General features: G+C 37.2%; 155 protein-coding genes, 3 tRNA genes and 3 pseudogenes (1 of these 161 running past the window's edge). 69 read left to right on the plus strand and 92 right to left on the minus strand.

The features are described 5' to 3' along the window. From FFO06_RS00285 to FFO06_RS00295, 3 genes are all read left to right on the plus strand, one after another. Window positions 1–67, plus strand: the 3' portion of a protein-coding gene (locus FFO06_RS00285) for a hypothetical protein (RefSeq protein WP_137906246.1). The gene continues 1,703 nt to the left of window position 1, outside the view; only the last 67 of its 1,770 coding nucleotides appear in the window; the start codon falls outside the window, past its left edge; its stop codon occupies window positions 65–67. Window positions 68–240: 173 nt separating this feature from the next. After that, complete coding sequence (locus FFO06_RS00290) at window positions 241–1,011, plus strand: cysteine hydrolase family protein (RefSeq protein ID WP_137906247.1); 771 nt, start codon at window positions 241–243, stop codon at window positions 1,009–1,011. Window positions 1,012–1,015: 4 nt separating this feature from the next. Further along, window positions 1,016–1,471, plus strand: a complete 456-nt coding sequence (locus FFO06_RS00295; RefSeq protein WP_137906248.1) for a cupin domain-containing protein — start codon at window positions 1,016–1,018, stop codon at window positions 1,469–1,471. A gap of 300 nt (window positions 1,472–1,771) precedes the next feature. Here FFO06_RS00295 and FFO06_RS22395 read toward each other — a convergent pair whose 3' ends face one another. The 3 genes from FFO06_RS22395 to FFO06_RS00305 all read right to left on the minus strand — a co-directional run bounded on the left by FFO06_RS22395 (window position 1,772) and on the right by FFO06_RS00305 (window position 3,170). Then, entirely contained in the window at window positions 1,772–1,942 is a 171-nt protein-coding gene (locus FFO06_RS22395) for a helix-turn-helix domain-containing protein (protein WP_306420152.1), read from the minus strand. After that, the gene (locus tag FFO06_RS22400; protein ID WP_306420153.1) at window positions 1,936–2,169 is read right to left on the minus strand and encodes a hypothetical protein; all 234 of its coding nucleotides are present in this window, start codon (window positions 2,167–2,169) and stop codon (window positions 1,936–1,938) included. Before FFO06_RS22400 ends, FFO06_RS22395 begins: the two co-directional genes overlap by 7 nt. Before the next feature lie 194 nt (window positions 2,170–2,363). Beyond that, window positions 2,364–3,170: an SDR family oxidoreductase gene (locus FFO06_RS00305; RefSeq protein ID WP_137906249.1), complete on the minus strand. Its 807-nt coding sequence runs from the start codon at window positions 3,168–3,170 to the stop codon at window positions 2,364–2,366. A gap of 175 nt (window positions 3,171–3,345) precedes the next feature. Here FFO06_RS00305 and corA point away from each other — a divergent pair, with 175 nt between their 5' ends. After that, a complete protein-coding gene (gene corA / locus FFO06_RS00310) occupies window positions 3,346–4,497 on the plus strand; it encodes a magnesium/cobalt transporter CorA (protein ID WP_137906250.1) in 1,152 nt (383 codons plus the stop codon). Window positions 4,498–4,932: 435 nt separating this feature from the next. Here the strand turns inward: corA and FFO06_RS00315 are convergent, their stop codons facing one another. The 3 genes from FFO06_RS00315 to FFO06_RS00325 form a co-directional block, all read right to left on the minus strand. Then, a complete protein-coding gene (locus FFO06_RS00315; protein WP_137906251.1) occupies window positions 4,933–5,289 on the minus strand; it encodes a Rieske (2Fe-2S) protein in 357 nt (118 codons plus the stop codon). A gap of 83 nt (window positions 5,290–5,372) precedes the next feature. Then, window positions 5,373–6,428 carry a tellurite resistance TerB family protein gene (locus tag FFO06_RS00320; RefSeq protein ID WP_137906252.1) on the minus strand — a complete coding sequence of 352 codons (1,056 nt, stop codon included), beginning with the start codon at window positions 6,426–6,428 and terminating at the stop codon, window positions 5,373–5,375. 35 nt (window positions 6,429–6,463) lie between these two features. After that, entirely contained in the window at window positions 6,464–6,868 is a 405-nt protein-coding gene (locus FFO06_RS00325; protein ID WP_137906253.1) for a hypothetical protein, read from the minus strand. Between the two features lie 223 nt (window positions 6,869–7,091). Here FFO06_RS00325 and FFO06_RS00330 point away from each other — a divergent pair, with 223 nt between their 5' ends. From FFO06_RS00330 to FFO06_RS00345, 4 genes are all read left to right on the plus strand, one after another. Beyond that, window positions 7,092–8,588: a dolichyl-phosphate-mannose--protein mannosyltransferase gene (locus FFO06_RS00330; protein ID WP_137906254.1), complete on the plus strand. Its 1,497-nt coding sequence runs from the start codon at window positions 7,092–7,094 to the stop codon at window positions 8,586–8,588. A 304-nt stretch (window positions 8,589–8,892) separates the two neighbouring features. Further along, the gene (locus FFO06_RS00335) at window positions 8,893–11,157 is read left to right on the plus strand and encodes a sensor histidine kinase (RefSeq protein ID WP_137906255.1); all 2,265 of its coding nucleotides are present in this window, start codon (window positions 8,893–8,895) and stop codon (window positions 11,155–11,157) included. Then, window positions 11,147–11,593, plus strand: a complete 447-nt coding sequence (locus FFO06_RS00340; protein ID WP_137906256.1) for a response regulator — start codon at window positions 11,147–11,149, stop codon at window positions 11,591–11,593. The genes FFO06_RS00335 and FFO06_RS00340 overlap by 11 nt, the downstream gene beginning before the upstream one ends. A 163-nt stretch (window positions 11,594–11,756) precedes the next feature. Further along, the gene (locus FFO06_RS00345) at window positions 11,757–12,917 is read left to right on the plus strand and encodes a hybrid sensor histidine kinase/response regulator (protein ID WP_137906257.1); all 1,161 of its coding nucleotides are present in this window, start codon (window positions 11,757–11,759) and stop codon (window positions 12,915–12,917) included. A gap of 115 nt (window positions 12,918–13,032) precedes the next feature. On the opposite strand, the gene FFO06_RS00350 is transcribed toward FFO06_RS00345, so the two are convergent. After that, window positions 13,033–13,677 (minus strand): DUF3386 domain-containing protein, encoded by a 645-nt coding sequence (locus FFO06_RS00350; protein ID WP_137906258.1) that lies wholly within the window; start codon window positions 13,675–13,677, stop codon window positions 13,033–13,035. A gap of 103 nt (window positions 13,678–13,780) precedes the next feature. On the opposite strand from FFO06_RS00350, the gene FFO06_RS00355 reads away from it, so the two are divergent. The 3 genes from FFO06_RS00355 (at window position 13,781) to rlmN (ending at window position 16,549) form a co-directional block, all read left to right on the plus strand. Next, window positions 13,781–14,446, plus strand: coding sequence for a helix-turn-helix transcriptional regulator (locus FFO06_RS00355; protein WP_137906259.1), 666 nt, complete (start codon window positions 13,781–13,783; stop codon window positions 14,444–14,446). Between the two features lie 105 nt (window positions 14,447–14,551). After that, window positions 14,552–15,382 carry a metallophosphoesterase gene (locus FFO06_RS00360; protein WP_137906260.1) on the plus strand — a complete coding sequence of 277 codons (831 nt, stop codon included), beginning with the start codon at window positions 14,552–14,554 and terminating at the stop codon, window positions 15,380–15,382. A 96-nt stretch (window positions 15,383–15,478) separates the two neighbouring features. Continuing rightward, a complete protein-coding gene (rlmN, locus tag FFO06_RS00365; RefSeq protein ID WP_137906261.1) occupies window positions 15,479–16,549 on the plus strand; it encodes a dual-specificity RNA methyltransferase RlmN in 1,071 nt (356 codons plus the stop codon). Between the two features lie 40 nt (window positions 16,550–16,589). Here rlmN and FFO06_RS00370 read toward each other — a convergent pair whose 3' ends face one another. The 7 genes from FFO06_RS00370 to FFO06_RS00400 all read right to left on the minus strand — a co-directional run bounded on the left by FFO06_RS00370 (window position 16,590) and on the right by FFO06_RS00400 (window position 28,106). Further along, window positions 16,590–16,769 (minus strand): replication restart DNA helicase PriA, encoded by a 180-nt coding sequence (locus FFO06_RS00370; protein ID WP_137906262.1) that lies wholly within the window; start codon window positions 16,767–16,769, stop codon window positions 16,590–16,592. 406 nt (window positions 16,770–17,175) lie between these two features. Further along, a complete protein-coding gene (locus FFO06_RS00375) occupies window positions 17,176–17,952 on the minus strand; it encodes a sulfite exporter TauE/SafE family protein (protein ID WP_137906263.1) in 777 nt (258 codons plus the stop codon). Window positions 17,953–18,284: 332 nt separating this feature from the next. After that, window positions 18,285–19,550, minus strand: a complete 1,266-nt coding sequence (locus FFO06_RS00380; RefSeq protein ID WP_137906264.1) for an aspartate aminotransferase family protein — start codon at window positions 19,548–19,550, stop codon at window positions 18,285–18,287. A 788-nt stretch (window positions 19,551–20,338) separates the two neighbouring features. After that, entirely contained in the window at window positions 20,339–23,374 is a 3,036-nt protein-coding gene (locus tag FFO06_RS00385) for a tetratricopeptide repeat protein (RefSeq protein ID WP_137906265.1), read from the minus strand. A gap of 112 nt (window positions 23,375–23,486) precedes the next feature. Next, the gene (locus FFO06_RS00390; RefSeq protein ID WP_137906266.1) at window positions 23,487–24,056 is read right to left on the minus strand and encodes a COP23 domain-containing protein; all 570 of its coding nucleotides are present in this window, start codon (window positions 24,054–24,056) and stop codon (window positions 23,487–23,489) included. A 75-nt stretch (window positions 24,057–24,131) separates the two neighbouring features. Beyond that, window positions 24,132–25,214 carry a trypsin-like peptidase domain-containing protein gene (locus tag FFO06_RS00395; protein WP_137906267.1) on the minus strand — a complete coding sequence of 361 codons (1,083 nt, stop codon included), beginning with the start codon at window positions 25,212–25,214 and terminating at the stop codon, window positions 24,132–24,134. Window positions 25,215–25,577: 363 nt separating this feature from the next. After that, complete coding sequence (locus tag FFO06_RS00400; protein WP_137906268.1) at window positions 25,578–28,106, minus strand: mannose-1-phosphate guanyltransferase; 2,529 nt, start codon at window positions 28,104–28,106, stop codon at window positions 25,578–25,580. Window positions 28,107–28,295: 189 nt separating this feature from the next. Here FFO06_RS00400 and purB point away from each other — a divergent pair, with 189 nt between their 5' ends. Then, window positions 28,296–29,591, plus strand: coding sequence for an adenylosuccinate lyase (purB, locus tag FFO06_RS00405; protein WP_137906374.1), 1,296 nt, complete (start codon window positions 28,296–28,298; stop codon window positions 29,589–29,591). Window positions 29,592–29,690: 99 nt separating this feature from the next. Here purB and hemH read toward each other — a convergent pair whose 3' ends face one another. Beyond that, window positions 29,691–30,857, minus strand: a complete 1,167-nt coding sequence (gene hemH, locus FFO06_RS00410) for a ferrochelatase (protein ID WP_137906269.1) — start codon at window positions 30,855–30,857, stop codon at window positions 29,691–29,693. A 97-nt stretch (window positions 30,858–30,954) separates the two neighbouring features. Here hemH and FFO06_RS00415 point away from each other — a divergent pair, with 97 nt between their 5' ends. Further along, entirely contained in the window at window positions 30,955–31,611 is a 657-nt protein-coding gene (locus tag FFO06_RS00415) for a class I SAM-dependent methyltransferase (RefSeq protein WP_137906270.1), read from the plus strand. Window positions 31,612–32,054: 443 nt separating this feature from the next. Here the strand turns inward: FFO06_RS00415 and FFO06_RS00420 are convergent, their stop codons facing one another. From FFO06_RS00420 to FFO06_RS00435, 4 genes are read right to left on the minus strand one after another with little or no spacing between them, the layout of a single operon-like run. Next, window positions 32,055–33,278 carry a bifunctional sterol desaturase/short chain dehydrogenase gene (locus tag FFO06_RS00420; protein WP_137906375.1) on the minus strand — a complete coding sequence of 408 codons (1,224 nt, stop codon included), beginning with the start codon at window positions 33,276–33,278 and terminating at the stop codon, window positions 32,055–32,057. A gap of 30 nt (window positions 33,279–33,308) precedes the next feature. Next, window positions 33,309–33,752, minus strand: coding sequence for a hypothetical protein (locus FFO06_RS00425; protein ID WP_028091432.1), 444 nt, complete (start codon window positions 33,750–33,752; stop codon window positions 33,309–33,311). 56 nt (window positions 33,753–33,808) lie between these two features. Then, the gene (ccmS, locus tag FFO06_RS00430) at window positions 33,809–34,237 is read right to left on the minus strand and encodes a beta-carboxysome assembly chaperone CcmS (RefSeq protein ID WP_137906271.1); all 429 of its coding nucleotides are present in this window, start codon (window positions 34,235–34,237) and stop codon (window positions 33,809–33,811) included. A 38-nt stretch (window positions 34,238–34,275) separates the two neighbouring features. After that, entirely contained in the window at window positions 34,276–36,084 is a 1,809-nt protein-coding gene (locus tag FFO06_RS00435) for an ABC transporter ATP-binding protein (RefSeq protein WP_137906272.1), read from the minus strand. Window positions 36,085–36,500: 416 nt separating this feature from the next. Here FFO06_RS00435 and FFO06_RS00440 point away from each other — a divergent pair, with 416 nt between their 5' ends. The 4 genes from FFO06_RS00440 (at window position 36,501) to FFO06_RS00455 (ending at window position 40,047) form a co-directional block, all read left to right on the plus strand. After that, on the plus strand, window positions 36,501–36,917 hold the full coding sequence (locus FFO06_RS00440; RefSeq protein ID WP_028083460.1) for a DUF1824 family protein: 417 nt from the start codon (window positions 36,501–36,503) through the stop codon (window positions 36,915–36,917). A gap of 70 nt (window positions 36,918–36,987) precedes the next feature. Further along, on the plus strand, window positions 36,988–38,892 hold the full coding sequence (locus tag FFO06_RS00445; protein WP_137906273.1) for an ABC-F family ATP-binding cassette domain-containing protein: 1,905 nt from the start codon (window positions 36,988–36,990) through the stop codon (window positions 38,890–38,892). Window positions 38,893–39,013: 121 nt separating this feature from the next. Further along, window positions 39,014–39,892: an adenine-specific DNA-methyltransferase gene (gene yhdJ / locus FFO06_RS00450; protein WP_137906274.1), complete on the plus strand. Its 879-nt coding sequence runs from the start codon at window positions 39,014–39,016 to the stop codon at window positions 39,890–39,892. Then, a complete protein-coding gene (locus FFO06_RS00455) occupies window positions 39,889–40,047 on the plus strand; it encodes a hypothetical protein (RefSeq protein ID WP_190371497.1) in 159 nt (52 codons plus the stop codon). The genes yhdJ and FFO06_RS00455 overlap by 4 nt, the downstream gene beginning before the upstream one ends. A gap of 67 nt (window positions 40,048–40,114) precedes the next feature. Here the strand turns inward: FFO06_RS00455 and FFO06_RS00460 are convergent, their stop codons facing one another. Together FFO06_RS00460 and FFO06_RS00465 are read right to left on the minus strand one after the other, a co-directional pair. Continuing rightward, the gene (locus tag FFO06_RS00460) at window positions 40,115–41,761 is read right to left on the minus strand and encodes a lipoxygenase family protein (RefSeq protein ID WP_137906275.1); all 1,647 of its coding nucleotides are present in this window, start codon (window positions 41,759–41,761) and stop codon (window positions 40,115–40,117) included. A 21-nt stretch (window positions 41,762–41,782) separates the two neighbouring features. Further along, on the minus strand, window positions 41,783–43,147 hold the full coding sequence (locus FFO06_RS00465; protein WP_137906276.1) for a cytochrome P450 family protein: 1,365 nt from the start codon (window positions 43,145–43,147) through the stop codon (window positions 41,783–41,785). A gap of 450 nt (window positions 43,148–43,597) precedes the next feature. Between FFO06_RS00465 and FFO06_RS00470 the strand changes: the two genes are divergently transcribed. From FFO06_RS00470 to FFO06_RS00505, 7 genes are all read left to right on the plus strand, one after another. Next, on the plus strand, window positions 43,598–43,840 hold the full coding sequence (locus FFO06_RS00470; protein WP_137906277.1) for a hypothetical protein: 243 nt from the start codon (window positions 43,598–43,600) through the stop codon (window positions 43,838–43,840). Window positions 43,841–43,867: 27 nt separating this feature from the next. After that, a complete protein-coding gene (locus tag FFO06_RS00475; RefSeq protein ID WP_174782609.1) occupies window positions 43,868–44,302 on the plus strand; it encodes a nitrogen fixation protein in 435 nt (144 codons plus the stop codon). A gap of 161 nt (window positions 44,303–44,463) precedes the next feature. Continuing rightward, window positions 44,464–44,817 carry a Nif11-like leader peptide family natural product precursor gene (locus FFO06_RS00480; protein ID WP_137906278.1) on the plus strand — a complete coding sequence of 118 codons (354 nt, stop codon included), beginning with the start codon at window positions 44,464–44,466 and terminating at the stop codon, window positions 44,815–44,817. A 101-nt stretch (window positions 44,818–44,918) separates the two neighbouring features. Beyond that, window positions 44,919–46,178 (plus strand): nif11-class peptide radical SAM maturase 3, encoded by a 1,260-nt coding sequence (locus FFO06_RS00485; protein WP_137906279.1) that lies wholly within the window; start codon window positions 44,919–44,921, stop codon window positions 46,176–46,178. A 16-nt stretch (window positions 46,179–46,194) separates the two neighbouring features. Further along, window positions 46,195–46,398, plus strand: coding sequence for a hypothetical protein (locus tag FFO06_RS00490; RefSeq protein WP_137906280.1), 204 nt, complete (start codon window positions 46,195–46,197; stop codon window positions 46,396–46,398). A 285-nt stretch (window positions 46,399–46,683) separates the two neighbouring features. After that, window positions 46,684–47,703 (plus strand): DUF4351 domain-containing protein, encoded by a 1,020-nt coding sequence (locus FFO06_RS00495; RefSeq protein WP_137906281.1) that lies wholly within the window; start codon window positions 46,684–46,686, stop codon window positions 47,701–47,703. Between the two features lie 486 nt (window positions 47,704–48,189). Continuing rightward, window positions 48,190–48,369 (plus strand): hypothetical protein, encoded by a 180-nt coding sequence (locus FFO06_RS00505; protein ID WP_137906282.1) that lies wholly within the window; start codon window positions 48,190–48,192, stop codon window positions 48,367–48,369. A 282-nt stretch (window positions 48,370–48,651) separates the two neighbouring features. On the opposite strand, the gene FFO06_RS00510 is transcribed toward FFO06_RS00505, so the two are convergent. The 8 genes from FFO06_RS00510 to FFO06_RS00550 form a co-directional block, all read right to left on the minus strand. After that, window positions 48,652–49,389, minus strand: coding sequence for a peptidylprolyl isomerase (locus FFO06_RS00510; RefSeq protein WP_137906283.1), 738 nt, complete (start codon window positions 49,387–49,389; stop codon window positions 48,652–48,654). A 122-nt stretch (window positions 49,390–49,511) separates the two neighbouring features. Next, on the minus strand, window positions 49,512–49,754 hold the full coding sequence (locus FFO06_RS00515; RefSeq protein WP_137906284.1) for a hypothetical protein: 243 nt from the start codon (window positions 49,752–49,754) through the stop codon (window positions 49,512–49,514). A 242-nt stretch (window positions 49,755–49,996) separates the two neighbouring features. Further along, complete coding sequence (locus FFO06_RS00525; protein ID WP_137906285.1) at window positions 49,997–51,499, minus strand: beta-barrel domain-containing protein; 1,503 nt, start codon at window positions 51,497–51,499, stop codon at window positions 49,997–49,999. Window positions 51,500–51,603: 104 nt separating this feature from the next. Next, window positions 51,604–54,336 carry a peptidase domain-containing ABC transporter gene (locus FFO06_RS00530; protein ID WP_137906286.1) on the minus strand — a complete coding sequence of 911 codons (2,733 nt, stop codon included), beginning with the start codon at window positions 54,334–54,336 and terminating at the stop codon, window positions 51,604–51,606. Beyond that, window positions 54,236–55,000, minus strand: coding sequence for a helix-turn-helix domain-containing protein (locus FFO06_RS00535; RefSeq protein WP_236097039.1), 765 nt, complete (start codon window positions 54,998–55,000; stop codon window positions 54,236–54,238). Before FFO06_RS00535 ends, FFO06_RS00530 begins: the two co-directional genes overlap by 101 nt. A gap of 210 nt (window positions 55,001–55,210) precedes the next feature. Further along, window positions 55,211–56,428, minus strand: a complete 1,218-nt coding sequence (locus FFO06_RS00540) for a M20 family metallopeptidase (RefSeq protein ID WP_137906287.1) — start codon at window positions 56,426–56,428, stop codon at window positions 55,211–55,213. A gap of 79 nt (window positions 56,429–56,507) precedes the next feature. After that, the gene (bioD, locus tag FFO06_RS00545; RefSeq protein WP_236097040.1) at window positions 56,508–57,197 is read right to left on the minus strand and encodes a dethiobiotin synthase; all 690 of its coding nucleotides are present in this window, start codon (window positions 57,195–57,197) and stop codon (window positions 56,508–56,510) included. Window positions 57,198–57,331: 134 nt separating this feature from the next. Beyond that, window positions 57,332–59,026 (minus strand): serine/threonine-protein kinase, encoded by a 1,695-nt coding sequence (locus tag FFO06_RS00550; protein ID WP_137906288.1) that lies wholly within the window; start codon window positions 59,024–59,026, stop codon window positions 57,332–57,334. Between the two features lie 511 nt (window positions 59,027–59,537). On the opposite strand from FFO06_RS00550, the gene FFO06_RS00555 reads away from it, so the two are divergent. Together FFO06_RS00555 and typA are read left to right on the plus strand one after the other, a co-directional pair. Then, on the plus strand, window positions 59,538–60,554 hold the full coding sequence (locus FFO06_RS00555; RefSeq protein ID WP_137906289.1) for a ribose-phosphate pyrophosphokinase: 1,017 nt from the start codon (window positions 59,538–59,540) through the stop codon (window positions 60,552–60,554). 512 nt (window positions 60,555–61,066) lie between these two features. Beyond that, window positions 61,067–62,857, plus strand: coding sequence for a translational GTPase TypA (gene typA, locus FFO06_RS00560; protein ID WP_028084433.1), 1,791 nt, complete (start codon window positions 61,067–61,069; stop codon window positions 62,855–62,857). Between the two features lie 333 nt (window positions 62,858–63,190). Here typA and FFO06_RS00565 read toward each other — a convergent pair whose 3' ends face one another. The 3 genes from FFO06_RS00565 to FFO06_RS00575 all read right to left on the minus strand — a co-directional run bounded on the left by FFO06_RS00565 (window position 63,191) and on the right by FFO06_RS00575 (window position 66,327). Beyond that, window positions 63,191–63,667: a DUF1499 domain-containing protein gene (locus FFO06_RS00565; protein WP_137906380.1), complete on the minus strand. Its 477-nt coding sequence runs from the start codon at window positions 63,665–63,667 to the stop codon at window positions 63,191–63,193. Window positions 63,668–64,258: 591 nt separating this feature from the next. Further along, window positions 64,259–66,166, minus strand: a complete 1,908-nt coding sequence (gene dxs / locus FFO06_RS00570) for a 1-deoxy-D-xylulose-5-phosphate synthase (RefSeq protein ID WP_137906290.1) — start codon at window positions 66,164–66,166, stop codon at window positions 64,259–64,261. A gap of 87 nt (window positions 66,167–66,253) precedes the next feature. Next, window positions 66,254–66,327, minus strand: a tRNA-Arg gene (locus tag FFO06_RS00575). Window positions 66,328–66,771: 444 nt separating this feature from the next. On the opposite strand from FFO06_RS00575, the gene FFO06_RS21335 reads away from it, so the two are divergent. Continuing rightward, window positions 66,772–67,782 carry a helix-turn-helix domain-containing protein gene (locus tag FFO06_RS21335; RefSeq protein WP_190371512.1) on the plus strand — a complete coding sequence of 337 codons (1,011 nt, stop codon included), beginning with the start codon at window positions 66,772–66,774 and terminating at the stop codon, window positions 67,780–67,782. 52 nt (window positions 67,783–67,834) lie between these two features. On the opposite strand, the pseudogene FFO06_RS00585 reads toward FFO06_RS21335, so the two are convergent. Further along, a pseudogene (locus FFO06_RS00585) lies at window positions 67,835–68,116 on the minus strand (ADP-ribosylglycohydrolase family protein); the annotation flags it as partial. 177 nt (window positions 68,117–68,293) lie between these two features. On the opposite strand from FFO06_RS00585, the gene sir reads away from it, so the two are divergent. The 4 genes from sir to FFO06_RS00605 all read left to right on the plus strand — a co-directional run bounded on the left by sir (window position 68,294) and on the right by FFO06_RS00605 (window position 73,091). Then, window positions 68,294–70,207: a sulfite reductase, ferredoxin dependent gene (gene sir, locus FFO06_RS00590; protein WP_137906291.1), complete on the plus strand. Its 1,914-nt coding sequence runs from the start codon at window positions 68,294–68,296 to the stop codon at window positions 70,205–70,207. 113 nt (window positions 70,208–70,320) lie between these two features. Beyond that, complete coding sequence (locus FFO06_RS00595) at window positions 70,321–71,193, plus strand: SDR family oxidoreductase (protein WP_137906292.1); 873 nt, start codon at window positions 70,321–70,323, stop codon at window positions 71,191–71,193. Between the two features lie 167 nt (window positions 71,194–71,360). Next, a complete protein-coding gene (locus tag FFO06_RS00600) occupies window positions 71,361–72,329 on the plus strand; it encodes an SDR family NAD(P)-dependent oxidoreductase (protein WP_137906293.1) in 969 nt (322 codons plus the stop codon). Between the two features lie 93 nt (window positions 72,330–72,422). Further along, complete coding sequence (locus FFO06_RS00605; RefSeq protein ID WP_137906294.1) at window positions 72,423–73,091, plus strand: Uma2 family endonuclease; 669 nt, start codon at window positions 72,423–72,425, stop codon at window positions 73,089–73,091. A 570-nt stretch (window positions 73,092–73,661) separates the two neighbouring features. Here FFO06_RS00605 and FFO06_RS21755 read toward each other — a convergent pair. The 4 genes and pseudogenes from FFO06_RS21755 to FFO06_RS00625 form a co-directional block, all read right to left on the minus strand. Further along, window positions 73,662–73,805 (minus strand): PIN domain-containing protein, encoded by a 144-nt coding sequence (locus tag FFO06_RS21755; RefSeq protein ID WP_236097041.1) that lies wholly within the window; start codon window positions 73,803–73,805, stop codon window positions 73,662–73,664. Then, entirely contained in the window at window positions 73,786–74,031 is a 246-nt protein-coding gene (locus FFO06_RS00615; protein WP_137906295.1) for a type II toxin-antitoxin system VapB family antitoxin, read from the minus strand. Before FFO06_RS00615 ends, FFO06_RS21755 begins: the two co-directional genes overlap by 20 nt. 176 nt (window positions 74,032–74,207) lie before the next feature. Next, window positions 74,208–74,638: pseudogene (locus FFO06_RS00620) on the minus strand (type II toxin-antitoxin system VapC family toxin). Between the two features lie 3 nt (window positions 74,639–74,641). Next, window positions 74,642–74,890, minus strand: coding sequence for a FitA-like ribbon-helix-helix domain-containing protein (locus tag FFO06_RS00625; protein ID WP_137906296.1), 249 nt, complete (start codon window positions 74,888–74,890; stop codon window positions 74,642–74,644). A 552-nt stretch (window positions 74,891–75,442) separates the two neighbouring features. Between FFO06_RS00625 and FFO06_RS00630 the strand changes: the two genes are divergently transcribed. From FFO06_RS00630 to FFO06_RS00640, 3 genes are all read left to right on the plus strand, one after another. Further along, a complete protein-coding gene (locus FFO06_RS00630; RefSeq protein WP_137906297.1) occupies window positions 75,443–75,751 on the plus strand; it encodes a type II toxin-antitoxin system HigB family toxin in 309 nt (102 codons plus the stop codon). Between the two features lie 106 nt (window positions 75,752–75,857). Then, the gene (locus FFO06_RS00635) at window positions 75,858–76,289 is read left to right on the plus strand and encodes a helix-turn-helix domain-containing protein (RefSeq protein WP_137906298.1); all 432 of its coding nucleotides are present in this window, start codon (window positions 75,858–75,860) and stop codon (window positions 76,287–76,289) included. Between the two features lie 324 nt (window positions 76,290–76,613). After that, on the plus strand, window positions 76,614–77,015 hold the full coding sequence (locus tag FFO06_RS00640) for a GxxExxY protein (RefSeq protein ID WP_137906299.1): 402 nt from the start codon (window positions 76,614–76,616) through the stop codon (window positions 77,013–77,015). A gap of 1,646 nt (window positions 77,016–78,661) precedes the next feature. On the opposite strand, the gene gcvP is transcribed toward FFO06_RS00640, so the two are convergent. After that, complete coding sequence (gene gcvP, locus FFO06_RS00645) at window positions 78,662–81,589, minus strand: aminomethyl-transferring glycine dehydrogenase (protein WP_137906300.1); 2,928 nt, start codon at window positions 81,587–81,589, stop codon at window positions 78,662–78,664. A 116-nt stretch (window positions 81,590–81,705) separates the two neighbouring features. Further along, window positions 81,706–82,608 (minus strand): oxygen-dependent tRNA uridine(34) hydroxylase TrhO, encoded by a 903-nt coding sequence (trhO, locus tag FFO06_RS00650; protein WP_137906301.1) that lies wholly within the window; start codon window positions 82,606–82,608, stop codon window positions 81,706–81,708. Between the two features lie 77 nt (window positions 82,609–82,685). Between trhO and FFO06_RS00655 the strand changes: the two genes are divergently transcribed. Further along, window positions 82,686–82,758, plus strand: a tRNA-Ala gene (locus tag FFO06_RS00655). Between the two features lie 111 nt (window positions 82,759–82,869). On the opposite strand, the gene FFO06_RS00660 is transcribed toward FFO06_RS00655, so the two are convergent. Then, window positions 82,870–83,499, minus strand: coding sequence for a DUF938 domain-containing protein (locus FFO06_RS00660; protein ID WP_137906302.1), 630 nt, complete (start codon window positions 83,497–83,499; stop codon window positions 82,870–82,872). A gap of 40 nt (window positions 83,500–83,539) precedes the next feature. On the opposite strand from FFO06_RS00660, the gene FFO06_RS22230 reads away from it, so the two are divergent. Beyond that, window positions 83,540–83,671, plus strand: coding sequence for a hypothetical protein (locus FFO06_RS22230; protein ID WP_265584146.1), 132 nt, complete (start codon window positions 83,540–83,542; stop codon window positions 83,669–83,671). After that, a complete protein-coding gene (locus FFO06_RS00665) occupies window positions 83,664–85,073 on the plus strand; it encodes a lysophospholipid acyltransferase family protein (protein WP_190372588.1) in 1,410 nt (469 codons plus the stop codon). Before FFO06_RS22230 ends, FFO06_RS00665 begins: the two co-directional genes overlap by 8 nt. 119 nt (window positions 85,074–85,192) lie before the next feature. On the opposite strand, the gene FFO06_RS00670 is transcribed toward FFO06_RS00665, so the two are convergent. Then, on the minus strand, window positions 85,193–85,618 hold the full coding sequence (locus tag FFO06_RS00670) for a Fur family transcriptional regulator (RefSeq protein WP_137906304.1): 426 nt from the start codon (window positions 85,616–85,618) through the stop codon (window positions 85,193–85,195). 188 nt (window positions 85,619–85,806) lie between these two features. Between FFO06_RS00670 and FFO06_RS00675 the strand changes: the two genes are divergently transcribed. The 6 genes from FFO06_RS00675 to FFO06_RS00700 all read left to right on the plus strand — a co-directional run bounded on the left by FFO06_RS00675 (window position 85,807) and on the right by FFO06_RS00700 (window position 90,369). Then, window positions 85,807–86,379 carry a peroxiredoxin gene (locus FFO06_RS00675; RefSeq protein ID WP_137906305.1) on the plus strand — a complete coding sequence of 191 codons (573 nt, stop codon included), beginning with the start codon at window positions 85,807–85,809 and terminating at the stop codon, window positions 86,377–86,379. Window positions 86,380–86,620: 241 nt separating this feature from the next. Beyond that, window positions 86,621–86,881 carry a hypothetical protein gene (locus FFO06_RS00680; RefSeq protein ID WP_137906306.1) on the plus strand — a complete coding sequence of 87 codons (261 nt, stop codon included), beginning with the start codon at window positions 86,621–86,623 and terminating at the stop codon, window positions 86,879–86,881. Window positions 86,882–87,235: 354 nt separating this feature from the next. Next, window positions 87,236–87,502 (plus strand): hypothetical protein, encoded by a 267-nt coding sequence (locus FFO06_RS00685; protein ID WP_137906307.1) that lies wholly within the window; start codon window positions 87,236–87,238, stop codon window positions 87,500–87,502. 320 nt (window positions 87,503–87,822) lie between these two features. After that, complete coding sequence (locus tag FFO06_RS00690; protein WP_137906308.1) at window positions 87,823–88,038, plus strand: hypothetical protein; 216 nt, start codon at window positions 87,823–87,825, stop codon at window positions 88,036–88,038. A 69-nt stretch (window positions 88,039–88,107) separates the two neighbouring features. Continuing rightward, window positions 88,108–89,271 (plus strand): phosphotransferase family protein, encoded by a 1,164-nt coding sequence (locus tag FFO06_RS00695; RefSeq protein WP_201275400.1) that lies wholly within the window; start codon window positions 88,108–88,110, stop codon window positions 89,269–89,271. A 15-nt stretch (window positions 89,272–89,286) separates the two neighbouring features. Next, a complete protein-coding gene (locus tag FFO06_RS00700; RefSeq protein WP_137906310.1) occupies window positions 89,287–90,369 on the plus strand; it encodes a T3SS effector HopA1 family protein in 1,083 nt (360 codons plus the stop codon). Window positions 90,370–90,441: 72 nt separating this feature from the next. Here the strand turns inward: FFO06_RS00700 and FFO06_RS00705 are convergent, their stop codons facing one another. The 8 genes from FFO06_RS00705 to FFO06_RS00740 all read right to left on the minus strand — a co-directional run bounded on the left by FFO06_RS00705 (window position 90,442) and on the right by FFO06_RS00740 (window position 99,002). Continuing rightward, window positions 90,442–91,230 carry a peptidylprolyl isomerase gene (locus FFO06_RS00705; RefSeq protein WP_137906311.1) on the minus strand — a complete coding sequence of 263 codons (789 nt, stop codon included), beginning with the start codon at window positions 91,228–91,230 and terminating at the stop codon, window positions 90,442–90,444. A gap of 216 nt (window positions 91,231–91,446) precedes the next feature. Next, window positions 91,447–91,716 (minus strand): hypothetical protein, encoded by a 270-nt coding sequence (locus FFO06_RS00710; RefSeq protein ID WP_137906312.1) that lies wholly within the window; start codon window positions 91,714–91,716, stop codon window positions 91,447–91,449. A gap of 123 nt (window positions 91,717–91,839) precedes the next feature. Continuing rightward, a complete protein-coding gene (locus tag FFO06_RS00715; protein ID WP_137906313.1) occupies window positions 91,840–92,094 on the minus strand; it encodes a hypothetical protein in 255 nt (84 codons plus the stop codon). Window positions 92,095–92,158: 64 nt separating this feature from the next. Next, on the minus strand, window positions 92,159–92,428 hold the full coding sequence (locus FFO06_RS00720; protein WP_137906314.1) for a hypothetical protein: 270 nt from the start codon (window positions 92,426–92,428) through the stop codon (window positions 92,159–92,161). 135 nt (window positions 92,429–92,563) lie between these two features. Beyond that, window positions 92,564–94,102 carry a beta-barrel domain-containing protein gene (locus FFO06_RS00725; RefSeq protein ID WP_137906315.1) on the minus strand — a complete coding sequence of 513 codons (1,539 nt, stop codon included), beginning with the start codon at window positions 94,100–94,102 and terminating at the stop codon, window positions 92,564–92,566. A 92-nt stretch (window positions 94,103–94,194) separates the two neighbouring features. Beyond that, entirely contained in the window at window positions 94,195–96,915 is a 2,721-nt protein-coding gene (locus FFO06_RS00730; RefSeq protein ID WP_137906316.1) for a peptidase domain-containing ABC transporter, read from the minus strand. Window positions 96,916–96,936: 21 nt separating this feature from the next. Then, the gene (locus tag FFO06_RS00735) at window positions 96,937–97,533 is read right to left on the minus strand and encodes a helix-turn-helix domain-containing protein (protein ID WP_137906317.1); all 597 of its coding nucleotides are present in this window, start codon (window positions 97,531–97,533) and stop codon (window positions 96,937–96,939) included. A gap of 1,088 nt (window positions 97,534–98,621) precedes the next feature. After that, window positions 98,622–99,002, minus strand: a complete 381-nt coding sequence (locus tag FFO06_RS00740) for a HetP family heterocyst commitment protein (protein ID WP_137906318.1) — start codon at window positions 99,000–99,002, stop codon at window positions 98,622–98,624. Window positions 99,003–99,704: 702 nt separating this feature from the next. Between FFO06_RS00740 and FFO06_RS21025 the strand changes: the two genes are divergently transcribed. Continuing rightward, a complete protein-coding gene (locus FFO06_RS21025) occupies window positions 99,705–99,881 on the plus strand; it encodes a hypothetical protein (protein WP_162501155.1) in 177 nt (58 codons plus the stop codon). 1,514 nt (window positions 99,882–101,395) lie between these two features. Here FFO06_RS21025 and FFO06_RS00745 read toward each other — a convergent pair. The 7 genes from FFO06_RS00745 to FFO06_RS00775 form a co-directional block, all read right to left on the minus strand. Further along, window positions 101,396–103,804, minus strand: coding sequence for a GH116 family glycosyl hydrolase (locus FFO06_RS00745; protein WP_137906319.1), 2,409 nt, complete (start codon window positions 103,802–103,804; stop codon window positions 101,396–101,398). A gap of 240 nt (window positions 103,805–104,044) precedes the next feature. Next, the gene (locus tag FFO06_RS00750) at window positions 104,045–104,446 is read right to left on the minus strand and encodes a type II toxin-antitoxin system PemK/MazF family toxin (protein WP_137906320.1); all 402 of its coding nucleotides are present in this window, start codon (window positions 104,444–104,446) and stop codon (window positions 104,045–104,047) included. Beyond that, complete coding sequence (locus tag FFO06_RS00755) at window positions 104,431–104,712, minus strand: hypothetical protein (protein ID WP_137906381.1); 282 nt, start codon at window positions 104,710–104,712, stop codon at window positions 104,431–104,433. The genes FFO06_RS00750 and FFO06_RS00755 overlap by 16 nt, the downstream gene beginning before the upstream one ends. 89 nt (window positions 104,713–104,801) lie before the next feature. Next, window positions 104,802–106,193 carry a serine/threonine protein kinase gene (locus tag FFO06_RS00760; RefSeq protein ID WP_137906321.1) on the minus strand — a complete coding sequence of 464 codons (1,392 nt, stop codon included), beginning with the start codon at window positions 106,191–106,193 and terminating at the stop codon, window positions 104,802–104,804. Between the two features lie 160 nt (window positions 106,194–106,353). After that, window positions 106,354–107,286, minus strand: coding sequence for a hypothetical protein (locus tag FFO06_RS00765; protein ID WP_236097042.1), 933 nt, complete (start codon window positions 107,284–107,286; stop codon window positions 106,354–106,356). A gap of 4 nt (window positions 107,287–107,290) precedes the next feature. Further along, window positions 107,291–108,355 carry an AAA family ATPase gene (locus tag FFO06_RS00770; protein ID WP_137906322.1) on the minus strand — a complete coding sequence of 355 codons (1,065 nt, stop codon included), beginning with the start codon at window positions 108,353–108,355 and terminating at the stop codon, window positions 107,291–107,293. Window positions 108,356–108,515: 160 nt separating this feature from the next. After that, window positions 108,516–109,727, minus strand: a complete 1,212-nt coding sequence (locus tag FFO06_RS00775; protein ID WP_137906323.1) for an HhoA/HhoB/HtrA family serine endopeptidase — start codon at window positions 109,725–109,727, stop codon at window positions 108,516–108,518. A 202-nt stretch (window positions 109,728–109,929) separates the two neighbouring features. Here FFO06_RS00775 and FFO06_RS00780 point away from each other — a divergent pair, with 202 nt between their 5' ends. Beyond that, window positions 109,930–110,301 (plus strand): metal-sensing transcriptional repressor, encoded by a 372-nt coding sequence (locus FFO06_RS00780; RefSeq protein ID WP_028083824.1) that lies wholly within the window; start codon window positions 109,930–109,932, stop codon window positions 110,299–110,301. 25 nt (window positions 110,302–110,326) lie between these two features. Continuing rightward, window positions 110,327–111,151 (plus strand): 2-succinyl-6-hydroxy-2,4-cyclohexadiene-1-carboxylate synthase, encoded by an 825-nt coding sequence (menH, locus tag FFO06_RS00785; RefSeq protein WP_137906324.1) that lies wholly within the window; start codon window positions 110,327–110,329, stop codon window positions 111,149–111,151. On the opposite strand, the gene FFO06_RS00790 is transcribed toward menH, so the two are convergent. Next, window positions 111,138–112,184, minus strand: a complete 1,047-nt coding sequence (locus FFO06_RS00790; RefSeq protein ID WP_137906325.1) for an N-acetyltransferase DgcN family protein — start codon at window positions 112,182–112,184, stop codon at window positions 111,138–111,140. The genes menH and FFO06_RS00790 overlap by 14 nt on opposite strands. After that, entirely contained in the window at window positions 112,168–113,220 is a 1,053-nt protein-coding gene (locus FFO06_RS00795) for a dipeptide epimerase (RefSeq protein ID WP_137906326.1), read from the minus strand. The genes FFO06_RS00790 and FFO06_RS00795 overlap by 17 nt, the downstream gene beginning before the upstream one ends. A 95-nt stretch (window positions 113,221–113,315) precedes the next feature. Here FFO06_RS00795 and FFO06_RS00800 point away from each other — a divergent pair, with 95 nt between their 5' ends. From FFO06_RS00800 to FFO06_RS00810, 3 genes are all read left to right on the plus strand, one after another. Next, entirely contained in the window at window positions 113,316–113,888 is a 573-nt protein-coding gene (locus FFO06_RS00800; RefSeq protein WP_137906327.1) for an NUDIX hydrolase, read from the plus strand. A gap of 127 nt (window positions 113,889–114,015) precedes the next feature. Beyond that, the gene (gene ftsH, locus FFO06_RS00805; RefSeq protein WP_137906328.1) at window positions 114,016–115,929 is read left to right on the plus strand and encodes an ATP-dependent zinc metalloprotease FtsH; all 1,914 of its coding nucleotides are present in this window, start codon (window positions 114,016–114,018) and stop codon (window positions 115,927–115,929) included. A gap of 128 nt (window positions 115,930–116,057) precedes the next feature. Next, complete coding sequence (locus FFO06_RS00810; protein ID WP_137906329.1) at window positions 116,058–116,435, plus strand: hypothetical protein; 378 nt, start codon at window positions 116,058–116,060, stop codon at window positions 116,433–116,435. A gap of 8 nt (window positions 116,436–116,443) precedes the next feature. Here the strand turns inward: FFO06_RS00810 and FFO06_RS00815 are convergent, their stop codons facing one another. Next, window positions 116,444–119,512: an Eco57I restriction-modification methylase domain-containing protein gene (locus FFO06_RS00815; protein WP_137906330.1), complete on the minus strand. Its 3,069-nt coding sequence runs from the start codon at window positions 119,510–119,512 to the stop codon at window positions 116,444–116,446. A 55-nt stretch (window positions 119,513–119,567) separates the two neighbouring features. On the opposite strand from FFO06_RS00815, the gene FFO06_RS21030 reads away from it, so the two are divergent. After that, a complete protein-coding gene (locus tag FFO06_RS21030) occupies window positions 119,568–119,711 on the plus strand; it encodes a hypothetical protein (RefSeq protein ID WP_162501151.1) in 144 nt (47 codons plus the stop codon). An 8-nt stretch (window positions 119,712–119,719) separates the two neighbouring features. On the opposite strand, the gene FFO06_RS00820 is transcribed toward FFO06_RS21030, so the two are convergent. Together FFO06_RS00820 and FFO06_RS00825 are read right to left on the minus strand one after the other, a co-directional pair. After that, window positions 119,720–122,773 carry an Eco57I restriction-modification methylase domain-containing protein gene (locus tag FFO06_RS00820; protein WP_137906331.1) on the minus strand — a complete coding sequence of 1,018 codons (3,054 nt, stop codon included), beginning with the start codon at window positions 122,771–122,773 and terminating at the stop codon, window positions 119,720–119,722. A gap of 29 nt (window positions 122,774–122,802) precedes the next feature. Beyond that, window positions 122,803–124,041, minus strand: coding sequence for a glycosyltransferase family protein (locus FFO06_RS00825; protein WP_137906332.1), 1,239 nt, complete (start codon window positions 124,039–124,041; stop codon window positions 122,803–122,805). A gap of 258 nt (window positions 124,042–124,299) precedes the next feature. Between FFO06_RS00825 and FFO06_RS21035 the strand changes: the two genes are divergently transcribed. Further along, the gene (locus tag FFO06_RS21035; protein ID WP_162501152.1) at window positions 124,300–124,446 is read left to right on the plus strand and encodes a hypothetical protein; all 147 of its coding nucleotides are present in this window, start codon (window positions 124,300–124,302) and stop codon (window positions 124,444–124,446) included. Between the two features lie 528 nt (window positions 124,447–124,974). Here FFO06_RS21035 and FFO06_RS00835 read toward each other — a convergent pair. From FFO06_RS00835 to FFO06_RS21040, 9 genes and pseudogenes are all read right to left on the minus strand, one after another. Next, a complete protein-coding gene (locus tag FFO06_RS00835; RefSeq protein ID WP_137906333.1) occupies window positions 124,975–125,550 on the minus strand; it encodes a Uma2 family endonuclease in 576 nt (191 codons plus the stop codon). A 239-nt stretch (window positions 125,551–125,789) separates the two neighbouring features. Beyond that, window positions 125,790–125,870: pseudogene (locus FFO06_RS22405) on the minus strand (Uma2 family endonuclease); the annotation flags it as partial. Further along, window positions 125,869–126,306: a hypothetical protein gene (locus FFO06_RS00845; RefSeq protein ID WP_137906334.1), complete on the minus strand. Its 438-nt coding sequence runs from the start codon at window positions 126,304–126,306 to the stop codon at window positions 125,869–125,871. The gene FFO06_RS00845 and the pseudogene FFO06_RS22405, both read right to left, overlap by 2 nt. Before the next feature lie 203 nt (window positions 126,307–126,509). Then, window positions 126,510–127,445: a DNA cytosine methyltransferase gene (locus tag FFO06_RS00850; RefSeq protein ID WP_137906335.1), complete on the minus strand. Its 936-nt coding sequence runs from the start codon at window positions 127,443–127,445 to the stop codon at window positions 126,510–126,512. Between the two features lie 101 nt (window positions 127,446–127,546). Then, complete coding sequence (locus FFO06_RS00855) at window positions 127,547–128,122, minus strand: Uma2 family endonuclease (protein WP_137906336.1); 576 nt, start codon at window positions 128,120–128,122, stop codon at window positions 127,547–127,549. Window positions 128,123–128,303: 181 nt separating this feature from the next. After that, window positions 128,304–128,633: a PIN domain-containing protein gene (locus tag FFO06_RS00860; protein WP_199290978.1), complete on the minus strand. Its 330-nt coding sequence runs from the start codon at window positions 128,631–128,633 to the stop codon at window positions 128,304–128,306. A 14-nt stretch (window positions 128,634–128,647) separates the two neighbouring features. After that, entirely contained in the window at window positions 128,648–128,890 is a 243-nt protein-coding gene (locus tag FFO06_RS00865; protein WP_137906338.1) for a DUF5615 family PIN-like protein, read from the minus strand. Then, on the minus strand, window positions 128,887–129,132 hold the full coding sequence (locus FFO06_RS00870; RefSeq protein WP_137906339.1) for a DUF433 domain-containing protein: 246 nt from the start codon (window positions 129,130–129,132) through the stop codon (window positions 128,887–128,889). The genes FFO06_RS00865 and FFO06_RS00870 overlap by 4 nt, the downstream gene beginning before the upstream one ends. Beyond that, window positions 129,132–129,290, minus strand: coding sequence for a hypothetical protein (locus tag FFO06_RS21040; protein ID WP_162501156.1), 159 nt, complete (start codon window positions 129,288–129,290; stop codon window positions 129,132–129,134). Before FFO06_RS21040 ends, FFO06_RS00870 begins: the two co-directional genes overlap by 1 nt. 291 nt (window positions 129,291–129,581) lie before the next feature. On the opposite strand from FFO06_RS21040, the gene FFO06_RS00875 reads away from it, so the two are divergent. Further along, window positions 129,582–131,567 (plus strand): N-6 DNA methylase, encoded by a 1,986-nt coding sequence (locus FFO06_RS00875; RefSeq protein WP_137906340.1) that lies wholly within the window; start codon window positions 129,582–129,584, stop codon window positions 131,565–131,567. A 628-nt stretch (window positions 131,568–132,195) separates the two neighbouring features. Here FFO06_RS00875 and FFO06_RS00880 read toward each other — a convergent pair. The 4 genes from FFO06_RS00880 to FFO06_RS21045 form a co-directional block, all read right to left on the minus strand. Then, complete coding sequence (locus FFO06_RS00880; protein WP_028083800.1) at window positions 132,196–132,603, minus strand: type II toxin-antitoxin system VapC family toxin; 408 nt, start codon at window positions 132,601–132,603, stop codon at window positions 132,196–132,198. A gap of 9 nt (window positions 132,604–132,612) precedes the next feature. Beyond that, window positions 132,613–132,906, minus strand: a complete 294-nt coding sequence (locus FFO06_RS00885; RefSeq protein WP_137906341.1) for a hypothetical protein — start codon at window positions 132,904–132,906, stop codon at window positions 132,613–132,615. A gap of 395 nt (window positions 132,907–133,301) precedes the next feature. Continuing rightward, window positions 133,302–134,270, minus strand: a complete 969-nt coding sequence (locus FFO06_RS00890) for a hypothetical protein (RefSeq protein ID WP_137906342.1) — start codon at window positions 134,268–134,270, stop codon at window positions 133,302–133,304. 229 nt (window positions 134,271–134,499) lie between these two features. Then, window positions 134,500–134,763, minus strand: a complete 264-nt coding sequence (locus FFO06_RS21045) for a hypothetical protein (protein WP_162501158.1) — start codon at window positions 134,761–134,763, stop codon at window positions 134,500–134,502. 2 nt (window positions 134,764–134,765) lie between these two features. Here FFO06_RS21045 and FFO06_RS21050 point away from each other — a divergent pair, with 2 nt between their 5' ends. The 4 genes from FFO06_RS21050 to FFO06_RS00910 all read left to right on the plus strand — a co-directional run bounded on the left by FFO06_RS21050 (window position 134,766) and on the right by FFO06_RS00910 (window position 139,844). Continuing rightward, window positions 134,766–134,903: a hypothetical protein gene (locus tag FFO06_RS21050; protein WP_162501159.1), complete on the plus strand. Its 138-nt coding sequence runs from the start codon at window positions 134,766–134,768 to the stop codon at window positions 134,901–134,903. A gap of 221 nt (window positions 134,904–135,124) precedes the next feature. Then, complete coding sequence (locus FFO06_RS00900) at window positions 135,125–139,111, plus strand: magnesium chelatase subunit H (protein ID WP_137906343.1); 3,987 nt, start codon at window positions 135,125–135,127, stop codon at window positions 139,109–139,111. A 66-nt stretch (window positions 139,112–139,177) separates the two neighbouring features. After that, entirely contained in the window at window positions 139,178–139,456 is a 279-nt protein-coding gene (locus FFO06_RS00905; protein ID WP_137906344.1) for a type II toxin-antitoxin system RelE/ParE family toxin, read from the plus strand. A gap of 76 nt (window positions 139,457–139,532) precedes the next feature. Next, complete coding sequence (locus tag FFO06_RS00910; RefSeq protein WP_137906345.1) at window positions 139,533–139,844, plus strand: HigA family addiction module antitoxin; 312 nt, start codon at window positions 139,533–139,535, stop codon at window positions 139,842–139,844. Window positions 139,845–139,886: 42 nt separating this feature from the next. On the opposite strand, the gene FFO06_RS21760 is transcribed toward FFO06_RS00910, so the two are convergent. After that, window positions 139,887–140,033 (minus strand): hypothetical protein, encoded by a 147-nt coding sequence (locus FFO06_RS21760; RefSeq protein ID WP_236097043.1) that lies wholly within the window; start codon window positions 140,031–140,033, stop codon window positions 139,887–139,889. Between the two features lie 254 nt (window positions 140,034–140,287). Here FFO06_RS21760 and FFO06_RS00915 point away from each other — a divergent pair, with 254 nt between their 5' ends. From FFO06_RS00915 to FFO06_RS00945, 6 genes are all read left to right on the plus strand, one after another. Next, on the plus strand, window positions 140,288–141,667 hold the full coding sequence (locus tag FFO06_RS00915; protein WP_137906346.1) for a DNA cytosine methyltransferase: 1,380 nt from the start codon (window positions 140,288–140,290) through the stop codon (window positions 141,665–141,667). Window positions 141,668–141,883: 216 nt separating this feature from the next. Continuing rightward, window positions 141,884–142,219 carry a XisI protein gene (locus FFO06_RS00925; protein ID WP_137906347.1) on the plus strand — a complete coding sequence of 112 codons (336 nt, stop codon included), beginning with the start codon at window positions 141,884–141,886 and terminating at the stop codon, window positions 142,217–142,219. Between the two features lie 20 nt (window positions 142,220–142,239). Then, window positions 142,240–142,422: a helix-turn-helix transcriptional regulator gene (locus FFO06_RS00930; RefSeq protein WP_137906348.1), complete on the plus strand. Its 183-nt coding sequence runs from the start codon at window positions 142,240–142,242 to the stop codon at window positions 142,420–142,422. Next, window positions 142,394–142,621 carry a type II toxin-antitoxin system HicA family toxin gene (locus tag FFO06_RS00935; RefSeq protein ID WP_137906349.1) on the plus strand — a complete coding sequence of 76 codons (228 nt, stop codon included), beginning with the start codon at window positions 142,394–142,396 and terminating at the stop codon, window positions 142,619–142,621. The genes FFO06_RS00930 and FFO06_RS00935 overlap by 29 nt, the downstream gene beginning before the upstream one ends. A 1-nt stretch (window position 142,622) precedes the next feature. Beyond that, a complete protein-coding gene (locus tag FFO06_RS00940; protein ID WP_137906350.1) occupies window positions 142,623–142,835 on the plus strand; it encodes a type II toxin-antitoxin system HicB family antitoxin in 213 nt (70 codons plus the stop codon). 129 nt (window positions 142,836–142,964) lie between these two features. Continuing rightward, the gene (locus tag FFO06_RS00945; RefSeq protein WP_137906351.1) at window positions 142,965–144,140 is read left to right on the plus strand and encodes a DNA cytosine methyltransferase; all 1,176 of its coding nucleotides are present in this window, start codon (window positions 142,965–142,967) and stop codon (window positions 144,138–144,140) included. Between the two features lie 323 nt (window positions 144,141–144,463). Here the strand turns inward: FFO06_RS00945 and FFO06_RS00950 are convergent, their stop codons facing one another. The 8 genes from FFO06_RS00950 to FFO06_RS00985 form a co-directional block, all read right to left on the minus strand. Continuing rightward, window positions 144,464–145,411, minus strand: a complete 948-nt coding sequence (locus FFO06_RS00950; RefSeq protein WP_137906352.1) for a F0F1 ATP synthase subunit gamma — start codon at window positions 145,409–145,411, stop codon at window positions 144,464–144,466. Between the two features lie 163 nt (window positions 145,412–145,574). After that, window positions 145,575–147,095: a F0F1 ATP synthase subunit alpha gene (gene atpA, locus FFO06_RS00955; RefSeq protein ID WP_028084038.1), complete on the minus strand. Its 1,521-nt coding sequence runs from the start codon at window positions 147,093–147,095 to the stop codon at window positions 145,575–145,577. Between the two features lie 108 nt (window positions 147,096–147,203). Next, window positions 147,204–147,758, minus strand: coding sequence for an ATP synthase F1 subunit delta (gene atpH / locus FFO06_RS00960; RefSeq protein ID WP_137906353.1), 555 nt, complete (start codon window positions 147,756–147,758; stop codon window positions 147,204–147,206). Continuing rightward, window positions 147,755–148,318 carry a F0F1 ATP synthase subunit B gene (locus FFO06_RS00965; RefSeq protein ID WP_137906354.1) on the minus strand — a complete coding sequence of 188 codons (564 nt, stop codon included), beginning with the start codon at window positions 148,316–148,318 and terminating at the stop codon, window positions 147,755–147,757. The genes atpH and FFO06_RS00965 overlap by 4 nt, the downstream gene beginning before the upstream one ends. A gap of 140 nt (window positions 148,319–148,458) precedes the next feature. Then, the gene (locus FFO06_RS00970) at window positions 148,459–148,950 is read right to left on the minus strand and encodes a F0F1 ATP synthase subunit B' (RefSeq protein ID WP_137906355.1); all 492 of its coding nucleotides are present in this window, start codon (window positions 148,948–148,950) and stop codon (window positions 148,459–148,461) included. Window positions 148,951–149,094: 144 nt separating this feature from the next. Continuing rightward, on the minus strand, window positions 149,095–149,340 hold the full coding sequence (gene atpE, locus FFO06_RS00975) for an ATP synthase F0 subunit C (protein ID WP_137906356.1): 246 nt from the start codon (window positions 149,338–149,340) through the stop codon (window positions 149,095–149,097). 164 nt (window positions 149,341–149,504) lie between these two features. Continuing rightward, window positions 149,505–150,260, minus strand: coding sequence for a F0F1 ATP synthase subunit A (gene atpB, locus FFO06_RS00980; RefSeq protein WP_028091266.1), 756 nt, complete (start codon window positions 150,258–150,260; stop codon window positions 149,505–149,507). A gap of 52 nt (window positions 150,261–150,312) precedes the next feature. Further along, window positions 150,313–150,774 carry an ATP synthase subunit I gene (locus tag FFO06_RS00985; protein ID WP_137906357.1) on the minus strand — a complete coding sequence of 154 codons (462 nt, stop codon included), beginning with the start codon at window positions 150,772–150,774 and terminating at the stop codon, window positions 150,313–150,315. Window positions 150,775–151,283: 509 nt separating this feature from the next. Here FFO06_RS00985 and FFO06_RS00995 point away from each other — a divergent pair. Then, entirely contained in the window at window positions 151,284–151,757 is a 474-nt protein-coding gene (locus tag FFO06_RS00995) for a type I restriction enzyme HsdR N-terminal domain-containing protein (RefSeq protein WP_137906358.1), read from the plus strand. Continuing rightward, the gene (locus tag FFO06_RS01000; RefSeq protein ID WP_137906359.1) at window positions 151,754–152,422 is read left to right on the plus strand and encodes a hypothetical protein; all 669 of its coding nucleotides are present in this window, start codon (window positions 151,754–151,756) and stop codon (window positions 152,420–152,422) included. Before FFO06_RS00995 ends, FFO06_RS01000 begins: the two co-directional genes overlap by 4 nt. Here FFO06_RS01000 and FFO06_RS01005 read toward each other — a convergent pair. Continuing rightward, window positions 152,419–153,594 (minus strand): class I SAM-dependent methyltransferase, encoded by a 1,176-nt coding sequence (locus FFO06_RS01005; protein ID WP_137906360.1) that lies wholly within the window; start codon window positions 153,592–153,594, stop codon window positions 152,419–152,421. The two genes, FFO06_RS01000 and FFO06_RS01005, sit on opposite strands and share 4 nt — an antisense overlap. A gap of 283 nt (window positions 153,595–153,877) precedes the next feature. On the opposite strand from FFO06_RS01005, the gene msrA reads away from it, so the two are divergent. The 4 genes from msrA to FFO06_RS01025 all read left to right on the plus strand — a co-directional run bounded on the left by msrA (window position 153,878) and on the right by FFO06_RS01025 (window position 156,879). Then, complete coding sequence (msrA, locus tag FFO06_RS01010; RefSeq protein ID WP_137906361.1) at window positions 153,878–154,543, plus strand: peptide-methionine (S)-S-oxide reductase MsrA; 666 nt, start codon at window positions 153,878–153,880, stop codon at window positions 154,541–154,543. Window positions 154,544–154,713: 170 nt separating this feature from the next. After that, complete coding sequence (locus tag FFO06_RS01015; RefSeq protein ID WP_137906362.1) at window positions 154,714–155,589, plus strand: M48 family metallopeptidase; 876 nt, start codon at window positions 154,714–154,716, stop codon at window positions 155,587–155,589. Window positions 155,590–155,643: 54 nt separating this feature from the next. Then, window positions 155,644–156,720 (plus strand): glycolate oxidase, encoded by a 1,077-nt coding sequence (locus FFO06_RS01020; RefSeq protein ID WP_137906363.1) that lies wholly within the window; start codon window positions 155,644–155,646, stop codon window positions 156,718–156,720. Window positions 156,721–156,795: 75 nt separating this feature from the next. Continuing rightward, window positions 156,796–156,879: transfer RNA gene (locus FFO06_RS01025), tRNA-Leu, on the plus strand. A 229-nt stretch (window positions 156,880–157,108) separates the two neighbouring features. Here the strand turns inward: FFO06_RS01025 and FFO06_RS01030 are convergent. Both FFO06_RS01030 and FFO06_RS01035 read right to left on the minus strand, forming a co-directional pair. Further along, a complete protein-coding gene (locus tag FFO06_RS01030; RefSeq protein ID WP_137906364.1) occupies window positions 157,109–159,355 on the minus strand; it encodes a GumC family protein in 2,247 nt (748 codons plus the stop codon). 179 nt (window positions 159,356–159,534) lie between these two features. Next, window positions 159,535–160,107, minus strand: a complete 573-nt coding sequence (locus FFO06_RS01035; RefSeq protein WP_137906365.1) for a WcaF family extracellular polysaccharide biosynthesis acetyltransferase — start codon at window positions 160,105–160,107, stop codon at window positions 159,535–159,537. Window positions 160,108–160,412: 305 nt separating this feature from the next. Between FFO06_RS01035 and FFO06_RS01045 the strand changes: the two genes are divergently transcribed. After that, entirely contained in the window at window positions 160,413–160,982 is a 570-nt protein-coding gene (locus FFO06_RS01045; RefSeq protein WP_137906366.1) for a Uma2 family endonuclease, read from the plus strand. 64 nt (window positions 160,983–161,046) lie between these two features. Here FFO06_RS01045 and FFO06_RS01050 read toward each other — a convergent pair whose 3' ends face one another. From FFO06_RS01050 to FFO06_RS01075, 6 genes are all read right to left on the minus strand, one after another. Continuing rightward, the gene (locus FFO06_RS01050) at window positions 161,047–161,619 is read right to left on the minus strand and encodes an FkbM family methyltransferase (protein ID WP_162501160.1); all 573 of its coding nucleotides are present in this window, start codon (window positions 161,617–161,619) and stop codon (window positions 161,047–161,049) included. 14 nt (window positions 161,620–161,633) lie between these two features. Next, complete coding sequence (locus tag FFO06_RS01055; RefSeq protein ID WP_137906368.1) at window positions 161,634–161,843, minus strand: hypothetical protein; 210 nt, start codon at window positions 161,841–161,843, stop codon at window positions 161,634–161,636. 85 nt (window positions 161,844–161,928) lie between these two features. Continuing rightward, a complete protein-coding gene (locus FFO06_RS01060; protein WP_137906369.1) occupies window positions 161,929–162,132 on the minus strand; it encodes a type II toxin-antitoxin system HicB family antitoxin in 204 nt (67 codons plus the stop codon). Window positions 162,133–162,174: 42 nt separating this feature from the next. Beyond that, window positions 162,175–162,942 (minus strand): glycosyltransferase family 2 protein, encoded by a 768-nt coding sequence (locus FFO06_RS01065; RefSeq protein ID WP_137906370.1) that lies wholly within the window; start codon window positions 162,940–162,942, stop codon window positions 162,175–162,177. Window positions 162,943–162,965: 23 nt separating this feature from the next. Further along, window positions 162,966–163,616 carry a class I SAM-dependent methyltransferase gene (locus FFO06_RS01070; protein WP_137906371.1) on the minus strand — a complete coding sequence of 217 codons (651 nt, stop codon included), beginning with the start codon at window positions 163,614–163,616 and terminating at the stop codon, window positions 162,966–162,968. A gap of 227 nt (window positions 163,617–163,843) precedes the next feature. Beyond that, window positions 163,844–164,281: zinc ribbon domain-containing protein (locus tag FFO06_RS01075; RefSeq protein WP_236097044.1), on the minus strand; the 438-nt coding region annotated here is incomplete at its 5' end.

Consider the following 164,281-nt stretch of genomic DNA (forward strand, 5'->3'; position numbering starts at 1 on the left):
CTATACTAATAATGAGGGGCAAGCTCAAACGGGAACTCGTTCCTATTTACTGAAAGCGACTTGGTAAAGGATAGGTCATAATTGAATCAGTGAGGTATTTTATGACCTCACTGACCACTTCCTCAAACTTGTGATATTTTTATATTTATGATTTTTTTCTGTAGGGTTATTCGCTAGGTGCAAGATGCGAGTTAACCTAATTTCAAGCTATAAATTAAACAACGATAAGAACTGGCATTTATGAATCTACCCCTTCGGAAATTAGGAGTTCTACCAAATGCTTGGGAAGTAAATCAAACATTTGCGGATATTACCCGTCCCGAAAAGACCCCGCAACCAGTTGTTTTAGCAACAGAAACTAAAACTCTACGCTGCGATTTATCCAAAGCTGCTATCATTGTCATTGATATGCAGAACGATTTTTGTCATCCTGATGGTTGGTTAGCACACATTGGTGTAGATGTCACCCCTGCCCAGCAACCGATTGCACCCCTGCAACAATTATTACCACAAATTCGGGCTGCTGGTGTACCTGTAATTTGGTTAAATTGGGGAAATCGTCACGATTTATTGAATATCAGCGCCGGGTTACTGCACGTATACAACCCCACAGGGGACGGTGTAGGATTAGGTGATGCTTTGCCCAGCAATGGTGCTAAGGTACTAATGAAGGGAAGTTGGTCTGCTGCGGTAGTGGCCGAATTGGAACAACTACCAGAAGATATCCAGGTTGATAAATATCGCATGAGTGGATTTTGGGATACTCCTTTAGATAGTATTTTACGAAATTTGGGTATAACTACAATCTTCTTTGCTGGTGTAAATGCTGATCAGTGTGTTTTATCAACTTTGTCTGATGCCAATTTTTTAGGATATGATTGTATTTTAGTTAAAGATTGTACTGCAACAACTTCACCGGAATATTGTTGGTTAGCAACTTTATATAATGTTCAACAATGTTTCGGTTTTGTCACTGATTCTTCGGCAATTTTGACAGCAATTAATAATTAAGAATATGTACACTACTCGTTGTGTAATTCCAGTCATTAAATCTCCTCAAGATTATCAAGCATATCGTATTAGTCCCCATGACTCTAACCGATTAGCAATTATCTTTGATTCCACAAGCGCTAATACTTCTTTAACTTGTTGTGTGGAAATTTTTGACGTGGGTGGAAAAACACCACCAAACCGTCATGAATGGGCGGTAGAAATGTTTTTTATTCTCAAAGGAGAAGGAATTGTAATTTGTGATGGTAAAAAGGTAAATATCAAGGCTGGAGATAGTTTGTTAGTTCCACCTACAGGGACTCATTTGATTAGAAATACTGGTAAAAATCGTCTCTACGCATTGACAATTATGGTTCCTAATGAGAATTTTTCGGAACTAATTCGCAGTGGGATTCCTGTAGAATTAGATGCTGAAGATATGACTGTTTTAGGAAGATTGGATTCTTTAAAATTTTTCTAGTATTTTTATAGTTTTGGGCGATTTGAGGGTGTAACAACAAAGGTTTTTGCTGATGTTTTGTTACACTCTCAAGTTTAACTTTTTATCGGAAGACTAACCGAGAGAAATAAGACAGAGAAATCAAATGTCGTAGGCATATCCCCACTGAATTTTGCGGTGGTAAAGATAGTTTAGATAATTATCTATATAAACAAGCATCTCAGGATCTCAAAAAAAGAGTTGCAACTGTATTTGTTTTGATTGATGAGCCTGGTTCTCATGTTTTAGCTTACATAGAGAAGCTAATAGCAAGTTTTACTATTAAATAAACAATGCCGGAGAAACATTAAAAAATTCTCCTAAAGTTTTTGCTTGAGCTTTACTAATTGCTCTTTTCCTATTCACAACCTCAGAAACTACACCTTTAGAACCAATAACTCCTACTAAATCAGATTGTTTAATTCCCCTAGCATCCATTAAATGTTCTAACATTGCATGGGGAGATGATGTTTCAATAGGGTAGGTTTAGTTTCAAATTCTTCAATGAGAGTGACTAACAATTGTAGGATAGCAGTTTGTTCGGGTGTACGCTGTTGATCAGCCATTAATTTTTCCACAGTTTCTAATGCTTGATCATATTCTGCTTCGGTGGTGATAACTTTGGGTTGATATTCTACTAATAATTGACTGTAGGTGGTTTTATCTAAGGAAATAGTCATGGTTAACTCCTGTTAAAAGAAAGGATCATTTTTCCATATACCCGACTTCTGAGTATTAATTCATGGTTTGATGAACAAAGGACACAACGGTAATAGAGGTTAAGGGAAGATTGGCGATCGCCAATCTTGTAGATTGATAGGTTGCGCCTATTTTAAGGTCATTATCCTTACCTAATTATTGAAAATTTGCACACTTATAATTCTGAAAATAGTTTTTCCCAATCAACTGTATCCGGTCTATTTCCTTGATTTACTATTTCAAAAACTTTGTTAACAGCACTTTGATGAAATAAACTTTCTACACAAGCTGCGGCTACGTCAATACGACTAGAATCACCTGTAATTATATCCCCTGTTTTGAACACAACGTTTAATTTACCTGCGGTTGTAGCTTTGAGTAAAGTATTGAGATCATAGGATGTATAGGGTCCATCAATTAAACGTCCAGGACGAATGATAGTATAAGGTATTCCTGAATTAATAATTGCTTGTTCTCCTTTTTCTTTAGCATCAAGTACACCAAAAAGATTGAGAATATTAAAAGGAAATTGATGTTTGCGAAGAATACCACAGGAGGAAACAAAGACGAAGCGATTTAAGTTTTTTGGTGCGGATGATATCAGATTTGTTACACCTTGATTATCAACTTTAGTAGGGGTATTTTTAGCTTTATCTTCTAAAAATAGAGGATTGAATAGAGTAATTCCTAATTCAATAATGTTGGGATTTTGATTAAATTCCCATCTGGAAGAAGGAAAAGCGGTAGTTCCTGTACAACAAATAATAGAAGTAATATTTGTCATGGCTGCTGTTAAGCTGTCGGGTTCACGAATATCACCAATCGCAATTTCTACTTGATCATTAAACATTTTGTTGGCTTTTTCTGCATTCCTGGTGAGAATGCGAATGGGTAAGCCTTTTTCTAAAAGTTTACTAACTACGAGTTGTCCGACTCCACCGGTAGAACCGACAACTAAAATGAGATCTTTACTGCTGTTCATACTTTTATTAAGCAATGCTATTTAATCTACAATAATTTTGACTCTAATAGTTTACCATGACTGGAATCTTTTTTGAATAATTCGCCTCACGCCAAGACCCAAAGGTAAGGATTTTACTGTTGACTCCTGTTTTATGTTAAAATTACAATTATCAGTAGCTAGGGAATGAAGATTTATGGTTAACAAAATTCGCCGAGTTTCCAAGATGATCAATAAGTCACACGATAAGGAGTTTTTTCACCAAGCAGGAACTCCACCAGGAACAATCATTGTTGATGAAAATGCTGAACAACCCATTATTTTTTTAATTGACTATAACCAAACTGATCTGATTCGCAAACAAATAAGTTATCCAGAAGAGTGTCTTAACTATTTGGATACAGAATCCGTTTCTTGGGTGGATGTTCAAGGTTTAGGGAATAAAGATATTTTACACCGTTTAGGTCAATCTTTTGATTTACATCCTCTGGTTTTAGAAGATATTGTGAACATGATAGAACGTCCAAAAATTGAGGATTATGAAGATCAATTAGTGATTATTGCCCACATGGTTGTACCTAATAACAATAATGGCAGTTTTTATAGTGAACAAGTAAGTTTAGTTTTAGGGAAATATTATGTATTAACAGTGCAGGAAGAACCTGAACATGATTGTTTTGATGGAGTGAGGATGAGAATTGATAAAGGTAAAGGGATCATTCGTAGACAAGGTAGCGATTATTTAGCTTATTCTTTATTAGATGCCATTATTGATGGATTTTTCCCGGTTTTAGAACTTTATGGTGAACGCATTGATGAGTTAGAGGAAGAAGTAATAGTTAATCCTAATCAAAAAACATTGCAAAAAATATATCAAGTTAGGCGGGAATTATTACAGCTTCGCCGCGCAATTTGGCCTCAAAGAGACGCAATTAATTCTTTAATTAGAGACGGTAGTGAATTAATTAGTGATGATGTGAGAATTTATCTGCGAGACTGTTATGATCATGCAGTCCAAGTTATGGATATAGTGGAAACTTATCGGGAATTAGTAGCTGGATTAATGGATGTCTATTTATCAGCAATTAGTAATAAAATGAATGAAATTATGAAACTACTAACGGTGGTTTCTTCGATTTTTATTCCCTTGACTTTTATTGCAGGGGTATATGGGATGAATTTTAATACCGAAAAATCTCCCCACAATATGCCTGAATTAAATTGGTATTGGGGCTACCCCCTGTGTTTGGGAGCAATGGCGTTAGTTGCGATAAGTTTACTATACTTTTTTTGGCGCCGGGGTTGGTTGACTAATTCCGTTAATTTCCAAAAAGACTTTCACCGCTAGATTTGATAAAAATCCATAAAACTTAATAAAATAGAGACGTTTTAGGGAACATCTCTAAGTAGTGAATGGAATTAAATAACGGGTGCGGCTGTAAATATGAACCACAACAACAAAGCTAACATCAAGACACCGATTTTAACCAGCAGGTATGTATAAGCATGAGGGATAAGAAAATCTTGGGTCGTCATACTCCACCTCTACTTACTAGCGGTTAACTAGTTATTTATTAAATCTATTTTCTTACACTCCCATTATTGCCTAAAAATGGGTGAGAAACAGACTTGAGTTATGTTTCGTTAATATTTCTTAGCTTTATTTTTGATTGTCCTATGGCTTGATTAGCGGGATCTTGGGGTCATATTTTCTGATTCTAGGCTAGAGCGGGCTAGAAGCCCACCCATCTTCATATTTAATTATGCCTACCTATTTATCTATTTATGCGAATGGCACATCAATCAAAATGTTGCCCTCTTCGACGCGGAGGGGAAATACTGGCAGGGTTTTTTCTGGGGAAACCATTGAGAGTAATTTACCCACTACGGGTGGAAATGGACACCAGGTTTTGACTTCACCGTTACCCAAGTCAAAAGCACTACGATGAAAAGGGCAAACTATCGCCCCATTTTCGATTTTCCCGTTTTTTAAGGACATTTTTAAGTGCGGGCAGGTATTATCTACAGCATAAAACTGATTTTCGTGATTTAAAAGTAGGATTTGGCGATCGCCTACTTTTACTACTTCTCGCGCACCAGTAGCCAGTGCATTAGCAGCTAAAACTTGAGTCCAAGCCATGATCTTCTCCTGATTTTGTGATTTTATAAACCCCTTCTTAGTTTCTCGCAATTTTGCTCGGTGCGATCGCCAATCTTGATAATTTAGATTTCCACAAACTCGATAGTTTCTACAAAGTCCAAAATAGTTTTCTTAATTTTCTCAGCTTCTTCCTTCACCGAACCGAGCGTTTCACTATTTAAAAAGCTGCGTTGGCTACTAACTACATACAAACATTCACTATTGACAAAGGACAATAATCCTCTATAGGCATCTAATCTTATGCCATGACCGTTAGTTTCCTGTTGAGAAATAGTTGAACCTTTGGGGATATTTACTAATACATAGTAATATCTTTTTAAAGGATCTTGCCAATATTCTCTATGCTTAACTTCAGCATCTGGTACATTAGAAATAATCGTCTCGGGCAGATATTCATTAACAATAATTTCATGAAGATAGGTTTCATGTCCTTGAGTTCTGATCTCCTTAATCTGTTCTAGAGACAGAGGATAATAATCAATTCTCAATAAAGTTCCCATATCATCCGAAAAACTCACCATTCCTTCTTCTGTTTGAATTTTTCCTCCCTGTTCAAAATCCAGAGGAATAGGAACTGTAAAATTTCCCAAAGGTGACTGATAAAATTGTTCACCAGATTCATTGAATATTATTGATTCAAATTCTTCATCATATTCTTCCTCATCTCCTGTTTGAACTGCGGCAATTACCTCTTGAATAATTTCTTCTGCTTCTTCATCTTCCAATTCTAAAGCTATTTGTAGTTGTTTAAGATAAGTTTTTTTATCAGCAGGAATCATCAAATCTTCAGCATCTAAAAGCATAATCACCCCAGCCGCAAAACCATCTAATACTACCTCCTCAGAAATAGCAGCATTAGCAGCATTAAATAAAGATCCTAATCCAGCATCTTCGGCTAGTTCTATCAGTGTATCCACGGTTTCTAACATTTGTTCTTCTGAGTATTCATCAAAAATCTCAAATTCCCAGAGAATATCAGCTATAATTTCCCCATTTATATCTTCAATGCCTAAATCAACTGCTGTGGTAATTACAGCAATTGCTACTACCGCTTCTTCTGGATTCAATGATGCTGCTATTTTCTCTTTTGATTTGAAAATATAGTCATACTTTGTCATAATGTCTAGCTCCTCAATTAATCTGCTGTTTGTACTTAATTACCTGGTTGGGAAATCCGGGTTTCAATATCTTCTAATGTTCGTAATAATAGACTATTTGCCTGTAATTGCCAACCCCATTTTTGAATTTTAAAAGCTGCTACAGTTCCCCCTATAGCTGCTAGTAAGCCCATGGGTTGATTCAGAGAAATCCCCAACAGCAAACCCAAACCAGCAATTCCCCAAAATGGTAAGGCCACCACTTGTCTTTGCTCCTCTACAATTTCTGCAATTTTGCTAGATGGCATTGTACCTAATAACGCAGCTTTTAGTTGCCGTTGTTCTGCTAATGATAACGATAAACTAATCCGACGGCGGAGTTTTTCCATTTTACGGGCATCAGTGCTATACTCCGTTAGTTCATCTTCTGCCATTTTTAACCATCGTTCTAATTGTGACATAGTAGATTAAATTTTATTGCTGGGCTACAGCTATTATTCTACATTTGAACTCAAATACCAAGGGATGATAAGGAAAAACTTGTTTACTACAATAGCACTTTTTCTCCAGGAAAGAGATTTATCATAGCGGTTCTTCCGCAAACTTGACAAATTTAAAAACATCCTCTAAGTATAATGGTATTGAACTACTGCTATTTCAAAAACCGCCAAAATCACAAATAACATGAACAAAACTTGGTTTCGATTGGGAATTATCGGCATATTTATCTTTTCATTCAGCCTACGTTTTTGGGGATTAAGCCGATTTAATACTTTAGTATTTGATGAAGTGTACTTTGCCAAATTTGGTAATAACTATCTGACCCACACACCATTTTTTAATGCTCACCCTCCCCTCAGTCAATATTTGATTGGCTTGGGTATTTGGATTAGTAATCATATTCCCATAAGCCGAGAACCTGCTGTAAATAGTCTCACAGGTTCTTTATTATCCCCTGGGAGTTATCGCTGGCTAAATGCTCTGACAGGTTCATTTATTCCCGTAGTCGTGACTTTATTAACTTATCAAGTAAGTTATCGTTATCGTTTGGCCTTATTGGCAGGATTCTTTACAGCTTGTGACGGATTATTTTTAGTAGAATCTCGTTATGCTTTAAGTAATATATATATAGTTATTTTTGGTTTACTAGGACAATGGTTATTATTATTAGCATTGCAGAAGCAAAAACAAAAACGTTGGTTTTGGTTGCTGCTTTCGGGGATAAGTTTTGGTGCTTGCGTGGGAACTAAATGGAATGGTTTGTGGTTTCTTGGAGGTGCTTATAGTTTATGGATAGCAGTTTGGATAATTCACTACTTACAGTCTTTTGATTCTACATCTCGTACCCCCTTATTTCCTTATTTACACTTTTTTCGCACCTCCCATAATTCCCAGATTCTTACTAGAAAAACACCATTACAAAACCTGAAAGAAATAAATATTTGGCAGATGTTTTCCTATTTAGGAATTATTCCCGCAGTCGTTTATAGTTTGATTTGGATTCCTCATCTCCAACTTGATCAAAGATATGGATTTATTGAAGTCCATAAACAAATTTTACAATTTCATCTGCAATTAGGTGGTAATAGTCCTAGCGTTCATCCTTATTGTGCTGCATGGTATAAATGGCCATTATTAACCCGGCCAATGGCTTATTATTATCAAACTGCTCAAAGTATTCATGATCCCTTACCTGTATTTGGACCACCTTTACCTGATGGTACTGGTAAGATAATTTATGATGTTCATGCTATGGGTAATCCATTTTTATGGTGGTTTGGTTTAGCTGCTATGATATTTTTAATTGGTATGGTGATGATCAACATGACTATGCCAGGAATAGAAAAAAAGCTAGTATTTATCCCGAAAAATCTCAGCATTGATACTTGGATTGGTCTATTTCTAATTATAAATTATGGAGCTAATTTGCTCCCTTGGGTAAAGGTAACAAGATGTACTTTTATCTATCATTATATGTGTGCCGTAATCTTTACATTCATAGCCATTGCTTGGTTTGTAGATCAATGTTTACTGAGTTATTATCGCACATTGCGGTTTTTAGGTGTAACTATAACTTTTATAATTGTAGTTGCTTTCATTTTCTGGATACCTATTTATCTAGGTTTACCCCTCTCTCCTGATGATTATAGAATGCGGATGTGGTTTAATTCTTGGATTTGATAGAAATACCTAATATGAATTTGCGTGCGGTCTTGCGGTCAATTATTCTGGCAATATTATTCTATTTGGTATTGCTTAATATAACTATACAAATACTGTAGCTTTTATCAGATTAACTTTTACATTTCTTATCTATATATTAGGTTACAAACAGTTAAATTGTGTAAGAATAGAGGACAAGAGCGATTGTACCTATAGACTGTACCACTGTCAAAGGTACTAAATCAAAAAAATTTTTATAGGTGTGAGGAATTTAGATGCAATCTATATATTTTATGCTCCAAAATCATGGAAGGAAGGGTTTATGGATATCAATGTTAAGCAACAGCATATTAATATCACAGGCTCAAAAGAAGCGCAAATACATTTGATTAGTGAAATTCAGCCCCATGGGATTTTGTTAGTCTTACAAGAGCCAGATTTACAAATATTACAAATTAGTCAAAATACTTTTAATACTTTTGGCATATCTCCAGAAGATATGGTACAACAGGAATTAGAAGACTTACTAGATCCTTACCAAATACAGAAAATCAAATTTTGGTTATCAGAAGAAAATTTAGATTTTATTAACCCTACCAAAATTTGGATCAAGAAACAAGGAGATGAATATACAATATTTGATGCCACTTTTTATCGAAATTCTCAAGGATTTTTAATCTTAGAATTAGAACCGACAGCATCTCAAGAGAATATTCCTTTTTTAAGTTTTTATCATTTAACTCAAGCCTCAATTAATCGATTAAAAACAACTAAAAGCCTCCGTGATTTTAGTCAAATTATTGTCCAAGAAATCCGAAAAATAACCGGATTTGACAGAGTCATGTTATATAAATTCTGTGATGATGGACATGGTTCTGTAATTGCTGAAGAAAAAATAGATAGTTTAGAGTCTTATTTAGGATTACATTATCCAGAATCAGATATTCCTCAGCCAGCACGACAATTATTTCTAGAAAATTCCATTAGAGTTATTCCCGATACAAACGTTCAATCATCAGTAGAAATTTTCCCCAAGATTAACCCAGTTAGCGGAAAACCCATTGATTTAACTAATTCCACTCTCAGAAGTGCCGCACCATGTCATATAGAATATTTACATAATATGGGCGTAGGTGCATCTTTGACAATCTCCTTAATTAAGGATCACAAACTTTGGGGTTTAATTGCTTGTCATCATCAATCACCCAAATATATTTCCTACGAATTACGGAAAGCTTGTGAATTTTTAGGAAGAATTATATTTTCAGAAATTTCTGGCAAAGAAGAAACAGAAGATTACAAATATCAGATAAATTTGAAACAAGTTCAATCCCAATTGATTGAATATATGTCTCAAGAACAGAACTTTATTGATGGTTTAGTCAAAAATCAAATAAATCTGCTAGATTTAACTAATGCAGAGGGAGCAGCAGTTTATTTTGGCGGAAAATATACCCTAATTGGTAATACTCCTCCAGCAGAAGAACTGAATTTTTTAGTAGCATGGCTAAAAAATAATGTCAAAGATGAGGTATTTTCCACAAATTCCTTACCTCAGATTTATCCAGATGCGATTAGCTTGAAAAACGTTGCTAGTGGGTTATTAGCTATTCCCATTTCTCAGACAAATTATCTATTGTGGTTTCGACCAGAAATAATTCAAACTGTCAATTGGGGTGGGAATCCCCATCAAGCTTTTTCAGTTGATGAATCTGAGGGAAATGTCCGGTTGTGTCCGCGTAAATCATTTGATTTATGGAAAGAAATAGTTCAATTAACATCTTTACCCTGGCAAAATGTAGAAATTAAAGCTGCATTGGAATTACGAAAATCCATCATCAATATTGTCCTCCGTCAAGCTGATGAATTAGCCCAATTAGCTGAAAATTTACAACGTTCTAATGCAGAATTGAGAAAATTTGCCTATGTCGCTTCCCATGATTTGCAAGAACCATTAAATCAAGTAGCCAATTATGTGCAACTTTTGGAAATGCGCTATGCAGCAACAATAGACGCAGATGCAAAGGAGTTTATTAGTTATGTTGTCGAAGGAGTCAGTTTAATGCAGACCTTAATTGATGACGTACTCGCATACTCCCAGGTAGATACATTAGGAATTGTTTTTCAAGTCACGGAAGTAGAAACTGCTGTAAATCGGGCTTTGAAGAATTTACGTCAACGGATTACGGAAACTGGTGCAATCATTACCCATGATCCCTTACCCACGGTCATGGCCAATGAAACACAATTAATCCAGCTATTTTTGAACCTCATTGGTAACGCTATCAAATTCCACGGTAGTCAACCACCAAAAATTCATATTGGTGCGGAAAGATTAGAAGATGAATGGTTATTCTCAATTCAGGATAACGGCATTGGTCTAGATCCGCAATTTAGCGATCGCATTTTTATCATCTTTCAACGTTTACACACCAGAGATGAATATCCCGGTACAGGAATGGGTTTAGCTATTTGTAAAAAAATCATTGAATGTCATCGAGGACGAATCTGGGTAGAGTCACAACTCGGTCAAGGTGCGACTTTTTACTTTACAATTCCCGTCAGAGGTTGTAATCGTGAGCGTTAAAATAGCAGAAACACACAAAATAATCTTTTTAGTGGAGAACAATAAAGCTGATGTTCGTCTCATTCAAGAAGCATTAAAAACCAGTTCATTACCTCATGAAGTAGTTACAGTTAGGGATGGTGTAGAAGCTATAAATTACCTCCGTCAAGAAGGAGAATATGCTAACACACAACGACCTGATTTAATTTTATTAGATTTGAATTTACCCAGAAAAGATGGGAGAGAAGTATTAGCAGAAATTAAATCTGATCCTCGACTAAGACGCATTCCCGTCATAGTATTAACCACTTCAAAAAATGAAGATGACATTTTCGATAGTTACGACTTACACGCTAACTGCTATATTACCAAACCTCGTAATCTGAGTCAGCTATTCGAAATCATCCAGAGTATTGAGGGATTTTGGTTTTCTACCGTGACTTTACCATTAGAATAAAACTATAGCAAGAATGAGGAATAAAAGTCTTTTGCTATATGGCTTTTACCGGAAATTTTGTATATCCGTTGCATAAAGCTATATTTGATATATCTTTTAAAACTTGAAAACTCATCTAACAAAAGTTTATCTTACCCATAACTCATCAGAGTCAAACCAGAAAATGATTACTGCAACTTCCACACTAAAAATCCTATTAATTGAAGATAACTTAGCAGAAGCTAGGTTATTACAAGAGTTTATTAAACTGACAAAATCTCAAAATTTCAGTTTAGTTCATGTTCAAAAACTCCAAGAGGGAATCAACAAATTAAACAACGAAAAATACGACGTAATTTTGTTAGATTTAACTCTTCCCGATAGTCAAGGATTATCTTCCATACCCCAGTTACTCCAGCAAAATCCTAGTAATCCCATCATAGTTCTGACTAACACAAATGATGAAGAATTAGCCATTGAAGCAGTGAAACAGGGAGCGCAAGATTATCTAGTTAAAAGGCACGTAAATCCAGATATATTGGTGCGTTCCTGTAGATATGCTATAGAACGTAAAAAATTTTTAGAACAATTACATCAAGTTAATCAAACATTAGCAAATCAAGTCGAAGAAAGAACCACAGAACTTTTAAAATCCCAAGAAAGTAATCAGCTTAAATCTGAATTTGTTTCCATGCTTTCCCATGATATTCGTAATCCCTTGAATACCATTCTCTTAGCGGCTCGATTACTACAAAAGCGTGATCCAGAATTAACAAATGATGGCAAAATAAATCATTTACAACTTATTAGTTCTGCGATTAAAAATGTCTACAATTTATTAGATGAAGCTTCAATAATTGGTAAATCTCATGCAGGTAAATTATGCTATCAACCACAGATACTGGATTTAGAAAAATTATGCTATGAATTAGTAGAACAATCTCAATTATTTGCTCAAGAAAAACAGTTGAGTTTAATTTTTACCAGTTCTGAACACTGTTTTGAATTTTTGGGAGATGAAACATTATTAAAGCATATTGTCAGTAATTTACTCAATAATGCCATTAAATATTCAAGTATTGGCGGTAGGATTTTATTGGAAATAATTAAACAGGAAAAATCCGTAATTTTGAGATTTCAAGATCAGGGAATTGGGATTATAGAATCAGACCAAAAACAAGTATTTCAACCATTTTATCGAGGAGAAAATGTAGGAATAATTCCTGGTAGTGGTTTAGGATTAACAATTGTCAAACAGTGCGTTGAAGTACACGGAGGTGAGATTACAGTTAATAGTCAAGTGGGAGTTGGTTCAACTTTTACCGTGAGTTTGCCAATAAAATAAATAAAATAGCCAAAACTATGATTTCTTACCATAATTCGGGGATCTGAATAGCTGAATCATGAGATTTTAGGATAGGCAGAATGCCTATCTTAAAAACTTTTAACTATTCAAAAATCTAGCCTAACAACTCAATGTTAGAAAAGATAAAATCTTGAATAGAAAGACTGTTGGCTATTTCCGTGCGAATTTCCCGACGGTTGAGAATATAATAATTACCTACCTTTTCATATTCATCAGTAAAATCGCTTTTTCCACCCTTTTGTGCGCCGGTTTCTGGGTCATGGTACACAGAATTATAAGTATGAGAAAGATATCCTGCCCCTGTATCATGACTGGTAAAGGTGTCAATAGTTACAAAAGTACCGTGAATTAAACGGTGAACGTGGCAAACTTCATTGTTACGCACTTTGTATTTATCTCCTTCTGACTTACCACCAACAAAAATTTCTACTGCGCCAGTTGCGTCCGTGCTACCATATCTAAAAGTATTTGCGCCGTGAGTTTGTGCAAAGGGACGACGCACACGGTGAACAGCGATTTCCCAGGCTTGACCGTGAATGGCTTTTTTAGCCGCTTCGTCCTCGACATTGAGAACTTCAGCTTTGAGACTGGCATCAATTCGGACTTGACCTATGATCACTTGGCCATCATGCTTATAAGTAATATCTGCGGTATAACCAGGGAAATTTTCATCCCAAGTATAACGGTTTTCGTAAGCAGCCTGAAAAAGTTCTTGAGCAGAGATTTGAGTGACTGTCATGGGGAAAAATCCTCTATAGGAAGTGAAAATAGCATTTTATTCTTGCTGGTATTAGCATAGAAGTAATTATCAAGGTTCGCATAGTCCCCAAATGGGTACACTTATGGCTAAAACACTCCACGCCATTTTCCAGGCGATCGCTAATGTCCAAAATGAGCAAGAATTAAAACTAGCTTTAATGGATACCATTGGCGAACATTTTGCGGTTCAACATTGGGGTATTAATCTCCTAGATTACCAGTTAAATACTAAAATCAAGATTCCCGAAATTCCCGCTGTTTGCTTAGAAGCTAATCCCATTGGGCGTTATGTTATGGAACGTCACGCTCCCACCCATGAACAGTTAATTTTATCTCCCGAAGATTGGAAAAATTACTGTTCTCGTCACGAACACGTAATGACTGGCCCGATAGTTTGTGATGGTCAATTAGTGGGGACTTTAAATTTTGCCCGTGACCCCGGAAATCTGCCTTTTGATAGTAATGATTTAGCCGATTTAAGTGCAGTTTGTCTGCATTTGTCCGCTAAAATTGCCACATTACGGGTAAAATCAAAAACCTTTTTATCTGTGGATAATTGTCCCTTAACAGCGCGAGAATTGGAAATTGCCAAACTAGTAGCCCAAGGTTGTACTAATGGCGAAATTGCGGTTAAATTATGGATTACTCAAAATTCTGTTAAACAGGCTTTAAAAAGAATGTTTCGCAAATTAGAAGTTTCTACCCGTGCGGAAATGGTGGCCAAATTAGACCCCCAACTTCTTAAATAATTATTTAATAATTATTAAATAAATCGGGGATCTATAAGGATTGAGAATTGAGTGAATTGTATTTATATTAAGTGATAAACGAAATATAATAAATATTAGTTAGTTATGCACAAGTTATTATCTGGAGCTTTAAGCACAGAAAAATTAGTCGTAAAAATCAAAAATTTACATCCATCCTTAGTAGGATTAAAACTGGTACAGATGTCAGATTTTCATTATGCTGATGGTCTTTTATCAGAGAAAATGTTAACAGAAGCGATCGCAATTAGTAATGCAGCAAAACCAGACCTAGTAATTTTAACTGGTGACTATGTGAACGCAAAAGCAAAACCAATTCATCAATTAGCACCAAAACTGAAAAATCTCCAAAGTCGCCATGGTGTCTATGCTATTCTGGGAAATCATGATATAGCTTTCCCCAGTTCCAAACCAGAAATTACAGCTGCTTTAAACAACGTCGGGATTAAAGTGCTTTGGAATCAAATTGCTTACCCCTTGGGAAACAAATTACCCTTAGTAGGATTAGCAGATGTTTATTCACGAGAATTTAACCCAGAACCAATCATGAACCAACTCGATTCTACTACACCTTGTATTGTCTTATCCCATAACCCAGATACAGCAGAAATACTGCAAAAATGGCGAGTAGATTTACAATTATCTGGTCATACTCACGGGGGACAAATTGTAATTCCGGGTCTAGGACCAGCAATAATTTACTACACAAAAATATTGAAAAAAATCCCCAAGAAAATTAGGCGCAAACTACCATTTTTACGGAAAACCCATTCCATATTATACCATTGGCAATGGTCAGAAGGTTTACATCAAATAGGAAATAATCAATTATATGTAAATCGGGGTTTAGGAACTTATTTCCCAGGACGGTTATTTTGTCCGCCAGAAGTTACTATTATTACCTTAGATGTCCCTTAATCTATTTCTGGCTTTGGGTCTTTGCTCCTTTGCCCCTTAGCGCGAAACAAAAACAATATAGTACAATGGGGAATTAGCATCAATTTGTAATTTATTATGTCTGTTACGCCCCTTGTATCTCAGGTAGATTCACCTAACTCCGTAAAATCTGAACTTCTTCCTCCTCTCCTGGGCGCTTCGGTAACGGAGTTAACCGCTTGGGTACAGCAACAGGGACAGCCCAGTTATCGGGGTAAGCAATTACATGATTGGATATATCATAAGGGAGCGCGCTCCCTGGCTGATATTTCTGTATTTCCTAAAAATTGGCGTTCGCAAGTGGCAGATATTCCCATAGGCCGTTCTTCTCTACATTACCGCTCTGTTGCCCCTGATGATACGGTTAAATATCTGCTGAAATTGGCTGACGGGGAAATTGTGGAAACTGTGGGTATTCCCAGCGATAAACGCTTAACTGTCTGTGTTTCTACTCAAGTTGGTTGTCCCATGGGCTGCGATTTCTGCGCTACTGGTAAAGGTGGTTATAAGCGCAATCTCACCCGTGGGGAAATTGTTGATCAAGTCCTAACTGTTCAAGAAGATTTTCAAGAACGGGTTAGTAATGTGGTATTTATGGGCATGGGTGAACCGTTGTTAAATACGGAAAATGTGATTTTAGCAATTAAATCTATTAATCAAGATGTGGGCATTGGTGCGCGATCGCTTACACTATCTACTGTAGGCATTCCCTCACGTATTCGTCAAGTAGCCGCACACCAATTACAAATTACCCTCGCTGTCAGTCTCCACGCACCTAACCAAGCATTACGAGAGCAACTAATTCCCAGCGCCAAACCCTACCCCATAGAAGACTTACTCGCAGAATGTCGAGAATATGTAGAAATAACCGGACGTAGAGTAACTTTTGAATATATTCTTCTGGCTGGAGTCAATGATTTACCTGAACACGCTTTGGAATTATCAAAACGTTTACGAGGCTTTCAAAGTCATGTTAACTTGATTCCCTATAATCCCATTCAGGAAGTAGATTATCAAAGACCCAACCGCGATCGCATAGAAGCCTTTGTTAACGTTCTTCAACAACAGAATACTGCTGTTAGTGTCCGTTATTCTCGCGGTTTAGAAGCGAACGCTGCTTGTGGACAATTGAGAACAACTAAAAGGTAATTTGTCATTAAAATTGTCAATTATTGTCAAAAATTGTCAATTATTTCCTAGCATAAATACCTGGTGCATAAGCCTCAATGACTTTACCAGTGCGAGTGCAAGTTATCATCAGGTAGTCGCAACTAGGGCATTGTGTCCGCGTAATTTGACTATCAGCAATATAGTGACGTTCAGCCGCACTACCGCAATTTGGGCAATGAATCTTTTGTAATACTTGCATTTTAAAAACCCTAAAATTATAATTTTTGATTTGAGAAAAATTGACAAAAAATGTTTAATTGTCCTGAACTTGATATCTTTTATCATCTTAAACCTGATAATTCTTATCATCATGCCTCAGATATATAAATTTACTTTAGATGTAACTTTTTTAGATTAGCTTTAGATTAGCGGTGATCCCTATGGTGTAATCCTTGAGATAGTCTTGTTTATTATCTGGGAAAAATAGGTTATTTTTGTATTCAAGCGTTACCAGATGGAAAAAACTGTAATCAAAGCCACAAAATTAGTAGTTTTATATTTAATTAATATTTGCACAGGCAAGATGTCTATCCCACAAGTTATACAGTTATTGTGGGGTTACTCATCTTGTATTTAATGATTTGTATTTAATGATGCCTACCTACTTAACCATGAATAAAAAAGTAGGTAGTCATAGCAAAAGCTACCACTATGACAAATTTTCGTACTAAACCGGGTTCTAGTTTGCGAGCAAAATGAGCGCATAAATAACCACCTAAAGAACCTCCGACTGCCATGATAATAACTTGATGCCAAGCAATCAAATTAGCGAACATAAAGGGAATAATTGCCACACCATTAATACAACTTCCTAACCAGCTTTTAAAAGCATTAATAGCGTGAATATTTTTAATACCTAAAAAGGTTAAAGTTGCTAACATTAAAATGCCTATACCAGCACCAAAAAAACCACCATAAATAGAGATTAGCAATTGAGAAATTAGCAGAATAAACAAAGGTGGGGTTGCAGAAAAATCATTTCTAGTCCTAAGTTGCAGCCAGCTTTTCAAAGAATCACTAAATGTAAATATTAAGGTTGCTGATAGTAACAAATAGGGTAGCATCTTTTTAAATACATCCGGTGATGTATATAATAAAGCCACTGAACCAATAACACCACCAACTATACTTGTGCCAGTCAGTAGTAATAATTGTCGTTTTTCGATACTCAAATCTCGACGATAAGCCCCTGCACTGGCTATAGCTGCTATCCACAGAGCAGTATTATTAGTAGCATTAGCAGTAATTGGTGCGACACCTGTAAATATCAGAGTCGGAAATGTAATAAAACTACCACCACCCGCTACAGCATTTAGTCCACCAGCAATAAAGGACGTACTCAAGAGAAGTAAGCTATGAATCAAAGTTAGATCTTGCGGCATTTTTTGTAGTTAATAAACCTAGTTATACTGTTTTACAGTAAAATACCGCAAGTTTATGAGATCATATTATGTCCGGTTGAACACTTATCATATCTGTTGAGGCTGGTAATGGTTAAAATGATAAAACTCTTGTGGTGCGGGGATCTTGCCCGCATAAGGTGTACCTCACTCAAAGCTACTTGCTGTATATTGTTATATAACATATAATACTTTATTATATTGCCTATTACCTTTTTTGATTAATTTATTCCAAATTGATCTGTTGTAATTTACAAGATGAAAAATTCGTAATTGATAATTCTTAAAATTACAAATTACGAATTTTTAATTACCTATGCTGTTACTTTAGCTAATGCTTTTTCTACAGCTTTTAATGCTTGGTTGATTTCTGCTTCTGTGACAATTAGGGGAGGCACAAACCGCACAACCTTGGGACCTGCGGGAACAAGTAATAAACCTGCTTCCATAGCAGCTTTCACAACTTCAGCAGCAGTTAAGGGAATATCCGCTTTGATTTCCATGCCGTTGATTAAACCCCAACCGCGCACTTCTGTGATATACTGGGGATATTTAAGAGCGATCGCTTTTAATCCCTCTCGTAAATGCGCTCCCTGTTCTGTGACATTCTGTAAAATATTCTCTTTTGCCAAGGTCTCACAAACACTCAGTGCCACACCACAAGCAAAGGGATTACCACCAAAGGTACTTGCGTGTTCTCCCGGTTGGAAAATATCACAGAACTTCTTACTCATCATCGCACCGATGGGAATACCACCGCCCAAACCTTTGGCGCTGGTGAAAATATCTGGTTCTACTCCCAAATGTTCATAACCCCATAGTTTACCACTGCGTCCCATACCCACCTGCACTTCGTCGAAAATCAACAAAATACCGGTTTCATCACAAATCTCCCGCAATCGCTTAAAATAGGCAATATCTCCGGGACGAACTCCACCCTCACCTTGTAAAGGTTCAATTAAAATAGCTGCAACACGATAATTACCTTCATCTAACTCAGTCACAGCAGCCTCAACTGCTCTAATATCGTTATAATTGACATAGTGGAAACCAGGAACTAAAGGATCAAAGTGCTTTTGATACTTTGGTTGTCCGGTAGCGGTAACGGTTGCTAAAGTCCGCCCGTGAAAACTCGCATGGGCAGTTAAAATAATCGGGTTAGCAATCTCTAACACCGTATGTCCATATTTACGAGCTAGTTTAATGGCTGCTTCATTAGCTTCAGCACCAGAATTGCAGAAAAATACTCTATCTGCACAAGAATGATCAACAATCCATTGAGCTAATGCACCCTGTTCGGGAATATAGTACAAATTAGAGACATGATGCAGTTTTTGAATTTGTCTAGTTACAGCCTCTACCATTGCTGGATGGGCGTGTCCTAGAGTACAAGTGGCTATTCCCGCGACAAAATCCAGATACTCGTTACCCTGACTATCCCAAACACGACAACCCGCACCCCGTTCTAAAGCCAAGGGAAAGCGTCCATAAGTGGACATGACGACTTGATTGAAGTTATCTGCACTAAAGGGGATGTCTGAAGAGATTGTAGGCTGCTCTACTAGATTTTGGATACTCACTACCGCACCTCCTGAAAATTTTTATAAGAAAATCAAGAAAATAAGCCGAAAACCCCGGAATTGACACCTAAAAATCCTCAAAGTTTTCGAGGTGGTCTTTTAAGTCGGGGATGAAAGCTACAAGAGGGGATAAATCCCCTTTGGGACTTATGTTATACTATTTCAGGACTTACGCATAAATTACGGAAGAATGAACCACGAAGAACGCAAAGGACAGGAAGTTAAGAGGGTTTGAGAGATATTTTGCGTAAGTCCCGGACAATCAAAAAATCACATCCTGTTAATCCTCAAATCCTGGACATCCTGATTCTGACAAAATTCCGCAGGGGCAAACCCCCCGTAATTGCCCCAAAAACACCAGTAGGCACGGGGGCGCTACCCCTACATCAAATCCAAATCTTTTATACAATCAATTCTGCTGGCCTTTTTATCTCACCCAAAAACGCAAAGACAAACCAAAAATCTCACAATCACATCCTGTTAATCCTTAAATCCTGGACATCCTGATTCTGACAAAATATTATTGTTATCATCCAAAGCCTCCCGTGAACATTCCCCAGCAGAACCAGGGAACGAGGGAAAATCTCACAATCACATCCTGTTAATCCTTAAATCCTGGGTATCCTGATTCTGACAAAATATTATTGTTATCATCCAAAGCCTCCCGTGAACATTCCCCAGCAGAGCCAAAGAACGAGGGAAAATCTCACAATCACATCCTGTTAATCCTTAAATCCTGGACATCCTGATTCTGACAAAATCACAATTAACATCACCAAAGAAACTCCCTACAACTGTTTTAATAAAGCCATAGCTTTTTCATAAGCAGCAGTATTCCCTTGAGCCTTGAACAATTGCGCTGCTCGTTGCAGGTCTTCTCTGGCTTTTTGTTTGTCACCAAGTTGATAATAAACAAGTCCCCGGTTGCCGTAAGCTTGGGCTAAGTTAGGATTAATCTTGATAGCTTGGTTGTAATCATCTATTGCACCCTGCTTATCTCCTAATTCATTACGGACAAGTCCCCGGTTGTTGTAGGCTAGGGCATAGTTAGGATTAATCTTGATAGCTAGGGTGTAATCATCTATTGCTCCTTGCTTATCTCCTAATTCATTACGGACTTTTCCCCGGTTGTAGTAGGCTAGGGCATAGTTAGGATTAATCTTGATAGCTTGGTTGTAATCATCTATTGCTCCTGGCTTATCTCCTAATTCATCACGGACAAGTCCCCGGTTGTTGTAGGCTTGGGCAAGGTTAGGATTAAACTTGATAGCTTGGTTGTAATCATCTATTGCTCCTTGCTTATCTCCTAATTCATAACGGACACTCCCCCGGTTGTAGTAGGCATTGGCATAGTTAGGATTAATCTTGATAGCTTGGTTGTAATCATCTATTGCACCCTGCTTATCTCCTAATTGATAACGGACAATTCCCCGGTTGTAGTAGGCACCAGCATAGTTAGGATTAATCTTGATAGCTAGGGTGTAATCATCTATTGCTCCTTGCTTATCTCCTAATTCATAACGGACACTCCCCCGGTTGTAGTAGGCATTGGCATAGTTAGGATTAATCTTGATAGCTAGGTTGTAATCATCTATTGCTCCTTGCTTATCTCCTAATTGGGAACGGACAAGTCCCCGGTTGCTGTAGGCTAGGGCATAGTTAGGATTAATCTTGATAGCTTGGTTGAAATCTTCTATTGCTCCTGGCTTATCTCCTAAAGCAGAACGGACAACTCCCCGATTGTTGTAAAATACTGCACGGGGACTGAGTTCAATGGCTTTATTTATCGCTGCTGCTGCTTCTTTATATTTTTTTAAATCTCCTAAAACTAAATACTTCTGATTATACAAATTAGGATTATTGGGCTGGAGTTGAATGGCTTGATTTATGGCTGCTAAGGCTTTATCCAGTTGGTTTGATTCTCTATAAGCTACACTTAAAATATACCAAGCCGGCACAAAATCAGGTTGAGACTTCACCGCTTGCTCTAATGCAGTTATAGCCTCTGGATATTTTCTACTCCAATATAACGCCAAACCCTTACCAAAATAAGCCAGGTGAATAAACTTTGGTTTTTGGTTAATTGCTGCGTCAAAAGCCTGTATTGCTTCTGGATAACGACGTAACCGCCACAGTTGATTTCCTCTTTCTAACCATTGACTGGCGGTAGTATTGCCTTGGGAAACATCTACTGATAAAATCGCTGTTTGAATAGACTTAACTTTTTGTTGATTTAGTTCTGGTGGTGGGGTGGTTTCTATCTTTTGTGCTTGGGTATTCAGTCGGGTAGCTAATGCCAAAAATGTACTCACCGGAATACCCAAACTATTACCTAATTGGATAGTTTCTTTACTATTACTATTATTATCAATAGCAGCTTCTCCCTCAGTTCTGCCATGAATACCAATGACTCGCCCTTGGGAGTCTAAAACAGGTCCCCCACTCATGCCGCCAAAGGTGATACTACTATAAACTAATTCATATCCTCCTGTTAAAGAAACTGCACTTTGGGCTATACCCAAACTGTTACTGCTGAAATCTGATTGGGTAGTTCGTAATAATCCTGTTTCCTTACTATAAATCTGTCCCAATGTGAACCGCCAAGGTGATTTTTCTCCTAACCTGGGATAACCCGCAGTGAACATATATTCAAAATCTTTGGTGGGATAATTGGCTAAAGTCGCAACTTGATAATTTTCCCGACTGGTGAATTTAACTACTGCTAAATCTACCCCTGCTTCTAATTTAATGGTGCTGGGTTCTACGGGATATTGTTTACCATCTACTGTGAGGATTTTATAAGTATTTGGCTCACATTGTCCTACTTTATCTGGTGGTTTACAAACTACATGAGCAGCAGTTAAAACGGTGTAAATATCTCCTTGTTTAGCGATAATAACCCCTGAACCATTACTACCGCTACTGCTATCAATTCTGACGGTAATTTGTTTAGCTTTTGCTTCTAATTCTCCTAACCAACCTGTTAATGGTACTTCTGCTATTGTCTGTTTAATATCTGGTATAGGTAAATTATAAGCGGTGAGAACTTCTGGTTTTACTTGAGCTAAAACGGTTTTAATGGGTATTCCCCAACTGAGTTTTCTAAATTCTTGAATTTCTGTATTTGTGGGGCGTTTTCCGTTGGTATAAACATAACCAGAATTGACTAAAGGATAGGAACTAATGCCATTAATTCCCAGAAAATACCCTAGACTACTAATAATTGGACCGCCGCTCATTCCCTGTTCAATATCGCTGGTATAACCAATTTCATATCCAGCTTTTAAAGTAGGTTGAGAAATTATTTGTTTTACTGTTCCAGTTCTAAATAACATTTCTCCTTTGCTGCTAGAATAGCCGGCGGCTATAACTGGTGTATCTGTATTAATATCAAAACTAGCAATTTCTTTAGGTAGACAATAATTTTGATTAGATGTAAATTGCAAGACAGCTAAATCTAGTTTACCAAAATTAGTATTAGGCAAAATTTGGGCTGAATAGATTTGATTATCAGGTGTTTTAATTTGAACTTTATTAACTCCCAGTAAAACATGAGAGTTGGTAACAACTAAATAAGAATTGCCCTTTTTAGCAAATATTGTTCCTGAACCACTGTTATTATCACCCATGACTCTAACTGTAATTTGTTTAGCAAGGGTTTGGAGTTTTTGTCGTGAATATTCTCCACTTTCGGGGTTATCAGGTTCTAAATTACAGGTAGCCGGGGTAATTGTTTGAGCTAAGGAATGGGGAACATTTGCTAATGTCAAGGGAGGGAAAGATAGGAATAATAAAGAGGAAATAATGGCAAGATTGCGGTTCATGTTACTTATTGATTAGTAGATGGTTTGTAATTTGTAGGGTGCGTTAGCTTTATTCGTAACGCACCGTTGATATCGTTTTTATTTGTGTCAAGAATAGCTATTTTCTAAATGGCTATTTTTTAATATTCACAAGCGGGGCATTTTGCAAATAATTACGCACATTCAAATACTTACTATTTCCTGAACTTTGCCAAAGTGGTTCTGAACTTTTACCCTGGGATATATTCACAAGTTGCTCCAGAACTAATCCTGGGTCACTATTATTTTTTAGGGTAAATAATTGATTGTTACCATTACAAGTTTGTTCATCAATTGCCACAGCACAAACCACAGAATAACCATTGTTTTTACCCGTTGTCAAGCGGTTTAAACGACCTGCTTCATAAAAATTCTGGAATTTTTTAGATACTTCTTGGCAACGTTTTTGAGGAGCCCAGCCACCTTTGGCAAAATACTCGGATTTCCAACCAATAAACCGTACGTGACCTTGACGTTCAGGAACCCAAGCAATGGTAGCGGGAACTTTTTCACCACTGGCTGGATCAAATATTTCTTGACACAAAAATGTAACTTGATTGGGTTGATTTTCAGACGTATTATCTTGACTAAAACCAGGATTTATGCTCATGGTTAAGGTCAATGTTGTTAATCCTAAAAAGGTGGAAAGTGATTGTAATTTCATGATTTTTGATTCCCCTGAATAAAAAAATGATGTTGATTATTAAAATGGATGTTGGGTTTCCTTCGTCAACCCAACCTACTCATATTTGGAAATAGCCCGTAAACTATAATTACCAGTTTCCCCCTTTTCGGAAGAAGTGGCAGTTATTAAATAAGTCCCATCTGCTGGTAATGTGATCACAATTCTAGCATTAAAATTACCTGCTCCTTTGTCATCATTTTCAACAATTTTTTCAATCTTCTTCCCAGCATCAGATTCGATAACTTGAGATAAGGTTAAGAAAGGATTAATCTTTTGACTATCCATTTCAATCACAACTGTTTGACCTCCTCGACCTGAAAATATATAATAATCAGGACTGCTATTTAAACTACTATTAATTACTTGACCGTCAAGGGAAATAGTTGTTAAAGATGGTTCTTTTGTTGTAGGGAGGGTCGAGATAGGAGAAACTTTTTGTTGTTTGATATCTGCTAAAAAAGATTTGACTTTTTCTCCTGGTTGAGAAAAGTTAATACCAGTTCCAGCAGGTATACCACCCACTGGTATACCACCAACAATAACGGGAGCTAAAGCTACACTAGTATTGACACCAATCACTCCCCCTTGGCTGTTTAATAAGGGGCCACCAGAATTACCAGGATTTAAAGGTGCGGTATGTTGAATAGTTCCGTCGGGACGAATGCGGCTAATATTACCTTGGGTGCAGGTATCACGGTTATCAGCATCAAGAGGACTACCAATCGCAAATACTCGATAACCTACTTTAGCAGTCCCAGGACGAGCTAAACTTAGATATGGTAAATTTCTGCGGTTTTGGATTTTTAAGGCTGCTAAATCTACTCCACCCCTAGCAAAACCGATCACATCGGCGGGTACTTGTTTACCATCCTGAAATACCACAGTAACAACGCTAGGACTACCATCTACGACATGAGCGTTGGTAATAATTAAACCATCTTGACTGACTAAAAAACCGCTACCATGGGCGTTACCAATTTTAACTGTGACAACGGCGGCACTGCCTTGAGTACAAACGCGATTGGCTGCTTCTTCTGCTGATGATGCAAGTACAGTCTTAACGCCAATTGTCCCCATCAGGGTAAATATCGAAAAAAGCGTTAAGGTTCCATATCGGAACATTACATGATTGATCATAGGGGGAGATGTCCTGATAACTGTAGATAGATGCCAAAAAAAAACAACTATAGTTTTTCAGACAATAGTTGTGTAAAAGTAATTTTCAGATGAAACTCGTCTATTTTGACGTAACTAGTAAATATTCTGTTCCCGTCCATGTATTCCCAAGCCAAAATTATTCCAGGAAATAGGGAATAACCATGAGAAGATCTAAAATCTCAAACTTTGGGTTTTTGCTCCTTTGTGTCTGGACACGGAACATACAGCAGTTCCCGATATTATGAAGTACAGATATTAATAATAAAACTCTTGTGGTGCGGGCATCTTGCCCGCACAAGGTGTACTTCACTCAAAGCTACTTGCTGTAAATTATCCCACCGCTTACATATCCAATCTGTAATTCTCCTGTTCACGTTCGACAAAATATTGAATACGGGAACGGTAATCTCTGAGGGTTTCATCAACCCAATCCCGATCGCTGCTGTTAACATAGAGATGAACCAAAGGCTCACTGGCATCTGGTAAAATCAAAAGCCAATTGTCATCATAGGGTTGACGAATTTTCACACCGTCAATTAATTCCAAATTTTGAGCGGGGTGGGTTTCGACCAAATAACGCATTAACGCCCCTTTAGCAGTCCAGGGACAGCGAAGGGTGTAATTTCTATTAATCACACGGGGTAATTCAGAACGTACGGTTGCCAGCGATCGCTCTTGAATGGTTAACATTTCAATCAGCTTGGCTATACAGAACATGGAATCAAACCCTGGGTGTAATTGGGGGAAAATAAACCCAGTTTCCCCACTACCACCTAAAACCACGTGAGAATTTTTTTGACAAGCTTCCATTAAAGCCGTCGGATTCGCTTTAGTTCTAATTACATTACCATCATGACGATGGGCAACTAATTCCACCGCACTAGAAGCATGAACGGGAACAACGACGGAACTTCTAGGGTTAGCAGTTAACATCATATCAACCATCAAAGCGGTTAACATTTCACCGCGAATGGGAAAACCCGATTCATCAACTAAAATTAGTTGTTCCCCATTAGCTGATACTTGTACCCCAAAGTTAGCGTTTACGGCCTCGACAACGTGGCCTAATTGAGTTAATAGTAATTCTCGATCAGCGTTAGAAATGGCCGTTTTATTCAAACTAGCATTTAATACCACCGCATCAGCCCCAAATTTATCTAGCATTTGCGGTAAAATTGCCCCAGACACGGCGTAAACATAGTCAATGACCACCTTTGCCCGACTGTTACGCAGAGTGTCCACATTCAATAATTTCTCAAAGGCCTTGCAGTAGCGATCCATCAATTGGCTAGAATATATCACATCACCAATTTCATGACTTTGGGAACGACGCATATCTTCTTTAAAATAGGCCCCCTCAATTTTCTTTTCTTGGGCTTTAGAGATATTAATGCCCTTAAAATCCATAAATTCAATTAAGATATAATCACGGCGTTCTGGGTGTACTCGCACATGAATACCCCCCGCTACGGACATTGTGGGGATCACCGTCCGGGCGATGGGAATAGCTGTAGTATCGAGGTTTTGCACATCTACACCTACAGACATTAAACCAGCAATTAAAGAGCGTGTCACCATGCGGGAAACATTGCGTTGATCACGGGAAACGGTGACTATTGAACCCGGTTTTAAGGTTGAACCATAGGCAGCACCCAATTTGACCGCAAACTCTGGGGTAATATCAATATTGGCTAATCCCTGTACTCCCCGCTGTCCAAATAAGTTCCGTTGGGCGGTATTTCCCCAAATCAGATTAATATTGAGAATAGCGCCGGACTCAATTTTTTTACTCGGCCAAACTCGCACACCAGGACTAATTTGCGCTTCTTCTCCCACGGTGGATAATGAACCCACTACAGCCGCTTCTAAAACGTGGGCGCGTTTGTCTACACGAGTACCACGAGCGATTACACAAGCTGATAAATGGGCTTCATCACCAATGATTGCTCCATTCCAAATAATTGGTCTTTTTAGATGGGCATCAGCACCAATTGTCACATTATCACCAATCACTGTTCCATTTTCAATTTGTACTCTTGCACCAATTCGGCAATTATTACCAATTACCGCTGGAGTGTCAATTTTGGCTGTAGGATCAATATAAGTATTTTGTCCTACCCATAAACCAGGGGAAATTTCTGGATAACTTACTTTGAGCAAAACTTTCCTTTCTAGAGCATTATACTGGGCTTCACGGTAGGCATCTAAGTGACCTACATCACACCAATATCCCTCGGCAACATAACCGTAAATTGGCTCATTTTTAGCTAGTAGTAAGGGAAATAAATCTTTAGAAAAGTCGCATTCAGTGTGTTCTGGTAAATAATCTAAAACTTCTGGTTCTAAAATATAAGTTCCAGTATTGACGGTATCAGAAAAAATTTCACTGGTGGAAGGTTTTTCTAAAAATCGGTTAATGCGTCCTTCTGTATCTGTAATTACCACACCAAATTCGATGGGGTTAGGCACACGGGTTAATATTAAAGTCGCTTTTGATTGTTTTTGTTGATGAAATTCAATGGCCGCAGTCAAATCAAAATCTGTGATACTATCACCACTAATCACTAAAAAGGTTTCATCCAAAAGTTCAGCAATATTTTTTACACAACCTGCCGTTCCTAAAGGCTGGTCTTCTTCAATAGCATAGGTCATTTGTACACCAAAATCACTGCCATCTTGGAAGTAATCACGGAGAACATCTGGTAAATAATGTAATGTAGCAATTACTTCATAAATCCGGTGTCCTTTAAGAAGATTGATAATATGTTCAGCAATAGGACGATTTAAGATCGGAACCATGGGTTTGGGTAAATCACAAGTCAAAGGACGCAACCGCGTTCCCGACCCACCTGCCATTAACACTGCACGCATAAATCCTCCTAGACTTGAATAAAAATCAAGATGTTTTTCTTCCTTTAGTCTCATACAGATATTGGGATTTAAGGAACTTCCCCAAGAAACATCTGATCAAAATTCTTCTGTTGATTAACCCTCTTGTCTATTTTCCACAAGGGGTAATTTACAATGTAAAATATGACAGTTGTATTAGATCCTGTAAATGTGATTGAGCGTTATACTTTGCCGGAAATGGGCAATCTGTGGAGTGAAACCTATAAGCTGAAAACCTGGCTAGATGTAGAAATCGCGGTATGCGAAGCACAGGCAGAACTGGGTTATATTCCAGCAGCAGCAGTTGAGGAAATTAAGGCTAAGGCGAATTTTGACCCCAAACGGGTGCTAGAAATTGAAGCGGAAGTTCGTCATGATGTTATTGCCTTCTTGACAAATGTTAATGAATATGTAGGTGATGCTGGTCGCTATATTCATTTAGGTCTAACTAGTTCAGATGTATTAGATACTGCTTTAGCTTTACAATTAGTGGCTAGTCTGGACTTGTTGTTAAAACGCTTAGAAGATGTAATTGCAGCAATTCGCAAAAAAGCTACAACCCATCGGTATACGGTGATGATTGGGCGATCGCATGGTATCCACGCTGAACCAATTACCTTTGGTTTTAAGTTAGCTGGTTGGTTAGCGGAAGTATTACGACACCAGGAACGGCTGCAAATTCTCAAGAAAACCATCGCAGTCGGGAAAATATCTGGTGCAGTGGGAACTTATGCTAATATAGAACCGCGTGTGGAAGCGATCGCTTGTGAAAAACTCGGACTGAAACCAGATACTGCTTCTACACAAGTAATTTCCCGTGATCTTCATGCTGACTTTGTGCAACAATTAGCGCTACTCGCTGCCTCTATAGAACGGTTTGCTGTAGAAATTCGTAACCTGCAAAAAACAGACGTTTTAGAGGTTGAGGAATTTTTTGCCAAGGGACAAAAGGGTTCTAGTGCTATGCCTCACAAGCGTAATCCTATCCGTTCTGAACGGTTAACAGGAATGGCACGACTGGTCAGGAGTTATGCTGGTGCAGCTTTAGAAAACGTCGCTTTATGGCATGAACGGGATATTTCCCACAGTTCTGTAGAACGGGTAATTTTACCAGATGCTTGCATTTTAACCCATTTCATGCTACACGAAATCACTAACCTGGTGAATAACCTCCTGGTCTATCCTGAAAACATGACACGGAATCTCAACTGTTATGGTGGAGTAGTTTTTAGTCAAAGAGTATTATTGACTTTAATTGACAAAGGACTGAACCGCGAAGAAGCATACTCCATAGTTCAGGAAAGCGCCCACACCGCTTGGAACAAACCAGAAGGGAACTTCCGTGATTTAATTACCAAAGATCCGCGCGTCATTAAAAACTTGTCAACTGCTGAGATAGAAGCTTGTTTTGATCCGCAACATCATCTCCAGCATTTAGAACAAGTTTATCAACGACTGGGTATTTAGAATTGATTATAGATGGGGGTGAAAATTAAATGTGCGTTTCCTAAAACCCTGGTAGAGAAGTCCCATGGAACTTCTCTACAATCTTTTTTTTGAAGATGTTTAATGTAACAGTCCGATCACGTGCAGTAAGCCCTTACCTGTAACTAACTCGATCATCAACCCAATAAATCCTAACATGGCGATTCGACCATTCCAAACTTCGGCACTGGTGGTTATTCCCCATTCCCAACGTTCTTGAGGATACATTCTCACCCTTTTTTTCATTTGGGTAACTTGAGAGAGTTTCAAGTTGGGTTGTTTAAGGGCATCAATAATCAAGTCAGATAAAGCTTGAATAAACACCGGATTGGTATTGGGTGCTGGGACCCGTCCAAAGTTGTGTATTCCTGCTTCTTCAGCTATTTCTCGGTATTCAATGTCAATTTCTTGTAGTGTTTCAATATGTTCGGAAACAAAACTAATGGGAACAACTACGAGATTTTTCACCCCTTTTCCGCCTAGTTCCTTCAGTGCATCTTCTGTATAAGGTTGTAGCCATTCTACAGGACCAACACGACTTTGATAAGCCAGAGTGTGGGGATTAGGACGGTTGAGGGTTTGCATAATTAAGTAAGTGCATTCTTCAATCTCCTGCTGGTAGGGATCACCTGCTTCCTTGACGTAGCTTTTAGGGACACCGTGGGCGCTGAAGAATATATGCACATGATCAGGATCAGGAAACTTCTCCAGTTCCCCAATGATCAGTTCTGACATGGCTTGCAAATAACCTGATGCTTTGTACCAAGAAGGAATCACCGTATATTCAAGACCTTGGAGTTTGGGGTTTTCCTTCCATAATTGTTCTAATAACCGAAAACTAGAACCGCTAGTGCTGATGGAAAATTGCGGGTAAAGGGGGAGAATTACCAACTTATCAATGTTATCCTGGGTAAGTTGGGCAATAGCTTCTTCTGTGTAAGGATGCCAATAACGCATTCCTACATAGATATTAGCCTCCTGTCCTAATTTACCTAGCTGACATTTAATAGCTTCTCCCTGTTCTTCTGTAATCCGTCGCAATGGAGAACCGCCACCAATTTGCTTATAATTTTCTTGAGATGTTTCTTGTCTGCGGGTAGCAATAAACCAAGCTAGGGGTTTTTGCATCCAGCGAAACGGTAAACGGATAATTTCTGGATCTGAAAACAGGTTATACAAAAACGGTCCGACATCTTCGAGTTTATCTGGACCACCAAGATTAAGTAATAATACCCCTATACGACCCATAGCAATTACTTTCCCCCAATCTTTACAGATTTTTTACTAAAGTTGTTAACAATATATCTTTAATTAAATATAAAGCTTTATCGGCAGGAAAAATACAATGGCGACAATTTTTCGAGATTTGAGTTACAGATACCAATGGTTATATGATAGCATCTCCCGGTTAGCCGCTGTCACTGTGGGGGGTGAAGCCCGGTTTCGTCGTCTAGCTTTAGAAAATTTAGAACTAAAAGCAGATACCCAGATTTTAGACTTGTGTTGTGGTAGTGGTCATGTTACCAGATTTTTGGTGAATTTTTCCAATCATGTCACCGGTTTAGATGCTTCTCCATTATCTATACAGCGATCGCAGAAAAATGTACCAAAGGCTACATATATCCAAGCTTTTGCGGAAGATATGCCTTTTGCAGATAATTTATTTGATGTAGTACATACTAGCGCGGCTTTACACGAAATGCAGCCGGAACAACTGCGAAAAATCATTACGGAGGTTTATCGAGTGTTAAAACCGGGGGGAGTTTTTACTTTGATAGATTTTCACCCCCCAACAAATCCCCTATTTTGGCCGGGGTTAGCGGTATTTTTCTGGTTATTTGAAACTGAGACAGCTTGGGAATTGTTGAGAACAGATTTACCCGGTTTGTTAACAGATTATGGTTTTGATGTCGGTCAACCTAGTTTATATGCTGGTGGGAGTTTGCAGGTAATTCAGGGGAAGAAGATGGTTGAGAATGGTCAAGATTTTCAAGAGAAATAATGGTCAGAATCAGGATATCCAGAATTAGAGGATTAACAGGATGTTTTTTTATGAAATATAGGTTTTTGTGAATGATAGAAAATATATTTTTCTCTGAATCATAATTTATAATCATTAAATATTCACAGAAAATCTCCAAGGAAGCCAGGGAATTACAGCGTTTTCCGCTCTGATGAGGTACAAAGTTGAATCATGAAACTCTTGTGGTGCGGGCATCTTGCCCGCTAGATATGTACCTCATAACACCGGAAAGTGCAATTGTTTTCGCTCATCCAACTGGGGTTAAATACGACTAACCCCAGTATACTATGTTATTTTGAGATTAGATCATTTTCACAAATCATTAGTTATCTTATTTGATACGAACCACTCCAGGCACAGAGGACACAGAGGTGGAGAGAAAGGAGACTGTTAGATTTTATTTAGCAATGTTATTTTTATAATTATTCGCTTTTCATCCTTTTACTAAAAATCCGATAGTATAACCAGGTGCTAAATTCTTTGAGGGGAAATAGTATATAGGTCAAGGGGTTGACTGTGACGATAATATTTCTAAAATCTCGTTTGGCGAAAAATAAAATTCCCTTTGCTACTTGGGACGCTGACATGATACCATAGGGGTTTAATTGACTTTTGAATGGTCCGCAAATTAATTTGCGAATTACACAATTTTGTTCTAATCTTTTGAGGGTGACAATATCCCCTAATGCTCTTTTACTCAGTTCATACAAAGGGCTGAAGGCTGGGGAAACTTCTGCTTCTGATGTATTTACCCAAATTTCTTTGGTGGCTTTGTCTTGGGGTCCTCTGACGGTTGCAGAAAAAATATCTATCAATTCTAAGGCGGAAAATGTGTTAATTTGATAGGAGTTATAAATGGCAGTAGAATCTCTATTTCCATAGACATTTACCCCATGATTGATAATGAGAATATCAACTTTTTCTAAACTTTCCTGTAGTTGTGCTTCATTACCCAATTCCCATTTGATAACTTTAACCCGCGGTTGAATTGTAATTTTTTCCGGGTTGGTTGTTAATGCCACCACTTTGGCGTTATGCTTTAATAATTCGCCTACTAGTGCTTGTCCTAATGCACCAGAAGCACCTGTTAAAGCTACGGTTTTTCCTTTGAGAGAAAGCCCTGTTCCCAGAATTTTATCTACTAGGGGAAAAACACCACTATAGTAAGCATTAACATCATCAAAATGATGTCGCCAATGATAGCTTCTATTTACCCACCAAACGGAGGGAATTGCGTCTAATGGTCCGGGTAAATGATTGTAGTCTGTATCTATTGTTCCTTGGAAATATCGCAGGGATGCACCGTATAAAAAAGTAACAGCATAAGCAACTCCTAACCATAACCCCCATTGATGGGCTACTAAGGCAATTATTGTTAAGATGATTACTAGTATCACCGATTCGACGATATCGTGATACAATTGGGAGTCTACGTAGGCTTGTTGGGAAATTAAAGTTAAATCCCGTTTATATACAGCATGATGTTTATTATGCCATTTCGCTAACCATGTGACTTGATGACACAAAGCATGATAAGCATCTCTGACAATTTCCGCGAGTAGGAGGGAGGAAAATCCCCAGGTTGTGAACTGGATACAGTTATTTACTAAAACCGAGTCAATAGTTAAGCTTTGAGCCAAAATCATCATTTTTCTAGTAGTAGCACTTTTTCTGAATTAAAGCAAGTTGTCTGACTGTGTGAGTTTTAAATATTGATCTGTCATTTCTGGTGTGAGAAATTCTATCATGACTCTATTTTCTACCCAAAATTCCATCACATCAAAGAAAGCACGACGACAACGGATAACTCTCCAACCTTCTCTATGACCAATTGCTTCTATTTGTTCTTGGGTAGAATCAACGGAAATGGCTGCATGAGTAGCTGTAAAATTGTTGGGGTGAGAAGTTTCTTGAAACTGACAACTTTGTTCTCCTTCACCAGGTTGGATGACAATTTTTAATGGATAAACTTCAATTCCTGTTCCGTATTTGTCGGGGGATAGCATCATGTAACTACCTGAATGAGGAGCGAAGGGAAGGACGTTTCCGTTCATGATTTCGGCGAGAACTGCGGCTGTATGTTGGGGATTTTCAGCAGCAATAGAAAAATGGTGAATCATAAATTAATTCAATTATTGTGTATTTTTTCTGACCTATTATAGCACAATCAATGCTTCTAGCGATCGCTAATTTGCTCAATTAATCGCTGTTCTAGTAAATCCAATAATCCATCTACATCTTTTCCTATTTCATGAAAACAGGCTTCTGGTGATGATTTGGGTGCGAATTGGATTAGTTTAATTTCTCCTTTACCAATTCCAATCATGACTACCTCTGTTTCGGGTTTATGATTATCAATAATTCCCAAAATTTCTTGGAGACGATTTTCAACTCTATCATTCAACTTTTCTATTTCGGATTGGGGACAATAGACAAAATGGGGAGTTGGTTGGAAATCAATACCGATAGTTCCCTGACTATTGCCATTTTCTAACCACAACCCCCAAAAAAGTGCAGCTAGCTCTGGCTGATTTTTTTTGACAAATTTATCTAATTGTCTGCGCCATTTATTGTCTTCTGTTTCTGGTTGGGGAATACTAAACATGATCGTTAATTGGTAATTTTATTTTATGATAATTTTCTCTATTTTAACCCAGATTGCACCAGCCAGAGACTGGTGTAAATGCCATTTTTTTCTAACAGTTGTTCATGAGTTCCTGCTTCTACTAATTTACCATGTTCCATGACATAAATACAATCAGCGTTGCGAATTGTCGAAAGACGATGAGCTATAGCTATAGTAGTTCTATTGACCGTAATTCGTTCTAGGGAACGTTGAATTGCGGCCTCGGTTTCATTGTCTACTGCTGAAGTAGCTTCATCTAAAATCAGAATTGGTGGATTTTTTAATACTGCGCGAGCGATCGCAATTCGTTGTCTTTGTCCTCCAGATAATTTTTGTCCTCTTTCCCCTACTATTGTCTCATAACCTTGGGGTAAATTCATAATAAAATCATGAGCTTCTGCTATTTTCGCGGCCATGATGATCTCTTCATTAGTAGCAGTGAAAGTACCATAGCCAATATTTTCTCCCACTGTACCATGAAATAGAAATACATCTTGACTGACTAAACCAATAGCGCGGCGTAAATCTCGTAAATTTAACTGTTGTAAATCAATTCCATCAAGAGTGATTTTACCATTTTGTACTTCATAAAAACGCAGTAATAACTTAACTAAAGTGCTTTTACCTGAACCTGTTGAACCCACAATAGCAATTGTATTTCCCGCTGGAATTTCTAAAGATAAGTTTTTGATAACTGGGTTTCTATTCTGATAAGCAAAGCTGACATTTTTAAATTCTAAAGCTCCCCGAATCATATCTATAGGTAAATCAATATTTCCTCCAGGAATTGTCATAGGAGTATCTAATAAATCCATGACTCGATTAGTAGAAGCCATAGCTCTTTGATATAAATCAAAAGTATCTCCTAATCTGGTTAATGGCCATAATAAAAGCTGCACTAAAAACACCAAAGAACTATAAGCACCGACAGCCAACCTTCCGGCTACTGTTTCCATACCGCCGAATAATAGCAATATTGTAAAAGCTATTAAAATGAACATCCGAATGATGGGAATATAAGCCGCAGATAAGGCGATCGCTACTGCATTACTGTGACGATAAGCATTACTTTCTAATTCTACACGAGCAGATTCATAATCTTCGGCAGTAAAACTTTTAATGGTAGTAATTCCGCTCAAATTATTAGACAATCTGCTATTTAATAAACCTACTTTTTCCCGAACATCAGCATAACGAGGGGCGAGAAATTTCTGAAAAACTATCGAACCACCGAGAATAAAAGGCATGGGTAAAATTGCCATCCCAGCCACACTAGGAGCTAAAATAAAAAATGCACCACCAACGATGATAATAGTTGTCGTGACTTGAATAATATCATTTGCACCCACATCTAAAAACCGCTCTAATTGGTTAATATCATCACTGAGGATAGACATTAAACCCCCCGTACTACGTTCTTCAAAATAAGCTAATTCTAATTCTTGCAGGTGTTTATATGCGGACAATCTTAAGTTATGCTGAATATTCTGCCCCAAATTGCGCCATAATAATTTATAGGCATATTCAAACAATGATTCCAACACCCAAGTAATCACCGTCAACAAGGATAAAATTAAGAATTGCCCATAAATATCCTTGACACCTAACCCAGCAATGATAGAATTATCTTGCTTGACTACCACATCCACCGCAATCCCAATTAATACAGGTGGTGCTAAATCAAAAAATTTATTCAAGATAGAAGCGCCAATGGCCAGCCGAATTTGTTTAGTATACTTATGTCCATACTTAAATAAACGCTGGAGAGGATGTACAGAATTTGTACGTCTTTGTGATAAGCGGGGAGATTTTAATGGTATATTCACATTAATTACTAATTATTAATTGCTAATTACTTACAATTAATATTACCACATAATCAAGTTAATCAGTTATGAAAATTGAAATAATAGATACAGTTATCTTCCTTCAGGAATAAATTGGCATCTATCGTCATCGAACCTTGACGATTATTGTTAACTACTAATTTGGCAAACTCCAGTTTTAGCAATTATATTAGAAAAATATTATCGCCAAAATTATTCTCAAGTAAAACCAGAGCGTTAATCAACGGTATAATGACATTGCCTAGAAACAAGATGTGCTAATTTTACCGGCAATTATTAGCTTTTTTAGAGCGGAATATGTCATATCAATCTTGATTTTGTTCAAAAATGCTAGTAATGTGATCAAATCTCACTCCCACAACCTAAACCAGACGTAAAACTAGACAAATCATATTATGTCTACTCCCAATTATCAGCAACTCTCACTGCCAGAAGCCAGGAAAATACTCAACAAATTCAACTGTCTGGATATCGCCCCCATTCTGAAACCGTCGGAGAAAATTCCCACCCGTGAGGCATTAATTTTTGTCACCAGTCTGACTGATTATCAAATTTTAGGTATTTGTGCTGATACAGCCGAAGAGGGAATTTTAGCCATGAAAACCTATTCTCGCGCTTTGGGTTATCAACCACCAACTGATTTACCGCAACCAGAAGGACCAGTTTACATCAAATTAAATGGCAAAAATGGCTTGTGTTATCTCGATTCCTATTCTGGTCATCATCGGGGAGTGCTAGTATCTTGTCAGTCCTATCAAGAGGGAGGAGTTAACGAAATGTATGGACATTTACCCCTCGATTTATTTGTCTAGAATTTCGTTTACAATCGTCTTTAGGGTGGGCAATGCCCACCTCATTCTTAATCACTAATTACCAGATAATATGAGCATTGTTACATTACAGTCAGTTAAAAAAGATTTTGGCATTAAAGAACTCTTAAAAGATGCTAATTTTAGTCTTGATACTAATGACAAAGTTGGTTTGATTGGTACTAATGGTTCTGGTAAATCAACTTTATTAAAAATGATCGCCGGCTTAGAATCAATTGATAGCGGCCAAATTTTAGTTAATTCCGGTGCGAAAATTGTTTACTTACCCCAACAGCCAGATATAGACGAAAATCACACAGTTTTAGAACAGGTATTTGCTGACAGTGGTGAACAAATCCACCTAGTTAAAGAGTACGAAGAATTGTCTGATAAATTGGCACATTATCCCGATGATAGTCAATTAATGTCTCGTCTTTCCAGTGTAATGCAGCGCATGGATGCCACAGGTGCATGGGAAGTAGAAACCAACGCTAAAATCATTTTAACAAAACTAGGAATTGCTGATTTTGATGTGAAAGTTGGCACATTATCAGGGGGATATCGCAAGCGCATTGCTTTAGCCGCAGCCTTAATATCAGAACCTGATTTATTATTAATGGATGAACCGACAAACCATCTTGATGCCCTGTCTGTAGAATGGTTACAAAGTTATTTAAATCGCTATCGTGGCGCACTTTTATTAATTACCCATGATCGTTATTTTCTAGATAGAGTTACTAATAAAATTATCGAAATTGATCGCGGTGATATTTACACTTATACTGGTAATTATTCCTATTATCTAGAAAAGAAGGCCTTAGCTGAAGAGTCGGCTGTTAGCACTCAACGGAAACATCAAGGAATTTTACGACGAGAATTAGAATGGTTAAAAAAAGGACCAAAAGCTAGAAGTACAAAGCAAAAAGCCAGAATTGAACGCGCTCATGCTCTGCGAGATACTGAGTTTAAACAACTTAATGGTAAGGTTGATATTTCTACCATTGGTCGTCGTATTGGTAAGAAAGTTATTGACCTCAAAAATGTTAGTAAAGCCTACAATGGTAGAACCTTAATTAAGGATTTTACTTATGAATTTAGTCCAGAAGATAGAATTGGTATTATTGGTGGAAATGGTGCAGGAAAATCTACCTTAATGGATATTATTACCGCCAGAATTAAACCAGATTCTGGTATTGTAGAAATTGGGACTACAATTCATATTGGTTATTTTAACCAACATTCAGAAGAATTGTTAACGGCTGTGAATGAAGATCAGCGCGTGATTGATTATATTAAAGAAGAAGGAGAATTTATTGAAATATCCGACGGAACTAAAATCACTGCTTCCCAAATGTTAGAGAGATTTTTGTTTCCGGGAAATCAACAATATGCACCCATTCATAAACTTTCTGGCGGAGAAAAACGTCGTTTATTCCTATTGCGTATTCTTATTAGTGCGCCCAATGTCTTGATTTTAGATGAACCGACTAATGATTTAGATGTCCAAACATTAGCAGTATTAGAAGATTATCTGGAAGATTTTAATGGTTGTGTAATTGTAGTTTCCCATGATCGTTACTTTTTAGATCGGACAGTAGATACAATTTTCGCTTTGGAAGCAGGGGGAAGTTTACGTCAATATCCAGGGAATTATTCTATTTATTTAGATTATAAAAAAGCTGAAGAAGCCCAACCACAGGAAACACCAAAGGCTGTCATTGTGGAAAAGGTGACATCTCCAGTTATAGAGACTAAAAAACGCCGCAGGTTATCTAATTGGGAAAGACGGGAATTTGCAGAATTAGAAGGAAAAATTGCCAAATTAGAAGCGGAAAAAACAGCATTAGAAAAGAAATTAGCAACTATGGCGGGGAATTATAGCGAAGTGCAAAAACTTTATGAACAGGTGGAAACCCTCAAGAAAAATATTGATGTAGCCACGGAACGTTGGTTAGAATTAGCGGAAATGGAGTCTTAAAGGTTGTTTATCTCCTTTTATCTCGTTCCCATGCTCTGTATGGGGATGAAATCAAGAAGGCTCTGCCTTCCATATATGATATAATTTCGTGATTAAACACTGAATTTTCATCATTAAAATAATGTTTCAACTCTATGAAAATCAAGAAAATAGAATATTTCACGGTGATGCTGTCAGCATTATATCAAATCATATTCCCTCAGAATCAATTGATTTAATTTTTGTTGATCCTCCATATAATATAGGTAAAAAATTTGCTAATTTTCATGACAAATGGGATTCAGAAGAAGAGTATGTAAATTGGTCATATAAATGGCTTGATGAATGTATCCGCACATTAAAACCAAATGGCACAATCTATGTAATGACAAGTACACAAGCAATGCCTTATTTTGACATTTACCTGAGAAAAAAATTAACTATTCTCAGTCGTATAATCTGGCATTACGATAGCTCTGGAGTGCAAGCTACAAAATATTTTGGTTCAATGTATGAACCTATTCTTCATTGTGTAAAAGATAAAAATAATTATATTTTTAATGCAGACGATATCAAAATTGCTGCAAAAACTGGCGCAGAACGTAAATTAATTGATTACAGAAAATCAGTACCAACTCCCTATAATACAGAAAAAGTCCCTGGTAATGCTTGGTATTTTCCTCGGGTGAGATATCGCATGGAAGAGTATGAAAATCATCCTTCACAAAAACCGGAGTCATTGTTAGAAAGAATTATTTTAGCCAGTAGTAATGAAGGTAGCTTAATACTTGATCCTTTTGCGGGAACTTTTACCACTGCTGCTGTAGCTAAACGCTTAGGGAGACAATCTATTAGTATTGAATCTCAAGCAGAATATTTAAAAATTGGGTTAAGACGAGTTTTGGGAATGCCAGAATATCAGGGAGAAAAACTTTTATCGCCAGAAAAAAGCTATAATATTAAGAATAAAAAGGGTAAAAAACTAGATTTGGATTTAGATGTTAAGTTAGCAGATATATGAAATGTATAGAAGAAGTGATCAATATTCCCGAACTAATGCTTCGATTTAATCAAGTTTTGGAATTTAAAAGAGGTATTCAAGTAATTGAAGAAATTGTTTTGCAAAATCGAATTGAGTTTAATATGGAAGATGAAATAGTGAATGATGAAGAATAAAACACCCCATTTTAATATTATTAAAAATTAATTATTCAAGATGGGGTTTTGTCTATTCTGCAATTAGTTAAATACTAATACTGTTGAGAATAAGTCTTGGTTGGAGATATTCGTAATTTACTAAACGTCCCTTATTATTCAATTCAATTTTTCTCTGTACTACACTCAATTCTTGCTGAAATTTATTCACAACTTGGTCAGCATTTGGATCTGTAAATTCTTCCTCTTCATAATATCCCAGTCTGTCATAACGATAGTCTGAAAGTATGTACACAGTTGATAATTGGGTATTTGTGGGTTTGGCAGGTGGTAGAAAATCTATGAGGGCTTGACGGTCTTTAATATCACCCTTTTCTTGAATTGCTTGATAAGCAGCTAGGGGCATATTAGGAATAAAACCCATGTATTCATATTGGGAGAAATTAACCGCCGAATGCTGCGGACCACAAATATATATGATAGTAGTAACAATCTCAACTAATTGTTCTAAGGTATCAATGCGATCGCTCATACCCTTAACCCTACCACCATCCTGAGCCACTAATTCCCGCGCCCAAGCTTGCAGTTCTCCGTCTGCTTTCAAGTCTGCTGGACTCTTGTAATAAAGCTGCAAATAGTTAAATACAAACTTATTAATCGCATTCCATAACAAAATTCCATCATCCCGATAAGGATAATGTGGCAAGTTTTTCACATCATCTACACCGCGATTTTTAAGTTCCCTAGGTAGAGCAAACTGGTCTAGACTCCAACTTTTATAGGCATCTACCACAATTTGCAATGATTCTTGCAGAGTTCCTGCTAATAATTCATCCACAAAACCGCCCCTACTAACCAGACGCTTGCGAGCTAAATCATTATTAGCCAACATAAACCGGAAATGGGGTCTGAGTAATATTCTCAGAGGATGATTTTCAGCCAGTTGACGCGGGGTGACAACAGCAAAGGGTTCCATTACCAGGTGAGTCCGGCATAAATGGCTGCTCATTTCATGATGATTAGCATCAGCAATTTGCACACAGGACTTAGCATAAAACCAGGTTAAAGGGTCATCAAAAGGAGTTAGCAAGGGGCTGGCTTTACCTGCTTTGGGATTGATTTGAATGGCTACAGGGACTAATTGGCCTCGATCTTGAAAGCCCGAACTGCGCCAACAGAAAAAGGCTAGAGGTGCTGGTAGGTACTTTTTTCCTTTGGCATAAGTGCCACCTTGAACAAACGCCAAGGATCTATAATCAGCGACATATAGATTTCCTGTGGCCAATCTTTCGATTAAATTAATAGAATTGCCAAACTTATCCTGTAATTCTTCGATGGTAAAGGCAAAGTTAGCTGGCATTTGCTTAATTTGACGTAAAACCATCGGATTCACCCCACAAAGCCGTTGTTCGGCGAAGGAATCATCGGTTTCATAGGTTTTCATCACATTAGGTTTTTGCAAAACTGGGAAAAAGTCCTCATAATCTTGCAATTCATCTAAAGGATCCCACATAGCATGAGTTTTAACAGCCATCATATTTAGAGGAAGTTCTGCTGCCTCTAATGTCCGTTCAGCAATATACTTAGTAGAAAAATTCTCTGCGGGAGGTACGCTTTTGAGCATCGCCATAGGCGGCAAAAAATCATACATGAATTGATACTCTTTGCGGCCTTTCTCTAGACAAGATTGGCGTTGTGCGGGGTTTGGGTCATTTTGAGGTAGAAATGGCTGCATGATATTTATTTATGATATGGACTAGGATATTTGGCTTAAGTAAGAGCGACGAGCTTTACCCACGCTAATAATAACATTGGTCAGCATTTCTAATGCTAAGTCTTTCCCCGGACAAATGCGGCCTGCATGACGAGAACCAACGGAATTAAAACCCATGTGAAAAGGGCAAAGATTTTCTCTGTTTGCATTAAATTCATAAGCAGTTTTTCCCCAAAAATCTTCACTTAACATCCCCAAAAGCATAGGAATTAAAATTTTAGTTCCTTTCGGAAAAGTTCGCGCCTTACCCGCCAATGTCACCGTAAATGGTTCTGTCGCTACTCGGTGAGAGGCACTTACAGGCATAAACAGACGGGCGCATTCTAACAGAAAAAGTTGAATACTAGGACGATCATTAAGATCGAGCCTGTCCCAATAACTCTTAATATCAATTTTATCAGTTTGACGACCTTGGTAAGCAGGAAGGGGTTGATAACCCATGGCTGTTTTTCCCAAGTGTAGCGGCCCTTGCAACCCGGCAATACTCATTAAAGACACCATCAGTTTTGCAAGTTCTCGCCGCGTCATTTTATGATATTTAGGGTCGTTCTCTTGAAAATTAGCTAAGGCTGGAGAATTTTCGTAAATCGTCGCTACTTGCTCTACCAGTTCAGGAACTTGACGAAATCCCCATATATTTAACTTTTCTAAACTACTGCTGCCAGCAAAATAATATAATGTTCCCCTTTTTGTATAGTGTAGGGTTGTAATAATTCTTATTGTTGCTTGATCATCAGGATTAATGCCAAAAATAACGTAGTGAAGATACCGGACTAAAAAGCCCATCCAATCCCGTTGATCATTATTGAAAAATTCTTCTAAAGTATTATTGGTAATTCTATCTACATAATCAGCCGCTAACTTATTGAACAACCGTTGTGCTACTTGATCATTTTGACGCATTACCATGCCTTCATTAAAGAAGTAATTATCAACACACTTACGGAAAGCATCATGATTTTCCCCGCCGGCGGCTGCGTCTGAGAGAGTAATTAAAAGAACATTGCGACCACCTTGATCAACTCCCGGACCATGACTAGAACTAAGCATGGAAGTTCCTAGTCTCCAGTCACGGGCTTGGGGTGAGGTTAAGGCGGTCTCTAGGGTTTTAAAGTCTCCTAAGACTACTTCCCCTGCACAACAAAAGGCATCCCCCAGCACTTGCCTTTTCCTATCCAGGTAAGGTGGATTATTGGCAATTGTTCCCTCTACAAAACTGATTATAGGCAGAAAGGTACGGCTGACTGGGTTTTGAGGGTTCTCTATTGCCCAAGCTTGAAAGTGATTCAGGGCTTTGTCTAACAATGATGGCTGAAGATTGGTTTTTGGTATGGTAGTTGGCCGCATAAAGGTTATTTTTTTCCTTCTAAGTATAAATAAATTTAGTCGATAATCCAGTTTTGATCAATATTTTTTAATTTTTGATATTTATACCTTTTCCCAGTCTAATGAAATGCCTGAATCCTTACAATAAGTCGGGCATTTGTTTATATTTAAGTTAATAGGCAAAAGTGACAAAATTGCAACAATTATTTCACTTTTTTGGCTATTTCGATCAGTAAATATCTGTATTTAGAGTAATTTTGTTAACATTAAATGTCAAAGTTACGGATATTTGTGCGGAAAATGCTGTTATCATCAAGCTATTGAAGGTGAAAAAACTGAAACAATTATGTCACTTTTATTTTGTCTAAATCTCTAGACAGAGGTTTTTATTTTTAATAAGATGTAGCGGGGGAATAAAAAATAACAACCCTAATAAATTAATTCACCTACAGACCTCTGAGGCAAATTAACATGAATAATCATCGTCTTGAAATCAACGACCTAATTGATAGTGCTGTTAATAATGCAGTAGCGCGTCGTAATGAGGCTTTAGCATCTGTATCTGATGAAGAAGCTAAAAACGTTTCTGGTGGTATGAATCGTAAGAGTAAGGGAAGGGGTGAAGGTATTCTTATTCCTATTATTGCGGGTATGCTACCCCTTCCTACTTGGATGGGTATGAAAACCGCAGGCCCAACAAAGAGACGGGCATAAAAATCCTCTTATTTCGAGGCTAAATGGATGAAGGAAATTGCTGAAAAAACTACACTTTGCCCTAGTGCTAGACCAGAACCAGGGGAAAGTTTTGTTTTCGGTATCATTGGTGGAACAGTAGCAGAACCTCGTGTAGCTTATCTGAAACAGCCTCAACCTATCACAGATGAACTAATAGCTAAAGTTAGTCCTGTGACACCAGCGGAAGTGTTTCGTACAGCTTCAACTTGTGCCACAAATGGTTGTCAACATTTTGATGGGAAAAATTGTGGTTTAGCTACACGAATTGTCGAAAATTTACCGACAGTAGGAGAGGAATTACCTCCCTGTTCTATACGTCGAGATTGTCGTTGGTGGCAACAGGAAGGTAAGGCGGCTTGTATGCGTTGTCCGCAAGTAATTACGGATAATTACAATGCTTCTGAATTGTCAATTCAAGTGGCCACACCAACCGCTCGTTAACTGAATATTTTGCACCATAATCTGATTGGGAAAAATAAGATCCTAAAAAGCTGATTATTGGCTAGTATGGGGATTTTCTACCTACCCTGCTTGAGAAGGTGTAAGATATGAATTTAATATCTGAATTAAGGAATTTTACCAATATCTCAAAGGAGAAAAATATGTCTTTAGAAAACGTCAAATCTTTCTATGAATATCTGGCAGATAATGAAGCTTTTCGTGAACAAATCAAAGCTGCTGAGAATAAAGAAGAGTGTAGCCGAATAGTTAAAGCAGCCGGCTTTGATTTTACCTTAGAAGAATACGAAGAATACACTTATCAACTTTTAGAATCAGCTAATTCTGAAGATGAAATTCAAGATTTAAGTGAAAAGGAATTAGCAGCCGTTTTTGGGGGAATAACTGGAATAACCAGACCCGTACAACCAAAGTATGGAGGCGTGAGGCCACCACAAAAATGGCCACCTATACAGCCGATGTATGGAGTTGTTATTGGTAAAACTTGGTCTTTGTGAGTGTAAATGTCAATTTCCGAAATGAAAAATTAAGTTTTTAGGGATGGATAAAAAGCCAATTTATTCATCCTTTACTCACAAAATTGATTGAGGATATTTCCATGACTTATCACCGAATTAGCTATGCAGTGTGGGAAATTACCCTTAAATGTAATCTAGCTTGTCAACATTGTGGTTCTCGCGCTGGACATACCAGGACAAATGAACTTTCTACAGCAGAAGCTCTTAACTTAGTCCAGCAAATGGCCGAAGTAGGAATTACAGAAGTTACTATTATTGGAGGTGAAGCATTTCTTCGTCCCGATTGGTTAGAAATTGCCCAAGCAATTACTAAAGCTGGTATGATTTGTGGTATGACCACCGGGGGTTATGGTATCACCTTAGAGACAGCCCACTGCATGAAAGCAGCAGGGATTCAAGTAGTTTCTGTGTCCGTTGATGGTTTAGAAGCTACCCATGACCAAATTCGCGGTAAACAAGGCTCATGGAAATGGGCATTTCAGACCATGAGTAACCTCAAAGAAGCGGGTATTCCCTTTGGTTGTAATACTCAAATTAATCGGCTCTCAGCCCCAGAATTTCCCCAAATTTACGAACATCTCCGCGACGCGGGTATTTTCGCTTGGCAAATTCAACTAACCGTACCTATGGGGAATGCGGCGGATAATAGCGAGATTTTATTACAACCTTATGAACTTTTGGATGTATATCCAATGATTGCTCGTGTTGCAAAACGAGCCAAGCAGGAAGGTGTACAAGTGCAACCGGGAAATAATATTGGCTACTACGGACCCTATGAGCGATTATTGCGCGGGGGGGATGCGTGGTCATTTTGGCAGGGATGTAGCGCCGGACTCTCGGCTTTAGGTATTGAAGCGGACGGTGCTATCAAAGGTTGCCCATCTTTACCGACAACAGCTTATACAGGAGGTAATATCCGCGACCATTCACTGCGGACAATTATTGAAGAAACAGAGGAACTGAGATTTAATCTTGGTGCTGGTACTCCCAAGGGAACAGAACACCTATGGGGTTTTTGCAAAACTTGTGAATTTGCGGAACTTTGTCGTGGTGGTTGTAGTTGGACTGCCCATGTTTTCTTTGATAAGAGAGGTAATAATCCTTACTGTCATCATCGCGCTTTAACCCAAGAAAAAAATGGCATTAGAGAGCGTGTTTTTCTGCAACGTCAAGCCAATGGAAATCCCTTTGATAATGGCGAATTTGCACTAATTGAGGAATCTATTAATACCCCTTGGATAGAAAATGACCCACTGCATTTTACGGCTGAGTTAATTCAATGGCCAAAAGGGTCGGAAAAAGAACCAGAGTTAGGTAAATCTTTAGTTAATTCCCACTAAAATTCTGTTGAGAATCATGAACAATATTTCTCCCGATTCTATTGCATTAGAAGATTCAAATACCTTTGCAAAATCTGAAACTGATTTAGATATTTCACAACCCTTATTACCTCGCTTGAGTTGGGATAATCAGATTACTTATTTGCGACTTATTTTTAGGGCTAAAAGAGCTTTAGACCGAATTGAGAAAGAAGCGGGTATTGTCAGGAGTGAAAACTGATGAAATCTAACATTTAATTGCAAGCAATTAAATTTACAGCACTTTAATTTTACCACAAACCTGAATCTTTAAATTTTCAGGTTTATTTTATTTATATACCCATCCTAAATAAGACATAAATACCTCCTTTTCTCTACCTCTGAGTCCTCTGTGTCCTCTGTGGTTCGTTCCAAAAAATCCATTCACAAACCAGGGAGAATAGCCATATCTATAATTCAGATTATATAACTTTTATTCAGTAACTAAGAATTTCAGGTAAGATAAATAATCATCTGCCATTAATTCATGACCAATATTATTCATAAACGGGCTGATTTTGATAGTCCATGGAAAGAAATTCTCACCGCATATTTTCCCCAAGCAATGCAATTCTTTTTTCCCGAAACCGAAGCACTAATTGACTGGGAACGTCCTTATGAATTTCTCGATAAAGAATTTCAACAAATTACCCGTGAAGCCGAACAAGGAAAGAGATATGCTGATCAATTAGTCAAAGTTTGGCAAATTCAGGGTGAACAATTGTGGTTATTAGTCCATGTAGAAATTCAGGGAAAAAAAGAAGATAATTTCAGTCAACGGATGTTTACCTACAATTTTCGCATTTTTGACAGTTTTGGTCAACCCGCAATCAGCTTGGCGATTTTATGTGACACCAACCGTGAATGGCGACCGAGTAATTACGGTTACAATTATCCCCAGACAAAGTTAAATTTTGAATTTGGTAGCATTAAACTGTTAGATTATGAACAACGGTGGCAAGAGTTAGAAAATAGTAAGAATCCTTTTGCAACAGTGGTTATGGCACATTTGAAAACCCAGCAAACGCGCTCATATCCCCAAGAACGCAAAATCTGGAAATTCAGTTTAATTCGCAGGTTATACGATTTAGGCTTACAAGAGCAAGATATTCGTAACCTGTATCGCTTTATAGACTGGGTGATGATTTTACCAAAACCATTGGAAAATCAATTGTGGTCGGAGTATAAACAATTCGAGCAGGAGCGAACTATGAGATATATTACCACTGGTGAGCGCATAGGTTACGAGCGGGGAATAGAAGAAGGACGACTTGAAGGTAGACAAGAAGGTAGACAGGAAGGTAGACAAGAAGGTAGACAGGAAGGTAGACAGGAAGGAGAACGGTTGGTTATTTTAAAACTGCTTAAAAAGCGATTGGGTGAATTATCACCGGAAACGACACAGCGGATTCAATCTCTTTCTGTTAATCAGTTGGAAAATTTAAGCGAGGCTTTACTAGATTTTAGCAGTATGGCGGATTTACTTAATTGGTTGCAATTAAATTAATCCTCTTGTTGAAATCTTCAAATATACGTAGGGTGGGTTAGCGACAGCGTAACCCACCATCTGATTAGGTATTTATGTAAAATAAATTACATATTTTATATAATTTGTGCTTATAAAAGCTAATACATATATCTACATTGTTAGATAAGTTAGAGATTTGTTTATATTTAAGTTAATAGGCAAAAGTGACAAAATTCCTACAGTAGTGCAACAATTATGTCCCTTTTTTTGGCTATTTTCCGTCCGTAATTGTCTGTTGTTTAGTAATGTTTTCAACTTAAAAGTCCAAATTTACGGATTTTTGTGCGTGAAATGCTGTTATCATCAAGCTATTGAAGGTGACAAAACTAAAACAATTATGTCACTTTTATTTTGTCTAAATCTCTAGACAGAGGTTTTTATTTTGAATAGGATGTAGTCGGGAAATGAAAAAGTACAACATTTCCGGTTTTTTCTAGACTTTTTAAAACCAAGGAGAATACAAAGATGGCTAATATTCAAATTGCTGATTTAGCACAAGTTGAAAACCAGTTTGATGAATTATCTGATTTGGAACTTGAGGTAGTGGGTGGTAGATCGGGATGGAGTCGTCCTGTTTACTCTTATTGGAGGCCTCCTGTTAGTCAGTCTTGGTGGTTTAGACCCTCTAATGCCATAATTTGGTAAGCTGTACTGCATTTAATTTGTATAATTATAGCGGGCAGGAGGCCCGCACCACAAAATTTAGCCATATTAGGATTGTACAATCTAGCTGCGTAACAGCTTATTAATGAAAGCAGAGCCTTTTTCTCGTTCCCAGTCTCCGACTGGGAATGCTACCTAGAGGCTCTGCCTCCGTGACTTAGTATCAATGAAGGCAGAGCCTTCTGTAATTCATTCCCATACAGAGTATGGGAACGAGAAATACAGAGTATGGGAACGAGAACATTTTTCATTTTTGTGATTAAATCACTCGAAATTCACATTAATCTCTGTTTGATTAACTTGTTTTTTGATCCAACTTAATAGTAAATCGCTAACAATTTGCTGTCGCAATTTATCATTCAATTCCGGCTGAATAATCTCCTCAACAAAAATTAAATGTACCCCTTTAGAAGTAATTATCGGTTTAATTACCTGTGGGGGTTTCGCACCAAAGACAGCAGCAGATATTTCTGGCTTTAAATCCCGACGATTTAATACTCCTAAATATCCCCCCTGACGACGTAATTCTACATCTTGAATATATTGGTGAGCTACATCATAAAAACTCATTTCTCCTTCTTTGACTGCATAAAAAAGTTCTATTGCTAGATCTTCATCATTAAATACAACTTCATACATGACCACACCAGCATAATTTAGCTGATTTTCAAAGAAGAAAGGTTCGATTTGATCAGAAAATAAATGTTTGCTTAACTTAGCAGTAACCACACCAGTATAGACTATATCTTCAAAATCATCTATAGATAAACCATGTTTTTCTAACCATTTCCAAGTGTCATTAGCACTGGTCAGGTCATTATTTAATCGCAGAAAATCCGCTGCTTTTTGTAATTCTTCAACTTCTACTTTTATCCCTGCTTCTTCCGCAGCATTTATAATCACTTTTCGGCTGATAATTTGCTCCACTAACTCAGGTATTTTACAGGATAATTTAATTTGTTGTAAAATATCTGATTGGGTAATGGTGATGCTTTCTGACATAATTTGCTCCTTAAATACATAAATTATACCCCACCCTAACCCTCCCTTTATTAAGGGGAGGGGACTGAATTAATTGTTTTTCCCCTTCTTGTTCCCATACAGAGTATTGGAACAGGAGATAATCAAGCTACATTTTTTACCGAGATAATACCCTCACTACACCAATGCGCTAATAACCATTGGTCAGAATCCTTGTCTAGTGATGGTTTGAGACGGAAAGCAAAAAATTCTTCCCATTCCTCTATACCGTGTCGTAAGACAAATTGTTTCTCAACTTCCTTGAATTTTTCCCAGTTACGTTCCGCTATCGCAGTCAACATTGGGATTAATTCAGTAATTGATATGGAAAGTGTTGCTTCACTCATCTGGGTATCCCTCAAAAATACAAATTATTGGCAAAATTTCTGCTTGAGTGTCAATGACTTCGACTAATCTCAGGCCTCTTTTTTTTCCTATCTTTTTGCAGCGTTCCTCAGACGCGGTTGGTAGCCAGTACCTTGACTCATTTACAGGGTCAAACTTTCCTTGGGAACGTTTGATTTTATCGTCCATCAGTAATAATACCTCATTTTGTTTTTCGTGTTATTAACTAACTACTATGAATTTTCTACAATTTTACTCCTCCTTGTTGCAATTTTTTAAAGGGGTCAAGTAGAAAATCAATAATTCGTCGCTGACGGACAATTACCTCAGCGGTTGCTGTATCCCCTGGACGCAAAGGAATACATTTATTAGCAGAGGGAATACAACTTTTTTTGAGAGAAATTTCTAAGTTATAAGCGGCTACTTTGCCATTAGCTGTATCTATCTCTATCGTATTAGGAGAAATTTTAATTAACTCTCCTGAGATAATACCATAATCCTGAAACGGATAAGCATCAAATTTGAGTTTTACTGGTAATCCTAACCGCAAAAAACCACTATCTGTAGTTGCCATTTGCGCTCGAATTATTAAGGGTGAATTATCTTGAGCAATTTCGGCCACCATTGTCCCTACCTGCACAACTGAGCCGGGTTTTTGAATTGGTAGTTGAAATAATATACCATTGACAGAAGCTTTAATTTCTCGTTGTCCTAACTGAAATTTTAAGGCATCAATTTGGCGTTTAGTTTGAGAAATATCTGATTTGAGGGAACTAATATCTGTATCTAAACTTTTCTGTTGTTCGGCAATTTTTAACACTGCTGACTGACCAGAAAGGGTTAAAGTTTGATAGCTTCTTTGCTGTTCTCCTAGTCGCAATTTGGCCTGTTCAATATCGGCATGAGATTGGCGCAAATTTCGCTCATAACTACTTTTTTGTTCTGCTAAACGTAACTTAGCTTGTTGAATATCTGATTGGCTTTGTGCATATAATTTTTGCTTTTCTTTAGCGATATCTTGCTTTTCTACTAAATTAATTTCTGGAATTACTCCTTGTTGTCTGAGTTGACTATAGCGTTTTACTTCTCGCTGACTACTTAATAAACTACTCTCTGCTAATTGATTAGTAGTTTGACTATTAGTTAGGGTTTGTCGCGCTTGATTAAGTTGAGATAATCTTTCTTCTTTCTGAAATTGATAGGCATTTTTTAGGGTATTAATATTCTGTTGTGCTTGCTCAATTTGTGCTTGTTTTTCTAATTGTTGAGATTGATTTTGTTGTTGTTGGGTTGCTAAGGAGACAATTAACTTATTTTTGGAGGATTTTAACTGAGAAAGTCGGTTTAATTGTCCTTCCAATTTATCTTGAACTTGACGTAATTCTGATTTGACTAATGCCGATTCTAATAATAATAGAGTTTGTCCGGCTTTGACTGTTTCACCTTCTTTAACTTGAATTTCGGCAACTGTTCCCCCTACAGCCGCATCTAATTTCACGGTTTTATCTTTAGGTTCAATACGTCCTCTTCCTGTACCTGTTTCATCTACTTTAGATAGCAAAGACCAAGGTAAAACTATGGAGACAATTAAGACTAAAAGATATAATAGTCCTCGCGTCCAAACCTGGGGTAAACTATCAAGTGATTCTTTGGTAATTTCCGACCAATCTTCATTGGTAATTTCTGGTAATTCTGGTGATAAATTATCATCAGATTTTGTGATATTCCCATTTAATGTACTTGTCATAATGCACCTTTTTCTTAGTATGAATTTATTGTAGGTTGGGTTAAAGAAACCCAACTATAATCATTATTAAATCATTGTTGGGTTTCGCTATGGCTCAACCCAACCTACGTTAATGTTTGTAATTGCTGTTGATTTAGATAGAAATAATGTCCTTTTTTAGCCATTAATTCTTCATGAGTACCACTTTCAATTAACACACCTCTATCTAGTACCAAAATTAAATCGGCATTTCGCACGGTGGAAAGACGATGGGCAATTATTAAAGTAGTTTTTCCTTTGAGAATTGTGTTAAAATTCTGTTGAATTATTCTTTCTGATTCGGTATCTAGGTGAGAAGTTGCCTCATCTAAAACCAATAATTTGGGATTACCTAATAATGCTCTAGCAATGGCTATTCTCTGTCTTTGTCCACCAGATAATAAACCTCCACCTTCACCAATTTGGCTTTCATAACCCATGGGTAATTTTTTGATAAATTCATCAGCACCAGCCATTTTTGCTGCTGCAATTACTTCTGATAAAGGTATTCCTGGATGTCCTAAACTGATATTTTCTCGAATTGTCCCACCAAATAAAAATGTGTCTTGGTCAACTACACCAATTTGTTGTCGAAAAGAACGCAAGGAAAGACTGGTAATATCTTGTCCGTCAATTAAAACTTTACCGTCTGTGGGGGGATATAAGCCGATAACTAATTTAGAAATGGTGGTTTTTCCTGAGCCACTGCGTCCCACTAAGGCTACCATTTGTCCGGGTTTGATTTCAAAATTGAGGTTTTCTAATATATTAATATCGCTTTCTGGATGATAGCGAAATGTGACGTTTTCAAAGCGAATATGCCCCTGAATTGGTGGTAAATTCTGCCGTGATTGATTTTGTAAGTCTTCTTCTGGTTCTGTGTCTAAAACATCGTTAATTCTTTCTACTGCAATCACAACTTCCTGCAATTCATTCCAGAGGACAATTAACCGTTGGAAGGGATTAATAATATTTCCCAGCAGCATATTAAATGCTACTAGTTGTCCCACAGTTAACTGATTATGAATTACTAAATATGCCCCAAACCATAATAAAGCTGTGGTAGCTATTGCTTCAATTGTGTTACTAAAAATTTGTAAACGATTGCCGATAACTTGCCCGGAAAAGTTGGTTTTTATCTCTTTATTTAATAACTCTTCCCAATGCCATCTTACTGTTTGTTCTACTGCTGTGGCTTTGACTGTTCGCACACCAGTTAAAGCTTCTATTAAGTAACTACTTTCTTGGTTAACTGCATTGAATATTTCTCTGGAAATCCTTTGTAAAAAGGGTGTGGCAATTAAGGCTAATAAGGCAAAGGGTGGCACAATTATTAAAGCTAATAATGCCATTTTCCAACTGTACCAAAACATCAAGCCTACATAGATAAAGACGGTGAATAAATCTAGGAGAATTGATAATGCTTCACCCGATAAAAAGCGTTGAATTTTGCGGTTTTCCTGCACACGAGAAATAATATCACCCACATAACGAGTCTCAAAAAAACTCAGGGGTAAACGCAATGCATGACGAATAAAACCGACAATTAATGCTAAGTCTATGCGATTGGCTGTATGATCTAAAAGATATTGCCTTAAACCGGTCATGGCTACCCGAAAAAGGCTAAAAATTAACAATCCTATTCCTACTGTTGTCAGGGTCAGTTCTGACCGTTGCACCACTACCCGATCTAAAATTAATTGGGTAAATAGGGGGGTAATTAAGCCAAATATCTGGATAAATATGGAAGCGATAAATACTTCCAACATGACTAAGGAATGGGGTTTTATTAACTCGAAAAACTGCCAAAAAGGTGTAGATGTCTCTTTCGTTTCTTTGAGCATTGCTGTCGGTTGTAACAACAATGTATAACCAGTCCAGTCGCGGTTAAATTCCTTATGGGTGAGGGTACGTTGACCAATAGCGGGGTCGGCCACAATTACATATTTAGGGGTAATTTCGTAGACAACTATGTAATGTTTGCCTTCCCAGTGAACAATGGCGGGTAATTTTTGCTTTGCTAACTGCTTTAAACTAGCTTTGACGGGTCTAGTGGCAAAACCTAGACTTTCTGCTGCTGTTAATAACCCTCCTAAGGATGCACCATTGCGGTCTACATTGGCAATATCACGGAGACGATTTACACTAAAACGTTTCCCCCAATACCTGGACACCATGACTAAACAAGCTGCTCCGCAGTCAGAACCACTCTGTTGAGCAAAGAATGGATAGCGTCCTGTCACTCTTTGCCATAAATGCCCCACCCGTTGTCTGGGACTGGGAAAATAAGCTTTATTAATTTTTGATTCTTTTGATTGTGAGGTTAGATAAGGGGTTGAATTTGAATTTGAATTGTCGTTCTCTGGTGGGTTTGGTTTGAGCGGTGTATAATCTGCTTGTATAATCTGCGTTTCTGGGGAGTATGCTTTCTGCCATAAATGTTCTCGAATTTGGGGATACTTGGCTATTAATGGCAATAGTAACTTTTCTGGCAAGAAGTATAACTGTAAATTTGCTGAAGCTCTGGCTGCATAAGGTGGAAATTGAGATTGGGTAAATAAGGTAAATTCACCGAAGGATGCTCCAGGTTCTAGGGTAGTAATTAATTCGTCGTTATCATCTAATAGTCTGACTTTGCCTGTAAGTATGATGTAAATGCCCGGTTCAACATTCTTTCCTGTCCAGAATTTGCCGACTTTAGGGTTGATAGGTTGAAGTTCAGGAAGATAGTGATAAAATTCTTCTGCGGTCAGTGAATACCCCAAGGTATTGTTGATTTGTTCCAGAGATACTAATTGAGCGGAGATATTGTGCGCCATAAATGTCTGAATCCTTTACTGCTTTGTGAAAATTAATAGGTATAATTTCGGAGGAATCGGCGGTATTTGCTTTTTTGAGGTCAGCAATGGCTATTTTGGGTTCTGCGGCTGATTTTGGGCTATTTTGTTCGTTATGGCTGGATTTTGTCCGAGTGGATAAGCCCATTTGTTTGAAAATTCGCTTAAAATGGCGATCGCTGACTTTAAAGCCAAATTCTTGGTAGAGATGTTTATGTAAGCGATTTAATGTCCAGTGTTGAGAAATATAACCATAATCACGAGGATTACTGTATAATAATTCTTTTAAACGTCGTAAATACTCATCACTAACTGATTTAGGGCGACCAATCCGACTATCTTGCCATTGATGCGCCATTCCCTGACGAGCTATGTGTATCCAATGTCTAGCAGTTGCGGGACAACACCCCAAAATTTGACAAATTTCTGCTTGAGTTATCCCTTCGTCCGCTAATAACATAATTTGAATCCGTTGACGCTGGGATTGAGAGCAGTTTTCTTGTAATGATTTTAACAGCATTTGCCGTTGAAAATCTGATAAAAAGCTACCTAAAGAATTGTCTCCCAGACTATTACTACTTGTACCACTTGTCCATTGATATTGCATAAATGGTTCAAAATTGTCAGAATAAAAGCCAGCAGCCATCTTATCTCTTTTAAAATGAGACTTTTTTGTATTTTAAGGTAACAAGTGAATTATAATACTAGCAAGTTATAAAATATTTACATATTTACACTATTCTCGTTCCCAGTCGGAGACTGGGAATGGTATTCTTTTGGCTCTGCTTCCAGAACTTAGTATGAATTAGGACTTACGTAAAATATCTAGAGAAACCTTCTTTTCTTCTGGGAGTTTTCAAGCAAAAAACTTTTCTACACAACGCACAAACATTTCCACACCTATAGGTAAAGCGGTTTCATCAAAATCAAATCGGGGATGATGATGAGGATAATCTAATTTTTTCTCTGCATTTGCAGAACCCAGAAAAAAGTAACAACCAGGAACTTCTTGTAAGAAAAATGACATATCTTCCCCGCCCATGGTTTGACATTCACTGAATACACCAATGGGGATTTCTATCACTTCCTGGGCTACTGAACGCACTAATGCAGCTATGTCTGCATCATTGATCACAGGTGGATAAAGATGGATATAATCTAAGTCATAATTTGCACCGTGACTTTGACAAATTCCTGCAATAATTTTTTCTATGCGTTCTTTAAAAAAACCTGCTAAATCAGGATTAAAATACCTCACGGTTCCGCCCATTTTTGCGGTATCAGCAATGACATTAACTGCCGTCCCTGCGTGGAGTTCTCCTACTGTCACAACTGCCGAATCAAGGGGATTAATATTACGGGAGACAATGGTTTGTAAAGCACTGACTATTTGCGCCGCTACCACTAAAGAATCTACGGTTTGATGGGGAATTGCTCCATGTCCACCTTTACCGAAAATGGTACAGCGGAATAATTCCACAGCGGCCATTAATGCCCCAGGGCGGACTCCCACCGTCCCTAAAGGCAGATTATTCCATAAATGTAAACCGATGATAGCATCAACATTAGGGTTATTCAGTACACCTGCTGCTATCATGGGTTTTGCGCCACCTGGACCTTCTTCTGCGGGTTGGAAGATAATTTTTACAGTTCCGTTCAATTCTTGACGGTGCTGATGGAGATAATAGGCTGTACCGAGAGCGATCGCTGTATGTCCATCATGTCCACAAGCGTGCATTATCCCCTCCCGTTGAGAACAATAGGGAACTTCATTGAGTTCTTGAATAGGTAAAGCATCCATATCAGCCCGAATTGCTAATACTTTACCAGAGGCAGATTTTTCCCCTTTAATAATAGCCACAATTCCCGTTTGAGCAATTCCCACTTGATGTTCAATTCCCCAATTTTGCAACTTTTGGGAAATAAATTCAGCGGTGATTTTTTCCTGAAAACCTAATTCTGGTTTTTGGTGAATTTGTCGTCTCCACTCGACTAATTGCGGTTGTAAAGCCCGAATTTCTAACCGCACATTTTTGAGATTTACTGTTGAAGCCAGAGGAAATGTAGAAACCATATTATTACCTAAAAGCTAAAACTTGAAAATTTAAGATCCCCAACTTCTTTAAGAAGTCGGGTATTTCTTTGTTGAGAAATTATTGAGGATTGGCATATAATGTTTCCCAATCCAAACCAGCAGCAATTTCGGCAAGTTTTTCTAAATCTTGGGGATTTTCGACATAGGGAACACAACCTAAAACTGGTATATTTGTCAATGATTGAATTAACCTGACTGGAGTTAAATCAGCAATTTCTTCCTCCTGTCGCGGTTGGATACAATTAAGAACAATACCACGGAGGGCGATTTTAGTTTGTCTAGCTAATGCTACATTAGCAACGGCATTTGCGATCGCTCCCAATCTCACAGGTACAACCAAAATTGTCGGTAATCGCCATTCTCCTGCTAAATCAGCTACTGTTAACTCATCAGTAACCGGTGAACCTAAACCCCCCAAAGATTCAATCAATACCAGATCACGTTGTTTTTGTAAAGCTAACAAAGTTCGCCAAACTATGGCCAAATCAACTTGGCGATTTTCCTTAGCAGCGGCTATAGGTGGGGCTAAAGGTGCTTGAAAATACAAAGGTGTAATTTCTGCTGGCGACTGTTCAAGACTAAACAGAGTTTGATACAGTTCCCTATCTCCCATACCCGATTGAATTGGTTTCATAATCCCCAAACTGCGCTGAGGATAATATTTTTGCCAATAAGCGGCTAAAGCCGTTGTGACAACAGTTTTACCCGCTTCTGTATCAGTTCCCGTAATCAGTAAAGTTTTCAACAATGTTTTTTGCTAGAAATGATGACTTAATGCGTAAAAAAGTAGGCTGAAAACCCTGTCATTGCGTAGGGGTAATTCATGAATTACCCCTACTTGCTGTTTTGGGTCAGTTCTGAGGTTCTTTTCATAATTTAGCGTTAATTAGTCCCATTAAATTCTGATGTGGGGGTTTCTATTGGGGTGGGGGTTTCTATTGGGGTGGGGGTTTCTATTGGGGTGGGGGTTTCTATTGGGGTGGGGCTTTCCGTCGGGGTGGAGGTTTGCGTCGGGGTGGGGGTTTCTATTGGGGTGGGGGTTTGCGTCGGGGTGGAGGTTTGCGTCGGGGTAGGGGTTTCCAGAGGCTTTGGTGGTTCTAAAGCCACGTTTAAGCTATAACTAGCCTGGGACTCTTCACTAGATAAACCCAATTGAATAATATATCTGCCACTATCAGGCAATATTCCCTCATGGGAAGTAGATTGTTGATATTGAGTATTAATTATTTCACCATTAGGATTAAAAATCCTCATGACAATACCACTATCTTTATTTACAGATACAGTTAATTTTTCCCCAGCTTTAGCCTCCAAAGTATATTGAATTAAATCATTTTTCCTGATAATTCCCTCCAATTCTGCCGTATTAGACTTGTCTAATTTGAGACGTTGGCGAATAATAACAGGTTCACTATTGGTATCTGTAGATCTAGGGCTTGGTGTTAATTTGTTACCACTGGGAATAACGGGTGAAGGAAAGGATTGTGGCGTTGTTGTAATTTCCGGCGCAGAACGAGGCTGTTTTTTAAGTGAATTTACAAATGTCCAAGAACCAAATCCCGCTAAAATAATCACAATAAAACCAATTACTCCCAACACCAAAGGATGATCTAAAATAGACGCACTTTGACTAGAAGCCGAAATTTCTGGCTGTTTAGGTATTTTTGATCTCGGTTCAGGACGATTACCGACAGCGATAGTTCGTAGGTAAGATAGATTATTAGGGGCGGGTACGTTCCCATGGTCTACATTTAGCAGTGCTTGAGTAACATCAGTAGCACTTTGATAACGGTCTCCCGGCTTATGAGACAACATTCGCTGGAGAATCTCAGCAAATCCTGGTGTCACATTCACCCATATTTGCCAATTCCATCTCAGTTGTTGTTCATCAAATAAATCCCCTGGTTCTTTCCCAGTCAACAAAACTATGGCCGTCACAGCCAACGCATATAAATCACTACTAGGATATACCCTACCCGTTTGCATTTGCTCACTAGGCGCGTAACCTAATTTTCCCACAGTTGTCACCGAACTAGGGCTGGAAGACTGTAATTTAGTAGCTAATTCCTTGACTACGCCAAAGTCAATTAATACAGGTAAAGAATCGCTTTCCCGTAAAATAACGTTCTCTGGAGAGATGTCACGATGAATAATTCCTTGACCGTGAATGTAGCTGAGAACAGGCAACAAAAAGCGTAGTAAATGTAATACTTCTACCTCTGTAAAAGCTGTCCCAAGCTTTTGGCGTTCGTTCAATAAATGGCGGTAAGTTTTACCAACTACGAAATCTTGCACCAAAAACAATCTTTCATTTTGGGCAAATTTCTCTCGAAACTTGGGAACTTGTGGATGCTGTATTTGATACAATATAGCAGCCTCGCGCTCAAATAACTCTTGTTCCTTTCCACCAGCAGATGTTCCCATAACTGGAGCAATTAACTCTTTGAGGACACAAAGCTCACTAAAGCGCCTTTGGTCTTCTGCTAGATAGGTTCTACCAAATCCCCCTTGTCCAATAATATGGATAATGTGGTAACGATTTTGGAGAATAGTACCAACTGTAATCGGTGATTGCATGGTCTATTAATTGAATATAATAGCTACTGACTTAGAATTTAGCCAAAATATCATCCATCCACAATAGGACTTCAAGTGTCTCAATTGTGGCTTTTTGTAAATTTCCTCAGCTAACCTGCCTAAAAGAAAGTGTATACTAGAAATGAGTCTTGCATTATTCTATTCTTGTATTCTGCCTTTAGTCAGGATGCGTCCAACATAGTAGCAGCTATAATTGGGGGTGACAAAATCAACCATTATAGCAGCAACAGTCAAAATGGCTGTTTAATCCTTAAATGATATGGTTTTTCGGCGACCAGCTAATTTTGCTAGGTTTTTCTGATTTATAACATAAATATTTAATCTTCAATTTACTAGTTCATTAATTGGTAACAAGTATCATAAAATAATTGTTTGCACATTCGTTGCTTTTAATGATAGCTGTTGTACCACCCTAGAGCTAACGTGAAGATCACTATTATTTGTTTGTTTACTCCATTTCAGTTAAATTTGCTCAATCTCTAATGATACTATGAATGTACTTCGAGAATCTGCTGTGCTGAGTTCTGCAACTTTACCAGTCCAACCAATGACAACCGGACTACCCGACAATAATCGCTTGCGATTGTTTTCTGGTTCTGCTAACATGGCATTATCCCAAGAAGTGGCTCGTTACCTGGGAATGGACTTGGGTCCGATGATTCGCAAAAGATTTGCGGACGGAGAACTGTATGTTCAAATCCAAGAATCAATTCGCGGTTGTGATGTCTATTTAATTCAGCCATGTTGTCAACCCGTTAATGACCATTTAATGGAATTACTAATTATGATAGATGCCTGTCGTCGAGCTTCTGCACGACAGATAACAGCAGTAATTCCCTATTATGGTTATGCTCGCGCTGACAGAAAAACCGCCGGAAGAGAATCAATCACTGCTAAGTTAGTCGCTAACTTGATCACAGAGGCTGGTACTAATCGAGTTCTGGCTATGGATTTACACGCAGCGCAAATACAGGGTTATTTCGATATCCCCTTTGATCATGTCTATGGTTCACCAGTAATTCTGGATTATCTCATTAGCAAAGAACTACAGGATATTGTTGTTGTTTCCCCGGACGTGGGTGGAGTAGCACGGGCCAGAGCATTTGCCAAAAAGTTAAATGATGCACCACTGGCAATTATTGACAAACGCCGTCAGGCTCATAATGTCGCCGAAGTATTAAATATTATTGGTGATGTTAAAGGTAAAACCGCTATATTAGTAGATGACATGATTGATACTGGTGGTACGATTACTGAAGGAGCTAAGTTACTGCGTCAAGAAGGAGCAAGTCAGGTATATGCCTGTGCTACTCATGCTGTGTTTTCTCCACCAGCAATTGAGAGGTTATCCAGTGGGGTATTTGAGGAAGTCATAGTCACTAACACTATTCCCATTCCTGAAAACAACCGCTTCCCCCAATTAGTTACGCTTTCAGTCGCTAATCTACTTGGAGAAGCAATTTGGCGCATTCACGAAGATACCTCACTCAGTAGTTTATTCCGTTAATCAACAAATAAATATAAATATCAATTTATGAAGGATGAAACGGTTCGTTCTTCATTTTTTGTATCTCGCTAGTATTTCTAATATAGCAGTGCTTTGGTTAAATGTTACGTTACGGAAATAGGTTCAGATTGGGTGGTTGGTTTATGCAATCCTAGGTTAAACATGATGTATTTATTGCTGCTATTGCTGATGTGGATATTACTGTGATAATTAGTAGGCGATCGCGGGCTGGAAGTATTGATATTCAAGATGCTATAATGGTATACCAGCAGTTAAAAAATGATCTCCAATCTGAATATTATTAGCTTTTGGCTTACTGTTGATTAACCCTCACGACCACTCTTCAAGCTAAACCATGGTCTTGATATTTATTATCAAAATAATAATATTTGTGGCAATTACGCTATAATTATTAAAGGTTCGTTACAGAACTGGCAAAATATCCCCACTTCTGTTAAAAGACCCCAGCCCAAGACTTCTTCTAAAAACCCTCAAGTTTACCACAACCATCTATGACGCTCCCAATTCGTAACGTCGCCATTATCGCCCACGTTGACCATGGTAAGACCACCCTAGTTGATGCTCTCCTCAAACAGTCCGGCATTTTCCGCGAAGGCGAAGACGTTCCGGATTGTGTCATGGACTCGAACGCTTTGGAGCGGGAACGAGGCATTACTATTCTTTCTAAAAATACAGCGGTTCGCTACAAAGAAACTCTCATCAATATTGTTGATACCCCTGGACACGCTGACTTCGGCGGGGAAGTGGAGCGGGTACTCGGTATGGTGGACGGTTGTTTGCTCATTGTTGATGCCAATGAAGGTCCAATGCCCCAAACTCGCTTTGTACTTAAAAAAGCTTTGGAAAAAGGTCTGCGGCCTATTGTCGTGATTAACAAAATTGACCGCGGACAAGCTGACCCCCACGTTGCTGTTGACAAGGTTTTGGATCTGTTCTTAGAATTAGGGGCGGATGAAGACCAATGTGACTTTAAATACCTATTTGCCTCCGGGATGGCAGGTTTCGCTAAAGAAAGTTTAGAAGCGGAATCAGTAGATATGCAGCCTCTATTTGATGCGGTTCTCCGCCATGTCCCCGCACCTGTGGGAGACCCTAATAAACCTCTGCAACTGCAAGTTACTACTCTCGATTATTCTGAATATTTAGGACGAATTGTCATTGGTAAAATCCACAATGGTACTATCCGCGCCGGACAACAAGCGGCTCTAGTAACAGAAAGTGGTAATATTGTCAAGGGTAAAATTACCAAATTAATGGGATTTGAAGGTTTAAGACGGGTAGATATGGAAGAAGCTACCCCAGGTTATATTGTAGCAGTTGCTGGTTTTGCTGATGCTTACATCGGTGAAACTATTACAGATCCTAATGAACCCCTGGCTTTACCCTTAATTAAGGTAGATGAACCAACTTTACAAATGACCTTCTGGGTGAATGATTCCCCTTTTGCAGGTCAAGAGGGTAAACTGGTAACATCTCGCCAAATACGCGATCGCTTATTCCGGGAATTAGAAACTAATGTGGCATTGCGCGTTGAAGAAACGGACTCTCCTGATAAATTTTTAGTTTCCGGTCGTGGTGAATTACACTTAGGGATATTAATAGAAACCATGCGCCGTGAGGGTTTTGAATTTCAAGTATCTCAGCCGCAGGTAATTTATCGTACAGTTAACGGTCAGCCTTGCGAACCTTTTGAACTTCTGGCTTTAGACGTTCCCGCCGATGCTGTTGGTAGCTGTATCGAACGGTTGGGACAACGAAAAGCGGAAATGCAAGATATGCAGCCCGGAGGTGGAGACCGCACCCAATTAGAATTTATCGTTCCTGCCCGTGGTTTAATTGGTTTCCGAGGTGAATTCATGCGAATGACTCGCGGTGAAGGTATCATGAACCATAGCTTCCTTGATTATCGTCCACTTTCTGGCGATATTGAAGCCCGCAACAAAGGCGTTTTAATCTCCTTTGAAGAAGGTGTTTCTACCTTCTACGCCATGAAAAACTGTGAAGATAGAGGCGCATTCTTTATCAGTCCTGGAACTAAGGTTTACAGAGGTATGATTATTGGTGAACATAATCGTCCCCAAGACCTAGAATTGAACGTTTGTAAAACCAAGCAGTTAACTAACCATCGCGCGGCGGGTGGTGATGAACTTGTGCAGTTACAAGCACCCATAGATATGAGTTTGGAACGAGCGTTAGAATACATTGCTCAAGATGAATTGGTCGAGGTAACACCGGAATCTATTCGTCTCCGCAAAATGTCCAAGAAATTGGTCAAACGCTAATATCTGTAGGGGTGGGGTTTTCCCACCCTGATTTATTAATCTGCGTTGATTCAGAAAGATAACTTTTTCAAATATCCATTTTTATAAAATTTCCACTTTTGCAATAGTCAGTTGCTATTCTCAATAATCTTGAGAATATTATCAATAATTTTACGGAAATAGGTTTTTTCAGCCATTGATATTGACATTTTTTTCTGCTATTATTTAGTTATGATCCAAAGGGGTTATATTTTTATTTTTTTTTATTTTTTAATCTGACTCTGTGTATGGAGCATTTTAAATGTATTTTATATAACTATTCTATACACAGAGAAAAGAGGTTAAAAGGTTAAATTAAATATTTAAATCCTTTAAAGCTAAACGAATTTGCTCTAAGCGGGTGCGGTTGACACCAAAATCAGAATCTCCAACACGAGATGAGGAACGGATATGAATTAGCGACTCATTGCTAGGGAAATAAAACTCTAGATCATCAACAAATTTGAAAATGCGGCTTTTAGAAATAGCATGAATATAATTATCTGCTTGTTCTATAACTTCTGTGCGGGGAACAACAGTGAGAACTTTTAGCAAGGTTTCTCTAGCTTGATCTCGCGCTACATGATAAGTAATGGGTTGAATAGTGTGTTTAGTATCAGCATTTTGACTAACAACACAGTTAGGAGAAGTTGGACAAGGTTTCAAAGAACCTGACTCCACTCCCAAGCTAGAAGCCCAACTAGTCCCAGGAACTATTAAAATCATCATCAGAGCTAGAAATAGCGAAAAAATAATATTTTGTAGTCGGTTGATAGTTGTTAAATTGGACATTATTTGTTTGATGTTATATGCTGCAACTTCAGCTATTTTATTAGCTTGAGATACATTTTGGCAAGTTAGGCAAATTTGAATTTTCACGATTTTACTAGCTTTGGTATGTATTGTCTCGCTTTTTTCAATAAGGCACAGCAGGAGTTTATCACGGATCTAGTTGCAGATAATATAAGTGTATTTGGGTGGAAATATGAATATTTTTTCATATATACGGTGACAAAAAAGATGATATAAGTTTAATTAAAGCACCATTGGAGTTTTACGAAAAACTCATAAGTTTTTTAAATATTTTTTTTTAAAAAAATCCCACTATCATGTTTATCGAGAATATAGCTAGGTCATTCTCAATAATATTGAGAATACTATCAATAATTGAACGAAGTTACTAGGGTATTGACCTCTTGACTTTTTATGCTATTATTGAGGTGTAAAATCCGAGGGTTTTTTATATCTAAAATTAACCTTGGATATTCGTTTGTCCTAATTCTGATCCTCACTTGAGTTCGTCCATGGATACGCTTGTAATATCTTTAATGTAGGGGTGAGCAATTGCCCCTACATTCCTAAGAACGTTTCTACAATTGTGAATTATTTCACAGCAACTAATTCCTTATTAAAGAAAGCTTGTAAAACTGTTGCTGCAATTTGGTCACCAGTCAAGCCTAATTCTGTGTAAGATTGGTCAGGTGTGGCATGATCTACCAAAATATCAGGTACACCAATTCGTTTGACAGGAACTAGAATATCAGCATCAAGTAAAACTTCAGCTACCGCAGAACCAAAACCACCCATTAAACAACCTTCTTCCAAAGTGACAACCCGGCCAATTTGTTTAGCCAATGGTAAAATCAAATCGGTATCTAAAGGCTTGACAAAACGGGCATTAATTACAGTAGCTTCAATCCCATGTTCGCTGAGAATTTGGGCAGCTTGCATTCCTGGGTAGACCATTGTACCATAGCCGACGATTAAAACATCGTCACCTTGACGGATAATTTCCCCCTTACCGATTTCCAAAGCTTCCCAACCTTCTTCCATTAAAGGGACACCGTGACCATTACCACGGGGAAAGCGCATAGAAATAGGTCCATCTGTGTAGTTAATGCCAGTAACCACCATCCGTTGTAATTCTGCTTCGTCCTTGGGAGCCATTACCACCATATTGGGAATACAACGTAGATAAGCAATATCATACATACCTTGGTGGGTCGGACCATCAGCACCAACAATACCTGCCCGATCTAAACAGAAGAATACGGGTAGGTTTTGAATACAAACATCGTGAATAATTTGGTCATAAGCACGTTGTAAGAAAGTGGAATAGATAGCAGCGACAGGACGCATACCTTCACAAGCTAAACCTGCGGCTAAAGTCACAGCGTGTTGTTCCGCAATTCCTACATCAATATACTGATGAGGTAGTTTAGCTTGTAGTTTATCTAAACCCGTACCAGTAGCCATTGCAGCTGTGATACCGACGATTTGGGGATTTTGTTCCGCCAATTTAACTAGGGTGTGAGAAAAGACCTTAGCGTAAGCAGGAGGTTTAGGTTTACTAGAAGGAATTGCTTTACCAGTAGCCAAATTAAAGGGAGTTTGGGCATGATATCCTACTTGGTCCTTTTCCGCTATTTCATAGCCTTTACCCTTAGTTGTGACTACGTGAACCAAAACAGGACCAGTAATTTGATGTGCTTGTTGGAATGTAGTAATTAACTCCTCTAAATTATGTCCGTCAATTGGACCCATATAGGTAAAACCCAATTCTTCAAAAACCGCACCTACTTTAGGAACTGCTAAACGCTTCATTCCTTCTTTAATGCGTTCTAGTTCTGGGGAAAGAGACTCACCCACAAAAGGAAGATGTTTTAACTGTTCTTCAATACCATCTGAGAGAAACTGTACTGGTGGACTCAGACGCATTTTATTGAGATAACGAGGAATTGCACCTACATTGGGAGAAATAGACATCTCATTGTCGTTAAGAACCACCAGGAGATTAGTTTTTGGCAGGTGACCAGCGTGGTTAATAGCTTCTAAAGCCATACCTCCAGTTAAAGCACCGTCACCAATGACAGCAACGGCTTTAAATTTTTCCCCTTTCAAGTCACGGGCTAAAGCCATACCCAAGGCAGCGGAAATACTTGTAGAAGCGTGTCCTGCACCAAAATGATCAAATTTATTCTCGCAGCGTTTAAGATAACCTGCAACGCCGTCTTTTTGGCGGAGAGTGTCGAAGTTGCTGTAGCGTCCGGTGATTAGTTTGTGAGGATAAGCTTGATGACCGACATCCCATATTACCTTATCCCGGTCTAAATCTAAGGTTTGGTAAAGCCCTAGTGTTAATTCTACCACACCCAAACCAGGACCCAAATGCCCGCCAAAGGCGGCTACGGTTTGTAAATGCTTCTCACGAATTTGACGAGCAATTTGTTCTAACTGTCGAATTGACAAACCATGCAACTGGTTAGGATGGGTGATTTCACTCAAGTGCATATTATCAGCTTTTCCTCTCTAACTCTTCTTTTGGCATAATTTTATTATCCCACTTCCGGTGGCCTCTAAAATCTGACGTGATGACAACGGGTACGACAGGACTCGAACCTGTGACCGTCCGCTTAGAAGGCGGATGCTCTATCCAACTGAGCTACGTACCCATGAAGCCTTCACCATTATATCTAATATTCTCCAAATAGGCAAGAGGAAATTTTAAATTTCCTGATTCCAGTCAGAAGATGCAAGTGATTGGTGAGTTGAGGTACACTAGGAAACAAAATAGATCCGATATTCAGATATATTGTGATGTTAAGGAGTAATTGCCTATGAATATAATATAAATTAAATGCAACTCCCGAATTTTACTCTGGTTTTGTATCCAGGTTAATGGCAAATTATCTTTCTCAAATAATTAAGTAATTATACCCTATGGTAATGCTCTAAAGAAAACTACATATTCTTTATCAACAAAGCCCTTGTGAGGAGTATTCTAAGTGTTTATTGGCGTGTGATTCCGGTCCATAGTTCTAGAATACGAAGTATCATTGAGTATTCAACGCCAAGACCGTGGACGCAAACAAACTTAACAAATTTTGGTGTCTACCGTGAGAAAACTAACAGATTCTGACAAACAAGAAATTCTCAAGTTATATCGAGAAAGTGCGGAAACAACTTCCACTTTAGCAGAACGCTATGGTGTGAGCAATTCCACAATTAGCAGACTGCTCAAAAGTACCTTACCAGAAGAGGAATACGAATATCTCGTATCTTTAAAACGCGCTGCTAGAACCCCTGAGGGTAGAGCGCAGGTAAGTTATGATCAGTTACCGCTGTTGAACCAACCACTATTGCTATTAGAAGCGTCTACCGGCTTGAGCAGTGGTGAGGAGTTATCAACGCCAGAACCGGAAAAGCTGATCATAGCAGCAAAAGTAGATGGTGATCCTGATTTTCCTGAAGATATTCCGGCTAATAGGCGGGTAAAAACACGCTCCTCAGCGGTGGAACAACCCCAGCCTCCGGTCATAAAAGAATCTCCAGTTATCAAGGAACTGGAAATTGTCAGACATAAGCCCACAGAAACGCCAATTATTCCCAAACCTAAGTTGGAGGTGCAAACTCGACGTTCACAGCCAAGTCTGTTTGCGGAAATTTTGGATGAAGATTTGCTGGATGAACCTGATGATTTAGATGATGATGATTTAGATGATGATTTGTATGATGATGAGGAGGACTTTGAGGACGAGGACTATGAAGCTCCCAAACCTCTGGTTACTAGACGGAAAAATGGAGAAGCATCTGTTCAAGTTTTACCATTGTCAGTTGCCCATTTACCAAAAACCTGCTATTTAGTAATTGACCGCTCTGCGGAATTAATTACCCGGCCACTCAAGGATTTTGGTGATTTAGGTCTCATTCCCAGTCTGGAAAATCAACAGAAAACTCTGCCCATTTTTGATAATCATAGAGTAGCTAAACGCTTTTCGACAAAGCGCGATCGCGTTATCAAAGTTCCTGACAGTCAAGTTCTTCATAAGGCTAGTAACCATCTACAAGCCAAGGGAATTACGCGACTGTTAATTGATGGTCAGGTTTACTCATTGTCCTTAGTTTAAAGACAATGGTGATATTTGCTGGTTGGAGTAGTTTTCTACTCTAACCGCTGCTTTATAAAATTGCCGCAAAACGATTAGATAAATCAATAATATCCTGTTGGCGAGCAATTTTTTCAACCCATTCCGGGGGAATATTTTCTATACCGTAATAAATTCCCGCTAACCCACCAGTCACTGCAGCCGTAGTATCTGTATCTCCCCCTAAATTAACAGCTTTGAGAACTGACTCAGTGTAAGATGAGCTAGTTAATAAACACCAAATAGATGCTTCTAGAGTATCAATTACATAACCGCCTGAATTAATTTGGTTATCAGGTAATTCGGCAATTTTACCGCGTTGATCTAAAATGGTAATTTATGTCAATGATCAGGCTGGCCTCTGATCATGTTATTATTAAAATAATATTCATAATTCCGACCAAATTCAAGTAGTTTAATTAGCCCAATAAGTGCTATTAATTGCCTAATTTCGGTTTCATCTACCGCTTTATTCAGAAACGTATCTACCGTAATGGTTAACTCTGCTGCTTCTTTTGTTACTAACCGTAAACCTTCTAAAGTAGAAGGTATCAAAGAAAATAGTAACTTTTTGCGTGAACCCGTGGCAACTGAAATCCTTCAGGATACCACCCACTTTAGTGAAGACGCAATTCAGATTCTCAAGTTCCATGGTTCTTATCAACAAGATAACCGTGATAACCGCGTCAAGGGACAGGAAAAAGATTACCAAATGATGCTGCGGACAAAAAGTCCCGGTGGGTTAATACCACCACAGCTATATTTAGCCTTGGATAAACTGGCTGATGAATATGGTAATCATACCCTCAGAGCCACTACTCGCCAAGGTTTTCAATTACATGGTATCTTAAAAAAGAACCTGAAAACGGCGATCGCTACAATTATCCAGAATCTTGGTTCAACTTTGGGTGCTTGTGGTGACATTAACCGCAATGTTATGGCTCCTCCAGCCCCCTTTAAAAATCGCTCAGAATACCAATATGCTTGGGAATATGCCCAAAATATCGCTGATTTGCTTTCTCCCCAAACTGGCGCTTATTATGAGATTTGGTTAGATGGGGAAAAAGCCATTAGCGCCGAAGAACATCCAGATGTCAAAGCAGCGCGACAAAGTAACGGTAATGGTACTATTTTTCATGATTCCGTAGAACCTATCTATGGAACTCATTATATGCCCCGTAAATTTAAAGTTTGCGTGACGGTTCCTGGGGATAATTCCGTTGATTTATATTCCCAAGATTTGACCTTGGTAGTAATTACCAATAAAAAAGGTGCATTAGCAGGATTTAATATCTTCGCTGGTGGTGGTTTGGGTAGAACCCATAACAAAGAGGAAACCTTTGCCAGAATTGCTGATCCCATTGGCTACGTAGGCAAAAATGATGTATATAATCTGGTGAAAGCTATAATTGCTACACAGCGAGATTATGGTGATCGCACGGACAGACGACACGCAAGACTAAAATACTTAATTAATGATTGGGGTGTAGATAAATTCCGCACCAAGGTAGAAGAATACTTTGGTAAACCTCTCGAACCGTTTAAACCTCTAATCCAGTTTAAATATAAAGACTTTCTCGGCTGGAATGAACAGGGAGATGGTAAGCTCTTTGTAGGTATTTCCATTGATAACGGGCGTGTAAAAGATGATGAGACATTGCAACTCAAAACCGCTTTGCGGACAATTGTTGAACAATTTAATCTCCCCATTCGCTTAACAGGTAATCAAAACCTGATTTTTTACGATATTGCACCGGAGCATAAGGAAGCCATTCAAGAGATTCTCGACAACTGCGGCGTTGTAGCAGATCCCAACCAAATAGCAGCATTAACACGCTATGCTATGGCTTGTCCGGCTTTACCTACCTGCGGTTTAGCAATTACAGAATCAGAACGAGCCATTCCCGAAATTTTAACAAGAATCCGGGCTTTATTAGATCAACTGGGTTTACAAAAAGACCATTTTGTGGTCAGGATGACTGGATGCCCTAATGGTTGCGCTCGTCCTTATATGGCAGAATTAGGTTTTGTGGGTAGTGGTGTGGAATCTTATCAAGTGTGGTTAGGTGGTTCACCAAATCAAACTCGTTTAGCCCAACCTTTTGTGGAAAAACTGCATCACAATGATATTGAAAGTTTCCTAGAACCGATTTTTGTTTTCTTTAAAAAATCCCGCACACCCAAAGAAAGTTTTGGCGATTTTTGTGACAGAATGGGTTTTGATGCCATTAGGGAATTTGTGGCTAATTACACACCAGGAGATCCTACTAGCAGCGGTAAATCACGTCATAGGGTAAGTCTACGGGATGATTTTTATCAGCAACTCAAGGAAACTGCTGAAAAACAATCGCGGCCGATGACTGATTTAGTACATGAGGCTTTGGAGAAGTATTTCCAAGATTCATAAGTAGATAAGTAGATATTCTCACGCAAAGACGCAAATTTTTTGCGTGGGATTAGATTAATGATGGTATGGTTTTTATTGCAGAGATGCTAAGATTCACCAGGAAGGAAAGATATATGCAAAAACTCTTAATTACGGGTGTTAGCGGTTTTCTAGGTTGGCATCTTTGCCAATTAGCAAAACGAGAATGGGAAGTTTATGGTACATATTATAGCCATTTTTTAGAAATACCTGATATCAAAATGGTGAAGGTGAATTTGACTAACTTCCAGGAATTAAAGGGCTTATTTAATCATATCAAACCCGATGCAGTAATTCACGCAGCAGCCCAATCTCAACCTAATTATTGTCAAATAAATCCCCAGGAATCCTATAATATCAATGTTACGGCATCTTGTGATCTGGCTGGACTTTGTGCGGATAATTCTTTACCTTTTGCTTTTACCTCTACTGACTTGGTTTTTGATGGTTTAAATGCACCTTATAGAGAAATAGATTCAGTATCTCCGGTAAATATTTACGGTGAGCAAAAAGTTGCGGCTGAAGCAGGTATATTAAAAGTATATCCCCAAGGGGCTATTTGTCGAATGCCGTTAATGTTTGGCAAGGAAACACCGACAGCAAAAAGCTTTATTCAGCAATTTATGCAAGTATTGAAAGAGGGAAAAGAACTCAATTTATTTATAGATGAATTTCGCACTCCGGTTAGTGCAAATACAGCCTCCAAAGGTTTATTGTTAGCTTTAGAAAAGGTGCATGGGATTATTCATTTAGGTGGAAAAGAAAGAATTTCTCGTTATGATTTTGGGAAAATATTAGCTGAAATCTGGCAATTTCCAGATGATCAATTAAAATCCTGTTTTCAAGAAGATGTGAAAATGGCAGCACCTAGACCAAAAGATGTTTCTTTAGATAGTTCAAAGGCTTTTGCTTTAGGTTATAATCCATTATCTGTGCGCGAGGAATTAGAAATATTAAAATCATATTAAGTAGGTTGGCGTTAAAAATTGTCGTTATGACAAGGGAACTCTTAACAGGGAACTCTTAACAGGTTTTGGGAAACTTTACTTTTCGTTACTTATGTCGGTTTTTTTCCGTTCACCTACTTAAAATCATATTAAAATCTCTGGCTGTCAATAAAATGTAAATAAAAAAAATGAGTAAAAATCTTCAAGGGAAAATAGCCTTAGTTACAGGTGCTACTAGAGGTATTGGTAAGGGAATTGCTGTGGGTTTAGGTGAAGCAGGTGCTACTGTGTATATTACCGGGCGCACTTTTGAACCCAATAATTATGAGCATTTTGGCGGTAGTTTACGGGAAACTGAAACCGCTGTTATCGAAGCTGGTGGGGTTTGTATTCCTGTACAAGTTGATCATAGTGATGATGAGCAAATTCGTCAACTTTTTGCACGTATTGAGAGCGAACAAAATGGTCAATTAGATATTTTAGTTAATAATGTTTATGGGGGAGTACAAGCATTAAGAACAGCCTTTGGTAAGCCGTTTTGGGAATCAGAACCGGGTTTTTGGGATGCTGCTAATAATGTAGGTTTAAGAAGTCATTATGTGGCTAGTATTTATGCTGCAAGAATGATGACCAAACGCAAAAAAGGGGTTATTTTTACTATTTCTTCCTGGGGAGGAATGTCTTATATTTTTAGTGTTCCTTATGGTGTGGGAAAAAGTGCTTGTGATAGATTAGCCGCAGATATGGCTAAGGAATTAAAACAATATAATGTAAGTTCTCTGGCTATTTATCCGGGTATTGTGGGTACGGAACAGATTACAAATTTTGCCAAAGAACAGAGTTCAGAAAATGGTAATTCTTCATTATTTGCTGATGGTTATAATTGGGAAACACCATTATTTACTGGCAGAGCGATCGCTAGTTTAGCATCTGATGCTAATATTATCAAGTATACAGGTAAAATTCAAATTGTCGCTGAAGTTGCCAAGAGATATGGAATTGTAGATCAAAATGGTAATCGTCCTGTATCTTTACGTTCTTTGCGGTTTATTTTACCAATGGCTATACCTTTTTTAAGAAATTATGCTTGGTTAATTCCTGATTTCACCATACCTTGGTTTGTGATTTTCTTCTTGATGATTGGTAGTAGGTTTTAGGAATTGGGATTTTTTACAAGAGTCTATTGTGATCTTAATTTTTAGGGAAATAGTATACAATGAATAAAAAGTCCTCAAGTAGTGGATAAAATCATGGTTAACCAACTTTTAATCAATGATATTGATAATTGTGATGTACCAGATGTCAACCTGCTAGTCACCGAAGATGATACACCCGTGGATAATCTCGCATCGGCTAAACAACAACGTCTTTTAGTTGGTTCTCTTTACAGTGCTTTTAAAAATCAGGTTTTTTTAGCTGAAGCCAATTTTGGTATTTATCATACTTATGGTGAACCCGCTATAGTTCCTGATGTATTTATCAGTTTTGATGTTGAAGTTCCTGAAAATTGGTGGGAAAAACAAAACCGTTGTTACCTAGTTTGGAAATTTGGTAAATCACCCGAAGTTGTCATCGAAATTGTCTCTAATCAAAAAGGTGAGGAATTAGCGAATAAACTGAAAATCTATGAACAAATGCGGGTATCTTACTATATTGTCTATGACCCAAATCAACAATTAGGAGAACAGGTTTTAAGAATTTACACTCTCAAAGCTAGACGTTATGTAGAAACGACAAACAACTGGTTAGATGATATTGGATTAGGTATAACTTTATGGACAGGAGAATTTGAAGGTAGACATAGTTCTTGGTTGCGTTGGTGTTACGAAGATGGTACAATTTTAGCGACCGGTGATGAACGCGCTCAATTATTAGCGGAAAGATTAAAGGCTTTGGGTGTAGATCCTGATAGTATTTAAAGGTGATTAAGTAAGGGTAAATCGCAATGCTAAACCCTTGCGAATGGGGATTTAAGGATTTTTTTTGTCTGAATCAGGATAACCAGGATTAAAAGATTTATGGCTAACGCCACGCTTCGCTATCAGGACGTTGTTGTTTGATTGTCTATGAGAAGTACAGATTTTAGGATGTTAGATAATAAATTATCCGTTAAATTATTTGTTGTTATTTGTTGACTGTTGGTGTAACTGTATTTTATAATATCTCAATATTCACAGACAATTAAAATTTCAGCATTCCACCAACAATTTACAAATTACCATCCTGTACCTCCTTTAATTTGGTGCTAATTATTAATTTCCAGAAAATGGAAAACGCAAACATAAGAGAGGTCTTACTTGTTGAATAGTTTCAAAATCACGATCATTATGAATTAGGGTTAGCTGGGTTTCTATTGCTATTTGGGTAATACAACAATCTATACTACTTCTAACAGTTAAACCTTGTCTTTGTAAATCATAATAAATTCGTGCTGCGAAAACCCAAGTATTATCAGTTGCTTCAAGATAGTCTTGTTCTTGCAGGTAGGTTTACAATAACATCCACTCCCTTTCATCCCGACAACCTTGTAATAATTCCATCTGGGTAAATCGAGTCAGAAAGATATTTTCATCTTTGATAAGTGTCTGGAGATTTTGACGTGCAACTCCTGTTTTATCGCGTAAAACATTCATCCAAACGGAAGTATAAATCAGAAACATTTCGATTTTCTCGCAATGCTTTGTAATCGTAGTCAGGAGTAAATTGAATTTGTCCACTTAAATCAAGTAAGTTCCGCTTTTTACGAGCGCGAATTAGTTCTTGTAATGCTAGATGAATTAATTCTTTTTTGGTTCGCACGTTAGTTAAACGAAATGCTTCTTCTATTAACCCGTCGTCAAGTTCAATATTGGTTCGCATGATGTTGAGGTAGATTATGTGTATGGATATGTGTATTATACACTATATTCCAGCAACAACCTACAAATTACCATCCTGTACATCCTCAAATCCTGGACATCCTGATTTTGACAAAAAATATGAATTGAATATTTTAATTATGTTGGGTTGCGTTCCTGAATCTAAGCTACGAATTACTAATATATGGATTCAGGTTTCCAAGGATTAATAATAGAAATACCACATCCTTCAAAATCAGTAATATTGCGCGTTACTATAGTTGCTTTATGAGTGTAACAAATAGCAGCAATTTGAGCATCAGGTTGAGAAATTGGAGTACCATTTTGTCGTCGTCCAGATGCAATATGAGCAAATGCTACAGCAGCATTTTGATCAAACGCTAGAACTCGTCCAGCGAAATCTTCAGAAAACATTAGTTGTGCTGTTTGACTAAGTTGTTCTCGTCGTTTTCCTCCTGGAAGCAAAGCAATACCTAGAGAATTTCTGCTTGAGTAATTGTTGTAGTAAACAAACTCATTAAAGGTTGTGCTGCTACCCATTGACGAACTATTGCTGATTTTTGAGTTTTCATTAGTTCGGAAATGACGTTTGTATCAAGAATAATAATTTTCTAATCTGCAAATATTGACACTGTGCGAATCGCTTCTCTCTCTATTTCTGGTAATTCCAAATCTTCAAAATTGGCAAAGCGTTTTTCAATCAGAGTTGCTAAATTAATCTGATTTTCAGGATTTTCTGTGAGAACAAGACGGAGAATTTCTGTAATTTCTTGTTCTAGAGAATGTCCATGTTGTTCTGCTCGTTTTTGTAACTGATTTTTTAGATCATCATCAAGATTGAAAAGTGTAATATTAGTCATAATCAATTTAGAGTTAAAGGATATGTTTATTATACACTATTTTGTCTGAATCAGGATAACCAGGATTACGGGATTTACAGGATGTTGTTGTTGGATTGTCTATGAGAAGTAGAGATTTTAGGATGTTAGATAATAAATTATCCGTTAAATTATTTGTTGTTATTTGTTGACTGTTGGTGTAACTGTATTTTATAATACTTCAATATTCACTACATCCTTTTGAAAATCAATAATTTTTTGACTTTTGACCTTTGACTTCCCGAAGGGTGTCCTGGACATCCTGATATGGCTTGCGCCACGCTACGCTATCAGACAATGACAATTTCAGCATCCCACCAATACTTTCAGTGACTTGTACGTAAGCCCTAAGAGTAAAAAGATTCAAGTAAAATAATTATAAATTAAATACTTGCTTTTAAATTCGCATTTTGCTAAGATTATTTTACGGCCTTTTTAAGGCCTTTTAATTAATTCACTTAGAACTAATGTAAGAGGTAAGTATGATGTTGATTGCAAAATGTATTGTAAAATGTAGAGGAAAACCATACATATATGCGGATTATTTCAGAAACCAAACTTAAAAAAGCTTGTGAAAAGCACTCTGATGCCGAATCTAGCATACAAGCCTGGAAGAAGCTTGTAAAGGAGCAAGACTGGAAGAGTTTTAGTGAAATAAAAGCTAGTTCCGTTTTTGCACCTGACTTAGTTAAAAACTTTGTTATTTTTGACATTGGAGGAAATAAGTATCGGTTAATAACTTGTATTAACTATAAGACCAAAGTCATATATATCCGTGATTTTCTTACTCATGCAGAATATGATAGGGATAAATGGAAAGACGATGAATGGTTTAATAGCTAATACTAATGAGGATTGATGAATTAGGTAAAACAAAGATTGTATTATTCAATCTTAGTCCTAATATTTTTAGTCCTAATATTTAAGTAAATAATACCATAATGAACGAATGTTGAATCATCACAGCAGCTATACACAATTACTTGTATCTTTCCCCCCACGTCCTATAAAGAATGAAGAAGATTTAGAAAAAATTCAAGCAGTTGTTGATAATCTACTTGATAAGGGGGAACTAACAGAGGAAGAAGAAGACTATTTGGATTTACTGGGAATTTTAATTTATGAATATGAGGAAAAACAAAATCTGATTCCAGATATCTATGGAGTAGAACTTTTAAAAGTTTTAATTGCGGAGTTAAATCTGAAACAAAAAGATTTAGTTCCTATTTTTAAAACGGAGTCAATTGTTTCCGATGTACTTAAAAACAAGCGTAAATTAACAGTTGAACATATTGAAAAGCTGGCAAAGTTTTTCAATATTTCAGCCGCCGTATTCTTTCCAAAAAATCCATCAGAAAGAGATTTTTTAGAAGTAGCATAACGCACTATTTCAATAACAAAATCAAAATCGTGCGTTACATTTCATTCATTAACGCACCCTACAATTAACTATCTCTGTCTGATAGCGTAGCGTGGCGCAAGCCATATCAGGATAACCAGGATTAGAGGATTTACAGGATGTTGTTGTTTGATTGTCTATGAGAAGTACAGATTTTAGGATGTTAGATAATAAATTATCCGTTAAATTATTTGTTGTTATTTATTGACTATTGGTGTAACTGTATTTTATAATATCTCAATATTCACAGACAATTACAATTTCAGCATCCCACCAACAACCTATAAATCACAATCATGTAAATCCATGAACACACCTAATACCCAAAATAAAAAATTAGATGAAATCACATATATCATTAATGGCTGTGCAATGAAAATACACCGAACTTTGGGAAATGGTTTTCAGGAGGTTATTTATCAAAGATGTATGGAAATTGAGTTGCAAAAAGCAGGTTTAGGTTTTGGAAGAGAGGTAGAACAAGTAATTTATTATGAGGGAATTGAAGTAGGAACAAGAAGGGCAGATTTTATAGTTGAAAATCAGGTTGTGGTGGAGTTGAAAGCGATAATTAATTTAGAAGATGTTCATTTAGCGCAAGCGAAAAATTATTTGGTAGCTTATAATTTTCCTGTGGGTTTATTGATTAATTTTGGTGCGTTAAAGTTGGAATATAAGAAGGTGTTTAATCCTAGATATCGGGTTTAAGTTGTCAGAATCAGGATAACCAGGATTTTAGGATTTACAGGATGTGGTTGTTTATTTGAAGTGGGGATTTTGAGGATGTTTTTTGTCTGAATCAGGATAACCAGGATTTAAGGATTTATGGCTAACGCCACGCTTCGCTATCAGGATGTGGTTGTTTATTTGAAGTGGGGATTTTGAGGGTATTTTTTGTCTGAATCAGGATATCCAGGATTTAAGGATTTACAGGATGTGGTTGTTTATTTGAAGTGGGGATTTTGAGGGTATTTTTTGTCTGAATCAGGATATCCAGGATTTAAGGATTTACAGGATGTTGTTGTTTATTTGAAGTGGGGATTTTGAGGGTTTTTTTGTCTGAATCAGGATAACCAGGATTTAAGGATTTACAGGATGTTGTTGTTTATTTGAAGTGGGGATTTTGAGGGTTTTTTTGTCTGAATCAGGATAACCAGGATTAAAGGATTTACAGGATGTGGTTTTTTATTTGAAGTGGGGATTTTGAGGGTATTTTTTGTCAGAATCAGGATATCCAGGATTTAAGGATTTACAGGATGTTGTTGTTTATTTGAAGTGGGGATTTTGAGGGTATTTTTTGTCTGAATCAGGATAACCAGGATTAAAGGATTTACAGGGTGTTGTTGTTTTATTATCTATGAGAAATAGATACTTTAGGATAATTGATAAGATAAATTATCTGTTAAATTATTAAATTATCTGCTGTTACTTCTTGACTATTACTATAACTGTATTTTATCATCTTTCAATATTCACAGATAATTCATCAATAACAATCTGTCTGAATCAGGATAACCAGGATTAGAGGATTTATGGCTAACGCCACGCTTCGCTATCAGGATGTAGTTGTTTGATTGTCTATAAAATATAGAGATTTTGGGATGATAGATAAGTTATCAGTTAAATTATCCGCTGTTACTTCTTGACTATTACTGTAACTGTATTTTATCATCTTTCAATATTCACAGATAATTCATCAATAACAATCCTGTACATCCTAAAATCCTGGACATCCTGATTCAGACAATGACAATTTCCACATCCCACCAATAATCTACAAATCACAATCCTGTAAATCCTAAAATCCTGGACATCCTGATATGGCTTGCGCCACGCTACGCTATCAGACAATTACAATTTCAGCATCCCACCAACAACCTACAAATTACCATCCTGAAAATCCTAAAATCCTGGACATCCTGATATGGCTTGCGCCACGCTACGCTATCAGACAATGACAATTTCAGCATCCCACCAATAATCTACAAATAACAATCCTGTACATCATAACCAGGATTAGAGGATTTTCAGGATGTAATTTTTTTATTGTTTAAGAAAAAATGGCGATTTTTGGATGATAGATAATATACTATATACTGTGGTTATAATCGGGGGAAATTATGAAGGATATTTTGCAATTGATTTGTACGTTCGCATTTTTTTGTTTAATAGGATCTTTAACTGGGGCTGTTCCTGCTGTTTTAACCCCCTATTTTTTTTGGGGTTCTTTAATAGTCATGTTTCTAACAGTAAGAAGCTTTGACGCTAATTAATCTACTTATTTAGTAACGCACTATTTCAATAAAAAAATCAAAACGGTGCGTTACATTTCATTAACGCACCCTACAAATTAACTAACTATAAGCCTCCATCGGTAAACAAGAACAAACAAAATTCCTATCCCCAAAAGCTGCATCAATTCTCCCCACACTTGGCCAGAACTTATATTCCTTACTCCAAGGTGCAGGATAAGCAGCTTGTTCACGGGAATAGGGATGTTTCCACTCACCAATAATCAAACTTTCCGCAGTGTGAGGGGCATTTTTTAAAAGATTATCGTGAATGTCCATTGTACCAGATTCAATGGCGGCAACTTCCTCACGAATCGCAATCAAAGCATCACAAAATCTATCTAATTCCTGTTTAGATTCGCTTTCCGTTGGTTCGACCATAATTGTCCCAGCAACAGGCCAAGAAACGGTAGGTGCATGAAAACCATAATCCATTAACCGCTTCGCAACATCATCAATTTCAATCTGCGCTGATTTCTTCAAACTTCGCAAATCTAAAATACATTCATGTGCTACTAAACCATTTTTTCCCTGATACAAAACCGGATAATATGACTCTAATTTCTTAGCCATGTAATTAGCATTCAAAATGGCGATTTTGGTTGCTTCCGTCAACCCATCTGCACCCATCATGATAATATACATCCAGGAAATTACCAAAATACTCGCACTACCCCAAGGTGCAGCAGAAACAGCACCGGTGAATTTTGGATTTTGGATTTTGGATTTTGGATTATTTTCCTGTATTGTCGTCACAAAATGTCCTGGTAAAAAGGGGACGAGGTGGGAAGCGACACCAATGGGACCCATACCGGGACCACCACCACCATGGGGAATACAGAAGGTTTTGTGTAAGTTCAAATGACAGACATCTGCACCAAAATCACCAGGACGACAAATACCCACTTGGGCGTTCATATTAGCGCCGTCCATGTAAACTTGTCCACCGTGAGAATGAATTACTGCACAAATTTCTTGAATTGCTTCTTCAAATACGCCATGGGTTGATGGATATGTCACCATTAAAGCTGATAATTCATGACTATGTTTTTCAGCTTTGGCTTTTAAATCCTCAACATCAATATTACCATGATCATCACAAGCAACTCCTACAACTTTCATCCCACACATTACCGCACTTGCGGGATTTGTACCGTGTGCAGATTGCGGAATTAAACAAACGTTTCTGTGTCCTTCTTTGCGACTGTGATGATATTCATGAATTACTAAAAGTCCCGCATATTCTCCTTGAGAACCTGCATTGGGTTGTAAGGAAATTCCCGCAAAACCTGTAATTTCTGATAACCATGCTTCTAGTTGTTGGAACAGGATTTGATAACCTCTGGTTTGGGAAATTGGCGCGAAAGGGTGAATTTTGCCGAATTGTTCCCAAGTTACGGGAATCATTTCCGCAGTTGCGTTTAATTTCATGGTACAAGAACCCAAGGGAATCATTGAGGTGGTTAATGATAAATCCTTGTTTTCTAGTTGATGTAAATAACGTAATAACTCGGTTTCTGAATGGTAACGATTGAAAACTGGGTGGGTGAGATATTTACTTTCTCGTGATAATGGGTAATGGGTAATGGGTAATTGGTAATTGGTAAGAGAATTAAGTTCTGTTTCACTGAAAGGTAAGTTATCTGTACCTGCGAAAATTTGCCAAATATCAATTAAATCTGTTTCTGTGGTAGTTTCATCTAAGGAAATACCCACGGTGGAATTATCAAAAATTCTCAAGTTGATATTTCTCTCATTCGCAGCGTCGAGAATTGCTGCTAATTTGGTATTTTCTAATTCTACCCGCAAGGTATCAAAGAAGTTTTCCGAAGTGATTTTATAACCTAACTTTTTCAGTCCTGCGGCTAAAGTTGCGGTTAATTGATGAATATTTTGGGCGATCGCTCTGAGTCCATCAGGTCCATGATAAACTGCATACATACTCGCCATCACTGCCAATAAAACTTGGGCTGTGCAGATATTACTGGTGGCTTTATCTCTGCGGATATGCTGCTCACGGGTTTGTAAGGCTAAACGGTAGGCAGGTTGACCATGAATATCTTTTGATACCCCCACGATCCGCCCTGGAACTAAGCGTTTATACTCTTCCTTTGTGGCAAAATAAGCAGCGTGTGGTCCCCCAAAACCCAGGGGAATACCGAAGCGTTGGGTACTACCTACGGCAATATCAGCCCCTAATTCGCCCGGGGGTGTGAGTAATGTTAAACTTAAAGGATCTGCGGCTATTGTCACCAATGCACCCTGAGCATGGGACTTTTCTATAAAATTGCGGTAGTCGTAAATTGTACCATCAGTTGCGGGATATTGCAGAACTGCACCAAAGATAGTTTCGGTAAAATCAAAGGTTTGATGATCACCGATAATGATGTTTATGCCTAAAGGTTTGGCGCGTGTTTGCAATACATCAATGGTTTGAGGATGACATTCACGGGATACAAAGTAGTTATGGGATTTATTTTTGCACACACCATAACTCATACTCATTGCTTCTGCGGCTGCTGTCGCTTCATCAAGTAAAGAAGCGTTAGCAATTTCTAAACCGGTCAAGTCAATGATCATAGTTTGGAAGTTTAACAACGCTTCCAAACGTCCTTGGGCAATTTCTGGCTGATAAGGGGTGTATGCTGTATACCAACCGGGATTTTCTAAGATGTTGCGTTGAATGACCGCCGGGGTGATACAATCATAATACCCCATGCCGATAAATGAGCGATAAACCTGATTTTTGGCGGCTATTTGCTTTAATTTTGCCAATGCTGCATATTCGCTTTGTGCTGGTGGTAATTTCAACTCTTGCTGAAAACGAATTGCCTGTGGTACTGTTTTATCAATTAAGTCATCAAGGTGGGAAAGGCCTAATGTATCAAGCATTTGCTGAATATCATCAGGGTTTGGTCCAATGTGTCTTTGTGTAAAGTTACCCAATTTTTGATTGGTTTTGGGTTGAGTACGGGTAAGATTAGCTACCACAAATTGTTCTCCAAGGATTTATATCTTCATATATTGTAATGATTACTTTTGGATCTTAGGGTTTTTGCTAGATTTTTTGCTAAATATTGATTTTGTTTCGCGCAAAAATCTAAAGGTTAGGTGTTGGTTGAATTTGTGAGTTGGTATTGTTTCCATTTTTCTTGTTGTCGTTTTCTTTTGTCCGGTGTTAGACTGTGGAAGCAGTGGGGGCAAGAAATTCCCGCTTCATATTCAGATGATGATTTATCTTCGTCGGAAATGGGGTTTCCACAACAAAAGCATAATTCATGACTTCCCGGTTTTAAGCCATGACGGACAGCAACTCTTTCGTCAAAAACAAAACATTCTCCTTCCCATAAACTTTCTTCCTGGGGGACTTCTTCTAAATATTTGAGAATGCCGCCTTTGAGGTGATAAACTTCTTCAAAGCCCTGAGAAAGTAAATAAGATGATGCTTTTTCACAGCGAATACCTCCGGTACAAAATAAAGCCACTTTTTTATGTTTGCTGGTATCAAGATGCTTTTCTACATATTCGGGAAAATCTCGGAATGTCTGAGTTTGGGGATTTTCTGCACCCTTAAAAGTCCCAACCGTGACCTCGTAATCGTTGCGAGTATCAATAACAGTGACTTCGGGGTGAGAAATTAAATCATTCCATTCTTGAGGTGTGACATAAGTTCCCACTTTTTCATTCGGGTTAACTTCTGGTATTCCCAAAGTCACAATTTCTTTTTTTAAGCGGATTTTCAGCCGCTCAAAAGGGAGAATTTCGGCATAAGATTCTTTATATTCTAAATCTCTAAACCGCGAGTCATGACGGAGAAAGGCTAAAACCGTATCAATTCCCTGACGAGAACCAGCAATTGTACCATTAATTCCTTCGGGAGCGAGTAATATAGTTCCTTTGATATCCTGTAACTGACAACAATTTAATAAGGGTGTTTGCAGTTGGCTATAATCAGGTAAACTGACAAACTTATACAATGCAGCAACGACTAAAAAATTTTCTTGGTTCATGGTCTTGACAAAATAATCATAAGAGTTTACGATGGTCTAGTTATATAATTGCACTCTTTGTATTAAAAACAGGGCTTGGGGGTTTAGCTCAGTTGGTAGAGCGCCTGCTTTGCAAGCAGGATGTCAGCGGTTCGAGTCCGCTAACCTCCATTTATTTGCGAAATATGTAAATATGTCCCACGCAAAGGCGCAAAGAGTCAAGGTAGATAGATTGCGTGGCGTAGCCATATTTTCCGGTTTCATATTTCAATTCAGCAAGCCCTAATTATGTTTAAATATTAGCGAAAGGTTATTTGCTGGCATGGGGTGAGTTTGGTGCAATATCAAATTTTGTGCTTCAGCAGATTTAACCACGTCCTCTAAATTACGGACTCCCCAAGCTGTATCTTGTGCTTGTAAAGACTCATCAAAAGCAGTGTTACTGGGTGCTGTATGTTTTCCATTTTGTTTATAAGGACCATACAAATACAGTATACCGCCTGGTGGCAAAATCCGTCCAGCCCCTGCCATTAGTCCTAAACAAGCAGACCAAGGCGAAATATGAATCATGTTAATGTTTACTATAGCAGAAATGGGTGGTTCTGGCAATGGCTGTTTTTCTACAGGCCATATTAGTAAATTGGCATCTAAATCTAGGGGTGGTTTAAGATGATCACAGGGGAGATATTCAGACCATGCTCTAATACTAGCACGCAGTTCTGGGTTGGGGTCAGATGGTAGCCATTGCCGGGGTGCTAAGTGTTGGGAAAAAAATGCAGCGTGTTCACCTGTGCCGCTGGCTACTTCGAGTATTGTCCCATTTTGAGGTAATATCTGTAAAAGCACTTCTAGAATGGGTTCGCGGTTGCGCTGGGTCGCGGGGGCAAATTTCCGCCAGTCTGGTGTCATAATTGGATGGGAGGGTGTTTGAGAAATATTGGACGAATATAATATGGTAATATGGCTTCGCTACAGGGGAACGCTACTACACAGGCCAAGGCCACCTGGGTGGACAGGTTTTGTCTGTGTAGATGCGATTTCTAATCGCTTTTTTCGCTACACCACAGGAGAACAACTTGCCTAAATCTATTCATTCTACCCAACCACCGCTCAAGTTTATTCCCCAATGTCATAATCCATTGGTTGTAAAAATTGTATCTTGGTTTTTGCCCTTGATTTTGCGGGTGAGAACTAGACCTTGGCTACCTGCGGGTATTGTGAATATTCAAGCTAAAAATGCGGAAGTCCTAGCTGAATTATACCATGAATTTCAGGCTGGTAAAGTCCGATTTTTAATTGCTTTTCGTCACCCGGAGGTAGAAGATCCTCTATCTATGTCATATTTGCTATCACGGATTGTCCCTAAAGTGGCGCGAAAAAAAGGTATTAAGCTCAAATATCCACTTCACAGCTATTTTATCTATGAACGGGGGATGACAATCTGGGCAGGAAATTGGTTAGGATGGTTATTTTCTAGACTTGGTGGTATACCTATACGTAGGGGCAAACGCATAGATAGAACGGCTATTAATAAGGCAAGAGAATTATTTGCAACCGCAGAGATGCCCATAGCGATCGCTCCTGAAGGTGGTACAAATGGACACAGTAGTATAGTCAGTCCCTTAGAACCTGGTGTAGCCCAGTTGGGTTTTTGGTGTGTGGAAGATCTCAAAAAAGCTAACCGTGAAGAACAGGTTTTTATTATTCCGATTGGGATTAAATATAGCTATGTGAACCCACCTTGGAAAAGAATAGATTGGCTATTATCTAAATTAGAACTTGATAGCGGTTTACCTGTTAGGAAAACTAGTGAAATTAGCCAGGAAAGGGAAGAAATTTTATATCAGCGGGTGGTGGATTTATCTGAATATCTAATTTCGGAAATGGAGGAATTTTATCGGCGTTTTTATCATCAAGAATTTCCAGAAATTATAACTTCCGAAATTCCCACAAATGAAATTTTAATTACTAGATTACACCGATTGATGGATACAGCTTTAAAAATTGCAGAACAGTATTTTAATATCCGGCCTCAAGGTAATTTTATTGATAGATGTCGGCGTTTAGAAGATGCTGGTTGGAATTATATTTATCGGGATGATATCGCTGATATTCAAAGTTTATCACCTTTCCAACGTGGTCTAGCTGATTGGGTAGCCCAAGAAGCAGATTTGAAAATGCAACACATGAGAATTGCTGAAAGTTTCGTCGCGGTCACTGCTAATTATATTCTAGAAAAACCAACCCCAGAAAGATTTGCAGAAACGATTTTATTAATGTTTGATATGTTGTCTCGCATTAAAGATTCTACCTTGCCAGGCAGGCCGCGTTTAGGTTGGAAACAAGCCATGATTTCTGTCGGTGAAGCGATTAATATTAATGAAAGATGGGAAAATTGTCAAGGGAATAAACAAGCTTTACGAAAGGGTGTAAGTGATTTGACCCAGGATTTACAGATGATTTTGGAGGGGTTAATTAAGGATTAGTTTCTCCCTCCAGACCCATAAGGTAGACCTGTAGCGGGCATCTTGCCCGCACCACAAGGGTTTGATTATTCATGTTTGGACTTCATTTACTCACAATCTAATTATACTTAATGGCGGCATTAAGTACCATTACCGCAGATATCACAGATTCCTTCAACTGTCACTTCATACCTTTCTACTGTTAACCCCTCCCGCAGTTGACTGACATCAATACCGGGAAAAACATTCCAGTTAATGTCTTCAATCGCACCACAGCAGGTACAGCGAAAATGATGATGGGGCGCTACATTGGCATCATAACGAGATATTCCCTCTTGTAATAGCACTTCTCGCACTAAACCCGCTTCACGCAGTGCCTGAAGCGCCGCGTACACCGTAGCTTGGGAGGAAGTCGGTGCTTCCTGGTTTAAGTCTCTCAAAATTTGATCAACTGTAGGATGATCTTCCCTTGCTAATAGGTTGGCATAAACCCCAAATCTTTGGGGTGTGACTCTCAACCCTCTACTTTTCAGGGTTTTGATAATATCATTAGCTTTTTGCTGCATAGGATTTACTTGATTATATAAAGATATAGACCCCTATTATAACTTTTCCTTTTTCAGAATTAAAGCTTTTTAAAAAATACATTATAAAATAAGTATTTATAACTATTGACAAATTCCTAAATCAGAATTATTCTGATTTATAGGCTAAAGACACGAGTTAAAATCTTCCATCTAAAAAAGAGGTATTTATGACTGCTATTACTCACGTTCCAAATGTAGTATTCAAGACTCGTGTTCGGGATGAATCTGTACCTGGACCCAATCCTTACCGTTGGCAAGATGTAACCACTGAAGAGATTTTTGGTGGTAAAAAAGTAGTATTATTTGCTCTTCCCGGTGCGTTCACCCCCACCTGTTCTTCTACTCATTTACCTCGCTACGAAGAACTATTTGCAGAATTCAAAGCGCAAGGTGTTGATCAGATCATTTGTTTGTCAGTTAATGACGCATTTGTTATGTTCCAATGGGGTAAACAACAAGGTGCTAAAAATGTCTTCTTGTTACCCGATGGTAGTGGAGAATTTACCCGGAAAATGGGAATGTTAGTAGATAAATCTAACATCGGTTTTGGAATGCGTTCTTGGCGTTATGCAATGGTTGTTAATAACGGCGAAATTGAAAAAATGTTCGTTGAACCTGGTTTTGAAGACAACTGTGGTAGTGACCCCTTTGAAGTATCTGATGCTGATACTGTTCTTGCTTACCTCAAAGGTGTAGAACGTCCTAGTGAAGTTGCACCTCGGTTAGCATTTGTTGGTTAATTAGTAAAGTTAGAAATTTCTAACTGGCGATAGAGGTTGATATTTTTAAACTATATAAGGCGAAGGAAGTTAGATAAAACTTCTTTTGCTTTTTTGTTTTCATAGACAAAACACCCTTAATTCTGTCTAATAAATTAGCTGAAAATCATCTGTTTTGTCAGATACTATTCCAAAATATAAGTAGGGGATAAATTGATAGTTTTATTCCAGGGAATAAAGTATTTCAGGAGGTCAAACAATAGTGAAAATCATAATTTCCGAATTAGGAAAAAAGATTCCAGAACCGATTCTGGATGAACTAACACTTTGGGAAATGAAAAATATCAACGGTGGTTACATGACCAGAAGAGATATGGCAAGATATAACATGACCAACAGCAACAATACTACCAATACTAATGATTTTTCCACCATGCTCAAAGAAATAAACAGTAGTATAGCGCAATGGAAAATAACCCTCGAAGATACAACAGATACTCTCGGAATTAACTTTAATTTTTAAAAGATGCTGTTGTAAATTGAATATTTTCCTTGCTTTCGTGTATTTTCAGATGTTTTAATCTGAAGATACACGATTTTCTTATTTAGTTACAGCAGATTTCAACTTTGTCAGGCACAAAAATACCCCACTTTGCTAGGGGGAGGGTGTAAGGGTGTGGTTCATAAACCTAAAATAGGCTGTAACTTAAACTAGGAAGTTAACTTTTAATAAAAGACAAAATTCATCTATTTGTGTCTTTTTTACTAGGCTCAAAGCCTTGATTTTTCTATTTTTCTTAAATAAAAATAGGGGTAACAGTTAAGAAAACACAAACTTAACTGACTCACAAGTCCCATTTACAAAAACAAGGAAATTATGGCAAGTATTACTCTTTCCCAATTAAATGTAACTGGTTCTGAACTATTCCAAGATTCTGAAAGTTATCTTAATGATCTCAATGATGCAAGTTCTGTAGCCGTACATGGTGGTGGTAGTTATAATAGCGGCTTTGGTGAATATGGCGATTTTGGTGTGAAATACCTTGAATACTTAGTTGATGGCTATGCGATCGCTAGTATTAAGCATATAGCTAAATCTTTTAGTCATAACCCCTCTGCCCCCAGCGTCACCGCCCACTACTAATAATTCCCTAGCTTTGTAGTTGACTACAAGGCGAATTTAGCAATCCTCAAGGAATTGTGAACACAGATATAGATGTTGGGTGACGACGTGGTTTAGTGATTTAGCTGTAAGCATTATCAATTAATTACCGCGTCACTAGCGAATCTGTAGGGTGTTTATAACTTCTACAAAGATTGCTATATAGTTATCCAGGATTAAAAAGTAAAAGAAACAATCTATTACTAATAATCCTGGATATTTAATAAGATTGGTGTAAGGATTCAGGACTGTGGGTAAATTAATTTACAAAAATCAAAAGTTAATTTTTGTAAAGGTAAGAAATGGCAAGTATTAGAATTTATGATCTACATAATTCCCAGGAAATAAAGTTTATTAACGATCTGAATAATATGGAATTATTATCTTTGTTTGGTGGTGAGGATAATGATGTTAATCAAATATTTTATTACGGTGTTAAGGGGCTGGAATTTATGTTAGCAGTCTATGCTATAGAGAGCATTTTGTTCTTAACAAACAAAGTGAGAAACTTTTTGTGATCTTTGAAATAACACAACCATTTTATTGCGGCTATCATTGACTTATTTCACATATTATCATCAGCAATTATGCCATTCATCATCAGTTCTAGCAATGTGTTTGATTACTTAATTGAGCACCAAATTTGTCATCCACAAGATAATTCAATCACTAAAATAGAGCTAAAACCTGCTAAAAACTTTAACTTATTAATTAGTTTAGCAGATGGTCGTCAACTCTTAGTAAAACAAGAGCGTCATGATCAAAATGGTAAAACCTTGGGTGAATTTATAGATGAATGGAGAATTCATGATTTTTGTCAAAAATTCCCAGAAATAAAGCATTTGCAATCATCTTTTTCAGAAGTAATTCATTTTGACTTAGAAAACTCCATCATTGTTTTTAATTACCTAAATCAATATCAAGATCTAGCAGAATTTTACGCTAAAGATCAGATATTTCCTGTGGAGATTTCCCAATTAATTGGTACAACTTTGGCAACGGTGCATGGCTTAACAATAAAGAATAAAAACTATCAAGAATTTCTAGAAAATTCTCTTCAGCAGCAAAATATTACCAAAGGATTAGATAGAATTACACCACAAGTATTTGGTCAAGTTCCTGCTGATGGTTTGAAGTTTTTTTCTCTCTATCAACGTTATGATAATTTAGGAAAAGCAATTAAAGAATTGAGTCAGGTTTTTACTCCTTGTTGTCTGACTCATAATGATCTCAAGCTCAATAATATTCTTTTATTTTTGAATTGGGAAACAGAAATTGAGCAAAAACTAATAGGAAATCAAAATATCATCAGATTGATTGATTGGGAAAGAGGTAATTGGGGAGATCCTGCTAATGATTTAGGCACAATAATTGCTAGTTATTTACAAATTTGGTTGTATAGCATAGTGCCTAATAAAAGCATACCCATTGAAGAATGTTTGCGTTTAGCTGCTGTGCCGTTATCAATGATTCAACCTTCTTTATCAACATTAGTTAGTAGTTATTTAAATACCTTTACAGCAATTTTAGAAACTCGTCCAAATTTCTGCCAATTAGTCATGCAATTTAGCGGTTTAGCATTAATTAGAGCTATTCAAGCTAGAGTTCAATATGAAAAAATATTTGATAATTCTAGTATCTGTATGCTCCAAGTTGCTAAGAGTTTATTATGTCGTCCCCAAGCATCTATTCCCACCATTTTGGGAATGGAATTTTCAACAATAACTTCTAAAAATTTATCTCTTGTTTAGAGAAGGAAAGCTTTTATGCAAGTATTAGATTCTATAAAGAGTCAACTTTTCCAATTACCAAAGGAATTACAAACAGCACTGCAAAATATTGTTGATCATCTGGAAATTGAATCATTTTATTCAATTAAACATCCAGAATACAAGTTATTTGAATTGCCAGAATCGGTAATCTCTCGCTTTAAAGATTTACCCTTGGATATTCAACATAAACATTTGAGTATGCAATTGCGTAATTTTCTTTATGGTGCTTATTATAACGGTTCTTCGAATGATTTTTCTACCGCTGATTCGCAGATAAATAACCTCAGTAATAATAGCTTATTTGGCATAGATTTGGCTTTTTATGAACGACTACATACCAGTAATAAGGGTATAGGCTATTGGAGTCAAGATTGGTTAGTAGTTAATGAAGAAGCTGATGGATCTTTGGCAGTCCACAAAAATGGTTTAACTTTACATATTGAGCGTGATTTGTACTTATCAGAAGTTGATAAGTATGCTACTGTCGGTAACTTAGTAGCGATCAAAATGCCAAAGAATTTAGTTCAAAATGGATTTTATATGGCAGCATCTAATTTAGGAACTGAAGATAATCAAGATATTCTGAGAATTTACTTTAATGTATCACCAGAAGGTGCATTATCAGTGATGGAAAATATAACTACAGAACTCAATAATCTGCCAGTTGCTTTCTCATTTAAAGCCCTATATAGTCCTGATGAATATAAACGTTATGATTCAGCCGTCCTATATTTCAATAAACATGAATATAAGACTATTTACCCTATATTACAAAAGGTATATTTAGCAAATCAAGAGATTTTTTCTCCACAAGTACCGTTATTTACTAAGCCACTAGCTCCAGGATTGAGTTGTGCTGAAGAACCAGAAAATAAATTCGGTGAAAAAGAAAGTTTTGGTACTCATCGTTGTCAAATTATTGCTAATGGTTTAATTGCTGCTTGGCAAGCAGATCAAAATGATTCAGAAAGTCGAATGACGGCTATTCTTGAACAATTTGCATTACAAAAAATTAAATTACAATATCCTTATCTTAATACACATTCACAGGATATCTATACCCCATTAGATAGATAGTTTTCCTGAATATTATCTCATAACAAGATCCCTGACTTGTTAAAGAAGTCAGGGATATAACTCTTCTCAATTTTAACTGGCTTTACTCAATATTTCTGCTGGAGAAGAGGAAAAATTGAGACTTGCTCCTAATGTGGCGACAATCTTTAATTTATTAACTTGATCTTTTAACCAATTAGTAAATAAATCGCCAAGGATTTGTACACGCATTTGTTCATTTAATTCCGGTTCAATTATTTCTTCAACTATAATGATATGCACTCCTTTTGGTGTAATTACTGGTTTAAGAATTTGTGGGGGATTAGCTGCAAATACTAGAGAGGCAATTTCTGGTCTAAAATCACTACGTTTGCGGATACCTTGATATCCTCCAGCGCGTCTTATTTCGGGATTTTGGATATATTGACGAGCGATTTCTTGAAAACTAATTTCTCCTTCTTGAAGAGCGTAAAATATTTCTAAGGCTAAGTCTTCATCATCCAATATCACTTCATAGGTAACGGCGGCGCTGTAATTAAGTTGATGAGCATAAAAGAATGGTTCAACTTTCTCAGCAAATAAATGATGAGCTAATTTTGTCGATAAGATATTGAGATGTGCTATTTCTTCAAAATTATCTAAGGAAAGATAATGTTTCTGTAACCATTCCCAGGTTTCTTCAGCTTTAATCAGTCTATTAGCTAATCGTAAACTATCTGCGGACTGTTGTAGTTCTGCTGTTTCGACAGTAATCCCTGCTTTTTCAGCCGTTTCAGTAATAACTTTTCTAGTGGCGATCGCTTCTAATAAACTAGGGATTTGACAAGATATTTTTAGATGATAAATAATATCTTCATTGGATATTTTTAAAATATCTGACATGGCGTAATTCCTCGATTTACTAAACCCATTAAGAATTTATTTGATCCTATTTAAATGAATTATCAGCGTATCTATCATATTTACCTGATATGTTATTTTCTTATCTCTATCTAATGATACTTTTAATATTTTCGATAATTTATATGAGAAAAATTACCAGATTTATACCCCCGAATTATCTCACAATCCGGGGACATAATTGTGATTGTGATCGAGTTATTTGGTAACTAAATAAAGAGATGGGTTGGAAAAATCAAGACTAAAAATCTTGTTATTACGGGAATTTGAACCAAATAGCCCATTATCGCTTGATGTCTGATTAGTTATAACATCCTGAATGGTGGTTAACAGAAAATTCAGATCAAAACCACCTGATAAAGGGAGAATATCAGTATCTACTATTTGTTGTATTTCCTCTGAATTTAAGTCATACAAGAATGTATTTTTATCAATAGTTTCTAAGTCGGAAATTATGATTGTAGCCATGATATTATTTCCTAATCAAAAAGTGAACAGTTTTGCAATTGTGACGAAATTGCATTTGAATCTGCTACAATAATTAAGTAGGTTGGTGCTAAAAATTGTCCTGATGACAAGGCAATATACCTATCAGATTACTAAATAGCCGGATAGTTTGGAAAAGTCAATAGCGAAAATCTTGTTATCATGGAATCCAAATGGACCTTCATATGTTGTTTGGGGATTGTTTATTCCATCATAAACTGTTGATAAGTGAACAGCAGGACGATCCCATAAAGGCAGAAAAATACTACCTGATATTTGTGTGATTTGCTGTGAATTTAAGTCATATAAGAATGTCTTTTTCTCAAGAAGTTGCAAATCAGAAATTATGATTGTAGCCATGATCTTATTTTCTCATCAAAAGTAAACAGTTCTGCTGATTGCACCTTTAAATATCGTGAAATAATTAATGAGATACCCAAGCATTAACTGTCCGCGCATAGTCTATCGTATGGAATTTATTATCATGAAAATTCCCTGCACCTTCATAAGTTGTTGATATGGTATTTAAACCATCATAGATGGTCATGACAAAAACATTAGGAGTCCCTCCCCAATTTGGATAATCGCCCCAAACTAATCCTCCTAATACAATATTTGATTCTATTTGTTTTAAATCATAAATAAAGCTTTCTAAATCCGTGTAATCAAAGTTATTAATTACTAATCTTTCCATTATATTATCCTTCTAATCTTCACTTGACTCTTATATTTTTACATTATTTCCTCATAGATTATATAAAAGTTGCATATTAAAGTCTTTTTTTATTAGACATAATTGCATGAATTATGTCTTTAATTTTCGTTGACATTAAAGCTCTAAACCATTTTTTTGTAACTTCTTAAATGGATCTAAAATAAAGTCAATAACTCGACGTTGACGGATAATTGCTTCGGCACTTGCGGTTTGTCCAGGGGTGAGAGGAATCTGCTTGTTACCAACTTGAATATAAGGATTTTCCAAAGCAATATCTACTTCATAGGTTTCTAGACGATTGGCACTATTTTCCTGAATTTTAGAGTTAGGTGAAATCCAAGTAATTCGCCCTGATAAAATTCCATATTCTTGGAAAGGATAAGCATCAAATTTAATTTTTACTGGCATTCCTACTTTAACGAAACCACTATGTTGACTGGCCATACGTGCCTTCAAAATTAAGTCCGCATTTTTGGGTGCAATTTGAGCAATCATTTGTCCTGGTTGGACTACAGAACCAGCTTTTTTAATGGGTAGTTCAAAAATTGTTCCATCAATAGGAGAGCGGATAATTCGCTGTTTTAGTTGTAAATTTAGGGAGATGATCTGTCCTTCTGTTTGCATAATTTCCGATTGTAGAGAAGTAATTTGATTTTGTAGGTCTTTAAACTGTTCCTGACTTTTTAATAATGCTAATTCTCCTCCTTGTATAGCACTTTTATAACTACTTTCCTCTTGTTGTAATCGCAATTTTGCTTGTTCAATATCTGACTTAAATTGATTCATAAGCGACTGATAACTACTTTCTTGTTCTTTTAAGCGTAACCGTGCCGTTTGAATATTAAATTTTGCTTCTTCTTGTAAACGTTGACTTTCCTCAGCAATCTTTTCTAATTCTACTAGTTTGGTTTGAGGAATTATACCTTCCTCTAACAGTAGACGATAACGGGCAACTTCTGAAATATCTCGACGCAAGCGACTTGTAACTAACCTATAGTTACTTTGAGTAGATTTTACATTCTGTTTCATCTGATCAATTTGTGCCAATTTCTCCAAATCTTGGAAATTATAAGCACTTTTTTTAGTTTCAAATGTTTGTCTGGCTTGATTAACTTGAGCCATTTTTTCTAATGATTGAGATTGGTTTTGCTGACGTTGAATATTAATTGCCATTAAGACTTGATTTTTTAAGATTTCTAGTTGAGATTTACGATTTTTCAACCCTTCTAATTTAGCTTTTATTTGTTGTATTTCTGTTTGCATAACCTCAGATTCTATTTTCACTAAAACCTGTCCTGCCTTAACTGTTGCCCCTTCTTTAACATTAACAGAAACAATAGTACCAGTCACCGCACTATCTAATTTTTGTGTTGCACCTTTTGGTTCTATTCGTCCAATAGCATTTCCGGTTTCATCAACTCTAGTTAACATTGCCCAAGGTAAAATAATTGCTGCAAAACTAACCAGCAAATACAACATTGAACGAGTCCAGACTTTTGGTAAAGCATCTAATAATTCTTCTGTACCATAAAACCAATCCTGGACCTTACCTAATGTCTGGGTTTGATTTTGATTTGGGAGAAAAGCAGTAGATTCGGTTTGATTCTGCTGATTTATAGTAGTTGTTGGTTGTGTATAAACTGACTGGGGCATAAATAATTTTACAGTTCTCTATTTTTGTAGTTATATATCCCTGACTTCTTGCAGAAGTCAGGGATATCTTGGCAATTAAACAATTAAAACAATTAATTTGTTTGTGCTAATTGTTGTTGATTGAGATAAAAATAATGTCCTTTTTTGGTAATTAATTCGTCGTGAGTACCACTTTCTACTAAAACACCACGATCTAAAACTAAAATTAGATCAGCATGACGAACTGTAGAAAGACGGTGAGCAATAATTAAACTTGTACGTCCTTGCAGAATTTTTTTGAGGTTGTTTTGAATAATACGTTCAGATTCAGAATCAAGGTGGCTCGTAGCTTCATCTAATATTAAAAGTCGAGGATTTCCTAATAAGGCGCGGGCAATTGCTAACCGTTGGCGTTGTCCTCCTGATAACATTCCTCCACCTTCACCAATTTGTGTTTCATAACCCATTGGCATCCTTTTAATAAACTCGTCTGCCCCTGCAAGTTGGGCGGCTTCTATAATCTCTTCTAAAGAGGCTTCAGGATGGGCAATAGTGATATTTTCCCGAATTGTTCCTCCAAATAAAAATGTATCTTGATCAACAACTCCAATTTGCGATCGCAGAGAATGCAAGGAAATACTAGTCACATCTTGATTGTCAATTAAAACTCTTCCATCTGTCGGTGGATATAAACCCAAAATCAATTTAGAAAGGGTGGTTTTCCCTGAACCGCTGCGCCCGACAACTGCTACAGTTTGCTCTGGTAAAATTTCAAAACTGAGATTTTCTAGAATGTTAATTTCACTCTCAGAGTGATAGCGAAATGTAACGTTATTAAAACTAATTTTCCCGATTAATCTGGGTAAATATTGGCGAGGTTTATGTTCTAAATCTTCTTCTGGTTCTGCTTCTAAAACATCATTAATTCGTTCGGTGGCAACGATTACTTCTTGTAGTTGATTCCACAAGATAATTAACCGTTGGAAAGGCTGAATAATGTTGCCTAACAACATATTAAAAGCAACTAATTGACCAATGGTAAGTTGGTTTTGAATAACTAACCAAGCCCCAAACCATAGTAATCCTGTACTGGCTAAAGATTGAATGGTAGAGCTAACTAATTGCAGTTGGTTACTAACTACTTGACCACTAAAGTTCTTTTTAATTAAATTATTCAGCAATTCTTCCCAATGCCAACGCACCGTTTGTTCAATTGCCATTGAGCGAATGGAAGAAATCCCCGTCAAGCTTTGAATTAAATAGCTATTTTCTAGGGTTCCTGCGGCAAATACCTCTCGACTAATTCGACGTAAAAATGGCGTAGCAAATAATGTTAATAACACAAATGGTGGCACAATTGCTAATGTCATCCCCGCCATTGGTGGACTGTACCAAAACATTAATCCTACATAAACAACGACGGTCAATAAATCTAAGCCAATAGATAAAGCTTCACCAGTGAGAAAACGCTGAATTTTCTGATTTTCCTGGACACGGGAGACAATATCACCAACATATCGAGACTCAAAAAAGGACAGAGGTAAGCCAAATGTATGCTTAATAAATCCCACCATTAAAGCGACGCTAATTCGGTTGGCTGTGTGGTCAAGTAAATATTGTCTTAACCCATTAATGGCGACACGAAACAAACCAAAAATTAATAATCCGAAGCCTACAGTATTTAAGGTTAAGGTGCTACCTTGAACAATGACTCTATCTAATAAAAGTTGAGTAAATAGGGGTGTTACTAATCCAAATACCTGAATTAATACCGAAGCAATGAATACTTCTAGTAGGACTTGAAAGTGAGGTTTAACTAAATCCAATAACTGCCAAAATGGCGTATTAGCTTCTGGTGTTTTTTTGAGTGAAGCTGTGGGTTCTAGTAATAGAGCGTAGCCTGTCCAACCTGCTTTGAATTGATTGATAGTTAAATAGCGTTGACCAAGGGCAGGATCGGCGACAATTACCTGTTTTTTGGTAATTTCATAGACAACAATGTAATGTTTACCTTCCCAATGAGCGATCGCTGGTAAAGGTTGTTGAGCAAATTTATCTAAACTGGCTTTCACTGGACGGGTAGCAAAACCAAGACTTTCCGCTGCTGCACTCAAACTTCGCATGGATGCACCACTACGGCTAACATTAGCCAAATCCCGCAGGCGATTAATACTGAAGTTTTTCCCCCAATAACGACCAATCATGACTAAACAAGCAGCTCCACAATCCGCAGCACTTTGTTGTTCAAAAAATGGATAGCGTTTGGTAAATTTACGCCACCAATTTCCAGCAGTTACAGTCGGAATAGGAAAGTATTTGGGGCGCTTTTTTGGTTGTGCCAGTGGGGGAATTGTCAGTTGGGTAAAATTGGCAGTTTTTGCTGTTCTTGGTGTTTCTGGAGTGGGAATTTCTGGAGGTTTGGCAGTGTTAATTAGTTGTGCTTTATTCAGCAAAAGATCATAAGTATCAGGAAATTCTCCCATTACCTTCTTCACCATCTGTTGGGGAAGATAGGCAATTTTTAAATTCACAGAAGCTCTAGCAACGTAACTACTAAATTCTTGTTCTGGAAATAAAGTTAACTCCCCAAATGATGAACCTGGCGCGAGAGTAGTAATTAAGTTATTAGAGTTATCAAGTAATCTCACCTTACCCGTTAGCACAATATAAATTCCCGGCTTTGCTGTTGTCCCTTGCCAAAATTGCTTTGCTACCGGTGGTTCAATAATTTCTAAAGCCTTGATACAATCGGCAACTGCTTGATTTGATAGGGAATCACCCAAGACTTGCTTAATGTTTGTAGCTAACTGTTCCTGAGAAAACGTTGATAGCATTTCCTAACCTCCAAAACACTATTATTGATTGGCCTGCATGAGATTAAATGACCAATGAAAACTAGGTTCAGGTAGAGAATGCAAATCACTAATTGTAATTGCTATATCCTGATTTTCAGCAGTTGTCAATGGATAATTTTTACGTTTAGTGGAAAGTCCCATTTGTTTAAGTAAACGGTTGATATGGCGATCACTAATTTTAATTCCCAACTCTTTAGCTAAATGTTTGCTCAACCATTGAGCCGTCCAATCACTAAAAGCATAGCCATATTCACGGGGACTACAATTAACTAATTCTTTCAATTTTTCAATATATTGATGATTAACAATCTTTGGTCTACCCAATGGCCGCTGATTCCATTTATGCGCCATACCTGCCTCAGCAATACCTATCCAATACCTGGCCATTTCTTGAGAACAGCCTATGATTTCACAAATATGAGTTTGTGATTTTCCCATATCTGCTAACAACATTATCTCAATGCGTCGCCGATATTCTGGTTGTGAATTATTTTGTAAGTTTTTTAGCAAGGCCTTCCGCTGAAAGGGTGTTAAAAACTTACTTTCATAAGTATCGTAAATATTAACAACCTGATCTTGATGAGAATAAGATGACATAATTCTTACCAGTTGCCTTCTACTTTCAAATTTGGGCAAATCCATCTGTTACATCTATTGCTCAAATACAGATGCAAAGAATTTCACAGACATTTAGTATTTAATCTGTAGGATGTTTCATGAGTATTTATTTCTCCATATTTATGCAACAAGTATAGCTGTTTTCCCCCCAATAAACAGCATTGTCTGCTAAAACACCTACAGATAAACTCCAATCATTTTTATCCCTAATACTAAATTTATCCCCATTAGTTAATCATCCAAAAATCCACTTCAAGGATGATATTATCCCTAATTTAGATTTCAGGACATTCATAAACACTGGTATTCAGATTTATCAATCAACACTAGACTATTTAAGTTCATGCAGCTTTAATTCCCCAATAATTACGACACACCTACTCCAAATATTGCAGCCTCAAAGTAGATAAGTTCAGGAAGGATGTAATCTATCTCTTACAGTAGCCTAAAATCAAAAAATTCTCATCAGCAAACTTTCTAAATATGAAATTGTCTGTCTGATAACTTAGCGTTAGCCATTCAGTTTAGATAAAAAAGTGACAAAGCTTTGATTGTTATTTTTAAATTCTGCTATATCTTCTTTGAAAATTTATATAAAAAATCAAATCTTTATCTAAACTTCATGATATCTTTACATAAAATTTATATAAATTTCAATCTGCTAAAAATATGCTTAGTAGATTCCCATGAGAAAACTCTTGTGGTGCGGGCATCTTGCCCGCTAATATCTTACCTCAGATGACTGCACCACCCTAAATATCAGATAGGATGCGTCAAATATTAAACATCTGCTTATTGACAGCGTTTAATAAATATGACACACCTTACTAATATGCAAATTGCCTAAATCCTGATTTATTTAATTATTAAGAGACACAAGTGCTACAAGCAATCAGCTTTTTGGGAAAAATGCAGTCCGCCATGCACCTTTGTTCTGCTATTTCTAATTTATAAGATGTTACAAATGTATATTTCCCATGCTGGCAGATAGGGATTCAGTAATTGCAGTTACTCACATTTCAGATCCAATTTTACTGAGTAACAGGCAATTACAGTATATTCAGCAACTATGCTGACTTTTTTTCCCTACTGTTAGCGCGTGCTTCTGCTTTTTGCTTACCCCCCACTTCCAGATACGCTATATCTTTAATCTTGCTTAAACAGTTAGAAGCTAGATTGCTTTCGGACTTCTCTGTGGTTGGTTTAGCAATTTTCAGACTTTCATTATTTTGTGAGTTTGACCTATTTGTGCGGGCATTTTCTTTCAATATGCGGTTATAAGTGCGATAAGGAATATAGTGCATCGGATTATAACCAACAAACCGCAACATTAAAACACAAGCCCAAGAATACTTACCTGCTAAAATCGCTTCGACTACTTGGTCTAATTGTTCAGGATGGATTTTCGGTCCTAAGTTGTTACCACTGCCAGCAATATCTTGATTCATAATCTTAGTTGTCTTTAAATTGAGTAAATTAGTCCAGTTTCTGCATTGCACTTGATAAACAGCCTCAGCCAAGTTGCTGGAGCGGGAATGACCGGAATCTATAGGTAATCAATTGCTGGCAGATGTTACAAAAAGCAAGAACCCGTTTCAAAAGTACGGTACTTGATAACATGGATACCTGATGGGTATGGAATTGAGAGAACTGCATCTCTAAATTTACCCGCTTAACTAAGCTAAAAAGCGCATTTGACCTGATGATTTTTTTCATAACCTGACCTGTGATTGAAAACCTGACTATTTTTAATCAAGCTTCTGTACCGTTTTGCCGTATATATCCTAGTTTTCTGGGCAGTTTTACAGTTTTCATTTAGTAAACCCTATTCCTTACCTAAGTAGTATGTATTAATTACTTATAGAGTTTAGGTTTGTACTTACTAATGAATCAAAGGTAAATATTTTCCTTTGGTCTGGTTTCTACCTGGAGAACTCGAATTTGACGTAGCTTTTCGTAGATACAGTTGTCTGCTGTTGAAACTCCCAAGGGTTAATCTTCTGCTTTTCCTTAGTTACTGCTGTATAACTTCTTACCATTAATTTTGTCGCTTCTCGGTAAAAGCTCACAATTGCTGGATGGAATCAGGAAAACCGTTGATTTCTCAATTTCAAAAGCCACATTTTTATTTATACTATTTTTTCTTGCTAATGTCATCTGCCAAACTAGCAAAATTTAAGTTAAATTTACTCAAGTTATCTAGAGATTTACCCATCTCTTGTGCAGGTTTAAGTTTTGACCCCGCTGGGCAAAAAATGAGGGGTGTTACCCCCCACTTTAATCTCAATGGCAGATGCTATCATCGTCATGTAAAGCAAAAATACTAGCAATGTCTTCTATCTATGTTATTAGCATCTAGACAATGGCAAATACTATATATCTATCAACAAAAAGTCCTATTTCTATTCAACAATTTTTGATGTTGACGAAGTAGTTTATTTGTAATTTTTTTTGATAAAGTCCTTACTATGTAAGGGTTACAATGGTTTAAATCTTCAATAAATATCAGACAAATAGGTGTAAATAACTGCGAAAAAAATAATTAAAATTTTATCCATCTAATTTATTATTAATGCCCAGATTTTGAATATTATTTTAATTTACTGATAGATTTGTATTTAAATACAAAAATCCATCTCATCATCTGTAGATAGGAAAAACCGTATCAGCATGAACATTTAGTTATTATCTCATTTATTTATGAGATAATATTGCAATTTAATTAAATAACAGGCTGGGTAATTATCTGTATATAAGTTATTGAAATAAGTGAGATTCCAGTGATAGTTATTAAACTGATTGAGTAGGAATAACTATTATTATTTATTGTCAATTATTGCTGATGATTCTGATAGCGGAGTGTGGTGTTAGCTATGAAAAGCGGATACTTCGGTATATAAGCTAGTTTAAATAAGTATAGTTAAGTAATTATAAAAACAGAAAATTTCTGAAAATCCCAGTATATAAACCGCTGCTGTTTGACTTTGGGGATGCAAAAGTAAATTGCTTGACAAATAACAATGAAGAGGTTAAGGTATAACTCCCAAGGCTGTTGAAGTTTTTATAAATTTTTCAGTAACGGGAAAAGAATTGAAGGGTGATATACGCTGCACTTAGTGAAAGCTCAATCAAGATCAAAATTTTCATGATCTTCAAACTAACCGGGAACTTTGAACTTAAAATGGGAGTCATAGACACCAGCTACATTTGAACCTGGCCAACCTGACCAAATAGATTGATAAAGCTGCTGCTGTCCTAGCCTTATTCATCTAGCGTGCAACTACTTGTATTCTTAGATGATTGAAGTCTACTGATAAATTCTTAATTTATTTCCAACTAGAGGAGAGAGTTTTTTAAGTGGGTAACTTCAATCTTGTTACTTTTTATCTCCCATAACCCGAAATGAAGTAAGGAATTGGTGATGATTTTTTGCTGACTTGGGTAAAAAAATGCACTTTGACAGATCATCGCTCAAATGTGCCATTATAAATACAAACCCTGGGAAACGCAATTACTGATTTCTGATTTTTCAGTGACTTTGAGAGTGAAAATCAAGAGAATTATACTTGAAAAGAATCCATGAGGACAGGGGACAGACTAGAGTACGAGGGGGATAAAGGTTTGATATTTTTTGAGCAAACCCTGATTTAATTAGAGAAGAGAGACAGATTTTCAAACATAGATTTTCAGATTAAAATTCCTTAACTCTTACCATTACTGATTTCTTCACTAAATTCCGGAAATAACAGGAAAATAAAAGAGCCTGGACGAATTGCAGTATCAGGACTTACGCAAAATCTCTTAAAAACTTAATTGTGCGTAAGTCCTAAGAATATTAAAATTAACACATCAGCAAATAAATTCCCCAAATAGCCATAGCGCGGAGATAGGTACTAGCGCGGAAAGTAGCATTAGCAGTGATAGCTTCCGGGGTGCGAAATTGCAAACCATTGTCGTAAACTTGCCTCACCACAGCCTCAGTTAAGCGCATTGCTTCATTTTTCATGTCCATTTGCACCAGGAAGGCTGCTAGACCAAAATTAATTCCAGTCCAAACCTCCAAAGGGTGAGTAGAATGAGGATTTTCTGGTAAACCATTGGGAAGAACACCGTTAGCAGCGCCAAATTTACCATTTTGGAACTTGAGAAAACAGGAATCATATATTTTTGTTAAGGCAGACAAAGCGCGATCGCTGGGGACAATATCTGGTAAACTCAATAAACGAGCGTAAAATTGCCCGCACAATTGATCAGCCATAACCACATCAGAACCACTGTCACTATCTAAACGGTAATATTCACCATTCCACAGCTTTTCCTGATATATTGGTTTTGATTGATTTAACCAAGTTTGATAAATTGATTTTTGTGTTGTTGTGTTTTGACGTTGTGTTAAAATATCACAGATGGCAATAGCAGCTTCCAAAGCAGCTAACCACAAACCACCACAATAGGCGCTAACACCATTTAATCGCCAATCATCAAAAGTTTGGTCAGGGGCGCCGGAATTTTCGGGTATACTGTCCCCATCTAGATCAAATTTTTTCACATAATCGAGAGTTTGGACAATAGCATCCCAACAATCTGCTAAAAAGTCAATATCATTTGCACCTGTCAACAGAAAATCTCGATATACCTGTAAAACAAAGTCACAACCTAAATCTTTCCAGAGATTACAATCTTGATAACTAGTGTAATTGGTTTTTTCCCAAACGTGTTCATTGGGAGCGCCTAAATCGTGAGGTGTCGCACCTGCGACTTTACGAACAGCCAGGGGACTTTCAGATTTAATTGTCAGATAATAACCGATAATTCTAGTTGTATCATCACTTTGGGGAATTGCTCTAGCAAAGGCGCGAATTACTGATTTTTCCAGTTCAGGGAATAACATTAATAACCCAAAAGAACCATATAACCGCACATCTAGACTTTCATACCAACGGTAATCTAAACATTCTAACACAGCAAACTGACCAATGGGGTCAATGTCTGAGGCTGCATTCCAAAGAGTTCCTCCACTAGTTAAATCATAGAGTTCGTTGAACAAAGCCATTTTAAACCAGTTGGGTAAATCTGGTCTTTCTAAAATAGGATTTTGCCAATTTTGAATGTGCGATCGCCAATTATGATATGATTTAAGAGCAGTAGTAGCAATTTGCCAAGCATTCTCACCATTACACCCAAAAAAGTCTGTATATCTGCGGTAATAGTTCACTCCTGCGGCAAATTCTGTCACCGGAAAATCCCAACTGAGGACAAAAGGAACTTCTAAAGTTTCTCCTGGTTGTAAAGTCAAACGCACCGCAATTGCAGCGCCTAATCTAGAATTTTCATCTGCGGGAGTTTCATCTATATAATTAGGTAAAGAACCATTTTCCGAGAAACTTTGCCAAATATCTGCACCATTACCTAAACAATTAAAACGGGAATGATAAAATATTTCAACCTGGTTGTTTTTCGGGTAATTTTTCAAAGTCGCAATACACCAAGTTCCCTCTCCTTCTGCGACAGTTTTACTATCAGAAACTGCACCGAAAACACAACCAAAATATTGATCATCTTCTGCTAAACAATTATAATTTCCTTGACTTTTTCCCCAGGCTGGCTGATATTCATAAACAGGACTACCATCATCTCTAACTTGCACTTGGGGAGATTTTAAAGTATTAGTAAACCAACCGACCATATTTTCCCACGTTAGCATGATGCTAATAGTGATTGGTGCATTTGTGGGGTTGTGCGCTTTCCACAAAAAAACCGCTACAGGATAACTAGTTTCTTGATAATTATCTGCCCAAATTGGCGAAAATTGCTCACAGGTTAATTGAGTTTTGAAGACATTTTCATAAACAAACCAACTACGAGGATAAAGTGCATGATAAGTTCCTGACCTCACCCCCAACCCCTCTTGGTCCACAGAGAGGGGAGAAGGTGGATACCATTGCCAAGATTGTAGTGTATCATCTTCTGGGGGTTGGGTAGATAAAGCGTAAGCTTGTCCAGATTCAAAGATACTAAATTGACAAGCAGGAACAGTTTTAAAAGTATGTTCTCCCCCGTCAATGTGCCACAGGTTAAAGTCTCCCCGTGAGGAACGGCCTATACACCCCGCACCAAAGCCACCAAGGGGCATTCCGTGCCAGGGACCATCATCTATATTACTAGGATAACGGACGGTGTAGGGTTTATCCCAGCCTAGGCCAATGGGACGTTTCCAGGTGCAGGGAGGTATTTGGGGGTGGTTGGTCATGGTTTGAGTTTTACAGGTTGACGCTAATGAAGACTAGCGCGATGTGTGATTTTTCTCAAGTCCTGAGGAAAAATATTTTTATTTCGCGCAATCTCTCTTCCGGCTAGAGTTGCTAAAGAAGAATGGTTAGGAGAATAGAATAATGTTTTTAATAATGTTAACAAAGATCCCCGACTTCTTAATTTAAGCTGGGGTAAATAATGATAATTTATCAAAGAAGTCGGGGATTTGGGGATTTCATCATTTTGGTTTTTTGCTTCTTTCCCAAGCTTTCGATACTGGTGGTGGAGGTGATGATGGCTTTTCTATAATTTCAATAATTGTACTAATCACTTGATGAAGTTTATCATCTTTGATTTTTCCAATGTACCGAATTACGTTACTTTTATCCACTGTAGCAATAATATTAGGACGAATATAGCAAGGACTTAAATTTAATTTACCAACTCTAAAATCTTCATCTTCTAATTTAATTTCATAATCTCGTCCTGGTTTACTGGTAATAGGACAAATTATAATATTATTATTGTCTGATTCAGTTATAACTAAAGCTGGACGTTTCTTTGTGGTAGATGTATCAGAAAAAGGAAAAGGAACAGATATAACATCACCTTTAATTAAATGTTCTATAGATCCTTCCATGCTTCGTCTTCCTCTGGATCAAGCCAAATTTTATTTAATGATGATTGACTCATTTCTAAAAATTCTTTAACCAATATTTTATCATCATCTGTATCAACAGTTTGTAAATTTTTAACTACTTCTAATGGCAGTCCAGTTAGTTTGACGATAAAATCTAATTCAATACCTTCTCGTAACATATTTACAGCAACTTGGGTTAAACCTTGCTGTAAACCTTTTTCCCATGCTTCTTGTAATGTTTGCGCTGGAATTGATAGGTTGTTCATATTTTTATATTTCATATTTTTATATTTATTTAGTTAGATTTTTTGACTCCGATCCTATTATATCATAAGAGGATAAGAAATGTAAGGGTTTAACGATGTCCAAATATGGGGAAGAATTGATAAACTAACCAGCCTAAAAATAAGCCTAATGAAGATGCACCCATTAGAAATAAAAATTTATAATCTTTGCTAGAATATTGGCTTAAATGCTTATGGATTTCACGATAAATGTTGACAAAATAAAATTGAATAATGAAAAATATGACAATACATAAAGCTACAACAGTATAAGATACAGTATAATTAGAGACTAAAGACGAACAAATTATAAAAGTAAAGCCCACAGCTACAGGTAAAGTTGAAGCAAGTACCAAAGCTAAAGGTAAAGTTGAAGCTAAAGCTATAATTAAATTAGTATAGGAAGTAGTAAAGAAAGCAAAGCCTAAATTTCGATGAACAATATAATCATAATTTGAATGATGATATAGTAAAAAAACTATCGTCAAATGTAAGCTCATGAATTTTAACCAAACTGAAGGAATATTCTTACTATTTACCCTTGCTTTTAGAGAATTATTAGCACCTATAATAACAGGAATTGTTTTCTCAGTTCTAATTGTTTGATGTTGCGTTTTCTGACTAATATGATATACATGATTACTAAAATTAGGCAATAAATTTAACCATTGTCTCATAGATTGCGGACGATTTACCGCATCTAAATTCATACCTTTAAGTATTGCCAGATTCAATTCATCACTAATACCAAAAACATATTTATTAGGAGAAATTAAAGGCTTATTATATAATTTTCTATCCAGCGAACTTTCAGGACGTTTACCTGTAACCGCATAATATAAAGAAGCAGCTAGAGTATAAACATCAATCGTAACTTGTCTATTACCTCCCATTTGTTCATAAGGTGCAAAGGCAATATTAGCAGGATGATGAGAGGTAAAATATCCATCTTGGGGCATTATTTCCCCAGCAATTCCAAAGTCAATTAAAACAGCTTTGCCATTTTTTTGTACCATAATATTACCAGGGTGTGCATCCCGATGAACTAAACCCTGATGATGAACAAAAATTAAAGCTTCTCCAATTTGTTTTATATATCCTACCGCTTCTAATTCTGGTAATGCTCCCTGTTTTTGAACTAAATTAAATAAACTTTCACCGGGTACAAAGTCCATTACTAAATAGTATGTTTCACTTTCTTGAAATAACTCATTGACACGGACAATATTCTGGTGTGGTTGTTGAGAAAGTTTTGCTAATTTGCGTCCTTCTTGAATAAATCTCTTCACATAATTAGGGTATTCGGAATCATTTTTTAGGATTTCATTCGGCGTTTTTATAACTACCCACTGCTTTAAAAGTGTATGTTGTGCTTGATACGTAATTCCAAAACCACCTTCTCCCAGGACTTTTTCTATCACGTATCTTCCACCCTGTAATTTATACCCCTTTTTCCAAACCATAGGTTACAAATCCCTAAAATATAGTTATGTTCATTTTTGCACAATTGGGTATGATTTGGGTAAATATGCTAATTTTTCAATTTTCTCGCCAGATTAACTGGTTGAAGTCCAGAATAAATTAGTAATCTACTCTGATTTTCAACTTTTTAGAATATTTGTTTTAAAGCTGTTCTATTTTATTTCTCAATTCTATTAAATCAGGATGTTGAGTAATGTCAATATTATTAACTGCCCATTTAGAAAATTTATCCATAGAAATATATGATTTATATGGTCTTTTTTTATCTTGACTAATTTTGTGCATTGCTTTGTAAATATCTTTACCATTAAACCAAATTAAATAATGTTTTTCCTGCCAAAATTCCTGTTGATTAAAAAGCTGTAAATACCTATACAGACTCTCTTCAAACTTATCTATTGTCACTTCTGCAACTGTATTTTTAAAGTCATGAATTAAAGACAAAGCCTGACTTTTACAATGAGATAAATCTAGAGAATCTGGAATTGTATCTTTAGTCCAGCTTGTGTCTAAATGTTTTCTACTAGCACTAAGTTGACATAAATTACCTAAAGCCCATCTAACAGCTTGATAATCTTGTAAATTCTTCGCAGCTTCTTCTATCCATTGAGTAATTTTATCAACTCCTGGTGAATCTTTATGTCCCCATTTAGAAATAGGATTTTCTAATTGTTCTTCATATTTGGTTATCCAATATTGATGAATGAGTTCAGGATCAAGTAAATAGTTTTCAATACAGGTACGATGAGATAGGAAAGCTCTATTTCCTAATTTATCTATTTGTAGTAACTTATTTTCTGATGTAGGTTCAATATCAAAATCACGATCTCTAAAAATAATATATTTTTTTGTAACTTTTTGATTTTCCTCATTATTTTGTTTCTTATTATTTTCATCATTTTTCTTTTTATCTATATAAAAATAGGCTTGAATAAAAAGTGAAAAATTAAATTTACCACCGACAGGAATAATTGTGATATTATTTGATAATACCCTATTATTAATCAATTGGAAATCTAGACTTTTCGATCCACCTTCACAAAAAATAACTTTATTCCGAACTACTCCCATCATTCAATTATTCCTCTATGATTCTAATAGATGATTCAGGTACTAATTGCGCTACATAATCAGAATGAGTAGTAATAATAAACTGATTATTTCTACCCAATTTCGGTAAAGTTCTGAGTAAAGCTTGTTGCATGGGTGGATGTAAATGTAATTCGATTTCATCAATTAAAATCACCGAATTATGAATATTCCAATTCATAAAATCCAGAAGTATGGGAAACGTAGCACGTTCTCCCCCAGACATTTCAGAAAATTCATATTGGGTTTTATTTTTACTGTTGTAAATATAAAACCAAGGTTCAGTTAGAATATTATCAATATTATCTCGCATTTCTAAACCTGCAAATTCACGTTCTGGAAAAACAGTTTTATAAATTCTTGCTATTTCTGCGTATAAGTCTTTTGCTCCGGGACGAAAACTTTTACCATTTTTGCTATATTTCTCATGAATCATTTGCCACTTTGCTAGGCGATCGCGTAAAATATCCTCTGTAATTTCTAATTGATTTTTTGGATCTTCAGGAGTGAGACTAGTTGCTGTTCTCTGTTCTGTGTACCAAAAAACTGTCCCCACTCTTTCAAAAACTGAAAATCCTTCTGAACGAGATAATTGTTTAGCATATTCTCGTCCTTTAAATTGAAATAACTCTGCTGCGCTATTTGCTGTTACACTTTCACCTTGCCATTTTAAGTTAACAAGATATTCTTGAGCAGGAGAAACTGGTAAATCGCGTCCCATTTCTCTTAATTTTTGGTGAAATTCGCTAAGAGCTTGCAGTTCGGATTTAGAAAATTGTACATTAATAGTGACATTGGTGGGAGAACCACGCCAACTACTACCTAATAATTCATAATTAAATCCTGGCCAATCTAAATCAGCAGGTTTTTTTAATCTTTCTGTAGCTGTACCTAATGTGGATGCAATAGCTTGTAAAATACTGGTTTTTCCCGCACCATTTACACCAATGAGAACTATTAAACTCTCTGCTAAACCAGTTTCTGGATCAGTAAAATCTAATTCCTGATCTCGAAATTTCTTAAAATATTTGAGCTTAATATTTTGAATTTTCATAATAATTTGCTTTTGTCCTCTCTTTCATGTATGTTTTATTCATAATAACCCGGTTCATAGTCATACAAACGAAGTATGTATGTAGAAATAATCTCTGATTAGTAGCAGTTTCTACTTCAATACATAATGGGGTACGCTGAAGCATACCCCATAAAACTAACTAAGAAAGGTCTTTCAATTCAGCGGTACGAACTGAAAGTATTTGTGTTTGATTACCTCTTTGGATTTTTACCTGCAAGGCTTGACCCAGGGTACTGTCTTCTACTATGGATTGTAATTGTTCTGCGCCGGTGATAGCTTTATTGTCAATCTGCACAATCACATCTCCACGACGGATACCCGCAATTGCAGCGGGAGAATTAGGAACAACCCGCAAGACTAAAACTCCTTTGACTTCAGGAATCGTCAACATGGAGTTAGGATCACTGTTATTTTGTTTTGCTAATTCTGGTGTTAATGTCACCATTTGTACACCTAAGTAGGGGTGAGCTACTTTCCCATTGCGTTGTAATTGAGTAGCGATCGCTTTAGCTTTGTCAATAGGAATTGCAAAGCCAATCCCCATGGCATCAGCGCGAATTGCCGTATTAATTCCAATTACTTCTCCTAAACCATTTAATAATGGTCCACCAGAGTTACCAGGATTAATCGCTGCGTCGGTTTGAATGAAGTCTAACCGTTTATCGCTGATACCAACTTGAGCGCTAGAACGTTTTAAGGTGCTGACAATGCCCAGAGTAACGGTATTATCAAATCCTAACGGATTACCAACAGCGATCGCCCAATCTCCCACCTGAACATTACGAGAAGAACCTAAAGGTGCTACGGGTAAATCATTACCAGCATTAATCTTAACTACAGCCAAGTCTGTAACTTCATCAATACCACGGACTTTACCTTCAAAAGTGCGACCATCTTTCAGACGGACTGTGACTTTATCAGCTTTGTCCACTACGTGAGCATTGGTAAGAATGACACCGCTTTTGTCAATAATAAAACCAGAACCTAAACCCCGTAACTGTTCAGTCGGTGATTGTTGGGGAAAACTATCACCAAAAAACCGCCGAAAAAAGGGATCTTCCATAAAAGGATCATTGCGGCGCGTAATTGTTCTTTCTGTATCAATTCTTACTACTGCTGATCCCACACGATTCACTGCTGTTGTCACAAAACTATGACCACCAATCGCAGCCGCAGCGGAAGATGGCTTTTGAGCCACTTTTGTTAATGACTCCGTGACAGGATTTGGACCCGGTTCTGCTACTGAAGGTAACACCCGCAGGGAGGTAACAGTTAACAGCACTCCCATAAAAATCGCTAAAATATGGGTACTGAGTTGTCGGATAGACGGGGATATTTGGGGAAATCGCATAATCACAACCTAATCTACAAGCCTAATTTTTGCTGTTTCTTGATAAATCTATCTACACTTATTTTTACAGATCAGATTCAGAATTTCTGTTTATTGACATTTTGACTCAATTTTAAGTTTCTTTGATGTTGTGGAATCTATTTTTTTCAAGCTAAAATACTAGTTAATGCCAAAATGCCAAAACAAATGTCAGTATAATAGCATGAATAATGGAGCAAACCCACTAACTAACGAATCCCTAGCTACATTAGAGCCGGGAGACCATTCACACCATCACAATCATACAGATCATACACATTCTCATGTCCACAGTGAAGAGTCTTTACGGCGGATTATTAACCGACTTTCGCGCATAGAAGGCCATGTACGTGGTATTAAAAATATGGTACAACAAAATACTTCGTGTCCTGATGTATTATTACAAATTGCGGCTGTCCGTGGTGCATTAGATAAGGTAGCACGCATTGTGCTAGATGAACATTTAACTGAGTGTATCGCTAGGGCTGCCCAAGAAGGTAATATGGAATCGGAAATTGAACAATTAAAAGCCGCTTTAGATAGATTTTTACCCTAATTCTTAACTTTTAACTGCGGTATTTATGACTGGGAATCAATATCAATTTCACTATTCTTTAAATCATAATGCACATAAACCAATAATTCTATTTTTACATGGTTTTATGGGTAATATTTATGAATTTGATCAAGTCATTAAATTACTATTTGATGATTTTTCCTATCTGATTATTGATTTACCTGGACATGGAAAAACTCAGGTTTTAGATGATGAATACTATACCATGCCATCTACAGCCACAGCCATTATACAATTATTAGATAAATTAAAAATTGACCAATGCTATTTAATTGGTTATTCTCTGGGAGGAAGATTAGCTTTATATCTCACTCTCCATTTTCCCAGTAGGTTTATTAAGGTTATTTTAGAATCTGCTTCCCCTGGTTTAGCAACAGAAATGGCCAGGTTAGCTAGAATTAAAAGTGATGCTCAAATAGCTAGGAAATTAACGAGAATAATCAATAAAGATGATTTTTATCACTTTCTCAATAATTGGTATCAACAACGGATTTTTGGGAAGATTAAAAATCATCCCCAATACCAATGTATGATCGCAAGTAGATTAACAAATCATCCCCCAAATTTAGTTAAATCATTGCAGTTTATGGGAACAGGTTCTCAACCTTGTTTATGGGAATTACTCACAGAAAATACTATTCCTCTCCTATTATTGGTGGGAGAAGAAGATCAAAAATTTATTGATATTAATATAGCAATAACTGAAAAATGTAAGTTTGCTAAATTACAAATAATTCATGATGTTGGACATAATATTCACCTGGAAAATACTTTAGCATTTGTGCAGAATATTCAAGATTTTTTCTGCCATGCTTCTAATTTTGCATAACTGCATTCAACAACAATTCAGCCCCGAAACGAATGGGATCTGTACAAGGTAGTCCGGTTTCTGTTATGATTTGAGCGATCGCATTTTTTGCCTCTAATTCCTCTAAATTCCTGGTATTTAAAGCTATACCCACCACATTGATGTTCCCAAAAGCACCAGCACCACGGGCAACGATTTCATACATTTGGATCACTTCCGGTAATGGGGGAATCGGTATACTGGGATTATTACGGTTGTGAGTTTGTCCCGCTTGATGCACTAATATTAAATGTGTAGGTTGAGAACCGCGAATTAACGGTAAAGTGGCTGTTGAACCAGGGTGTAAAAGAGAACCTTGTCCTTCAATTTGCAGAATGTCGTAATGTTGACCAAAACGCATCACTAACTGTTCCACCGCACCAGCCGCAAAGTCTACCCGCACAGCATCTAAAGCCACCCCTTCTCCTTCCAACATTAACCCAGTTTGACCAGTGGCTAAGAACTTAGAACGGATACCCCATAATTTAGCCGTCCGATGTAATTCTAGACTAGTGGACATTTTTCCAATGGCCATATCTGTCCCCACTGTCAAAACTCGGCGACAGGGTAGATTCCGCGCCAGTCCAGATGCTACATCTAAATTGGCTGGTTCTCTCCGTACATCCCAAATTAATTGTCCTGGTTTGAGGAGGGCATTTAATTCAGGTATATTCGCTAGGGGTGTATGTAATCCATTTACCAAGGACATTCCGGCTTTGAGAGCATCTTTGATATCAGCCCAATAATCATCAGGAACAGCACCACCTTTGGGAGCAATCCCAATTACCAAAACCTCCGGCTTATACTGTAATGCTGCTGTCATAGATGCCACAATCGGCACATCTCGCTGAATACCTGTTAACTCTACTAAAGATTTACCTACAGATTCTCTGTCAATTACAGCCACAATAGGGGATTCACTATAGCGTAAAATTGATAACCCTGTTTTTCCCTGAACTCCAGTAATTCCCTCATGGAGAAGAATTGCTATTTTTTGATTAAGCGACAGACGCACTGTATTTTACTCCCAAACCAGGTAAATTATTTGGCAAAACTCTCCCATTCTCTACCAGCGCACCGCTAAAAGGATCATCAATTAAATTCAAATGACTATCTAAATCCAAATAATCAGCTAGTGGTGCAAGTTGTAAAGCGGCGGTATTAGCCAGAGAACTATCAGAATAGCAGCCAAACATCACTTGTAAATTATGAGCTTTGGCTGTATGTACCATTCGCATGGCCTCGGTAATTCCCCCAGATTTCATTAATTTAATATTAATTCCATCTACATTATCAGCTAATTGGGGAATATCCGCACTAGTAAAGCAACTTTCATCCGCAAAAATGGGTAAGGGGGAATGTTTTTTCAACTTAGCTAAATTTGCTTCTTCACCTCTTGCTAAGGGCTGTTCTATATATTTTATCCCTAAATCAGCTAACCAACTACACATATTAATAGCATCTGCTAAATTCCAACCTCCGTTAGCATCAACAAATACATCTCTTTCCCCTGTTGCTTCCCGTACGGCTAAAAACATTTTTTGATCTGCTTCTATTCCTTGAGTTGAACCTAATTTGACTTTGAATAACTGCACATCCATAAATTGTAACCAGTCTTGGGTTCTGGCTTTGGCACCTGCTGGGGAATTAATCCCAATTGTTACCGATGTTGATACTATAGCACTTTTATTTAGTCCCCAAAGTTGCCATAAAGGTAAACCTAATCGCTTACCTATCCAGTCGTGTAATGCCATATCTAAGGCTGCTTTAACGGCGGAAGGAATTTGCATTTGTTCTAATAGTGACTCAATTTCCTGTCTTTGCCAAGGGCTAAATTTCTGAAATATAGGTATAATTTGCTCAATAGTATTGATGATTTGCTCAGTAGTTTGTCTGTAGTTACCCACCCCAAAGGGAGATGCTTCTCCCCAACCTTCAATCCCTTCCTGTGCGATTTGTAACCAAATATTTGTTGATTGTGCTGTTGTTCCGCGACTAATTGTTAAGGGAAATCGTTTATTAACGGTAAAAGGTTGAAAATTAATTTGCATAAGTATATAAAATCGGGAAAAGGAGTATATTAAGAATCAAGAAAAGCCGTCCTTCTAGGACGGGGCTTGTATCCCATATTTTCGGTCATGAAATTATGAATAATTTACAGAAATGGCAAATACTAAGCTCAAAAATGGTCATAAATGAGCCAATGTGTCAAATTCGACAAGATCAGATAGAATTGCCAAATGGTAAAATCATAGACGACTATTTTATCAGTATAAAACCAGATGTTGCCATAATTTTACCCATTACTAAAAATCAAGAGATTATTTTTGTGCGTCAATATAGACACGCTATAGGGGAATTTGTCATGGAACTTCCTGCGGGTAGATTTGACGTAAATATAGAAAATCCAGAAAGCGCAGCAGTCAGGGAATTACGCGAAGAAACGGGCTATTGGGCAGAAGATGTGCGAAAAATCGCAACCCTTTATGATAAACCCAGTAAAGACACTAATCAAATACATTTATTTTTAGCGGAAAATGTGGTGAAAGTAGGAGAACAACAAAATCTGGATATTACTGAGGAAATAGAAGTAGTTTTAATTTCTATAGATTCAGTATTTAAGTGCATTGCTGAAGGTGAAATCTCTGTAACTGGAACTATTGCGGCTCTTTTCTTGGGTTTAAGCAATAGGTCTTCTATTCTTCCTAATACAATATAAGCTGTTACCTGTCACTTTCTGTCCTATCACCTGTTAATAATCAAGTCTGGCAGTTACACTAGATCAGGAAACTGTAATTTCTAGATATGACAAGTTCTCAGAAAAACAGCCATAAAGGATAACTATTATGAAAAATTTGCACAAAAATTCTTTGCACAAACAGCATTTATCAGGTTCGTCTTCAACTCATGTTTTAACTGGTATGATAGCTGCTGGGTTGATAATGTTACCTGGTATAGTTGGTGCTAGTCCCGTTTTAGCGCAGCAAAAAACAGAGCGTAATTCTTTAACTTATGGGGAGTTAATTCAGAAGGCGGATAAAGGCGAAGTTAAAAAGGTTGAATTGGATCAAACTGAGCAGATAGCTAGGGTTTATTTAACTGGACAAAAGCCGAATACACCTCCTCTACAGGTGCGCCTTTTAGAGCAAAATCCAGAATTAGTGAATAAACTTAGGGAAAAAAATGTTGATTTTGGTGAGGTTTCCTCCGCTGGAAACAGGGTTGCTGTAGGGTTGTTAATTAATCTCATGTGGATTTTACCCCTGGTGGCTTTAATGATATTATTCCTGCGTCGTTCTGCAAATGCTTCTAACCAGGCTATGAGTTTTGGTAAATCTCGCGCCCGCTTTCAAATGGAAGCAAAAACCGGGGTCAAATTTGCTGATGTCGCAGGAGTGAATGAAGCCAAAGAAGAATTAGAGGAAGTTGTGACTTTCTTAAAACTGCCGGAAAAATTTACCGCTGTAGGTGCGAAAATTCCCAAGGGTGTGTTACTAATTGGACCGCCGGGAACTGGGAAAACTCTACTAGCAAAGGCTATTGCAGGTGAAGCAGGTGTACCTTTTTTCAGTATGTCTGGCTCGGAATTTGTGGAGATGTTTGTGGGTGTGGGTGCTTCCCGTGTCCGTGATTTGTTCAAAAAAGCTAAGGATAATGCTCCCTGTATCATTTTTATTGATGAAATTGACGCGGTAGGTAGACAACGGGGTGCGGGTATTGGTGGGGGAAATGATGAACGAGAACAAACTCTTAACCAGCTATTAACGGAAATGGACGGTTTTGAGGGAAATACGGGGATTATTATTATTGCTGCTACTAACCGCCCAGATGTTCTAGATTCGGCTTTGTTACGTCCAGGGCGCTTTGATAGACAGGTGATTGTGGACGTTCCAGATTTGAAGGGAAGAGAGGAAATTTTGACAGTCCATGCTCAAAATAAGAAGATTGACCCTAGTGTATCATTAGCAGCGATCGCTCGGCGCACTCCTGGGTTTACTGGTGCTGATTTAGCTAATTTACTCAATGAAGCTGCTATTTTGACGGCTAGAAGACGCAAGGAAGCGGTGAGCGATTTAGAAGTTGATAATGCGATAGATCGAGTAGTTGCGGGTATGGAAGGAACTGCTTTAGTAGATAGCAAAAGTAAACGCCTCATTGCTTATCATGAAGTGGGACACGCTTTGGTAGGTACGTTGGTTAAGGATCATGATCCTGTCCAAAAAGTTACTTTAATTCCCAGGGGACAAGCATTAGGTTTAACTTGGTTTACTCCCAATGAAGAACAGGGTTTAATTTCCCGTTCCCAGATTTTAGCTCGAATTGCCGCGACTTTGGGCGGTCGTGCGGCGGAGGAAATCGTTTTTGGAAAAGCAGAAGTGACTACCGGTGCGGGAAATGATTTACAACAAGTGACTAATATGGCTAGACAAATGGTAACAAAGTTTGGAATGTCTGATTTAGGTCTAGTTTCTTTGGAAAATCAAAATAATAATGAGGTATTTTTAGACCGGGACTGGATGAATAAATCTGAATATTCGGAGGAAATTGCTGCTAAAATTGATGCTACAGTTCGGGAAATTGTCAGCAAATGCTATATTCAAGCTAAGGAAATCATCCAGGAAAACCGTTTAATTTTGGAGCGGGTGGTTGATTTGTTGATAGAACAAGAAACTATTGACGGTGATGTTTTTCGGAAAATTGTCGCCGATAATACTGCAATTCAACTAAAAACTCATCAGCCGGTAGCCGTACCTTATTAATTTAGATAATTTTTGTAGAGACGTTCCATGTCTCTACATTAATTTAAACTTCAAGAAAAAATCTCCCCATGGTGGGATTTAGTGACAGATAAACGCTAAAATTGACAATTGGAGAGTTAAACTATGCTATGTTTGATATATTGCCTTTTCGCTTTGAAATAGATAAAGTTGCGATCGCTGGTACTTGTTTATGGGCTTTAGCGTTATATTTGAGTTTTTCACAGGTTAGAGAATGGGTAACGACACAACTCAACCGCTGGTTTAATTTTGCTGAACGTTTCCTATACACTAGTCAATCAGAATTTGACAAGACTCGTCAAGCCAGAGAATCGCAAAATTCCTTTTATGCTTCACTATTTAGCATTTTCCCCTTTTTAATATTTGGTGGTTTATCTAACTGGATTTTAGATATCAGTTTAGGTAATAGCTGGGGAGTTAGCACTGGAATACTTGTTTGTATGGGTGCTGGTGTGTATGAATTAGGACGCAGACAAGGGGAAGAATAAATTTAAGTTTATGCACTTTGAATACTTTCAATCATAGTTATTTCTGCATCAGTTAATTCATAGAGTTCATAAACTAATTGATTGATTTGTCTATCAGTGGCTTGAATTTGTTGCTGAATCATTCTTTTGGCTGGGGGTGTGTTTGCTTGATTGAGTTGTTGATGAAGATAAAGCATTTGTTCAACCAGTTTAATCATGTCATTATAAATCAACTGATCACTTGATTTTGATAAATCCAATAATTTAATAGGTATTTTTTCTATAACTTGTTTATTCAAAGCAATATATCCTCCGCGAAATGGTGTACTAATTAACTTCAGAAAATGGTTGATTAATTTAGAGTTGAGAATACCCAATAAATACAGATAAGATATATTGATATTTTCCAAAATAGAAATACCATATCCACCACCTCCACCACCTCCACTACCAACAAAATAATAATCTCCATATAAATCAGTAGCAAAACAACTACCAGTAGCAATTGCTGGTACTAATAACTTTGGTGAATCAAAACGAGTATGATTTTTACGATATACATAACCATACCAATTTTTATCCATATTACCTTTATTTCTCGCTGCTAATCGTTCTTGATTTTCCAGCATATAATTCCAGGTTAAAGGAAATCTATTTTCATAGTTATTTACTGATAATAAAACAGATTTATTATTGATAGTTATGTAAGGGAAAATCAGACGTTTATTAACATTTTTTAGAAAATACCTACCAATATTTAATGAACCCTTCAAAAAATATTTTAAAAAATCATTTTCTAACCAATGTAAGCGCCCCGTTACTTTAGATTTACAAAGAACTTGCTGATTTTCTCTAGCTACTTCTTCAAGAATAAATATATCATCTGCATCAGTTTGTAAGCCAACAAATAAATGAGCAATATCACCTAACTTTACAGGTAATTCGTTAATTTTATAAAACCATTTTTGATCTTTTTGACTTACAAAATTCCACTCACGATCAGAGATACAAGAAATAGGAAAAGTTTGGCTAAGTATGTTATTATTTTCATGATTACGCCAATCAATCAAACTATTAATCTTCTGAAATTCAAAAGTTTTATTTTCCCGCTTGCTTAAAAATAGTAAACAAGTGTATGTAGTTGCTTTTGTAAAAACTTGTTCATCTCCAAAATAAATAATTTGATTCAATGATTTATTTTCCGCTATCAATCTTCTAATAACTTCCCCATATTGAGCATTAAAAAACTTATGAGGTAAAATAAAACCTAAATAGCCATCTTTTCTTAATAGCTCTAATCCCTTTTCCACAAAGACAACATAAATATCATAGTTTCCCTTACTAGCAGAAACATACTGTTGTTTATAAAATTCAACTTCTAAAGCAGCCCATTCTTTTAAAGCTTGGATTCTAATATAGGGAGGATTACCAATAACTACATCAAAACCACCTCGTTTCATAATAACAGAAAAAGCCGATTTCCAGTCAAAAATATTAACTCTATAAGCCGTATTTTCGTCTAAAAAATTTAATTGATTATGTTGATAAAATTCTGCGTCTATCAAGGTATTACCACACTGAATATTATCATCTAAATCAGGTAAAGCCCGTTCTTTAAATAACTGTAATTGTCTGGTAATTGTTTCTCCTGATTCTCCTTCTAATACCTTTAATAACAAAGATAATTTAGTTGTTTCTACCGCTTGTTGATCAATATCAACACCATAAATATGAGTTAATAAAATTTGCTTTCTCTCACTTGCGGTTAAACGCCATTGATGATCTGAAATTTGATAGAATTTATTTTTGTATTTCTGGGGATTTTGCAGATATTGTTCTAAATACCAATCTAGGAGAAATTGATAGGCCACAATTAAAAAAGAACCCGAACCACAAGCAGGATCAATAATTGTTATATCTTGGATTTTATCTGGTTTCTTATTTTCTAAAACCTTACCAATAGTCTGTTTAATAATATAATCAACAATATAACTAGGAGTATAATAAACACCTCCAGCTTTTCTTACTTCCGGTTTATCTTCAATAACTGCTTGACGACTTGCAGATATTTGAATGACTTTACCTAAAAATTGTTCATAAACTTGTCCTAAAATTTCCACAGGAATCACAGAAAACTCATAAGGACTTTCTGGAGGATAGAGTTTTCTAATAATTAATGTTAAAATAGCATCATCTATAGTTAAATTCAAAGTAAAATCATCAGGATTTTCTCGTCCTTTTTCACCTTGAAAATGGAATAAACCCGAATTATAGCGATAGTCTGCATTGATAAATAACCGCCCTAATTCTTGATAAAAATTTTCAAACTTTAATAAATTATATAACTGTTGATAAGGTTCAATTCCTCTATCTTCACAAATCCGTAAAAAGACAATTCTATTAATCGTCATTTGAACCGCAAAATTTAACTCTCTTTGTTGAATTTGGGGATTTTTCCCAACAATATTAGCCGCTAAATTTTCTCGCCAAATTTCAATTTCTTGGAGAAATTTTTGATCAACAGTAATCCCAGCTTTAACTTTGGTTTCTGCAAATCTTTCTAAAGAACCATTTAATACAGCTTCCTTAGAAAAAAGATCATAAATCTCTTGCCATTTTTCCACATATTTTGTATAATGAAAATGTTTGATTCTCGCTATCAAGGGAGAATCGTTTTTATTTGGCATAATTCGACAATCATAAACTGCAAATTCTTCAAAATCTGTTAAAATGCTTAAAGGTAATTTTGCAGACCAGCCATAACGTCTGACTTGAAAAGCCGCACTCATATTATTACCAACATTAACAGCGGGTTTTTTCGCTTCCACAAAAAACTTTCTTGTTCCCCCAACCCAAAAACTATAATCAGGTGCTTTGGCTTTATTTGCGTCGCTAATTTTTAAAGAATCTTCATGAACAACGTCTTTATAAATATCAGAAATTTGTCGTTCATTATTAATATCCCACCCTAAAGCAGCAAAGAAAGGATTAATAAACTCAATTCTAGTTTGTGTTTCATTAATTCCCCCCGCACGATACAATTCTATCGAAGAGTGAAAATGTTCAACAAGTTTAATAATGGTATCAGGTGCTTTCATATTTGAAAAAATGTTAGTTTTATATAAATCTATAATAACTCTTTTTTGACCAAAATTGCCAACTTTTTTAATATTTGGTGGTTTATCTAACTGGATTTTAGATATCAGTTTAGGTAATAGCTGGGGAGTTAGCACTGGAATACTTGTTTGTATGGGTGCTGGAGTGTATGAATTAGGACGCAGACAAGGGGAAGAATAAATTTAAGTTTATGTACTTTGAATACTTTCAATTATAGTTATTTCTGCATCAGTTAATTCATAGAGTTCATAAACTAATTGATTGATTTGTCTATCAGTGGCTTGAATTTGTTGCTGAATCATTCTTTTGGTTGGGGGTGTGTTTGCTTGATTGAGTTGTTGATGAAGATCAAGCATTTGTTGTACTAAATTAACAATTAAATCATGTTTTTGCTTTTCTGCAATTTGAGAATTATCAATAATTTTAATAGGAAGATTGCGAATAAACCGAGATTCAAAACTATAGTAACCACCTCTCATTGATGTAGATAATTTTTTGAGATAAAATTCTAGGACTTGACTATTTAACAATCCTAAAATGTATTCCCATGAATAAATAGATTTAACCAAAATTCCATATCCTCCAGCGACACCACCCGTAAAAAATATCTCCCCTGTTTTATCCCATGTAAATGATGAACCAGTCGCAATATCAGGAGTAAATATTTTTGGTAAAGCCATGACATTTAAAGCTTGAAATCTACTATATCCATACCAATTTTCTCCTAACATTTTACTATTTTCTCTACTTTCTAAATAATCTTTATTATCTAGTAAATAATTCCAGTTTAAAGGATATTCTTTTGCAAAGGTATTCATAGAAATCAATTCCATTGAACCATTATTTTTAAGCATATAGGGAAAAATAATCAACTTATTAGTTTTAGACAAATAATATCTTTTACTATCACCACCTTTAATCAAAGGATGTAGTAAATTAGATTCTAACCAGTATGCTATTTGTTTTTGTTTTGAAAAAACCTGGATTAAATTATCTTCCCGTGATAATTCTTCGACGATATATATTTTATCAGCACTGGTTTTAATTCCTTGAAAAATCCTTTCTGTTACATCTTCTAGTCTAGATTTAATTGGTTGTAATTTTGCAAATAACTTAGCATCTTCTCCCAGAATAAAATTCCATGCTGAAGATGAAACTAACGAATGATTAATAATTCCTGTTTGACTATTATGATTATTTTTCCAATCTATTAAATCAGTAACTTTTTCCATTTCTAAATCAGATTGTTGTGATTTTCTCAAGAAAAGCAAACAAGTATAAGTTGAAACTTTTGGAAACACTTGTTGATCTCCAAAATGCACTATTTTATGAAGATATTTACCTTCAGCAATTAATTTCCTGATAGATTCCCCATATTGAGCATTAAAAAACTTATGAGGTAAAATAAAACCTAAATAGCCATCCTTTCTTAATAGCTCTAATCCCTTTTCCACAAAGACAACATAAATATCATAGTTTCCCTTACTAGCAGAAACATACTGTTGTTTATAAAATTCAACTTCTAAAGCAGCCCATTCTTTTAAAGCTTGGATTCTAATATAGGGAGGATTACCAATAACTACATCAAAACCACCTCGTTTCATAATAACAGAAAAAGCCGATTTCCAGTCAAAAATATTAACTCTATAAGCCGTATTTTCGTCTAAAAAATTTAATTGATTATGTTGATAAAATTCTGCGTCTATCAAGGTATTACCACACTGAATATTATCATCTAAATCAGGTAAAGCCCGTTCTTTAAATAACTGTAATTGTCTGGTAATTGTTTCTCCTGATTCTCCTTCTAATACCTTTAATAACAAAGATAATTTAGTTGTTTCTACCGCTTGTTGATCAATATCAACACCATAAATATGAGTTAATAAAATTTGCTTTCTCTCACTTGCGGTTAAACGCCATTGATGATCTGAAATTTGATAGAATTTATTTTTGTATTTCTGGGGATTTTGCAGATATTGTTCTAAATACCAATCTAGGAGAAATTGATAGGCCACAATTAAAAAAGAACCCGAACCACAAGCAGGATCAATAATTGTTATATCTTGGATTTTATCTGGTTTCTTATTTTCTAAAACCTTACCAATAGTCTGTTTAATAATATAATCAACAATATAACTAGGAGTATAATAAACACCTCCAGCTTTTCTTACTTCCGGTTTATCTTCAATAACTGCTTGACGACTTGCAGATATTTGAATGACTTTACCTAAAAATTGTTCATAAACTTGTCCTAAAATTTCCACAGGAATCACAGAAAACTCATAAGGACTTTCTGGAGGATAGAGTTTTCTAATAATTAATGTTAAAATAGCATCATCTATAGTTAAATTCAAAGTAAAATCATCAGGATTTTCTCGTCCTTTTTCACCTTGAAAATGGAATAAACCCGAATTATAGCGATAGTCTGCATTGATAAATAACCGCCCTAATTCTTGATAAAAATTTTCAAACTTTAATAAATTATATAACTGTTGATAAGGTTCAATTCCTCTATCTTCACAAATCCGTAAAAAGACAATTCTATTAATCGTCATTTGAACCGCAAAATTTAACTCTCTTTGTTGAATTTGGGGATTTTTCCCAACAATATTAGCCGCTAAATTTTCTCGCCAAATTTCAATTTCTTGGAGAAATTTTTGATCAACAGTAATCCCAGCTTTAACTTTGGTTTCTGCAAATCTTTCTAAAGAACCATTTAATACAGCTTCCTTAGAAAAAAGATCATAAATCTCTTGCCATTTTTCCACATATTTTGTATAATGAAAATGTTTGATTCTCGCTATCAAGGGAGAATCGTTTTTATTTGGCATAATTCGACAATCATAAACTGCAAATTCTTCAAAATCTGTTAAAATGCTTAAAGGTAATTTTGCAGACCAGCCATAACGTCTGACTTGAAAAGCCGCACTCATATTATTACCAACATTAACAGCGGGTTTTTTCGCTTCCACAAAAAACTTTCTTGTTCCCCCAACCCAAAAACTATAATCAGGTGCTTTGGCTTTATTTGCGTCGCTAATTTTTAAAGAATCTTCATGAACAACGTCTTTATAAATATCAGAAATTTGTCGTTCATTATTAATATCCCACCCTAAAGCAGCAAAGAAAGGATTAATAAACTCAATTCTAGTTTGTGTTTCATTAATTCCCCCCGCACGATACAATTCTATCGAAGAGTGAAAATGTTCAACAAGTTTAATAATGGTATCAGGTGCTTTCATATTTGAAAAAATGTTAGTTTTATATAAATCTATAATAACTCTTTTTTGACCAAAATTGCCAACTTTTCCGCAGCCCCACCTTCACCCCTCACACTGCGTAATTTATGACGAATAGCCTCTAATTTCTCTGGATTTTTTAACAAATCTAAAACCATTTCTCCCACTTCCTCAGGTTGCAATTTACCTACTAATTCTGGTACAATTTCTGCTTGCGCCCAAATATTTGGCCAAGCTAATAAACCCTTATTTTTTGACATCCACCAATTAATTATCTTAGCAAAAAAAGAGCCTAATATCGGTAAATTTGCTAATATTCCTGGTAAACCATCCCAAGAACGCATTGCATCTAATTGTTGCATGGGTAATAATACAATCATGGGTACTGCTAACGCTCCTAATTCTGCGGTATTTGCACCAACTGTAGTTAAACAAATGGAACATTGAGACAATAAATGATAAGCGGGATTTTCTTGTTTTAATTCTACTGTTAAACCTGTAGAAGTTAGGAAATGATTATCTATTAAATCAGCACCTTGAAAATTAAATGCTGTTGTAAATGGGTTATTTTCAGGATTAGCAAAACTGGCTAAAGTTGGTAAATCTAAAGTTGGCGCAACAGGAATAAAAAACTTTGTCTGGGGTAATTTACTGTGAATATATTCAGCAATAGCTAAGGTTAAAGGTACACCTTGAGTTAATTTCGCTGCTTTTGAACCTGGTAAAATTCCAATAATGTTAATTTGAGTTTGGAGATTTTCAATTTTAGATGTGATTTCATTCTCTGCTGCTTCTAACATTAAATCACCAACAATAGTAAATTTATCTGCATATTTTGGAGAAACATTTTTCGCAACTTGTGCTTTCATAATGGCAAATTTATCTATAAAATTGTGCCAACGTGCTTCCCATTCCGCATAAACTACTGTTTTATATCCTAACTTTTTACCAATAATAACGGGAAAAATTTGATCACCACCTAAAAATATAACCACACCTTGATTTCTCCATTGCCAATTTTCGGCGGTTTTTCCCCACAGTAAAAATTGCCAAAAATGTTCTGGTGCTTGAACTCTATCAACCTCTGGATAACCCAAAGCTATAGCAGTTTCTTTACCACTAGCATGAGGACAAGGTGATAATATTACAGAAATTCTGACCTGAGAAATATCATGTCCTAATTGTTCTCGCAATGCTTTGACAACAGGACGTACCCAGGTTGTTACCTCCCCAGGTCCATTGGAAAGAATCAGAATATCTACTGGAGTCATTTAATTATTACCTAATCAGTTATAAAATATGATTATACTGGTATAATGAATGAAAAGAACAAAACGGAATCTATAAATTAGAATCTCAATTAGATATGGTGACAAAGTATCTAAAGTTTTGTATCATAGTTAATCAAATTCATCACAAAATCAAATAACAATGTACTATGGTAATTAGTAGCGTAAATGTGCAATGCTTCCCTTACTGTTTTCAAAGGATGTCAGGTAAGCTACACCCTGATTTACTAATAGCAGAATGTGGCAGCTTTGACCGGTAAACCTAACTGGGTGAAACTAATGTCTAAGGAAAAAAAAGGTAATAAAGAAGCTAAAAAGCCTAAGAAAGATCCCAAGGACAAAAAGGAGAAAAAAGACCCAAACAGATATGATGGTTTAGGTAAGTAAGAAAGATTAACTTGATGAGAATTTCTGGTAAGGTATAATAAGGGTTTTAGGCTATTAGCTTTTAACAGATTAAGGTCATTATCCCTGTAGATAGATGGATAATGACCTTTGATTTTTCAAGTAAATATCAATTTATTATTTATCGATCATTTTCATAAGTTAGTTATATATCTCATTGATGCAAATTGTTAGTTTAAGCTATAATAGACAAATACTATGATTCCCCGCTGTAATATCATGACAACAAAATTACTCCAAAAAGTTATAGAAACAGCTGAAACTTTACCAATAGAAGAACAAAATAATATTCTTCAACCTTGGTTACATGAGTTATAAACACATCAAATTGCTCAATCAAAGCAATCTCAATTTAAGTTATCGGAATTACTTCTTTTACATGAATTAGAAGAATGAAAATAACCTCATAATTGTTACTCGTAATATTAGTGATTTTGGTTTCTCATCTGTTAATGTTTTTAGCCCTTGGGATTAATATTTCATAGGATGGTTAAGATGTTTATTATTCCTCTACCAAATCATCCCTAAATTCAAAACAAAACCCTTTAAAACATCTTCCCCCGAAACCGTAGCAGGAGAATCCAAAACCTCAACCTCCTTACCAGGTCTATAAATTTCCACTTGACGAGATTTGCGATTAATTAATATACCCAAACCCACACCATTATCTATATATTCCTGCATCTTTTCTTGTGTAACTTTTAAACTATCACTAGGAGAAAGTAACTCAATCACAAAATCAGGACAAATAGGAGGAAACTTTTGTTTTTCCTCATCAGTTAAAGCATCCCATCTTTCTAACTTGATCCAAGAAGCATCAGGAGAACGATCTGCACCATTTGGTAACTTAAAACAAGTCGAAGAATCAAAAGCAATGCCAGTACCATCAGCATCAGTCCAATTCATTAATTGTTGAGTGATTCTTGCATTTTTATTTCCCGTTTCTCCTCCCGTTGGTGGCATAATTATTAACTCTCCGTTTGCATTTCTTTCAAATCTCAATTCCCGATTGTTTTGACATAACTGAAAAAACTGCTCATCAGTCATTTCTATTACTGATTTCAACTTGACAGTTAAAGCATTCATTGTCATATCCTCATTGAATGTTTAGGGAGAAATTTTAACTATCCCATATCCTATTATATATTATTAGTTACCAATTAATAGCAACTACCCCAATTTTAGGTAATTCCTAGGTCGCGCAACGCTTACGCACTGCAATAATGTTTCGGAATCCGAATAGAATACAAAATGAATTTTTTGTCAAATAATTAACATTAAAAAGGTGCGTTATATTTCATTAACACACCCTACAAGATCGGCTACTGTGTAGTCTTCAAACTATCACTAGGAGAAAGTAACTCAATTACAAAAAAATTGGGACAAATGAGAGGAAACTTTCTCTTAGTAATGTTTATTTCCGCTTCTGTCTTCCCAATAACGATCTCCTTGTTTTCCTTTAACCCGGCCAAGACAGTTACCAGATACATCGTAGCACTTATATCGGCTTCGGTTCCAATGCACCTTCTTCTCCACTCTCACTGTGGCTGGAGCGTAGATTTCAATAAGTCTTTGTACATCTGGTTTAACACCAAAGTTAGTTAATTGTATCTGAGGTGGATTTTCGTTAGACGTAGAATGTTGAATTGGATCTTGGGATTCACCCTTTCCAACAATGTATTCCAGCGTTTTTACACAGTCAAGGAAAGATGAAATATTACGAGCAACTATCTGTTTTGTTTGAATGTTGATAATTGCGTACCCTGCACCTTCATTGACCACAGCATATTGTCCCTGTACTGTCACATAGGCATTGGTATCTATTTTCTTGAGATCACTCATTTGGCACTCACCAAGCTAAAAAGACGACTATTTTTAATATTCCCTTTTTTTTGCATCCCAAGTCAATCGTAACTCATTCATTACGCTTACGCTCACAATCACACCAATTTTAGGCGAACTGCTTGCAGCAGCGCAACGCTTACGCTCTCCCAACCAACATCCTAAACAGCGATCGCACTACAATGAAATGTTGGGCTGTATATTTAATTTACATCCAAACATGATTCCCTAATTTGATGTTCTAAAGCCTTTATTATTTCTCCTGCTATTGCTTTAATAACAGGAACAGATACAGAATTACCTGCTAATCTACGTACTACAGAATAAGGTAACACAATTTTAAATTCATCGGGAAAACCTTGTAAACGTAGCATTTCTCTATCGGTTAAACGTCTAACGCCGTTAACCACAAGATAATTATAACTACCTCCTGCTCTTAAGGCACATGAATAGGGTAATGCAGAAATATTACCGCCAATATTTTCATGCCAAATAGAAGGAAAAGGAGGATTATCTTTTACTGCATTTAACCGTTTATTCTTTATTTTTTCTGATAAGAAATAACTTCCAGGTATATTGTCGTCATTTTCTAAAATGGTACTAAGTGGTTGGTAATAACCTAATGGTTTTGGAAAATTGAAATCAATAAACTCTAAAAAACCAACTATATAAATTCTCTCTCTTTTTTGAGGCAAGCCAAAATCTAAAGAATTAAGAACTTTATAATAAACGGTATAACCTAGTGCTTTCAATTTATCTAAAATTACTGAAAAAGTTTTACCGTGATCGTGAGTGGTCAATCGTTTTACATTTTCTAATAAAAAAGCCCGTGGTTTTTTAACTTCCAGGATTTTTTCGATATTGAAAAATAAAGTCCCTCTAGTATCAGTAAAACCTAAACCTTTTCCAGCAATACTAAAGGGTTGACAAGGAAACCCCGCTAATAAAATATCATGGTTTGGAATATCAGAAGGCGATATTAAATTAATATCACCATGAGGTTTCTCTCCAAAGTTTGCTTCATACATTACTTGAGCATCTTTATCCCATTCGGAAGTAAATATATTTGTACAATGATAGGCTTCAAAACCGAGTCTAATTCCACCTATCCCAGCAAATAAATCAATTGTTTTATACATTTCATGTTTGGCTAATTACGTTTCTGGTATTTATTTTAACATAATTAGTATAAAGTCATTGAGATGTATCTGTGCTATGTTAAATAAATACTTATATGATTTTACCAAATCATCCCCAAATTCAAAACAAAACCCTTTAAAACATCTTCCCCCGAAACCGTAGCAGGAGAATCCAAAACCTCAACCTCCTTACCAGGTCTATAAATTTCCACTTGACGAGATTTGCGATTAATTAATATACCCAAACCCACACCATTATCTATATATTCCTGCATCTTTTCTTGTGTAACTTTTAAACTATCACTAGGAGAAAGTAACTCAATCACAAAATCAGGACAAATAGGAGGAAACTTTTGTTTTTCTTCATCAGTTAAAGCATCCCATCTTTCTAACTTGATCCAAGAAGCATCAGGAGAACGATCTGCACCATTTGGTAATTTAAAACAAGTAGAAGAATCAAAAACTATACCCTCCTGATTTTCCTCATTCCAAATCCAAAGTTGAGCAGTTATACCCGCATTACGATTTCCCGTTTCTCCTCCTGTTGGTGGCATAATTATTAATTCTCCATTTGCATTTCTTTCAAATCTCAATTCCCGGTTGTTTTGACATAGTTCAAAAAACTGCTCATCAGTCATTTCTATTACTGATTTCAAATTGACAGTTAAAGCATTCATTGTCATATCCTCATTGAATGTTTAGGGAGAAATTTTAACTATCTCATATCTTATTATATATTATTAGTTACCAATTAATAGCAACTACACTAATTTTAGGCGAACTGCTTGCAGAAGCGCTAGTTCCCTCGGTGACGCTCCGCGAACGCTATCGATCTCCCAACTTATTCCTAAATTTTTATCACGACCAATTTTCTAATTTAAGTTCTTCAATTTTTAATAAATCAGAATCATTAGAAACGAGAATTAAATCCCGGAAAATTGCTGTAGCTGCTATTAAAACATCAGCATCTTGGATAGGAGTACCTTTAGCTTTTAATTTGGCATGAATTTCACAGGATTTTTCAATAATTTCTAAATCATCTAAAAATAATACAGGATAATCATTACAAAATCCATGAAAATCTACCAATTGTTTAGTAGCATTGAGAGATATTAAACCTCTTTTAATTTCATAGTAGGTTATACAACTAATAAATATTTCTGCACCGAGAAAGCTTAACTCTTTCAATTTATTATTTATAGTTATATTTTTCTTGAACGCATAACTAACAATACAACACCTGAAGCAATGCGACGTAAGCGGAACACTAACTCACCAAAATCTTTATCAGATGTCAATAATAATGCACCTTCTTGGTTAGCCAAGTCTAGGACTACATCATCGGAAATACCCCGTTCCATTTCCGCAACGTACCAAACAAAATGTCCATCTTGGCGCAAACGGTCAACAAGCTTATCTAGATTCTCGTCTGCTAGAAAGTTCAAGATGCCTTCTCAACAATTGGATAAATTACATCATATCGTAAAGCCTCAGCCGCAAATGCTAAAGCTGCTGGAATTACTTCTGGTGTCAGTCGAGGATGTGATTCTAAGATTTGTTCTGCGGTTTCACCAGCAGCTAATTTTTCTAAAATTAACTCAACTGTAATGCGTGTACCAGCAATTACAGGTTTTCCCATCATCACTTCTGGATCGGATACAATTATTTGTTTAAGCTGCTTTTGCATTATCTTTTCTCATCACTTGCTTCTTCTATGATTACACTCTTTTGGAAGCGATCGCTCTCCCAACGTATTCTTAAATGGCTATCGCTCACAATCACCCCAATTTTACCCAATTTTAAACGAACTGCTTGCAGCAGCGCAACGCTTACGCACCCCAACATTCCCCAATTTTAAACGAACTGCTTGCAGCAGTGCAACGCTTACGCTCTCCCAACTTATTCCTAAATTGCGATTCCTAGGTCGCGCTTCGCTATCACTCTCCCAATTTATACCTAAATGGTGATCACTTCCAACTACCCCAATTTTCAGCGATCACTATTCCAATTAGCGAGATACCAATATCCCAAACAGCGATACCTGGTACAAGCTACATTAACGCTAAAGCACTATATCAAAAAATTGAAAGAAAGGTGCTATCCTAGAAAAATGTGAAAAATAAACACTTAAATTGTATGAAACAAAAAATTAAAAAGATTCATCAAAATACTACACAACTTTCTCTTGTATTAGATTACAAAGATGCACTTAACCAAATCCGTAACTATTTAGCAGGTCAATTAATAGGTGCTACTCGTGATGAAACTTTATTAGAAGAAGTTATTAAATGTTTATTTTGTAAGATTTATCTAAAAAAAGACAAAAATATAGTTATTGACCATAATGCTAATTTAAGTGTTGAACAAATATATCAAAGAACTTTTAAAGAAATTTGCATTTTACTACCTAACTTATTTAATTCTCAAGATAAATTACAGCTAGATCAGAACAGTTTAGATTTTATTGATCAAAAATTAGAAATATTAGATATTAACCAATGGAGTTACGATCCTTTTGGCGATGCTTACGAAGTTTTTACTAGCTCTATTGTTAAGGGAAAAGAAGGACAGTTTTTTACTCCTCAAAATACTATTGACTTATTGGTAGAATTAATTAACCCACAAGCAGGTGAAACAATCATAGATCCTGCTTGTGGTGCTGGAGGTTTTTTACATTCAGCAGCACGTCATCTTATCAACTTAGGGGTTGAATCAGAAGAAGTAAATCAATATGTTTTTGGTATAGATAAAGATAATTACTTAGTTCGTCTTGCTTCAGCTAGATTATCCTTATTTACTAATACATCAGCTAATATATTTTGTGGTGATTCGTTAGCCTGGGATGTAGATCAATCATTGCATGAAAAATTAGGAACTTTTGATATTGTTTTAGCCAATCCCCCATTTGGGACTAGAATTGTTGCAGCTTCTACTAACACTCAAAGAACTTTTGAATTAGGTTATAAATGGCAAATAGATAAAAAAATAGAGAAATTTATTAAATTAAGTGAACTACAATCTTCTGTACCTCCACAAGTATTATTTATTGAAAGATGTCTGTCTTTAGTCAAACCAGGAGGACGTTTAGGTCTAGTAGTTCCAGAAAGTCTAATTTCTAGTAAAACCTATCGCTATGTTATTAATTATATTGAAGATCAGGCAGAAATAAAAGCCGTTATGGGAATGCCAGAAGACTTATTTAAAGTTTCTGGAAAAAGTGGTACTCATACAAAAACTTGTTTATTAGTCTTGCATAAGAAAAAGGAAGCAATACAGCAAACAAGTGGTATTTTTATGGCTGAAGCTAAATTATGTGGACATGATAGCAGGGGACGTAAAAATAGCAGGGATGATCTGCCAACCATTGTCTTAAACTATCGTAAATATAGAGGAAATAACCTAGTTAATTCTAGTTTAGGTTATGAAGTAGATTTTAGCAAAATAACAGATTATATTTTTGCTCCTCGTTATTATAACCCAGAGATAATTAATGAATTGCAAAGATTACAAAATACCCATCATTTGATTCCCATATCTGAATTAATTTCTCAGGGTTTACTAGATGTGACAACAGGTGATGAAGTAGGTAAAGAAAATTATGGAACTGGTGATATTCCATTCGTGAGAACTTCAGATATTTCTAACTGGGAAATCAAAAGAAATCCTAAACATTGTTTAAGTGAAGAAATTTATCGTTCTCTTGCTACTAAACAAGATGTTAGAGAAGGTGACATTCTTATGGTTAGAGATGGAACATATTTAGTAGGACACTGTGCTTATATTACAAAATATGATAAGAGAATAGTATTTCAAAGTCACATTTATAAGTTGAGAATAAAAGATGATTCTAAATTATCTCCCTATTTATTAATAGCAGCTTTAAGTTCTGAACCTGTGATGATGCAAATTAAAGCTAAAAGATTCACTCAAGATATTATTGATTCATTAGGTGATAGACTAGGTGAAATTATTTTACCTATTCCTAAAAACTGTGAACTAAAGGAAAGAATTACACAAATAGTAAAAAGATCCATAGATGATAGAATTGAAGCACGAGAATTAGCCAGACAAGCCTGTATGGAATTGGTTAATTTTTCATCAAAGCAAGTATTATTTTTATAGTGTTAATATCGCACTTCTTGATGATTGATTAATCTGTGAAATTACTATTTTAATAAATGATGATTTGTTTTTTTTGGTGGTGAATCTTGTAATTGTCAGAATCAGGATGTCCAGGATTTGAGGATCTACAGGATGTAATTGCTCATTTGTTTGTTGGTGGTGAATGTTCTAATTGTCTGATAGCGTAGCGTGGCGTTAGCTATATTAGGATAAACAAAATCATCCCCAAATTTTCACCAACAATTATTAAATAACATCCTGTAAATCCTTTAATCCTGGTTATCCTGATTCTGACAAAAAAAATCATAACTGACCACAAACCAATTCTTGCTTATTGATTTATCTGTAATTTTCCTACTTGAAGAAATAACCTTCGCGTAGCGTGTCGAAGACATACCACTCCAGACACAGAGGACACAGAGGAAGAAGATTATAAAGTGGGTTATAAGATCACCGGCTTCTTCTTTGATCATATCAATTAATTATCTGTTATGCTCAGAAGTCGGGGATCTAGTTAGAGCGCAACGCTTACGCACACAACTACCCCAATTTTAAACGAACTGCTTGCAGCAGCGCAACGCTTACGCACACAACCCTAATTTTAGACGATCGCTCTTATTTATGACCTTCATAATGGGGATGAAGGGATAATAAGCCGGAGATTGGGAATATCCAAGAAGTCTTTGATGTTGTGAGTAACTAGCGGTAAGTCATAGCGTAAAGCCGTTGCAGCAATCCAAGCATCTTGTGGAGATATTGGTCGTCCTGCGCTTTGTCGCTTGGCACGAATATACGCCCATTCTCGACAAAGTGATTGATCAACTGGAATAATTAAGTAGTTAGATAGGTATTGTTCTAGTTGTGTTAAACGACTATCTCCCCATTGACGCAAAATTGCCCACTGAAACAGTTCAGCTACGGTCATGAATGACATTGCTAATTGTTGACCAGTTAAATAAGGTAAATAAGGGTCGGCATAATCACTACCTTTGAAGATAAAAGAAGCGATATCAGTGTCAATGAGGTAAAAACTCATGGCGTTTGTTTAAATCACTTCTTGGCGTTGTTGTCGTAGGAAGATGAGAAAATCTTCGATGGAGTCTTCTTCAGGCCAAAAGTCAACAGCAAGATGTTTAAGGTTATGTACAGTGATAGGGGTCTGTGTGGCAAGGAGTTCGTTGAGCGTGGTATCTTGCCAAAACTGATGATTGAGATTTTTAAGATCGGTTTGAGAGTTTGAGGATGAATTGCTTTGAGTAAAGATTTGCAACAGTTGTTGACGTTCTATAGCTGATAGCTGTTGGATAGCAGCGATCGCATTTTCGAGTCGTGAAGTCATAGTGCGGTTTTGTGGTTATATGATTCTATTTTATTTAAACTCAGGAGCGATCGCTCCCAACCCCCTAATTTTAAACGAACTGACAAGTCAGCGCTTGCGCTATCGCACTCCCAACATCCCCAAACAGCGATACCTTCGGTCACCGCAACGCTTACGCTCACAACCCTAATTTTAAACGAACTGCTTGCAGCAGCGCTTACGCTATCGCACCCCAACATTCCCCAAACAGCGAACTGACAAGTCAGCGCTTGCGCTATCGCTCTCCCAACTTATCCCCAAACAGCGATTCCTACGGAGCGCAACGCTTACGCACTACCCCAATTTTAAACGAACTGCTTGCAGCAGCGCTTACGCTATCGCACCCCAACACCCCAAAACAGCGATCGCACTTGTTTTCAACGTTTCCGTCTTAACTGCTCTGACCAATTATTAAGTGAATCTGAAACTTCAACGTATGATTCTACTAAGTAGATATAAAAGGGTGCTGTTTCACATCCAAAGTCATTAGGAAATTTCTGAATCTTAAAAGGAAAGCTTCTATTTTGGTAATTATTGTGACCTTGAATTGCCAAGTTTTCCAATTGTTTTATTTTTTCAATATAATTAACATCGTTAATATAAAACTTAACAATAGCTGCATTTGTTTTACAATACTTATACGATTCAGGAATACGAAAAGACGGTTGCCAAAGACCTTTTATTTCAAAAATTTGTACTTCAGGCACTTCAATGACTTTTCCAAAATAATCCCATGATCTGAAAATATGATAAACTTTAGTTTTGGTTATTAAATAACAGGTATTTTTTGATAAGTATTCCAGAAAACTAAATCTAGTGTGAGCAAAGATACCACAAACAATAAAACTAACTATGACAGAAACAAGAAAGGTTAAAGTTATAGAGGCTATAACAACAAAAAACCAAAGGCTTTTAAGAGTTATCAAATAAATTGAGAATGAAGCAAAGATTCCTATACAAATCCCCCAGAAGAAACCTATTAAAAAAGTTTCTATTGCAGCTAATTTATTCAATTTTTGATTGTATGGATATATTTCATAAATAACCCCAGAACCTTTGCAAATCTGCTTAATTTGATTGAATTCTTGAATAAAATCTGGATGGGATTCAGCTTTCAAGAATTGAATCCAAGGCATTATTTTGCTGAACAGAAAAACTATTATTTCAAAACAATTTTCTACTTTATTAAAAGGAATAAGACCGTAAATAAAGGTCAGTTTTTCATCAAAAAAAGGGGTTTCTTTGCGATGAAATTTTCTAGATGATATTTCTATCAGCGTATTACGCATCATACAAAAAAATTGAGCGATCGCCCAAATTAGAATATGACGAACGTGTTGTAGCATAAGACATCTCCAGAAATTAGGTTTTCGACTAGACAGGTTAAGGGTTTCAGATTCTTTTTCGTATATGTCTATAGTTCATAAGTATTTAATCTTGAAAGCTACGCACATCTATGGTAATTGCTACAGCTTGTGATTTTAGATATGGAACATTCAAAAGATTTACCTTCTAGCTCCTGACCATCATTCCTGGTTCAATAGATGACTCCGATCACTGTTTTATTTTCATTTTTCATGAATCTCCTATAGGTTCGTCAGGTTCATCATCTGGTTCGTCAGGTTCATCATCTAGTTCGTCGGGTTCATCATCTGGTTCGTCAGGTTCATCATCTAGTTCGTCAGGTTCATCATTAGTGCAATCTACTTCGCTACGGCTTACTCCTCCAAACTGTAAGCTAAAATCACCCACAGAAATTGTTATGCCATTAACGTTGGTTGTAGAACTATCACAATTTTCCGCTTCATTAGATTGAGAGTGAGATGATCGAGTGTTCATAGATGTACGTTATCAGCGTATTATACGGAAAAATTGAACGATCGCTGCCCAACTCAAAACCAGAATATCACAATACTGTCAGTATCAATACTTGCTTAAAATTTCTTTATATATCTACACCACCATTAACTGCTATGTAAACAAAATTTAAAAACAGGTGAGAGAACCTGTATTCTTTGTTAAGATTCATTAATAAATGTGTTGTTTTCTATATCATTTTATGTCAGATATAGGACAAAACCCCCACAAAATCGGAGTTTTCTACTAAAAAACTCTTATTGTGGAAGATAATTGAAGTTACAAACGGCCAGATCAACCGCCATGAACTTCGCAGAAATACGCCTAAAAGGAGCTTATTTGAATGTTTACCCAAGTCAAGTCCACTATTAGACATATTGCACCTGACGATTTACGGGGACGTAAATTAATCAAGGTTGTCTATGTCGTGCTAGAATCCCAATACCAAAGTGCATTATCGCAAGCGGTACGGGAAATTAACGCTAATCATCCCAGCGTTGCCATAGAAATCAGTGGATACTTGATTGAAGAACTACGCAACTCTGAAAACTATGAGGAGTTGAAACGTGATATAGCTAGTGCTAATATATTCATTGCTTCTCTAATTTTTATTGAAGACCTAGCACAAAAAGTAGTTGCCGCAGTCGAACCCCATCGTGATAACTTAGATGTATCCGTTGTCTTCCCCTCCATGCCCGAAGTTATGCGCCTCAATAAAATGGGTAGCTTCTCTTTGGCGCAGTTAGGACAATCTAAAAGCGTAATTGCTAACTTCATGAAAAAGCGCAAAGAGAAATCTGGCGCTGGTTTCCAAGACGGAATGTTGAAGTTATTGCGGACTCTCCCCCAAGTGCTGAAATTCCTACCCATGGAAAAAGCACAAGACGCGAGAAACTTCATGCTCAGTTTTCAGTATTGGCTAGGTGGTTCAGCGGAAAACCTGGAAAACTTTTTACTGATGCTGGCTGATAAATACGTACTAAAAGGCGTAGAGAAAGAAAGCTTTGTCGCTGCTGACTATCAAGCTCCAGTTGTTTATCCAGACATGGGTATTTGGCATCCTTTAGCACCAACCATGTTTGAGGATGTGCGAGAATATCTGAACTGGTATTCTGCTCGCAAAGACATTTCTAGTCACCTGAAAGATCCCCTTGCACCATGCGTAGGTTTAGTATTACAACGGACTCACCTCGTTACTGGTGATGATGCCCATTATGTGGCAATTGTGCAGGAATTGGAATCATTAGGGGCAAGAGTTCTCCCTGTATTTGCAGGTGGTTTAGATTTCTCTAAACCAATAGAAGCTTACTTCTATGAACCAATTACCAAAATGCAGTTAATAGACGCGGTAGTATCCTTAACTGGTTTCGCTTTAGTCGGTGGACCGGCTAGACAGGATCATCCTAAAGCCATTGAAGCATTAAAACGGTTAAATCGCCCTTACATGGTAGCCTTGCCTTTGGTCTTCCAAACCACCGAAGAATGGCTAGATAGCGATTTGGGGTTACATCCCATTCAAGTGGCTTTACAGATTGCTATACCCGAACTAGACGGCGCAATCGAGCCTATTATCCTATCAGGTAAAGATGGGGCAACAGGCAGAGCGATCGCTTTACAAGATAGGGTAGAAATAGTCGCTCAACGGGCATTAAAATGGGCGAATCTGCGCCGTAAACCCAAACTAGACAAAAAAGTTGCTATTACCGTTTTCAGCTTCCCCCCTGACAAAGGTAACGTGGGTACAGCCGCATATTTAGACGTATTCGGTTCTATTCATGAAGTCATGAAAGGACTGAGAAACAACGGTTATGACGTGCAGGACATTCCCGAAACCCCCCAAGAGTTGCTAGAACAAGTCATCCACGACGCACAAGCACAATACAACAGTCCCGAACTCAACATTGCTTACAAAATGTCTGTGCCAGAATATGAAGCACTGACACCCTACTCCCAACGCTTAGAAGAAAACTGGGGACCACCTCCCGGAAACTTGAACAGCGACGGCCAAAATCTCTTGATTTATGGGAAACAATTTGGTAATGTGTTCATTGGTGTGCAGCCGACATTTGGTTATGAAGGCGACCCCATGCGGTTGTTATTCTCCCGTTCCGCAAGTCCCCACCACGGTTTTGCAGCATATTACACCTATCTAGAACGGATTTGGGGCGCTGACGCAGTGTTACACTTTGGGACACATGGCTCATTGGAATTTATGCCCGGTAAGCAAATGGGAATGTCTGGTGATTGTTACCCAGATCAACTAATTGGCTCAATTCCCAATCTGTATTATTACGCAGCTAATAACCCCAGTGAAGCTACAATCGCTAAACGTCGCAGTTATGCAGAAACAATTTCTTACCTAACACCACCTGCGGAAAATGCTGGTTTATACAAAGGGTTGAAGGAACTTAGCGAATTAATTGCTTCTTACCAAACTTTGAAAGACACAGGACGCGGTGTTTCCATTGTCAATTCCATCATGGATAAGTGCCGTATTGTCAACTTAGACAAGGATATTCACATTCCTGAAACCGATTCTAAGGATATGACCTCGGAGGAACGGGATAATATCGTTGGTAACGTTTATCGTCGGTTAATGGAGATTGAATCGCGCTTATTACCTTGTGGACTGCACGTGATTGGTAAACCTCCCACTGCCGAAGAAGCGATCGCCACTCTGGTCAATATAGCTAGTTTAGATCGACAAGAGGAAGAAATTCAAGGTTTACCCGGAATTATTGCCAAAAGTCTCGGTCGCAACATTGAGGATATCTACAAAAACAATGATGCCGGAATTTTGGCAGATGTACAACTACTACAAGATATCACCCTCGCTACCCGTGCGGCTGTTACAGCCTTAGTTCAAGAACAAATTGACGCAGAAGGTAGAGTGATAGCGGTTTCCAAGTTGAACTTCTTCAATATGGGGAGAAAAGAACCTTGGGTAGAATCTTTGCACAAATCAGGTTATCCCAAAGTTGATACTTCTGCGTTAAAACCCCTGTTTGAATATTTGGAATTTTGCTTAAAACAAGTTTGTGCAGATAACGAACTTGGTGGTTTATTGCAAGGTTTAGAAGGTGAGTATATTCTCCCCGGTCCTGGTGGTGATCCTATCCGTAATCCTGACGTATTACCCACAGGTAAAAATATCCACGCACTAGATCCCCAATCTATCCCCACATCTGCCGCAGTCCAATCGGCGAAAATCGTCGTGGATAGGCTGCTAGAGCGGAATAAGTCAGAAAATGATGGCAACTGGCCAGAAACCATCGCCTGTGTCCTCTGGGGTACAGATAACATCAAAACCTACGGCGAATCCCTCGCCCAAATTATGTGGATGGTGGGAGTGCGTCCAGTTCCCGATGCTTTGGGACGGGTGAATAAGTTGGAATTGATACCTTTGGAAGAATTGGGTCGTCCTAGAATTGATGTAGTGATCAATTGTTCTGGTGTATTCCGCGACTTGTTCATTAACCAAATGAACTTGCTGGATCAAGGTGTAAAAATGGCAGCAGAAGCTGATGAACCCTTGGAAATGAACTTTGTCCGCAAGCACGCTTTGAAACAAGCGGAGGACATGGGAATAAATCTGCGTCAAGCTGCAACTCGCGTTTTCTCTAATGCTTCTGGTTCTTATTCTTCTAATATTAACTTAGCGGTGGAGAATAGCACTTGGGACAGTGAAGCTGAGTTACAGGAAATGTATTTGAAGCGCAAATCTTTCTCTTTCAATTCTGATAATCCTGGGGTTATGGATGAGTCAAGAGAGATTTTTGAAACGACTTTGAAGACTGCTGATGCAACTTTCCAGAATCTCGATTCTTCGGAAATCAGTTTAACTGATGTTTCCCACTATTTTGACTCAGATCCGACTAAGTTAGTAGCAAGTCTGCGTGCAGATGGTAAGAAACCATCTTCTTACATTGCAGATACAACTACTGCGAATGCACAGGTGAGAACTTTATCAGAAACTGTGCGTTTAGATGCGCGGACGAAGTTGTTAAATCCCAAATGGTATGAGGGGATGTTATCTCACGGTTACGAAGGTGTGCGCGAACTTTCTAAGCGGTTGGTTAATACTACTGGTTGGAGTGCGACTGCTGGTGCTGTGGATAATTGGATTTATGAGGACACAAACGAAACCTTCATCAAAGATGAGGAAATGCAAAAGCGGTTGATGAATCTCAATCCTCATTCTTTCCGCAAGATTGTTTCTACTTTGTTGGAAATGAATGGACGCGGTTATTGGGAGACGAGTGAGGAGAATTTAGACCGGTTGAGAGAGTTGTATCAGGAGGTCGAAAATCGGATTGAGGGTATAGAATAGGTTTAGATGGGCAGGTTTTTTACCTGCCTCCTTAATAATCAGATAAAATTAACAAATAAAAGATAGATGATTCAAACATTTAAAAATAAATCCTTAGAAAATCTGTTTAAAGAAAATTTTAATAAAGGAGTTCCCGCAAATTTAGAAAATAAAATTAGAATCAGACTTGAAGTTATAGACTCAGCTTTAATTGTAGAGGATATTAGATTACCGGGATATGATTTGCATGAATTAAAAGGAGACAGAAAAGGAACTTTGTCAATTAAGGTATCAGGAAACTGGCGGATAACTTTTAAATTTGAAGATGGTGATGCTTATGATGTTAATCTTGAAGATTATCATTAAATCCTGTGTTAATATGATATTAATTGTGTAGAGCTTGTTAACTAACTGTAGTAAAATTTATTAAGGAGTATTGATTATGAATAATTTGCAAGATATTACTCAAGATAGATTAGTAAGACCAATACATCCTGGTGAAGTAATTGCAGATATTTTAGATGATTTAGATATTAATCCTAGCAATTTTGCTGAAATTTTAGGAGTATCTAATCAAACAATTCAGGAAATTATTAATGGTGAAAAATCCATTACAGTAGATATTGCAATTCGTCTTGGTAAAGCTTTAGGAAATGGACATAGACTTTGGTTGAATCTTCAGCAAAAGGTTGATGTCTGGGATGCTTTGCAAAGTCATAAGGAAGAATATAATAAAGTTATGACATTAGTGTAGAATAAATATGAATTTTATTACTCTCTATTTACCTCCATCCATTCAAATATTTGCTTGAGCATCCTTACGCAGTTTATCTTGCTGCAACAACATCAAAAAATAGTCCGCTACAGTATCATAATTGCCAGATTGAAGCTGAATCTCAAGATAAGACTCAAGTTCTTTTGGTATCGCAAAACTCACGTTCATAAGTTTCTAATATGAATAAAATTTTATTAGTATCTTATCATTTTTTATTCTGGTGATGAATTTAGGCGTAAGCGTTGCGCTGCTGCAATCAGTTCGCTTTTTTGTGATGTGTAATTGCGTAAGCGTTACGCTGCTGCAAGCAGTTCGCTGTTTGAGGATGTGGGGAATGCGTAAGCGTTGCGCGACCTAGGAATCGCTTTACTGGTGACAGTATAGAATGTGAAAATCTATTTAGAACTTTACTCATAAACCTTATGGAAAGCAGCGCTCATGCTCAACAATTAGAATTATTTCAATTATTCCAACCGACTAAAATTATAAGTTGTACAAGAAAGTTTACATTTGTAGATTTATTTGCTGGAATAGGTGGATTTAGAATTCCTTTAGAAGAATTAGGAGGAATTTGTTTAGGATATTCAGAAATAGATAAAGAAGCTATTAAGGTTTATAAAAATAATTTTATTAGTGATCATAATGCAGATGAACCATATTTAGGAGATATTACAAATTTAAACAAATTACCTTTTGAAATAGATTTAATAGTTGGTGGTGTGCCTTGTCAACCTTGGTCTATAGCAGGTAAAATGCAAGGTTTAGATGACCCCAGAGGTAAACTATGGCTTGATGTTTTTAGAGTTGTAGAAGTTAATAAACCTAAATCATTTATATTTGAGAATGTCAAGGGTTTAACCGAGCCAAGAAACAGACAAAGTTTAGAATATATACTTAGTAATTTAACATCATTTGGCTATATAGTTAAATATCAGGTGCTAAATTCCTATGATTTTGGTTTACCTCAAGATAGAGACAGAATATTTATTGTTGGTATTAGAAATGATATTGCAAATTATTGGGGGTTTACTTTTCCTAAACCATTAAATAAACGCTTAAAACTTTATGATATAATTCCTGGAATTGAAAAAACTAATTTTCCTAAAAAGAAATTTCCTCCAGAAGTTTTATTTAATGATGGCAAAATTCCAGCTTCTAGAGGCAGATTCCAAAAAATAGATGAATTAAACGATTTCTTTACTTTTGCTGATATTAGAGATGGACATACTACAATTCATTCTTGGGAATTAATAGAAACAAATTATAGAGAAAAGTTAATATGTCAAACTATTTTAAAAAATAGAAGAAAGAAAATTTATGGTGAAAAAGATGGTAATCCTTTAAAATTTGAAGTATTAGAATCTTTAACTTCTAATTTACAGATTGCAGAAATTAACAGCTTAGTAGACAAAGAAATTCTTCGTCTTGTAGAAGGTAAAGGTTATGAATTTGTAAATTCTAAAATTTCTTCAGGTATTAATGGTATTTCTAAAATATTTTTACCTCATGCTGATGCGATTGGAACTTTAACCGCAACTGGAACAAGAGATTATGTGGCTACTATATCTATAGAATGTGAAGAACCTGAAGCATATAAGCAAACATTTATCAAAAAAATTTATCAACCAAAGCGATTTAAACCTTTAACCGCAGAAAATTACGCAAGATTACAAGGATTTCCTAAAAGTTTCAAAATAGCGGATAATGAAAATACAGCCAAACATCAATTTGGTAATGCAGTTTCTATTCCTGTCATTTACCATTTAGCAAAGGCATTGTTAACAATCATTCTATCGGTTTAATTTTGAATATGGCAGCTATTAGTTCAAAAACTCGTGCAGAAATTAAAGGTTATCTAGAAGGTTTTATCAAGGGTCTTATAGATGAGTATAAAAGGCGTAAAATTTTAAAACCTATTTTGCAGAAGCTGAACTTCAAAAACAAAATTACGAATCTGCCATACTTCTTCGTAGTGTAAAAATGGTAATTTATGATGTATAGAAAGAGGTGATTTTTCAATGGATAAATTAACTCAATACCGTCAAATAGTTCAAGAAATATTAAAAGAATATGGTGAAGCACAACCAGCTTACGGCAATATAGAAGTTGAGACGATTTTTGATACACAACGTGATCATTATCAAATAGTTCATGTTGGTTGGGAAGGTCAAAATTGGGTACATAGTTGTATCATTCATATTGATATTAAAGGTGGTAAAATTTGGCTGCAATGGAATGGTACTGAGGATGATATTGCTGCTAATTTAGTAGCTGCGGGAGTGAGTAAAAAGGATATTGTGTTAGGTTTTCAGTCTCCTTTTATGAGGAAGTTTACAGAATATGCTGTGGGTTAATTATTTAAGGAATATTAATTATGAATAATTGGCAAAATATTACTGATGAGAGATTAGCAAGACCAATACATCCAGGTGAAGTAATATCAGATATTTTAGATGATTTAGAAATTAATTATCACGATTTTGCCGAAGTTTTAGGAATATCTTATCAAACAATTCAAGAAATTATTAATGGTGAAAAATCCATTAGGCGCATCTGATGAAAATATATCCTTTGAGCAATTGTGTCAACTCTTGATCAGATTAGGATTTGATGAAAGAATTCGTGGTAGTCACCACATTTTTACAAAACAAGGAGTTGAAGAAATATTGAACCTTCAACCCAAACAAGGAAAAGCCAAAGCATATCAAGTTAAACAAGTCCGGGAAATGTTACTTAAATATCAGCTAGGAGGTTAAGATGACTCTGCGCTATGAAATTAATCTCTATTGGAGTCAAGAAGACCAATCATTTATTGCAGAAGTTCCAGATTTACCGGGATGTGCTGCTGATGGAGAAACTTATCAAGAAGCACTGCAAAATATAGAAATTATTATGCAGGAATGGATAGAAACTGCTCAAGAGTTAGGTCGAAAAATTCCTGAACCTACACAGCGTTTCATGTCAGCTTAACTGATGATTTTGGGATCTGAAAAGAGCGTAAGCGTTGCGCGACCTAGAAATCGCTTTTATTGGATATAAAAGATATAATAGACTCAAGGAGTATATAATTAGTGATATTCAGAATTGGGAGCAAGAACCGTGATAGATGGTAAAGCTATTTCTATTTCATTATTTACAGGTGCTTATGGTCTAGATTTAGGATTAGAACAAGCAGGTTTTCACACTGTAACTGTAGTAGAAAAAGATCGTGATGCTGTCAAAACTATTGCTCTTAATCGTCCCTTTCTTCAAGAAAGTGCTATTCCCAGAGAAATACAAAATGTTAGTTCTCAAGAATTACTGCAAGAAGGAGGAAGAGTTTTCAATTTAGGCCGTGCTTTACAACCTGGTGAAGTAGATTTAGTCACAGGTGGTCCCCCATGTCAACCATTTAGCACCGCAGGAAAAAGAGGTTCAGTTATGGACCTTCGCGGTAGTTTATTTATGGATTTTATTCGCATTGTTAAAGAAGTCCAACCCCGTTTTTTCTTAATGGAAAATGTTAAAGGTTTGCTTTCTGCTCCTCTGCGTCACAGACCAATTAATCAACGCAGAAAAGATTACCCACCTTTAGAACCTGATGAAATGCCTGGTTCTGCTTTAAAAGTGGTATTATCAGAAATGCAAGCAATAGAATATAACGTAGTTTACAACCTTTTAGAAGCAGCAGATTATGGAGTACCACAAAATAGAGAACGTGTAATATTTATTGGTTCACGAGATGGGGAAATTGCTACATTTCCTATTCCCCAATATTGCAAAGATGGAAAAACTTTACCTAAATGGAGGACATTAAAAGACGCTCTCACTGGGTTAGTTGATGCAGAACCAGAATATATGTCTTATTCAGAAAATCGTTTAAAGTATTTGAAATTATTAAAAGCTGGACAAAACTGGAGATATTTACCAGAAGAGTTAAAAAAAGAAGCAATGGGAGGTGCTTACAATTCTGGAGGTGGAAAAGTTGGTTTTTATAGAAGACTATTCTGGGATAAACCTTCACCAACAATTACTACAAGTCCCCATCAAAAAGCTACAGATATGTGCCATCCTGTAGAATTACGTTGTTTAACTGTGCGGGAGTCTGCAAGGATTCAAACATTTCCAGATGATTGGATTTTTTATGGTTCTGTAAGTTCTAAATATAAACAAATTGGTAATGCAGTTCCTGTATTACTTGCGAAGGAAATTGGTAGTTATCTCTTTAACTTAATTCATGGAAACAAATCGAAGGGTAAAGAGATAGCTGAACAATTATCACTTTTTTATTTATAGAAAAGTGTCTATTTTGTAGCCAATTCAGCAAAAGATTTATCAATTTTCTGTAACATATCTCGTATATGATTTTCAACTAGATCATAATCCATACAAATCATATTCCAAAGTTTTGGGGTTTGGAGGTGCGATCGCGCGCATGAGAAACAACAAGCCAAATTTGTGTGGTGGAAGCAGTGTCATAATTAACCTGGCTACGGCTATAATTACATGATATACATCATAATCCCCTCCTCGCAAGCGGGGAGGGGGTTGAGGGTGGGGTTCTTGTATCTCACTGAATGGAGAATCCCTATACCAATTACCAATCACCAATTACCAAATTAAGTCAACGCTTCTGCACCACCGACAACTTCCAGTAGTTCCTGGGTAATTGCGGCTTGACGAGCTTTGTTGTAAGACAAAGATAGAGTTTTAATCAACTCACCCGCGTTATCACTAGCGTTACTCATCGCTGTCATCCGTGCTGCTAGTTCACTAGCCGCTGATTCTTGTAATGCCCGTAATAACTGATTGCTCAGATATAAAGGTAGCAAAGAATCCAGGATTTGCACTGGATCTTGTTCAAAAATCATATCGCGGGGTAAAGGAGCAACTGTACTAGTTACCTTTTCCCGTTCTACTTGGAATTGACCACCACGGGTAGTTAAACGGAAAATTTCATCATCCGCTGCTTCTAAACCCTGGGTATCCAAAGGGAGAAGGGTTTGGACTACAGGACGAGAACTAACCAAGGAGACAAATTTTGTATAAACTAGCTCAATCCGGTCTACTTTTTCAGAAAGGAATAGAGAAAGCAGTTCATCAGCGATATTGGTCGCTTCGGCGGCGGTAGGAATTTGTTCTAAACCGCTGTAGGTAGCATCAATAGGCTGATTCCGGCGTTGAAAGTATTGGGTAGCCTTACGTCCGACTAATACATAAGTATAGTCTATACCTTCAGCTTGAAGTTCTTTGGCACGGTTCTCAGCGCGACGGATGACGTTACTGTTGTAACCACCACATAAACCGCGATCGCCCGTAATTACTAACAAGCCGACTGATTTAACTTCGCGTTTTTTCAGTAGGGGTAAGTCCACATCTTCAAAACGCAGTCTGGTTTGTAAGCCAAATAATACTTGTGCTAAACGGTCAGCAAAGGGACGGGTAGCAATTACCTGTTCTTGAGCGCGACGAACCCTGGCCGCTGCAACAAGCCGCATAGCTTCCGTGATTTTCTTGGTGTTTTTGACCGACTGAATGCGATCACGTATTGATTTGAGATTAGCCATAATCCGATTTTAGATTTTAGATTTTAGATTTTAGATTCGGAATTTCGGATTTTAGATGAGACTCATCTGCAAAAAACATCAAATCCCTGTATTCTATGGGCTGATATTTAATTTCGGGACGAGTCTATTTAATCCAAAATCCAAAATCCAAAATCCAAAATTTTTACGCTGCTGCTTGGAAGGTCTTTTTGAACTCGGTTAGCGCTGCTTTCAAAGCAGTTTCTTCTGCATCACCGAGAACTTTTGTTCCTTGTACGCCTTGGTAATAAGCGGTATTAACATTCTTCAGGTAATCACGTAAACCTCTAACAAAGGTAGTTACTTGATTAACTGCAATGTCATCTAAATAACCATTAATACCAGCGTAAAGAACTGCTACTTGTTCAGCGACGGAAAGAGGGTCGTTTTGAGGCTGTTTTAACAATTCCCGTAAACGCGCACCACGAGCCAACTGATCTTGAGTAGCTTTATCTAAATCAGAAGCGAATTGAGCGAAAGCTTGTAAGTCATCAAACTGAGCCAATTCCAGTTTAATTTTCCCAGCAACTTTTTTCATGGCTTTGGTTTGAGCCGCAGAACCTACGCGGGATACAGAGATACCGGGGTTAACAGCGGGACGGATACCAGAGTTAAACAAGTCAGAAGACAAGAAAATCTGACCGTCAGTAATAGAAATTACGTTGGTAGGAATATATGCGGATACGTCACCAGCTTGGGTTTCGATAATTGGTAAAGCAGTCATACTACCTTTACCCAATTCGTCGCTCAATTTAGCAGCGCGTTCTAATAAGCGGGAGTGGATGTAGAATACATCTCCAGGATAAGCTTCCCGACCGGGTGGACGACGCAACAGCAAGGACATTTGGCGGTAGGCCTGTGCTTGCTTAGAAAGGTCATCGTAAATAATTAAGGTCGCTTTGCCTTTGTACATGAAATACTCAGCAATACTAGCACCGGTGTAGGGAGCTAAGTATTGTAAAGTAGCTGGGTCACTGGCGTTAGCTGCTACAACTACGGTGTAGTCCATAGCGCCTTTTTCTTGTAAGGTTTGGACTACGTTAGCAACGGTGGAAGCTTTTTGACCGACAGCTACGTAAACGCAAACAACATCTTCACCCTTTTGGTTAATGATGGTATCAATAGCGATCGCTGTTTTCCCGGTTTGTCGGTCACCAATGATTAATTCCCGTTGACCACGGCCGACGGGAATCATGGAATCAATAGCGGTGATCCCTGTTTGCATCGGTTCATGGACGGAGCGACGAGCGATAATACCAGGGGCGGGGGATTCAATTAACCGACTTTCGGTGGTTTTGAGATCACCTTTACCATCAATGGGACGACCTAAAGCATCTACAACCCGACCAATTAAAGCTTCACCCACAGCTACTTGGGCGATTTTACCGGTAGCGGTGACGGAGCTACCTTCTTGAATGTCCCGACCTTGACCCATCAATACCGCACCGACGTTATCTTCTTCTAAGTTTTGGGCGATACCAATGGTGCCATCTTCAAATTCTAGGAGTTCCCCAGCCATAGCTTTTTCCAAGCCATAAATCCGGGCAATCCCGTCACCAACTTGTAACACTGTACCAACGTTAGCAACTTTAACCTCTTGGTCGTATTGCTCGATTTGTTGTTGGATAATGCTGCTGATTTCGTCTGGTCTAATGGAAATGCTCATTTGTCGTGCTAATTAGTTTCACAAAGAAGTTAATGATAATTGGTGATTGGTGATTGGTGATGGGGGAAAATTTTACCCATTACCCATTACCTATTACCTATTACCCATTTAGTTACTGCTTAAACGCAAAGAGAGACGACGTAGTTGACCACGCAAACTAGCGTCAATCACTTGAGAACCAACTTTGATAATTACACCACCAATTAAGTCGCTGTCTATTTTGGTAGCTAATTCTACTTTTGCAGCTTTGGTAAGCGTAATTACCTTTTCTGTAATTGCTTGCTGTTGGCTTTCTGTCAGAGGAACAGCAGAGGTAATTTCCGCCAATACAGTTTGATTTAACTGGCGTAATAGCACTAGATACTGCTGTAAAATTGGTTCACTGAAGGCAATGCGTCTTCTGTCAACTAACAGCAGTAAAAAATTACGCAGGTATGGGCTTACACCTTCTCCAAGTAATTGTTTGAGCAGATTTTTTTTGTTCTCTGGTTTCACAAAGGGATTGGCCAAAAAGTTATTCAGTTCTTGGCTACCTGTTAATAAACCCAGAAAAGTTCTGGCATCTGTCCCAATTTCTTCTGTTGAGTTTTGAGACTGAGCAATGGACAATAGTGCCTGTGCATAAGGCTGGGATATTTCAGCTGCTGCTGCATTACTTTTCATATCTCGCCTCCCAGTTGTGCGATGCTACGAGCAATTAAAGCCTGTTGAGCATCGTCGCTAATACCAGCTTTGAGTTGTCCTTCAACTTTTTGTAGTGCTTGTAAGACTACTTTTTGTCTTAGTTGAGTTATCACTCTTTCTAGTTCAGAATTCAAATCAGCCGCTCCTGCTTCTTGCATCCGTTGAATATCTACAGCGGATTGGGCTAAAATTGCATCTTTAGCCGTCTGGGCGTTTAATTCGGCTGTTTGTTTGATTCTTTGAGCTTCTCCTTGAGCAAGTTCCAGCTTTTGCTGTGCCTCTTTCAATTTGGCTGCGGTTTCTGCTACCTTCTGCTCTGCACTCTTAATTGCTGATTCAATATTTTCTCGGCGAGATTTTAAGGTACTACCCAAAACCTTGCTGCCAAATACAACCAACACAGTAATAATAATAGCCAGGTTAATCAGGTTAGTATCTAAAATATTGGTATTTAGACTAAACCCACTTTCTCCCTTGCTTAGTGCCAATTCACCTCCGACGGCGCTGGCTTCCGTCATCAACAGTAAAAAAGTCCCCATGATTCTTTATCCACTAACTGCGCTGCCAATTTTCCAAATTTTTTGTCAGTCGTCCGTTGTCAGTCGTCATTTGTTAGTTGTTTTCAATACCAATAACTAATGACTACTAATCACCCATGACCAATGACCGTTTTCACAAGTTAGCGTTGACTTACTAAATCAGCACCTAACAGCTTCTCTAGGATTTGGCGACTGAGAGCATCTACTTGTGTTTCCAAGGAAGCTAGAGCCTGTTGTTTTTGCTGCTCAATTTCACTGGCTGCTTTTTCTCGCTGTACCTGGGCTTCTTGTTGCGCTGCGGCGATGTTTTGAGCAGCGATTTTTTGGGCTTCGGCTTGGGCTTGAGCAACAATTGCTTGAGCTTGTCTTCTGCTTTGAGCAAGCTCTTGTTCGTATTGCTGGGCTAATGCTTGGGCTTTTGATAAGCGTTCTTGGGCTTCTAAATTATTGGTACGGATATATTCATTCCGGCCATCAATCGCATTACCCAAGGGCTTGTAAAGAGTTGCGTTCAATATCAGGGCTAATACTAGAAACTGGATTGCCATTAAGGGCAGAGTAGCATCTAGATCAAACAGTCCCCCTTCCTTGGCAACTTCTTCCACGGCCAATAAGGTGATCCAGTGTGTCATGATTGCTTATTCCTATCTACATTAATGTTAATGCTGAGTTCTGATAGCTTACGTGGACTAGTCATTTCATCAGTTATGAGTATAAATTCATAACTTTCTGTTCAGACATGATTGCTCACGCCCGCAGTCAGAACTCAGTTGTGATTATGCGAAGGGGTTAGCAAACAGTAGCACTAGAGCAACTACTAGACCGTAGATGGTTAAAGCTTCCATGAACGCCAAACTTAATAGCAATGTACCGCGAATTTTGCCTTCAGCTTCTGGTTGACGAGCAATACCTTCTACAGCTTGTCCTGCTGCATTACCTTGACCAATACCGGGGCCGATTGCAGCTAAACCTACAGCTAGAGCAGCGGCGATAACGGAAGCAGCAGCAACTAATGAATCCATGATATTCTTTCCTTACTTTTAGAGATACGGTTGGGTGTTGTATTTGTCAGTGGTAAGTGGTCAGTTGTCAGTTGTCAGTTTTTAGATGATTAATTTCTGTCACCTGTTAACCGTCACCTGTTTCCTGTTGCCGCTAATGGCTGACTGTTTTCATCTGAGGGGGTTTAGTGTTCTCCCTCATGCTCTTCGCCATGATGATCTTCCATCGCTTCGCCGATATAGGCTGCTGCGAGGGTGGCAAAAATTAGTGCTTGAATGGCGCTGGTAAATAGTCCCAAAGCCATTACTGGCAGAGGCACGAACAAGGGTACTAATAGTACCAGCACTCCCACGACTAGTTCATCAGCTAAGATGTTACCGAATAAACGGAAGCTTAGGGACAGGGGTTTTGTGAAATCTTCAATAATCTTGAATGGCAACATGAAGGAAACTGGTTGCACATAGTTACCGAAATAACCTAAACCCTTTTTGCTGAATCCTGCATAAAAATACGCTAACGATGTCAACAACGCTAAGGCAACAGTTGTGTTAATGTCGCTTGTGGGTGCTGTCAGTTCGCCCTCTGGCAGATGAATTAACTTAAAAGGAACTAGTGCCCCTGACCAATTTGACACAAAAATGAACAAAAACAAAGTGCCTACGAACGGCACCCAGGGGCGATATTCTTTCTCGCCAATCTGGTTTTTGGCCAAATCTCGAATAAATTCTAGGGCGTACTCCATCAAGTTTTGTAAGCCACTAGGAATCCTTTTGACGTTACTACTGGCCAAGACGGAAGCTAGGACGAGTACGCCAATAACAAACCAAGATGTGAGAAACACCTGACCATGTAGCTTCAAGTTGCCTATTTGCCAGTACAGGTGTTTACCCACTTCCAATTCAGCAAGCGGAAGGGAGTAGACATTCAGAAAATTCAGCATTTTCTTTCCAATTCAATCGTTTCTCCAATTTTACCTGGAGAAGAGGAGCGTTTTAAGGTTGCCGGAGCGTGGATGAGTCAGAGATTAGCGCTAACCTAACTACATAGATGATGAGTGTGGCTTTGTAGGTCAGAAATCCCAAGAATATGGGTAGTATATGCAGTTGATTCAACCGTGATGCCAGGAGAATCAGCACTACTAACAAGGCTAACCGAGTTTTGCTCAGTTCTTGTTTTTCCCTTCCTAACCTTTCAACATCTTTCGCCAACATCCTCAAGTAAAGCACACCTGCACACGCCCCTAATAAATAATTTAGAGCAATGTTTGGTGAATAAGCAATCCAGACGGAGATAAAGATTATCCCTGTTAAAACAAGTGTGATCAATATCAACTCTCGATAGAGTTGATAAAACTCCTCCATGGAGGCGTAGACTGGTTTTGTGTCCTCAAAACCAGATTTCTCATCTTGTTGTGCTGTCTGATTGGGCGTAATTGGTTCGTCTGACAAGCTCACGGCATTTGAAACTAGTACAGTTTAAATATGATGACCGCACATCCAGTCAGCCAAATCATATCACGTCGCGGTAACAATACTTTAGAAAAAAACAATTAACTTATTTTTGGTCAGTGGTGACAGCATCATTTCTTACTTATTTTTTATGCGGCGGGGATCAGTAAGAGTAGTTGTTGTTGGCAAAGGTGTCTGACTCGGTTTAAGTCTAGCTCGACTTAGGTTAAAATATCCGCCAATGTGGCAGAACTATGGAGGGTTTTCCTAGTGTCTCCTCAATAGACATAAATAGCAATAAATGATTTTAGCCGATCACTCTCAATAATTTCTTAAAGAGCGATCGCTAAATTAGCAATTAAATTACGCCATTATACTTAACCGGGTGTCAGTAAAATGAGATGTTGTTTGCAAAGATTTCTGACTCCATCTAACCCAAACTGGACTTTGGTTAAAATCTCTGCTACGGTAGATTTACCATCACAGCTTTTCATGAATTAAAATTCGACATTTCTATGGAAAAAATATCACATCCAGATATTATTGTCACCAGTCCAGATGGAGAATATTTGATTATTGTTGAAGTAAAATCCAATGATGTTAGCAAGCAACGTCAATATGGTATGAATCAGCTTGAACGCTTAATGATTGAATTTGGTTGCTCCATTGGCTTACTTGTGGCAGGAGAGCGTGTTATTGTCCTCCAGGATTCTTTTGATGACTCTCATGGTTCATCAATTCGCGTAGTTGGTGAAGCAAAGCTTCCAAATTACTTATTACCACCAGCAGATGAGCAATGGCAGGGAAACCCTTACCTTGAGTTTGAATCACAAGTTCAGCGATGGCTAGAGAAATTGAAACTTCAAACCAGTACAGACAGTTTACCAGATGATTTGAGAAATTTGTTTGGTGGCCGGATAATCAATCTTCTGCGACTTGGTGAAATCAGGGCTGGTGGACCTAGGGCGTGGAGTAAATTTGTAAAATGAAGCCTCAAGCGGTTTTTGTCGAAACAAACTGGGTGGTAGATATTGTTGCACCTGCACATTTACAGAGTCAACAAGCATCTCAATTGCTTTCACTAGCGGAAGCTGGAGAGTTTGAGTTATATCTACCTGCTATCTGCCTAACAGAAGCGCGTGAAACTATACCCCGACGATTCACTCCACGCTCTCGTTCTGAAGATTTACGTAAATTTGTCAAATGGGCTAAAACAGCAGGGAAACTGACTACAGAAGATGCCAATGCAGCGTTTCGAGTATTTAATCAGTTTGATGGATTAGTTGCTAATGAACTAACCAAAGTTCCAGAAAGATTGATTTCATTAGCTAAACATCCAAATTTGAATGTTTTTCCACTTTCAGAGTCTATGCTGGAAAGGCAAGTTTCTATTGGTGCAATGGATACTTCCCTAAAACCTTATGATATGGCTGTACTGGCTGCAATCCTTGTCAGGGCTGAGGATTTGCAACAACAAGGATATTCATGGGTCGGCTTCTGTGAACTAGATTCTGATCTTCAACCTTGGGATAAAAATGGTGTATTAAAACCTATTCTTAGTGATCTCTACAAAGCTTCTCGAATCTGGGTGTATCGAGATTTTTTGGTGGAAGATGTAGATGAACTTCCCCAAATTTGGTTTTCTTCTACTTAACCGGGTGTCAGTAAAATAAGATGTTGTTTCCAAAGATTTCTCACTCCATCTAACCCAAACTGGACTTTGGTTAAAATCTCGGCTACGGTAGATATACTATCACAGTTTTGCATAAATTCTAATTCTGCTGGTGATAAGTTAACAATTTGATAATCATAGTTAAATATACATTGACTGGGAAAACCATCTATACAGGGGTTAAGTTCGGGAATAGCTGCTAATAAGTTATCTGCTGACCAATCGGTTTTGGGTAAGGGAGGACGACTGAGAAAAAATTCATAATGTGCTACTTCTGGATTCAATAATTCTACTAATCTGTACCGTTGACGTTCGGTGAGTTCTGCTGCTCGCTCAATTAACTCCGGTGCTTTTTCTAACAAATTTTCCAATTGCCAAAAACTAGGATTTGAGAAGCCTACAAAGTCTAAGCCAGAAGCGTCTATTAATGTAAATAATGTATCAATATTGTAATCAGTTTCCTGGGGATGTACGTACATATCAGCAAAACATTCATCCCGCTGATTTTCTAATGACCATCTTTCTTGTTCGCGCTTGACAATACGGTTATTTTCTGGTAAAGAAGCAAAGATTTTTCTACCAATGTGAACACCATCTTGATAGTCACCACGTTTGTTACCTTGGAGAAGTGCGATCGCTTGTTGCATTAGTTGTATTTCCCATCTTCCTATTTCTCCATAGACAAAGATGTGCATTAATCCACCTGGGGCAAGTTTTTTCGCTAATGCTTGAATACCAGGAATAGGATCGGGTAAATGATGAAGCACACCAACGCAATTAATTAGATCAAATTGTCCTGGTATCTGTTCAACATCATAGATACTCAGATGATGAAATTCTACACGGTCAGCACCGGAGCTTCGACAGCGTTTTTTTGCTACTTCTAAAGTTCCCGCACTTAAATCTATGCCTACTACCTGTGCATGGGGGTTAAGATGTACTAAATATTCTGTTCCTACCCCTGAACCACAACCAGCATCTAAAATACGGATATGTTGATTTTCGGGTTTTCTCCCGGTACAAAAATTGTAAGCAGCTAACCAATTCCAGCGCCAATTATAACCTGGTGGTGGTTGATCTAGAATGGGTTCTGGAGGGAAAGGGTAGGTATCATAGAGTTTCGCAACAGCAGCACTGACTTGGGAGTTGGACATAATTACGGGTAACGCAGCATTTCTGATTTTAACGGATAGGGGGATTTTGGGCAAATGTATTATTTGTGGTGAGGATTTACGCCAAATATACCTCCCTAAACCCCCATTTTTGATATCTGTGCCTGGGATGTTTTATTTATCCTGTAACTTGTGAGTAAGTCCTAAAGTATTGACAAAAAACATCATTGATGATCACACTTTAACTAAGAGGTGTTTTGAAACTCCCAAAGTATTTAGTTTTATAATCAAGAAGCATCGCAATCATTAATACAAATTAAAAACAATGGGAATATTTGGATTTGGAAAAAAATCAGCTATGCCAACATCCGAGCAAGCACTGCCAGGACGGGACGAAGTAATGCGAGTACCAGCACTTCATTATGTGAACAAAAATCCCCTCAAAGCACCTTTTCCCCAGGGATTAGAAACTGCTATGTTTGGTTTAGGCTGTTTTTGGGGTGCAGAACGCAAATTTTGGCAATTATCAGGAGTTTACACTACGGCAGTAGGTTATGCTGCTGGTTACACACCCAACCCCACTTACCAAGAAGTATGTAGCGGTATGACGGGTCATAATGAAGTGGTGTTAGTTGTATTTGACCCGAAAATAATTACTTATTCCCAACTCTTGAAAGTCTTCTGGGAAAGCCACAACCCCACCCAAGGAATGCGTCAAGGTAACGACACTGGTACTCAATACCGTTCGGGAATTTACGTCTATTCTGAAAATCAAAAACAACTAGCAGAAACATCACGAAATGTTTATCAATTAGCTCTCAAGGATGCAGGTTATGGTACAATTACCACAGAGATATTAGATGCACCTGAATTTTACTATGCTGAAGAATACCATCAGCAATATTTAGCCAAAAATCCCGGTGGTTATTGTGGTTTAGGTGGTACTAATGTAGCTTGTCCCGTAGGTCTTGCGGAAGCGCAGGTAAGTTAAAAGCACGAAAATCAACATAATACTCCTCGGTTAAGGCTAAAAAGTCGTTATATCGTAGGTTGGTTTGACTCAAGTAAACCTAGCAAAATCGTTGACAATGTTGGGTTTTGCTGTCGCTCAACCCAACCTACAACCAACCTACATTTCCTTTTTTATTTTTTTATTAAACTATGGACTTATTTAAAAGCTCACTAATTGGTTTAAAAGCTGACTCGTTCCGTCATCCTCTAGACTTGGAAGCTACTAAAACCCTCAAGCAAATCCCTGGTTTAGATATGATGGTGAGAAATTGGCTCGGTCCAATGGCTGAACAGGTTTTTTATGTAGAAAATATCGCTTCTAGTATTTTAGTAGGAGAAAAACAACTTCCAGAATTACACAAATTATTATTAGAAGCTTGTCAAATTCTTGACATTGAGCCGCCTCAATTATATGTGCGTCAACATCCAGCCCCTAATGCTTATACCTTTGCTATGCGGGGTAAACAGCCTTTTGTAGTTATCCATACATCCTTAATTGAGATATTGACACCAGCAGAAATACAGGCTGTAATTGCCCATGAATTAGGTCATCTCAAATGCGATCACAGCCTGTATTTAACGCCCGTGAATTTACTTATTTTAGCGGCTGCATTTGTGCCAAATATTGGCACTGTGTTAGCACAAGCTATGCAGTCACAATTATTAGAATGGATACGTTGTGCTGAGTTTACCTGTGATCGTGCCGCTTTGTTAGCCACCCAAGACCCTAAAATAGTCATGTCAGTATTAATGAAGTTAGCCGGTGGTTCTCCCAGTTTAGCACCCCGATTGAATTTAGATGCTTTTATTGACCAAGCTCGTGCCTATGATGACATTAGCAAAACGGAATTGGGGGAAATGGTGAAATCTGCCCGCACAGCCCAATTAAGCCACCCTGTCCCCGTATTGCGGGCGCGAGAAATTGATCGGTGGGCGAGTAGTCTAGAGTACCAAAAATTAGTGGAAAGTCACAGTATTAATCATCGGGACGAAACTGCATCCCCAGGAGGTTGGCGTAATTGGTAGGTTATATCTTAGGTTTTGAAACTGATCTTGCTAGATAAATTACCTTTACGCAACATGAATCTATCACCGATTAATTTATTCGCATACGAACAACTGGCAAAAGAGCATCTTTCCCAGATGGCTTTTGATTATTATAGTAGTGGTGCATGGGATGAAATTACGCTGCAAGATAATCGCGCCGCGTTTGCAAGAGTTAAACTTCATCCAAGAATGCTAGTAGATGTTAGTGAAGTTAACTTAACTACCAAGATTTTAGGGGCATATTTGCGATTACCTCTGTTAATCGCGCCCATGGCATTTCAGTGTCTGGCGCATCCAGAGGGTGAAAATGCTACAGCTTTAGCTGCGGAAAATACTGGTGTAGGTATGGTGTTGAGTACATTAGCTAATAAGAGTTTAGAAGAAGTAGCTACTGTCGCTAATGGTTTACAATGGTTTCAACTTTATATCCACAAAGATCAGGGTTTAACTAGGGCTTTGGTGGAAAGAGCCTATAGAGCGGGCTACAAAGCGATTTGTCTCACCGTAGATGCTCCCGTGTTGGGAAAACGAGAACGAGACCAACTTAATCAGTTTACCCTACCTGCTGGTTTACAGCTTGGTAATTTCACCAATATCTCCGGTTTAAAGATTCCCCAGGAACAAGGAGAATCTGGTTTATTGACTTATTTTAGCGAGCAAATTAACCCCGCAGTCACTTGGAAAGACTTGCAATGGTTACAATCTATTAGCCCCCTACCTGTGGTCGTTAAAGGAATTTTACGATCTGATGATGCGGTTCGGGCTGTGGAATATGGCGCTCAAGCAATTGTTGTTTCTAATCATGGCGGTAGACAATTAGACGGGGCGATCGCTTCTCTGGATGCTCTAACCCCAATTGTAGCGGCAGTAAACGGACGGGCAGAGATTTTGTTAGATGGGGGGATTCGTCGAGGCACAGACATACTTAAAGCCTTAGCACTGGGAGCAAAGGCTGTACTCATTGGCCGGCCTGTGTTATGGGGATTAGCAGTGGCTGGAAAAACTGGTGTATCTCATATCATCTCCCTACTAGAGGATGAGTTAAAGGTAGCAATGGCACTCAGTGGATGTCCCAGATTGGAGGATATTGATTCATCAATTGCTGACTAAAAAATTTCTCAAAAAAAATCTCAATACCTATTGCCAAAATCAAAAAATAGGTTATAATAAGAAAGTTACACCCAAGGGCGGGTGGCGGAATTGGTAGACGCACCGCACTCAAAATGCGGCGACCGTGAGGTCATAGGAGTTCGATTCTCCTCCTGCCCATGTCTTGTCAATAAGTAAGCTTTGTTAGTTATTGGTCTTGTATTGTTGATTAACAGTTACCGATGCTAATATCAACGCTAACAGTTGATCTATCTGCCGCTACAAGAGCTTTTTCAGTCTTGTATTTATGGTGATAAACCACCTATCAGCAATTCTTGAAATCACACAATCATGAATTGCCGTAAATGGTAAAGACTCCGCTCATCCTAGCCAACCGATTGACGGTAATTTACCTCTTACTCTTAGTATAGTAATATGAACTGTATCTGTAATTATAGTTATATCCGAATCTTCGGAATTTCTCGCCGTTAACTACTACTCCTAGTAAATTGATGGGAGATGCTTTTAGGGTATCAATAAGTTGCTTTAAGGCAGATTTATCTGTTTTATCAATTCTCACAACTAGCATGACACCATCAGTATGAACTGCTACCAGTCTAGCATCTACTAATCCTGACAAGGGAGGAGAATCATAAATCACTAAATCAAAATTCTCAGAGAAATAGTCCATCATTTGACCCATTTTATCTGATGAGAGCAACCGCGCCGGATCAGGTGGCGTAGGACCTGCGGTAATCACAGATAAATCATTAAGTCCGGGCATTTCTTGAATTACTTGGTTGACATCTATATCTGAAGAAATTAAACTACTTATTCCCCAGATATTATTTAATTGTGTTAGTTTATGAACCTTGGATTTGCGGAGGTCACAATCTACAAGTAATACTTTTTTCCCCATAATAGCGGCTGTTTTTGCCAGACTAAATCCCACCGTACTTTTACCATCTCCGGGGACAGCAGAGGAAACAACTAAAGACTTAATTGGTCGATCAGAATTAAGCAATTGAATATTACTATATAAAACTTGTAAAGATTCCCAAAATGATCCTTGACCATAATAATAGCTGGATCGGGAACGGCGACGAGCAGAAGTGTTAGATATTTCATCACCGGCGATCAGAGGGTCTACAACTACTTCTGGTTCTTGGTCTTTACCTATGTTTGTCAGGTTTAAAGATGGATTCCACACTAAGTTTTTATTAAAGGGAAGAGATCCTAATAAAGGCAGTCCTATCTTATCCTGGACATTTTCAACACCGTGATAGGTATTATCAGTCTGTTCCCGGAGAAAAGCAGCACCTATGCCTAATAAAGAACTAGCCACAAATCCCAACGTTAAATTGCGGGTAATATCTGGAGAAATTGGATATTGAGGCTGAAAAGCTGCTTGGATTAATTCCCAAGGTAGTTCTGTTTGGGCTATTTCTATTTGCAGTTGTTCACGAGCCGCTAAAAAGCGATTTAAACTTTCATTGGCTATTTGTAAATTCCGCAGGATTTCAGTATATTGCCGAGACAAAACTGGCAACTGGTCTAATTTCAATTGCACTTGTCTTTCTACTTGTGCTATGTATTGATTGTCTACTTCTATTTTCTTAATTACATCCGTAGCTTCAGATATTCTGATATTAATAGTGCGTGCGGCTTCTGCTTCAATAATAGGTAAAAGGTTGGCTCTTTTTTCTTGTAAGGTGCGGATAACTGGGTTATCCGGTTGAAATCGAGTTAATTCTCCAGATAGCTGGGTGTCTAATTGGCGTTGTTGACCAATTAGGGTTTGATAAAGAGGGGCAGTATTGAGAATTGCTAACTGTTCTTCACGTCTCTGTAGCCTGTCATAATTAGCTCTGGCAGCGGTTAACTGTTGATTTATGGTTAGTCTTTGTTGTGCCAAAGATTGAATTTGCGCAGAAATTACTTCAGATTGGTTTTCTGGATCAATAAAATTGTATCTTTGGCGGAACACTTGCATTTCTTTTTGCAACTCTCCTAGCCTAGTTCGAATTTCAGGTAGTTTTGCCTCCACAAATTGGACTCCCTGACGGAGCTTTGTTTGCCGCTTGTTGAGACTATATTTTAAATAATAATCAGCCAGGGGATCTAGTATAAGTTTAGTTTTTCGATTATTATCACTTTTATAGCTAACTTGGATTATTTTTGATTGTCCCAAGCGACGAATAGTTAAACCTTGCAAAAGGGTATAATAATTAATATCAGGATAAGATCTTTGGATTTCTTTAATAAAATCTCGCAGCAGTTCTGGACTTTGGAGAACTTGAATTTGGCTCTCATAATCTAGTCCGGCTGGTTTAAGGACATTAGCGAGTCCTACGTCGATTTTCCCTAGTTCAGAGTCACTATTAACAGGTTCAACTAATATTTGGAAGCCGCTTTCATAAATTGGTACTTGTTTAAAAGTTGTATAAATAACACCACCCATAGCAACGGAAGCAACTCCTATGATGATAATTGCTCGGCGCTGTAAAAGACCAAAAAGGGATTTGAGGTTAAAATCACTAGCCTCTTCTGAAAATTGGGAAAATGTGGGATTTGAAAATAATGTAGGAACAGGAGTAGAAACAGGAGCCGTACTACTCCCGTAATTTTTGTCGTTTGTAATTTGTTGGTCAAGCATAGCTTTTTTGCGGGTGAATAACCAGGGATATGTAACTGTTTTCTACCTTCATCAGTCATAGTTTAGCAATTTTTAACGCTGATCACCAATAACTACTAAAATCTATTGGTCATATTATATCAATATGCGGTTCAGAAAATTCAGAACCCCAATAAGCATGACTTAAAACCCACATTCCGCTAATTTTTGCTAGTGTCTGATGCTAAATTTTCCCATTCCGCCCTTTTTTTGATTGGTTGAGCCGGATTTCCTGAGTAGACGATATTGGACTCTAAGGATCTTCCTGTGACACTACCCAATGCTAAAACTGCTCCTCGTCCAATAGTAACACCAGGTCCGATGACTGATTTTGCTGCTATCCAACTACCCTCTTGAATATAAATAGGAGCAGGAATTAGTTCAAAGTTGGGATGATTCCAGTTATGATTACCAGTACAGAGATAAACTCCTTGGGACAAACAAACATGATTTTCGATGGTAACATTAGCTAGATTATCAATCCAGGTATCTTCTCCAATCCAAACGTGATTACCAATGGTCAAGCGCCAGGGAAATTTAATTTTTACTCCTGTTTTCATACGTACACCTTTACCTATGGTAGCACCAAACAGCCTCAGTATGGAAACTTTGATAGATGATATAGGCAGCCAATAACTCTCCACTAGGGGTGAGCCAATGAAGTACCATAAAATTTGTTGACTGTATGGCGCTCCAGGTGTATAACTGCCAAGTGTGTAATTATCTAAGCGCATAAGTAATTGCTTAATATATTATTTTTTCTGCTTCTATTATAAGTAGACTCAGAAATAGTTATGATAAAACTCACTGAAATGTATAGTACCATTCATGCCAACAATCCATAATAGCACCTTTGAGGATGAGACCATAGATGAAGATTATTAAGGTGCGAGGATTTTCTTTTTACGGATGCGATTTGCTTACAGTAGCACTTCGCTATTACTAATTAATAGTACATTAATAGTACACACCTATTGTGGGAAATCCGCATACAGCACTATAAGTTTACCTTCGTAAATTGCCAATAGGAGGAACAGCAATGACAGTTACAACGGTTAAAAAGATGACCTTTGAGGAATTTCTTAATTATGACGATGGTACGGATGCTCTATATGAATTGGAAAACGGAGAATTAATATCCATGGCTTTTGAAAGTGAGATAAATCGTCGAATAGCGATGTTTTTAGTTGCCTGTTTTCTAAAATTAAGTATTCCATATTATCGGTTGAGTATGAAAACGGAAATGGTTGTAAATAGTCGTCAAGTTGGGGTGCGTGTTCCTGATCTAGTGGTGTTTTCTGAGGAGTTAGCTCAGATTATGGAAGGGGCTACACGCTCTCTAATTTTAATGGATATGCCATCACCTGTGTTGGTGGTTGAGGTGGTGAGTCCAAATCAAGAAAATCGGGATTATCGTTACAAGCGTTCTGAGTATGCTGCACGGGGAATTGCTGAATATTGGATTGTTGACCCCATTGCCCAAAAGGTGACAGTATTGGAATGGGTAGAGGGTTTTTATGATGAGCAGGTATATGTGGGAGATCAGGTAATTGGTTCTCTTATATTTGCTGATTTGAAGTTGACTGTTGCTGAGTTTTTACAGGGTTGACACTCACTAATGAACCTCTTATTTTGACAAAGGTATTGATAATACTAAGGAATATTTTAGTTGTTTAGGCGCTTAGGCGATCGCGGACAAAGTCAAGCAGAGAGTTGGCGATTACTAGGAAGTTATTTCCTTTTTGCTGATTCAGCGTGGTGGGAATAATTTGGTTCCTATCAGCATTATATTCATATAAACCATAATCATAATCTTGTAAGAAATTAATTAAGTCGTCTTGTTGGTAACCAAAGTTATTCACACAATCATTTATTTCCATAATCCACACGCAAGCAAGCTGTTTTTGCAATAAAGAAGTTGCCCCCTGTAAGGCTAATAATTCTGCTCCTTCAATATCAATTTTTGCTAACGTGAGGTTATTTAAAGATTCGTGCTGGAGCAGATTATCAATCGTATCAGTGGCAACTACCACTGTATTATCAGTAGGTTCTGCTGTAATAAAGGGCATGGAATCACCTTCAGCAAGGTTAAGAGCAGTACTTCCAGTGAAGTTAGATACTGCTAATGGGTAAGTTTTCACTTGCTGCAAATGATTTATCTTTAAATTTTCCTCCAACCGAGCATAATTTTTAGGAAGTACCTCAAAACTATAAATTGTGCCAGATGTGATTTTAGATGCAGCCAATAGTGTATATATGCCTATATTAGCATATTAGCACCAATATCGAGAAAAGAATCTTCGGCGCGTAAATATCTCAGCAGAAAATTCATTTCATGATAATCATAAAGTCCACAGTATAGGACTGCTGAAGCTGAACGACTATCAGGATAGCAGCGAATTTTGACTCCGTTAATAACTTGATGATCAATATATTTGTTAGTTAGACGTTTATAGAACTGCCAACCCATAAATTTGAAAACAGATTGGATTTTTTTGTCTTGGCAGTTAGGATGCGACAAAATATATCTAAGAGTTGATATAGCAAAAATATTGTTAGAAAGTTTCATTTTTGACAAGATGTAAGTGTATAACTGGAAAGTTCAATTCTTGAAAGTAAAAAGCTTTAACAGCTTCTCGAATATTGGCTTTGAGTTTTTCCCAAGAATCTCCTTGGGTAAAAATGTCTTCGGTGAGACATTCAGTAACAAATCCCCCGTCTTCTGCTTGGGAAACTTCAAAAACCAGTGTATTTACCATCAGATTAACTCCTAGCAATAAAGAGCAGGTTATTTGAGCCAATTAATTATCTATTTTCTCTGCTTCTATTATATGTATAGCCAGCAATATTTCTGCTAAAACTCTCTGAAATGTATAGTACCATCCATGCCAACCGTCGAGAATACCACCTTTGAGGATGAGACAATAGATGAAAATTATTAAAGGTGCGAGGATTTTGCGTTTACGAAGGCGATCGCCTATACTAAGTTCATGCTCTGGTGTTTCTAAAAGTTTTTTACTTTCAATTACCATATAACGATCTTGCGCCCATAACCAACGACTCAATGGTTTGCGATCGTCGTGGTGGATGTATGCTGATAATTGACTAGATTTACCTTGATTCTTTAAAAGTTGAGTATGTCCGTCATCAATATATATTGCTTTGTCTTTACGGAAAAGAATTTGACGGGGAGGGAGTATAGTACCTCGTAAGGGTTTACCAAATACACAATATTTGAATTTAGCAAAATAGCCATCAATGCCAGAATTGGGAGATAGATTTTTTATTTCAGTTATTAGTGCATCAGTGACAATATAATCTGCATCTAAGGATAAAACCCACTCAGTTGCAACTTTTTCTAATCCATAGTTCCACTGAGTAGCATGAGTATCAAATTTCCTGGAAAATACTTCTACTTGAGGATATTCAGACAAAATTTCTAATGTTGTATCTGTGCTATAACTGTCAATAACAATGATTTTACTTGCCCATTTAAGTTTTTCCAGGGTACGATTAATGTTATTTTCTTCGTTATAGGTAAGGACGAGAGGTGTAATTTGTTCTAACATTAGGATATTCAAATATATTCTTGTTATTGAACTATGGTACTAGAACACAACATAGTTTTCCAAAGATAGGGAAATCTACCCGCAAACTTAAACTTGATATTTGTATAGTTCTCTGATTTAAGTAAAGCCGTCATAGTTGGTACGGAAAAGAATTTGATATGACCACCATCCCAAAGAGCGGTAAAATGGTTGTCCATTTTCCCTGTAGCAGCCATCACTAGGTTTTTTAAATAACCATGATAAGGTGTGGTTAGGATTAACCCACCATTGGGTTTCAGGCATTTTTTAGCGTTTCTGACTAATTCTTTAGGATAAAATAAATGCTCAATTACCTCAACAGCAATCACAATATCAAAGTTGTTTCCTAGTTCGGAGTATGGTAAATCGTAAATACTACCTTGAATAAAGCGACAATTGGGAAAACTTTGATTAGCCAATTTTACACCTGATTCAGATTCTTCAACACCAACAACTTCATAACCCTGCTGTGCTAGGAAATTGCTCAAGCTACCATTACCACAACCAAGATCCAAAATCCGAGGTTTTTGGTTGTTATCGGGGGGGGGTAGCATTTCTGACATCATTTCCATAAGTGGTTTTAGCAAATAATTGTGATGATGTTCAGCTTGACTATTTTGATAGGAATATTCGTATTGGTTGGGTATGGTAGTCATTTGTTTTAAGAGGTTATTTGGTAAGTTATGGGGGTTAATGTATTTTACATAAAAAAATAAGGGGCGATCGACTGTTGGATTTTTGCTATAATTACTTATGTTTGTCTTTTATTCACATCTTTCTGATTATCCCATAATCCGCCAGGGAATTAATTCCCTGTCTAATAGCTCAAGTCTACTCAAGTAGAGATACACAACTAACGTAGTTAAACCTTGGTCAAACAGTGTCAATTGCTGATAATTCGCTCTCTGATTGACCTGACTTCAGGTTCTAGAGTCTGGGGCTTATCCTTGCCCGTTATCGCTTCGGTTTCCATCAAAGAATCCCGAAACTTCTGACTTCTTTCTAACAAGATTTTCTTCACATCGGAATGTTTCATGTATCGAGTGATTTCAACATCACTCATTCTTGCTAGAATATTGTCAGCAGCGTTAGTATCTGAGTGCATTACGACCCCATCGTGTCCGGTAAACTTGTCACCACTTCTACTACCCGTTAAGGTAGCAAATCTGGAGTCAAGTTGTGACGTATACGCAGAATTTACACTAACAACCGTGCAACCTACACGGGTTGAAACTTGTTTGAGAGCATCCGCAACTACCCCCTTGCACCATGAAGAAACATTTCTCTTCATGCGTTTTCGCAAGGGCTTTTTGCTTTTTAT

Source organism: Dolichospermum planctonicum (genome assembly GCF_005402965.1).
Taxonomy (GTDB): domain Bacteria; phylum Cyanobacteriota; class Cyanobacteriia; order Cyanobacteriales; family Nostocaceae; genus Dolichospermum; species Dolichospermum planctonicum.

What these genes read in the sequence shown, in the direction of transcription:
- FFO06_RS00835 (WP_137906333.1), bottom strand. Translation starts at nt 125,550, where the DNA reads ATGAATGCTTTAACTGTCAAGTTGAAATCAGTAATAGAAATGACTGAT.
- FFO06_RS00795 (WP_137906326.1), bottom strand. Translation starts at nt 113,220, where the DNA reads ATGCAAATTAATTTTCAACCTTTTACCGTTAATAAACGATTTCCCTTA.
- FFO06_RS00515 (WP_137906284.1), bottom strand. Translation starts at nt 49,754, where the DNA reads ATGAGTGAAGCAACACTTTCCATATCAATTACTGAATTAATCCCAATG.
- FFO06_RS00995 (WP_137906358.1), top strand. Translation starts at nt 151,284, where the DNA reads ATGGAAAAAATATCACATCCAGATATTATTGTCACCAGTCCAGATGGA.
- FFO06_RS00415 (WP_137906270.1), top strand. Translation starts at nt 30,955, where the DNA reads ATGGCGACAATTTTTCGAGATTTGAGTTACAGATACCAATGGTTATAT.
- FFO06_RS00605 (WP_137906294.1), top strand. Translation starts at nt 72,423, where the DNA reads ATGGTTAACCAACTTTTAATCAATGATATTGATAATTGTGATGTACCA.
- FFO06_RS00820 (WP_137906331.1), bottom strand. Translation starts at nt 122,773, where the DNA reads ATGAAAGCACCTGATACCATTATTAAACTTGTTGAACATTTTCACTCT.
- FFO06_RS00295 (WP_137906248.1), top strand. Translation starts at nt 1,016, where the DNA reads ATGTACACTACTCGTTGTGTAATTCCAGTCATTAAATCTCCTCAAGAT.
- FFO06_RS00880 (WP_028083800.1), bottom strand. Translation starts at nt 132,603, where the DNA reads ATGAGTTTTTACCTCATTGACACTGATATCGCTTCTTTTATCTTCAAA.
- FFO06_RS00950 (WP_137906352.1), bottom strand. Translation starts at nt 145,411, where the DNA reads ATGGCTAATCTCAAATCAATACGTGATCGCATTCAGTCGGTCAAAAAC.
- FFO06_RS00765 (WP_236097042.1), bottom strand. Translation starts at nt 107,286, where the DNA reads ATGATGGGAGTAGTTCGGAATAAAGTTATTTTTTGTGAAGGTGGATCG.
- FFO06_RS00395 (WP_137906267.1), bottom strand. Translation starts at nt 25,214, where the DNA reads ATGATCAATCATGTAATGTTCCGATATGGAACCTTAACGCTTTTTTCG.
- FFO06_RS21045 (WP_162501158.1), bottom strand. Translation starts at nt 134,763, where the DNA reads ATGAACACTCGATCATCTCACTCTCAATCTAATGAAGCGGAAAATTGT.
- FFO06_RS00670 (WP_137906304.1), bottom strand. Translation starts at nt 85,618, where the DNA reads ATGCAGCAAAAAGCTAATGATATTATCAAAACCCTGAAAAGTAGAGGG.
- FFO06_RS00355 (WP_137906259.1), top strand. Translation starts at nt 13,781, where the DNA reads ATGGCTAAAACACTCCACGCCATTTTCCAGGCGATCGCTAATGTCCAA.
- FFO06_RS00325 (WP_137906253.1), bottom strand. Translation starts at nt 6,868, where the DNA reads ATGTCACAATTAGAACGATGGTTAAAAATGGCAGAAGATGAACTAACG.
- FFO06_RS00375 (WP_137906263.1), bottom strand. Translation starts at nt 17,952, where the DNA reads ATGCCGCAAGATCTAACTTTGATTCATAGCTTACTTCTCTTGAGTACG.
- corA (WP_137906250.1), top strand. Translation starts at nt 3,346, where the DNA reads ATGGTTAACAAAATTCGCCGAGTTTCCAAGATGATCAATAAGTCACAC.
- FFO06_RS00565 (WP_137906380.1), bottom strand. Translation starts at nt 63,667, where the DNA reads ATGTCCAATTTAACAACTATCAACCGACTACAAAATATTATTTTTTCG.
- ccmS (WP_137906271.1), bottom strand. Translation starts at nt 34,237, where the DNA reads ATGTTTAGTATTCCCCAACCAGAAACAGAAGACAATAAATGGCGCAGA.
- FFO06_RS00885 (WP_137906341.1), bottom strand. Translation starts at nt 132,906, where the DNA reads ATGACTTCACGACTCGAAAATGCGATCGCTGCTATCCAACAGCTATCA.
- atpE (WP_137906356.1), bottom strand. Translation starts at nt 149,340, where the DNA reads ATGGATTCATTAGTTGCTGCTGCTTCCGTTATCGCCGCTGCTCTAGCT.
- FFO06_RS00745 (WP_137906319.1), bottom strand. Translation starts at nt 103,804, where the DNA reads ATGACCAACCACCCCCAAATACCTCCCTGCACCTGGAAACGTCCCATT.
- atpA (WP_028084038.1), bottom strand. Translation starts at nt 147,095, where the DNA reads ATGAGCATTTCCATTAGACCAGACGAAATCAGCAGCATTATCCAACAA.
- FFO06_RS01035 (WP_137906365.1), bottom strand. Translation starts at nt 160,107, where the DNA reads ATGCGCTTAGATAATTACACACTTGGCAGTTATACACCTGGAGCGCCA.
- FFO06_RS00855 (WP_137906336.1), bottom strand. Translation starts at nt 128,122, where the DNA reads ATGAATGCTTTAACTGTCAATTTGAAATCAGTAATAGAAATGACTGAT.
- FFO06_RS00510 (WP_137906283.1), bottom strand. Translation starts at nt 49,389, where the DNA reads ATGTCAGAAAGCATCACCATTACCCAATCAGATATTTTACAACAAATT.
- FFO06_RS00675 (WP_137906305.1), top strand. Translation starts at nt 85,807, where the DNA reads ATGACTGCTATTACTCACGTTCCAAATGTAGTATTCAAGACTCGTGTT.
- FFO06_RS00755 (WP_137906381.1), bottom strand. Translation starts at nt 104,712, where the DNA reads ATGAACAACCTATCAATTCCAGCGCAAACATTACAAGAAGCATGGGAA.
- FFO06_RS21760 (WP_236097043.1), bottom strand. Translation starts at nt 140,033, where the DNA reads ATGAACGTGAGTTTTGCGATACCAAAAGAACTTGAGTCTTATCTTGAG.
- FFO06_RS22400 (WP_306420153.1), bottom strand. Translation starts at nt 2,169, where the DNA reads ATGACTATTTCCTTAGATAAAACCACCTACAGTCAATTATTAGTAGAA.
- FFO06_RS00715 (WP_137906313.1), bottom strand. Translation starts at nt 92,094, where the DNA reads ATGGCTACAATCATAATTTCTGATTTGCAACTTCTTGAGAAAAAGACA.
- FFO06_RS01030 (WP_137906364.1), bottom strand. Translation starts at nt 159,355, where the DNA reads ATGCTTGACCAACAAATTACAAACGACAAAAATTACGGGAGTAGTACG.
- FFO06_RS00735 (WP_137906317.1), bottom strand. Translation starts at nt 97,533, where the DNA reads ATGTCATCTTATTCTCATCAAGATCAGGTTGTTAATATTTACGATACT.
- FFO06_RS00825 (WP_137906332.1), bottom strand. Translation starts at nt 124,041, where the DNA reads ATGACTCCAGTAGATATTCTGATTCTTTCCAATGGACCTGGGGAGGTA.
- FFO06_RS00615 (WP_137906295.1), bottom strand. Translation starts at nt 74,031, where the DNA reads ATGCGAACCAATATTGAACTTGACGACGGGTTAATAGAAGAAGCATTT.
- FFO06_RS00550 (WP_137906288.1), bottom strand. Translation starts at nt 59,026, where the DNA reads ATGCAATCACCGATTACAGTTGGTACTATTCTCCAAAATCGTTACCAC.
- FFO06_RS00695 (WP_201275400.1), top strand. Translation starts at nt 88,108, where the DNA reads ATGCCATTCATCATCAGTTCTAGCAATGTGTTTGATTACTTAATTGAG.
- FFO06_RS00555 (WP_137906289.1), top strand. Translation starts at nt 59,538, where the DNA reads ATGAATGTACTTCGAGAATCTGCTGTGCTGAGTTCTGCAACTTTACCA.
- FFO06_RS00465 (WP_137906276.1), bottom strand. Translation starts at nt 43,147, where the DNA reads ATGCGGCCAACTACCATACCAAAAACCAATCTTCAGCCATCATTGTTA.
- FFO06_RS00490 (WP_137906280.1), top strand. Translation starts at nt 46,195, where the DNA reads ATGAACAATATTTCTCCCGATTCTATTGCATTAGAAGATTCAAATACC.
- FFO06_RS00850 (WP_137906335.1), bottom strand. Translation starts at nt 127,445, where the DNA reads ATGTATAAAACAATTGATTTATTTGCTGGGATAGGTGGAATTAGACTC.
- menH (WP_137906324.1), top strand. Translation starts at nt 110,327, where the DNA reads ATGACTGGGAATCAATATCAATTTCACTATTCTTTAAATCATAATGCA.
- FFO06_RS00900 (WP_137906343.1), top strand. Translation starts at nt 135,125, where the DNA reads ATGTTTACCCAAGTCAAGTCCACTATTAGACATATTGCACCTGACGAT.
- FFO06_RS00485 (WP_137906279.1), top strand. Translation starts at nt 44,919, where the DNA reads ATGACTTATCACCGAATTAGCTATGCAGTGTGGGAAATTACCCTTAAA.
- FFO06_RS00320 (WP_137906252.1), bottom strand. Translation starts at nt 6,428, where the DNA reads ATGACAAAGTATGACTATATTTTCAAATCAAAAGAGAAAATAGCAGCA.
- FFO06_RS00720 (WP_137906314.1), bottom strand. Translation starts at nt 92,428, where the DNA reads ATGGAAAGATTAGTAATTAATAACTTTGATTACACGGATTTAGAAAGC.
- FFO06_RS00705 (WP_137906311.1), bottom strand. Translation starts at nt 91,230, where the DNA reads ATGTCAGATATTTTAAAAATATCCAATGAAGATATTATTTATCATCTA.
- FFO06_RS00475 (WP_174782609.1), top strand. Translation starts at nt 43,868, where the DNA reads ATGAAGGAAATTGCTGAAAAAACTACACTTTGCCCTAGTGCTAGACCA.
- sir (WP_137906291.1), top strand. Translation starts at nt 68,294, where the DNA reads ATGGTTAACTCTGCTGCTTCTTTTGTTACTAACCGTAAACCTTCTAAA.
- FFO06_RS22230 (WP_265584146.1), top strand. Translation starts at nt 83,540, where the DNA reads ATGGTAATATGGCTTCGCTACAGGGGAACGCTACTACACAGGCCAAGG.
- FFO06_RS01020 (WP_137906363.1), top strand. Translation starts at nt 155,644, where the DNA reads ATGAATCTATCACCGATTAATTTATTCGCATACGAACAACTGGCAAAA.
- msrA (WP_137906361.1), top strand. Translation starts at nt 153,878, where the DNA reads ATGGGAATATTTGGATTTGGAAAAAAATCAGCTATGCCAACATCCGAG.
- FFO06_RS00965 (WP_137906354.1), bottom strand. Translation starts at nt 148,318, where the DNA reads ATGGGGACTTTTTTACTGTTGATGACGGAAGCCAGCGCCGTCGGAGGT.
- FFO06_RS00845 (WP_137906334.1), bottom strand. Translation starts at nt 126,306, where the DNA reads ATGAGTGATCTCAAGAAAATAGATACCAATGCCTATGTGACAGTACAG.
- FFO06_RS00460 (WP_137906275.1), bottom strand. Translation starts at nt 41,761, where the DNA reads ATGCAGCCATTTCTACCTCAAAATGACCCAAACCCCGCACAACGCCAA.
- FFO06_RS00775 (WP_137906323.1), bottom strand. Translation starts at nt 109,727, where the DNA reads ATGCGATTTCCCCAAATATCCCCGTCTATCCGACAACTCAGTACCCAT.
- FFO06_RS00385 (WP_137906265.1), bottom strand. Translation starts at nt 23,374, where the DNA reads ATGAACCGCAATCTTGCCATTATTTCCTCTTTATTATTCCTATCTTTC.
- FFO06_RS00525 (WP_137906285.1), bottom strand. Translation starts at nt 51,499, where the DNA reads ATGACAAGTACATTAAATGGGAATATCACAAAATCTGATGATAATTTA.
- FFO06_RS00480 (WP_137906278.1), top strand. Translation starts at nt 44,464, where the DNA reads ATGTCTTTAGAAAACGTCAAATCTTTCTATGAATATCTGGCAGATAAT.
- FFO06_RS00540 (WP_137906287.1), bottom strand. Translation starts at nt 56,428, where the DNA reads ATGGTTTCTACATTTCCTCTGGCTTCAACAGTAAATCTCAAAAATGTG.
- FFO06_RS00305 (WP_137906249.1), bottom strand. Translation starts at nt 3,170, where the DNA reads ATGAACAGCAGTAAAGATCTCATTTTAGTTGTCGGTTCTACCGGTGGA.
- FFO06_RS00315 (WP_137906251.1), bottom strand. Translation starts at nt 5,289, where the DNA reads ATGGCTTGGACTCAAGTTTTAGCTGCTAATGCACTGGCTACTGGTGCG.
- FFO06_RS00330 (WP_137906254.1), top strand. Translation starts at nt 7,092, where the DNA reads ATGAACAAAACTTGGTTTCGATTGGGAATTATCGGCATATTTATCTTT.
- FFO06_RS00700 (WP_137906310.1), top strand. Translation starts at nt 89,287, where the DNA reads ATGCAAGTATTAGATTCTATAAAGAGTCAACTTTTCCAATTACCAAAG.
- FFO06_RS00935 (WP_137906349.1), top strand. Translation starts at nt 142,394, where the DNA reads ATGGTGAAAAATCCATTAGGCGCATCTGATGAAAATATATCCTTTGAG.
- FFO06_RS00420 (WP_137906375.1), bottom strand. Translation starts at nt 33,278, where the DNA reads ATGATTTTGGCTCAAAGCTTAACTATTGACTCGGTTTTAGTAAATAAC.
- FFO06_RS00625 (WP_137906296.1), bottom strand. Translation starts at nt 74,890, where the DNA reads ATGACTAATATTACACTTTTCAATCTTGATGATGATCTAAAAAATCAG.
- FFO06_RS21050 (WP_162501159.1), top strand. Translation starts at nt 134,766, where the DNA reads ATGTACGTTATCAGCGTATTATACGGAAAAATTGAACGATCGCTGCCC.
- FFO06_RS00730 (WP_137906316.1), bottom strand. Translation starts at nt 96,915, where the DNA reads ATGCTATCAACGTTTTCTCAGGAACAGTTAGCTACAAACATTAAGCAA.
- FFO06_RS00770 (WP_137906322.1), bottom strand. Translation starts at nt 108,355, where the DNA reads ATGAAAATTCAAAATATTAAGCTCAAATATTTTAAGAAATTTCGAGAT.
- typA (WP_028084433.1), top strand. Translation starts at nt 61,067, where the DNA reads ATGACGCTCCCAATTCGTAACGTCGCCATTATCGCCCACGTTGACCAT.
- FFO06_RS01070 (WP_137906371.1), bottom strand. Translation starts at nt 163,616, where the DNA reads ATGACTACCATACCCAACCAATACGAATATTCCTATCAAAATAGTCAA.
- FFO06_RS00710 (WP_137906312.1), bottom strand. Translation starts at nt 91,716, where the DNA reads ATGGCTACAATCATAATTTCCGACTTAGAAACTATTGATAAAAATACA.
- FFO06_RS00815 (WP_137906330.1), bottom strand. Translation starts at nt 119,512, where the DNA reads ATGAAAGCACCTGATACCATTATTAAACTTGTTGAACATTTTCACTCT.
- FFO06_RS01060 (WP_137906369.1), bottom strand. Translation starts at nt 162,132, where the DNA reads ATGGTAAATACACTGGTTTTTGAAGTTTCCCAAGCAGAAGACGGGGGA.
- ftsH (WP_137906328.1), top strand. Translation starts at nt 114,016, where the DNA reads ATGAAAAATTTGCACAAAAATTCTTTGCACAAACAGCATTTATCAGGT.
- FFO06_RS00470 (WP_137906277.1), top strand. Translation starts at nt 43,598, where the DNA reads ATGAATAATCATCGTCTTGAAATCAACGACCTAATTGATAGTGCTGTT.
- FFO06_RS00640 (WP_137906299.1), top strand. Translation starts at nt 76,614, where the DNA reads ATGAACACACCTAATACCCAAAATAAAAAATTAGATGAAATCACATAT.
- FFO06_RS00685 (WP_137906307.1), top strand. Translation starts at nt 87,236, where the DNA reads ATGGCAAGTATTACTCTTTCCCAATTAAATGTAACTGGTTCTGAACTA.
- FFO06_RS00800 (WP_137906327.1), top strand. Translation starts at nt 113,316, where the DNA reads ATGAATAATTTACAGAAATGGCAAATACTAAGCTCAAAAATGGTCATA.
- FFO06_RS00535 (WP_236097039.1), bottom strand. Translation starts at nt 55,000, where the DNA reads ATGGCTGCTGGCTTTTATTCTGACAATTTTGAACCATTTATGCAATAT.
- FFO06_RS21755 (WP_236097041.1), bottom strand. Translation starts at nt 73,805, where the DNA reads ATGAATGTTTTACGCGATAAAACAGGAGTTGCACGTCAAAATCTCCAG.
- FFO06_RS00345 (WP_137906257.1), top strand. Translation starts at nt 11,757, where the DNA reads ATGATTACTGCAACTTCCACACTAAAAATCCTATTAATTGAAGATAAC.
- FFO06_RS01000 (WP_137906359.1), top strand. Translation starts at nt 151,754, where the DNA reads ATGAAGCCTCAAGCGGTTTTTGTCGAAACAAACTGGGTGGTAGATATT.
- FFO06_RS00780 (WP_028083824.1), top strand. Translation starts at nt 109,930, where the DNA reads ATGAATAATGGAGCAAACCCACTAACTAACGAATCCCTAGCTACATTA.
- FFO06_RS22395 (WP_306420152.1), bottom strand. Translation starts at nt 1,942, where the DNA reads ATGTTAGAACATTTAATGGATGCTAGGGGAATTAAACAATCTGATTTA.
- yhdJ (WP_137906274.1), top strand. Translation starts at nt 39,014, where the DNA reads ATGTTTCAACTCTATGAAAATCAAGAAAATAGAATATTTCACGGTGAT.
- FFO06_RS00725 (WP_137906315.1), bottom strand. Translation starts at nt 94,102, where the DNA reads ATGCCCCAGTCAGTTTATACACAACCAACAACTACTATAAATCAGCAG.
- FFO06_RS01015 (WP_137906362.1), top strand. Translation starts at nt 154,714, where the DNA reads ATGGACTTATTTAAAAGCTCACTAATTGGTTTAAAAGCTGACTCGTTC.
- FFO06_RS00930 (WP_137906348.1), top strand. Translation starts at nt 142,240, where the DNA reads ATGAATAATTGGCAAAATATTACTGATGAGAGATTAGCAAGACCAATA.
- hemH (WP_137906269.1), bottom strand. Translation starts at nt 30,857, where the DNA reads ATGGGTCGTATAGGGGTATTATTACTTAATCTTGGTGGTCCAGATAAA.
- FFO06_RS00630 (WP_137906297.1), top strand. Translation starts at nt 75,443, where the DNA reads ATGCGGATTATTTCAGAAACCAAACTTAAAAAAGCTTGTGAAAAGCAC.
- FFO06_RS00810 (WP_137906329.1), top strand. Translation starts at nt 116,058, where the DNA reads ATGTTTGATATATTGCCTTTTCGCTTTGAAATAGATAAAGTTGCGATC.
- FFO06_RS01065 (WP_137906370.1), bottom strand. Translation starts at nt 162,942, where the DNA reads ATGTTAGAACAAATTACACCTCTCGTCCTTACCTATAACGAAGAAAAT.
- dxs (WP_137906290.1), bottom strand. Translation starts at nt 66,166, where the DNA reads ATGCACTTGAGTGAAATCACCCATCCTAACCAGTTGCATGGTTTGTCA.
- FFO06_RS00505 (WP_137906282.1), top strand. Translation starts at nt 48,190, where the DNA reads ATGGCTAATATTCAAATTGCTGATTTAGCACAAGTTGAAAACCAGTTT.
- FFO06_RS00940 (WP_137906350.1), top strand. Translation starts at nt 142,623, where the DNA reads ATGACTCTGCGCTATGAAATTAATCTCTATTGGAGTCAAGAAGACCAA.
- FFO06_RS00400 (WP_137906268.1), bottom strand. Translation starts at nt 28,106, where the DNA reads ATGCGTGCAGTGTTAATGGCAGGTGGGTCGGGAACGCGGTTGCGTCCT.
- FFO06_RS00635 (WP_137906298.1), top strand. Translation starts at nt 75,858, where the DNA reads ATGTTGAATCATCACAGCAGCTATACACAATTACTTGTATCTTTCCCC.
- FFO06_RS00925 (WP_137906347.1), top strand. Translation starts at nt 141,884, where the DNA reads ATGGATAAATTAACTCAATACCGTCAAATAGTTCAAGAAATATTAAAA.
- FFO06_RS00290 (WP_137906247.1), top strand. Translation starts at nt 241, where the DNA reads ATGAATCTACCCCTTCGGAAATTAGGAGTTCTACCAAATGCTTGGGAA.
- FFO06_RS00495 (WP_137906281.1), top strand. Translation starts at nt 46,684, where the DNA reads ATGACCAATATTATTCATAAACGGGCTGATTTTGATAGTCCATGGAAA.
- FFO06_RS00455 (WP_190371497.1), top strand. Translation starts at nt 39,889, where the DNA reads ATGAAATGTATAGAAGAAGTGATCAATATTCCCGAACTAATGCTTCGA.
- FFO06_RS00425 (WP_028091432.1), bottom strand. Translation starts at nt 33,752, where the DNA reads ATGATTCACCATTTTTCTATTGCTGCTGAAAATCCCCAACATACAGCC.
- FFO06_RS00440 (WP_028083460.1), top strand. Translation starts at nt 36,501, where the DNA reads ATGTCTACTCCCAATTATCAGCAACTCTCACTGCCAGAAGCCAGGAAA.
- FFO06_RS00760 (WP_137906321.1), bottom strand. Translation starts at nt 106,193, where the DNA reads ATGGTTTGGAAAAAGGGGTATAAATTACAGGGTGGAAGATACGTGATA.
- FFO06_RS00740 (WP_137906318.1), bottom strand. Translation starts at nt 99,002, where the DNA reads ATGAATCAAGATATTGCTGGCAGTGGTAACAACTTAGGACCGAAAATC.
- FFO06_RS00890 (WP_137906342.1), bottom strand. Translation starts at nt 134,270, where the DNA reads ATGCTACAACACGTTCGTCATATTCTAATTTGGGCGATCGCTCAATTT.
- FFO06_RS01005 (WP_137906360.1), bottom strand. Translation starts at nt 153,594, where the DNA reads ATGTCCAACTCCCAAGTCAGTGCTGCTGTTGCGAAACTCTATGATACC.
- FFO06_RS00750 (WP_137906320.1), bottom strand. Translation starts at nt 104,446, where the DNA reads ATGGAAGGATCTATAGAACATTTAATTAAAGGTGATGTTATATCTGTT.
- FFO06_RS00905 (WP_137906344.1), top strand. Translation starts at nt 139,178, where the DNA reads ATGATTCAAACATTTAAAAATAAATCCTTAGAAAATCTGTTTAAAGAA.
- FFO06_RS00370 (WP_137906262.1), bottom strand. Translation starts at nt 16,769, where the DNA reads ATGCAAGTATTACAAAAGATTCATTGCCCAAATTGCGGTAGTGCGGCT.
- FFO06_RS00970 (WP_137906355.1), bottom strand. Translation starts at nt 148,950, where the DNA reads ATGACACACTGGATCACCTTATTGGCCGTGGAAGAAGTTGCCAAGGAA.
- FFO06_RS00690 (WP_137906308.1), top strand. Translation starts at nt 87,823, where the DNA reads ATGGCAAGTATTAGAATTTATGATCTACATAATTCCCAGGAAATAAAG.
- FFO06_RS00445 (WP_137906273.1), top strand. Translation starts at nt 36,988, where the DNA reads ATGAGCATTGTTACATTACAGTCAGTTAAAAAAGATTTTGGCATTAAA.
- FFO06_RS00390 (WP_137906266.1), bottom strand. Translation starts at nt 24,056, where the DNA reads ATGAAATTACAATCACTTTCCACCTTTTTAGGATTAACAACATTGACC.
- FFO06_RS00595 (WP_137906292.1), top strand. Translation starts at nt 70,321, where the DNA reads ATGCAAAAACTCTTAATTACGGGTGTTAGCGGTTTTCTAGGTTGGCAT.
- FFO06_RS00875 (WP_137906340.1), top strand. Translation starts at nt 129,582, where the DNA reads ATGAAACAAAAAATTAAAAAGATTCATCAAAATACTACACAACTTTCT.
- rlmN (WP_137906261.1), top strand. Translation starts at nt 15,479, where the DNA reads ATGTCTGTTACGCCCCTTGTATCTCAGGTAGATTCACCTAACTCCGTA.
- FFO06_RS00910 (WP_137906345.1), top strand. Translation starts at nt 139,533, where the DNA reads ATGAATAATTTGCAAGATATTACTCAAGATAGATTAGTAAGACCAATA.
- FFO06_RS21025 (WP_162501155.1), top strand. Translation starts at nt 99,705, where the DNA reads ATGTCATCTGCCAAACTAGCAAAATTTAAGTTAAATTTACTCAAGTTA.
- FFO06_RS01045 (WP_137906366.1), top strand. Translation starts at nt 160,413, where the DNA reads ATGACAGTTACAACGGTTAAAAAGATGACCTTTGAGGAATTTCTTAAT.
- FFO06_RS21040 (WP_162501156.1), bottom strand. Translation starts at nt 129,290, where the DNA reads ATGTTGGGGTGCGTAAGCGTTGCGCTGCTGCAAGCAGTTCGTTTAAAA.
- FFO06_RS00870 (WP_137906339.1), bottom strand. Translation starts at nt 129,132, where the DNA reads ATGCAAAAGCAGCTTAAACAAATAATTGTATCCGATCCAGAAGTGATG.
- FFO06_RS00350 (WP_137906258.1), bottom strand. Translation starts at nt 13,677, where the DNA reads ATGACAGTCACTCAAATCTCTGCTCAAGAACTTTTTCAGGCTGCTTAC.
- FFO06_RS01055 (WP_137906368.1), bottom strand. Translation starts at nt 161,843, where the DNA reads ATGGGTTGGCAGTTCTATAAACGTCTAACTAACAAATATATTGATCAT.
- trhO (WP_137906301.1), bottom strand. Translation starts at nt 82,608, where the DNA reads ATGAACCAAGAAAATTTTTTAGTCGTTGCTGCATTGTATAAGTTTGTC.
- FFO06_RS00530 (WP_137906286.1), bottom strand. Translation starts at nt 54,336, where the DNA reads ATGGCGCACAATATCTCCGCTCAATTAGTATCTCTGGAACAAATCAAC.
- FFO06_RS00600 (WP_137906293.1), top strand. Translation starts at nt 71,361, where the DNA reads ATGAGTAAAAATCTTCAAGGGAAAATAGCCTTAGTTACAGGTGCTACT.
- atpB (WP_028091266.1), bottom strand. Translation starts at nt 150,260, where the DNA reads ATGCTGAATTTTCTGAATGTCTACTCCCTTCCGCTTGCTGAATTGGAA.
- atpH (WP_137906353.1), bottom strand. Translation starts at nt 147,758, where the DNA reads ATGAAAAGTAATGCAGCAGCAGCTGAAATATCCCAGCCTTATGCACAG.
- FFO06_RS00915 (WP_137906346.1), top strand. Translation starts at nt 140,288, where the DNA reads ATGGAAAGCAGCGCTCATGCTCAACAATTAGAATTATTTCAATTATTC.
- FFO06_RS00360 (WP_137906260.1), top strand. Translation starts at nt 14,552, where the DNA reads ATGCACAAGTTATTATCTGGAGCTTTAAGCACAGAAAAATTAGTCGTA.
- FFO06_RS00335 (WP_137906255.1), top strand. Translation starts at nt 8,893, where the DNA reads ATGGATATCAATGTTAAGCAACAGCATATTAATATCACAGGCTCAAAA.